Genomic DNA, 230686 nt, shown 5'->3' with positions numbered 1-230686 from the left:
CTTGTCGTCGAAGCCACCCGAGTCCGAGACCATGCAGGCCTTGAAGTCGGCATTGGCGGCCGAGGTGCTGGTCGAGGCCGACGCCGAGGACGAGGCGCTCGACGAGGTCGAGCCGCTGGCCGAGGGCGTGGACGACGGGGCCTGCGCACAGGCCGTCAGGGTGAGGGCGGAAGCAGCCAGGATGGCTGAGACCGAGAGCAACGACTTCTTCACAGGGGGTTCCTCCGGGACAGGATGAGCAGGTCTGACTCGACGATGAGCGTGGCCAGCGTAACCCGCTGTTCTTCCCATGGCGAACCGCGGTCCCTCATATGCGTGACACCGTTACTGACGCGTGATCGAGGTCCGGTTCGAGGGAATGGCGAGCAGCACCAGAATGGCAACGGCGGCACCCAACAACGTCTCCCAGCCACGGTCGACGATCAATGCGTTGACCGGCACTTCATGGGCCAACTGCCCCATGGAAAGAGCCAGGGGTGTGATGAAGACGCAGGCGAGTGCATAGTTGCGTCCGACCAACACCTCGGTGACCCATTGAAGCGCGGCGATCACCACCACCAGCCAGACCCCCCGCGGGTGCACTCCCAGCACGGCGGCGGCGAGCACCAGTCCGACCAGGGTGCCGATCACCCGGTGCACACCACGCACCAGCCGCGCGGCCAGGTCGGGACCGCCAAGGGCCGCACACGCGGCCACCATCGCCCAGTAGGGATGGGTGCCACCCACCAGCGTCGCGATCGTGCCCGCAAGGCTGGTGGCCAGCACGAACCTGAGCAGGTGCCGGAGGGCGTCCTCGGGAGTCAGGGCCCTCGTGAAGTGTGGACGCGGGATCCGCGGTCGACCGAGCCTGCCGCCGACGGCGGCGCCCACCTGCCCGACGACGAGCGAGAAGGCGACGGTGCTGGCACACACCACCAGCGCCACCGGGGCACGGGACGCGCCGACCCCGGTCGAGGCGCAGACGGCCAGTCCGAAGAGCATGAACAGGGGCCCCGGTGGGTGCCACCTGACCGCGTCACCGAGCAGGGATCCCGCGAACGAGACGACGGACCCGAGCACCACCACCCACCACTCCACGTGGGGAAGCCCCGAGATGAGCACCCCCGACACGACGGCCGCGCACAAGGATGCGCCGGCCCACAGTTGCTGGCCGAAGCGGTCGCGGTCGAGCACCGTGCGCCCGTAGAGCGAGGTGAGCGCGCCGAAGGACACCCAGGGAGCCCAGTCCAGGCGCCCCAGCCAGACGACGACGAGCAGGGGCACGACGACAGAGACGGCCGCACGCGTGGCGACCAGGTGGTCAGCCCGCGCGGGGTTGACCCGCAGCGCCTGCCTGCCCAGTTCGCTCGCCCTCACCACGAGCAGTCACCCTACCCGCGGGCCTGTTCCCCGGCCCGGGGTGCACACCTCAGCTGACCTGGCGGACGAGGGCCTCGGCTGCATCGAGGATCCAGGTGGTCTCCCGCCACCAGTCCGGCTCCTGCCCCCGGTACGGTCCGGTCGCCAGCGAGATGATGACGGCTGCCGAACGCAGCCTCAGCTCGACCGGGTCGACCCGCTCGTCGAAGACCGGCACCCACCGTCGGATCAGCGCATGGACGGTCGCCTTCTGCTCGGGGTTCATGCGTTGCACGGTCGACAGATGCGCCACCAGGCAGGCGAGGTCATCGGCCCGGCGCCCGGGGCCGATCGTGTCGATGTCGAGCATGCCCGAGGGAACCCCGTCGCGGACGAACACCTGACCCTCGTGGAAGTCGCCATGGGTCGCCTCGTTCCCCACCTCGATCGGGTCGAGTCCCTCATGGATGCGGGCGCACATCCATGCGAGCCGGGGGCCCTGGTCGGCCATGGCCGCCGTGATCACCCCGGCGTAGTGGTCCACCGCATCCGACCACGGCGGGCGCCGCTCGAGCGCGGCCACCGACGAGGGCATCGAGTCGAGCAGGTCGATCAGCGCCTCCGCCGTGCACGGCGGGGCCGGGTCGAAGATCGCCTTGGCCAAGGGACGGCCCGGGAGTTCGTCCAGCACCAGGATGTGGTCGTCGGTGGCCACCCGGACGACGGGTGAGGGCACACCGGCGTCGAGCAGCAGCCGGTGCCGGTGGAGGGTCTCGGCGAACGCGCGTGCCTTCTGCACCTTCACGTAGAACGTCGTCCTGGGGTCCGCGATCGCGCACCGGAGCACCGCCCGACGGCGGGGGCGGTAGCCGATCATCGCGAGACTGATCTGACCCGAGCTGATGGGGCGGTCGAGCAGCCCCTCATCGTTGATCAGTTCGGCCATCCGCTCGGGATAGGCGGCCCGTTGCAGTCCCGGCAACTCGGGGTCGGCGGGATACACCCACGCGGCCACCTCACGTCCGTCGATGGTGAACAGCAGGGCACGTTCGTCCCCGCTCCCCCGGCCCCCGGTGCGAGCGGACACCCCGATCAGCTCTTCACGCTCGCCGTAGGGCCAGTGCACCTGGGCGACATAGGTGGCCGTGGTCGACAGTCCGGGGTTGGAGTCGACATGGTCCATCGACCATTCCCCCAGGTGGCCGCCCGCCCGCTCGACGACCGCCTGCAGCAGGGCCCCGATCCGGTCCGAGGTCAGCAGCAGCGAGCCGTCGGCGTCGTCAGTCGCCCTCATCCGCCGTCTCCACCGGCGGGGGCGGGGTGCCGTGCACGCGCAACCAGCTGGCTCGGCGTCCGTCGAGGTCGGCGACCTCGAAGTCGAAGCTCATCACCTCGGGCCGGTCACCGGGGGCACCGTCGGAGCGCTCGAGTTCCACCGAGAAGGTGTCCCCCACCTCGGGCACCTTGCCCAGTTGTGACATGACGTAGCCCGCGACCGTGTCATAGGGCCCCTCAGGCAGCACGTAGCCGGCCCTCTCCTCGAACTCACCCAAGGTGGTCAGCCCGTCGAGGTCGCGCAGTTGTGCGTGGGCCAGGTCCTCGTCGGCGACCACGTCGTACTCGTCGGTGATGTCGCCGATCAGTTCCTCGACGAGGTCCTCGAGGGTGACGATGCCCGCGGTGCCGCCGTACTCGTCGAGCACGATGGCCAGATGGGCGCCCTCGCGGCGCATGTCGGTGAGCGCGCGCAACACCTTGACAGTGTCGGGCAGGCTCACGACGGGACGCACCAGTTGCCGCACGGGGGCCGAACGGGTGGCCGGGTCGAGGTCCATGAGGTCGCGCACGTGCAGGAAGCCGGCGATGCGGTCGGTCGAGCCGTCCGACACCGGGTACCGGGAGTGCGGGGCGCCCTGCACCTCGCGGATGGCGCGGTAGGCGGGCATGTCACCGGGGAGGAAGTCCACCTCGGTGCGGGGCACCATCACCTCACGAAGGGAGCGTTCCCCGGCGTCGAAGACCTCGTCCACGATGTGTCGTTCCTCGTCGCCCAGGGTGGCCGAACTCGACACCATCTGACGCAACTCCTCGTCGGTCACCTCTTCCTTGCCGGCGTTGGGGTCACCACCGAGCACCCGGACGACGACATCGGTCGACTTGCCGAGGAACCAGATCAACGGCCTCGAGATACGCGCGATGCCGTCGACCATGGGCGCCAGGGAGAGGGCGAAACCCTCGGCCCGCTGCATCGCCAGCCGCTTCGCGGTCAGCTCCGAGAGCACGATCGAGAAGTAGCTGATCGCCACGGTGATCAGCACCAGGGCAACCGTGCCGGCGATGGAATCGGGCACCCCGATCCGCACCAGTTGGGGAGCGAGCGAGCTGGCCAGGGTGGCACCGCCGAACGAGGCGGAGAGGAACCCGGCCAGGGTGACACCGATCTGCACCGACGACAGGAAACGGTTGGGGTTCTGGGTGAGGCGCTGGATGGCCGCCCCGCGCTTGCCGCGCGACGACATCTGCTTCACCTGGCTCTCGCGCAGGCTGACCAGGGCCATCTCGGCGGCGGCGAAGATGCCGCCGATCAGGATGAAGACGAAGATCAGGGCGATGTTGCTGAGGGTCTGGGTCACGAACTCTCCCGGGCGATGGTTCGCCCAGCCTAACGGACCCCGCGGGGAGCCCATCCGGATGGACGGACCCACCCCTGCCACCCGGGTCCCCTCGCCCGGGGTTCACGGGCAAGGGGTGCCGGGTGAGGCAGACGGGGTCGGTCTCAGCCGATGACTACAGCCCGATGATGGAGTTGAGGGTGGACGACGGCCGCATCGCCGCCTGCACCTTCTGCTCGTCGGGGTGGTAGTAGCCGCCGATGTCGACGGGGTGCCCCTGCACGCCGATCAGTTCGGCGTTGATGGTCTCCTCGTTGTCGGCCAGGGCCTGGGCGATCGGCGCGAAGCGCTGCCTGAGTTCGGGGTCGGCGTCCTGCTCGGCCACCGCCCTGGCCCAGTAGCTGGCCAGGTAGTAGTGGGACCCACGGTTGTCGATCTGTCCCACCCGCCGAGCCGGCGAACGGTTCTCGTCCAGGAAGGTGCCGATCGCACGGTCGAGGGCATCGGCGAGCACCTGGGCCTTCGGATTGCCCGCCGCGGCGAGGTGTTCCAGTGCTGCCCCGAGCGCCGAGAACTCGCCCAGCGAGTCCCAGCGCAGGTAGTTCTCGGCGACGAACTGCTGCACGTGCTTGGGGGCCGAACCCCCCGCCCCGGTCTCGAACAGGCCACCACCGGCCAGCAGCGGCACGATCGACAGCATCTTGGCCGAGGTGCCCAGTTCGAGGATCGGGAACAGGTCGGTCAGGTAGTCACGCAGCACGTTCCCCGTGACCGAGATCGCGTCCTTCCCCTCGCGGATGCGGGCCAGGCAGAAGGTGATGGCCTCGACCGGAGCCATGATCTGCAGGTCGAGCCCCTCGGTGTCGTGGTCGGCCAGGTAGGTCTTCACCTTGGCGATCAGGTTCGCGTCGTGGGCGCGGGCGGCGTCGAGGTAGAACACGGCCGGCGCCCCCGTGGCCCGTGCCCGGCTCACCGCCAGCTTGACCCAGTCCTGCACCGGGATGTCGCGCACCCGGCTCATCCGCCAGATGTCACCTGCCTCGACCTCGTGCTCCATCACCACGGTGTCCCCGTCGAGCACCTGCACACGGCCGGCCTCCGGGATGACGAACGTGGTCGGGTGGGAGCCGTACTCCTCAGCCTTCTGCGCCATCAGTCCGACGTTGGGCACCGACCCGATGGTCGCCGGGTCGAGGGCGCCGTTGCGCTTGTGTTCGGCGATGACGGCCTCGTACATGGGGCCGTAGCTGCGGTCGGGCACCATGGCGAGGGTCTGCTGCTGCCCGCCCTTGGCGTCCCACATCTGGCCCGAGTCGCGGATGACCACGGGCAACGACGCGTCGATGATCACGTCCGAGGGCACGTGCAGGTTGGTGATCCCCTTGTCGGAGTCGACCATGGCCAGAGCGGGTCGCTCGGCGTAGAGGGCATCGATGTCGGCGCGGATCTGGTCGGCGGTCGCCTGGTCGAGTTGCGGGAGCTTGGCGTAGAGGTCGCCGATTCCCTGGTTGGGGTTGAACCCGATCTGGGCGATGGCGGCGGCGTGCCGGGTCAGTACCGGTTCGTAGAACACGCTGACGGCGTGGCCGAACATCACCGGGTCGGACACCTTCATCATGGTGGCCTTCAGGTGCAGCGACAGCAGCAGGCCCTCGGACTTCGCCTTCTCGATCTGGGCAGCGTAGAAGGCGCGCAGCCGCGCGGCCGACATGAAGGTGGCGTCGACGATCTCGCCGTCGAGGGTGGGTACGGCGTCCTTCAGCACGACGGTTCCGTCTGCGGTCTGCAGCACGATGCTCAGCGTGGTGGCGCGCTCGGTGACCACCGACTGCTCATGGCCGTAGAAGTCGCCGTCGGCCATCGACACCACCGAGGCGCGGTTGGCGGGGGTCCACGGTCCGAGGCGGTGGGGGTGCTTGCGGGCGAAGTTCTTGACCGAGGCGGGTGCCCGACGATCGGAGTTGCCCTCGCGCAGCACCGGGTTGACGGCCGAGCCCAGCACCTTGGCGTAGCGGGCGGCGGTGTCGGCCTCGTCCGCGGTGGTGGGGTTCTCGGGGAAGTCGGGCACGTCGAAGCCCTGTGACTGCAGTTCGGCGATGGCCGCCTTCAGCTGGGGCACGGAGGCCGAGATGTTCGGCAGCTTGATGATGGTGGCCTCGGGCTTCAGCGTGAGAGCGCCCAGTTCGGCCAGGTTGTCGGCCACCTGCTGCCCGGCGGCGAGTCGCTCGGGGAACTGCGCGAGGATGCGACCCGCCAGTGAGATGTCGGAGGTCACCACCTCGATGCCGCTCCCGGCGAGGAAGCTCTGCACGATGGGCAGGAACGAGTGGGTGGCGAGGGCGGGCGCCTCGTCGATCTTGGTCCAGTGGATGGTCTGCGTCATCGCTGCTCCTCACGAGGTGGACGGACGCGCTCGACGGCACGCCGCTGTTCGAGTTCCACGCTATCGGATGGCTCCGACGCGACCGGGCGGGGCCTCACGGTCGGACGGATGAGCGAAGGAGGACGCTCAGGCCTCCACCTCGTAGGGTGCCTGCATGACCCTCACCGTGCTGCAAGACGTGCGTCCCTGGGGTGGCCCGGCCACCGATCTGTACTTCGAGGACGGACGAGTCGTGCCTCCCCCGAACGACCAGGCGGTGGGCGAGATCGGGGAACGAATCGACGGCCGCGGCCGGATCGCGCTCCCCTCGTTCGCCGATGTGCATGTGCACCTGTGCTCCACCCGGTGGGGCCTGCCCTTCCGCCCCCACACCGCGCCGCCCAGTCTGATGGGTCACATCGAGGCCGACCGGCAGGGCTGGCGGCAGGACGCCCCGATCGCTGTCAAGGCCACCGCCATGCTGGGACGGATGATCTCGCGTGGCACCACGAAGGTGCGTTCCTATGCGCAGATCGACACCCATGCGGGGCTCGAGAGGCTCGAGGGCGTGCTGGCGGCCAAGGAGCACCACTCCGCCCTGGCCGATGTGACCGTGATGGCCTTCCCACAGTCGGGGATCATGATCGACCCGGGCACCGAGTCACTGCTCGACGACGCACTGCGGCAGGGACTGGTCGACGTCGTCGGCGGCATCGATCCCTGCGCGGTCGACCGCGACCCCAAGGGTCACCTCGACGTCGTCTTCGGGCTTGCCGAGAGATACGGCAAGCCCGTGGACCTGCACGTCCACGAGACCGGCACCATGGGCGCGTTCTCGTGGGACCTCATCTTCGAACGCACCCGAGCACTCGGCATGCAGGGTCAGGTGACGATCTCGCACGCCATGGCCCTGGGCACGAACAGCCCCGAGGTCGAGGACCGGCTGTTCGCCCAGCTGGTCGAGCTCGACGTGGCCATCGCCACCGTGGCGCCGCGCGGGTCCCGCCCGCTTCCCTACCGCAGGTTGCTCGCGGAGGGCGTGCGCGTCGGTCTGGGCGAGGACGGCATGCGCGACTACTGGTCGCCCTACGGCGACGGTGACCACTGGAACCGGCTGTTCCAACTGTGCTGGCAGCACAACCTGAAGACCGACGAGGAACTGCGTGCCGCGGCCTTCACCGCCACGGTCGGCGGACGACAGGTGATCGACCCGAGCTTGGCACGGGTCGACCCGCTGGTCGGCACCCCGGGACTCGAGATCGGGGACGAGGCCGACCTGGTGCTCGTCGAGGGCGAGACCCTCAGCTCCGCCGTCGTCGACCATCGTCCCTCCCGGGTGCTCATCCGCGCCGGGCGCGTCGTCGTGGACGTCGACCAGGACGACCCCACGTTCAGTGTGTGAGGCCGCCGGCCCGACGCCCGGCGCCCACGGTTCGGGGACAGGAGTCGGCAGGGTCGCCTCGCCCTAGAGTGGGCGCCATGCCACAGACCGATGCCCTGCACCACTGGGTGCTCACCTTCTCGTGCGTCGACCGCCCCGGGATCGTGCACGCCGTCTCGGGTGCGTGCGTGGCGGCGTCCGGCAACATCACCGAGCTCCAGCAGTTCTCGAGCACCGACACCGGCCACTTCTTCCTGCGCCTTGAGGTCGAGACGGCGCTCGACGGCGCGGAGTTCGAGGACCGGATGCGCCCCGTGGCCGAGCAGTTCGCGGCCGAGTTCGAGGTCGTGGAGCGCGGGCGGAAACTGCGTACCCTCGTGCTGGCCACCAGGGCCGCCCACTGCGTCAACGACCTGCTCGCACGGGAGCGTTCGGGGCAGTTGCCGATCGAGGTGCCGCGGGTGCTGGCCAACCACGGGGATCTTGCCGACCTGGCCGGGTTCTACGGTGTCCCGTTCGAGGCGCACACCGTCACCGCCGAGACCAAGGCCGCGTTCGAGGGCAGGGTCCGAGAACTCGTCGAGGCCGATGACATCGAGTTGGTGGTGCTGGCTCGTTACATGCAGATCCTCTCTCCCGAACTGTGCGCCTTCCTGGGTGGTCGGGCCATCAACATCCACCATTCCTTCCTCCCCGGCTTCAAGGGCGCCAATCCCTATCGGCAGGCGCACGCGCGGGGGGTGAAGCTGATCGGGGCCACCGCACACTTCGTCACCTCAGACCTGGACGAGGGTCCGATCATCGAGCAGAACGTCGTCCGCGTGGACCACACCCGAACCGTGGCCCAGCTGGTGGCCATCGGTCAGGACGAGGAGTCACGCACCCTGACCAGCGCGGTCCAGCTGTTCGCGGAGCGAAGGGTCTTCCTCGACGGGGTCCGCACCGTCATCTTCCGGTGAGGCATCTTCCGGTGAGGCATCTTCCGGTGAGCACCTCCCGGTAGGCATTTCCGCTGACACAGGTGGGGACGCATCTTCAGCTGAAGGTGGCGGCGTGTGGTACCCGGGGTATGCAACCGCTGGCCTAGGGTGGGCGCGACGAACGCTGAGGTTCGTCCCGTCCTGGGCAACGAGGCCCACGGCGGCCACGTGGTCCTGTGACCCAAGGCCTGAGGAGCTCCATGTCGACTCCAACCAACCCCTCACCACCCATCGAACCCGACCAGACCCGCGGGGCGGCGGCCTTCCACGAGGTGCAGCAGTCGGCAGAATTCGGTGAATTGCGCTCCCGTTTCCGTCGGTTCGCGTTCCCCTTGTCGATCGCATTCCTGGTCTGGTACTTCCTCTACGTCTTGCTGAGCACCTATGCCGTCGACTTCATGAACACCAAGGTGTTCGGACTGGTCAACCTCGGCATCATTCTTGGACTGCTCCAGTTCGTGAGCACGTTCACGATCACCTGGCTCTACATCCGCCACGCCAACCGCAACCTCGACCCGATCGCGGCCAAGCTGCGTGCCGACCTGGAAGGGCGCATCTGATGCCTGTTCCCACTCCCCTGTTGCTGACCCCCCTCGAGGGCGTCAAGCTCGGCAATTCCGCACTCAACATCGCCATCTTCGCCGTGTTCGTGGTGGTCACCCTCACCATCGTCATCCGGGTCTCCCGAGGAGGTCGCAAGAAGGCCTCGGACTTCTACACCGGCGGCGCCCAGTTCTCGGGACGCCAGAACGGTCTGGCCATCGCGGGTGACTACCTGTCGGCGGCATCCTTCCTGGGCATCGTCGGTGCGGTCGCCCTGTCGGGCTATGACGGTCTGCTCTACTCGATCGGCTTCCTGGTGGCGTGGCTCGTGGCGCTGCTGCTGGTTGCCGAACCACTGCGCAACACCGGCCGCTACACGATGGCCGACGTGCTCAGTTTCCGGGTGCGCCAGCGACCGGTGCGCATGGCGGCCGCCATCTCGACCCTGGCCGTCTCGTTCTTCTACCTGCTTGCCCAGATGGCCGGCGCCGGCGGCCTGGTGTCGCTGCTGCTCGGAGTCACCTCTCCCCTCATGCAGGACCTGGTGATCGTCGTCGTGGGCGTGCTGATGATCGCCTACGTGCTGATCGGTGGCATGAAGGGCACCACCTGGGTGCAGATGATCAAGGCGATCCTGCTGATCTCGGGCGCAGCCATCATGACCGTGTGGGTGTTGGGCAAGTCCGGGTTCAACCTCTCGCACCTGATCGGGCTTGCCAACGACAAGTCCGCCGCCGACTCCGGGACGGCAGTCGACCTGTCGGTGCCCATGCACAAGTACGGCAAGTCGTCCACCTCGAAGTTGGCGTTCGTGTCGCTGTCGATCGCCCTCGTCTTCGGCACCGCGGGTCTGCCGCACGTGCTGATGCGCTTCTACACCGTGCCCACGGCCAAGGAGGCCCGCCGTTCCGTCTCGTGGGCGATCGGTCTGATCGGGGCCTTCTACCTGTTCACGTTCGTGCTGGGCTACGGCGCCTCATGGCTCGTGGGGGCGAAGACGATCGGCGAACTGCCCGGCAAGGCCAACGCGGCAGCGCCCGCACTGGCGTTCTGGTTGCCGGGGCAGGGCGTGGGTGGCACCGTCTTCCTGGCACTGATCTCCGGAGTGGCCTTCGCCACCATCCTTGCCGTCGTGGCCGGGTTGGCGATCACCGCCTCGGCATCGTTCGCCCATGACATCTACAACTCGGTGATCAAGCGTGGCCTCGCCGACGGCGCGACCGAGGTGCGCGTGGCCCGCTACACGGTGATCGTGATCGGAGTGCTGGCCATCATCGGCGGTATCGCCGCGAAGAGCCAGAACATCGCCTTCCTGGTCTCGCTGGCCTTCGCCGTGGCGGCGTCCGCCAACCTTCCCTCGATCCTGTTCTCGCTGTACTGGCGCAGATTCAACACCCAGGGATCGCTGTGGTCGATCTACGGCGGGCTGGTGAGCGCACTGGTGCTCATCGTCTTCTCACCGGCCGTGTCGGGTGCCCCCACGTCGATGTTCCCCGATGCCGACTTCGCCTGGTTCCCGCTCGACAACCCGGCCATCGTGTCGGTGCCGCTCGGATTCCTCCTCGGCATCCTGGGAACGCTGCTGTCGAAGGAGCAACCCAACCTCGACAAGCAGGCCGAGATGGAGGTCCGCTCCATGACCGGAGCCGGCGCCGAGGGGGCCATCGCCCACTGATGAAGACAACCCCCGACCCACCGGGACGACCCCGACCCCCCTCCTGGGTCGACCCGGTGTGAATGGCGAGGCCCCGTCCGCAAGCCGGACGGGGCCTCGTCTCGTCAGTCACGGCCGAGTTCGGTGCAGATGCACACCTCGTTGCCGTCGGCATCGGCAAGGATCGTGAATGTCGGTGCCCGCCCGCCGACCACTCGACCGCCCGCGGCCACGACCGCCTCGACCCGGGCGGGGGCCTCGTCGGCGGCCACCGTGAGGTCGACGTGAATGCGGTTGCGCACGGGGCGCGGTTCGTCCAGCTGCTGGAACCAGATCGATGGCCCGAGCCGTAATGGGTCGACCAGGCTTCCGTCGATCTCGTCGTGCCCCGTCGCGGCCTGCCAGAACGGACGGATCGCGTCGGCGTCCATGGTGTCGATGGCGATCTCCCACTCCTCCAGCTTCTCGGGGACGGTGGTGCCGCCCAGTTCGGTGGCGATGGCCAGCAGGCGGTTCGCCATGGCCGTGTCACGGTGGGTGACCCCACCGCAGTCGTGGCTGCCGACGCCGACGTGCACCCTGTCGAAACGAAGGCTCAGTTCGGGGTGGTGGTCGACGACCCCGGCGAACTCGGCGGCTCGACCCACGAAGGTGGCCGCTGTCGGGAAGTCGGGGAACCGGAACACCTGCTGCAGGCGGCCCAACACGTACGACCACTCGGGTGCCAGTTCACGGGTCTGGCTGCGGGTCAACAGCGTGCGGCCGGGCTGGAACCCCTCCTGGAAGAAGGAGGCGCCATCGTCCCACTCGACGATGGTCCACCCCTGGTCACCGTCCCCGTCCAGGGTGATGATCGAGGTGTTGCCGAGCCTGCGCTCCGACCCGTCACCTGCCACCGGTCCGCCCGCCCTTGCCGCCAACCAGGTGCCCAGTGCCGCGGCATGACTGACGGCCACGGCCTCGTGGTGGCCGGAGGCGACGATGGTGGCGATGGCCTCGTCGAAGCGGGAGATGAAGGTGGTTCCGTCCTCGCCGCCGGGCCGGGTGGCGCTGAGGTCGCCCGTGGCCCAGGCCGCGATCACCTGCATGTACTGCCCGAAGCCCGGCCACATCTCCAGGTCGCCGGCTTTGATCTCAGCCAGACCATCGAGCACCACGGGAGTCAGGCCGAGCGCGTCGGCCAGCGGGGCCGCCGTCTGCTGAGTGCGCGCGATCGGCGAGACGTAGATCGCCTCGATCGGACGATGGCCCAGCTTCTCGACCAGCACCGCCGCCTGGGCACGACCCTCGTCGTCGAGGTCGTGCCCGGGCGTGGCGGTGTCGAGCAGGTGGTGCACGTTGGCCGCTGTGCGACCGTGCCGGATCAGGTGGAGGCGCATGCCCCCAACCTATCCGGCCGGCCCGACAGTCCCCAGCGACCGAGAGTCCCCAAAAAGCCCGACAGTCCAGGCCGGACCCCACCGGGTCCTGACGGCCTGACCCGAACGGGCAGGGCTCGGATCAGGCCCGCACCATCGTTGGACTCAGATCAGCCCCAGACCCTTCACGGCGTCGCGCTCCTCGACGAGTTCGGCCACCGAGGCGTCGATCCGCGAGCGGCTGAACTCGTTGACGTCGAGCCCCTGGACGATCTGGTACTCCCCGCCGGTGACGATGCACGGGAACGAGCTGATCAAGCCCTCGGGAACGCCGTAGGAGCCGTCGGAGGGAACCGACATCGACACCCAGTCGCCCTCAGGGGTGCCCAGTACCCAGTCGCGCATGTGCTCGACGGTGGCGTTGGCCGCCGACGCGGCCGACGACAGTCCACGAGCCTCGATGATGGCTGCTCCCCGCTTCGAGACGGTGGGGATGAACTCCTTCTCGATCCACGACTGGTCGTTGACCTGGTCGGCGGCGCTGGTGCCGTTGACCAGGGTGTTGAACAGGTCGGGGTACTGGGTCGAGGAGTGGTTGCCCCAGATGGTCATGTGCAAGATGTCGTCAGTGCCGACCGACAGCTTGCGCGCCAGCTGTGCCTTCGCCCGGTTGTGGTCGAGGCGGGTGAGCGCGTTGAACCGGCGCTGCGGGATGTCGGGGGCGTTCGTCATGGCGATCAGGGCGTTGGTGTTGGCCGGGTTGCCGGTCACCAGCACCTTGACGTCATCGGCGGCCACCTCGTTGAGGGCCTTGCCCTGGGCGGTGAAGATGGCCCCGTTGGCGCTCAGCAGGTCGGAACGCTCCATACCCGCCTTGCGAGGCATGGCGCCGACCAACATGGCCAGGTTGACGCCCTCGAAGACCTTCTTGGGGTCGTCGCCGATCTCGATGCCGGCGACGTTGCCGAAGGCACAGTCGTCGAGTTCCATGACGACGCCCTCGAGCGCCTTCAGGGCTGGGGTGATCTCGAGCAGGCGAAGCTCCACGGGTACGTCGGGGCCGAGCAGCGCTCCGCTGGCGATGCGGAACAGCAGGCTGTAGCAGATCTGGCCGGCGGCGCCGGTGACTGCAACCTTGACGGGAGTGGTGGTCACGATGTCGTCCTCTTTCCACGGAACGGATGTGTGCGGCGGCTCGTCTGTCAGGTCCGTTCCTGGATCGGACGAGGCCGACGGTCAGGAACGACCCTATCGGGTCGACGGACGGGTCGCGTGGCGGGGTGACGGCTCAGGCCGGCTCGCTCAGCGCGGGGGCGAGGGCGGGACCAGCATGGTGAGCACCAACATCGCTCCTCCACTGAGTACCAGCAGAAGGGTGTCGAACCAACGCGCCCTCACGGCCAGCAGCCCCACCGTCTTGGCGGGCAGGACCGCGCGCAGCAAGCCGGCGAACAGCACCGCGCAACCGACGGCGAACGCACCCTTGCGCCAGTGACCGGTCGCCACGACGCCGAAGGCGACCGCGAGGCAGCCCAGCACGGCCAGCAGCGGCCATTGGTTGACCCCGCGCGCCGACGCGGCGGCCGCCAGCCGGAAACGACGGCGCTCCTCCGCTCCCTGCTCCCGGCCTCTCCGTCCACTGGATGCCCTCTGTCCGGTCGAGCTCTCACCCGGTCCGGGATCCGGAGCGCTGGGGCCGCGATCGCTCGGCGCATCCATCTCGGGATCGTCCATCGCCCGCCCTCAGTGGAAGAAGTGGCGGGTACCGGTGAAGTACATGCTGACCCCGGCTGCCTTGGCGGCCGCGATGGTCTGCTCGTCGCGCATCGACCCACCGGGCTGCACGATCGCCTTCACCCCGGCGTCGAGCAGGATCTGGGGCCCGTCCGGGAAGGGGAAGAACGCATCGGAGGCAGCGACCGAGCCCGGGGCGCGGTCCCCGGCGCGCTCAACGGCCAGCTTGCAGGAGTCGACCCGGTTCACCTGACCCATGCCCACACCGACCGAGGCGCCGCCGCTGGCCAACAGGATGGCATTCGACTTCACGGCCCGGCAGGCCCGCCAGGCGAACTCGAGGTCGGAAAGTGTGGCCTCGTCGGCCGCCTCGCCGGCGACCAACTGCCAGTTCTCGACCGCATCACCGGGGGCGTCGATCCGGTCGGGCTGCTGCAGCAGCGCACCCCCCGAGATGGGGTGGAGTTGACGCTGACGATGGGTGTACGGGGGTGCCACCAGGATGCGCACGTTCTTCTTGCCCTGCAGCACCTCGACGGCACCCTCCTCGTAGGCGGGGGCGATGATCACCTCGGTGAACACCTCTGCGACCTGCTTGGCCATCTCGACCGAGACCGGCCGGTTGGTGGCGATCACCCCACCGAAGGCCGAGACGGGATCGCACGCGTGAGCCTTGCGGTGCGCTTCGGCGACGTCGGCACCGACGGCAATGCCGCAGGGGTTGGCGTGCTTGATGATCGCCACCGCCGGCGCCTCGAAGTCGTACGCGGCACGGTAGGCGGCGTCACCGTCGGTGTAGTTGTTGTAGCTCATCTCCTTGCCGTGCAACTGCTGGGCCTGGGTGATGCCCGCGGGGCCGGCCGGGTAGGAGTAGAGCGCGGCGCCCTGGTGGGCGTTCTCGCCGTAGCGCAGGGTGCCGAGCTTGTGCCACGCCCCACCGATGAAGGCCGGGAAGCCGTCACCCTCGGACGAGTCGGTCAGCACCGATCCCATCCAGGAGGCCACCGCGATGTCGTACTCGGCAGTGTGCTGGAAGGCCTGGGCGGCCAGCACCTTGCGCTCCTGGTAGGTGAACCCGCCCTCCGAGAGGGCCTCTGCCACCTGCGAATAGCGTGCGGGTGAGGTGACGATCGCAACGCTCGGATGGTTCTTGGCGGCGGCACGCACCATCGAGGGCCCGCCGATGTCGATCTGCTCCACGCATTCGTCAGGGGTGGCCCCGGAGGCGACCGTCTGTGTGAACGGGTAAAGGTTGACCACGACCAGGTCGAAGGGGGCGACGCCGAGGTCGTCCAGTTGCTGTCGATGACTCTCCAGACGACGGTCCGCGAGGATGCCGGCGTGCACCATGGGGTGCAGGGTCTTGACCCGGCCGTCGAGGCATTCGGGGAAGCCCGTCACCGCCTCCACGGGGGTGACCGCCACACCGGCTGCCTCCAGGGTCTTGGCCGTCGAACCCGTCGACACGATCTCGACGCCGGCTGCCGCCAGGGCGGCCCCCAGATCGGTCAGCCCGGTCTTGTCGTAGACCGAGACGAGGGCTCGCTTGATGGGAAGGCGATCGTTCATCAGTTCTCCTGTTGGCTGCTGCCTTGGCTGGTGGGGGTGGGCGGCGTACTGGGGGTGGGCTGGATGGCCCCTGACCGGGTGGCGTGGGCGGCGGCGAACTCGTCGACCACCTGCACCAACAGGTCGCGCTCCACGACCTTGATGCGTTCGTGCAGGCTCTCGACCGTGTCGTCGGGCAGCACCGGCACGGCTCCCTGGGCGAGGATGGTCCCGGTGTCGACGCCCGGATCGACCATGAAGACGGTGGCCCCGGCCAGCTTCACACCGTGGGCCAGGGCGTCGCGGACGCCGTGCATGCCCGGGAAGCTGGGCAACAGCGCCGGGTGGGTGTTGATCGTCCGCCCACCGAAGCGGGCCAGGAAGGCGACGCCGACCAGTTTCATGAACCCCGCGCTGACCACCAGGTCGGGGTGGTGGGCGTCGACGAGCCGGGTGAGTTCCTCGTCCCACGCGGCCCTGTCCCTGCCCTTGGCATAGGGGTGGACGAAGGTGGGCACGCCGGCACGTTCGGCTCGCGCCAGACCCTCGATGTGGTCACGATCGGAACCGACGGCGACCACCGCCACGTCCTCACGGGCCGCGGTGTGGTCGAGCAGGCTCTGCAGCAGCGTTCCGCTGCCCGAAACGAGCACCACCACACGACAGGTCACCGCGCCACCCTATCGGGCCGGGTCGACCTGGTCGTGCTCGACCGGAATGCGTTCGGCCTCGGCCCGGGGCCGTCGCAGCAGGCCCACGGCGAACCCGGTCAGCACTCCCGCGAGGCCCATGAGCGTGGGTGACATCACGAACAGAGGGGTCAGCCTCGGGCCCAGACCCGTCAGCCGATCGCTGCCCAGGTCGCCCATCGACAACCAGCCCAGCGCGACCAGGCCCACGCCCGCGAGCACGCCGGCGAGCCCGCCCACCAGGGCCGTCTCGTCGAATCTGGCGCGAGGTCGGGCGCGAAGGATCACCAGCGCGGCCAGCGCCCCCGCGAGCACTCCTGATGCCAACCACCACCACGTCACCCCCGGGCCCGGGCCCGACGCGGGCACCGCAGCCAGAACCGGGACACCGGGCAGCAGTCCGGTCTGGTTGGCGGCGGGACTGACGGTCGATCCGTCGCCGAGGCTGAACCCGGCCCCCAGCGCCCAGGCCGACATCCAGACGACAAGATTGGGCAGCCACATCAGTTGCAGCAGCAGCACGAGCACCCCTCCGACCGCACCTGCCCCGAGCGCGAGGTGCAGGGCTTCGACCTCGTGACGTCTGCGCACGAGCTGGACGAACAGCGCCGCAGCCCCGCAACCCACCATGGTGAGCATGGCAACCCCCACCGCGCGCGGAACGGCTCGGGCCCACATCGGCAGGTCGAGCAGGGGATGCCACTCGCAGGCGCGCCCCGCTCCCAGGACGGCCGACCCGCCGGCGAGCAGGACCGATCCGATCAGCGCACGGGCGGTGTGCTCACCACTGGCCACGGCGAAGCTGGCGACCATCACCATCACCACGTGCGAGAGGGTGAACAGACCCGCTGTGCGGGCGACGATGCGACCGCGCTCGCGCTGGGAGAGTTCCTCGTCCGCGGCCCGACGGGCCACCCCGGCAGCCCACCCACCGAGCCACGCGGTGACCACCGCCATGACGAGGGACAACCCCAGTGGGGTCAGGGTGACCGTGACATCGGCCAGGGTCGCCGGGGCGAAGTAGCCGAGCAGCCAGAACCGGGTCGAGGTGCGCAACGCGCTCGACAGTGCGATGTCGGGGGTCGCGGTCCAACCGGCGACCACGATGCCGGTCACCACCAGCCACAGGGCGAGGGCCGAGACCATCCCCGCGCCCACGCTGGCCAGCGGCCACCACAGCGTCACTGCAGGCCGCTCGTCGGTGGCGCGCCCTCCGTCCACCTCGACGTCGAAGCCACGCTGCTTGCGGGTGCGGCGCCTGTTGTCGGACGATGCCACCGACGACCACCTTTCCTGCGAAATCGGATCCTGAGTATTGCTCAGGTAAACTCGTCAGGTGATGCGCGGGGCCACCCCGCGCCCCCAGACATGAGCCGAGGTGACCGAGTGACCGACCACCCACCATTCGTACCCCGGCGGGGTGCCGAAGCCGTGGACGCCGATGGCGACCACGGCGCGCCCGACGATACCTCAGCGGCTCCGGCCCGCGGCGGACGCCGCACCCGCGAGGAATCCCCGGACGACCTGGCGGGTGACGTCGCCGTGAGTGCGGCCCCCGCCGTGCCCCATCACCATGCCGCTTTCATGCGGCCCGGAACGGTGCCTCCCCCCATGCCACCGACCGACAGCGCCGACCCGCAGGTCGCAGATGCCGCCAGCCCCTCCCAGGCGAGTCTGGCCGAACCTGGTCCGGCCCAGCCGGACGGTGGCGTCCCGGCCACCGCAGTCGGCAGCATCTCCCACCGGCCCCATCTGGCGGACGAGGCCGTGAGCTCACGTCCGGGCATCACGGGGTCCGAATCGGCCCGCTCCCGCGGGCACGAGTCGCCCGGGTCGACCCCCGCCCACGCGGAACCCGCCCCCGGCCACCATGACGAACTGGTGGCGGGTCGCCGCCACTCGCGGCGCCGGGGCATGAAGGTGGTCGCCGCGGTCGCCGCCGTGGCGGTGGCCGGAGGAGTGTTCTGGGGGGTGCGGGAACTGACCCAGAGCCCCACCACGTCGAGCACCGTCACCGCGAGCGCGTCCGGTTCACCGGCGCTCTCCTCGGCGAAGACCTCGGGTGCGCTCACCAGCGAGATGATGATCACCGCCGACGAAGCCACCCGGTCGCTCGGAGCGCAGGGTTGGCGGGCAGCGGAGACCCTCGAGACGATCCCGGCCACCGCCCCCGGCATCACCTGCATGTCGAACAGGCAGGGCCTGCCCAACCCGGTGATCACCCGTCAGCGGGGTCTGGTCAGCACCTCGGCCAGCCAGACCGCACTGCTGCAGCGCATCGACGCGTACGCCGACGAGGCGTCGGCCAAGAAGGCCTACGCGATCGACTTCGCAGCCCTGGCCGCCTGCAACGACGTGCCGGCGTTCCTGTCGTCGGCCGATGCGATCACCCAGGCGGCCGACGAGTCGTTCTCGGTCACCGTGGCCTTCCAGGACAATCCCCTGCAGTACCACACGGTCATCATCGCGCGCACCGGGGTGAGCGTGACCATGGTCGACGGCGCCAACAACGCGTCCAAGCTCGACACCCAGAAACTGCTGGATGCCACGGCGCCCACCCTCGGACGACTGGCCACCGCCAGCCGGGGCACGGCCCCAGCCACTCCGAAGGCCCAGGTGACGGCCATCCCGGCAACACCCGTCCTCGGCTGGTTGGCGGAGTCCGACCTCCCCCGGCTCACGGCGGGGCAGGGTCGCTGGAACGCCACCGAGGTCGCCAAGGTCACCTCGGTCGGGTCCGGCTGCGAGAACCTGACCCTGGCCACGGCCGCCGGGCCGTCCAAGCGCGAACAGCGTTCGTACCTGCTCAGTCAGGACGACGCCGCGCCCGACCAGTTCGGTATCGACGAGGTGCAGTACACCTTCGCCGACCCCGCTGGGGCCACGGCCTTCGCGACCAAGCTGACGGGCAACATCGACGGCTGTGCCAAGCGTGGAGGCACCGCCACCATCAAGTCGTCGCGCACCTTCACCATCACCGGCCAGGACCGCGCCAAGGTGTCGGGCAAGGTCTGGCTCGTGGAACAGAAGACCGGGGGGAACGCCACCGTGCTGTTCCGCGTGGGCGTCTCGTCGGCCAACGACCGGGTCACCTACACCCTCTCGAAGGTGGCCCCGTCGTACGACTACCCGGCCGACTCCTGGCTGCAGCTCAACGCACGGGCAGGTCAGCGCTCCACGTTGACGAAGTGACTGCGTCAGCGTCGACGCTGACCCAGGATCTCCCGCATCAGCGCGGCGGTCTCCGAGGGGGTTCGACCCACCTGGACGCCGGCCGCCTCCAAGGCCTCCTTCTTGGCCTGGGCCGTGCCCGCGGAGCCCGACACGATCGCGCCCGCGTGCCCCATCGTCCGGCCCTCGGGCGCGGTGAAGCCCGCGACGTAGCCGACCACCGGCTTGGTGACGTACTGGCGGATGAACTCCGCCGCACGCTCCTCGGCGTCACCACCGATCTCACCGATCATCACGATCGCCTCGGTCTCGGGGTCGTCCTGGAAGGCGCGCAGGCAGTCGATGTGGGTGGTGCCGACGATGGGGTCACCACCGATGCCGACAGCTGTGGAAAAACCGTGATCGCGCAGTTCGTACATCATCTGGTAGGTCAGGGTGCCCGACTTCGAGACCAGTCCGACCGGCCCCGGGCCCGAGATGTTGGCCGGGATGATGCCGGCGTTCGACTTGCCGGGTGAGATCACGCCGGGGCAGTTGGGGCCGATCAGCCGGGTGGTGCCTGATTCCTGGGCGGCCGCGAAGAACTCGGCGGTGTCGCCGACCGGCACTCCTTCGGTGATGCAGACGACCAGTTCCATCTTGGCGTCGATGGCCTCGAGCACGGCCTTCTTGGTGTGGGCGGCCGGCACGAAGATCACGCTCACGTTGGCGTCGGTGGCTTCCTTCGCCTCGTGCACCGAGTCATAGACATTGACCCCGTCCTCCTCGAAACGGATGGACTGGCCTCCCTTGCCGGGGGTCACCCCGCCGACGATGCGCGACCCCGACATGATCATGCGCTGGGTGTGCTTGCGACCCTCGGAGCCGGTCATGCCCTGGACGATGATCTTGGACTTGCTGGTGAGCAGGATCGACATGCTCAGGCCTCCTGGCTGGTCGCGGCGTCCGCGCGCGGGATGGTTGCTGTGGGGGTGTCCGACTGGCCCGGGTCGGTCGTTGCCGTGTCCGCGGCCAGTTCCGCGGCCTTGCGGGCCGCGGCGTCCATCGTGTCGACGACCGTCACCAGCGGGTGCGCGAACTCCCGCAGGATCTCGCGCCCGACCTCGACGGCGTTGCCGTCCAGACGGACGACGAGCGGCTTCGAGGCCACCTCGCCCAGCATCTTCATGGCGTGGACGATGCCGTTCGCGACCTCATTGCAGGCGGTGATGCCGCCGAAGACGTTGACGAAGACACTCTTGACCTGGGGGTCGGCGAGGATGATGCCCAGCCCGTTGGCCATCACCTGCGCGGAGGCTCCGCCACCGATGTCGAGGAAGTTCGCGGGACGGGGGGCACCGGGGAGGTCGGCACCGGCATTCGCCACCACGTCAAGGGTGCTCATCACCAGGCCGGCACCGTTGCCGATGACGCCCACGGAGCCGTCAAGCTTGACGTAGTTGAGCCCCTTCTCCTTGGCCCTCATCTCGAGCGGGTCGGTGCCCGCGTCATCGGCCAGTGCCTCGTGCTGGGGGTGCCTGAAGTTGGCGTTCTCGTCGAGGCTGACCTTGCCGTCGAGGGCGATGATGCGCCCGGCGCCGGTCTTCACCAGCGGGTTGACCTCCACCAGGGTGGCGTCCTCGGCCTGGTAGACCTCCCAGAGCTTCTTCAGCACCGGTGCGATCACCACGGCGTCCCTGACGGCGAAGCCGGCCTGCTCGAGGATCTCGCCGGCCTTGTCGTCGTCGATGCCGACCCGGGGGTCGACCGGCACCTTCGCCAGCGCCTCCGGGTGCTCCTTGGCGAGGGTCTCGATGTCGACACCACCCTGGGCGGAGCACATGGCCAGATAGCGACGGTTGGCGCGGTCGAGCAGGAGCGAGAAGTAGTACTCGACGGCGATGTCGGCGCCCTCGGTGACCATCACCTGGTGCACCGTGTGACCGTTGATGTCACTGCCCAGGATCGCCCGGGCGTGTTCGGCCGCCTCCTGGGGCGAGCGCGCCAGCTTCACACCACCGGCCTTGCCCCGTCCGCCGGTCTTGACCTGGGCCTTGACCACGACCACCGGGGTGCCGAGTTGTTCGGCGGCCAGTTGGGCCTGCTCCGGCGACTCGGCCACGATGCCGCGCAACACCGGAACGCCGTGCGCCTCGAACATGTCTCTGGCCTGGTATTCGAAGAGGTCCACTCCCGCGCTTCTTCCCTGAAGTTGTGCCTGACGTCCTGATCCGGGGCCGCCCGTCAGGGGTGCGACTCCGCAGCGAGCCTACCAACAGCGGCGAGGCCCCATGCCCAGCCCGAGGGCCGTGGTTGCCAACAGTTGTCCACAGTTCCTGAGAGAATTTGGCAGAATCCTGAGAAGTCCTTAAGCTGTCCGAGGATGTCGACCCAGTGGAGGAACCCCAGGTGACCAACAGCGAGGCAGTGCGCAACCTGCGCAACACACGCACCCTGCGCGCACGCGTCGCCCCGGTCGTTGAGTTCGAGGCCGATCGCGGGCCCCGCTCGGTCGTTCGCCCGCTCGTGACCGGCCTGGTCGCCGCCAGCCTCAGTCTGGGCGTCGCCGTCGGCGTCGTCACGGCCGCCTCCGCGTCAGCGTCGAAGCAGGACCAGACCTCGTCCATGGTCGACCGCAATGCGCCCGACACCTCCTCGGCCAAGCCGATCGACAAGACCTTGTCGGCCGAGCAGCAGGCGATCGAGGCCCGACTGAACAAGCCGGCAGCCCAGGACCAGGGCGCCCTGAAGGCCTTCGAACAGCGCGGCACCACGGTGAACCGCAACAGCGTGCGGGCCCAGCTCAGTGCCGAGCTGAACAACACCACCAACTCCAGCCGTTCCGTCGAACTGGGCGAGACCAACGCCGACGTGACGTCGGCCCAGGCCGCAGCCCAGCAGAAGCAGTTGCAGCAGTTGATGGACGCCGATGTGGCCAAGGTCAAGAAGGAGGCCGGTCGCATCAAGCAGGAGAAGGTCAAGGCGGCTGCGCTGTTGAAGTCCTCGGGCGGGTCCACCACCGGACCGGTCGACCTCTCGATCCTCACCAGTTCGGGTGGCGGATCGTTGCCGCTCAAGGCCGGCACCTTCCACATGGGTGCAGGGTTCGGCGCGACCGGGTCGTGGGCCAGGTACCACACGGGCCAGGACTTCGTCGCCGCCTGCGGGACCCCCGTCTACGCGGCAAGCACCGGTGTCGTCGGCACCTCGGTGGGCGGCTGGGCCGGCTACTCGCTCGTGCTCAACCACGCCAACGGCACCTCGACCCTCTACGCCCACCTGTCCCGCCATGCGGTCGCACAGGGACAGGTCGTCAAGGCGGGCCAGCTGATCGGCTACGTGGGCAACACCGGACGCTCCTTCGGCTGCCACCTGCACTTCGAGTACTACCCCGCCGGCACGACCCCCGGAGACGTGTACAGCACCGGCAACCCGCTGGCCTTCCTGCGGGCCATCGGCGTGGGCATCTGAGCTTGCTGGAGCTCCCGTCAGAGCTTCTCCATCGGGGCGTGCTTCAGCATGAAGCGCTTCACGCCACCCGAACCGAAGTTCACGTCGGCTCGCGCCTGGTCCCCCGACCCACTGGTCGCCACCACCGTGCCCATCCCGAAGACCGTGTGCAGCACCCGGTCGCCGGGCTTCACCACGAGCTCGGCCTTCGGCTTGGCCGAGGCGGGGAGCACCCCGCGTCCGTTCCCGAACGACACACCGCCGGACGAACCGGACGTTCCCGACCATGACGTTGCCTGACGGGCCTGCCTGGTGCGCGTCGCGGACTGGGCGGCCCACGAGGTCAGCGCCGCCCCGGTGCGTCGCCAGTCGAGCAGGTGCGCGGGGATCTCGTCGAGGAAGCGCGACGGAGGGTTGTAGGCAGGTGCGCCCCACGCCGTCCGGACGGCAGCTCGGGAGAGGTACAGGCGCTTGCGGGCCCGGGTGATGCCCACGTAGGCGAGCCGTCGCTCCTCGGCCAGCTCGGACGGGTCGACCAACGCGCGCATGTGCGGGAAGATGCCGTCCTCCAGGCCGGTCAGGAAGACCGTGTCGAACTCGAGCCCCTTGGCCGTGTGCAGGGTCATCAGGGTCACCACTCCCGCCCCGCTCCCGTCGTCAGGGATGGAGTCCGAGTCCGCGACCAGGGCCGTACGCTCCAGGAAGGCGGCGAGAGAATCGTCGGCCTCGGGCATGCCGGCGGCCAGCCCGGTGATCTGCTCCCCCTCATCCAGCGCGTCCAGGTCGTCCTCGTCCAGATCGGTGATGTCGAGGGCGTTCACCTTGACCACGAACTCCTGGGCGACCGCGACCAGCTCGACCAGGTTCTCCAGCCGGGTCTGGTCCTGCGGGTCGGACGAGTGCTCCAGCTCCTGCAGGTACCCCGACTCCTTCAGGATCGAGGTGAGGATCTCGTTCGCGGGAACCCGCTGGTCGACCATGGCCCGGTGGCGCGCCATCATCGCCGCGAACTCCCGCAGCTGGGTGCGTGACCTGGTGGCGAGCTCGGTGATCTCATCGACCCTGTCCAGCGCCTGCCCGAAGGGGATCCGCTCGCTGACGGCGAGCGCCTCGACAGCCTGTTCGGCCTTGTCACCGATGCCTCGCTTGGGCACGTTGAGGATGCGCCGAACCGAGACGTCGTCGGCCGGGTTGGCGATGGCGCGCAGGTACGCGATGGCGTCACGGATCTCGCGGCGCTCGTAGAACCTCACCCCTCCCACGATGCGGTAGGGAATGCCGGTGCGGATGAACACCTCCTCGAACGCCCGGGACTGGGCATTGGTGCGATAGAAGATCGCGGTGTCGCCGTAGCGCGTGGTGCCCGCGTCCGACAGGGCATCGATCTCGTTGGCGATGAAGTTCGCCTCGTCGTGCTCGGTGTCGGCGACGTAGCCGACCACCAAGTCACCCTCACCGGCCTGCGACCACAGTTGCTTGTCGGGACGACCGGAGTTGTTGCGGATGACCGCGTTGGCCGCTGTCAGCACGTTCTGGGTCGAGCGGTAGTTCTGCTCCAACAAGATGGTCCGGGCGCCGGGGAAATCGGAGTCGAAGTCGAGGATGTTGCGGATCGTCGCACCCCGGAAGGCGTAGATCGACTGGTCGGAGTCGCCCACCACCATCAGTTCCGCGGGCTCGGTCGCGACCGCATCGAACCCAGCCATCTCATCGTCCGACAGCACCCCACACAGTTGGCGGATCAGCTGGTACTGGGCCTGGTTGGTGTCCTGGTACTCATCCACGAGCACATGCCGGAACCGCCTGCGGTACTGCTCCCTGACCTCGGGGAACGCCTGGAACAGGTGCACCGTCGTCATGATCAGGTCGTCGAAGTCCAACGCCTCTGCCGCCTTCAGCCTTCGCTGGTACTCCCCGTAGATCTCGGCGAAGACCTGCTCGTTCGAGCCTCCGAAGTCGCGGATGGCCCGCTCGAAGTCGACCAGGTCGTTCTTGCGGTTCGAGACCCAGTTCATCACCGAGCGCACCGGGTACTTCTTGGGGTCGAGGTCCAGGTCGCGCAACACCAGCGACATCAGTCGCTTCGAGTCGGTGTCGTCGTAGATCGAGAAGGTGCGCTTGTACCCGAACTTGTCGATCTCGGCCCGAAGGATCCGTACGCACGCCGAGTGGAAGGTCGAGACCCACATCAGCTTGGCCCGACCACCCACCAGGTCGACCACCCTGGCGCGCATCTCGGCGGCCGCCTTGTTGGTGAAGGTGATGGCCAGGATCGAGCCGGGGTGCACGTCACGCTGGCTCACCAGCCAGGCGATGCGGCGCGTCAGTACCCGCGTCTTGCCCGAGCCCGCGCCTGCCACCACCAGCACCGGCGAGCCCTCGTGCAGCACCGCCTCGCGTTGGGGGGTGTTCAGCCCGTCGAGCAGTTCCTCGGGTTTGGGACCGCGACTGCCGCGCGGCTTGGACGGTGGCTCGACACTGTCGTCGACGAAGGTGGGCAGCGGCGCGCGTTCGGCGGGGCCGGGTTCGGTGTCGAGGAACGAGAACAGGTCGGGCAACTGGTCAGACATGGCTGTCCAAGCCTAGTTGTCCTCCCAACCGGTGGCGGTCGTCGTCCCCTACGCTGAGGGGCATGTCGTGGTGGATGCGAACCAGATCAGTCGTCAACTGGGTGACCGGCATCACCGTGGGCGCCCAGGTGGCAACCATGGTCGGGCTGAGCGTTGCGGAGAGCATCAGACGTCGTCATCGCAAGCCGCACCGGTTCCCGACCACCCCGCCCCACGCCGTCGAGGCCGAGGACGACGAGATCACCGTGTACACCTACGGCGAGGACGTCTACGCCGACATGCTGGCGGCCATCGACCAGGCCGAGCACACCATCTACTTCGAGACCTTCATCTGGAAGGGCGACGAGGTGGGTCAGAAGTTCAAGGACGGCCTGATCCGAGCCTCCCGCCGCGGGGTCGACGTGTACGTCGTCTACGACCGGTTCGCGAACCTGGTCGTGAAGCCCTCGTTCTACCGACTGCCGCCCGAGATCCACCTGGGTCGTCACCCGCTCATCGGTGGGTTGGTCCCCCGCCCCCGCAACGGCGGTCGCGACCACCGCAAACTCCTGGTGGTCGACTCGGCGATCGCGTTCATCGGCGGCTACAACATCGGCTCGCTCTACGCCGACCGGTGGCGTGACACCCACGCCCGCGTGGTCGGCCCGAGCGTGGCGGAGATCGAGAACGCCTTCGTCGACTACTGGAACTCCGGCCCGGCAGGGATGTTCGGGATCCACCGCCGTACCCCCGAACTCGAGTCACCTCGCGAGCGCGTGTGGGAGGGGCCGGTGCAGATCCACCGGAACAGCCCCAGCATGGCGGTCTACCCCATCCGCAACATGTACCTGGAAGCGATCGACCGGGCCAACGAGCGCGTCTGGTTGACCCACGCCTACCTCATCCCCGACGACGACCTGGTCGCCGCCCTGCACGCCGCGTGCCAGCGGGGCGCCGACGTGCGCATCATCGTGCCCGCCCAGTCGAACCATGTGGTCGCCGACTGGCTCTCGCGCGGGTTCTACGACGACCTGTTGACGAAGGGCATCCGCCTGTTCCTCTACCAAGGGGCCATGGTGCATGCGAAGACCGCTGTCATCGACTCCGTGTGGTCGACCATCGGCACGGCCAACCTCGACCGGATGAGCATGCTTGGCAACTACGAGGTGAACGCCGAGATCGTCAGCCCCGAGGTGGCGGCACAACTCGAGGAGGTCTACCGCGTCGACCTGACCAACTGCGTCGAACTCACCAAGGACGAATGGCGTCGTCGCAGCGTGACGGCGAAGTTCACCGAGTACCTCCTGTCGCCCTGGCGGCCCCTCTTCTGACGCACCCGTCGCGGAACACTGAGCTCAACCTCCGGCGAAGCACCAACGTTCTGAAACGTCGTTTCTTGGGCCTCGCGGCATGGTCACCAACAGGGTCGGCGGCGGCCACCCCTAGGGGTGAAAATGTGAAGATCACCTGAACAATCCCCGAATTCGGCAGCAGTCCGATCGTTTGATGCTTGAATGAACGCATGGGAATCATCGGTTGGATCATTCTGGGCCTCATTGCAGGCGCCATCGCCAAGGCCATCATGCCGGGCCGTCAGGGCGGCGGATGGCTCATCACTCTGCTGCTCGGTGTCGTCGGGGCCATCCTCGGCGGGTTCATCGGGTCGGCACTGTTCAACAAGCCGATCAGCTCCTTCTGGAGCATCTACACCTGGCTCATGGCCATCGTGGGTGCGCTGATCGTCCTGGTCATCTGGGGCTTCATCTCGCGTCGCACCGGACGCGCTGTCTGATCGGCATTTCGCTCCTCTACACGAACAGCCCCCGCCGTTGGCGGGGGCTGTTCCTTGTCTCGGGACTGGTTCTGTCTCGGGACTGGTTCTGTCTCGGGGCTGGTTCTGTCCGGGGGCTGCTTCTTGTCCGGGGGCGTACCTGCCGGCCTTGGTCAGACCAGCTTGCGGTCGGTGGCCCACTTGGTCAACTGGTGTCGGTTCGACAACTGCAGTTTGCGCAGCACGCTCGACACGTGGGTCTCGACGGTCTTGATCGAGATGAACAACTCCCGGGCGACCTCCTTGTAGGCGTAGCCACGGGCGATCAGCTTCATGACCTCACGCTCGCGCTGCGAGAGCCGGTCGAGATCCTCGTCGATGCTGGCGATGTCGATCGCACCCGAGAAGGCATCCAGCACGAAGCCCGCCAGACGGGGCGAGAACACCGCGTCGCCGGTGGCCACCCGGCCGATCGCCTCGACCAGGTCGTCCGACTCGATCGACTTGGTGACGTAGCCGCGGGCACCGGCACGGATCACGCCGATCACGTCCTCGGCCGCGTCCGAGACGGACAGCGCCAGGAACTTGGGGCGCGTCAGCGGATCCTCGCCGGCCTGGATCGACAACTGCTCACACTGGCGGATCACCTCGGCGCCGCCGCCGCCGGGCAGGTGCACGTCGAGCAGCACGACAGTGGGACGGGTGGCCCGGATCGCCTTCACGGAGGTCTCGACGTCCTCCCCCTCACCGACGACCCGCACCTGGGCCGGGTATCGGGTCAACTCGTGCCGCACCCCGGCCCGGAACATGGCGTGGTCGTCGACCAGCACCACCGGTACGGGTCCGGTCACAGCCTCCGGTCGCGGACCAGGGTTCGGGTGGGCGGGTAGGTCGGGCGTCTGCGTCATGGCTTCATCTCCAGTCTGATGTCGGTTCCCTCGCGGGGCGCTGAGCGAATCGTCGCCCTGCCCCCGTGTCGTTCCATGCGGGCGATGATCGAGTTGCGCACGCCCTGCCGGTCGTCGGCCACCTCGTCGATGGCGAATCCCTTGCCCCGATCCCGCACGAAGACCTCGACCTGCTCGGGTTCGACCTCGGCGTACACGTCGATCTTGGCAGCACCCGAGTGCTTGGCCGCATTCATGATCGCCTCACGTGCAGCCTGCACCATCGCCGAGAGGTCGCTGGTCAGGTCGATGTCGCCGACGCAGACCACCTCCACGGGCACCCCGCGCTCGTCCTCGACCTCCTGGGCAGCGCGGACGAGTGCCGCCTTCAGATGGGTCTCGTCAGCGCCGTCGGCGCTTCCGTACAACCAACCGCGCAGCTCGCGCTCCTGGCGGCGGGCGAGGCTGGCCACCGCCTGTGCATCGGTGGACTGACGCTGGATGAGAGCGAGGGTCTGCAGGACCGAGTCATGCAGATGGGCGGCCATGTCGGCCCTGGCATCGGCGAGGAGCCGCTGCTCGGTGGCCTCGTTCATCCGTCGCCGCGCGCGGTAGATCCAAGGCGCGGAGACCAGCCCGACCCCGGCGACGACCAGCAGGTTCAGCAACAGGATGGTGGGCAGGTTGGCGAAACCGATCTGGTTGCCCACGACGATCGTGAAGGCGGTGCCGAGCATGCCCACCCCGAGCGCGATCCTCGTCCAGACAGCCCACCCACCGCCGGAGACGAGCGGACGAAGCCACTTGCTGGTGCGATGGTCGTCGGCGACGGTGGTGTCATCCGCCTGCCGCCAGATGAGGGCCAGTCCTGCCGCAGCGATGGCGGTGGGCCAGAAGATCTGCTGGGGCAGTCCCAGCCCGAAGAGCTGGGTGAGCCAGGCCACGCCCACTCCGCCCACCACCAGCGCGCTGACCACCCCGAAGTCGCGGGAGGTGACCTGCCGGCGGGGGCGCTTGCCGGTGCGGGAAGCGGCCTGGAGTCCCGGAGCCTCAGCCGCATCGCGCGGGCCCGGCAGCACGACCCACAGCACCCCGTAGACCAGTACACCCAGGAAGTTGAACATGGCCATCGCGACGAATCCGGCCCGCACGAGCAGCGGCGGCCACCCCAGATGCGTGGCGATTCCCTGCGCCACCCCGGCCACCCACGCCCCTTCGCCGGCGCGCCTCAGCGCGGGACGTTCGTCCGGGGCCGGCGTGACGGAGGTGCCCGGCTCGACCGGATCGGCGGGTCGGGGCGCTGCGCTCGGCTCGAGCGACGGGGGTCGCGCGTCCTGGGATGGCTGCAGCGTGGTCATGATGCTTCAAGACTCACACGGGTGCGGCCCGGGCGCCAGCGACCGGGGGTCTGGATCATGGCCCGGTCAGGGTCGCACCCGATGAATCGCGCAGGCAAGTGCGACAGGATGGGCGGGTGACCGAGCAGCCGACAGCAGAACTGGTGCGCCAGCCCCGCGCCAGCGAGGGTCAGTTGGCTGGCGTGTGCGCTGCCCTGGCCGCGCGTTGGCGGGTCGACCCCCTGCTGATCCGCACCGCGATGGTGGTGGCGGCGCTGTCCGGTGGCGTCGGTCTCGTGGTCTACGGCGCCCTGTGGTTGTGGATGCCCCCGGCCGACGGCGGCCCCGCCAAGATCACCAGATGGTTGCCCGCCTGGCGGGACTGGTCGACCGGCAAGGTGGTGCTGCTGATCGTCGCGCTCTCGGTGCTGGCGACCATCGTGACCTCCACCATCACCCCGTTCGGGATCGGCCCGTTGGTCGTGCTCGCGGTGATGACCGCCGTGGGACGACGTCACGTGGCCAAGCTGGAGGCCGAGCGTCACCTGCGGGCCTCCGTCCTGCCGCCACGGGTGTCCGCGGTTTCAGCCGCCCCCATCCTCGCCTCCTCGGGCCACATGGGTCCCGCTGCCCTCCCGACTGTCGTGCTGCCTCGGGGTTCCGCGGTCGCGACCCCTGCTCCAGGAACGGCAACTGCCACCACCGCGGACTGGCCGACTGCGCCGTTGGTCCCCTGGGGCTCCGGGTCCTCCGCCCCGGTCACCGGCCACGAACCGACCCTCGTGCTGCCCCGTGCGGACGCCTCCGCCCACGTCCGACAGGTTCCCGGTCGCCCCGACACCGAGTTCGGGGGGGCCGTGGCGGCGTGGCAGTCCCGCATCCAGCAGGTGCGGGAGGGCCGCGTACCGCCCCCGCTCACCCACTCGGAGGCTCCCCGGCCGTCGGTGCCCCTGCTCACGGCCCAGCCACGTCCAGTGCACGGAGCTGGGAAGCGGGTCCATACCCGGTCGGTGACCGGTCCTCGTCCCTCGTGGTGGGGCAGCCTGATCACCGTGGCCCTGGCGGTGGGCGCCTACGCCGCCGTCACCCGGGTCGATCCAGGAAACCACCTCGTCGCCCTCACCGCAGCTCTGTGTGTGATCGGGCTCGGGTTGATGGTGGGTGCCTTCGTGGGACGTCCCCGACTGATGGTCGCCCTGGGTCTGGTCGTGGCTCTCTCGCTGGTGCCAGCAGGCGTGATCCCCGGCGATCGGCAGGGGCCCACGATGCAGCAACTGGTCTGGACGACCCCCGCCGAGACCCACGACCTCAATCTGGTCGGGCAGGCGAGGAATCTCGACCTGAGCCATCTGGTGCTGACCGACGACACGAGCATCACGATCGACGCCGTGGGTTCGGCGGTCGCCGTGAGCGTGCCCGCGACCCTGCCGGTGACGGTCGTCTACAAATCGAAGGCATCGGCCATGGCGATCGACACCCGGGGTGACAGCCCCGGCTCCAAACAGGTGATCGCCGACCGCTCCATCGCGCCCGTCCAGCGCGCCACGGCGGGCGACCACCGCGAGACCGTCGACCTCGGAGGCTCCAGCGGGCCACGCCTGACGCTCGTGCTCAACCTCACCTGGTCCGCGGGGGCGGTGCACACGTCATGACGATGCCCCACCTCGTCCGGCCCGACGACATCCGTCCCGTCAGGCGCTCCCGCCGCCGCATCGACGTCTCGTCCCTCATCTGGGGCCTGCTGTTCCTGACCATCGCAGCCGCGGCCCTGTGGATCGCCACCGGCCACGAGTTGCGGTGGGCCTTCGTCAGGGTGGCTGCCCCGGTGTACCTCGTCTGTCTCGGAATCCTCGGGGTGGTGCTCAGTCGACGTCACCACCGTTGAACCGGACCCACCCCTCCCACGTCCCACATCCACCACGAACGCTCGTCACCAACAGAAGGAAGAGAACATGTCCGACATCACCTGGACCCGCAACCGCGACAAGATGGTCGCCGGCATCTGCCAGTCCATCGCCCGTCAGACCAAGATCGACGTCAACATCGTGCGCCTGATCGTGGTCGTGCTGACCATTGCCACCAGCGGAACAGTTGCCCTCATCTACGGCATCGCCTGGCTGGTACTGCCGCTCGAGGGCGAGTCAAGCACGCACCTCGATGCCGTGCTCGGCAAGAGCAAGCGGGCCTACGACGACTACAAGACCAAGAAGGCATCCCAGCCCGGCAGCCAGCCGGGCGCCGACCCGAAGGACACCTTCAACCCCTACGACGACCAGCACTGAGCCGGTCAGTCCCGATCGCCCACCTCGGGTTCGCGCATGTGCCGGGCCTCGACGTGGGCGATCACCTTCTTGACCGCCCACACCAGCACCCCGAAGACCAGCACGGCGCCGACGAAGAAGTAACCGGCGTACTCCAGTTGCCCGGCCACCTCGCGGTAGCTCTCAGCCGCCCGCCAACCCACGGTGACGTACAGGACGGCCCACAGTGAGCACGCGGCGCTCGTCCATGCGATGAAGGTGCGGTAGCCCATCCGGCTCATGCCGACGGTCAGCGGAACGAGTGAGTGCAGGACCGGCAGGAATCGGGACAGGAACACCGCGATCCCCCCACGCCTGGTGAGGTAGACCTCAGCTCGGCGCCAGTGCTCCTCGCCGATCCGACGCCCGAGCCAGGAGTGGCGGATGCGGGGACCGAACCATCGTCCGAGGTAGAAACCCAGTGACTCCCCGACCAGGGCACCGGCGACGACGGCGACGATCGTGAGTGCCCACTCCAGAGGATTGCGGACGCCCGTCGCGGCCACCAGCACCACCGAGTCGCCCGGGATCACCAGGCCGATCAGGATCGACGTCTCGAGCATGACGCCCACCCCGGCGAACAGGATGCGCACCACGGGATCGAACCCTGCGACATGGTCGAGCAGGGTCGACAGCCATTCGTTCATGACTGCTGCCTCTGCGACGAACGGGTCATTGCCCCATCGTCGCACCCCTGATCAACCGCCCGGTGCCCACCCGCGGGTGTTCAGGCCCGGACCGTCACTCCCACTCGATGGTGCCCGGCGGCTTGGACGTGACGTCGAGGGTGACCCGGTTGATCTCGCGCACCTCATTGGTGATCCGGGTCGAGATGGTGGCCAGCACGTCGTAGGGCACCCTGCTCCAGTCGGCTGTCATGGCGTCCTCGGACGAGACCGGACGCAGCACCACCGGGTGCCCGTAGGTTCGTCCGTCACCTTGGACGCCGACCGAGCGCACGTCGGCCAGCAGCACGACGGGGCACTGCCAGATCTCACGGTCGAGTCCTGCGCGGGTGAGCTCCTCGCGGGCGATGGCGTCCGCCTCGCGCAGGATGTCGAGGCGTTCGGCCGTCACCTCGCCGATGATGCGGATGCCGAGCCCAGGGCCCGGGAACGGCTGGCGCCAGACCATGTGGTCGGGCAGACCCAGTTCGGCACCGACCGCCCTGACCTCGTCCTTGAACAGGGTGCGCAGCGGTTCGATCAGGCTGAACTGCAGGTCGTCGGGCAGCCCGCCGACGTTGTGGTGGCTCTTGATGTTGGCCGCACCCTCGCCGCCGCCTGACTCGACCACGTCGGGGTAGAGCGTTCCCTGCACCAGGAACTCGATGTCGCGATCGTCGTTGAGTTGGCGGGCGGTCGCCTCGAAGGTGCGGATGAACTCGCGTCCGATGATCTTGCGCTTGGTCTCGGGATCGGTGACACCGGCAAGGGCTCCCAGGAATCGTTCACGCTCGTCTGCCACCACGAGGTCGACACCCGTGAGCTCGACGAAGTCGGTCTTGACCTGCTCGGCCTCGCCCTTGCGCAGCAGTCCGTGGTCGACGAACACACAGGTGAGCTGGTCACCGATGGCGCGCTGCACCAGGGCCGCGGCCACCGCGGAGTCGACGCCTCCCGACAGCGCGCACAACACCCGCTTGTCGCCCACCTGCTCGCGGATCAGGGCGACCTGGTCGTCGACGATGGTCTTGGAGGTCCAGTCGGCACGCAGGCCGGCGATGTCGACCAGGAAGCGCTTGAGCACCGACTGGCCGTGCTCGGAGTGGAGCACCTCGGGGTGCCATTGCACGCCAGCCAGGCCCTTGTCGAGGCACTCGAAGGCGGCGACCGGGGCGCCGGCGGTACGCGCAAGCACGGTGAAACCCTCGGGCGCCCGGCTGACCGAGTCACCGTGGCTCATCCACGTGTTCAGGGCATGCGGCACCTCGGCCAGCAGTCGTCCGGGCTGGTCGACCCAGGTCTGGGTGCGACCGAACTCGCTGAGTCCCGTCTTGGCCACGGCACCGCCCAGCGCTGCCGTCATCGCTTGGAAGCCGTAGCAGATGCCGAACGTGGGAACACCGAGGTCGAACAGGGCGGGGTCGATCTGGGGGGCACCCTCGGCGTAGACCGACTGCGGCCCGCCGGAGAGGATGATCGCCTTGGGCTGCCTCTCCGCCACCTGCGCGGCGGTGAAGGTGTGCGGCACGATCTCGGAGTACACCCCGGCCTCGCGCACCCGGCGGGCGATCAGCTGGGCGTACTGGGCTCCGAAGTCGACGACCAGCACCAGGTCGTGCTCGGTTGGGGTCTCGCTCATGGGGCGAGTCTAGGGGTTGTGCTCGCCCTCCCCCGCACCCTCGCTACCCGGTGAACCGCCTGTGTGATGTACGGGTTGGCCGTCGTGCCGGCCGAATCGTCAGCGCTCGGTGGGCTGTTCGTCCGCATGGTCCGGAGCCGACGAGGTCCGGGAGTGGCCGCGGTCGGCGTCCGGGTCGATCGAGCCGACGCGCTCGTTGACCTCGCGCAGGGTCTGGCGGCGTGCGCGACTCGCCAATTGCGAGGGAAGGCCGATACCCAGACCCAGCAGCAGTCCTCCGAGCAGGGCGAACAGAACCGCCGCGTTGTACTCGGGTCGGGGGCTGTCCATGCGCGGTGCCGTCGTGTGCACGGCAGTGATCATGCGGTCGAGCTGCACCCAGCCGTTGACGAACCAGTACACGCCCACCCCAAGGATCAGCGCCCCGAGGCCTGTCACCACGATCTTGAGCATCTTCACGGTCGCCACTGTACGCTTCGCGGCGTCCGGCTGGGGGTGCCGCGAGGCGTGGGCGTCGCAGGTCTCCCGTCCCAATCGTGCCAATCGTGTGCTCTGGCCCCGACAGTTGCGGCTGGGAGGGCGGAACCGGTACGAGGACACACGATTCGCACGATTGGGCTGGTCGACTCGACCATCTGGGCTGCGCCGGGACGGTGACACATGCTGAGATGTGGTGACCGACACTGGAACAAATGGGTGAGATAAGAGATTGTTATGGCCATGGGCATCTATGCGAATGTGACTGACCTCGTCGGACGGACCCCGCTCGTCCGCATCAACCGCCTCGTGGGCGACAACGCCACCGTGGCCGCCAAGCTTGAGTTCTACAATCCCGCCAACTCGGTCAAGGACCGGATTGGCGTGGCCATGGTCGACGCAGCCGAGAAGTCGGGTGAGCTGCGTGAGGGTGGCACCATCGTCGAGGCCACGTCGGGCAACACCGGAATCGCGCTGGCCATGGTCGGCGCCGCGCGCGGCTACAAGGTCGTGCTGACCATGCCTGACACGATGTCGATGGAGCGTCGCGCACTGCTGCGCGCCTACGGCGCCGAACTGGTGCTGACCCCCGGCGCCGAGGGCATGAAGGGTGCCGTCGCCAAGGCCGAGGAGTTGGGGGCGCAGGAGGGGGCGGTGCTGGTGCGCCAGTTCGACAACCCCGCGAACCCGGCCATCCACTACTCCACCACCGGCCCCGAGATCTGGAACGACACCGAGGGCAAGATCGACATCCTGATCGCGGGCATCGGCACCGGCGGGACCATCTCGGGAGCCGGCAAGTTCCTCAAGGAGAAGAACCCCGAGATCAAGCTGATCGCGGTCGAGCCCTCCGAGTCCCCGCTGCTCAACGGTGGCAAGCCCGGTCCGCACAAGATCCAGGGTCTGGGCGCCAACTTCATCCCCACCAACGTCGACCGCGAGATCCTCGACGAGGTGATCGACATCACCAGCGAGAAGGCCGTCGAGGTGGCCCGTCAGGCTGCCACCGATGAAGGACTGCTGGTGGGCATCTCGTCGGGGGCCGCACTGGCCGCCGCCCAGCAGGTCGCCGAGCGCGCCGAGAACGCAGGCAAGCTGATCGTGGTCGTGCTGCCCAGCTTCGGCGAGCGCTACCTCACCTCGGTGTTGTACAGCCACCTGATGCAGGCATGAGCCGACTGCTCCACCTTGCTTCCCGGGTGCGGGAGCGGGTCGCGGAGGACATCGACGCAGCCATGCGCGAGGATCCCGCGGCCAGCTCCCGCACCTTGGTCGCTGTCGCGTACTCCGGGCTGCACGCCATCTGGCTGCACCGGATCGCGAACTCGATGTGGCAGTCGTCCGAACGGCTGCGCCCGGCGGCGAGGGTGGTCTCCCAGACCAGTCGCTTCCTGACCGGCATCGAGATCCACCCCGGCGCCACCATCGGGCGCCGGTTCTTCATCGACCACGGCATGGGCGTCGTGATCGGTGAGACCGCCGTGATCGGCGATGACTGCATGATGTACCACCAGGTCACCCTGGGTGGACGAAGCCTGCAGCCGGTGAAGAGGCACCCCACCCTGGGCAACCGGGTGGTGATCGGCGCCGGGGCCGCCATCATCGGCAACATCACCATCGGCGATGACGCCAAGATCGGCTCGGCGGCGCTGGTGATCAAGGACGTGCCCGCTGGCGAGACGGTGCTTGCCGCGCCTTCGCACATCCGCGAACAGAAGGTCGGGGTCGGCGTCTTCTCCGAGGACACCGGGTTGGCTCCGGAGTTCGAGATCTGACCGATCGCCCTCCGACCACCCCGTGACAGGGCGAGGTCACGACGGCCGGGATCAGTCCCGGGCGTCCCGGATGGCCTCGTGGTGGCGCACCACCTCGGCAACGACGAAGTTGAGGAACTTCTCGGCGAACTCCGGGTCGAGATGGGCGTCCTCGGCGAGGGCGCGCAGGCGCGCGATCTGGGCCTGCTCACGTACCGGGTCGGCCGGCGGCAGGCCGAGACCAGCCTTCAACTCCCCCACCCGCTGGGTCACCTTGAACCGCTCAGCGAGCAGGTGCACCAGGGCGGCGTCCATGTTGTCGATCGACGAGCGCAACCGGGCCAGCTCGGCGGGCACGGCGCCGCCCTGGGCCGCTGCGTCCTGCGGGCCCATCAGTGCACCACGAGTTCGATGCGCTGGAACTCCTTGGGATCGGTGTAGCCGGTGGTGGCCATGGCGCGCCGCAGTGCGCCGACCAGGTTCATGGTGCCGTCGGTCACCCTGGAGGGGCCGAACAACACCTCCTCGAGACTGCCCACGGGTTCGACCCGGGTGCGGCGTCCGCGGGGAAGGGTCTCGTGCCATGCCTCTGCACCCCAGTGCCAGCCCCGCCCCGGGGCCTCCTGGGCGCGGGCCAGCGGGGTGCCCACCATGACGGCGTCGGCCCCACAGGCCAGCGCCCGGACGATGGACCCGGAACGTCCCATGCCACCGTCAGCGATCACGTGCACGTAGCGTCCACCGGACTCGGCCATGTAGTCACGGCGTGCCTCGGCGACGTCGGCGATGGCCGAGGCCATCGGCACCTCGATGCCGAGCACGTCGCGGTTGGAACCGGTGGCACCACCGCCGAAGCCGACCAGCACTCCGGCCGCGCCCGATCGCATCAGGTGCAGGGCGGTCTGGTAGTTGGCGCAACCACCCACGATCACAGGCACGTCGAGGGCGTAGATGAACTCCTTGAGGTTGAGCGGTTCCACCTCGTCGGAGACGTGTTCGGCCGACACCGCCGTGCCGCGGATGACGAAGAAGTCGGGGTTCGAGGCGACCACGTCGTCGGCAAAGGCCTGGGTGTTCTGGGGCGACAGCGCCCCGGCGGCCGGCACGCCGGCCTCACGGATCTCGTTCATGCGGGCGCGGATCAACTCGCCCTTGATCGGCTCGGAGTAGATGCGCTGCATCGCGATCGTCGCCTCGACGGGGTCGACGATGGTGGCCAGCTCGGCCAGCACCTCGGTGGGGTCGTCGTAGCGGGTCCACAGCCCCTCGAGGTTCAGCACCCCGAGACCACCCAGTCGTCCCATCTCGATCGCAGTGGTGGGGCTCATCACCGAGTCCATGGGGGCCGCCACGATGGGGAACTCGAAGCCGACGGCGTCGATCTTCCAGCCGAGCTTCACCTGGTCGACGCCGCGGGTGCGACGGGAGGGGACGATGGAGACCTCGTCCAGGCTGTAGGCGCGCTGGGCGCGCTTGCTGCGTCCGATGTCGAACACGGGGAACCTCAGTTCTTGGAGGAGGAGTAGTTGGGTGCCTCGACGGTCATCTGGATGTCGTGGGGGTGCGACTCGCGAAGCCCCGCGGAGGTGATGCGGACGAACGCGCCCTTCTCGTGCAATTCGTCGAGGGAGCGGGCGCCCGAGTAGAACATCGACTGCCGCAGTCCCCCGACCAACTGGTAGGCGACGGCCTCCAGCGGTCCGCGGAAGGCAACCTGACCCTCGATGCCCTCGGGCACGATCTTGTCGTCGCAGGTCACGTCGCCCTGGAAGTAACGGTCCTTGGAGTAGGAGGGCTTGCGTCCGCGGGCAGCCATCGCACCCAGCGATCCCATGCCCCGGTAGGACTTGTACTGCTTGCCGTTGATGAACACCAGTTCCCCGGGGGACTCGGAGCATCCGGCGAGCAGGGAGCCGAGCATGACCGTGTCGGCGCCGGCGACCAGGGCCTTGGCGATGTCACCGGAGTACTGCAGGCCACCGTCACCGATGACCGGTACACCGGCCGGACGAGCCGCCCGCGCGGCCTGGTGGATCGCGGTCACCTGGGGAACCCCGACGCCGGCGACGACGCGGGTGGTGCAGATCGATCCCGGACCGACGCCGACCTTGATGCCGTCGGCCCCCGCGTCGACCAGCGCCTTGGCACCGGCGTAGGTGGCGACGTTGCCGCCCACCAGGTCGACGTCGCGGGCAGCGGGTTCGGCACGCAGTCGCTTGATCATGTCGACCACGCCCTGGGAGTGCCCGTGGGCGGTGTCGACCACGAGCAGGTCGACGCCCTCCTCGACCAGGGCCATGGCGCGCTCCCACGAGTCGCCCCAGAAGCCGATGGCCGCGCCCACGCGGAGGCGTCCGTGCGGGTCCTTGCTGGCCAACGGGTAGCGGTCGGACTTCACGTAGTCCTTGAGCGTGATCAGTCCCCGCAGACGGTTCTGGTCGTCGACGATGGGCAACTTCTCGATCTTGTGCTGGGCGAGCAGTTTGAGGGCCTCGTCCGAGGTCACTCCCACCTTGGCGGTGACCAGCGGCATGCGGGTCATGACGTCGCGGACGAGGCGTGAGCCGTCCTCCTCGAAGCGCATGTCGCGGTTGGTGACGATGCCCAGCAGTTCGAGGCTGGAGTTCACCACGGGCACACCCGAGATGCGGTAGCGGCCGCACAGTTCGTCGGCCTCGCGCAGGGTGGCGTCGGGGGTGATGGTGATCGGCTCGTCGACCATGCCTGCCTCGGACCGCTTGACCTGGTCGACCATGGCGGCCTGGTCCTCGATGGAGAGGTTGCGGTGCAGGATGCCGATGCCGCCCTGCCGGGCCATGGCGACGGCCATCCGGGTCTCGGTGACGGTGTCCATCGCGGAGCTGACCAGGGGGATCTTGAGCTCGATCCGGCGCGAGATGTGCGCCGAGGTGTCGACCTGCGAGGGAATCACGTCGGAGGCGACGGGCTGCAGCAGCACGTCATCGAAGGTCAGTCCGAGGGCCTCGAAGGCCAGGGGAACACCGGCCGGGGACAGGTCTGCGGGAACGGTCACTGCGCGCCTTTCAGGAGGGAGGACCGGGTCAGTCTATCCGCGCACGGCCGCCGCGACCGACCGTGCCCGGGATGGTGCACCGCCGACGAGTGGATCACATCCGAACGCACAGCGACCCCCGCCCGGGAAGGGCAGGGGTCGCTGTGGCACGGGTTCGGTTTCCGCTCCAGCTCAGTGCTGGTGGGCGTCTTCCTCGTCCTCGGGCTTCTCGACGACCAGCGTCTCGGTGGTGAGCAACAGCCCCGCGATGGAGGCGGCGTTGGCCAGGGCCGAACGGGTCACCTTCACCGGGTCGATGACCCCGGCCTCGACGAGGTTCTGGTACTCGCCGGTCCTGCCGTTGAAGCCGTAGTTGGCCTCGAGCTCGGCGACCTTCGAGACGATGACGTAGCCCTGCTCGCCACCGTTCTCGGCGATCCAGCGCAGCGGCTCGACCACCGCCTTGGCAACGATGTGCACGCCGGTCTTCTCGTCACCCTCCAGACCCAGACCACCGACCAGCACCTTCGAGGCGTGGACGAGGGCCGCGCCGCCACCGGCGACGATGCCCTCCTCGATGGCCGCACGAGTGGCCGAGACGGCGTCCTCGATACGGTGCTTCTTCTCCTTCAGCTCCACCTCGGTGGCGGCGCCGACCTTGATCACGCAGACACCGCCGGCCAGCTTGGCCACGCGCTCCTGCAGCTTCTCGCGGTCCCAGTCGGAGTCGGTGCGCTCGATCTCGGCGCGCAGCTGGGCGACCCGGCCCGCGACCTCCTCGGACGAACCGGAGCCATCGACGATGGTGGTGTTGTCCTTGGTGACCACCACGCGACGAGCGCGGCCGAGCACCTCCAGACCCACCTGGTCGAGCTTGAGGCCGACCTCGGGGGCGATCACCTGACCACCGGTCAGGATCGAGATGTCCTCGAGCATGGCCTTGCGGCGATCACCGAACGCGGGGGCCTTGACGGCCACCGAGGTGAACGTCCCACGGATCTTGTTCACGACCAGGGTCGACAGCGCCTCGCCGTCGACGTCCTCGGCCACGATGAACAGGGTGCCGTGGGCCGCGATGACCTTCTCGAGCAACGGCAGCAGGTCGTTCATCGAGCTGATCTTGCCGGAGTGGATGAGGATGTAGGGATCCTCGAGCACCGCCTCCATGCGATCGGCATCGGTCACGAAGTAGGGCGACAGATAGCCCTTGTCGAACTGCATGCCTTCGGTGAACTCGAGTTCCGTACCGAAGGTGTTGGACTCGTCGACCGTGATGACGCCGTCCTTGCCGACCTTGTCGAAGGCCTCGGCGATCAGCTCACCGATCTGCTCGTCGCGCGAGCTGATGGTGGCCACCGACGCCATGTCGGTGGCGGTCTCGACCGCACTGGAGACGCTGCGCAGCTCGGTGATCAGGGCCTCCACGGCCTTGTCGATACCACGCTTGAGGCCGATCGGGTTGGCGCCGGAGGCGACCGCTCGCAGGCCCTCGTGCACGAGCGCCTGGGCCAGCACGGTGGCCGTGGTGGTGCCGTCACCTGCGACGTCGTTCGTCTTGGTGGCGACCTCCTTGGCCAGCTGGGCACCCAAATTCTCGTAGGGGTCCTCGAGATCGACCTCGCGGGCCACGGTGACACCATCGTTGGTGATGGTGGGCGCGCCCCACTTCTTGTCGAGCACGACGTATCGGCCCTTGGGGCCCAGGGTCACCTTGACGGTGTTGGCGAGGATGTCGACCCCGCGCTCAAGCGCGCGGCGTGCTTCCTCATCGAACTTCAGAATCTTGGGCATGAACGCTCAGCTCACTTGCTGACGACAGCGAGAATGTCGCGGGCGTTCAGGAGCAGGTACTCCTGGCCGTCGTACTTGACCTCGGTGCCGCCGTACTTGGAGAAGATGACGACGTCGCCCTCGGCGAGGTCGAGGGGCACGCGGTTGCCCGAGTCGTCGATGCGGCCGGGGCCGGTGGCCACGACCTTGCCCTCCTGGGGCTTCTCCTTGGCGGTGTCGGGGATGTACAGGCCGGAGGCGGTCTGCTGCTCGGCGTCGAGAGGCTGAACGAGGACGCGGTCCTCGAGCGGCTTGATCGTGGTTGCCACGTCAAACCCCTTTCTGGTGGTGGTAGCGGGTGCTACGGCTTCAGTCAAAAGGTCTCGGCCGGGGCGTCGTCGCGGTGTCGTCCCGTCCAAATCTGGCACTCACCCGGGGCGAGTGCCAGAGACCAACTTAGTACCGGGCTGGCACTCCTTCAACCCGAGTGCCAAATCCGGGCCGACGAATCCGAACCCCGTGTCGTGCAAATCCGAGCCACGGACGATGACCGGTGGCAGACTCGGGCGCATGCACCGGGAGCCGACGATCTTCGAGGCCGCGGGTGGCGCCGCAGCGGTGCTGCGGCTCGCCCGGGCGTGGCACGAGCGCGTGATGGCCGACGAGGTCGTCAGTCACGCCTTCAGTCATGGCTTCCGCGCCGACCACACCGAACGCCTCGCCGCCTACCTGACCGAGGCCTGGGGTGGCCCGACGGAGTTCTCCGATCACCTGGGCAGCCACTCCGAGGTGGTGACCCTGCACTCGGGCGAGGGCGAGCACGTCGAGATGGACCGCCGCGGCGAGGCCTGCTTCGCCGAGGCGCTCGTCGACGCCGGCATCCCTGCCGAGGTGCAGCCGGTGCTGCGCGACTACTGGCACTGGGCCACGGTCCTGATGGCCGGGCATCCCACCGGTCACGACCCCTCCTCGAACGAACCACTGCCCCATTGGGGCTGGGACGGCCTTCAGCCGACCAGTGCCCGATAGGCGCCGATGGCCTCGGCAGGGCTGGCGTCGGCCACGACTCGTCCGTCGTCGATGACAACCACCCGGTCGAAACCCTCGAGCGTCTCGAGGTCGTGGGTGACCAGCAGCACCTGCTGCGGCAGGCCCTCGACCAGACGCATCACCGCCCGCCGGTTGCGCAGGTCGAGCAGCGTTGTGGGCTCGTCCATCACCAGCACTGAAGGCCCGGTGATCAGCACGGACGCGATGGCCAGGAGTTGCTTCTGCCCACCCGACAGCAGGTGGGCGGGATGGTCACGGTGGGCGAGCAGCCCATGCCTGTCGAGTTGTGCCTCCACCAGTCGGGCCACCTCTGCCTTGGGCAGCTTCAGGGGCCGCAGACTGAAGGCCAGGTCTTCTGCGACGGTGGGCATGATGATCTGCAGGTCGGGGTCCTGGAAGACGAACCCCACCGTGCGGCGGACCCGGTCGAGGTCTCGACGGGTGTCATGGCCGTTGACCGCCACCGTGCCCCGGGTGGGTACCACCAGTCCGTTCACCAACCGGGCGAGGGTGGACTTGCCCGAGCCATTGCCCCCGATGATGCCGATGCGCTTCTCCGACAGGGAGAGCGAGACCTCCCGCAGCACGGGGCGCTGCGGGTAGGAGAAGCTCACCCGGTCGAATTCGATCACAGTCGCGGGTCGCCGCCCAGCGTCTTCAGCCCGGGCTGATCACCGGTGGGGTGACCAGCGGCGGGGTCATCCGTGATCGGGCGACCGACGCGTGGGGTGATCAGGGGGTAGGCGCGCTTGACGGTGATGATCACCAGCGCCGCCACGACCGCCTTGAGGATGTCTCCGGGCAGGTAGACCACCCAACTCCACCACCCTTGCGCCAGCGTCAGTTTGGCCGACGCGACGATCAGCCATGGCTGACCGATGACGTAGACAGCCAGCGCTCCACCCACGAAGCAGGCGATGAAGGCCGACACCGCGTTCAACCGGATCCACCACCGCTCCACGAGCAGGCCGGTGACCAGTGCACCCAACGGGTAGGCCCAGATGAAGCCGCCGGTAGGGCCCAGCAGCATGCCGAAGCCGCCGAGGCCACCCACCAGCACGGGGGCACCGATGGCGACCAGCAGCACGAACAGCAGCATCGACAGGGTCCCCCGCTTCCAGCCCAGGATCCCGCCGGCAAGCATCACGCCGAGGGTCTGGGTGGTGAACGGGGCGGGTAGCAGGGGCAACTGGATGCGCGGGGCCAGACCCAGCACGCACATCAGGGCGGTGAACAGGGCGATCAGGGCGAGGTCCTTGGCGCGCATCGGGGTTCCTTCCAGGTCGTCGCGAAGGACTGAGGCACTCAGCTCCGCGGTTTGAACAGCGTTCAAAACGGCACCTTAGCAGGTCGGTCCGGTGGTGCAGGGCGGGTGCCCACGCCCCTCACCTCGAGCGCCTCACCCAGCCCGTCGGCCATCCTCAAGGTCCGGATCACCAGGGGTGCCAGGTACGACACCCCGAGGCCGAACAGACCCGGACGGACCCCTCGTGCGGCGTGGGCCTCCCGCACTTTCGAGGCCTCCTCGGCGATCACCGGGATGAACCGGAAGACCAGTGCGATCATCAGCCCGATGCGGTCGGGATCGACCCCGACCCGTCGAAGCGGCCCAGCGGCCCACACCACCGCGTCGACCAGTGCCGTCTGGGCGGTGCTCAACGTGACCAGATTGGCCAGCAGGACGACCGCCAGCACCCTCAGCCCGACCTGGGCAGCCGTCGTCCAGTCACCCAGGAATCCCTGGGCCAGCACGATGAGTGCCACCATCGCCAGCACACCCCGCAGCAACTGCCAGGCTCGCGCGGGGGGCACCCGCGCCACCAGGTAGGCGGCTGCGACCACACCGACGCACGAGCCGAGCACGACCAGCGAGTCGACGAAGAAGGCGAACGTGCCGAAGACGAGGATGGTCAGCAGTTTGGCGCCCGCCGGCAGTCGGTGGACGAGGGAGTGGCCCGGCACGTGGAGGCTGAGCATCAGGGGCCGCACAATCTCTCGAGCGCCGACCGCAGCCGCTGGTCTCCGCCGGGATCGGGCGGATCACCCAACCCGAGCCTGGCGAACTGCTCGCGCTGTTCCGCGTCGAAGGCGTGGCCCAGCACGAGGTGCTGAACGGACTCGGCCACCACCCGGGCGTCATCGGGGGACGTGGGCAGTCGGCTGGCCAGGGCCGCGGCGGGTGACTCGGCCCACGGGCGCATCGCCAGCGCCGCGCTGACCAGTTCCGCACCCGAGCGGTGCTGGCGCAGCAGGGAGTGCAGGTTCATGCCCCAGGCGACCGGGTCCGGAGAAGGGCCCGGTGTTCCCGGGTCGGCCCCATGCCGATGCTCCGGGGCCACGTCGTCCGGTGCCACCAGCACCAGATCGGCCAGCACCAGGTCCGCCAGCACCAGATCCGCCAGTGCCACCAGCAGGGTCTGCTTGTTGGCCACGTGGTAGTAGAGGGCCCCCGGTTGCACGTCGAGCTGGCCCGCGAGGCGACGCATCGACAGATCCGCCAGGCCGTACTCGTCGACGATGTGCAGGGCCGCGGCCAGCACCTCGTCCCTCGTCAACGCCATGGGACCATCCTAGGACCAGCGCTTGAACGGCGTTCAAGTGCCTCCTGCGTTCCCCCACCGCTGCGGCCAGGGGTCCGGGCGGACCGTTGGCGCCACGGGCGGGATAATCGGACCATGAGTGAATCCACGCCCGCCGCCACCGACCTGTCGGTGTTCCTGGAATGGTGGGCGGACCTGTCCGATGACACGTTCGTCGCCCTTCCCCCACCGGCACCGCACGGTCGCCACACCCAGGCCGACCTGCACTCCGATGCCGATCGGGCCATCACAGCCGCCGGACTTGCCCCCACCACGGCGTACGCCGGATGGCAGTGGCAGTCCCAGGAACGGGCCTTCGACGCCGACGGTGCCCTGCAGGAACGGCTCTTCCTGCACTGGGGCGGGGACCCCCCGGTCGTCCACCAGCACCTGGCCACGGCACCCCAGGAATTCACGGTGACCGCGGCACGCACCGGCGCCGCCTTCGAGATCGACAAGCGGGCCCACCTGGGGGACGACGGGCTGGCTGATCCCGACGACCCCGTGGCCGTGCGACAACTGATGGAGCGTCTGCTCACCCCGATCGACCACGCCGCCCGACCGCTTCAGTTCGGCCCGCTCACACCGCCGGAGGAGGCATGGCTGTTCGCCCGGTGGGAGGAGTCGCCCGACATCGAGCAGGCCGCCCCGTTCGTGCGGGCCCTGGCCATGCGGCAGCGGCTGGACGAACACCTCCTGTCGAGCCTGGTCGCGGAGTGGATCGACCTCGAGCACCCCGCGGAGTGGGGCGCCTGGCGGGCCGTGCTGGTGGCCCTCCTGCGGCAAGGCCATCCGGCCGCCACCACCATGATCCTGCGGTTGGGGGTGTTGGCCGATCTCGTACTGGCCGAGGTGCCCACCCCCGGCGCGGTGGGGGCCCTGCGCGAGCACGCCCTGGCCCAGCCGGTCGACCTCACCCCGTGGCTGCACTCCGAGCGGGTGCTGAGCCAGGTCGACCTCGTCGACGCGGCCCTCAACCTGTGGCACGACCTGGTGGGGGCCGGCTTGGCCGAGCAACGGGCGAGCGCGCTCGCCGAGGCACTGCTGACGCTGACCCCCCCGCCGTTCAAGGCGCTCAAGGTCGCCACGGACGAGAGACTGCCCCTTGCGGTGCGGCGCGGGGTGGCCCAGACCGCGAAGGAGTCCCTGGCCCACGCCGAGGAGCACCACCCCGATCTGGTGCGACGGTTCCGGGAGCAAGCCGATGACCTGCTCGAGGGAACCGGGCCCGACCTGACCGGCACGGAGACCGAGTTGGCCGCCAGGTACGACGACTACCGCCACCTGCAGCCGAGTCAGGAATCGTGGCTGAGGAGCCAACTCGTTCGTCCTGGGATCGACCTGCAGGGATTGGGCTTCTGCCTCGACATCCTGGTGTCCCACGGTCGCGGTACCGCCGCCGACGTCGACACCCTCGCCGCCGGCTGGCGCAAGCGCTTGGCCAAGAACTATGACGCCCCTGCTGGGGAGTGGCGGCACCCGCTGGTCACCCTGACGGTGCTGGCTCGTGAGCTCCACCATCCGCTGCGCGGTGACCTGGAGACCTTCTGGCTCAGGGCCGCGACCGGATGGGCAAGGCGTCTGGCGCCTCTGGTGCTGGTGGGTGACCCTTCCGTCGAGGGTCTCCGCAAGCTGTGGGACGTCGCCGTGGCCAGCGACGACGCCAGCAACCTGTGGCGGAGTTGGCTGCTGGCGCGCAGTCGGCTCACCTCGGTGACACCGGTGGCCTTGGGTGACGTGGCATTACGGGAGGCACCGCTGCGCCACCCCCAGCAGGTCGCGGACGCCATCATCGCGACAGTGGTGCCCGAGCTGCCGCTGTGGGGCCGGACCTTCTCGACCTCCGACCCGGCGTGGCTCGACCGCGGCCTGCTGGTGCTCGAGCATCCCGATCTCACCCCGGCGGTGCGCGAGCACGTGGTCAGGACCGTCGCGCGCCACCTGGTGCTGGACCGCGCAGGCCGCACCGAGCAGCCTCCCAGCCTGACGGCGGCGCAACTGTCTGCCTTCCGGGACCGGTGGCAGGCAGCGCAGCCGACGCCGACCAGACGTCCCGGCCTGTGGGCACGCCTGGTCGGGCACTGATCTGCTCAGGGCGACCGCGGCACTCGCTCGCAGACGAGGGCACGGGTACCGCGGGGAGTCGGAGTGAGCACGACGGTGGCGCTCGCCGATCCCTTCAACTTGAGCTGGCGTCGCAGTTCCGCCGGGTCGACGTCGAGCCCCCGCTTCTTGATCTCGAGAGTGCCGATGCGGTGCTCTCGGCACCACGCGCGCAGCGTCCTGACCGACCAGGGGATGCTCTCGAGCACCCTGAAGCTGGTGACCAGGGGCGTGTCGAGTGGCCCGTCGCTGGAGAGGTAGGCCACGTCGTGGTCGACCAGCCAGGCATTCGTCCCCGAGCAGGCCTCGGCGTACAACTGGGAGCGGATGACGGCGGGGTCGGGTTCGTGCAGGTACTCCCCCACGTCTTCCACGGGAAGACGCCCCAGACCTCGTCCGACGAGTTCGTACCGCCTGCCGCCGCGCAGCACCACCACCCGGTCAACCGCGGGGCCCTCACCCACGTCGGTGGCGAGGCAGACCTCGACGAGGGTTCCCTCATGGCTGACCCAGTGCCGGCCCAGGTCGTCAGGCAGCAGGCTCCGCGAGATGCCGGGCCCCAGCTTGACCACGAGCCGGTCACAGCGTTGGCGCAGGGACAGGACGAAGTCCCAGCCCGGCGAGAGGTCCTCGAGCCGCCAGCTCCTGCCCGTCGACGATCGTCGCGCCGGGTCGACGAAGACGAGGACGCCACCATCCATCACCGCGGGCACCGCTGACGCGGCATCCCCGACGAGGACCCGTCCCTTGACGGAGGCCAGATTGTGCTGCGCACAACTGGCGGTGAGCGGATCCAGCTCGACCGCATCCACCCCCAGACCCGCCCGTCCCATGGCGAGGGCATCGAATCCGAGACCACATCCGAGGTCGAGCACCCGGGAGCAGCCCTCGGCGAACGTGTCGGCGCGCCAGGCCGAGACCTCGGGCCGGGTGGCCTGCTCGAGCCCTGTCGCCGTGAACAGCATGTCGGCAGCCCGGTCGCCGAACTTGCTGCGTGCCCGACGCCGCAGGGAGGCCTGCTCCAGCGCCAGGGCCGCCAACTCGGGAGCGACCAGACGACGCAGCGCGCTGGCGGCTGTGAGGGAGTCGGGATCGGGCTGGGCGAGCGCCCTCTCCAGGGCCATCGGCCCCTCGCCCACCGTGAGCGGGTGGGGGGCGGGCTGGCTCGTGCTCACCCTCGCACCACGTGGGCGCTGAAGTGGGCGGGGCGTCCGTCGGCATACGGCAGCACGGCATGGAACTGGGTGATCTCTGGGTCGAAGACCAGGGGTAGGAAGTGCCGGTCGCCCTCCCACATGTCGAGGGTGTCGAGCGAGTCGATCCGCTCCCAGCTGAGCTCCCCCTCGTCATTGGACGGGGGCGGGGTGCCGGTGAAGGCGTCGACCACGAAGATGAACCCGAAATGGTCCGAGCCGTCGGCGCCGAACCCGGGCCAGGAGATCGTTCCCCGTAGCCGCATGCCGGTCGGGGTGATGGCGGCCTCTTCCCGGAGTTCACGCACCATGCCGGTCCAGACGTCCTCGTCGACCTCGACCTTGCCGCCCAACCCGTTGTACTTGCCGTGCTGGTCGTCGTCGGGGCGCGCGACCCGGTGGCACATCAGCACCCGCTCGCCGTCCGGGTGCCGGACGAAGGCCAAAGTGGTGAGGATCGGGGTCAGCACATCGCGAGGCTACCGCCAGTAGAGTCGCGACATGAGCCAGCCGGGGGTCCATCCCACCCCTCCGCACGATGGTCGCGTGCGGGCCGCCAGTCGCGGCCTGGTGGTGCGCGAGGGCGAACTGCTGGTCAGCGTGATGGTCGGCGAGAGGCACCGTGAGTTCTGGCTGACCCCCGGCGGCGGGCAACACTTCGGCGAGACGAAGCTCGACAACGTGGCCCGGGAAGTGCTCGAGGAGACGGGATACCGGGTCAGGGTGGGCGATCTCGCCTGCGGCCGCGACTACATCGGTGCCACCCATTTCCCCGAGTGGGACTCGGGCTTCCACCAGAGCGAACTGTTCTTCTGGTGCACGCTGCTGCACCCCGATCCCCTGCCGCCCAGCGAGGTGGACGAGCGTCAGGTGGGCGTGAGGTGGGTGGCCATCGGTGAGCTGGTCGGCAGTCCCTTCTTCCCGCAGGCGTTGGCACGCTGGCTGAACCAGGACGAGACCAGCCGGCCGCTGTGGCTGGGCGACGTGAACTGACCGCATCAGGCCCGTGGCCGCCAGCGGGTGCCAGCCCGTGGCCTGTCAGACCAGGATGGTCGAGACCGGCAGCCCCGAATTGGCCGAGATGTCGAACGAACTGGGACGAAGACCCGCCTTGATCACCTGGGTGCCCAGCGCCGCCATCATCGCGCCGTTGTCCGTGCACAGTCCCGGTCGGGGCCTGCGCAGTTCCAGACCGGCGGCGACGGCTCGCTCCTCCAGCAGGGCCCGCAGCCGCGAATTGGCTGCCACTCCCCCGCCGATCAGGATGTGCTGGGCGCCGTGGTGCAGCGCAGCGTCGACGGTCTTGGCCGAGAGCACGTCGCAGACCGCCTCCTGGAAGCTGGCGGCGACGTCGGCGACGGGTACGGGACGACCCGCCCGCTCCTCGGTCTCGACCCAGCGGGAGACGGACGTCTTGAGCCCCGAGAAACTGAAGTCGAACCGGTGCTTGTCGAGGTCATGACGAGCCGTCAGACCCCGCGGGAAGCGGATCGCCTTCGGGTTGCCCTCGGCTGCAGCCTTGTCGATCACGGGACCGCCCGGGTAGGGCAGCCCCAACAACCGGGCCACCTTGTCATAGGCCTCACCAGCGGCGTCGTCGATGGTCGAGCCGATCTCGACGATGTCGGTGGCCATGTCGTTGACCAGCAGCAGTGAGGTGTGACCGCCCGACACGAGCAGGGCGACGCAGGGGGTGGGCAGGTCGCCGTGGTCGAGCAGGTCGACGGCGACGTGGCCCGCCAGGTGGTTGACCCCGTAGAGGGGTTTGTTCAGGTAGGCCGCCAGCGTCTTGGCGCTGGCCAGCCCCACCACCAGCGCACCCATCAGTCCGGGACCTGCCGTGACGGCGATGCCGTCGAGCTGGGCCAGGTCGACGTCGGCGGCGGCCAGCGCCCGCCGTAGCGTCGGCACCATCGCCTCGAGGTGGGCACGGCTGGCCACCTCGGGCACCACCCCACCGAACCGCACGTGGAGGTCGACCGAACTGGCGACCTCATTGGCGAGCAACCTGTTGCCCCGGACGATGCCGACGCCGGTCTCGTCACACGACGACTCGATGCCCAGCACCAGGGGTTCTGCCGATGACGCGTTCACGCGGTCACCTCCTGCTCCATCACCAGGGCGTCGAGACCCTGGCCGTAGTAGTTCTTGCGGGTGTCGATGACGCGGAAACCGAACTGCTCGTACAGGGCGATGGCGGTGTCGTTGTCGTCCCTCACCTCGAGCAGCATGCGTGAGCAGCCGTGGGTCGAGGCGTACAGGAATCCGGAACGCATCAGGTCGCGGGCCACTCCCATCCGACGCCAACGGGCCTCCACCATCACCCGGTTGAGGTCGATCACCTCGTCCCCCAGCTGGAAGGTGGCGACACCGACCAGGTGACCCGTGTGGTCGGCCGCGACCAGCACGAACCGGTCGTCCGAGCTGAGTTCGTCGGCCCACAACTGACGGCTCCATCGTTCCCTCGGGGGGAACGATCTCTCGTCCAGTGCGGTGATGGCATCGACGTCGTCGAGGGTGGCGCTGCGCTGCATCATGCCTGGCCACCCCCCGTCGACGGGGCATCGGACGAGGCATCGGTGGCGGAATCCTGGCGGTGGCGCTTGGTCAGCGACAGGCGCACCCCTGGCTGCAGCGCGGACTTCCGCGAGGTCGAGACCTCGGCGTCCGGTTTGCGCAGGTACAGGGGTTCCAGCCCGGCATCGGTGAAGGTTGCCGCCAGTTGGGCCAGCACTGCCACGTCGAGCGGGGTGGCATCGATCACGCGTGGGTCGTCCGCGAGCAGGGTGGCAGCGGGTCCCACCACCGGCAGGTCGGGCAGCTCGTCGGCGGGGCCGACGAAGGGGCCGTCCACCCGAGCGCCATCGGCGTCGTAGCGAGCCCAGTACAGCTCCTTGCGGCGTGCGTCGATGACAGCCACGAAGCCCTCGTCGACTGCGGGCGACGAGGCGGTGCGGCCGAGCACGTGCTGTCGGGCTGCGATGTCGAGGGAGCAGACCCCACGCGCTGTCGTCCCGGCGAGTTCTGCCACGGTGAGGGCGGTGACGACACCGACACGCAGTCCTGTGAACGGCCCCGGTCCGACGCCCACGGCGACCTCAGTGATGTCGGACATCGCCAGTTCTGCCTGCTGACACAGCTGGGAGATCAGCGGGGTGAGGGCCTCGACGTGCGCTCGCGTGTCGTCGACCCTGCCGGTGGCGAGCAGTTCGCCACCCCGGGCCAGGGCCGCGCAGACGACGGTGGAGGTGTCGATGGCCAACACGACTCCGTCGGGACGAGGGGTGGTCATCGGCTCTCCTCAGGGGTGGCAGGGGCGTCGTCCATCGGTTCCGTGGCCGACCGGGGGGTGGGACGGAGCAGCTCGGCCGGCGGGTCGAGGGTGACCCCAGTCCAGCGCTGGCCGACACCCATCAGCAGCACGTCGCGACCCTCGGCGTTGTCAGGGTGCTCGGAGCCGGCCGCGGCCTCGGGGCCGGCCCCTGCCTCGGGCAGGCCGGGAGTCGGGTCGGATCCCAGGGGGCGCCGGATCTCGATCTCGAGCCGGTCGGGGCTCAGCGTCTCGGCGACGCCTCGCCCCCACTCCACCACGGTGACGTGGTCGGCCAGGGAGTCCTCGAGGTCGAGGTCCTCCACCTCGGCGGCGGAGGCCAGCCGGTAGGCGTCAACATGGACGAGCCCCGGGGTGCCCGGTCGGGTGGGCGGGTGGATGCGGGACAACACGAAGGTGGGCGAGATGATCGGTCCGGAGACCCCCATCGCGGCCCCGAGACCTTGGGTGAGGGTGGTCTTGCCGGCCCCGAGTTCACCGTCGAGCACCAGGACGTCACCGGCCCCGAGCACGGTGGCCAACCAGCCGCCCAGACGCTGCATCGCCTCGGCGTCGGGCACGTGCACGCAGGTGGGCAGGGCTGCCCGCAGCATCCATCCGAGCTCGACCTCGCAGTGTTGGACGAAGCCGTGCAGCAGCCACCAGTCGCGGGTCTGGGGGAACTCGCGCCGGCTGAGCAGTTCCAGGTGGGTGGCACCCAGGTCGAGGGCCAGGTCGGCCGCCCCGTGCACGAGCGCCGAGGCAAGACCGTTCCCCCGCACTCCGGGCAACACGCTGACGCGGTGCACGCCCATCACCCGGGCGCCGTGGACGGCCGGATCGTCGTCCGGCCCGCTCAGCAGCAGGCACCCGCTCAGCACCCCGTCGACCTCGGCGATCACGCCGTACCCGCGGGCCAACTGGGTCGCCACGGAGTCAACCGTGTCCGACAATGCCGCCGCCGGCGGGTCGACCGGGGGACGGGCTGAGAAGGCCTGTTGGATCACGGCGAGCATGGCCGGGGCGTCGTCCACCTCGGCCAGCCGCAACTGCACGTCATCTGCCACAGCCCACCAGCCTAACCCCGGCATGACGAGGCCCGCGCCTCGTCCCGCCCCTCGAGGGCGGCACCAGGCGCGGGCCACAGTCGTGTTTGATCAGCGATCACTCACTCGCCGCGGTTCCAGCCACCGAAGTCGGCGATGCGATCACGGCCACCGGAGTGGTGTGCCCCACCGCGCGGGCCACCGTCGCGGCCGGCCTTGCGGAATCCGCCCCGGTCGCCCGACCTGCGGTCGCCGAAGGAGCGGTCACCGAACTTCTTGCCACCGAACTTCTTGTCACCGAAGGACCGTCCACCGCCACGGCCGGCGCGGGGTGCACGCTTGGGCGGGGCGATCAGGGCGTTGTACTCGTCCTCGCTGATCGCGTCGTGGTCGATGGCGCGGGCGCCGGTCAGTTCACCGAGCAACTCCTCGCCGGGCTCGACGCGGGTCAGGTCACCGGAAACTCCGGCGCCGCTGGCCAAGCGCTGCATGGTGCGGCGCTGGTGCGGGAGCACGATGGTGGCGACGACACCCTTCTCACCGGCGCGGGCGGTGCGTCCGGCGCGGTGCAGGTAGTCCTTGGAGTTCTGGGGCGGATCGACCTGCAGCACCAGCGAGACGTCGTCCACGTGGATGCCTCGGGCGGCCACGTCGGTCGCCACCAGCACGGGCACGACACCCTCCTTGAAGGCGGCGAGCACGCGGGCGCGGGCGCCCTGGGTCAGGCCACCGTGCAGGGCACCGGCCATCACGCCGGCCTCGCGCAGCTGGTCGGCGATACGCGAGACACCCATCTGGGTGCGGGCGAAGATGACGGTGCGTCCCTCGCGGTTGGCGATCAGGGCCGTGGTCTCGTTCTTGTGGTGCGGGTGCACCAGCAGCAGCAGGTGCTCCATGGTCGTGACGCTGGCCTGGCCCGAGTCGACCTCATGGGTCGAGGGGTCGTGCAGGTAGCGCTTGACCAGCGAGCCGACGGCGTCGTCCAGGGTGGCCGAGAACAGCAGCCGCTGGGCGTTGTCGGGAGTGGCGTCGAGGATGGCCTTGACGTCAGGCATGAAGCCCATGTCAGCCATGTGGTCAGCCTCGTCGAGCACGGTGACCAGCACCTTCGACAGGTTGGCCACGCCCTGCTCCATCAGGTCGATCAGACGGCCGGGAGTGGCCACGACCACGTCGACACCGCTCGAGAGCGCCTTGATCTGCGGGCCGTAGCTCATGCCACCGGCCACCAGGGCCAGCGAGAGGCCGAGCGACTTGGCCAGGGGCGACAGCGCGTCGGCGACCTGCAGGGCCAGTTCACGGGTGGGCACCAGCACCAGGCCGGCGGGGGCGTCCTTGAAACCGTTGTTCTGGCTGATGCGGGTGAGCATCGGCAGACCGAACGACAGGGTCTTGCCCGAGCCGGTGCGACCGCGTCCGAGCACGTCGCGACCGGTGAGGGCGACGGGGATGGTGGCGGTCTGGATCGGGAAGGGCTCGGTGATGCCCTGGGAGGTGAGGGTGGCGACCAACTGGTCGGGCAGTCCCAACTGGTGGAAGCTGTCGGTCTCGGTGACGCTGCTCGCGTCGACCTCGACGTCGGCGGCCTCGGACCAGCTCATGATGTCGGCGTCGAAGGCCGCCTCCTCGTCGGGACGGAAGCTGCGCTGCGGGCGATCCTCACGGGGGGCACGGAAGTCGCGATCCTCACGGGTGCCACGATCCTCACGGGGGCCACGGGCCGGACGATCGTCACGGTTCCACGAGCGGCGCTCGCCGTCCGCGTCACGACCCCAGCTGCTCGAACGACGCTCGTCGCGCTCCTTGCGGAAGCGGTCCTTGGCCGGATCGGTCTGGAACTGGCGGGGTCCGCGGGCACCGGCATGGGGACGGGTGGCGTCGCGGTCGTTGAAGTCACGGCGGGGACGGTCGTCACGGTCGTTGAAGTCGCGACGGGGACGATCGTCACGGTCGTTGAAGTCCCGACGGGGACGATCATCGAACTCGCGACGGGGGCCACGGTCACCGAACCGGTCATCACGGGGACGGTCGTCCCGGCCACGATCGTCACGGAAGGGGCGATCGTGCTTGCGGTCGGGGCGGGTGTAGGGCTTGAACGGGCCACCACCCTGGGAGCGCTCGAAGCGGTCGGCGGGGCGACGCTCGTCGCGGGTGTCACGCTCGGGACGGTCGCCGCGGGGCTCGAAGCCCCCCTCACGCGACTCGGAACGGTCACGCGACTCGGAGCGATCGCGGGCCTCGAAGCGGTCGCTGCGACCCTCGAAACGGGGCTGTCCACCGCGACGGCGGGGGTCGTGGCCGGCAGCGGCGCGCTGGTCGGTGCTCCAACGCTTCTTGGGCGACCCGTCGGCCTTGAAGGCCTTCGGAGCGCGCGCCTTCACGGGCTTGTTCTTGGGACGATTGTCGAATTTCGACACAGGGGTGCTCACTTCCGAACCAAACGGTTCTGATCTCCCGGCGCGGCGCCGGGCGCACCCGCGCAACCCTTCCGACGTGTCGGACGAGGGTGATGATCGGGGTGCGAATGGTGGGTGCGAACGAGTCGCCCACTGGCGTCAGCTCCAGGATCTCTCCTGCCGCCGCCCACGCAACCATTCGCCTTGACTGGCGCACGTCCGGTTTCGACTGGATGTCCAGCCGGAGGACCGCGCCCTGAGGTGGCCTCGAACTGAGGCTCTGACAACTCTACCGGAGCTCGTCCCCATCTCCAATTCGGGAGGGTTCGGGAGGCCCGGTCACGGTGGGAGGTCACCCACCTGTCAGCGAACGTCACCACCTGTCATCGGACGTCCTCACTGTCATCGAGGGCTCCCAAGTGTCACCGAACGTTCATGGTGCGGAGCGATTCGCGACGGTGGTCCCCATGTCCGCGGCCATAGACTCATGACGTGCGCGTGGCCATTGTTGCGGAGAGCTTCCTGCCCCAGATCAACGGGGTGACCAACTCGGTGCTGCGCATGCTGGAGCACCTTCGAGCCACCGGCCACGAGGCATTCGTGCTGGCGCCAGCCGATGGCACCAAGACCCCCCGGCACTACCTCGGCTTCCCGGTGATCGCGGTGCCCTCGGTCGGGTTGCCCGGGTATGCCGACGTGCGCGTCTGCGGGGTCACCACCTTCCAGATGACGAAGTTGCTGGCCGACGAGGCCCCGGACGTCGTGCACCTGGCCGCACCCTTCGCGCTGGGATACAAGGTGGCCCTCGCCGCCGCCCACCTGGGGATCCCCACCGTCGGGATCTACCAGACCGAGATCCCCAGCTATGCGGCCCGCTACGGCTTCCCCACCATCGAACCCATCCTGTGGGCCCGGGTCCGGCATGCCCATTCCTTGGCCACCCTGAACTTCGCCCCTTCGACCTTCGCGAAGGAGCAACTGGAGAGCCAGGGCATCCCGCGGGTCGGCATCTGGTCTCGTGGGGTCGACTCGGTGCGGTTCGACCCGGCCAAGCGCTCCGAGGCCCTGCGTGCCGAGTGGGCCCCGGCCGGTGAGCGCATCATCGGCTACATGGGACGACTGGCCAGTGAGAAGCGGGTGGAAGACCTGCGCGTGCTCGCCGACCTGCCCCACTCCAAGCTCGTCATCATCGGCGGGGGACCCCAGCGGGAGCAGCTCGAGGGGATGCTGCCGGGGGCCGTCTTCACCGGGCCGATGAGCGGCGAGGAGTTGCCCGTCGCGCTGGCCAGTTTCGACCTGTTCGTGCACACCGGCGAGCTCGAGACCTTCGGTCAGGCCATCCAGGAGGCACTCGCGTCGGGGCTCCCGGTGGTGGCTCCGCGCCGGGGCGGTCCGATCGACCTGATCAGCCCTTCCCGCACCGGCTGGCTGTACGAGCCGGGCGATCTCGAGGCCATGCGCCAGTACGTGGTCGACCTGATCGGGGACGACGCCAAGCGTGCCGCCTTCGCACTGGCCGCCCGCGCGTCGGTGGAACACCGCACCTGGGACTTCATCTGCTCGCAACTCGTCGAGCACTACCGCGAGGCGATCGCGGCCGGGTCCCGGGTCGCGAAGGAGGCGCCCCACCTGCTCCCCTGACGTCGGTCAGCGGTGGGTGAGCCGGGCGATGGTCTCGGGGAACCACTGCGCCAACCGGTCCGGCGGCCACGGGCCGGGGTGGTCCTCCGCGGTGAGGGCTTGTAGGGAGGCAGCCAGGGCTCCCGCCCACAGGGGCGTGAGTCCTGCAGCCAGGAGCGTGCCGCAGACACCCGCCAGCACGTCCCCCGAACCTGCTTGCGCGGTCCAGGCTGGGCCGGCTACGGCCACCAAGGCCTGCCCGTCCGGTGTCACACAGACCTGCGTGGCTCCCTTGAGCAGCACTGTGGCGCCTGTCTGCCGGGCCGCCTCGTGGGCATGGGCCAACGGGTCGGACTCGACGGTCTGGCGGGCCACGCCGAGCAGTCCGGCCAGTTCACCGGCATGGGGGGTGAGCAGGGACCCCGGGGGTAGCCCCTCACCGAGTTCACCCAGCACCTCGGATGAGATGGCCCCCGCATCGACCACCATCGGCACCCGATCGGCTGCCCGCCGCCCCAGCCGGGCGACTGCCTCGGCCAGGTCGTGTCCGTCGGAGACCGGCCAGCCCGAGCCGACCACCCACGCCTGCACCCGCCCCTCCCCCACGGTGACGCTGGGATGGCGCCGGACCACCTCGTCGGTGACGCGCTGGGGTCCGTTGTGGCGGATCATGCCGGCACCGGAGAACAGCGCGCCGTCGCAACCCAGCAGTCCCGCCCCCGGGTACTGGTCGGACCCGGTGTCCAGGCCGACCACCCCTCGCGAGTACTTGTCGCTGCGCACGCCCGGCACGGGCCAGTGCTCGGCCAGGTCGGAGTGCTCGACTGCATGGGCAACCCGTTCGGGCACCCGCACCCCGATGTCGGCGACCACCACTCGTCCGCACCTCGAGGCCGCGGGCTGCAACACGTGACAGGGCTTCTCGGCGACGAAGGTGACGGTCGTGGTGGCCCGGAAGCTGGGATGCTCCGCCCCCGAATCGGCCACCAGACCCGAGGGCAGGTCGACCGACAGCACGGCGACGTGGCGGCGGGCGCAGTGCACCGCGAGGGCACGCACATGATCGGGAAGCCCACCGCGGCCGCCGATGCCGGTGAACCCGTCGATCACCAGCACCAAATGGGACCAGTGCTCGGAGTTCGGCGCGAAGGTTTCGGCCTCGTCGTCCCAGTGACGCACCTCGACCCCCTCGGCCGCCAGTGCCCGACCGGTCCGGCGAGCGTCCTCACCGTTGTTGCCCGGTCCGGCGACCACGAGGACGAAACCGTGGGGCAGGCCGATCAGCATCGAACGGGCGACCTCGGTCAGTGCCGTCACCGCGGGTCGGAACAGGTCGCCACCGGGATGGGCGGCGAACCAGCCGTGCTCGGCGGAGCGAATGGATTCGGCAGAGCAGATCGGACGCATCAGAGGGCCTCGCAGACGACGTAGGCGCAGGCCAGGCCCGCGTCATGGCTGATCGACAGGTGCACCCGGGTGATCCCCAACTCGGCCGCCCTCGCCGCGACAGTGCCGCGGAGCTCGAACTGCGGTTGTCCACCGTCGTGGCGCACCACTTCGGAGTCGTGCCAGCTCATGCCCGACGGTGCGCCCAGTGCCTTCGCCAGGGCCTCCTTGGCCGCGAATCTGGCAGCTTGGGAGGCGATCGGAACGCGCCGCTCCCCCGGGTTCAGCAGGCGGTCGACGACGCCGGGGTGGCGTTCCACCATGCCCTCGAACCGGGCGACGCTGCACACGTCCATGCCGATGCCAACGATCATGCTGCCAACGTAGTGGCTGAGGCGCACGACCGAGGCCGGGCGTCGATGCCACCGCGCGGTCGCGACCGGGTGCGCTGTCCTCACTCCTGGGCGTCACCCCCGCCGCCCGTCATGCCCTCGAACAGGCCCAGCTGGTTGCCGTCCGGGTCGGTGAATGCGGCGTACCACGAGGTCTCGTCGATGGCGGTCTTCGGCATCACGACCGATCCGCCCATCTCGGTGGCCTTCGCCAAGGTGTCGTCGATCGAATCCACCTCGACGTAGCCGCGGGGTTGGGTGAGGCTGCCGTCGCGCAGCATCAGGCCGCCGCCCGAGACCTTGTTGGGGTTCTGCCACATGGGGTACCCCTCGAAGCCGGGGTACTCGGCGATGTTCCAGCCGAACAGGGTGCCGTAGAACTTCTTGCCCGCCTCGAGGTCCGAGACGGGGATGTCGGTGTGTGTGATGTCACCGTGGGCCATGGTCGTCCTTCTTCCGTGATGGACGTCGCGACCCTGCACGGAGCCGCTCCGATCCGATGGGCGGACGCGGATGGCGTCCACCCATCACGGTAGGCATCGGGTCCGACAAAAACGCGGCAAACCGGCAAACCACGGGGGGACGAGACCGTCGGCAGTCGGCGGGTGGGCGGACGGATCCGAGACCCACCCACACCTCACTCCACGGTGACCGACTTGGCCAGATTGCGGGGCTGGTCGACGTCGTGGCCCTTCTGGGTGGCCAACTCGCAGGCGAACACCTGCAGGGGAATCGTGGCCACCAGCGGCTGCAGCAGGGTCGACACCTTCGGCAGCTCCACCAGCGTGTCGGCGTAGGGGGCGACGACCTCGTCCCCCTCCTCGACCAGCACGATGGTGCGGGCACCGCGGGCTCGGATCTCCTGGATGTTGGAGACCACCTTGTCGTGCAGTTGGTCCCGTCCGCGGGGCGGCACCACGACGAACACGGGCAGACCCTCGTCGATCAACGCGATCGGTCCGTGCTTGAGCTCCCCGGCGGCGAACCCCTCCGCGTGGATGTAGGCCAGCTCCTTCAGCTTCAGCGCCCCCTCGAGCGCCACCGGGTAGCCGACGTGACGTCCCAGGAACAGCACCGAGGGCACGTCCTTGAACTGGGCGGCCAGGTCGAGCACCTGCTGGGAGTTGTCGAGCACCTGCTGCATCTTCTGCGGCATCGAGTCGAGCTCATTCATCACGGCCCTGATCTCGTCGCCGTACTTCATGCCGCGCACCTGCGCCAGGTAGAGGCCCAGCAGGTAACAGGCGACCACCTGGGTGGTGAACCCCTTGGTCGAGGCCACCCCGATCTCCGGGCCCGCGTGGGTGTAGATGACAGCGTCCGATTCGCGCGGGATGGTGGCGCCATTGGTGTTGCAGATCGCGATCACCTTGGCGTGCTGCTCGCGGGCGTGACGGATCGCCATCAGTGTGTCGGCCGTCTCGCCTGACTGGGAGATGGTGACCACCAGTGTCATCGGGTCGATGATCGGGTCGCGGTAACGGAACTCCGAGGCGATCTCGACCTCGCACGGAATGCGGGTCCAGTGCTCGATGGCGTACTTGGCGACCAGACCGGCGTAGAAGGCCGTGCCACACGCAACGATGACGATCTTGTTGATCCGGCGCAGTTCCTCGGGGCTGATCCGGATCTCGTCCAGGGTCAACTCGCCGCGGCTGTTCCAACGTCCGAGCAGGGTGTCGGCGACCGCCTGCGGCTGCTCGAAGATCTCCTTGCGCATGAACCAGTCGAAGCCCTGCTTCTCGGCCGCCGAGAGATCCCAGTCGACGTGGTACGGCTTGCCCTCGGACTGGTTGCCGGCGAAGTCGGTCACCACCACCTCGTCCGGGGTGATTTCGACGACCTGGTCCTGGCCCAGCTCGATGGCGTCACGGGTGTGCTCGATGAAGGCAGCGACGTCCGAGGCGAGGAAGTTCTCCCCGTCCCCTCGTCCGACCACCAACGGTGAGTTGCGACGGGCAGCGACCACCCGGTCGGGGTCGTGGGTGTCGATGGCGACCAGGGTGAAGGCGCCCTCGAGCCGGTTGACCACATTGCGCATGGCGTCGCCGAGTGACCCGGCGCTTTCGACCTCGAGACCCAGCAGCTGGGCAGCGACTTCGGTGTCGGTCTGGGAGTGGAACGCGATGCCCTGCTCCTCGAGTTCGGAGCGCAACTGCGCGAAGTTCTCGATGATGCCGTTGTGCACGAGCGCGACGCGCCCGTTGTCGCTCAGGTGGGGATGGGCGTTCTCGTCCGTCGGGCCGCCATGGGTGGCCCACCGGGTGTGACCCACGGCGTGCCTGCTACCCGGCAGCGGGCGTTCGGCCAGCTCGGCCTCGAGGTTGGCGAGCTTGCCGGACTTCTTGGCCGACGACAACTGCCCCCCGGACTCCACCGCGATGCCCGCGGAGTCGTAGCCTCGGTACTCGAGGCGACGAAGTCCTTCAATGACTACTTGCTGGGCGTCTTGGCGGCCCACATATCCGACGATTCCACACACATCAACAAACGTACAGACAGGTTGAGCGATTGACCAATCCGCCGCCCCGTGTGACTCTTGCCGCCATGCAGTCCACGCTCACCCCGAGCCCGTACCTCGAGATGACCCGCGCCGAGTGGGCTGATCTGGCCGACCACACCGACATCGACGTCGACGCCGACACCCTCGCGCGGCTGCGGGGGCTCGGGGACCCCACCAGCCAGCATGACGTACGTGAGGTCTACATTCCCCTCACCCAGTTGATGCACCTGCACATCAAGCACACGGGCCACCTGTACCGCGCCAGCAACGCCTTCCTCGACCGCTCCGTCGGACGAACCCCGTTCGTCATCGCCGTGGCCGGGTCGGTGGCCGTCGGCAAGTCGACCACAGCCAGATTGCTCAAGGAGTTGCTGGGCCAGGCGCCCGGCCACCCACGCGTCGAGTTGGTCACCACGGACGGGTTCCTTCACCCGAACGCCGTGCTCGAGGAACGAGGCATCCTCGACAAGAAGGGCTTCCCCGAGTCCTACGACCGCCGGGCCCTGCAGCAATTCGTGATGGACGTGAAATCGGGCCTGCCGGAGGTCGGGGCACCGGTCTACTCGCACCAGATCTACGACATCGTCCCCGGTCAGCAGACCGTGGTGCGACAGCCCGACATCCTGATCATCGAGGGACTGAACGTGTTGCAGCCCGCGCGTCGTCACTCCGACGGCCGCGTCGGGCTGGCATTGAGCGACTTCTTCGACTTCTCGGTCTATGTCGACGCGGAGGACGACCACATTCGGGCGTGGTTCGTGGAACGTTTCCTGGCCTTGAGACAGACAGCATTCCAAAAGCCCGATTCGTTCTTCGCGCGTTTCGCCTCGATGGGGGTCGACGAAGCAGTGCGGTTCGCCCACCAGGTCTGGGACGAGATCAACGGCCCCAATCTCGAGGCGAATGTGCGCCCGACCAGGGAACGAGCCACGGTGATCCTGCGCAAGGGTGCCGACCATTCGATGGAGTCGGTGCGGATCAGGAAGATCTGAGCTGGCCCTGCTTGACGCCGCGTGAGCCTGGCTGCCGGGTCATCCACCATGACTCAGAGCCCGGCGCCTGCTTTTGCACGAGCCACGACCAGCAGGAAGAACATCGACGCCAGCGCGCCCAGCAGGAACATGAGCGCCGGGCCGAAGGCGCTGCCCTCGCCGAACAGGGCGACGATGGGCGGCGAGATCGAGAACGACAGGCTCATCGTGAGTCCCAGCACGGCCGAGGCCGTGCCGGCGTACTGGGGAACCTCGGCGCTGGCCAGTGCTCCACCGTTGGGTCCGATCAGGCCCTGACCTGCCATCAGCAAGAAGAAGCTGGGCAGCAGGAACGTCCAGTGTGCGTTGAACCACACCGCTCCGGTCATCATGATCAGCGACCCGACCAAGGCCATCGACTGTCCGGTGAACATCACCTTGCGGGTGTTCACGCGGGTGGCCAGCCGGGCAGCCAGCAGGGTCATGATCATCATCCCCCCGGCATTGGCCGCGAAGTCCACCGAGTAGGTCATCGGAGACAGGCCGTTGCGCACCTGGATCAGGATGGGCGAGCTCGCGACATAGGCGAACAGGGCGACGCCGGTGGCAGCGTTGGTCAGCATGTATCCGACGAATCGACGGTTGGCGAGCACCACCCGGGAGTTGCGGACGAAGGCCTGAAGTCCTCCCCCGTGACGCTTCGCGGGTGGCAATGACTCGGGAATGACGAGCAGTGCGGCGAGGAACATCACGATCGTCAGCACCGCGATCAGCCAGAAGGCGTTGCGCCACACCGAGAAGCGCAGGATGAACGCCCCGATCAGCGGCGCGATCATGGGCGCGAGCGCGCCGACGCCCATCAGCACGTTCATGACCCGCACCAGCTGGCTTCCGTGCGCCAGATCGACGATGACGGCTCGTCCGATCACCATGGCCCACCCGGCGCCCAGGCCCTGGAAGAACCGGGCGACGAGCATGATGGCGATCGTCGGGGCCATGGCACAGATCACTGAGGCGACCAACGTGACCACCGTGCCGACCAGCAGGGGACGCTTGCGCCCGATCTGGTCGGAGACGGGACCACCGATCAGCTGGCCCAACCCCATGCCGAGGAAGAAGGTGGTCAGCGTCAGCTGCACCGACCCGATGCTCGCGCCGAGGTCGGCGGTGACGTGGGGGAAGGCGGGCACGTACATGTCCGTGGCCAAGGGGCCGACCGCCCCCAGCAGCACGACGGCGGCGATCAGCAGCGGGGTGACGGTCTTGGCGTGACCCGCATTGGACATGAAGGGTCTCGCGGTGATGGCTGTCGCGCCCATGGTGGTCCCCTTGTGGTGGCTGTGGTGGGTGGCAGGCTGGGGCCTGTGCACTCCAGTGAACAGGCATTCAGTTCGATGGGGCAACGCCACAGGGGGGTGCTGTTGTTCCCCCTCAGAGGTGTGATCTGAGGTCTGGCACGTGCACGGTTGTCACCGCGTCTTTCGCCGGGCGCCCCGCCGTGGGGGATCAGATGCTGACGCGGGCCTTGACGAGTTTGGCCAACCGTTGGGCGATGCCCTCGGCCCGGTCGTGCGTGTCGGCCTCGACCATGACCCGCACCAGCGGTTCGGTTCCCGACGGGCGCAGCACCACTCGTCCACTGGTACCTAGATCGTGGTTCGCCGCGGCCACGGCCGACTGGATCTCGGTGTCGATACCGGCCCGCAACTTGTCGACGTCCTCGACGTTGATCTGCACCTGCGGGAGGCGTGTCATCACGCCCGCCAGTTCGGCCATCGACTTGCCGGTGGTGGCCATACGGGCAGCCAGGTGGAGCCCGGTGAGCACCCCGTCGCCAGTGGTGGCGAACTCGCTCATGATCACGTGCCCCGACTGCTCACCGCCCAGGGTGAAGCCGTTGGCGTTCATGGATTCGAGCACGTACCGGTCGCCCACCTTGGTCTGGTCGACGCGGATGCCGTGCTCGCGCATGGCATTCACGAAGCCAAGGTTCGACATGATCGTCGCCACCACCGTGTCGGAGGCCAGCTTGTGCTCCTCCTTCAGCCCGAGGGCGAGGATCGCCAGGATCTGGTCCCCGTCCACGAGCTGGCCGGTCGCGTCCACGGCCAGGCAGCGGTCGGCGTCCCCGTCGAAGGCGAGCCCGAGGTCAGCGCCGTTCGCGACCACCGCGGCCTGCAGGTCACCCATGTGGGTTGACCCGCAGTTCTCGTTGATGTTGAGCCCGTCGGGGGCGTTGTGGATGGCGACGACGCGTGCGCCCTGGGTCTCGAAGGCGTCCTTGGCGGTCGCGGACGAAGCCCCGTTGGCCGTGTCGATGACGATGGTGAGTCCGTCGAGGCTGGTGCCGTCGATGGAGGCCACCAGGTGCGCCACGTACTCCTCGATGGCGCCCAGATCCGAGGTGACGCGTCCGACCTGGTCGCCGACCGGACGCTGCCAGTCCTCCCCCATCCGCTGCTCGATGGCGTCCTCGAGGGTGTCGTCGAGCTTCACGCCGCCGCGGCTGAAGAACTTGATGCCGTTGTCGGGCATGGGGTTGTGCGAGGCGGAGAGCATGACGCCGAGGTCGGCGTTGTGGGAGTTGACCAGGAAGGCCACCCCGGGGGTCGGCACCACGCCCACCCGGACGACGTCGATTCCCGCGGAGGCCAGACCGGCGATGACGGCCGCCTCGAGGAACTCGCCGCTGGCGCGGGGGTCTCGCCCGACCAACGCCTTGGGGCGCCGTCCGCCGAAGAATCCCACCTCCCCGAGGACGTGAGCCGCGGCGACCGAGAGGTCGAGGGCCAGTTCGGCGGTCAGGTCCTGGTTGGCCTTGCCGCGCACACCGTCAGTTCCGAAGAGTCGTGCCACGGGTGCCACCCTAGCCGGGATTGGCCCCGCAAGATTCGCGCAGCAGGGTTGCTCGGACGATCCGGCGGGCCGCTCGGCGGGCGGAACCTAGACTGGTGACCCGTGAGCACCTCTGACCTCGAGACCGATGACGAGATGCGCTTCCACTCCCGGCGGTGGGTGCGCCCCGAAGATCTGAACGCCAATGGGACGTTGTTCGGCGGCAGCCTGCTGAAGTGGATCGACGAGGAGGCCGCAATCTACGTGATCGTGCAGTTGGGCAACGAGCGCGTGGTCACCAAGTACATCTCCGAGATCAACTTCGTGGCCTCGGCCTGGCAGGGTGACCTCGTCGAGATCGGGTTGATCCCCACCCACTTCGGGCGCACGAGCATCACCCTGCGGGCGGAGGCCCGCAACATGATCACCCGCGAGACCCTGCTCACCATCGACTCCATGGTCTTCGTGAACCTGGACGAGGACGGTCACCCCAAGCCGCACGGGTACTCGTCCATCACCTTCGACCGCGACCGGATCCCGGTGCGCTACGGCCCCATCCCGGACCGAAAGCTGCGCTGAGCCAGTCGGACGAGGGGTGCCTCACTCGACCGGACGAGTGCCAGCAACTGCTGCACCACCAGGTCTCGGTTGAGGCGGAGGTCGGAGGGTGTGTAGTGGAGGACCGTGTAGCCGGCGGCCGAGAGTCGGTTGTGGCGGGCCCAGTCGCTCTCACGCTGTTCACCCGGGCCGTGGTGCTCGCGGCTCTGCAACTCGAAGATGGTGCGTGACCCCTCGAACAGGGCGTCGGGGTGGTAGCGGCGCCCGTCGATGAGCAGCAGCGGGTTCGCCTTCCAGCGCCGGAACCCGGCTTCGCTCAGGAACTGGTGGCTCTCGAGTTCGGCGGCCGACCAGGGGTTGGTACGCATCAGCCTGGCGGCGTCCACCCACGCCGACTGGTGCCCCACGGGCGCGGAGGCCGCTGCTCGCTGCAGACCGGCGGGTGTGAAGGCCTTCTGCCTCAAGCCGTTGAAGAGCGGTTCGAGGTCTCCGTGGGCAGCGCCGACCAGGGCGGCAATGGGGTGTCTGAGGTAGGGAACATCACCGCGCCAGACGAGGTGACCCGGTCGCCGGGGCACCGTGGCGACCCGTAACCAGGAGGGCACCTGCCCGCGCAGGCGGGTGAGAGCCACGTCGATGTGGGTGACCTCCGCCGACTCCCAGTAGGTGAGCCGCGCCGCCACCCGCCCGGCCAGGGCTGCATCCGGGCGCCAGAGGCGGACGGCCCGCAGTCGTACCCTCCAGTCGGACTGCTGAGCACTGACCACCGCGATTCCACGCAGCGGCACCACGAGTTCCCCGGCGTCCTCGTGGCGACGAATGGAGTGGCTCAGATGTGGGTGGTCGCTGATGCGGATCACACCGCCTTCCTGACGCAGCACCTCCCGGAGTTCGCCATCGGACGGGCGGCAGCGCTGCCGGGTGGGGTCGGGTGACATGCATCGATTGGGCCACGGTGGGGCGGCGGGGACGGACGAGGCCCGGATTCTGTGGACAACTCCCACGACACGCCCCGAGATCGGGCCCCTTGTGGACAACCAGGACCCGTTTCGCGGCACGTGGGCATTTCGTCCCCGAGATTCCGCGCAAGATGGGGCACGCCAGCGGGCTGCTCGCCACGCCACGTGACGGATGTGCCTCTCACGTGCCCCCTTCGGCGTGGAACCCGGGGTCCCCCCGCCGCGGGTCACGAGATCAGCGACATCCGAGGGGAACCGCCCTCCCCCCGGAAACGCACTCGGCCCCGGATCCACGAGGGATCCGGGGCCGAGTGACGACGTCAGCGCGTCGAGCAGATCAACGCTTCGAGTGCATCAACGCTTCGAGTACTGAGGAGCCTTGCGAGCCTTCTTGAGACCAGCCTTCTTGCGCTCCTTGATGCGGGAGTCGCGGGTCAGCAGTCCGGCCTTCTTCAGCACGGCGCGGCTGGCCTCGAGGTCGACACCGTTGAGCGCGCGGGCGATGCCCAGGCTCAGGGCGCCGGCCTGACCGGTGATGCCGCCACCGTGGATGCGGGCGATGATGTCGTAGGAACCCTCGACACCGGCCACCACCAAGGGCTGGCTGGCGATCTGCTGGTGCACCTTGTTCGGGAAGTACTCCTCGAGGTTGCGACCGTTCACGGTCCACTGTCCCGAACCGGGGACGAGGCGCACGCGGGCCACGGCCTCCTTGCGACGACCGGTGCCACCCCCGGCGGCGATCACGGCCGGACGCGAGGCAGCACCCGAAGCGGCGGCAGCGTTCGAGTCGGACCGGTAGGCGATCTCGCGATCGTTCTCGTCGACGAAGGTGGTCTCCTCGGCGTCGAAGTTCTCGTCAAGCTCAACGTTCTCAGACACGGTCATTCCTTGGCTCACTTGGCGGTCTGCGAGATCTGGGTGATCTCGTACGGCTGCGGCTGCTGGGCAGCATGGGGGTGCTCGGGGCCGGCGTAGACCTTGAGCTTGGTGATCTGCTGACGGGCCAGCTTGTTCTTGGGCAGCATGCCCCAGACAGCCAGCTCGACGGCCTTGCGCGGGTCACGGGCGAGCAGTTCGCCGATGGGGGTCGCGGTCAGACCACCCGGACGACCCGAGTGGCGGTAACGCATCGAGTCGGTGGCCTTCTGGCCGGTGAGGGCGATCTTGGAAGCGTTGACGATGACGACGAAGTCGCCGGTGTCGACGTGTGCCGCGAAGGTGGGCTTGTGCTTGCCGCGCAGCAGGGTGGCCGCAGTAACAGCCAATCGACCGAGAACGACGTCCTCGGCATCGATCACATGCCAGTTCCGGGTGATTTCGCCCGGCTTGGGAGTGTAGGTAGACACGGTCGCGGACCATCTTCCATAGAGTTGCTTGTACAGGACCTGCAGCGCGGGCCGCGAGCTCAGCCAGAGCGAGCAGGCATGCCGATGCGCAACAGCGTCTTAGGCTACCCCGCCAGCGCGCTGGCCTCCAAATCGCCCGGGAAGGGCCCACAGACGACCCGCAGCAGGGTCCGGAGAGGACCGGTGAGCGTGGCCACCACCCCCACTGGCACCCGCTGGGATCGTGCCGCTCGTCCTCGCTGGCGTCGTCCCTCGCAGTGGCCCGGGCTCGTCCGCGGATTCAGCTTGTTGGGTCGCCGGCTCGCCCGGACCGCCGTGATCAATTGTGCCGTTCGCCTGCGATTCGCATCTCTGACTCGATGGAGTGGGGGCATGACCGAACCGACGATCGTGAACCCGGCCAGTGATGCGCTCGTGCACCTCATCGAGGCCCATGCGGCCGCCATCGGCTCCGAACTGAAGAGGGACGACGCCCGGGCCTTCTTCCGCGAAGCCATGCTGAACACCTGGCAGACCACACTGAACCCGCAGCCCGACGGGTCGGTGTTCGTGATCACCGGCGACATCCCGGCCATGTGGCTGCGCGACTCCTCCGCCCAACTGCGGCCCTACCTGCTGCTGGCCAGCGAGTCCCAGGAGGTTCGCGCGTCTATCGCGGGACTGATCCGCAGGCAATGGCAGCAGATCGCGATCGACCCCTACGCCAATGCCTTCAACGTCGAGCCCAACAGCGCCTCGTGGCACGCCGCGGATCTGTGCGACAACCCGTGGGTGTGGGAGGAGAAGTACGAGATCGACTCCCTCGCCTTCCCGATCCAACTGGCCTGGCAGTACTGGAAGGTCACCGGGGACGCCCCGACCCTGGCGCCGGTGCACGAAGGGGCACGGACCGTCATCGACCTGTGGCGCGTCGAGCAGCACCACGAGCAGCGGTCGAGCTACCGGTTCGTCCGCGAGGGCACCGATGACACCCTGGGCCCGGACGGCCGCGGAACCCCGGTCGCCGTCACCGGCATGACCTGGTCGGGATTTCGTCCCAGCGACGACGCCTGCAGCTACCACTACAACGTGCCGGCGCAGTACTTCGCCGCACACGCCCTGGGCCTGCTGGCCGACCTCGCCCGCAGCATCTGGGACGACGCGGCGCTCGCCGACGATGCCACGGCCCTGGCCGACGAGATCCGCGCGGGGATCGAGGCCCACGCGATCACGGCCGAAGGGACACTGGCCTACGAGGTCAACGGGCTGGGAGACGAACTGCTGATGGACGACGCCAACATGCCCAGCCTGCTGAGCCTTCCCCTGTGCAGCGACCTGACGGTCACCGACGAGCGCTACCAGGCCACCAGGGCCTGGATCCTGAGCGACGCCAACCCCTTCTACCAGCAGGGTTCGCATGCTCGCGGCATCGGCAGCCCGCACACCCCTGAGGGCTACGTCTGGCCGATCGCCTTGGCGGTGCAGGGGCTGACGGCGTCCAGCCGGGACGAGGCGCTCGGTCTGGCGGCCTGCCTGCTCGACACCACAGGCGGTACCGGGTTGATGCACGAGGGCTTCAACCCCGACAACCCGGACGAGTTCACGCGTCCGTGGTTCAGCTGGGCCAACTCGATGGCATGCGAGTTCCTGTTGTCACTGACCGGACACACGATGGAGCAGGCGACCTCGGTGCGGTGAGGTGCGGACACGTGGCCTCGACACGTCGCTCGTTCCTCGCTCCTACTCGACCGACGTCTCAAGGGCCCGCAGCCGGGAGCCCGACAGGAGTTCCGACCGCATCGAGGCGAACAGGGGCGGCGTCCACGAGGTGATGCCGGTGGTGGTGATCGAGGTGATCTCCCCCGCCTCGTCCCGCGCGACACGTAGCTCCTCGCCGAAGGACGAGAACCCGTCGCGTGCCTGGGCCAGCAGGGTGCCGGCGTCGACGATCGTGTGGCTGACCGCCGAACCCGTCGGGTCAGCCGCCTCGGACGACAGGGCCAGCACCGCGCCCGGGAGCGGCACCAGGTGGGTGCTCCCCCACAGGGAGGTGAATCGTCCCCGGAAGCGGTCGTCAGGTGCATCGGTCGAGGTGCCGACGAGCGCGGCGGCGTGGTCGATCAGCTTGACCAGGGTGGTCGCCCACTCGCTGGCCGAGGATCCGTTGCGGTTGGTGAGCACGGACACCGACAGCCCGGTCGCCGGGTCCCCCCAGGTCTGGGTGATGTGGCCCGGGAACCCGCCCGAGTGGCCGATCACGAAGCGCTGCCCGATCTCGCGCATGATCCATCCCAGCCCGTACCAGCGGGTCTGTCCTGCCTCGACGATGGTCGACTCCTTGCGCTGCATCAGCCGCTTCGAGGCGTCCGAGAGCAGGAGGTCGGTGCCGAGCGCGTGCGCCGCCAGCCACGCGGTCGTCGCCTCGGCATTGGCCCAGCAACCCGTCGCGGCCCCCTCGGCGTGGGTGTCCACGGGAGCGATGGTCTCGATCCGGGCCAACTCAGTGGGGGCCAGCTTCGACGGGTCGCCACCGTCGACACCGACCGCCTGCATGGCGTGTCCGCTGGCGTACTCGACGCCATCGTCCCCGTGGCCGAGCTCGGGGCCCAGCACCAGGTCGTCGTCGACGAACGAGCGCAACGGCGCGACCAGCTCGAGGACCACGTCGTGCCAGCTTCGTCCGGTCACCTGCTCGACCACCAGCCCGAGCGCCGAGTAGCCGATGTTCGTGTAGTGGAAGTGGGTGTTCGGTGCGAACACCAGGTCACGGCGCAGCTCGGCGATCAGTTGGTCACGGTCGTTGAAGCGGCGTGCCAGCTGCCAGAAGTTCGCGTCCTCACCGTCGCGGAGCACCCCGGCCTGGTGGCTCAGCAGCTCGCGCAGGGTGACCTCGCCGGCGGGTACGTCGTCCAGCTCGGGCAGCCAGTGGCCCAGGGTGTCGTCCAACCGCAGGGCGCCCGCCTCAGCCAACTGCATCACCGCGGTGGCCGTGAACGTCTTGGAGTGCGACGCGATCCGGAAGGCGTGGCGGGTGGCCAGCGGCACCCGCGAGGGCTCGTCGGCCCACCCGACCGCGAAGGAACTGAGCAGCTCACGGCCCCGCCGGATCGCCACCTGCACGCCCGGCACACCGGTGCGGAGCCGCTGGGTGTCGATCCAGTCGACCAGGAAGGGCTCCAGCCAGCCGACGACCTCGGCCAGTCGGGTGTCACCCGACCTGTCGTTGATGGCGTCCGTGGATTCGATGCTGGTGGCGTCGTTCATGTTCCGATCCAACCAGAGGGACGCGGCCTGGCGCCCGGAGTCCCGGCACTCCCCTGCCAGACGCGGCAGTCCCTGCCGGACGAGGCACACCCCACCAGACAAGTGGGACAGTCCCGCCGACTTGTCTAGGCTTGCGCGGGTGAGCGACCAGCAGCCCCTGCGCACCCCCACCCCGACCGGGACCGCGCGTGTGCACCGCGAGGTGGTGAGCTTCGTCCGTCGCTCCGATCGCATGAACCCCTCGCAGCAGAAGGCCTGGGCCAGACACGCGGACGACTGGCTGGTGCCCGTCAGCCAACTCGAGACCGAGACCTCGGTGGCGCCCGACCAGCGTCTCGACCTGACCGCCCTGTTCGGACGAGAGGCCCCGCTGGCCGTCGAGATCGGCACCGGCACCGGAGAGTCGACCGAGGCGCTGGCCCGGGCCCACCCGGAGTGGAACATCCTGGCCTTCGAGGTCTTCCAGCCAGCCGTCGCGAGCGCCATGAACCTGCTCGGACGCGAAGGTCACACCAACGTCCGGTTCGCGATGAACGACGCCGCCGCCGGGCTGCGCCACCTGCTGGCCGAGGGCTCCGTCACCGAGCTGTGGACCTTCTTCCCCGACCCCTGGCACAAGACCCGCCACCACAAGCGGCGACTGGTCCAGGCCGAGTTCGCCGCGCTGGTCGCAGACCGGCTCGCACCGTCGGGGGTGTGGCGTTTGGCCACCGACTGGGACGACTACGCCCACTGGTTGCACACCACCCTCGACTCCGAACCGCGGCTACGGAACCCACACCTTCCGGCCGACGCCGCCCCGTGCCCCGCCTTGGCCGAGGACGTGCCGTGTGACTACGCGGGATGGGCGCCGAGGCTCGGGCTTCGTCCGATCACGAAGTTCGAGGCCAAGGGGCTGGCCGCCGGACGCAGCGTCCACGACCTCACCTACGTGCGCCGCCCAGCTGAGCCAGATCCGGGACGACCATGATCCGCTGGCGGATCGACCTCGCCTATGACGGCACCGCCTTCCACGGGTGGGCCGAGCAGCCTGGTCTGCGCACGGTGCAGGGCGAACTTGAGCGCTGGCTGCCCCAGGTGCTGAGGTTGGACCATCCCGTTCGGCTCACGGTCGCCGGACGCACCGACGCCGGCGTGCACGCCGACGCGCAGGTCTGCCATGTCGACCTGCCCGACGAGGTGGACACCTCGTCCCTGCTCCACCGCCTTCGTCGAGTGCTCGCCGACGACATCGCGATCCGCTCGATCACCGCCGCCCCCGAGGGGTTCGACGCCCGCTTCTCCGCGCTCTGGCGTCGTTACCGCTACCGCATCTGGGACGACGCCTCCGTTCGGACCCCTACCCGCCGACTGCAGGTCGCCCCCGCCAAGGGGACCCTCGACGTCACCGCCATGCAAACAGCCGCCGACCTGCTGCTCGGACTGCGCGACTTCGCAGCATTCTGCAAGCCCCGCGACGGCGCCACCACCATCCGCACCCTGCGGAGAGTGGCCGTCGACCGCGACGAGCAGGGTCAGGTCGACACGGTGCTGGTGGCCGATGCCTTCTGCCACTCGATGGTGCGGTCGGTGATGGGCGCGCTGGTGGCGATCGGGCAACACCGTCGCGGTCTGGCCTGGCTCGAGGAGGTGCTCACCCTCGACCGGCGCGCCAGCGACATCACCGTCATGCCCGCGCGAGGACTCACCCTCGAGGCCGTCGGCTACCCCGCCGACACCGACCTCGCCGAACGGGCGGAGCAGTCGCGCCGGCACCGTGAACCGACCGAACTCCTCGAAGGGGCCTGGGTCGAAGACCCGGACGAAGTCACCGACGGCGGACGACTGGAGGACCTGTGAGCCACTACTTCGACTCCCCTGCCGAGCCCCTCGACCTCAACCTCGTGCGCACGGTCGACTGCCAGATCTGGGACGAGACGCTGACCTTCCGCACCGCGGCAGGGGTGTTCTCGGGAACCCGGCTCGATCCGGGCACCAGCGTGCTCCTCAAGGAGTCGGCGCCGCCGACGGGTGCCCTGCGGGTGGCCGACGTGGGGTGCGGATTCGGGCCCATCGCCGTCGCGCTGGCGAGGGTGGCCCCCGCCGCGCTGGTGGACGCGGTGGACGTGAACGACCGGGCGCTGCAGCTCACCCGACTCAACGCCGACGCCTTGGGCGTGGGTGAGCGGGTGCGGGCGCTTCGTCCGGACGAGGTCGACCCCATGACGCGCTACGACCAGATCTGGTCGAACCCACCCATTCGCATCGGCAAGCCGGCCCTGCACGAACTGCTGCTGACCTGGCTCCCGCGGCTCGCCCCGGCCGGCGAGGCAAGGCTGGTGGTGGGCAAGAACCTCGGTGCGGACTCCCTGCAGCGCTGGATCGGTGAGCAGTGGGTCGACGGGGTGGGGTTCGCCTGTGAACGGGCGGCGTCGGCCAAGGGTTTCCGCGTGCTGAGCGTGCATCTGCTGCCCTGAGGAGCCCGCTCCCCGGGCTGTGCTCCCTGATCGGGTCACAGCCCCCTGCCGATCCACACCCGTTCCCCAGCGCCGAATGTGGCACGTGGTGGTCCACATTCCGCGCCACCGCACGGGTATGGATCGCATCGCAGAGAGCGCGCCCGCCACCCCCACGTCCATCCGTGACCCGGGTGGCTCGCCGCCGTCACCGGGCTGTACTGTGATCCGCAGATCCACCTCGTGGGGGAATCCGGTGTGAATCCGGGACTGACCCGCAGCCGTGAGGATCGACACCCGGGCGCTTGCGCTCGAAGGTGTCGTCCGAGTCGGAATGCCCGCGTGCTGGACCGACCCATGTTCGAGAACGAACACCCGCCGAGGCACGCGGGCCGGGGTCGAGGACGAGGGGCACCCCCAGGGGGAGACCAGCGATCTTCGGTACCGCTCCGCCGCCTCTCCCGAGAGGAACTCCCCATGTCTGTGACCCGCAACGATCGGATCACGCGCCTGCTGGCCGCCGGGTTTGCCGCCAGCATCGCCCTCAGCGGCGCCGTCGCCGCCGGCTCCCTGACCACCGCCGAGGCCGCCCCCATCACCGTGGCCGCCGTCACCAACCCTGCCCAGACCCAGCAGGCGGCTGACTGGATCGCCCAACAGTGGGCCAGCAACCCGGCCCAGTTCACGGCCGGCAACCTGGAGGACGCGATCCTCGCGCTGGCATCGAGCGAGTCCCACTCCGACGTGGTCGCCGAGATGGTCGACACCCTCCTCCCGCTGGCTGTCGACAACTCCTACAACGCCGGTTCGGCGGGCAAGCTGGCCCTGGTCGCCGCGGTCGTCGGCAAGGACCCCCGCTCCTTCGGTGGGGTCGACCTGATCGACGTGACCACCACGAGCCTGGCCACCGATCCCACTGCCGGGGGCTCCTTCGGCCTCGCCCTGGCGGTGCTGGGCCTCACCCGCAACAACGTGGATGTTCCCGCCGCGGCGCTGGCCGAGGTGGTCTCACAGCAGGGACCCGATGGTGGCTACGGCTACATCGAGACCTGGAACAACAACAACTTCGTGACCGACCCGGACTCGACCGCCCTGATGATCTCGGCCCTGCTCACCCTTGACGGCAACGGTGCCGATCCCAGCATCTCGACCGCGCTCACCAAGGCCCAGGCGTGGGCGAAGCAGAACACCACGGCGCCCGGCTACTGGGACAACTACTCACCGGCCAACACCACCGGCCTGATGGCCGCCGCGCTTGCCGACGCCGGTGTCGACGTCCAGGCAGCCACCACGTGGCTCAAGGGCATCCAGCTCGGCGACGGTGGCTTCCCGGCCGCTCTGGGCTCGACGGACTCGAACCTGATGGCCACCAACCAGGCCATCCTGGGTCTCGCCGGCGCCAGCTACGCGACGGTCACCCTGGTCGCGGGTGACCCGACCCCGACCCCCTCCGCCCCGGCATCATCGGCCCCGGCCTCGTCGGCCCCCGTCACCTCTGCCCCGGCGAGCCCCGACCCGTCGTCCTCGGCTGCGTCCCCCTCCGTGACGGTCTCGTCGACCCCGACCACACGTCCGATCGGCCTGCCCGACACCGGTGACGAGGGCACGCCCGCTGCGCTCTGGGTGACCCTCGGCTTCGGTGCCGTGGCAGCCGGTGCCCTGGTCGCTCGTCGTCGCTGATGTTCGCGACCAACCCGAATGCGGATCGTCTGCTGGTCTCGCGACTGGTGAAGGTGCTGGTCTGGTTCGCCGCCATCCTGCTCTCGAGCGTGGCGCTGGCCCATCCCAGTGCCACCGCCCGAGAACTCGGTGATCAGACTCTGGGCGCCAGTGTGGCCGACAGTTGCGTCGGCTCCGGCAAGGTGTGGCTGGTCGTGGTCACCGATGGCGGATCCACCCTGCGCAACCAGTGCGTGGGCAACCCCGGCAGCGGTACTGCGGCCCTGCAGAACGCGGGGCTCTCGCTCACCTACCGCTCGGGCTACCTCTGCACGATCGGCGGCTACCCCTCGGCCTGCCCCACCACCTACAACGGGCAGTACTGGAGCTACTGGATCGCCAAGCCGGGCGGTTCGTGGAGCTACTCCAACCTGGGCGCCGACGCACGCAGGCCACCGGCAGGCACCCTCGATGGATGGTGCTACACGGCCCCGGGCGACCAGTCCAGCCAGAAGTCGACCTGCCTGCGGCAGCTCAACGCCCGGGTGAACCCGGCCAGCACCGTGCCAACGGCGCCGCAGCCCAGCGCTGCGCCCACCACGGCAACGGCCAAGCCGACCACTGCCCGGCCGACCACCAGCCAGCCGAAGCCCACCAGCGTCAAGCCCACCCAGCCACGGCCGACCCGGCCCGCAACCGTGGGGACGCGCACCACCGCGCCCACCACCGCGAAGACCTGGCCGACCATCAGTCGGCGGCCCGGCGCGACCACGGCCGCCCCCCGGGCGTCCACGTCGTCGAAGCCGTCCCGCGTGGCCAACTCACCCTCCGCGGCGAGCAGCAGTCAGTCTGCAGGGTCGACCCAGAGCCCGACCACCTCCACTTCACCCAGTCAGGAAGCCACCACGGTTCCCGCGACGGTGACCGACTCCGGCTCCCCCACCGGGCTGGTCGTCACCGGCGCGGTGGTGGTCGCCGGCGCCGCCGGACTGGGCGGCTACCTGTGGCGCATTCGTCGCCCCTGATCGGGCACGACACGCGGCGATGACGACCTGATGGCACGGACCGAGGCACCCACCCATCCCTGGGCATGGTGGGTGTGGGCTCTGCTGGCCGCCGGCGCGGTCTCGGTGACCACCAACCCCTTGCTGCTGGTGTTGGTGGTGGCCGCGGTCGTCGCGGTCGTGGTCGCACGCCGCAGCGACGCCCCGTGGGCCCGGTCGGTGAGCACCTACTTCATGTTGGCGCTCGTGATCGTGGCCTTCAGGGTCGTCATGCAGGTCGTCTTCGGCGGGCAGCGGACGGGATTCGTCCTGTTCAGCCTGCCGGAACTACCCCTGCCCGCGTGGGCCGCAGGTATCAGGCTGGGTGGCCCGGTCACGCTCAATGCGCTGCTGGCTGCCCTCTACGACGGGCTACGGCTGGCCGCCATCATCATCTGCGTGGGTGCCGCCAACGCACTGGCGAATCCTCGGCGGGCCCTGCGCAACGTGCCTGCGGCTCTCCATGAGCTGTCGGTGGCCGTGGTGATCGCCCTGTCGGTCGCCCCGCAGTTGGTCGAGTCGGCCCACCGGGTGCGACGCGCCAGACGGCTGCGCGGCGGACGGGTGAAGGGCTGGCGGGCGGTGCCCGCGTTGGTCGTCCCCATCCTCGAGGACGCCGTGGAGCGCTCTCTGACCCTGGCCACCAGCATGGAGGCACGCGGCTACGGACGCACCCGTGACCTGACCCGGGTACCGCGCTGGGTGAGCGCCAGTCTGTTGCTCGCCGTGATGGCGGTCACCTTCGGTGTGTTCCTGCTGCTCGGCGTGCCGGGAGGAGCCCGCCCCGGTGTGGTCTGCCTGCTCGTCGGGGTGGTGGTCACCGCCGTCGGGCTGCGCGCCTCGGGACGACGACTGTCGGTCACCCGCTACCGTCCCGATCGATGGCGATGGCGCGAGACGGCCACTGTCGCTCTGGCCCTGGCCGGACTGCTCGCTGTCGCCGGCGTGATGGTGCTCGATGCGGGCGTGCTGAACCCGCCCACCAGACCCTTGACCTGGCCCTCGCTCCACCCCCTCTTCCTGGTGGCAGCGGTGCTCTTCGCCGCACCGATCGCGGCGACCGTGCCCGATGCCTCCTCCCCCTCGTCCGAGAGGCCACGATGATCAGCTTCGACCAGGTCAGCATCCGCTACACCGAGTCGGCCAGCCCCGTGATCGCCGATGCCTCGTTCACCATTCCCGACGGCGACCTCTGTCTGGTCGTGGGCGGCACCGGTTCGGGCAAGACCACCCTGCTGCGCGCCATCAACGGGCTGGTGCCCCACTTCGTGGGGGGCATCATGACGGGCCGGGTGATCGTCAACGGACGCTCGACCCGCGCCGAACGACCCAGGGAACTGGCCGACCTCATCGGTTTCGTGGGCCAGAACCCGCTCGCCGGTTTCGTCACCGACACCGTCGAGGACGAGGTGGCCTACGGCATGGAGCAGCTGGGCATCGCGCCCACGGCCATGCGCAAGCGGGTCGAGGAGACCCTCGACCTGATGAACATCGCCGAGCTGCGCCGTCGTCCGCTCATGCAACTGTCGGGCGGTCAACAACAGCGGGTGGCCATCGCCTCGGTACTTGCCGCCCAACCGCGCGTCATCGTGCTGGACGAACCCACCTCGGCCCTCGACCCCACCGCGGCCCAGGACGTGCTCAGCGCCTTGACCACCTTGGTGCACGACGTCGGGATGACCGCCGTCGTCGCCGAACACCGGCTGGAGCGAGTGATGCAGGCTGCCGACCAGGTGCTGTGGTTGCCGGGTGACGGATCGGCAACGCTGGGCCCTGCCGCACAGGTATTGGGACGGGCGAGCGTGGTACCGCCGCTGGCCGAACTGGCCCACGCCCTGGGCTGGTCAGAGGTTCCGTTGTCAGTGCGTGACGCCCGTCGCCGGGTGGCGCGGGAACGGATCACCCTGCGACCGCCGTCCGAGATCACACCCCGACCCCCCCACGTCGATCGAGTAGGGGCGAGGAACGAGCCCCGTGTCGAGATCACGTCCGGCCGGTCGACCAGGGAGCGAAGCCCACGTGTCGAGACGCCCGCGGTCTCCCTGCGCTCCCTCACCGTCAAGCACGGCCAACTGAGAGCCGTGGACGACCTCACCCTGACCCTCGAGGGCGGGTCCATCACCGCTTTGATGGGCCGCAACGGAGCAGGCAAGTCGTCCCTGATGTGGGCGATCCAGGGGGCCCTTCCCAGCACGGGCTCGCTGTCGGTGGCAGGGCGGGACCCCCGCACCCTCTCGGCGGAGGCTGCCCGCAGCATCGTCGGGCTGGTGCCCCAAGAAGCAGCCGACCTGCTGCACCTGCACACCGTCGGGCTCGAGTGCGTCCAGTCCGACCGGGAGTCCGGGGTCAGCGCGGGCACCACGTGGACGCTGCTGCAGAGGTTGGGGGCCGACTTCGACGCCGACCACCACCCCCGCGACCTGTCGGAAGGCCAGCGGTTGGCGTTGGTGCTGGCGATCCAGTTGTCGGCGGACCCGTCCGTGATGCTGCTCGACGAGCCGACCCGCGGGCTCGACTACACCATGAAGCACAACCTGGCCCTCATCCTGTGCGACCTGGTCGAGCGCGGCACCTGCGTGGTGGTGAGCACCCACGATGTGGAGTTCGCCGCCCGCATCTCGCAGCGCACCATCGTGATGGCCGAGGGTGAGGTGGTCGCCGACGGCCCGACCCGCGAGGTCTGCACCTCGTCGCCCGCGTTCGCCCCACAGGTGACCAAGGTCTTCCTGCCCGATCCGGTGCTGACCACCGACGAGGTGGTTGCGCGCCGTGTCTGACCCCGTGGCCCGCCGGGCCGTCCCCCTGTCACCGCGTTCGACCGCACTGCTGGCCGTGGTGACCCCCCTCACAGTGGCGGCGTTCGTGTGGCCCCTGTGGTTCCACCCCAGCGGTCTGGCATCGAACTCGCAGCTCGCGCCCCTGGTGTTCGCGCTGATCCTGCCCGTGGTGTTGGCCGTCGTGATCTCTCACCTGACCGGGGACGACCTCGACGTGAAGGCCTTGGCGCTGTTGGGGGTGATGTCGGCGGTCGTGGCCGTCGTCCGTCCGCTGGGGGCAGGCACCGCTGGCATCGAGACCGTCTTCTTCCCGATCGTGATCGCCGGACGAGCCCTGGGGCCCGGCTTCGGGTTCGTGCTGGGGACGACCGGGCTGCTGACCTCGGCGCTGTTGACAGGCGGGGTGGGGCCGTGGCTGCCCTACCAGATGCTGGCCGCAGCCCTGGTCGGACTGTTCTCGGGACTGTTGCCCCGACTACGGGGACGAGCCGAGGTCGCCCTGCTCGCCGGCTGGTCGCTGCTGATCGCGTTCGCCTACGGGTGGCTGATGGACCTCTCGTTCTGGCCGTTCATGACCGGCATGGGGTCGACCATCAGCTACGACCCGCACGCGTCGACCTGGACGAACCTGCACCGGTTCGCGCTCTACAACGTGGCCACCTCGATGGGCTGGAATCTCGGACGAGCGCTGACCACGGCAGCGCTGGTGCTGGTGCTGGGCTCGCCCATGCTGCGGATCCTGCGCAGGGCCGCGGTGAAGGGCCGTTTCGCCTGAGCCCTTGCCCGTCGGTCCCGGGACGCCGATCGAGTAGAGGCGAAGCGTGGGCTCTTCTCACGTCGGTTGAGTAGGGAGCGAAGCGACCGTGTCGAAACCGCTCAGTTCTGCACCATGTCGAGCATGCGGGTGCGCTGGGTGGTGTATCGGAGCGTGCGACCCTCCCCGAGGTCGAATTCGCCCCCATCGTCGAGCACCGCAGCGAATCCGCGCGAACCCTCCTTGCCCTTCACAGAGATGGATCCGTTCTTGCTCGCTGACACCTGGAGCTTTGTGGATCCACGCTGGGTCGTGGCCGAGGGGCCGTCGAGCAGGATCTCGTCGACCACCCGGCCCTCGGACAGGATCGCCAAGGATCCGTTGAGCGCCGGACGACGTCCGCGCATCACAGCCAGCACGATTCCGGCGACGACGAGCACGGCCATCGCACCACCACCCACGAGGGGCACCCACTCAGGAATGCCGCTGGACGGCGTCGTCGCGACGTCGGCTCCGCCTGACGAGGGTTGCGTCTTGGGACTCGCTGAGGTGGGGGCGCTCGAGGTCGGGCCCGCGCTGGCATCAGGAGCAGTGACGGTGACGGCTTCGCTCGAAAGACTGCTGGGCAGCTTCAACCCGGCGGCCGCCAGTTGGGTCTGCCACGGGCTCGAGAGCTTCGCGGCCAGCGTGATGGTCGACACGCCCGCGGGGAGCCCCGTGATCGTCAGCGTGAGATCGGACGACGCCCCTGGCTGGAGATCGACCGAGGCAGGATCGACAGTCGCCGTGGCTCCGGTGACTCCGGAGACGGAGAAACCCGAAATGGCCACCGGCACCCGGGTGGCGGACGAGGACAGATGCACCCGAGCGGTGACCGGTGACCCCACTCGGTTCTGCGGGTCAGGCGTCACGTGGTCGACCAGCACCGCGACGGGAGCCTTGAGGTCGGCGGCGAGCGCCTGCGCCACGCGCACCTTGGTGAGTTCACGGGTGATGCCCGCGAGATAGCCAACGATGTCAGCCGGGTCGGCGACGGTCGCCTTGGGGAAGACCGAGGTGAGCAGGCGCGCGTCGGTCTTGCCGCCGATCGAGACGGCGAAGGCGCCGACCTGTCTGCCCTGGGTGGCCTTGGTGGCCCGGCTTCGCAGTGAATCCCAGGAGGCAGCCTGTCCATTCGGGTACTTGGACGACGGTGACGCGTCGATCTCGCCATCGGTCAACAGGACGATGGCGCCCACCTTGCGCGACTTGGCCAAGGCTGTCACCCCGGCGTCGATGGCTGATCCGATGTCGGTCTGCTTGCCCGTCGGCTCCTTGGGGAGATGTGCGAGCAACTGGGCGGACGACGGCTTCGCCGCCTGCCAGGTCGACCGGACCCCGTCATCGAAGGTGATCATGGTGACTCGGTCGCCGGTTCCGAGCTGGCCGGCCAAGGCTCCGAGCGCCTGTCGCACGCGACCCCAGCGGCCGTCCTGCTTCATCGAGGCGGAGGTGTCGACCAGCAGCACGTAGTCGGTGGGCTCCGTTGCGACGCCGACCCTGCCGGCCAGATCACTCAACTGGTCCGCATGGCCCACCGACGGCGCTGCGAACAGCATCGTCAGGGCCATCAAAAGGGCCCCCCAAAGTCTACGCACAGCTCATGATGACGTAACCTCGAGCGGCGTGTCCGATTCCGTTATGGAAACGTTATACGTCGGGGGTCTCGACCGCTTGACTGAGGGGACTCTTCACGGATTTACTTCTCATCGGGCGGACGTGTATCGCCCTGGGGGGGATCAGCACCAGCGTTGCCCCACACAAGGCTTTTCTTCTTTCCGAAAGGGGCAACTCTCATGGTTGCACTGTACGTCTTCATCCAGACCGCCCTCATGGGCCGTTTCGAGAACAAGTCCAAGGGCGCCACCGCTGTGGAGTACGGCATCATGGTCGCCGCCATCGCCGTGGCGATTCTCGCCACCGTCTTCCTGCTCGGCGACAAGGTGGCGGCTCTGTTCGCCACCATCACCGCCAAGCTGCCGTGATCGACTGACTGGCTCGGGCCACCGCGGCGTGAAGCCTCGGTGGCCCGGCCCATTACTGGGGAAAAGAACATACGCGTGGGGGGCGCAGGCATGAACGGTCGAAAGGACCAACGGGGGGCGGCGGCTGTCGAATTCGCACTGGTCTTGCCGGTGCTGCTCGTACTGCTGTTGGGAATCATCGAGTACGGCTACCAATTCTTTCTCTACGGTTCGGCCGCCGGCGCTGCGCGCGAAGGCGCCCGAGCCATGGCGATCAGCACCAAGTCGGCTGACGCCGTCACCAAGGCCGACCAGGCGTTCACAAACACGACCGGCAAGATCGGGAGCATCACGGTCTCCCCCGGGGGAACCTGCACGGCCGGCAACCCCGTGGTGGTGACGGTGACGTACAACTACTCCGGGCTCACCGGGTTTTTCGGAAGCAAGCACGTCACCGGGAAGGGTGAGATGCGATGCGGAGGCTGAGGGAGCGCTCCCAGCGCGGCGCTGTGGCGGTGTCCACCGCCCTGCTGTGCGTGGCCTTGGTCGGCTTCACGGCCATCGCCGTGGACGTCGGTGCCCTGTGGTGGGACCGTAGCCAACTGCAGAATGGCGCGGATTCCGCGGCGCTCGCCCTGGCCCAGAGTTGTGCCAAGGGATCGGGCGTGACCACGTGCGAACCTGACGAGATGGGCATGGCCACCACCTATGCCACCGGCAACAAGGCGGACAACGCATCGTCGACCGTGTCGGTCACCTCGATCACCCATGGTGATGGCTGGGTCAAGGTTGACGTCACCACCACCCGGCAGCACTGGTTCGCCCCGCTGATCGGGCACAAGTCGAGCGTCGTCACGGCGAGCGCGACCGTTTCATGGGGTGGCATCGGGGGCGCGTCGGTACTTCCTTTCGTTGTGGGCGACTGCCAACTTGCCAACATCGCTTCCGGCTCGACAGTGACACTCTGGACCAAGGGCGGCTCGTCCCCCACGTGTGGACTCACCAGCGGCAATACCATTACGGGGAATTTCGGCTGGCTGAAGGATCCGAATCCCGATTCGACTGACCCCACGTTGGCGTGCACGGTCAAGACGTCCGTGAACGGAACGGTCACGGGGAACACGGGCGATCCAGGCCCTTCCCTCTCGAATGATGCCTGCAACAGCATCCTCTCCGACCTGCACGGTCGAGAAGTCCTACTCCCAGTGTTCGACAGCTACACCGGTTCAGGAACGAATATCGTCTTCCACTTGTCGGGATACGCTGTGATCCGCGTCGACACCTATTGCTTGAACGCCAACAAGGGCTGGGGCTACCCGACAAGCGGCTGCAAGAGTGAAAACCAGAAGTGGATCACTGGCACCTTCATCAAGAAGGTCTTCCTGGGCGCTACGCTCGGCGGCCCCAGCTACGGCGCCACCACTGTTCAGCTGACCGCATGATCACTACTACCGAAAGCCACCCATGAAACGCCGCGTTCTCGCCGCCATCGTCGCCAGCGTTCTGGCCCTCGCGGGCGTGGTGATGATTGCTCTCTACGTGCAGCAAGCCGACCGCCGGGCCATGCGCACCCTCGAACCGACCAGCGTTTTGATCGTCACCCAGGAGATCGCGAAGGGCACGCCGGCCAGACTGGGCAAGAACATCGAGGCTCGTACTCTCCCTCGATCGGCCGTGGCACCGGGGGTCGTGACTGATCTCGGCACCCTTCAGGGCTTGGTCGCCGACACCGACCTGCATCCTGGCGAGCAGGTGTTCACCGACCGGTTCACCAAGCCCGAAGCGCTCACCAACGATGACGTGGTCGTCCCCGAGAAGTTGGTGCAGGTGACCGTGAAGCTTGATCCCGAGCGACTGCTCGGCGGCCAGCTGAAGGCCGGTGACACCGTCGGGGTCGACATCTCATGGGTTGACACGAAGTCCGTCCACTACACCTACCCGTTGCTCCACAAGATCCTGGTCACCAAGGTGATCAGCACGGCGGCGAAGGAGGACGGCGCCAGCGCGGCCCCCGTCCCCCAGTACGTCACGCTGGCTGTGGCCAACACCGAGGCGGACCGACTGGTGTGGGCCTCCGAGCACGGCACCATCTACCTCACTCTCGAGCGCGAGAAGTCCAAGACCGACGGCGGCTCCTTGGTCGTGTGGGGCGACCCCAGCGTGCTGCCGGCGGACGTGCCCACCGGCTCGAGCTCGTCCTCGCCGACACCGAAGGCCGGCTCATGAGCGGCGTCCTGATGCTCGCCCAAGCGGCCGCGGCGGCCGAGCTCATCACCGAGGCCACCGCCGGTCAGGTGACCGTGCTCGAGGGCGAACAGGTGAAGAGCCCCCAGATCGTCGCCCAGCACCTCGCCGTTCAACCGGAACTCGTGTTGATCGACGCCACTGTCGATCCCTCAGAAGCGCTGGGAATCAGCGGCTGGGTTGTCGAACGGTTCGGTGCCCCGGTCGTCCTGATCAGTGACGACGCATCCCTGGGTCTGCAAGCCATGCGCGCCGGTGTGCGCGACATGCTCCGCGTCACGAGCAGCCCCGGTGAGGCGCGGGACGCCATCTCCCGCAACCGTCGCCTCGCTGGCAGCAACGGCGACGCCGTCCACCGCGGGCGTGTCGTCACGGTGGCTTCTCCCAAGGGCGGGGTCGGCAAGACGACCATCACGACCAACATCGCCGTTGGACTCGCTCTCGGCACTCAACTTCCCGTCGTGCTGGTCGACCTCGACCTGCACTTCGGCGACGTGGCCAGCGCACTCAACCTCGAGCCTGAATACACCCTGCCCGAGACCGCCCGTGCCGCTCTCGCGGGTGACCCGCTCGCGCTGAAGCCGTACCTCACCCGCCACGAGACCGGTTTGTGGGTGGTCGCCGGCAGCGATGATCCTGTCGCCGCCGACGCCGTCACGGCCCAGGAGATCACCAGCCTGCTGCGCACCCTCACTCTCGACTTCGCCTACGTCGTCGTCGACACGGCACCGGGCCTGGCGGAGGCCACCCTCACCGCGCTCGACCTGACCAGTGACCTGGTGTTGGTCACGGGGCTTGACGTTCCGGGCGTGCGGGGGCTGCGCAAGGAGATCGAGACGTTGAACGAACTTTCGATGTTGATGGAGACGCGTCAGATCGTGCTGAACTTCGCCGATCCCTCCCGCGGACTCTCCGTCGCCGACGTCGAGGCGACCGTGCGGGCCAAGGTCGATGTCGCCATCCCGACCGCAGGCATCGTCCCCATCTCGGTCAACCAAGGGATCCCGCTGCTGCAGAGTCGCGGCAACGACAAGATCTCCCGCCAACTCGACCAGATCGTCGGGCGTCTGGTCGGCCGACCCACGGTCGAAACCAAGCGCGGACTCTTCTCGCGGCGCAAGGAGAGCGCATGAACCTCGCCGAGCGACTCGCCGCCGCGCGGGGGCAGATGCCGGTCCCTCCCCCAGCCGCCACCGGTCCGCTGCCACGGGTCGACCACAGCACTCCATCCACACCCGGGCGCAGTGCCGACGAACCGGCAGCTCCTGACGCGGGTCGCGACGAGGTCATCGTCCCGCCGCAGCGATCAAGTCCCGATGAGCCGGACGACTCGTTCTGGGCCGCGCCCCCCAGCCGGGCGATGACACCCGGGGGTGGTGCGCAGCCAGGATCACCCGATGCCGAGGAAGAGGTGGGGCTTGGTTCCCTGGCCGCCCGCGGAGGCGTGGTGCCCGGCAAGCAGGACGCCATGCGTCGCCTTCAGGACCGCACCATCACCAGCCTCTATGAGCGGTTGGGCAACCGACTGTCCGACTCCGAACTCACCGACGAGCAACTGCGCCAGATGGTCCAGTCCGAACTGGCCACGCTGATCGAGGGCGAGAGCCTGGCCATGAGTGGCCCGGAACGGCGACGCTTCGTCGAGGAGGTGCAGTCGGACATTCTGGGACTCGGACCCATCCAGGGTCTCCTCGCGGACCCCTCGGTGACGGAGGTGATGGTCAACGGGCCGCACCACGTCTACGTCGAGCACGGCGGCCGGCTGTACCTCTCTGGGGTCCAGTTCCGTGACGAGCCCCACCTGCGCCAGATCATCGACCGCATCGTGGGCCGGATCGGTCGCCGCATCGACGAGTCGTCCCCCTTGGTCGACGCACGTCTCGAGGACGGCTCCCGCGTCAACGCCATCATCCCGCCGCTGGCGGTGAGCGGTTCGACGCTCACCATCCGCAAGTTCAGCCATGACGCGCTCAGCGTTCCCGACCTGATCAGGCTCGACACCCTCTCCTCCGGCATTGCCGACCTGCTGGCCGCCTGCGTGCGAGCGCGCCTGAACATCATCATCTCGGGGGGAACCGGCACCGGGAAGACGACCCTGCTCAACGTGGTCTCGTCGTTCATCCCCGAGGGCGAGCGGATCATCTCGATCGAGGACGCAGTGGAGCTGCAGTTGCAGCAGGAACATGTGGTCCGACTTGAGTCGCGGCCCGCCAACATCGAGGGCAAGGGCGAGATCGGCATCCGCGAACTCGTCCGCAACGCGCTCCGTATGCGCCCCGACCGCATCGTGGTCGGCGAGGTGCGCGGCGCCGAGGCCCTCGACATGTTGCAGGCCATGAACACCGGTCACGACGGTTCCCTGTCGACGGTGCACGCGAACACCCCCCGCGACGCCCTCGCCCGTCTCGAGACCCTCGTGCTCATGGCCGGCCTCGACCTTCCTCTGCGGGCCATCCGCGAGCAGATCGCCAGTTCCATCGACCTGATCGTTCAGCTCGCTCGCCTGCGTGACGGCACCCGGCGCGTGGTCGCCGTCACCGAGGTGCACGGCATGGAGGGGCAGATCGTCACCCTGCAGGACATCTTCATGTTCGACTACAGCGCCGGCGTCGACCCCAACGGGCGCTTCCTCGGTCACGTCCAGCCCACCGGCGTCCGCCCCGCCTTCGCCGAGAAGTTCGCCGACCTCGGCATCCACCTCCCGCCGCAGATCTTCGGCGATCCGATGGTGTGGTCACGATGACGTGGTGGCGCGACGGTTACCTGGGCACGGGAGCCGCGCTGGGACTTGTCGCCTTCGTGGTCGTGCTCATCCTTCTGGTCGCTCCCCGTTCGCCCGTGGTGCCTCGCCACCGCAGGCGACCTGTCGACGACCCGGGCGACACTGCGGTCGGCGGCATCGCGAAACGGCTCACCGCCAGCGTCGACCGGGCGCTCACCAGCCGCGACAGCCACCTTGCTGAACGGCTCGACGTCGCCGGCATTCGTCTGCCCGCCAGCAATCTCGTGGTCCTGACCGGATCAGGCATGATCGTCGGCTTCGCACTGGGACTCCTCCTTGGCCTCCCGCTGCTCTCCTTCGCACTGTTGGTACTGATTCCCATCGGAGTGCTGCTGACGATCCGTGTGATGACCGACAGGCGCCGAGCTGCCTTCGCCGGCCAACTCGACGAGACAGCCCAGATGCTCGCCGGAAGCCTCCGTTCGGGCTACTCCTTCACCCAAGCCCTGGCCACCGTGGGCAAGGAAGCGGTCAGTCCCACCGGTGAGGAGTTCGTGCGGATCACCAATGAGTTGCGACTGGGTCGTCCGATCGCTGACTCGATGGAGAACACCGCGCGGCGCATGAAGAGCGAGGACTTCTCATGGATCGGGCAGGCAGTGGCCATCAACCGGGAGGTCGGCGGAAACCTGGCCGATGTGCTCGAAGGTGTGTCGCACACGATCAGAGAACGCGCCCAGTTGCGTCGGCAGGTGCAGTCGCTGAGTTCAGAGGGCCGGTTGTCGGCGCTCGTCCTGATCGGACTCCCGTTCGTCTTGGCCGGGGTCTTCGCCGTCGTCAATCCCAAGTACATCGGATTGCTGTTCACCCGACTGCTGGGCTGGGTGATGTTGGGCATGGCAGCGATCCTGCTCACCATCGGCAGTCTGTGGTTGCGCGTCGCCGTCCGGATCAAGTACTGAGGCCACCATGCTCCCCCTCGGACTCACCCTGCTCGGCCTGGGCCTGGCCACCGTACTGGCTGTCCTGTTCGCCGGTCGCGACCCAGTGCGCGTCCGCGCCATGGCCAACCTGCAGCGCGGACGGGGTGTTGAAGCCACTGTCGCCCGGCGGCAACAGGGCAACCTCGGATTCGCTCGCTGGATCGACACCCCGGCCCGGCGTGGCCGCCTCGAACTGGCCTTGGCGAAGGCCGGATTCCCGAGTGGGTGGACGGTGGACCAACTGCTCTCCATCAAGGTGCTGGGGACGCTCTTCGCACTCGTGCTGGCCACCTTGGCGTGGGCCACCGGCAAGAATCCCCTCCTCGTGCTGATGTTGCTCGGCATGGCAGTGCTCGCCTTCTTCCTGCCGGACCTCTTGCTGTACAACACCTTCCTCAAGCGCCGGGAGCAGATCGACCTCGAGTTGGCCGACACCCTCGACCAGATGAGCATCGCGGTCCAGGCCGGACTCGGCTTCGACGCGGCCATGCTCCGGGTCGCGCGCAACGGGCGTGGTGTGCTCGCAGGTGAGCTGATCCGCACCATGCAGGACGTGCAGGTGGGCCAGTCCCGGCGTAGCGCCTACGAGGACTTGTCCCGGCGTACGGGCTCCGACCCACTGCGGAGGTTCGTGCGCACGGTGATCCAGGCCGAGTCGTACGGCATCCCTCTGGCCGACGTGCTGACCGCCCAGTCGGACGAGATGCGCATCGCTCGTCGCCAGTTGGCCGAGAAGAAGGCGATGGAGATCCCCGTGAAGGTGGTCTTCCCGCTGATCCTCTGCATCCTGCCCGTGATCTTCCTGGTCATCCTCGGGCCGGCGGCCATCTCGATCATCGACGCCTTCACGGGCGTCCTGAAGTGACGTTGTCGGACCAGGCGCCCGCGGGTGCAGCGGTGGTGGGCCCCGGCGACCCCTGGGTCAGGGTGGCGACAACCATGGCCGTGCTCGTCTGGGCAGCCCTGTTGCTCCACGACTGGTGGGCCCTGCCTGCCTTCGCCGTTGTCGCCTGGGCGTGGGGATCAGCCGTCGCGGTCGACCTGGCCCACCACGAACTGCCCGACCGCTACACCGTGAAGATGTTCCCGGTGTTCGTCGCGCTGCTTGTCGTACCCGCCCTCGCGCACGGTGAGTGGAAGCGGCTCTGGATCGCGGTCGTGGTCGGGCTCGTCACCGCGTTCATGTTCTTCGTGCTGGCGTTCGCACACCCCGCCGGCCTGGGACTGGGCGATGTGAAGCTGGCGCTCTCGACCGGCGCGGCGGTCGGGTGGCTCGGAGGTGGCTGGGGCGCAATCCGCCTGGGCTTGCTCTCGCTCGCCATCGCATTCGTGCTGGTGGCCATGACCAGCCTCGTCCTCCTGGCCCTACGTCGGGCCAGCCGCGCCAGCGAGGTCGCCTTCGGCCCGTTCATGATCGCCGGAGTGCTGCTGACCCCCGCCGCCGCTGGCCTGCTCGGCTGGTAGCCGACCCCCGTCGGACATGACGACGGGCCCCCACCCTGACGTGGGGACCCGTCGAAGAGCCACTCGGGGCCGATCGGAGCGACCGATCAGACCAGGTCGGCAGCCTGCGCCTTGGCGAAGCGCTGGGCGGCGTCGGCCCAGTTGACGACGTTCCACCATGCGGTGACGTAGTCGCCCTTCACGTTCTTGTACTGCAGGTAGTAGGCGTGCTCCCACATGTCCAGCTGCAGCACCGGCACCTGGCCGACGGGCAGGTTGCCCTGCTGGTCGAACAACTGGGCGACGTTCAGACGCTTGCCAAGCAGGTCCCAGACCAACATCGACCAACCGGAGCCCTGCAGGGCCTTGGCGTTCTCGTTGAAGTGGTTCTGGAAGCCCTCGAACGAGCCGAAGTACTCGTCGATCGCCGAGGCCAGCTCACCATCGGGGCGGCCGCCGCCGTCCGGTGACATGTTCTTCCAGAACACGGAGTGGTTGATGTGGCCGCCCAGGTGGAAGGCGAGGTCCTTCTCGAGCTTGTTCACCGCGCCGAAGTCGTTCTTGTCGCGCGCCTCGGCCAGCTTCTCGAGGGCAGTGTTGGCGCCGGCGACGTAGGTGGCGTGGTGCTTGCTGTGGTGGAGCTCCATGATCTCGGGAGCGATGTGGGGGGCAAGTGCCCCGTAGTCGTAGTCGAGATCGGGCAGGGTGTAGACAGCCATGGTTCGCCTTTCGTTGCGGTACATGCTTCTGGTTCAGATCCTGTCGGACACGTTCCATTCAAGCCCTGATCCGGCACTCGTTCAACGTATCGGCGCAACGGACCGGGCTTTCGGTGCAACGGACTGGCCGATGGTCGCATTCCCGGTGACCGCCATGTGGGATTGGATGGGTCCGTGAACGAGCCCCGCCCCATCGTCCAGCCTGCGCGCGCCACAACGCCGGCACGACAACCCCACACACCTGCCCTCGAGATGAGGGGCCTGACGAAGCGCTTCGGCGCCAAGGTCGCGGTGGACGACCTCTCGCTGGTCGTGCCCGCCGGGTGCCTGTTCGGCCTGGTGGGGCCGAACGGTGCCGGCAAGACCACCACCTTGTCGATGGCCACCGGTCTGCTTCGTCCCGATTCCGGCGGGGTACGGGTGTGGGGCCACGACGTCTGGCGCGACCCTGTCTCGGCCAAGGCCCTGATGGGGGTGCTGCCCGACGGGATGCGCCTGTTCGACCGACTCTCGGGTCGGGAGTTGCTGGCCTTCGTCGGCAGCATGCGGCGGGTGCCGTCGTCGGTGATCAGCGAGCGCAGCGGGGCCCTGCTCGAGACCCTTGGCCTGACCGCCGACGCCGACACCCTGGTGGTGGACTACTCCGCCGGCATGACCAAGAAGATCGGGCTGGCCTGTGCACTCATCCACAACCCCCAGTTGCTGCTGTTGGACGAGCCTCTCGAGGCGGTGGACCCGGTGTCGAGCCAGGGCATCCGGGAACTGCTGAGACAGTTCGTGGATTCGGGCGGGACGGTGGTGATCTCGTCACACGTGATGGAACTGGTCGAGTCGCTCTGTGACGCCGTGGGGGTGATAGCCGCCGGCAAGGTGCTGGCGGTCGGACCCACTGAGGAGGTCAAGCAGGGCCAGTCCCTGCAGGACCGCTTCGTGGAACTGGTCGGAGGCCCGCAGCACGTGGCAGGGGAGGCGATGGCATGGTTGGGACGCTCCTCCGACTCCAACTGAAGCTCTCCTGGCGGGCGGTGCGCCGCAACGTCGGCATCCTCATCGCCCTGGCCATCGGAGGCCTGTACGCCCTCGGCTTCGTGCTCGCGGCGGTGGCAGGGCTGACTCTGTTGCGCGGCCAACCGGTGAGCTTGGCCGGTGTCGTGACCACCCTGGGGTTCGCGTTGGTGACGGTGGCCTGGCCGATGGTGACGCTGTTGGTGGCGGGCATGGACCAGACCTTGGATCCCGGACGATTCGCCCTCTTCCCGGTGCGGGCGAGGCAGCTGATGCCCGGCCTGCTCGCCGTGAGCCAGATCGGAGTGGGCGGTCTGATCACGCTCGCACTGGCCGCCGGGCAGGTGGTGACATGGTCACGCGCTCCGGGCCCACTGGTGTTCTCGGTGCTGGCGCTGCTGGTGGGCGTTCCCACCTGCGTGTTGCTGGCCCGCACCCTCGCCAGCTTCTTCTCGGCAGCCTTCAACCGACGCCGCTGGCGCGACGTGGCTGCGCTGATCCTCGGCCTGTTCGGTCTGGGAGTCGGTGTGGCGATCCAGCTGCTGCAGCGCACCATCATGGACCACCGCCACGAGTTGGCGAGCACGCTGCAGCCGGCCGCGACCGTGCTCGGGTGGACGCCGCTGGCCTGGGCATGGTCGATGCCCTGGGAGGCGGCCCACGGCCTGTGGTGGGTGGCGGCGCTCAAGTTGGTGCTCTCCGTGGCCTTTGCGGTCGTCCTGTGGAAGGTGTGGGAGCGCCAGCTCGACCTGGCGCTCGTCTCGCCCCTGCTCACCGGTGGTGACGGGACAAAGGTGCGCCCCGACTCCCGACTTGATCGACTGTTCCCGGACTCCCCAGCCGGGGCAGTCGCTGCTCGGTCCCTGCGGTACTGGCGGCGGGACCCCCGACACCTGATGGTGCTCGTGTCGGTGTTCGCGGTGCCCTTCCTGATGGCCTTCCCGATGTTGATCAACCCCGAACTCGGTGGGGTGCACCGTGTCTCGACCACGCTGTACCCGATCGGAGGGATGGTGATGATGGCCGGGCTGACGGTCTCCACCGAGATCGTCTATGACGGCTCTGCCCTGTGGATGCACGTCACCTCGGGGCTGCGGGGCATGGACGACCGGTGGGGGCGGGTGCTGGCGGTGCTGTGCATCCTGGGGCCGATCGCGCTCGTGAGCGCCACCGCCTTCCTGACACTCTCGGGGCAGTGGGCGTGGGCGCCCGCCGTCTACGGTGGGATGATCGGCGCGGTCGGTGCCGGCATGGGTGTGGGCTCCCTGGCCGGCGCCGTGTGGCAGTACGCCGCACCCCCGCCGGGGCAGAACGCGTTCGGACGCACCAGCGGTGGCGGCATGGTCGGGCTGTTCCTGACCCTGGTCTGCATGGTCGGCACGCTGATCATCTCGCTGCCGTTCATCGGGCCGCTGTTGGTGAGCCTCGATCGTCCCTCCCTGGTGTGGCTGGTGGCAGTGATCGGGGCCTTGCTCGGCCCCGTCTACACCTGGCTCGGGGTGGTCTTCGGCGGCATGGTGCTGGACCGTACCTGGCCCGAGGTGCTGAAGCGGGTCACCTACCAGGGCTGAGCCTGCGACGATCCCTCCGTCCCAGGAGCTCTCCGCGTGGGCCCGATCCAGACCCGGTCCCCGCACAGCAACACAGCTCGGCGCGCCAGCCGCGAGTTGTGCCTGTCAACGGGTGGTGAGTCCCGGCTGCAGCACCCAGGCGAGATCCACCAGTCGCCACGGTAGATCGTCCGGCGGGGTGACCGCCCTGACCACCAGCGCGTCGGCGATCTGGGTGAAGCCGTCGTCGGGGGCGAAGTGGCTGACGGGGCCGAACAGTGAGGTGGCCTCCGGCACGTCACCCAGGGCGATGATCTCGAGGTCGTCGGGCACCCGGACGCCGACCCGCAGCGCGGCCGCCTGCAACGCGATGGCGAGGTACCCGGTCTGGGTCACCACGGCTGTCGGACGACCCGGTCTGCGCAACCACTCGGTCGCGGCCGCTTGGGCCGCTCCCAGCGTGGGCGCCACCCGGACGACGGCACCGCGCGGGTCGTCCCCCGCCTCGGTGACAGCCTGCAGGAACAGGTCACGGCGGCTGGGTGACCGCACGGGAGTCGCTGCCTGCACGGCGCCCAGGTAGTGCACCCGCTCATGTCGGGACCTCAGCAGGGCGTGCGCCTCCCCCACTGCCGTCGTCGCCGCGGAGCGGATCACATCGAAGCCGGCGGGTTCGAGTTCGGCCGAGTGGACGACCAACCGGTTGCCCTGCCGCGCCAGTTCGCGCACCTGGTCGTGCCCGTGCGCGTGGTACTCGGCGCCCGTGACCAGGGCGCAGTCGAACTGGTGCCCCTGCAGCAGGGTGGGCCACGAGTCGTCGGCCAGCACCAGTGTGCTCAGCCCACGACCGCTGGCGTGCAGGCTGACCACGTGCGCCAGTTCATTGGCCCAGGGGTCCCGCGGGTCGCCGAGGGCCAGCGCCACCGAGTCAGTGCGTCCCCGGCGCATGGCCCTGGCGTGGGCGTTGGCTGCGTATCCCAGGTCGCGGGCGGCCTGCATCACCCGGGCGGCAGTCTGGTCGGAGGCCGGGCGCTGGCCGTCCTTGCGACCGGCCAACACGAACGATGCCGTGGTGGTCGACACCCCCGCAGCCCTGGCGACCTGCGAGAGGGTGACCCGCCCGGTGCGGGCCACCTCCCCCTGCTCCCCCCCGACGGTCACGGCTCAGACCTGACCGCCGTCGAAGTAGGCCCGCAGGTGCTCGGCCACCGGAGGCACGGGCAGCATGGCCCCGCCCGTCCGGATGGACTCGGCGCCGACGCAGCCCGTCGCCACGGCCTCACGGGCGGCGATGGCCGACACGTCGGTCGCGCCGCCCTCACGGGCGAACCTCAGGAACTCGGCCACCAGGTTGGGGTCCGCACCGGCGTGGGTGCCGTCTCCCCGCGAGATCACCTCGACCGCGTCGGGCTGCCCGGCCCCGCCGCGGCGTGAGTTCCAGATGTGGATCTGGCCGCCGCCGTCGTCCGACATGTTCTCGATGCGGCCGGCGTCACCGATGACGGTGTAGTTGCGCCAGTAGTCGGGCGTGAAGTGGCACTGCTCATAGCTGGCCAGCACGCCGCTCTCGAGCACCATGTGCAGCATCGAGATGTCCTCGACGTCGACCACCGGGTTGAGGTCGGTCTGGGTGGTGGGCGGGAAGACATCGGCGTCATACCAGTCCCACATGCGCCGGTCGGTGTTGTCGCGACGCGAGGCGATGTCGCCGTAGACCATCAGGTCACCGATGCCCGAGACCCGTCGGGTGTAGCTGCCGGCCAGGTGGTGCATCACGTCGATGTCGTGTGCGCCCTTCTGCAGCAGCAGACTCGTGACGTTGGCGCGATCGGCGTGCCAGTCCTTGAAGTAGAAGTCGCCGCCTGCGCCCACGAAGTGCCGGGTCCAGATCGCCTTGACGTTCCCGACCGCACCCTCGTCGATCAGCCGCTTGAGCTGGCGCACCACCGGCATGTGGCGCATGTTGTGCCCGATGTAGAGCCGGGTGCGCTTCTCATGAGCCAACTCGAGCATCGAGTCGCACTGCTCGATGGTGATGCCCATCGGCTTCTCACAGAAGGTCGGCCACCCCTTCTCGAGGGTGCGCATCGCGACCTCGAAGTGCACGTTGTCGGGGGTGAACACCATGGCGGCGTCGACATCGTCCCGCTCCATCAGCTCGTCGACCGACCGAAGGTAGGTGACCTGGTCGTCGTAGAACTTCCGCGCATCGTCCAGACCACGATCGGTGGGTTCGACGATGACGGTGACCCGGGATCCCTCTCCCGGCTTGTGGGCGAGCTTGGCAAGGCTGGCGCGCATGCCGTGGCCAATGACAGCAATCCGCAGGTCGTTCACAACAGGTCCTTTCACAGACTGGGGTGTGCGACCAGCCCGATGCTGGTGGCCCCCGTGGGTTCGAAGTCGAGCAGGGTGATGGTGGTGCTGCCGTCTGCCAGCAGCGGGGCTGGCACGTACAGGGTCGTCTGCGGACCGCGCTGGTCGAATCGTCCCAGACAGAAGTCGCCGACCCACACGACACCCCGGCCCAGACCGCTCGTGTCGAGGTAGGTGTCGGCGGGTTCGTCCACGTCGATGGTGACCGTGGCAACGGACGGCCCGTTCGGTTCGCCGACCAGCGCGTCGGACGAGGCGACCGCCCGCAGGTCGGCTGCCATCTGCTCCAACGGCCAGGCGGTGACCTGCCAGCCGTTGAGGAAGCGCGGAGACAACCACACCCCGCGCAGGATTCCCTTGCGGTCGGGCAGGTGCGGGCCGAAGTTCACCCGGCCCTGCGACTCGACCAGGATCTCGAGGTCGACCTCGCGCCGTCCCTCACCCGAGGCGGAGGAGGTCGGCAGCGTCAGTTCGGGGGCTTCGTCGTTGCGGTCGCAGACGCCGACGTACTGGCCGTCGCAGAAGACCCACGCACGATCATGCAGTCCGAGCAGTTTGACGGTCGCGGGCCAGTCGGAGAGCTGGGTGCGCCGTTTCAGCAAGAGTGCCCCTCGCTCGAGGCCGAGGTCCTCGAAGGTGGGTGGGTGGGGGTGTCCCCCGGAGTCGAGCCGCTGCCACAGGTCTGTGCCGACCAGACCTCGCCACTCCAGGTCGAGCCTGGCTTCTGGCAGCACCTTCTGTTCGGGGACGAGGGCCAGCGCCTCGTTGGCTGCGGCCAGGTCGAGGTGGCGCCCGATCACCTCACGGAAGGCGTGGAACTTCGGGGTCAGCCGGCCGTCCTCACCGATGGCGGCGTCGTAGTCGTAGCTGGTCACCGTCGGCTGCAGCCCGGCCTCGAGGTACTCGGCGTGGTGGTTCGCCCCAGCCCACAGCCCGAAATTGGTGCCACCGTGTGCCATGTAGAGGTTGACCGACATGCCATGCGCCAGCATGGTCTCGAGTTCGGCAGCGGCGCTGTCGGCCGGGCGCGTGTGGTGCCCCTCGCCCCAGTGGTCGAACCAGCCGTTCCAAAACTCCATGCACATCAGCGGCTGGTCGGGCAGTTCGGTGCGGCACATCTCGATCACCTCGTCGGCGCGCGACCCGAAGTTGACCGTCGCCAACGCACCGTCGACCGTGCCCCCCGACAGCCATGCCTGACCGGGCCCGTCCGAGGTGACCAGCAGTTCGTCGATGCCGCGGGCGAGCAGTCCGTCGCGCAGGTGCTCGAGGTGCGCCCGGTCGTCACCGAAGGAGCCGTACTCGTTCTCGACCTGCACCATCACGACGTTCCCGCCCCGGCTGGCCTGGTGGCGGGCGATCCGCGGGATCAGCTCGTCGAACCAGCGGTCGACGTGGGCCAGGTAGCCGGGATCGTTCACGCGGAGTCGAAGGTTGCGGTCGCGCAGCAGCCAGCCGGGGAAGCCGCCGCCCTCCCACTCGGCGCAGATGTAGGGGCCCGGCCGCACGATGGCATCGAGTCCGATCTCGGCAGCCGTCTGCAGGAACAGCTCGAGGTCACGCCATCCGCTGAAGTCGACCTGGTCGGCGGTCGGTGCGTGGAAGTTCCAGGCGACATAGGTCTCGACGGTGTTGCACCCCATCGCCTTCACCCGGAGCAGCCGGTCGCGCCACAGTTCGGGGGGCACCCTGAAGTAGTGCACGGCTCCCGAGACGATCAGGTGGGGTTGTCCGTCGCGCAGGAATCCCTGCGGGGTGGGTTGAAGTCTCACGGTTGGGGTCCTCCGAACTGGCTGGTGGATTCTGACTCGGCGACCACCGTCTGGGTCTCGGCGCCGTCGGGCCGATCCCCGAGGGTGTCGGGTGTGCTGGATTCAAAAGGTAGGGCCTGGTCGAGTTGGGCCTCGACGTGTTCGACGGGAATGCCGAACTGGATGCTCGGTTGCAGCAACTGCTCGGCGCCCCCGACGGTGTGGAGGTGGCATCGTGCCCAGTGGCCGGGCGTCACCTCGGTGCGTTCCGGCTTGTCGGTGGTGCAGATCTGCATCGCGAACGGGCAGCGCGGGTTGAACCGGCAGCCGGCCGGTGGCTCGATCAGCGAGGGAGGCTCACCCAGGTCGCCCACCTCGTCGAACAGGGAGCCTTGGTCTGAGTCGATGCCCCGGTCGGGATTGGGTGAGGAATCTAGTAGCAGCCGGGTGTAGGGGTGCTGCGGGGTGTGGATCACCGACTCCGAGGGGCCTCCCTCGACCATCTCGCCTGCGTACATGACGTTGATCCGGTCGGCGATGTAGCGCGCCGACGCGATGTCGTGGGTGATGTAGAGCAGGGCGACGCCCTCCTCGTCCCGCAGGTGGGTGAGCAGGTTGAGCACGTCGAGACGAATCGAGACGTCGAGCATCGAGATCGGTTCGTCACCGAGCATCACGCTGGGTTCGACGGCCAGCGCACGGGCGATCACGATCCGCTGCCGCTGCCCACCCGAGAGTTCGTGGGGGAACTTGTCGATGTACTGCGAGGCCGGGGTGAGGGCCACCTTGTCGAGCAGGGCGAGCACCTTCTCCTCGACGGCCTCCCGGCCCAGCCGGGGACTGTGGATGCGCACCGCCCGGCTGAGGATGTGCCGGATCGACTTGAGCGAGTTGAGCGAGGCGAACGGGTCCTGGAAGAGCAACTGCACCTGGGCGTAGTAGTCCTTGGCAGCCCCGCCCGAGACCTTGGTCACGGGCTTGCCGTGCAGCAGGATCTCGCCCTCGGTGACCGGGTAGTAGAGGCTGAGCATCCGCGCCACGGTGGTCTTGCCCGAGCCCGACTCCCCCACCATGGCGACGATCTCCCCACGGTGCAGCTGCAGGTCGACCCCCTCGACTGCACGGACGACCCGCACGCCCTCCTTGGAGCGCACCTCGAAGTGCTTGGTGACATTGCGTGCCTCCAACACCACCGGCTGGTCGGTCGTGGTCTGGCTCATCGCAGCACTCCTTCCATCTCGAGGGCTTCGGCATCGACCCGGTCGGCCACGGGTGCGTCGGCGTACTCCGGCTGGTTGCGCAGGCAGGCGGCATCGACCGGTCCCACCTCGATCAGGGCCGGACGAACCGACGCGCACGCGGTCATCGCCACCGGGCATCGCGGCGCGAACGAGCATCCATCGGGCAGGTTCATCAGGTCGGGTGCGGTGCCGGGGATTCCCGACATCTTCACCAGGGGGGCGTACAGCGGGGGGAACGAGTCGCGCAACGCTTCGGTGTAGGGGTGCTTCGGGTCGCGGTAGAGCTGGGCGGCAGGGCCGATCTCGACGATCTTGCCCGCATACATGATGGCCAGCCGGTCGGACAGTTCCAGCAGCAGCGACAGGTCATGGGTGACGAAGATGATCGCGAAACCCAGCTTGCGCTGCAGCCGCAGCACCTGACCCATGATGGTGCGCTGCATCACCACGTCGACGGCCGTGGTGGGTTCGTCCATGATCACCAGTTCGGGATCGCAGGCGAGGGCGAGTGAGATCAGCGCCCGCTGGCGCATGCCGCCCGACATCTCGTGGGGGTAGGAGTTGACGCGGTCGCGCGGGATGCCCGACATCGCGAGCAGGTCCTGGGCGCGCTCGATCGCCTCCCGGTTGCTCATCTTGGGCTGATGCAACTGGAGGACGTCACGGAACTGGTCGCCGAGCCGTTTGACGGGGTTGAGGGCGTCCATGGCGGACTGCATCACGATGGCCAACTTGTCCCAGCGGATCGACCGCAGTTGGGCGTCCGTGCGCGGCACCAGGTCGGTCACCGTCCCGTCCTGGTCGTGGTACAGCACCTGACCTGCGGCGGTGACCGCGGGGGGACGCTGCAGGCGCAGGATCGCGGTCGTCAACGTCGACTTGCCCGACCCCGACTCGCCCGCGACCCCGAGGATCTCGCCGCGCCGCAGGGTGAAGGTGGCGCCGTCAACAGCGCGGACGGCCCCCTTGAGGGTGAGGTAGTCAACGCTCAGGTCGTTGACCTCGAGCAGCACCTCTCCCAGTTCTCGTCGACTCACCTGCTCGCCTCTCTGTTCGTCGGTTCGGGGTTCTCGGGGTGGGGGTTCTTGGGGTGGGGTTCGTGGGTTCGTGGGGGTGGGGGACGAACTCGTCCCCCACCCGCGTGTGGGTGACCGCGAGGGTCAGCGCACCGGCACGAGCTTCTGGAGCATCATCCAGGTGTCGGCGGTGCCGTACGGCAGCGGCACCGGCGAACCGGCCTCGAGCTTGTCGGGCAGACCGGTCCAGTTCTTGCCACTCATCTCGATGAAGTTGGCGCCGGGGTTGACCGGGCCGATGTAGGCCTTGTCGACCACCAGTTGCTGGATCTGGTAGCCCAACTCCTTGAGCTTGGCCTCGTCGGTCTCGGCCTGCGCCTTGGCGAGCAGGGCGTCGAGCTCGGGGTCCTTGACGCGACCGGGGTTGGCGCTGGCCTCCTCGCCCACCGGCATGGCCTGCTTGGAGTCGAGGTCGGAGTACACGAAGCCCATGTGGGTGCCGCTGGCGACCCAGGTCATGCCCATGTCGAACTCGCCCTTGTTGTACTGCTCCCAGATCTGCGCGTCGGGAACCTTGAGCACCTTGATGTCGATACCGAGCACCGTCTTGAGCTGGTCCTTCACGCCGTCGGCCCAGGTCGACCAGTTGGTGTAGTCGGCCACCGTCTTGTAGCTGATCGGGTACGACTTGCCGTCCTTGGTGAGGTTGCCCCCCTCGACCGTCCAGCCGGCGTCGGCCAGGGTCTTCCTGGCGGCCTCGGTGTCGGGTCGGTGAGGCTCGGTGAGGCTGGGCTTGACCCAGTCACCCCAGATCTGCGGGTCGAGGCCGGTGGGGCTGATCGAGGGCAGACCGATGTCGTAGAGCGCGTGGATCTTGTCGGTGTCGATGGCCTGGTACACCGCCTTGCGCACTGCCACGTCGTTGAACGGGGCCCTGCCGCAGTTGAAGAAGAAGCCCTCGGCCGAGTTGGCGTACAGCGTCCAGTACTTGTTGCCCTCGGTCTGCTTGACGAAGGTGTCCTCGGAGTTCTGGATCGACAGGGTCGCCAGGTCCATCTTGCCCTGCAGCAGCAGGTTCTTGCCGACGTCAGCCGAGCCGAAGGTGACCCAGTTGACCTTCTTGACGTGCGGGATGGGACCGTTGAAGTGGTCATCGCGCACCGCGAAGGTCACCTGCTGGGGCGTGAACCGCTCGAGGGTCAGCGGGGTCGACGTCACCGGGGCGTCCGCGTTGGTCCAGGTGGCCAGGTTCTGCTTCTCGTAGACGTGCTTGGGCTTGGGGCGCAGGTTGCCGACGGCACGGTCGCCCTCGGCATTGGCCTTGTCCTCGGGCCACGTGAAGGTGACCGTCAGGTCGTCCACCTTGGTGGCGGTGAAGTCGAAGGTCTCGGCGTTGGCCTTCTGCTTCTCGGCCTGCTTGGGCATCTCGACCACGGTGTAGACGACGTCGTCGGCGGTGATCGGCTTGCCGTCCGACCACTTCGCGTCGTCGCGCAGGGTGATGGTCATGGTGCGGGCCGCCCGGTCGAAGGTGAACTCCTTGGCCAGCCAGGGTGACAGCTTGTTGGCATTGAGCCGGTCGTTCCACAGCAGCGTCTCGTAGAGGTAGCCGGTGCCGACGACCCCTTCTGCCGGTGATGACGGCGAGAAGTTGTTGACGAACGACGGACGAGGCCCGAACGAGTTCACGTTGAGGGTGTCGACGGTGAACTGCTTGCCACCGGGCGTGCTGCCCGAGGTGGCGCCGGTGGAGGTGCTGGTGGACTTGTCGAAACTGCACGAGGCGAGCACTCCGCTCCCTGCAACAGCTGCTGCTGCCAGGAACAGAGACCGGCGTGCGAGACGCGGATCGGCCATGGGGGTTTCCTTCCGGGATGGGTGGGGGTCAGGCGGAGGCCCGGGCGGCACGCCGTTGGGCCTTGATGAAGCGGTTGACCGCGCCGGCGTTGCCGGTGCGCAGCTTCGGGTTGGTGACCTCGTCGAGGCCGAAGTTGACCAGTGCGGCGGCGGTGCCGATGAACGCGATGGCCAAACCTGGGGTGAGGAACCACCACCACCAGCCGAGGGTCAGGGCCCCCTGGTTCTGGGCGTTGGTGATCATGGTTCCCCAGCTGATGACGCCTCCGGTGGAGACGCCGAGGAAGTTCAGTCCGGCCTCGGCGAGGATGCCGGCCATGATGGCGCGCAGGAACGTGGCCGAGACGATGCCCAGCAGGTGCGGGAAGACCTCCGAGAAGATCATGCGCATCCGCGACTCGCCGAGCAGTTTGGTGGCCATCGCCCAGTCGCGGCTGCGCAGGGTGAGCGTCTGCGCACGCAGGTAGCGGGCCATGCCCGGCCACTCGAAGATGCCGATCAGGAAGGCCATCAACGCCCAGCCCATGGCATTGCTGCCCGGGCCGCCGGCAGCGGAGATGTAGCCGGCCGCGATCAGGGTCAGGGCGAACGAGGGCATCGTCATGAACACGTTGGTGATGCCGTTCATCACCGTGTCGTAGGTGCCACCGAAGAAGCCGGACGAGACCCCGATGAATGCACCCAGCGCGATCGCCAACAAGGCCGACAGGGTGCCGACCGCCATCGATCCGCGGGCGCCGGAGATCAGCTGGGCCAGGACGTCCTGGCCCGAGATGGTGGTGCCCAGCAGGTGGCCGCCGTGACCCGGTCCGGTGTGGAGGGCGTCGTAGTCGACGTCCAGCGGGCCCCACCCGACCAGCTTGATCAACAGGTCGCCGAAGACTGCGACGAACACGAACGCACCGAAGATGCCCAGGCCCCACTGCACCCGGCGGTTCTTGAGGAAACCCTCGAACATGTCATCCCCTCAGTTGGTGTCGGCGACCCGGGGGTCGAGCAGGACGTAGATGGAATCGGCCACGAAATTGGCGACGATAGCGCAGGCGGTGAGCATCAGCAGCACCGTCTGCATGGTCGGGAAGTCGTGCTGGCTGATGGCGTTCTGCAGCAGGAAGCCCATGCCCGGGTAGGTGAACACGGCCTCGATCAGCACGGTGCCGCCGATCACCCCGCCGATGGCCATGGCGAGCCCCGTCACGTTGGGCAGCAGGGCGTTGCGTGCCGCGTAGCGCATCAGGATGGTCGACTCCTTGAGGCCCTTGGCGCGGGCCAGCAGCACGTAGTCCTCGGTGACAGTGGCCACCATGACGTTGCGCATCGAGAAGAGCCAGCCGTTGAACCCGATGAAGATGAGCGCGAACATCGGCAGCGCACCGTAGAAGATGACCGACAGCACGAACCAGAAGTTGCCCAGCGAGAACGGCACGTTCGGGTCGTAGCCGCCCGAGACGGGAAGCCACTGCAGCTTGATGGCGAAGATCCACAGCAACACCAGTCCTAGCCAGAAGCCGGGGAAGGCGTGGAAGAAGGTGGTGACCGGCGCGAAGATCGAGTCGAAGGTGTTGCCCGGCTTCCATCCCATCAGGGCACCGAGCGCCGTGCCGATCAGCCAGGCGATCAGGGTGGTGCTTCCGACCAGGAACACCGTCCACGGCAGGGCCTGCAGGATGAGCTCCGAGACCGGGGTCGGGTAGCTGGTGGTCGAGACACCGAAGTCGAAGTGGATGACCCCCGACCAGTAGTCGAAGTACTGGCCGATGATGTTCTTCTGCGGGTCGCCGTAGATGCGGCGGACGGCCTCGATCTCTGAGTGCAGGGGGGCTCGTCCGGTGTTGAACTGGATGCGACGGAGCACCGCCTCGGCGGGGTCTCCGGGCATGAAGCGCGGAATGATGAAGTTGAGCGTCACCGCAGCCCAGGCAACGACCAGGTAGGCACCGACGCGCCGCAGGAAGAATCGGGCCCGGCCTGCCCCCAGCCCGCCCGGCAGGCGCAGCCGTCCGGTGTGGCGAGGGCTGAGCGGGGCCTCGGTCGCGATTGCGCGCGGGCCGGACCCCAGGGGAGTCGTGGGTTCGACGACCATCTGCGCCATTCGTCACCGCCATGTGAGTCAGAGGTCAGCCGCCCGACGCGGGTCGGCTGGGGGAACTGACGGCAAGTAAATCGATTCACAGGTCGGTGGAAGGAAGAACGTCCCAACCCGTGGGCGGAGTGCTCACCTCTGGTGAGCGGTTCAGGGCGATCGCGTTGTCGACGGGAGCGCTCCTGACGGTTTCCCGTGCGACTGTCCCGGAAATTGGTCGCCAGCCATTCAGTGAGGTCAGTGGGCGGCCGAGGGCACCCAACTCGCGCACGACGAGATCGGACGCCCCGGGACGAGTTCTGGGGCGCCGTCATCGGTGAGACGGACGAAACCCTCCTCGCGCCCGGACAGGTCGGCCACCAGCCGGGCCCGCCAGGCGTCGACCTCGGCGAGCCGGCTCGGGTGGTCGTTCAGGTCGTGGCACTCCCCCGGGTCGTCGACCAGGTCGAAGAACTGCTCGCGCCCCGAGCCCGAGAACCAGCAGAACTTGCTGCTGCCGTCGGTCACCCAGTGCATCTGCTCCACCAGACCGAAATGGTTGATCACGTGCTCACCGTGCAGGTGGTCGCGCCAGTCCTGCGGCTCGGCCCCGGCCAGCAGGGGCACCAGGGATCGTCCGTCCATCTCGTCGGGGATGTCGACACCGGCCAGGTCGAGCAGGGTCGGGGCGAGGTCGCGCAACTCGACCACCTCGTCTCGCCACCGCCCTGCTGCGGCCCCGTGACCACCGGGCACCTGCACGACGAACGGCACGCGAACGCTGCCCTCGTAGCCGACCGCCTTCTGGTAGAGGTGGTGGTCGCCCATCATGTCCCCGTGGTCGGAGACGAAGCAGATCACGGTGTTGTGCGCCAGACCTCGCGCCGTCAAGGTCTCGTGCAGGCGGTTGAGTTGCAGGTCGATGTGGGTGATGTTGCCCCAGTAACCGCGCAGCACCTGTTCCCGCACGGCCCGGGAGCGACGTCCGAACTGGGCCCGGATGCGGTGGTCACGGCGACCCGGCAGCTCGTCCTCCCAGTCCCCCACGGATGGTTCGGCGACGTCGGCGTCGCGGTAGAGGTCCCACGCCCACTGGGGCGGGTCGAAGGGCCCGTGCGGCCGGTGGAACGACAGGTAGAGGAAGAAGGGCGAGGTGGGATCGCGCCGCTTCAGGAAGTCGACCGCCTCGGTCATCGCCCAGGTCGAGGGGTGCACGCGTTCGTCCTTGTCGAAGGGACGGCCGACGACGTCATTGCAGCCCACCCCGTGGTCGTCGATGTCGGCTGCGGCCAGGCCGGGCTGGCGTCGCAGCCAGGTCAGGTAGTCGTCATTGTCCTCATGGCGGGGGTGTCGTCCGCGCGCGAAGTGCAGGAACCCGTCGTGCAGCAGCACGTTGTCGAAACCGCACCGAGCCCGCTCGGGCCACACGTGCATCTTGCCGATCGCCTGGGTCTGGTAGCCGGCCTCGCGCAAGGTGCCCTGCAGGGTCACGGGGTGGGCCTCCTGGAACCGAACTCCCTCGCGATAGCCGTAACGGCCGTGCCGCTCCTGCGACTGCCCCGTGAACAGCGCCACCCGCGCCGGCACACAGGTCGGGGTCGCCGAGTAGGCCGACGAGAAGGCTGTCCCGGTGGCCACCAATTCGTCGAGGTTCGGGGTCTGCACCACGGGGTGCCCCGCCGACGACATGGTGTCGCCACGCATCTGGTCGACGCAGATCAGGATGATGTTGGGTCGCTGATCGGCGCCGACGGGTTCAGGACTGGTGGGGCGGGGGTCGGCAGGCTCAGCGCGCAAGGAACGTCAGGCTCTCTGGTCGAAGGGGCGGTACATCCAGCTCGGCACCTCGTCGCCGAGCAGCAACTGTCGCCAGACCTGCACCACCACGAAGGGAGCCAGCCCCAGCATGCCCGCGGGCACGGTCCACGGGTGCACCTCGCGCACCTCGGTGAGCGGGGTGAACACCACGTGACCAGCCCGGTTGCGTCCGTCCACCGCGCACACGTCGCGCAGGTCGTCGCCGATGCGAACCCGGGCCCACAGGTGACCCGCGTGCCACCACGGGTTGCCGCCGAACCTCACCCGGGCCGCGTGCACCAGTTCGACGTCGAACCCGAGTCCGTCGAGCACCTCGGCCAACACCTGGTTCACCTGCACCGACGAGCCTCGCCCGCCCGCCAACGCCTGCGCCGGGGTCTCCCACAGGTGCCAGGCGGAGTAGTGGTCGAATGAGGCATGCACGACCGCTGTGGCGTGGTCGACCAGGTGCCAACCCTGCAGGGAGGACGCCGACACCTGTCGGACCAGGTCGTCGACGGTCAGGTCGCCACCCCTGGGCCTCGGGGCGAGCGCCACCACGGGGGTGACGGCGCCGATGCCGAGCACGGTGGCGAGTCGGACGAGGCTGGACATCTTCATCACTGCTGGGCTCCCCCGTGCTGGTCGGTGTTGGCCGGATCGGTGTTGGCCGGGTCGGTGTTGGTCGGGTCGGTCGTGGTCGGGTCGGCACTGGAGGTCGGGTCGGCTCCGGACCCCCGCCCGCGGGCAGCGGCGGCTCGTGCAGGCCCCCCGATCCTCAGCCAGTCGGCCCGTGCGACGGGGTTGGCCAGCCGCCGGTGCAGGTCGAGCATCAGGTCGACCGAGGCCTGCCAGGTGTACTGCTCGGCCCGGGTCCTGGCGGTGCGCCGCAGGTCGTCCGAGAGTCGTGGGACGAGCCGCTCGACCGCGTCGGCGATACCGCGGGCGTCGGGGCGTCCGGACTCCCCGGAGGTGGCGTCGACCAGTTCGCTGGCCCCACCGCGGGTGGCGGTGACCACCGGGGTGCCGCAGGCCATCGCCTCCAGCACCGCGAGACCGAAGGTCTCGGCCGGGCAGACCGACAACGAGATGTCGCTGGCCGCGAACTTGCGGGCCACCTCGTCGCGGCCTTGGACGAACCCGTGGAAGACGACGGGCGCATCGCCGGCCAGCTCACGCAGTTCCTCGGTGTCGGGGCCGACCCCGTACATGTCGAGACGCACCGGACGTCCTCGCCGGTGCAACTCGACGGCCGCCTGGACGGCCAGATGGGGGCTCTTCTCACGGCTCATCCGGCCCACGTAACAGAGCTTGAGCACCCCGTCATCGGCCGGCCGCCCGACCGAGGGGTGGAAGGTCTCGAGGTCGACCCCGAGGGGCACGTGCCACAACCGGGCCCCTGTGTTCTCGAACTCCTCGGCGGCGTACTGGCTGGTGGTGACGACCGCGTCGAACCTCTTCGACAGCTGCCGGTTGAGTCCACCGACAGCCGACTCGACGCCGAACTGGCGCCGGAGCCACATGCCCAGCATGTCGTCCAAGCGTTCGTGGCTGAACAGGATCGAGCCGATGTCACGTCGCCGGGCCCAACGAGCCGCCGGCGAGAGGGTCCACTTGTCACTGACCTCGATGGTGGTCGGCCTGAACCGGTCCAGCACGTCGAGCGCTCGCCACGGGCGGGCGATCATCCGGTAGTCCTTCGAGATGCGGGGGGCCCTCACGCGCACGACGAGGCCGAACTCGTCCTCCTGCTCGGAGTCGACCTGACCGGGTATCACCAGGATGCGCTCGTGCCCGGCGGCGACATACCCCTTGCCCAGCTGGTCGATGGCCACCTTCATGCCACCCGAGACGGGCCCCACGAAGTTGGCGAGCTGGGCGATCCTCAACTGGTCGGTGGGCACCCCAGCAGCTTAGCGATCCGCTCCCCGGTGCCGGGGCTGGGGCGCCGAGGCTGGGGTGCCGGGACTGGGGTGCCGGGGCTGGGGTGCCGGGGCTGCGGCACCCTGCCCGTGCCAGACTTGGCCCATGTCCGGAGCACCCCTCTCGTGGCGGCTGGCCCGCGAGGAACTCCGGCTGCAACCGATGCGCTTCGTGGCGACCCTGCTCGCCTCGACCATCGCCATCGCGTTCCTGGTCGCCACGCAGGTGTACCTCGCCACCGAGACCAGCGCCGTCAAACAGCGCAGCGCCGTCTGGGCGAGCCGTGCCGACGTCGTGGTCGAGACCCATGTCTGGAACAGTTGGCGCTCGCTCACCGACCGGGACGCGGGACTGGCCATCGCCGAGAAGGCGCTGGCGGCTGATCCGTCGGTCACCGCCGTCGAACGGTTCAGCCAACTCCGCTCACTGCTCACCCACGAGGGCTTCGGGGCCGATGTGATGCTCACCTCGACAGTGGGCACTCCAGCACTGCAGTGGTACAGGCCCGTGCAGGGCCGCTCCCCCGCCACCGGCAACGAGATCATGCTCACTCGTGAGGTGAGCCGCGACCTCCGGGTCGGCATCGGCGACCGCGTGCGGCTCAGCCGCCTGGCGGGGGGCGAACTGACGGTGGTGGGGCTGACCGATGACGGGGGCTACACCCGCGCCCCGGCCTATGTCACGCTGGCCTTCTTCCAGCGCCCCGACGTGGTGCTGCTGCCCCCTCCGCCAGGGACGATCGCGCGACCGGACGAGGCCGCCGAGCAGACACCCGGGTCGTCCGGCTCGGCCGTCGGGGTCGACCTGTTGGTGGCCTCCGCGAACCCGCCACAGACCGTTCAGCGGGTACAGCACGCTCTCACCGACCAGGTGATCCTGGGCTCGATCGCGAAGCCCTGGCTCGCATCCGAGGTGGTCGACAGGGCTGCGGCTGCCAGCCGGGGTGGAACGGTCTGGCTCCCGTGGGTACTGGTCGGTAGCGCGGCACTGGCCCTGTTCGTGGGTGCGCTGACCATCACCGCGACCCAGCGGATGCTGCTGACCGCCCGGCGCCGCAATCTGGCCCTGTTGCGGGCCGTGGGTGCCCATCGGGGGCAGGCCGCGCGGTGGATGTTGGCCGAGTCCACCCTGTTGTGGCTGGTCAGCGCCGTCCTCGCCATCCCTGTCGGCATCGGCGGGGCGTGGTTGGCCGCCGCCACCCATCCGGGCACGCTGGCCTTCGGTCTGGTGATCGGGTGGCCCCGGGTCGTGCTCGCCGTGCTCGCCACCGGCCTGGTGACCGTGGCAGCCAGCGCAGCGCCTGCCTGGCAGGCCTCGCGAGTGCCGCCGCTGGAGGCACTCAGCACGGTCGCACTCCTGCCGGGCGAGGGCAGACGACGCTTCAGCGACCTGGCCGTCACCGTCGCGGCACTTGTCGCCCTGACCGTCGGCATCGCCAGCGGTGCTCGCTGGTGGCCGACGCTGGTCGCGGGGGCCGTGCTGGCCGTCAGCCTGCTGCTGCTGATGCGTCCCACCGCCCGGGCAGCCGCCACGTGGATGGGGCGGGTCGCTCGCCGTCCGGTCACCGTGGTGGCATCGGGAAACCTCGCGCGCAACCCCGCCCGCACCGGCTCGGCGGTGGTCGCCATGGTCGTGCCGCTGCTGGTCTTCGCCGGGTTGTTGGCGGGAGCAAGTGTCGGACGATCGGGCGCCCACGCCCGGCTTGACCAGTTGTACCCGGTCGACCTGAGCCTCGCCTCGGCCAAGCTCGACCCCGAGTCGACCGACCCCGTCAACGGGCAGGTGAACACGGGGTCGAAGGACTCCGACGGTTACTACGTGGGCTTCGACGCGGGTGCCCTCGCCACCGTACGGGCCACGGCTGGGGTGAGGGACGCCGCCATGTTCCGCACCACACAACCCGTGACCATCCTCGCTGGCCCCGGCGTGTTCAGCACGCTGCCGATTGCCCAGTTCACTGCGGAGGCCAACCGTCTCGCACGGGGTGACGGTGCCATCCCCGAGGGCTGGATCGGTCTGCCCACGGACCAGCTGCGCAGCCTTCACGTGCAGCCGGGTGCATGGGTCGACCTCATTCCGGTGCTGGGCAACAAGCTGCGGCTGCGGGTCGGCGAGCTCAATCTCGGCCCGCAAGTCGCCGTGGTGGGTCCGTCGACCTTCGCGAAGCTCGGGATGGCCTCCAAGGACGGGCTGATGCTCGTCTCGCTCGAGCCACAGGCCACCACCAGCACCACCGTGGTCGAGTCACTGATGGCCCGGCTGCTGCCCGACAACCCGGCGCTGGCCGCCTCCGGGAACGTGCAACAGAAGGCCCTCGTGAACGCACGGATCAGCTCGGTCGTGACCCTGGTGAGCACCCTGCTGGCCATCGTCGCGGTCGTGGGCCTGGTCTCGGTGGCGAACACCCTCGGTCTGTCGGTGCTCGAGCGCACGCGGGAGTCGGCACTGCTACGCGCGCTGGGTGCGAGCCGGGACGACCTCAGACGGATGGTGCTGGTCGAGTCATTGCTGCTGGCGGCGGTGGCCGTCGTCTCGTCGGTCGTGGTCGGCACCGGGCTCGGCTGGCTCGGCGCGCAAGCCGTGGTGCAGCGGTTGGGCATGCCACCCGGTTCGTGGGGCACCTCGCCCACCCTGCTCGCCGTCGGGGCAGTCGGCACCGTCGTGACGGCCGCCCTCGCCTCCGTGGTGCCCGGAGCCATCGCCGCTCGGGCGACCCCGGTGCAGGCCTTGGCCGACGTCGGCTGAGTCAGCCGGCGGCTCGCCTGCGGACGAAGACCACCCCCAGCACGACAGCGATCGCCAGTGCGACCAGCCACAGCGCGCCCACCATGGCCGCCAGCCCGGGCCAGCGCGCGGCACTCCACACCGAGCCCGAGAAGGCGCCGGCGACCGACGAACCGACGTAGTAGCTGGTCAGGTAGAAACTCGCCGCCTGCCCGATCGGTGCACCGATGCGCGCGGCGCGCGAGGTGACCCATGCGCTCGCCACCCCGTGAGCGGCGAAGAACCCGGCCGTGAACATCACCAGCCCGACGATGATCACCCACAGCCGGTCGGGCATCGTCACCGCCAGACCCAGGCATCCCAGCAGCACCCCGACCGACACCACCGTCGGCGGTCCGATCCGATCGGCGAGCCGACCGGCGGTGGAACTGGCCACCGAGCCCATCACGTAACTGGTGAAGACGAGCGAGGCGACACCGACCGACAGGTTGAACGGGGACTGCACCAAGCGGAACCCGAGCACGTTGTAGACGCTGACGAAACCCCCCATCAGGCAGCCGACCACGACGTAGAGTCCCCACAGCACGGGATCGCTGGCCGCCTTGCCGGCGCGGACGAGCACGGCCCGAGCGCTGGCCTCGGCGGCCACGAACCGGGTTGATCGCGGCAGCAGCACGACCGTGGCGACGGCACACGCGACGCCGACCACGCCGATCGCGACCAGCCCGGATCGCCACCCCCACAGGTCGGCCACCAGACCGGTCACCAGGCGACCGCTCATTCCACCCAGCGCGTTGCCCCCGATGTAGAGACCGGTGGCCCGCGAGACGTGGTGGGGGTGAACCTCTTCCCGCAGGTACGCCGTGGCGACCGCAGGGAGCCCGGCCAGCGTGAAGCCCTGCACCGCGCGCAGCACCAAAAGCAGGTTCCAGTCGCCCACCAGGCCCACGGCCAGGCCCAGCGCGCCCGAGACGACGAGCGAGACCAGCATGGGGCGGGTGCGTCCCACCACGTCCGAGAGCGGACCCGCCACGAGCAGCCCCACTCCCAGCCCCAGGGTCGCGGCGGAGATCACCAGCGCCGCCTGACCGGGTGTCACGGCGAACGCGGTGGTCAGTTCGGGGAGCACGGCCTGAGGTGCGTACAGCAGGGCGAAGGTGGCCACCCCGGCCAGGAAGAGTGCGATCCGCAGTCGGGTGAATCCCGGGTCACCGGGTCGATGGCCACCCCTCCCGTCGCGGGCGGTGGACCTCCGGTCCTCCGGTGAGCTGCTCATGGTGCACCCCTCTCGGGTGGCTCGGGCACGGTCAGGGAACGCGAAACGCCCGTCCCCCCAGGGAACGGGCGCTTCGGTGTGCCTCGTGCGGCCGATGGGACGGCAGGCGCCGGCCCATCAGACGCAAGCGTCAGGCTTGGTCCTTGGCATCGCTGTCGGCGGCGGGAGCCCCATCAGCAGCAACCTCGTCAGCAGCAACCTCGTCAGCAGCGGTCTCGTCGGCAGCGGTCTCGTCGGCCGAGTCCTCCACGACGACCTCGTCGGCGGCGGTCTCGCCGACCACGACCTCCTCGGCAGGCGCGTCGGTGGTGGCCGACGCCTTGATCTGGTCCTTGGTCTCGTCGGCCGAAGCGGCAGGCGCCGACTTCTTGGCGACGGCCTCGGTCACGATCTCGAGGATCGCCATGGGGGCGTTGTCACCCTTGCGGGGCCCGATCTTGGTGATGCGGGTGTAGCCACCGTCGCGACCGTCCATCTTCGGGGCGATCTCGTGGAACAGGATGTCGACGACCGACTTGTCGGTGACGACGGTCAGCACCTGGCGGCGGTTGTGCAGGTCACCGCGCTTGGCCTTGCTGATCAGGCGCTCGGCCAACGGACGAACGCGCTTGGCCTTCGTCTCGGTGGTGGTGATGCGGCCGTGCTCGAACAGCTGGCTGGCGAGGTTCGCCAGGATGATCCGCTCGTGGGCCGGGGTGCCACCGATGCGGGGACCCTTCGTGGGCTTGGGCATTGTTCAAATCTCCAGTGGTGTTGCCTCGAGGCCGTTCAAGGACCACGAGGAGGGGGTGCGGATCAGTACTGCTCGGTCTCGGCGTAATCGGTGTCGTCGGTGTAGCCGTCCTCGTCGTAGGCCGTGACGGCAGCCATCGGGTCGAAGCCCGGGGCGGAGTCCTTCAGGGCCAGACCGAGCTCGGCCAGCTTCTGCTTGACCTCGTCGATCGACTTCGAGCCGAAGTTGCGGATGTCGAGCAGGTCCTGCTCGGAACGGCTCAGCAGCTCACCGACGGTGTGGATGCCGTCACGCTTGAGGCAGTTGTACGAACGCTGCGACAGGTTCAGGTCCTCCACCGGGAGGGCGAGGTCCTGGGCCAACTGCTCGTCGACCGGCGACGGGCCGATCTCGATGCCCTCGGCGTCGACGTTGAGCTCGCGGGCCAGGCCGAACAGCTCGACCAGGGTGCGCCCGGCCGAGGCGACGGCGTCGCGGGGAGCCATGGACTGCTTGGTCTCGACGTCGACGATCAGCTTGTCGAAGTCGGTGCGCTGCTCGACGCGGGTGGCCTCGACCTTGTAGGTGACCTTCAGCACCGGCGAGTAGATCGAGTCAACGGGAATCCGACCGATCTCGGCGTCGGGGTTCTTGTTGAGCACGCTCGACACGTAGCCGCGGCCGCGCTCGACCTCGAGCTCCATCTCGATCTTGCCGTTCTCGTTCAGGGTCGCGATGTGCAGGTCGGGGTTGTGCACCTCGACACCGGCGGGGGTCTGGATGTCAGCAGCGGTGACTGCTCCAGCGCCGGACTTGTTGAGGTACATGCTGACCGGCTCGTCCTCCTCGGACGACAGCACGAGGCCCTTGAGGTTGAGGATGATCTCGGTGACGTCCTCGACGACACCCTCGAGGGTGGAGAACTCGTGCTGGTTGCCCTCGACCTTGATGCTGGTGACGGCGGCGCCCGGGATGGACGACAGCAGGGTGCGGCGCAGCGAGTTGCCGAGCGTGTAGCCGAAGCCGGGCTCCAGCGGCTCGATGATGAAGCGTGAACGGTGTTCGTCCACGACCTCTTCCGACAGGGTCGGACGCTGAGCGATGAGCATGTGTGTTCCTTTCCGCATCGACCACCATTTGACGATGCGAGCAAAGATCCGCCCGAGGGCGGCTTCTGATCCGCGACTGCGTGTGCAGGGCGGGTGTGCCTGGTCCCGCCGGGGTGAACCGGCGACGAGTCGGCTGGGGCGTGACCCCCGGGCACACCGGACGAGACGACAGAGCGAATCCGGCGGCTCGTCGGGTGTGACCCGGGGCCACGCCGTCAGGTCACTTCGAGTAGAGCTCGACGATCATCTGCTCCTGCACGTCGACCGTGATCTGGTCGCGAGTGGGCAGCTGGTGCACGAGGATGCGCATCCGGTTGGGGCGCACGGTCAGCCAGGCTGGCACCTCGCGCTCGCCGTGGGTCTCACGGGCGATCACGAGGGGGGTCAGGTTGAGCGACTTCTCGCGCACGTCGATGATGTCGTGCGGGGTCACGCGGAACGAGGGGACGTTCACCTTGTGGCCGTTCACGGTGAAGTGGCCGTGCACGACCAGCTGGCGGGCCTGACGACGGGTCGAGGCGAATCCAGCGCGGTAGATGACGTTGTCGAGACGCGACTCGAGGATCTGCAGCAGCAGCTCACCGGTCTTGCCCGAGGTGTTGGCGGCCTCGGAGTAGTAACGACGGAACTGCTTCTCGAGAACGCCGTAGGCGAAACGCGCCTTCTGCTTCTCGCGCAGCTGCTGCGAGTACTCCGAGTCCTTGGTGCGGCCGCGGCCGTGCACGCCGGGGGCGTAGGGGCGACGCTCGAAAGCCTTGTCATTGCCCACCAGGTCGGTGCCGTAACGACGAGACTTCTTGGTGATGGGGCCGGTGTAACGGGCCATGGTTCAAATCCTTTTCGTGAGTCTCGGGTCAGTTGCGACGGGGCTTGGGCGGACGGCAGCCGTTGTGGGCGACCGGGGTGACGTCGGAGATGGCTCCGACCTCGAGGCCCGCGGCGGCCAGTGAACGGATGGCGGTCTCACGACCCGAACCCGGGCCCTTGACGAACACCTCCACGCGCTTCATGCCGTGCTCCATGGCACGACGAGCGGCCGACTCGGCGGCCATCTGGGCGGCGAACGGGGTCGACTTGCGCGAACCCTTGAAGCCGACGGTGCCGGCCGATGCCCACGAGATCACGGCGCCAGCCGGATCGGTGATGGCGATGATGGTGTTGTTGAACGTGGACTTGATGTGGGCCTGCCCGGCCACCACGTTCTTCTTTTCCTTGCGGCGCACCTTGGTCTTGGCAGACGCGGCGCTCTTACGGCTTGCAGTAGCCATGAGTCTTGGTCTTCTCCTGAAATCTTCGGACGAGAGGGAGTCTTCGTGTGAAGGTCAGCCAACGCAGCTGCGTCAGCGAACCTTCTTCTTCCCGGCGACGGTCTTCTTCTTGCCCTTGCGGGTGCGGGCATTCGTCCGGGTGCGCTGACCGCGGACGGGCAGACCGGCGCGGTGACGACGGCCCTGGTAGTTGCCGATCTCGATCTTGCGGCGGATGTCGGCAGCCACCTCGCGGCGAAGGTCACCCTCAACCTCGTAGTTGGCCTCAATGTGGTCACGAAGAGCAACCAGGTGCTCGTCTGTGAGCTCGTGGACTCGCAGGTCACCGCTGATTCCGGTGGCCTTCAGGGTCTCCAGGGCGCGAGTGCGTCCCACGCCGAAGATGTAGGTCAGTGCGACCTCGAGGCGCTTCTCGCGCGGGAGGTCGACGCCAATCAAACGTGCCATGGTGGCAGTTCCTTAGGTGGTCTCGGCCCCGACTCCCCCTGTTTCCCGCAGGGTTGTGTGTGGAGTGCGGTTTGGTCTGGCCGCGAAGGTGTCTGCGTGCCGCGTCCCCTGGTCGCCCGTGCCCGGGTTGGTCGCCCGGGTGGGTGCATCGTCGGACTGTGCTGACGATGGGGGCCCCGGCCTTCGTCCGGGGGTGGGACCGGAGTGTTCCTCCGGCCGTGCGTGCACGTTTGGGTGTTGAGTTGTGTCAGATGTTGATCCGTGGAGGGCGAGCCTGCGGCCCGCTCACGCACCGGCCGGGGCTCAGCCCTGGCGCTGCTTGTGACGCGGGTTCTCGCAGATCACCATCACGCGACCGTGCCGGCGGATGACCTTGCACTTGTCACAGATCTTCTTGACGCTCGGCTGAACCTTCATCGAGCTACTTTCTGATCGAACTGATGGGTTGGGTTGATCACCTGTGGCGGAAGACGATACGGCCGCGGGTCAGATCATAAGGAGAGAGCTCCACCACGACCCGGTCAGAGGGAAGGATGCGGATGTAGTGCTGCCGCATCTTGCCACTGATGGTCGCGAGGACCCTGTGCCCGTTGGCCAGCTCAACGCGGAACATCGCGTTGGGCAGGGCTTCGACCACGGTTCCCTCGAGTTCGAGGGCTCCTTCTTTCTTCGCCATTGCGTCCTAATCGGTTGGTGTGTCCTCGGGATGAGGGCACGGGAGTACCCCCGTGTGGGGGCATGACCATTCCGGCCACAGTTGACCGACGCCCCACTCTACGCCGGGGGCCGGGTACGACCCAAATCGGACGACCCCCGAACCCGCTCCCCGAACCCCGCCCCTCGGACGCCGTCAGCGGAAGAGCACGTCGACCTGTGCCAGGAACTCGGGTTCGAGGGCTCGACGGCCCGCTGCGGCGTTCGCCCGCACCTGTTCGGGACGAGTGGCCCCGGCGATCACCGAGCTCACCCCCGGCTGGGCGATCAGCCACCCGATGGCCGCCTGCACCATGGGCACGTCGGCCCGCTCGCACAGCAGCCGGAAGTCCTCGAGCTGGTCCCAGTCGACCGCCTCGAGTCGCTCGGGGCGCTGCTCGAGACGGGTACCAGTGGGCACGTGGTCCCGGCGGTACTTGCCGGTGAGCAGACCGCTGGCCAGCGGGAAGAAGGGCAGCAGACCCAGACCGACCTGGCGCATGGCGGGCAGGTCGGCTGCCTCCAGGTCGCGCTCCATCAGGGAGTACTGGTTCTGCGCGCTGACGAAAGCGGTCAGCCCGTGCTCCTTGGCGACCCGGTCGGCCTCGAGCACCTGCTCGGCGGTGAACTGCGAGTGGCCGATGGCTCGCACCTTGCCTGCCTTGACCAGACCGTCGAGCGCGGTCAGTGTCTCGACGATGGGTGTCTCGGGGTCCGGGGTGTGGATCTGGTACAGGTCGATGGCATCGATTCCCAGCCGGGACAGCGAGGCGTCCACGGCCCGGTTGATGTAGTCAGCGGCACCCTTGGCCCCCCATCCGTCGGCCCCCGGCGCGGTGGCGTGCTGGTGGCCGAACTTGGTCGCCACGACCACCTGCGCCCGACGAGTCGGCGTGAGCACCTGACCGATCAGTTCCTCGGATCGTCCGTCGTTGTAGATGTCGGCCGTGTCGATCAGGGTGATCCCCTCGTCGATGGCCGCGCCGATGACGGCGTCGGTACCGGCGCGGTCGGCGGTGGCCGAGCCGGGTCGTCCGAAGTTGTTGCCTCCCAGGCCGACGATGCTGACCTGGGGACCTGATCCGAGCGGGCGCATGGCAAGAGTCATGGGCACCAGCCTAGTCAGGCGGTGTCAGGAGACCTTGGCCGCCGGCACCGTCCAGGTGTTGCAGCCGCCCACGTTCACCATCGAGAACCCGCGTCGACCCCAGTAGTCGTTCGACTCCGCGTCACCGTGGTCCGAGTCCTGCTCGCCCTGTCGGAACCAGCGCACCATCAGGGAGTAGTCGCGGCTGGTGAACCCCCAGGCGGGCGTGGTGGAGAGGATCCTCGAGGTGATGCACAACGTCTGCAGCTCGATCCGGCGAGTGCCCTCGTCGTCGTCCATGCCCCCCTGGACCAGCATGTACTCCGACTGCAGGATGCCCGCAGACGCCTGCACGTGGTGGAAGAACTCGTGGCTGATCGTCTCGGGCAACCGCAGGCGCCACCACTGGTTGGACTGCTGACTCAGGTTGGTGTGCACGTAGATGGTCGGCCGGGTTCGCGACGGGCAGTAGAACGAAACCTCCTGGGCCGTGACACTGCCGCACTCAGAGGTGGCGGAACCGCTGAAGAAGACCACCCTGGGTTTGGAGTACGTGACGCCGATCGCGGTCAGCGCCGGCAGCCAACGCTTGTACTCGCAGTCGACCAGTCCTCCGACCAAGGTACGGTAGGCGGCCCCGGAGGGGATCGGGTCGGGAAGCCGAGGGCAGGCGGCGGTGGCGATCTTCTGGGAGTACAGCCGATTGCGCTGCACCGTGACCCAGTCGGAGCCCGTCCTGGTCGATCCCGGGAGCGGCCCCCAGTCGACCCTCGGCACCCCCGGGGGCGGCGAGTTCGTCGTCCGCGGCGCGGTGGTCGGCTTCGTGGTGCCCTGACCCGAGGGGACGACGCTGGTCGTCCGCGTAGGGCTGGAGCCGGGTGTGGTGGGGGCACCGCTGGGCGGGGCGGTGGTGGGCGGCGGCTGGGTCGCCGGGCCCTGCGGGGTCTGCACCGTCACGGGCCCGAAGGAGGTGGCCAGGTCACGCTTCAGCCACGACCACCCGACCACCGCGAGCGACACCACCAGCACCACTGCGAGCGTGTTGATGACGATCGCGCCTGCGGACGTGCCACGACCGGGACGCCCGCCGCCCGCCTGCCGTGACGGCAGGTAGGGGGCAGTGGGGTACAGGTCCGACCAGAACTGGGGTTGCTGCGGGGCCTGCTGTGGCCCCGAGCAAGGGTTGGGCGGGGGGTACTGCCCGTACTGGCCCTGTGGGGAGGAGTACTGGCCCTGGGTGGGGTACTGGCCTTGGGCGGGGTACTGGCCCGGGTGCCCGTACTGGCCCGGCTGCCCGTACTGGCCCGGCTGCCCGTACTGGCCCGGCTGCCCGTACTGACTCCGCTGCCCGTACTGATCAGGCTGTCGGGGCTGGCCTGAGCGTGGCTGCTGGCCGGGTTGGGAGTACACACCGGGCACGTCGGACGAGCTCGAGGGCGGCACCCACGACCCCGGAGGGGGCGGCGGCCAGCCACCACGCGGTTCGGTCACGGCGCTCCCCTTTTCTGCCCCCCTGCTTGCACCCATGATTCCAGTCGGGAGGGCCGGATTCCAGCCCCATCACGCTCCCCGGACGCCACTTGAGTGGGCATTCTGCGAAGTCGGGTCCGGGACGACATCCCCGCCCCGCCCGCTAGGGTCGGAGCCATGGCTTTCTCCGTGGTGACCTACACCTACCTCAACGCTCCTGACGCCTTGGCCGAGGTGCGGCTCGAGCACCGGGCGTTCCTGCGAGGGCTCGCCGACCAGGGCACCCTTGCCGCTTCCGGGCCGCTCAACGACAGCCCCGAGGGTGCGCTTCTGCTGTTGCGCATCGACGACACCGACGAGGCAACCGCGCTGCTCGCCGATGACCCCTTCCAGCGCGAGGGCCTCGTCACCGAGGTGAGCGTGCGCTCCTGGGATCCTGTGATCGGCGTCTTCGCCGAGTGAGTCTCCTGACGACGCTGCTCAGAAGATGAGCACGGCCAGGATCGCGAGCACCAGGGCCAGGGCGGCGATCCCGCCACCGATCATCACGGCCATACCTGCCCGCAGCGCCGGGCGGGTGGGGGTCAACTCCCCCGGGGGCGGGCCGGACGTCCCCTGCGCGACGATGGCTGGCGAGTTGTAGGTCTGCTTCACCGGAAGTCGCTCGACCACCGGCAGCAGTTCTCCCAGGGTTCGGGCGCCGAACACTCTGTCGAGCAGTGGCTGGTAGTCGTCCACGTCGATGTCACCGGCCGAGTACGACTCGTTCAGTCGGCGCACGAGGTCTTCGCGTTCACCATCGCTCACGGGCAGGTGGGCTTGGCTGCGGTACTTCGACGAGATCGGCAGGTTGCTCACCCCCTCAGTCTACGTGGGCGCCCGGCACCGACAGCCCTGTGAAGTGCGCCGCCCAGGCGAGCACGTCGGCCCATTCGTCCGCCACCATCCCGAGCGGTTTGCCCGGCCCGTGGCCTGTGGCCGTCTCGATCCGGCTGACGATGGGCGCGTGCCCGCCCTGGGCAGCCTGCAGGGTCGCCGTGAACTTGTGGCTGTGGGCCGGCACGACCCGATCGTCGTGGTCTCCCGTCACCACCAGGGTGGCCGGGTACTGGGCGCCGGGGCGCACGTTGTGCAGCGGCGAGTAGGACAGCGCCACTTCGAAGTCGTCGGGCAGGTCGGGGTTGCCGTAGTCCGAGGTCCAGCCCTTGCCGACCGTGAAGGTGTGGAACCTCAGCAGGTCGAGCACACCGACCTGGGGAATGCTGGCCGCCCAGAGGTCAGGGCGCTGGGTCAGCGTGGCACCCACCAGCAATCCCCCGTTCGAGCGACCGTAGTTGGCGAGTTGCCCGGCCGTCGTCACACCCGTGGAGATCAGGTGCTCCGCGACGGCGATGAAGTCATCGAACACCCGCTGTTTGTGCTGCTTGCGGCCGGCGTCATACCAAGCCGTGCCGTACTCGGAGCCGCCGCGCAGGTTGCAGATCACCAGCACACCGCCGGCGCGGAGCCACCCCTCCCAACCCGGCCGGTGATCGGCCAGGATCGGGATGTGGAAGCCGCCGTAGCCGTACTGCAGCGTGGGGCGCGTCTGGTCGAAACCCAGGTCAGCGCGGCTGATCAGGAAGTAGGGCACCTCGGTGCCATCGGTACTGGTCGCCCTTCTGCGCTCGGTGCGCACCTGCAGGGGCTCGGACGAGCCCGCCACCCCCGGCAGGTCGGTGACCCGTCCGCTGGCGGCATCGAGCAGGTGGCTGGTGCGCGGCGAGTTGACCGACGAGAACCCGAGCAGCACCTCGTCGGAGTCACGTTCGGCTGACAGCGCCATCAACTGGCCGCCCGACAGCGGTACTCGTCCGAGATCGGCTCCGGTCAGGTCGTGGCGACGAAGCACCGGTTGCGCGTCCTCCAGCGTGTGGACGACCAGGTGTGCCCGGCTGAAGGCCACCTCCTCGATCGGCCACTCCCCCTCGGGCACCAGCGTGCGCGAGCGCCCCGTGGACAGGTCGACCCGGTCGATCCGGCCCATGGGCGAGGAATCGGACGTGAGCACGAGCAAGTCGTCCCCGTCGACACCGATGGGTTGGCGCCAGGCCGATCGGTTGCCGAACAGGGCTCGCAGCTCACCGACTCCGGCGCCATCGACAGGGGCCACCAGGATGTCGCTGAGCCGCTCGGTGCCCAGCATCGTGGTCACCGTGAGCCAGGCATGTCGCTGGCCGGGGGCGCGCAGCACCTGGGACCAGGCGTGCAGGTCGGGGTCACCCGCCCGCCACAGTTCCAGGTCGTCTGAACCGTCGAGCAGGTGGCGCTTCAGCACAGCCTCACCCATGGCCTTGGTCTCTGTTCCGGTGGCGTCCCCGGAACCGGGGTGGTCGAACCACAGGTACCCCGACGAATCGGGCAACCAGTCAGGACGGGCGAACTTGCCCGTCACCTCGTCGTCGCGCAGCGTGCAGGTGTGCAGGTCGAGCACCCGGATGCTCGTCCAGTCAGATCCGGCGACGCTGACCGTGTAGGCCGCCAGCTGGCCGTTGGGGCTGACCGACACGGTGCCCAGCGAGGTGGTGCCGTCCTCCGACCAGGTGCTGGGGTCGAGCAGCACGGGTGCCGCGCCGCCGAGCACCTCGTCGAGGTCACGACTGGCGACCACGGAGTCCTGGGGCTGGCCACCGTCGTTGGTGCTGCGCAGGTACCAGCCGGACTGCCGGTCCGGTGTCCCGCGTCGTTCCCGGACGACGATCGAGCGCATCAGGTCGCTGAAGTGGGCCCGCTCGGGGATCCCAGCGAAGACCTCCTCACACCAGTCACGCTGCGCCTCGACCCACTGCTGGGTCGCGGTGGAGTCCGGGTCCTCCAGCCACCTGTAGGGATCGGCGATCCGGTGGCCGTGCAGGGTCTCGACGAGGTCATGGGCCACTGTCTGGGGGTGGGGCATGCGACCAGCCTAGACAGTGGCACCGACAAGGGGCGGCCGGAAAACCGCTCGCCAGGCCGTTGGTGCCCGACGCACACTGAGGGCGTGCAGAACAGCTACCACGTCGCCATGGCCGACCTTCCCCCGGTGGAGGCGGACGGTTCGTCACGCGATCCCGGAGTGCTCGACGGTTTGCTGCGAGCGGCGGTCGAGGTCGACAACCGGGCCTGGCGCGAGGTGTTCGGCCACGATGACTTCACCAACATTCCCGAGGCCTACCTTCAGTCACTCGCCCAACAGCAGAACGCCCGCAAGCGGCTGCTGCTCGCCCTCACCGGGCCCGTCTTCGCGTCCGGGCAGGAGGCCGGTCTGCCGCTGCTGCAGCCCCATGACGACCCGGGCGACGCGGTCGTGGTGGGCACCTGCATGATCATGCAGAGCCGCCACGACAATCTCCACCTGCTCGACGGCTTCGAGGTCACCGTCGACCCCGACCATCGTCGTCGCGGAGTCGGCACCATGTTGGTCCGAGCGGTGGAGACCGTCGCCCGTGACTGGGGGGTGGACACCCTGATCAGCTGGGGTACCCACGAGAACGGCGAAGGCCGGGACGACGCGCTGCACCCCAAGGAGGGTGCCTTCTCGATCGCTCGTGACGTGCCCGCCCTGTTCGCGCTCCGTCACGGGTTCTCGTTGGCCCAGTGCGAGCGGCACTCGGTGCAGAGGGTGCATGGAACGCAGGTGTCGGTCCCCCATCTCCCGCACGGTTACGAACTGGTGCAGTGGATCAACGAGACCCCCGAGGAACTGCTCGAGGCGAAGGCCCGGCTGAACCTGGCCATGAGCACCGACGTGCCCAAGGGTGAGCTCGAACTCGAGGACGAGGTGTGGACGGCGGACCGGGTCGCCTCGTCCGAGCGCGACACCTACCGCAACTGGATGGGCCTGAGCACCGCCGCACGCCAGGTGGAATCAGGAGAGCTGGCCGGCTACACCAACATCCGGCAGCGGCCACAGTTGCCCGCGGTCGCGTGGCAGGAGGTCACCATCGTGCTCGCCTCACACCGGGGCCACGGGCTGGGCGAACTGATGAAGGCTGCCAATCTCGAGTGGCTCCGCCGACAGTGGCCCGGAACCGAGCGGGTTCACACCTGGAACGCGGGCGAGAACCAGTGGATGCTCGCCATCAACGACCGCCTCGGCTACCAGGTGGCCTCGGTCGGGGGGGCTTGGCAGAAGAAGTTGTGAGCCCGGCCGTCCAGACGGCGTCGGTTCAGTCCGCGAGCGGGCCGAAGGGGATGCCGCGCTTGGTCAGCTCGGCCTCCCCGCCGTCCTCAAGGGTCAGCACCCAGACACCGGTGGCGGTGGGGGTGACGGTGTTCTCCCAGTGCGCGGCCCACGAGCTGTCGCGGGTCACGATCGTCCAGTCGTCCTCGAGTTCGGCGACGTCGCCGCTGCCCAGGGTGACCATGGGTTCGATCGCGATGGCGTGACCCTCGTTGAGCACGGGGCCGCGGCCACCGCGTCCGTGGTTGGGCACGTCGGGGTACATGTGCATCTCCGAACCGATGCCGTGTCCGGTGAAGTCCCGGATGATGCCGTAGCGGCGCCGGTGCGATGAGGTGGAGGCCTCGACCGCCGCCGAGATGTCGCCGATCCTGGCGCCCACCCGGGTGGCACCGATCCCGGCCCACATGGCCTCCTCGCCCACCCGCGAGAGTTCTCGGACCTCGTCCGACACCTCGCCGACGAGGAAGGTGCGGGCGGCATCTCCGTGCCACCCCTCGATGACGGCGCCGAAGTCGCACGAGACGATGTCACCCTCGGCGAGCACGCGGTCGCCGGGAATCCCGTGCACGACCTCCTCGTTCACCGAGATGCAGGCGACCCCCGGGAACGGCTGGATGCCCCAGTCGGCGCCGTAGCCCAGGAAGTTCGAGCTGGCCCCACGGGCGGCCAGGATCTCGCGTCCGATCTGGTCGAGTTCGCGGGTGCTGATGCCGGGCCTCACCTCGGCGGCGAGGGTGCGGAGCACCTCGTCGACGACCAGCCCGGCCCTGCGCATCAGCTTGAGCTGATCGGGGGTCTTGCGCTCGAAGGTCGGCTTGCGCAGGCTCCGCATGGGAAGCTCCTCAGGCCCCGGCGAGCTCGTCGAGCACGGCGAAGATGCGCTTCGAGACCTCGTCGACCGAGCCCACACCGTCGATCTCCTCGAGCAGACCCCGCTCGCGGTAGACCGCGAGCAGCGGCTCGGTCTCGTTGGCGTACACCTTCATCCGGTTGCGGATGGTCTGCTCGTTGTCGTCGGAGCGTCCGTCCTTCTCGGCGCGGTCGAGCAGGCGGGTGACCAACTGTTCCGGGTCGACCACCAATGAGACGACCGCGTCGAGGCTCTGGCCCGACTCGTCCAGCATGGTGTCGAGTGCGGCCACCTGGGAGAGCTTGCGCGGGTAGCCGTCGAGCAGCCAACCAGCCGCGACGTCGTCGGCCTTGAGCCGGTTCGACACGATCTCGTCGGTGATCTCGTCGGAGACCAGTTCGCCGGAGTCCATGATCTGCTTGACCTGCTGGCCCAGTTCACTGCCGGAGGCCATCTCGGCGCGGAAGATGGCGCCGGTCGAGATGGTGGGAATGCCCACGTGCTCGGCGATGCGGGTCGCCTGGGTTCCCTTGCCGGCGCCGGGGGCGCCCACGATCAGCAGTCTCACTTGAGGAATCCTTCGTAGTTGTGCTGTTGCAGCTTGCTCTCGATCTGCTTCACGGTGTCGAGCGCGACACCGACGATGATCAGGATGCTGGTGCCGCCGAACGGCATCGACTGGGTGGCCTTCATCAACACGAACGCCAGGGTGGGAATGAGCGAGATCACCCCGAGGTAGAGCGAACCGGGGGCGGTGAGCCGGCTCAGCACGTAGGCGAGATAGTCCTCGGTGGGCTTGCCGGCCCTGATACCGGGGATGAAGCCGCCGTACTTCTTCATGTTGTCCGAGATCTCGACGGGGTTGAACGTGATCGACACGTAGAAGTAGCAGAACGCCACGATCAACACGAAGAAGATGAGGTTGTACAGCCAGTGGTCGCCGCGGACGAAGTTGGCCGCGATCCACTGTGACTCGGGACGCGACGGCCGGAAGGTCGAGTACAGCACCGGCAGGTACAGCACCGACGAGGCGAAGATGACCGGGATGACACCGGACTGGTTGACCTTGAGCGGGATGTAGGTCGAGGTGCCGCCGACCAGTCGACGACCGACCATGCGCTTGGCGTACTGCACGGGGATGCGACGCTGTGCCTGTTCCACGAAGACCACGGCCGCCATCACCAGCAGGGCCACGGCGATCACGGCGCCGAACATCAGCCAGCCCTGGGCGCCCGGGCGAAGGTTCTTGACTCCCCAGATCGAGGTCGGGAACGCAGCGGCGATCTGGGTGAAGATCATCACCGACATGCCGTTGCCGACGCCGCGCTCGGTGATCAGCTCGCCCATCCACATGATGAGTCCGGTGCCGGCGGTCATGGTCAGCACCATCACCACGACGGCGAAGATGCCCTGGTCGTAGACGATGCCGTCACAGCCGGGCAGCAACTGACCCGAGACGGCCATGGTGACGAAGGCCGTCGCGTTCAGCACCGCGAGCACCAGCGTCAGGTAGCGCGTGTACTGGGTGATGGTCTGCTGACCGGAGGCGCCCTCCTTCTTCAGGGCCTCGAGTCGCGGCACCACCACGGTCAGCAACTGCAGGATGATCGAGGCCGTGATGTAGGGCATGATGCCCAGCGCGAAGATGGCCAGGCGGAGCAGGGCGCCACCCGAGAAGAGGTTGATCAGCGAGTAGAGCCCGGCCTGTTGGCCCGCCTCGGCGAGCTGACGGCACTCGTCGATACGACTCATGTTGACGTTGGGCACCGGCACGACCGAACCGAGTCGGAAGATGGCCAGGATGAACAGGGTGAACAGGAGCTTCTTTCGAAGGTCCGCCGTCCTGAACGCGTTGACGAAGGCGGAAAGCATCCGGGCCGACTCCACTCGTTTGTCTGTCTGGTCTGTTGCTGCACTGATTCTGCTGGTGCACTGATTCTGCTGGTGCACTGATTCTGTAGCGCCCTGATCGGGGACGTGCCCCGATCGGGGTGATGAACTGCTCCGGGTGGTCCACGCACGATCGCGCGACGGGTCCACGCGTGGAACAACGCCTTGGCAGCATACCTTGGGGGCCGACAATCCCCACATCGTCCGACCGGTTCCGGGCCACGTCCTCCGGCGGACGACGGCCCGTGACGGTACCGGCGGTACCCGATCTCGCGACGGGCCCCCCCGCGAGCCCGAGACCTCGACGTGACAACCGCACACACTTGGGTTGCAACTGCGTAACGATCCCCCTTCCGGGGCGGTCGTGGGCTGGCCCGCAAGCCGATTGGGCTACTAACTTCACAATCACCAACAACGACCGGGGACGACTGCCCGCTTGCGCGCGCCATCGATCCTCGGCCTCACCCTTGGAGGAACCTTGAGCAAGAAGCTCATTGGAGCCGCCGCTGTTCTGTGCGCGGCAGCGCTCACGGCCAGTGCCTGCTCCGCACCCGAACGCAAGTCGGACACGCCCAGCTCCTCGGCCACCTCGTCCACCTCGACCTCGGCCTCGGCCAGCACCGGCGGGGAAGCCACCGGTTCGCTGACGGTGTTGTGGAACCAGTACTTCTATGCCCTGAACTCGGCCACCAGCTTCGGCAACAACGTGACCAACTCGCTGATCACCTACTCGACGGGTTCGGCCGCCTGGTACTACGACAAGGACCTCAAGAAGGTCAAGGACGAGTCGTTCGCCACCTACGAGAAGGTCAGCGACTCCCCCCTGACGGTCAAGGAGACCCTGAAGGACACCGCCACCTGGTCGGACGGCGTCCCGGTCCAGGCCTGTGACCTGATCCTCGCCTACGGCGCCCAGTCGACCCTGTTCAACACCGCCGAGGGCGCGTCGAACGAGGAGACCGGCAAGGTCGACCAGAAGGGTGGCGTCTACTTCGACTCCTCCTCCGAGGCCTGGAAGCTGATCAAGGACTTCCCCGAGGTCGGTGACAACGGCAAGTCCGTCACCTACAAGTACTCCGCCCCCTACGGCGACTGGGAGTACGCGCTGTTCTCGAACGGTGCTGGTCTGCCCGCCCACATCATCGGTAAGAAGGCCCTCGGCGCTGCCGACGACCAGGCCGGCTGTGACGCGGTGACCAAGGCCTTCAAGGACAAGGACAAGACGGCCCTCGCCAAGATCGCCGACGTCTGGAACGGTTCCTACAACTTCACCGCCATGCCTTCCGACAAGGACCTGTTGGTCACCAACGGCCCTTACGTCATCAAGGACATGAAGGACAAGCAGTCCCTCACCATGACGGCCAACCCTGAGTACAAGGGCACCCGCAAGCCGAAGATCAAGGACATCACCGTCGTCTACAACGAGGACCCCACCGCTTCGGCGCAGGCCCTCAAGAACGGCGAGGTCTCGATCATCGAGCCCCAGGCGACCGCTGACCTGCTGAAGTCGCTCCAGGGCAACGAGAAGATCGAGGTGCTCACCGGCACCACCGCCACCTACGAGCACGTCGACCTGCAGATGAAGAACGGTGGCCCCTTCGACCCGGCCAAGTACGGCGGCGACGCCGAGAAGGCCAAGAAGGTTCGCCAGGCATTCCTGCTGACCATTCCCCGTCAGCAGATCGTCGACACCCTGATCAAGCCGCTGAACCCCGACGCCAAGGTGCGTGACTCGTTCAACGTCACTCCCGGCACCCCCGCCTACGACGCCACCGTCGCCGGCAACGGTCTCTCGGCCGCCTACGGCAAGGTCGACATCGCCAAGGCGAAGTCGCTCCTGCAGGAGGCCGGTGTCTCCAACCTCAAGGTTCGTCTGCTCTACGCCAAGTCGAACCCCCGCCGCCAGCAGGAGTACGCGCTGATCGCGGCGTCGGCCAAGCAGGCCGGCATCGAGGTCATCAACGGCGGTGACGACGACTGGTCGAACAAGCTGGGCACCCCGAACGTCTACGACGCCTCGCTGTTCGCCTGGGCCTCCAACAACGACGCCGTCACCGGCGCCGCGGCCAACTTCGTCCCCAAGGGTCAGAACAACTTCGGCAACTACAACAGCCCCGAGGTCGGGAAGATGTACACCGAGATGAACTCCCTGACCGACAAGGCCAAGCAGGACGAGCTGAACATCAAGATCGAGAAGCAGCTCGTGGACGACGCCTTCGGCACCGTCCTCTTCCAGCACCCGGGCATCGACGCCTACGACAAGACCAAGGTCAAGAACGTGTCGCAGATGTCGTTCGTTCCCTACTACTTCTGGAACGTGTGGGACTGGGAGTTGGTCGGCTGATCAAGCCAGACTGACCGACACCTGATGTCACGGCAGCGGGGCGCTCTCGAGAGGGCGCCCCGCTGTCATGTTCCTGAAACAATCCCCTGTCATACTCCACACGACCCGACACCATCGGACGAGCACTTCCCGCGGCCCTGCGACCGCGGCCGCCAGGCGAAGCCCACACAGTCTCGGCTTGACGAGGACGCCTTGCATGGTGTGGGGTCGCTCACACGCCCTGTCCAACTGGTGGGCAGCCCCGGCTGCCCCCGGTACGGCTCCGGGGCGTCCGCGACACGAAGGACCGCCAACCGATGATTCGATTCCTCGCCCGACGACTGCTGACCGCAATCGGGCTGCTGCTGGTTCTGTCATTCATGATGTACGCGTTGCTCAGCATCGCCATGGACCCGCTGGATGACCTGCGCATCTCGACAGCGCTGAACAAGCAAGACCTGATCAACTCCCGCATCCGGGCGCTGCACCTGGACTGGCCGTGGTACCGCCGCTACGCGAGCTGGGTCATCCACGTGCTGCAGGGTGACTTCGGCATGGCATGGCGAACCCAACAGCATGTCAACGACATCCTCCCCGGGGCCGTCAAGACCTCGGTGCAGTTGGTCTTCGCAGCCACCGTGCTGGCCCTGCTGATCGGTGTCACCGTCGGTGTGATCTCGGCCCTTCGTCAGTACACGAGCTTCGACTACGCGATCACCTTCGTCTCGTTCGTGCTCTACTCGCTGCCGGTCTTCTGGGTGGCCGTGCTGCTCAAGCAGTTCCTGGCCATCGGCGTGAACGACTACCTGGTCAAACCGCACATCATGTGGCCCCTGGCCATCGTCCTGGCGCTCGTCTCGGCCCTGTTCTGGGCCGGTGCACTGGGCGGCGAGACGCGCCGCAAGGTGATCACCTTCGCTGTCGCCTTCGTCGCCTCGCTGGCCGCACTGCTCGTCGTGATGGGCACCAACTGGATCAACGAACCGCAGTTCGGCCCCCTCGGCATCGCCGTCATCGGCATCGCTGCCGCGCTCGGCATCACCGCCCTGTTCGCCGGCATGCACAACCGTCGCGCCCTCTACGCCGCCCTGACCACAGCCGTCGTCGGCGTCGGCAGCTACCTGGGACTGCGGTGGTTCTTCTTCCTGTACTCCGTCAACGACGGAATCCTGTTCGTGCTGCTGCTGATCGCCATCGGTGTCGGCCTGTTGATCGGCTTCCTGTGGGGTGGCCCCGACCGCGGGGTCTCGATGCGCGGCGGTGCGCTGGTGGCCCTGGTGATGTCGGTGGCCGTCTGGCTCGACCAGTTGATGTGGAACTACCCCGACTACTTCAAGGCGCTGGGTGGACGTCCCATCCCCACCATGGGCACCTCCACCCCGAACTTCACCGGTGACTACTGGTTGACCTCACTCGACCGGATCACGCACCTGGTGCTGCCCACCATCGCCCTGGTGATGATCTCGTTCGCCGGCTACGTGCGCTACGAGCGCGGCGCCATGCTCGAGGTGCTCGGCCAGGACTACATTCGCACGGCCCGCTCCAAGGGGCTGCCCGAGCGGGTCGTCATCGTCCGCCACGCCCTGCGCAACGCGCTGATGCCGCTCGCCTCGATCGTGCCGCCCGACTTCATCGCGATGATCGGTGGCGCCGTGCTGACCGAGACCATCTTCGGATGGCGCGGCATGGGCCGCATGTTCATCGAGGGCCTGCGCGGCTCCGAGGTCGACCCCGTCATGATCTACGTCATGATCACCGGCGGTCTGGCCATGGTCGCCAACCTGCTGGCCGACCTGCTCTACGCCCTTCTCGACCCACGAATCCGGGTGAACGCATGACCAACAATCCCAACCTCGACGACCTCGAGAACCAGCGGGCCCAAGGCGGCCTCGGCGCCGGCACCGTGTCGGAGACCAGCGCCATCGACGAGTCCCACGGACGCGGGGAGGGCGTCGGCGAAGCCCAGGAAGTGCAGGGGCTCTCGCAGGGAACGATCGTCTTCCGCCGCTTCGTGCGCCACTCCGGGGCCCTGTTCGGCATGGTCACGATCACCGCGATCGCCCTGCTGAGCCTGATCACGATGGGGATCGGTCCGATCCACGGCCTGTGGTGGGAGCAGGACCCCCAGAACCCGCACACCCCCGAGAACGGCTCCGCCCCCACCCTGCACATGCCCAAGTGGTTGGGTGGTGAGGGATTCGCCATCGGCAAATTCCCCTTCGGCCAGGACACCATCGGCCGTGACAACTTCGCGAACGTCATGCTGGGCATCCAGACCTCGCTGACGGTGATGATCGTGCTGAGCATCGTCGTGCTGCTGATCGGCACCACCGTCGGGGCCCTCTCGGGTTACTACCGCGGCCGCATCGACAACGTGCTGATGCGTCTGACGGACCTCGTCATCACCCTGCCGGTGATCGTGCTGGGCGCCGTCCTGGGCCGCCTGATCACCGTGCTCCCCACCAAGTGGGGCTGGTCGGACTCCACCAAGGGTCTCCTCGACCGATGGATGCCCGTCGAGTTGGCGATCGCGCTGGGACTGATCCTGTGGACCGGACTCGCGCGCCTCGTCCGCTCGGAATTCCTGAGCCTGCGCGAACGCGAATTCGTCGACTCGGCCCGGGTGGCGGGTGCCAGCGACTTCCGGATCATCACCAAGCACATCCTGCCCAACACGATGGGCGTCATCATCGTGAACGTCTCGCTGCTGATGGCCGCCTCGGTCGTGCTCGAGACCGCCCTGTCGTTCCTCGGCTTCGGCATCAGCTACCCCGCCGTGTCGCTGGGCCAGCTCATCAGCCAGAACCAGACCGCCTTCGACACCCGTCCGTGGTTGTTCTGGTGGCCGGGTCTGTTCATCGTGCTGATCGCGCTCAGCGTGAACTTCATCGGTGACGGTCTGCGCGACGCGTTCGACCCCCGGACGAAGAAGGTGCCGAGCAAGCGGCAGATGGACAGGCAGTCCAACCGGACCCTGAAGAGCCAGGCCTCGCAGAAGGGAGCGTCGAAGTGAACGACGACATGTTGCACGCGGGCGAACCCGCCGAGGACGTGGCCAGCAGCGCGCCGCGCCACGCCTCCACCACCGAGGGCCCGGAGAGCGAGTCGGACACCTCGTTCGAGCGGGAGGACCGTGCCCGCAGTGAACACGACCTCGGCACCGCAGCCGCCAAGCGCACGTCGCGTGGCAGCAAGGGACCCGAGCCGGTGCAGCGCGGAGAGGTGATCCTCGACGTCAACGACCTGTCGGTCAACTTCTGGGTGAACGGCGACTGGTTCGCTGCCGCCAAGGGACTGTCGTACCAGCTCAAGGCCGGCGAGGTGCTCGCCATCGTGGGCGAGTCGGGGTCAGGCAAGACCCAGTCGTCCATGTCGCTGCTCGGCCTGCTCCCCCGCAACGGACGAGCCTCGGGCTCGGCGAAGCTGCGCGGCACCGAGCTGATCGACATCAGCGCCGAGAAGCTGCGCCACATCCGCGGACGCGAGATCGCGGTCATCTTCCAGGAACCGATGACGGCGCTCAACCCGCTGTACACGGTCGGGTTCCAGATCGCCGAGACGCTGCGCGCGCACTTCGTGATGAGCCCCGCCCACGCCAAGGAGCGCGCTCTCGAGCTGATGCGGCTGGTCGAGATCCCCGAACCCGAGCGTCGCTACAACAACTTCCCGCACCAGCTCTCCGGTGGTCAGCGTCAGCGCATCATGATCGCCCAGGCCCTGTCGTGTGAGCCGAAGTTGCTGATCGCCGACGAGCCGACCACCGCGCTCGACGTGACGGTGCAGGCCGAGATCCTGAAGCTGATGCGTGACCTGCGTGAACGGGTCGACGCGGGCATCATCCTGATCACCCACGACATGGGCGTGGTGGCCGACATGGCCGACACGATCATCGTCATGAAGGACGGCGTGGTCGTCGAGCACGGCACCTCGCAGCAGATCTTCGGGGACCCGCAGCACCCCTACACGCGGCAGTTGCTCGCGTCGGTGCCGCACCTCGGCTCGATCAACGAGGAGGCGATCGAGCAGGTCGACGCATCCCAACTGAGTTCGCGGACGCTGGTGAAGGTGGGCGAGAACGCGATTCCGCTCACCGACGGCCCCGCCGACGTCACCCCGGCGTTGCTGATGGAGGACGTCGCCATCGAGTACCCCAAGCAGGGACGCAACCCTGCCTTCCGCGCGGCGCACCACATCAACCTGCGGGTCGATCCCGGTGAGGTCGTGGGGCTGGTGGGTGAATCCGGTTCCGGCAAGACCACCATCGGACGAGCCGCGGTGGCCCTGCTCCCCGCGGTCGAGGGTAAGTTGTCGGTGGCCGGACGAGACATCACCCACGCGACCCAGAAGGAGCTGTTGCCCTTCCGCCGCGAGGTCGGGATCGTGTTCCAGGACCCCGGGTCGTCGCTCAATCCCCGCCTGCCCGTGGGCGAGTCGATCGGCGAGCCGCTGCTGCTGCACGAGAAGCTCCGCGGCCAGGAGTTGTCGAAGCGGGTGGAGGCGCTCCTCGACAGCGTCCAGCTGCCGCGCGCCATGCGCAACCGCTACCCGCATGAGCTCTCGGGTGGTCAGCGCCAGCGCATCGGTATCGCACGCTCGCTGGCCCTGCAGCCCAAGTTGCTGATCGCCGACGAGCCGACCTCGGCTCTCGACGTGTCGGTGCAGGCCACCGTGCTGAAGCTCTTCCAGGACCTGCAGGCCGAGTACGGCTTCGCGTGCCTGTTCATCAGTCACGACCTGGCCGTGGTCGAGATGCTCTCGAAGCGGATCGCCGTGATGCGTCACGGCCACCTGGTCGAGGTGGGTCCGACGAACGAGATCGTCCGTCGCCCCCAGCACGAGTACACCCAGCGCCTGCTGGCCGCCGTGCCGGTGCCGGACCCCGACGAGCAGCGCAAGCGCCGCGAACTGCGCGACCAGATCATGGCCGACCAGATCAGCTGAGCCACGATCTGCGTGCGGTCGTTCCTGCCGGGCCGTCCTCCTTCGGGAGGGCGGCCCGGTTCGCGTGGGGGACGCCCCGGGGATGCTGGACCCGCATCGGGTGAGGCCACCCTCGGTGACGGGCCTCACATTCGGGTACCCCGGCACTCCCCCGGCGCTGGCGGCCACTAGGGTCGACCTGTCGGCCGGACGTCCAGGAGGTTCCATGCTGATCGGCATCCCGCGGGAGATCCGCCCCGCCCAGACCCGGGTGGCGGCAACCCCAGCCACGGCCACCCAGTTGATCAAGCTCGGCCACGAGGTGGTCGTCGAACGAGGCGCCGGAGCCCAGGCCGCCTTCCCCGATGCGGCCTACGAGGCTGTCGGAGCCAGCTTGGTCGAGGCCGACCATGCCTGGCGCGCCGAGATCGTGTTCTCGGTCGACAGCCCCACCGACGAACAACTCGGATGGCTCCGCCCCGGCAGCCTGCTGGTCTCGACCCTGGACCCCGCGGCGCACCCGGACCTCGTCGCTCGACTGGCGGCCGATGGAGTGACGGCCATGTCGCTCGACGCCGTCCCGCGCATCTCCAGGGCCCAGTCGCTCGACGTGCTCTCCTCGATGGCCAACCTGGCCGGCTACCGCGCCATCATCGAGGCGGCCGAGCACTTCGGTGGCGTCTTCAACGGCCAGGTGACGGCCGCAGGCAAGATGCCACCCGCCCATGTCTTCGTGGTCGGTGCCGGCGTCGCCGGTCTGGCAGCCATCGGGACGGCCGGCTCGTTGGGTGCCGAGGTGCGCGCCTTCGACGTTCGCCCCGAGGTGGCCGAACAGATCGAGTCGATGGGAGCCGACTTCGTCCGCGTCGACGCCGTCGACAGCGAGATCTCCTCCGACGGGTACGCCCGCGGCATGAGTGCCGAACAGGCCGAGGTGGCCGCTCGCATGTACGCCGCCGAGTCAGCGCGTGCCGACATCGTGGTCACCACTGCCCAGGTGCGGGGCAAGCCCGCTCCCCTGCTGATCACCGACGAGATGATCGCGGCGATGCGCCCCGGCAGCGTGATCGTCGACCTCGCGGCCTCGACGGGCGGCAACGCCGCCCTGACCAAGGTCGACGAGATCGTCGTCTCCGACAACCAGGTCACGGTGATCGGCATCAGCGACCTGGCCGCCCGGCTGCCGAGGCAGGCCTCGGAACTGGTCGGCACCAACCTGGTGAACCTGATGAAGCTGCTCACCCCCGCCAAGGACGGCGCGGTCGTGATCGACCTGGAGGACCAGGTGATCCGTTCGATGACCGTCAGCCACGCAGGCGACGTCTTGTGGCCGCCGCCCCCCGTGCACGTGTCCGCGGCACCAGCCGTGGTCCCCCGGACGACCGTGGTCGCACCGGTTGAGGACCCGCAGGTGCTGGCGCGGCGCAAGCGTCAGCGCACCCTCTACGGTGGCGGGCTGGTGCTGGTGCTCTTCGCTCTGGTCGGGGCCGTGTCGCCCCTGCCGCTGCTCGCCCACTGGCTGGTGCTGATGCTGGCCGTGGTGACGGGCTTCTATGTGATCTCGAACGTCTCCCACGCCCTGCACACCCCGTTGATGGCTGAGACCAATGCCATCTCGGGCATCATCATGGTCGGCGCGCTGCTACAGGTCGGGTCGGCCAACTGGGCGGTCACGGTCGTCGCCATGGCCGCCATCCTGCTGGCCTCGGTCAACATCGCCGGCGGCTTCATCGTGACCCGCAAGATGCTCAACATGTTCCGCTCCGGCCACACCCAGGAGGCCTCCAAGTGACCGCCGAATCGCTGGTGCAGACCACCTTCATCATCGCGGCGCTGCTGTTCATCCTCGCCCTGGCCGGGCTGAGCCGGCACGAGTCGGCACGGATGGGCAACCTGGCGGGCATGGTCGGCATGACCTTGGCGGGGGTGGCCACCGTGGGATACGCCCTCACCCACTCCCAGCGCGGGATCCCGCTCACGCTCGTCCTGCTGGTGGTCCCGTTGTTGATCGGTTCGGCCATCGGGCTCTGGTTGGCACTGCGGGTGCAGATGACGGGCATGCCCCAACTGATCGCGATGCTGCACTCCTTCGTGGGTCTGGCCGCGGTGTTGGTGGGCTTCAGCTCCTTCCTCGACACGGCCGCATCCACCGGTGGCTCCGAGACCGCACACCTGGTCGAGGTGGGCGTGGGCGTACTGATCGGCGCCTACACCTTCACCGGTTCGGTGGTCGCCTACGGCAAACTGAGTGGACGACTGGCGGGTCGTCCCCTGATGCTTCCGGGACGTACCTGGCTGAACCTCGCTGCCTTCCTCGCCTCCGTGGCCGCCATCGTGTGGCTGGTGATGGCTCCCCATGGCCAGGGACTGTGGCCCCTGGGCCTGGTGACGCTGTTGGGGTTCGCCCTGGGCTGGCACATGGTCTCGTCCATCGGTGGTGGTGACATGCCAGTCGTGGTGTCGATGCTGAACTCGTGGTCGGGCTGGGCTGCCGCGGCCGCCGGCTTCATGCTGGGCAATGACCTGCTGATCGTCACGGGTGCCCTGGTGGGGTCGTCCGGTGCCATCCTGAGCTACCTGATGTGCAAGGCCATGAACCGCTCGTTCATCTCGGTGATCCTGGGCGGTTTCGGAGAGGGAGCAACCGTCTCCGGGGTCGATCGCGACTACGGGGAGCACCGGGAGGTGTCAGCGTCCGAGGTGGCCGCACTGCTGCGCGACGCGCAGTCGGTGGTGATCACCCCCGGTTACGGCATGGCAGTGGCGCAGGCGCAGTACCCCGTTGCGGAGCTCACCCGACAACTGCGGGCCCGTGGCATCAAGGTCAGGTTCGGCATCCACCCCGTCGCCGGACGCCTGCCGGGGCACATGAACGTGCTGCTGGCCGAGGCCAAGGTGCCCTACGACATCGTGCTCGAGATGGACGAGATCAACGATGACTTCAGCGACACCGACGTGGTGCTCGTGATCGGCGCCAATGACACCGTCAACCCAGCCGCTCTGGACGAGCCGGACTCCCCCATCGCCGGTATGCCGGTGCTCGAGGTGTGGAAGGCCGAGACCGTCGTCGTGTTCAAGCGCTCGATGAATGCCGGGTACGCGGGGGTGCAGAACCCACTGTTCTTCCGGGAGAACACCGTGATGCTGTTCGGTGACGCCAAGGACCGGGTCACCGACATCATCGCCGCCCTCTGAGCCGTCCCTTCCTGGGCAGGACCCAGCGGCCCCTGCGGCTGCCCTGGCCGCCAGGATCACCACGGTGGCTCGACCAACCCCCCGTTTCGGAGCGTTGGTCGAGCCACCGTGGTGATCGTGGCGTCGGGCCAACCAGTCCGCGGTCGATAGGCTCGCCGGGTGCCGACCTTGTACGCAGACCTCGACAACACCATCGCCGACCGCGCCGGCGCCTACCGGGCGTGGGCCGTCGACTACCTGGCCGAGCGCGGGGCCGACCCAAGCCTCGTCGATGCGATGGTCGCCGCCGACCGCGACGGGCTGGGCCGCAAGCAGGACACGGTGGACGACCTCACCCGGCTGCTCGACCTGGACCCCGAGGAGTCGGAGCAGATCCTCGACCGGTTCCGCGCCGGCATCGTGGATCGCCTCACGTTGGTGGACGGTGCCGCCGACGCCTTGTCCGCGATCCGCGCGGCAGGCTGGCGCATCGTGATCGTGACGAACGGGGCGACCGCTCAACAGACCGCGAAGATCGAACGTCTGCACCTGGCAGACCTGGTGGATGGCTGGGTGATCAGTGAGGCGGCCGGTGTGTCCAAGCCGGATCCTGAGATCTTCACGCGGGCGGCCGCGGTGGTCGGCCAGCAGATCGGCATGGACGACTGGATGGTGGGCGACTCGGCCGAGTCCGACGTGGCCGGTGCGAGAGCCGTCGGCATGAGGTCGATCTGGCTCACCCGGGGACGGCCCTGGCCCGCAGGGCTCGAGGAGCCGACGCTGGCGGTCGACACCTGGGACGAGGTGGCCGCCGCTGTGCTCGGCACGACGATTACCGGCTGACGGCGCCGGTTGCCCGGCGCCCGTGATGCGCCCTCACGACGCAGCAGGGGCCGCACTCGGCTGAGTGCGGCCCCTGCTGTGGTGTGGGATCGGGCGATCAGGTCTTCGACCCCGAGAGCGCGATGCCCTCGACGATCTGACGCTGAGCGAAGATGAACACGATCAGCAGGGGCAGCGCCGACAGGGTCGCCGCGGCCATGATGCCGGTCCAGTTCGACGAGTACGCGCCCTTGAACTGGTTGACCACCAGCGGCAGCGTGAACTTGTCGGAGCTGTTCAGGAAGATCAACGGGTAGAAGAAGTTGTTCCACTGCCCCAGGAAGGTGAAGATGCCGAGCGCCACCATCGGTGACTTGAGCAGCGGCAGGATCATCTGCGTGAAGATGCGGAACCTCGAGGCACCGTCGATCTGTGCCGCCTCCTCCAGTTCCACGGGGATGCCGCGCACGTACTGACGCAACAGGAACACCCCGAAGGCGTTGAAGAGGATCGGCGGGACGATCAGGGGCAGGTGGGTGTCGACCCACTTGAGCTGACCCATGATGATGAACAGCGGGATGATGGTCAGCTGGGCTGGCACCATCATCGTGGCCAGGAACAGCATGAACCAGAATCCGCGCCCGAAGAAGCGGATGCGAGCGAAGGCGTAGGCCGCCATCGAGCTGGTCAGCAGGGTGCCGAGGGTGACGAGGGTGGCGATGTAGAAGCTGTTCCAGAACGCCAACGGGAAGCCGGAGCTCCACCATTGACCACCTGCGGACGCCTGGTCGAAAGCGTCGGTGTAGTTGCTCCACTTCCAGTGCCAGGGCGCTCCTGCCGGCAGCAGCTTCGGAGGTTGCTGGAAGATCTCGTCGAGCGGCTTGACCGACGAGAAGAGCATCCACAGGAACGGCAGCGCCATGAAGATGCTGGCCACAGCCATGAGGACTTGGATGATCCACAGGGCGGGGTTGCGCCAGGCGCGACTCATGCGATGGCCCTTGACGGGCTGGTCGACGGCTGACTCGGTTCGGGTTTCGACTGCGGTACTCATTCTGTGTAGAACACCCACTTCTTCTGAGCGATCAGCTGCAGGCCCGTGAGGAGCAGCAGTGAGATGAACAAGAGCAACGCCAGGGCGGCACCCACACCAAAGTTGAACTCACGGAACGCGACCTGCACGATCTCGTACACGATGGTTCGTCCGTAGGCAGGTGCTGTGGTGTCGAAGAAGACGTAGATGTAGTCGAAGACCTGGAAGGAGCCGATGATCGAGGTGATCGACAGGAACAGGATCGTCGGTGAGATCAAGGGCAGCGTGATGCGGAACATCTTCTGGATCTCTGAGGCTCCGTCGATCGAGGCCGCCTCGTACATGGACGATGGCACGTTCTCAAGACCGGCCATGAACATGACGACCTGATAGCCCAGGCCCTGCCATACGGATACCAGCACCACGGCGGGGATGACGAAGGTGGGGTCGTTCAGCCAGTCCGGCGGTGCGGCCCAGCCCAGCTTGCGCAGACCAGCCGTCAGCGGGGAGATCTCGGGGTTCAACAGCCACAGCCAGACCACCGAGACGGCCACGGTCGCGGTCACCTGCGGGGCGAAGAAGGCCGTGCGGTAGACGTTCTTCATGGGGCCGGTCCGCTGCAGCAGCAGCGCGAACAGGAACGCCGAGACCATCAGGGAGGGCACCTGCAGCGCGGTGAACCACAGGGTGTTGACCGCCGACTTGCGGTACTGCTCGTTCTGGAAGACCGTCTCGAAGTTCCCGAAGCCGATGAAGGTCCGGTTCCCGAACCCGTCCCACTTCATGAACGCCAGGATGATGGCGAAGACGAGCGGGCCGATCATGAAGGCCAGCAGGCCCACGAGCTGGGGCGCCATGAACGCGTAGCCATGCAGGTTGTCACGCATGCGCCGCTTGCGCAGCGCCCTGCGGTGGGTCTCGCCGGCGGTCTGCTCGACGCGCTGCTGCAGTTTCAGGTCTGCCTTGGCCTTGTTGGCCACCGACAAGGTTTCGGTCACGGCATCTGCGGCCGCGGGCTGCACACCCACGACCTCGCCGTCGGCTTGGGGACGTTCCGTCATCGCAACGCACCTCCTTCTGTTGTGTCAGGCGTGACACTACTGGGGGCGAGGGATCCTCGCCCCCAGTAGCGCAACATTTGCAGCGTCGTGAACCTCAGTTCACGAACGACTCAGGACTCCTTGCCAGTGTTGATGTAGGTGGTGAGCTTCTTGCCGAAGTCAGCAGCAGACACCTTGGCCTTGATCCACTTGTCGACGACCGTGCCCAGGTTGGAGGCAACGACCGCGTTGTTGGCGATCTTGAGCGGGATGGCGTAGCCCTTGCCAGCCAAGTCGTTGAACGTCTTGGCGTGCTTCGGCAGCGGCGGGTTGTCCTCCTCCACCAGGTTCTCGAGGCCCTTCACGGCGGGCACGGCGTTGCCGCCGCCCGCAAGACGGGCCTTCTCACCCTCGACACCGGTGTAGATGGCGGTGAACGCCTTCGCCAGGTCGACGTTCTTGGCCTTGGCGTTGACACCCATGGCGGCCACGTACACGACGGTCGGCATGATCTCCTTGCCGTCGATCGTCGGGTAGGGAGCGATGTCGTAGTTGAACTTCAGCTCCTTCAGGTTCGGCAGGATCCAGCGGCCGTAGGGAATGGTCGCCAGCTGCTTCGCGTAGAACAGGGCGTCGACGCCCTGGCCCTTGGGGAGCGAGCCACCGTAGGTCATGGTCCCCTTGTCGAGGTGGCCCCACATCCATTCGATGGCCTTCATGCAGGCATCGTCCTTGTCGATCTGGCAGTCGCCGTTGTCGGCCCATGGCTTGCCACCGAAGGTGGTCATCCACGAGAGCCAGTGGCCGTAGCCCGACTCGAGCACGTGGGCCTTCTTGCCCTTGGCGGTCACCTTGGTGAACAGCTCGTCGACGGCCTGCTGGGTCCAGACTCCGCCCTCGAAACGCTTGGCGGGGTCGTCGCCGTAGCCGGCCTCCTGCAGCAGGTCCTGGTTGAACCAGAAGGTGGCCGGGTTGCAGTCGACGGTCATGCCGTAGAACTTGCCGTCACCCTTGGGCTGGCACCAGTCCAGCAGGTTGGTCAGGTGCTGGTCGAACGGCGAGCGCGAGGCCGACGACTTCATGTACTCGCCGATCTCGACGAGTGCGTTGTTCTCGACCAGCTTGGCCATCATGTTGTCACCGACGTAGAAGACGTCGGGGGCTGCGTTGCCCACCAGCTGGGTCTGGATCTTCGAGGCGTAGTCACCGGAGACGACCTGGAACTTCACGTCGGTGCCGTACTTCTGCTTGAAGCTCGCGGCGTACTCGTTGAAGCGCTTGGCCTCACCCGGGTTGGCCCACGAACCCCAGGAGATGCTTCCTCCGAAGTTGTTGCCCTCGGCCTTCATGTAGTCGGCCTTGGCGTCACCGGACTTACCGCCAGTGGTGCCGCCACCGCCAGGTCCTGCGCCCGATCCACCGCCACAAGCAGTCAGAGCGACCGCCGAGATCCCGGCGGCAGAAGCACCCAACAGGGTGCGTCGGTTGAGAGTGGTCATCAATGTCCCTCCACAGGATTTCCATGGCGCCTTCGCCACGGACTGGGTCCAACGTAGCGCCGCCGCCGCCGCACGCAAGCCCCCACCCCGTCATTGTGTCCCGTTCGTGACCTTCTTCGACCACGGGTGTTGCCCCTAGTCGTGTCGAGAAAGTGAGGGACGCTGGACCATCCTCGAGCAGCCCCCCGCGGGAAAGCGCTCGCCAAGGGTGCTCCACCACCCCGCACGACGACGACGGCGGCCCCTCACCAGAGGGACCGCCGTCGTCGACGATCAGGATCGAACGTGGATCAGAGGGTGTCGGCGGTGCCGCCGGCGTCCTCGATCTTCTGCTTGGCCGAGGCCGAGTAGGCGTCGACGGTGACGTTCAGCTTGACGCTGAGGTCGCCGCTACCGAGCACCTTGACCAGGTGCCCGGCGCGCACGGCGCCCTTGGCCACCAGGTCATCGACGGTCACGGTGCCACCCTCGGGGAAGAGCTCGCCCAGCTTGGCCAGGTTGACGACCTGGTACTCCACGCGGAACGGGTTCTTGAAGCCCTTGAGCTTCGGCATGCGCATGTGCAGCGGCATCTGGCCACCCGCGAAGAACTGGGGAACGTTCTTGCGAGCTCCCGTGCCCTTGGTACCGCGGCCAGCGGTCTTGCCCTTCGAACCCTCACCGCGACCCACACGGGTCTTGTCGGTCTTGGCACCCGGGGCAGGGCGCAAGTGATGAAGCTTCAACGCCATGTCATTCCACCTCTTCCACGACGACCAGGTGGGCGACGGACTTGACCATCCCGCGAATCTCGGGACGATCCTCCTTCACCACCACGTCGCCAATCCGCTTGAGACCGAGCGTACGCAGGGTCTCTCGCTGGTTCTGCTTGCGATTCACGCCAGACTTGGTCTGGGTCACCTTGAGACGTGCCATCAGTGAGCCACCTCCACCCGCGACGCCTTCAGCAGAGCTGCAGGGGCCACGTCCTCGACGGACTTGCCGCGGCGCTTGGCCACGGCCTCCAGGGTCTCGAGTCCCTTGAGCGCTGCAACGGTGGCATGCACCACGTTGATGGCGTTCGCCGAACCGAGGGACTTGGCGAGCACGTCGTGCACACCCGCACACTCGAGCACGGCGCGGGCCGAACCACCGGCGATCACACCGGTACCGGGCGAAGCCGGACGCAACATGACCACACCGGCAGCCTTCTCGCCCTGCACGGGGTGCGGGATGGTGCGCTGGATCAGCGGCACCCGGAAGAAGTTCTTCTTCGCCTCCTCGACACCCTTGGCGATTGCCGCGGGCACCTCCTTGGCCTTGCCGTAGCCGACACCCACGGTGCCTTCGCCGTCGCCGACCACCACGAGGGCGGTGAAGCTGAACCGACGACCACCCTGCACGACCTTCGCCACACGGTTGATGGCGACGACCCGCTCCAGGTACTGGCTCTTCTCTTCGCGCTGCTGCTGTCCGCCACGACGGTCGTCACGGCCGCGACGCTGCTGCTGCTCACCAGCTGCGCCGCCACCGCGGCGCTGAGTTCCACTCATCGCTGTTCCTTTCGTCCGTCAGAGGCCCAGACCGGCCTCGCGCGCTGCATCAGCGAGCGCGGCGATCCGACCGTGGTACTTGTTGCCAGCGCGGTCCATGACCACGTACTCGACACCGGCAGCCTTGGCGCGCTCAGCGATCAGCTGGCCCACCTTGGCGGCCTTCGCCGACTTGTCGCCCTCGAACGTGCGCAGGCCGGCCTCCATGGTGGAGGCGCTGGCCAGGGTGCGACCGTCGACGTCGTCGACCACCTGCACGCCGATGTGGCGGGCGGAGCGGGTCACGACCAGGCGGGGACGCTCGTGCGAGCCGTAGATCTTCTTGCGTCCCCGAGCCTGCCGACGCAGACGCGATGCAACGCGGCTCGCCATTCCCCTGCGGGGACCAAACGAGAGAGCCATGATCACTTACCAGCCTTTCCGACCTTGCGGCGCACGTGCTCGCCGGCGTAGCGCACGCCCTTGCCCTTGTAGGGCTCGGGCTTGCGGATCTTGCGGATGTTGGCCGCAACCTCGCCGACGACCTGCTTGTCGATGCCCTGCACCGAGAACTTGGTGTTGTTCTCGACGGCGAACGTGACACCCTCGGGGGCGTCGACGATCACGGGGTGCGAGAACCCGAGCGCGAACTCGAGCTGCTTGGGGCCCTTGGAGATCACGCGGTAACCAACACCGACGATCTCGAGCTTCTTCTCATAGCCCTCGGTGACACCGGTGACCATGTTGCTCACCAGGGTTCGGGTCAGGCCATGCAGCGACTTCGAGAGCCGCTCATCGTTGGGACGGGAGACCTCGATCTGGCCCTCGTCATTCTTTCCGATCGTGATCGGAGCCGCGACGACGTGGTTCAGGGTGCCCTTGGGACCCTTCACCGCGACGGTCTGGCCATCAATGCTCACCTCGACACCGGACGGGACGGTGATCGGGAGCCTGCCAATTCGTGACATTTTGTTCTTCTCCTCCTCAGTCTCGTTCGGTCACCACACGAAGGCGAGAACTTCGCCGCCCACGGCTTTTTCGTGTGCCTGTCGGTCGGTCAGCAGTCCCTGCGAGGTCGAGATGATCGCCACGCCCAGGCCACCGAGGACCTTGGGGAGGTTGGTCGACTTCGCGTAGACGCGCAGACCGGGCTTGCTGATGCGACGCACGCCAGCGATGGAACGCTCGCGGGAGTCGCCGTACTTGAGGGTCAGGGTCAGCGTCTTGCCGACCTCGCCCTCGGTCGGATCCTTGATCTCGAAGTCCGCGATGTAGCCCTCGGACTTCAGGATCTCGGCAATGCCGACCTTGATCTTCGAGCTGGGCATGCTGGTCTTGTCGTGGTACGCCTGATTGGCGTTACGCAGACGAGTCAGCATGTCTGCGATGGGATCAGTCATGGTCATGGCTGTTCAGCCTCTTTCTCGCCCCGGTTTCGTTCGTCCTCGACGGACGACGACCTGTGGCGCTCAGATGTGGAAGGTTCGAGGTCTCTCACCAGGAGGACTTGGTCACGCCGGGCAGTTCGCCACGGTGGGCGAGTTCGCGCACGCAGACGCGGCACAGGCCGAACTTGCGGAAGACGGCCTTGGGCCGTCCACACTTGTTGCAGCGGGTGTACGCACGAACGGCGAACTTGGGCTTGCGCGACTGCTTGACCTTCAGAGCGGTCTTTGCCATCTCAGTACCTCAGCTCACTTCTTCTTCTTGGAGTAGAAGGCCTTGCCGCGCTTGGGGCCGGTCTTCTTGGGATCGTCAACTTCCTTGAAGGGGAAGCCGAGGTGCTTGAGCAGCGAGCGACCTTCGGCATCGGTCTTCGCGGTGGTCACGAAGGTGATGTCCATACCGCGGGTGCGGTCGATCTTGTCCTGGTCGATCTCGAGGAACATGACCTGCTCGTTGAGACCGAAGGTGAAGTTGCCCTGACCGTCGAACTGGTTCGAGTTCAGACCGCGGAAGTCACGGATACGGGGCAGCGCGAGGCTCAGCAGACGATCGGCGAACTCCCACATGCGATCCCCACGCAGCGTGACGTGGCAGCCGATCGGCTGTCCCTCACGGAGCTTGAACTGGGCGATCGACTTGCGGGCCTTGGTCACCTGCGGCTTCTGACCGGTGATGGCCGTCAGGTCGCGGATGGCGCCGTCCATGATCTTCGAGTCGCGAGCGGCCTCGCCGACACCCATGTTGACCACGATCTTGGTCAGACCGGGGATCTGCATGACGTTGGCGTACTCGAACTCCTGGTGCAGGGCGGGCGCGATGGTCTCGCGGTACTTCTGCTTCAGGCGGGGCACAGCCTTGACCTGGGGGGCTTCGGTGGTGGTCACTTGTCGGCCTCCTTCTTGGCCTTGGCGGGCTTGTCGGCCTTCGCCTGCTCTTCCTTCTTGAGGTAGCGCACCGAGCGGAAGGCGGTGTACTCGCTGCCGTCGGCGCGACGCTTGGTGACCTCTTCGCGGCGGTAGCCCACCCGGGAGACCTGCGCATCGGCACCGGAGCCGACGACCAGCTGCACGTTCGACACGTGGATGGGAGCCTCGGACGCGACGATGCCGCCCTTGACCTGGGCACCGGACGAGTTGGCCTGGTCGCGCAGGTGGCGCTTGACGATGTTGACGCCCTGCACAGTGACGCGCTGACGCTCGATGTCAACGGCGATGATCTCGCCGATGGTGCCGCGGTCCTTGCCGGCGATCACCTTGACGCGGTCACCCTTCTTGACGTGGAGACCCTTCATTCAGATCACCTCCGGGGCGAGCGAGACGATGCGCATGAACTTCTTCTCGCGCAGTTCGCGGGCGACGGGGCCGAAGATGCGGGTGCCACGGGGCTCCCCGTCGTTCTTCAGGATCACCGCGGCGTTCTCGTCGAACTTGATGTAGGAGCCGTCGACACGACGCGACTCCTTGACGGTGCGGACGATGACGGCCTTGACCACATCGCCCTTCTTGACATTGCCGCCGGGGATGGCGTCCTTGACGCTGCACACGATGGTGTCCCCCAGGCCGGCGTAACGGCGCTTCGACCCACCGAGAACACGGATGCACAAGAGTTCCTTGGCACCAGTGTTGTCGGCGACCTTCAGCCGCGACTCCTGCTGGATCATTGATTCTCCTCTGCTCGACCGGTTCCTCTGACGGGGCCTGTCCGAGCTCGTGGTTGACCCCCTGGATTTTGCCAGGAGGCGCCCCGCTCGCGAACGTGCGGGAGTTGCCAAACTCCAGGAAAGGTCCCCACCGGCGATGAAGCCGAGGGCACAGACCTGGACACAACTGGTCAAGAGTATCCCAGCGGTGAGCTGCGGCCTAATCGCGCCAGTGGCCTCCCCGGCAGTCTCCGCAGCATTCTGCGAGGTGCGGATCGGGAGCCTCGTCCGGACTGTTCAGGTACGCCTGAAGGACAGCTCCACCCACCAGTCGAGCGGGTGCTCATGGCTGAGCACTGCCACCTCGTCACCGGGGACGAGACGACTCACGTCGTCCCCCGCCCCGGTGGCCGGTTCGACCGCCACCACGGGGGTCCCGGCGTACTCAGCGGGGTCGAACCAGAGGGCGACCGACCGCAGCGGTGCACCTCCCCAGCCGAGGACGAGTTCCCAGCCTTCGCGCCCCAGGACCACCTCGGCCGGCAGGCGGGGGGTGTGCGCCCACACCTTCTTGGCACGGGGCTCGTCGGCGGGGCGGCCGGAGGGACCAGCGCCCGTGGCCACCATCGGCGGAGGACCGCCCCACGGTACCGGTGCGTCCGCGGCGACCGGGTGGGTCGGCAGCACCTCACGCAGGTGCGGCACCACCAGTCGCTCGGGCGCGATGAATTGGGGGTGGGCCGCCCACAGGAAGGGAAGCGGAGGGGCGGCGGGCAGGCTGCGCGCCCGATAGTCGAGCCGGAAGCCTGCTCCGGTGGGCGTGATGCGGCGGCGAAGGCTGAACCCGAGCCCGGGCACGTCGACCTCGCAGGTGAGCTCCCCCGCGTCGTGGCGGACGACGCGCCAGGGTTCGTCCCAGACATCGCCGTGGTCCCCGAGCGTCCGACCGTCCTGCAGTCGTCCCGCCGAGATGGTCGGCGCGCACTCGTCCCAGCCGCCCATCTCGGACTCCGTGAAGCCCGGGCCGGACCAGCTCTCGCGCCCGGTCGACAGCCACTCGAGCCCGTCGGGAGATCGCAGTGAGGTCAGCTTCGCCCCCCGCTCGGGCCGGACCCTCACCTCTCCCCCGGCCCCGGCCAGTCGCAGGTCGGGTGTCATCGAGAGACCTGCGCGCTCCACCACAACAGCAGGTGGTGCGGCAGTCGGTGCTTGGCGTGTTGCAGCGCCGGGCCGTCGGTGACGCCGGCCAGGAGCTCAAGCTGGGCTCGCAACACCGCCACCTGGTCGTCGCGGTCGGCCTCCGGGGGTCGCACGAACAACAACAGTTGGGGAAGCGAGGTCGCGAAGTGGTCGATGCGGGCGGGGGCACTGGCCACGTGGTCGGTGAAGTCGGCCAGGTCGGCGGTCAGGTCATCGGCTCGCTCGCCCTCCCCGAGTCGGCGCAGCGCCACGATCCGGAAGAAGCTCAGGTCCGAGTGCGGGGTGGTGGCCATCTCACGGAAGTCGCCGACGGCCTCCGCCGCACGGCGCCAGGCCTGCTGGGCCTCCCGCCTCTCGCCCTGCCGGGCGTGGGCGTCGCCCCGGGCGAGCCACAGGTGCGCGGGATTGGCCAGCAGGTGCCGGTCCTCCCCCAACGATGCCGGCGGACGAAGGGCCGAGTCGATCAGCGCCAGTGCTCGGTGGGGGTGCTGCAGGGTGGCGGCGAGAGCGGCGGCCTCCCACGTGGCCAGCACCTGGCCCTCACCGCCCTCCCAGGGCTGGAACTGCCGGCGGGCGAGGGCTGCGAGGGCCTCGTCCGCTCGTCCGATGACCACCTTCAGCCCGGCGTGACGTGCCGCCAGGTCGTGACGCCGCCCCACCAGTTCGGGGTACCGGTCCAGCCGGGCCAACCGTGACGCGACCGGCTCAGAGCGCAACTGCGCCAACTGGTCGAGTTCGGAGAGGAGTTGCGCATCATCGGGGGCGAGGGCGCGGGCTCGCTCGTAGAACTGCCACGCCCGTGCCGGGTCGTGGTCGTGGTTGTGGGCGAGCAGGCCCAGGCACCGGCCCACCACCGCCGTGGGGTGGGTCGTCCAACTGGCCGACCAGTGCCGCTGTGCCTCGTCGACCCGCCGCCAGTGCAGGTTCCAGCTGCCGAGCATCGAGTGGGCGAGCCAGTCGCCCGGGTCGAGGTCGACCGCCCACCGCAGGGCAGCCACGTCGTCATGATCGATGGGCAGCGCCCACCTGGGGTCGCTGGCCACGGCTTCGGCGAGCGCCTCGGCCACCGCCGGTGAGGAGTGCTCGCCCGATCGGAGGGCCAGCACGTGGGCACGGTGGTGCGACAACAGCGGGGCCACCCCTGTCATGCCCTCGACGGGGGCCGCCCGATCACCGGCGGCCAGCACCGCCAGGGCCTCGTCCCAGGCCCCACAGCGCTTGAATTCCTTGGCGACGTCGAGCCAGGTCACGGGGTCGAGCCCGACCCGGTTGAGATCCTCACTCGTGGGAGCAGTGTCGGCAGGGAGCACCCGTAGGACCCGCGCCCACGCGTCCAGGGGGTCGAGCGCGAGGGTCCCGTCGAGCAGGTCGGTCGCCTCGTCCGCCAGACCCAACCGGCGCAGACCGACCACGGCAAGGTCGCGTGCCTCCAGTTGTTCGGGCGAGCGCTGCACCAGGGTCAACAGACGTTCCACCGCGGTCTGGTCGTCACGGCGCAGCAACTCGATGCGCGCCATGGCCAGCTGTGCGGGCATCCACCAGTGACCGTCCCAGCCGGCGCGCGCGAGGATCGTCCACGCCTGATCGAGTCGACCCAGCCGCATCAGGGTCAAGCCCAGCAGGTAGTGACCCTCGGCGTCACGCGGGTTCAAGTTGTGGGTGTTGGACCTCGCCACCGCGGCATTCAGGTGGCGTTCGGCTGCCTCGAAGTCGGCAGCCCGGAAGCGTCGTAGGCCCATGCCGACGTTGCAGCGGAAGTCGCCCGGGTCGCGTCGTAGGGCCTCCGACCACCAGGTCTCAGGTGATCGGGTGGCGTGCCGGTACTGCTCCAGGTGGGAGCCGATGAACCAGAGTTCGTCATTGCTCGCCACCTGCTCGGGGGGCGCCGGTTCCACGGCGGGGGGCGGTACCTCGAAGCTGTCCGGCTGCTCGACGGGGAGCACTGTCAGCAGGGGTGAGGAGCCCTGCCGGACAATCGCGCGCACGCCGGCACCCGAGGGCACCGTGGCGGTGCGGGTGACGGGGTGGGCGGGGTCGAGGTCACCCAGGTGCCACTGCTCCACCTGTCGAACCTCCGTCCCTTCCCCGCCGACGAGGAGCTCGACGGAGCAGTCGGCCAGGGCCCTGGTCGACTGCACACGGACCGTCACCCGACGCTCGTCCAGCTCTGCGCCCGCGTGGTCGTCGTCATCACCGTCACCGCGAGGCAGCGGCTCGACCACCAGGCTGGCGGCGGCATCGGGGTTGGCCTGCTGCACCGGACCCAGCTCGCCGATGGGGTACCAGAGTTGGCTGAAGGTCTTGGTCTCCCCCGGTTGCAGGTAGCTGAAGTCCGGTTGGTTGTTGGTGAACACTCCGGCCATCAGTTCGATGTAGTGGCCGCCGTCGTCGGTGAGCGCACGGTCCCAGGCGTGGCCGAACTCGTGGTTGCCCCAGGTCCACTGCTTCTTGCCCGGCGAGACCTCGCGCGAGGCCCAGTGCACGAAGCCCGCGCCCCGGCGGTGGTCGTAGCCGCCGAAGTACTCGTCGTCGGTCTCGAGCACCATGTAGCTGGTGGGCACGGGGATGTTGCGGTACCAGTCGAGCCGGTCCGCGTCGGGATGTTGGGGCGTGACCCGGGCCGGGTAGTCGACCCCGTAGTAGGGACGATCCGCTGCCGGGAAGCCGGTGGTGGCGCGGTTGGCGTGGTCGGCGACGAAGTGCACGTCGGTGGGGAAGAACGACTGGTAGTTCTCGTCGACCCGGGCGGCGACATTGGCCCACCACAGGAAGGTCTGGGGTACGTCGGTGCGGTTGTGCACGCGGGCCAGCACCTCGACCACCGCCCGGTCGGGGGCCAACCTGATGCCGTGCATGCCCTTCATGCGGGTGAGGGGGTCGTGGTCGCTGCACCAGACGGTGACGGAGCCGTCGTCCCCGTGCTCGATCTCGACGTCAGTGGGCAGGAACGTCGCCGGACGATGGTGCTGCGGCCAGTTGAACTCGACGCCACCGGCAATCCAGGGGCCGGCCAACCCCACCAGGGCAGGCTTGATCACGTCCTGTCGATGGAAGAAGTCGTGGTCACGCACCCGGTCGTAGCCGATGTGGATGCGGCCACCCAGCTCCGGCAGCACGACGATGCGCAACCAGTCGTTCTCGAGGTGCACTGCCCGCCAGTCGCGTGGACGGGCGACGGGCTCGATCGACTCGTACAGCGGCATGGGATGTACCGCACCCGAGGAGCCCTGGTAGACCCGGTTGCCGAGGAAGGCCGGATGCGGCGAGGGACTGTCCGGATGGTAGGTGGGCAGCGTCAGCGGTTCCTCCCAGACCGCCACCGGGGCGTCCCTCCAGCGTTGCGGACGGGTCGGCAGACCGGGAGCGTCGTGCGGGACGAAGTCGCCCTCGCCGGGGGTGTCCGTGGGAGTCGTCATCGGACCTCCTCCACGTGCACGAGGACGCCGGTGTCGGGGTTCAGCCGTGGGCACTCCAGCCCGATCTCGATCAGGGCTGCACCTGACGCCGTGATCGATTCGGCCAGCCAGGCAGGTTCGCTGCGAGCGGCACCGGTGGCAGACAGCTCGCTGACCCGGTAGCGGCGGTGGGGGTCGAGGCCCTCGAGGCGCCAGCGCTCGGCGGGCCACGTCACGGGCCGGTTCAGCACGACGAGGCTGAAGAGCGCCTCCGACGAATCCTCGGCCACGACGCCGCGCACGGCGATCGCGGGATCGGTGTCGACGTGGACCACCCTGCCGCTGTGCAGCAGGTCGCGGTGGCGTCGGTGCAGGGCCACCCAGGCGGCCAGCTCATCGAGTTGAGCCTGGGGCAGGCGCTCCAGGGGAGCCTCGATCCCGAGGTGACCCCCGAGGGCGAGCAACCCCCGGGTGGCCAAGGAGAAGGAACGACCCGTGATGTGGTCGGGGGAGGCACCGAGGTGGGTGCCGGTCACCTCGGGCGGCAGCAGCAGTTCGGTCGCCGCCAGGATCGAGGTGCGTTCGTGCGGGTCGTTGATGTCGCTCGGCCACATGCGCGTGGCGATCTGCATCACACCCAGGTCTGCCCGACCCCCACCCGAGGAGCAGGACTCGATCTGCAGCCCGGGGTGCCGCTCGATCAGGTCACGCATCAGCGCCAGTGCCGCCACGGTCTGGGCCCGCACCGCGGGTGCACCCGAGGGCTGGTGGCCGGCATCGAGCAGGTAGCGATTGTGGTCCCACTTGAGCGCGTCGATGCCCACCTCGCCGATGACCGTCGAGATCTGGTCACGCACGTGCCGCCAGGCCTCCGGATGCGTCAGGTCGAGCACGTGCTGGTGGCGACTGGGAAGCCCCGCGCCGTGGCCGGCGTCGAACAACCACTCGGGGTGGCTGCGGGCAAGGTCGGAGTCGAGGTTGACCATCTCGGGTTCCACCCACAGTCCGAACTCCATCCCCAGCGAGTGCACCAGGTCGGCCAGTGGCTTCATGCCCTGGGGCCAACGTTGGGTGTCGACCACCCAGTCACCGAGCGAAGACGTGTCGTCGCGGCGCCCGGTGAACCAGCCGTCGTCCACCACGACCCGCTCGACCCCGATCTCGGCGGCACGCCGGGCGGCAGCCATCAGGGTGTCGGGGTCGACGTCGAAGTAGACCGCCTCCCACGAGTTCCACGTGACCGGGCGCCGCGCTGCCCGCTGGTTGGGCCATGACCGGACGAGGGTGTGGAAGCGCTCGGCCATCGCGTCCATGCCCCTGCCCCAGGCGGCGAAGAGGGTGGGGCTCGTGTGGCTCCGTCCGGGGGCGAGGACCACCTCGCCGGGGAGGAGCATCTCGCCGGCCGACAGGGCCCGGGTGTCGTAGGGGGTGCGGGTGGCGGCGGTCACCTGGGAGCCGGACCAACCCAGGTGGATGCCCCAGACCTCGCCCGACCGGTGACCCGCCTCGTGGGTGGTCGCCATCGTGACCCACGGGCTCTCGAAACCGGGCTTGCCACCCCGGGACTCCCGGACCCAATGCCCCACCAGGAACTCGCGACGCTGACGGGTGCGCTCCTGCGCCCAGCGTCCGGTGAAGTCGACGAGTTCGGTTGCCCGCGAGGGCACCGGCAGGTGCGGCTCGAGGGAGGTCAGCTCGAAGTCGGTGTCACCGGTGTTGGTGAGGGTGCAGGTCAGTGTCAGCACTCCCCCGACCTCGAGCGCGAGGTGCACTGCGAGGGCCAGCCCCGACGCCTCGTCGTCTGCCCGGGCGACGACCTGGTGGTCGGTGAGCTCGTGGCCCGCGGCCGTGAACAGGGGCGCCCACGCGGTGTGGTCGGTCCGGTGCCCCGACAGGGACGGACGTTCGACCCAGCCCTCCGCCAGGGCGGGCAACACCGTCACCGGGTACGGGGCATGCACCCGGGAGTCCCCCGTGGTGGCTCGGGTCTGCAGCTCGACCGCCGCCAGGTCGCTCTCGGTGAGCTCACCCAGGTCGGCACCCCAGTGCAGGATGCGGGGCAGTCCTCGCCCGAGCTCGACGACGACTGACACCCCGTCTCGACGCAGGTGGGCCACGCGGGTGGGGTTCCCGCTCGTGGAGGGTTCCGTCGAAGGCTGGGCTGCATTGTTCACGGCACAACTGTGCCGCGCCGAGCGGCCCCGGCCCATGTCAGGTTGCGGGAGATGGATGGAGATTTCCATGATCCACGCTCTGGAACTGAGCCTGAGTGCGCCCCAGACATGGACGGTTCTGACAGAATCGCCCCATGGACGACGGTGTCAGCCAGGAGGACTATCCCGAGGGTTTTCCCGGCCAGAGACTGCGGGTGCTGCCCCGGCCGGTGGTCGACCAGGCACGACAGAGAGCCCTCACCGGTCCGCTGTTGGTGACCGACGCCGGCTTCTTCCCCAAGGCGCGGCACCATTCCAAGTCGCGGCGCTCCTGCGCCGAGCACATCGTGATCCTGTGCACCCAGGGTGAGGGCGAAGTCACCCTCGACGGCACCAATCACCGGGTGCGGGCAGGTGAGGTGGTGGTGCTACCTGCCGGCAGACCACACCGCTACCACGCGGACCCCGAGGTGCCGTGGACGATCTGGTGGGTGCACGTCACAGGCACCAGGGCCGACGCGCTGATCGCGGCCCTTCGGGCCACCCCCCAGCAACCGGTGTTCAGGGTGGCGGAGGTCACCAGGGTGAGTGCTCTGGTCGACTCCATCCTTCGTCGGCTCGAGACCGACGAGACCATGACGTCGCTGGTGGCTGCCTCGGGTGCCGCCTGGCACCTGCTGACCGCCCTGGTCGCCGACGGTCGTCCCCTCACCCGGTTGGGGTCGCGGCAGGACCCCGTCGCCGACGTGATCGCCCACATCCAGACCAACGTCAGCGCGCACCTGTCGGTTCCCGAACTGGCGGCCCTGGCCGGGTGGTCGACCTCGCACTTCTCGGCCATGTTCCGACGGGCCACGGGCTTCGGCCCGCTGGAGTACCAGACCCGGCTGCGCATGAGCACGGCCCGTACCCTGCTCGACACCACCGACCGGACGATCGCGTCGATCGCCACCGAGGTGGGCTACCCCGACAGCCTCTACTTCTCGCGGCAGTTCCGGCGGATCCACCAGGTGAGTCCCTCGCAGTACCGGTCCCGTGAGCAGAGCGCCGGCGGTCAGGACTGAGCGCGGATGACCAAGGTGGATTGACAAGGAACGGCCCGCCCCGGAGGGGACGAGCCGTTCCTGATGTCGACCAGAGCCGATCGGGCTCACCTGCAGAGCAGGATCACCGAGCGGAGCGGGTCACTGGGCCTGGTGGATCACTGGGCCTTTTCGACGATCTCGAGCAGACGCCAACGCTTGGTGGCGCTGAGCGGACGGGTCTCCATCACGCGCACGCGGTCACCCTCGCCGGCCTCGTTGTTCTCGTCGTGCACCTTCAGGCGGGCGGTCTTGGTCATGATCTTGCCGTAGAGGGCGTGCTTCACGCGCTCCTCGATGGCGACCACGATCGTCTTGTCCATCTTGTCGGACACGACGACGCCCTCGCGCACCTTGCGGAAGCTCTCCCGCTGGGGAGCCCCGGTGTTCTCAGCAGTCTTGTCAGTCATGGCAGTCAGGCCTTCTTCCCAGCTTCGGGCTTCTCAGCGTCGGGTTCGACGACAATGCCCAGGTTGCGCTCCTGGAGCACGGTGTAGATGCGAGCGATGTCCTTGCGGACCTCACGCAGGCGGCCGTGCGACTCGAGTTGGCCGGTGGCGGACTGGAAGCGCAGGGAGAACAGCTCTTCCTTCAGCTCACGGACCTTGCCGTTGAGATCCTCACGGCTGAGGCCGCGCAGATCTGCAGCCGAGGTGGTGGTCTTCGGCATCAGAGTTCACCTGCTTCCCGCTTGATGAAGCGAGCCTTGAAAGGCAGCTTGTGGATGGCCAGACGCATGGCCTCGCGGGCCACGTCCTCCGACACGCCGGAGAGCTCGAAGAGCACCCGGCCCGGCTTGATGTTGGCGACCCACCACTCGGGGGAACCCTTGCCGGAACCCATGCGGGTCTCGGCAGGCTTCTTGGTGATCGGGCGGTCGGGGTAGACGTTGATCCACACCTTTCCACCACGCTTGATGTGACGGGTCATGGCGATACGAGCGGCCTCGATCTGACGGTTGGTCAGGTAGGACGTCTCCAGTGCCTGGATGCCGAACTCACCGTAGGCGAGCTTGGTGTAACCCTTGGCGGCACCGTCGCGATGGGGGTGGTGCTGCTTGCGGTACTTCACGCGACGAGGAATCAGCATGGATCAGGCTCCTGCGGTCTCGGGGGTGGCGGCAGCCTGGGGCGCAGCGCCCTCGGCGGCCTCGGCGCGACGGCGTCCGCCACGCTCGGGACGATCGGTGCGGCCCTCGCCACGAGCCGGACGACGGCCCGGACGCTGACGTCCACCGGGAGCGGTGTTGCGGGCGTCGCGCTGCTGAGCACGCTCGGCGCGGGTGCCCGAAACCTCACCCTTGTAGATCCAGACCTTCACGCCGATGCGGCCGAAGGTGGTGCGGGCCTCGTAGAAGCCGTAGTCGATGTCGGCACGCAGGGTGTGCAGCGGCACCTGGCCGTCGCGGTACCCCTCGGACCGGCTCATCTCGGCTCCACCCAGACGACCGGAGCACTTGATGCGGATGCCCTTGGCACCCGAACGCATGGCGGTCTGCTGGGCCTTGCGCATCGCGCGGCGGAAGGCCACGCGGGCGCCGAGCTGCTCGGCCACACCCTGGGCGACCAGCTGGGCATCGGTCTCGGGGTTCTTGACCTCGAGGATGTTCAGCTGGATCTGCTTGCCGGTGAGCTTCTCGAGCTCTCCGCGCACACGCTCGGCCTCGGCGCCATTGCGGCCGATGACGATGCCCGGACGGGCCGCGTGCAGGAAGATGCTCACTCGCTCGGAGCGGCGCTCGATCTCGATCGACGAGATGCCGGCGCGCTCCAGGGTCTTGGTCAGGTAGGCCCGGATCTTGACGTCCTCGGCCACGAAGTCCGCGTAGTTCTTCTCGGAGTACCAGCGGGTGGTGTGGTCGGTGGTCGTCCCGAGACGGAAGCCGATGGGATGGATCTTCTGGCCCATGCTCAGGCCTCCTTCTCGGTCTTGGGGGTCTTCTTGGCCGGCTGGACGGCTGCGCCCTTCGGCTCGACGACCACGGTGATGTGGGCGGCGCGCTTCAGGATGCGGCTCGCGGAGCCCTTGGCACGGGGACGGATGCGACGCATGGTCACACCTTCGTCGACGAAGGCCTGCGAGATGAAGAGTTGGTCGGCACGCAGGGCATCGGTCTGCTCGGCGTTGGCGACGGCCGAGGCCACCACCTTGTACACCGGCTCCGAAGCAGCCTGCGGGGCGAACTTCAGGGTCACCAGGGCATCCTGCACAGGCATGCCGCGGACCAGATCAACGACGCGACGAACCTTGGTCGGGCTCATCCGGACGTGACGCGCGATGGCGTACGAACCGGGACGATCGCCGAGCAGGGCAGCGCGACGGCTCGGTCGTTCTGTGTTGCTCATGAAAGTTTCAGTTCCTTGTCTCGCGTCAATCAGCGCCGGCGCGACTTCTTGTCGTCCTTGATGTGACCCTTGAACGTGCGGGTCGGGGCGAACTCACCGAGCTTGTGCCCGATCATCGCTTCGGTGACGAACACCGGGACATGCTTGCGACCGTCATGCACGCCGATGGTGTGTCCCAGCATGTCCGGGATGATCATCGAACGACGTGACCAGGTCTTGATCAGGTTCTTGCTGCCCTTTTCGTTCTGGGCATCGACCTTCTTGGCCAGGTGCTCATCAACGAAGGGGCCCTTCTTCAGGCTGCGTGGCATTGTTCAGGCTCCTTCTCAGCGCTTCTTGCCGGACTTGCGACGACGGACGATCAGCTTGCTCGACGCCTTCTTCTTGTCGCGGGTGCGACCCTCGGGCTTGCCCCAGGGCGACACGGGGTGACGACCACCCGACGTGCGGCCCTCGCCACCACCGTGGGGGTGGTCGACGGGGTTCATGACCACACCACGCACGGTCGGGCGGACGCCCTTCCAGCGGCTGCGGCCAGCCTTGCCCCAGTTGATGTTGGACTGCTCGGCGTTGCCGACAGCACCCACGGTCGCGCGGCAGCGGACGTCAACCATGCGCATTTCGCCCGAGGGCATGCGCAGGGTGGCGAACTTGCCCTCGCGAGCGACCAGCTGGATCGAGGCACCGGCCGAACGGCCGAGCTTGGCTCCGCCACCGGGGCGCATCTCGACCGCGTGCACGGTGGTGCCCACGGGGATGTTGCGCAGCGGCAGGTTGTTGCCGGGCTTGATGTCGGCGCCCTCACCGGCGACGACGGGAGCACCCTGCACCAGGCCCTGAGGCGCGATGATGTAGCGCTTCTCGCCGTCGGCGTAGTGCAGCAACGCGATCCGGGCGGTGCGGTTGGGGTCGTACTCGATGTGAGCGACCTTGGCCGGCACGCCGTCCTTGTCGTAGCGCCTGAAGTCGACCAGGCGGTAGGCCTGCTTGTGTCCACCACCGATGTGACGGGTGGTGATGCGGCCGGTGTTGTTGCGGCCACCGGTCTTCGACTTCGGGGCCAGCAGCGACTTCTCCGGCGTGTTGCGAGTCAGTTCGACGAAGTCCGCGACGCTGGAGCCGCGACGGCCCGGCGTGGTCGGCTTGTACTTACGAATACCCATGAGGTTGTCGTTCCTTTACTCAGCGATGGTCCGGTCAGGAGACCGGGCCCCCGAAGATGTCGATCCGCTGTCCGTCAGCCACGGTGACGATCGCGCGCTTGCTGTCGGGGCGCTTGCCCAGACCGAAGCGGGTGCGACGGGTCTTGCCCTGGCGGTTGATGGTGTTCACCGAGGTCACCTTGACGTCGAAGACCTTCTCGACGGCGATCTTGATCTCGGTCTTGTTGGCGTCGGGTGCGACGAGGAACGTGTACTTGTTCTCGTCGAGCAGCCCGTAGCTCTTCTCGCTCACCACGGGTGCCAGCAGCACGTCGCGGTGGTCCTTGATCTTGAAGTCGTTCACTTCTTCGTCTCCTCGTCATCCGACGCGTCAACGAGCGCGGCCTCGGCGGCCTCGGACTCGGTGGCGTGGCCCTTGACGGTCTTGCCCTTGGCGGGGCCCGAGACGTAGGCGTCGAGGGCGGCCTGGGTGAAGACGACCGCGTCGGACAGCAGCACGTCGTAGGTGTTCAGCTGGTCAACGGCCAGCACGTGCAGCTCGGCGACGTTGCGCAGGCTCAGCCAGGCCACGTCATCGCTGCGGTCCAGGACGACCAGCAACTTGCCCAGGTCACCGACGCTCGACAGCTGGGCCAGGGCCTGCTTGGTCGAGGGGGTCTCACCCGAGACGATCTGGTCGAGCACGAAGATCTTGCCGTCGCGGGCGCGGTCCGACAGGGCCCCACGCAGTGCGGCAGCCACCATCTTCTTGGGGGTGCGCTGGGCGTAGCCGTGCGGCTGCGGCCCGTGCGAGATTCCGCCACCGACCCACTGGGGCGAACGGCGCGAACCCTGACGGGCGCGGCCGGTGCCCTTCTGGCGCCACGGCTTGGCCCCACCACCGCGGACCTCGCCGCGGGTCTTGGTGGAGTGCGTGCCCTGACGTGCGGCAGCCTGCTGGGCCACGACGACCTGGTGGATCAGCGGCACATTGGTCTGGACGTCGAAGTACTCGGCGGGAAGCTCGGCCGAGGTGGCGGCCTTCACGGTCTCGCTCATGCGACATCACCCTTCTTGGCAGCGCTGCGGACGACCACGAGCGAACCCTTGTTGCCGGGGATGGCACCCCGAACCAGGATCAGCCCACGATCGGCGTCGACAGCGTGGATGGAGAGGTTCTGCACGGTCATCTTGTCGTTGCCCATGCGGCCGGCCATGCGCAGGCCCTTGAACACGCGACCGGGGGTGGAGCACCCGCCGATCGAGCCGGGCGAACGGTGCTTGCGGTGCACACCGTGCGTGGCGCGCAGGCCCTTGAAGCCGTGGCGCTTCATGACACCGGCGGTGCCCTTGCCCTTGGTGACACCGGTCACGTCGACGACCTCGGCGGCCTCGAACGACTCGGCGGTCAGCTCCTGGCCGAGGCTGTACTCCGAGGCATCGGAGGTGCGCAGCTCGACGAGGTGCTTGCGGGGGGTCACCTTGGCGGCGTCGAAGTGACCAGCTGCGGGCTTGGTCACATGCTTGGCCTTGAGGGCACCGAACCCGAGCTGGACGGCCGAGTAGCCGTCGGTGTCGGGGGTGCGCACCTGGGTGACCACACACGGGCCAGCCTGGATCACGGTGACCGGAACCAGGCGGTTGTTCTCGTCCCAGAGCTGGGTCATGCCGAGCTTGGTGCCCAGCAGGCCCTTCACTTTGCGTTCAGTAGTCATTGCTCAGTTCCTCACGGAAGCTTGATCTCGATGTCGACACCGGCCGGGAGGTCGAGTCGCATCAGCGAGTCGACGGTCTTCGGCGTGGGGTCGAGGATGTCGATGAGCCGCTTGTGGGTGCGCATCTCGAAGTGCTCGCGGCTGTCCTTGTACTTGTGGGGAGAACGGATCACACAGAACACGTTCTTCTCGGTCGGCAGCGGCACCGGCCCGGCGACCTTGGCACCCGTACGGGTCACGGTGTCGACGATCTTCTTCGCCGACGAGTCGATCACCTCGTGGTCATAGGCCCGGAGCCTGATGCGGATCTTCTGTCCCGCCACAGTTGTTCCTTCTCTCGTCCTGCTCATTCCGGTGTTCCGGCTTTCGCGTTCCGGCTTGTCACCGGCTTGTTGCTCCGACCCCCGAGGTCGGGCGTGTCGCGCTCTGCGCCCTGGTCGAACATCCACTCTTCGATTGAATGCACTCCCGGGGACCACAGCCCTCCTGCGAACCCGGCCACCCGGTCACACCTGGCCTGAACCGGGACTTTCGTCCGGCTCGCCGCGACGCGACATGGAGACTCCGGCTCGGAGCAACCTGACCATTTTGGCATGCCCGCGCGTCCACGCCAAATCGGGGTCGGCCCTCGACCGCGGCCCCCTCGCGGGGGTGGTCAGGACGCTCGTCCGGGGTGCCTCCACGGTCAGGGGAACCACTCACGGCCAAACCCTGCCCTCACCCCCGCGTCCCCGCCGGCGGCCCTAGGCTGGGAGCCATGCAGACGAATGACCGTACCCCCATCCGCGTCACCGTGTGGGGCGAGAACTACCACGAGCGCCACGACGAGAGCGTCCAGAAGCTCTACCCCGAGGGAATGCACGGCGCGCTCGCCGCCGGCATCAGCAAGCAGCTCGGCAGTGCCGTCGAGGTGCGGTGGGTCACCATGGACATGCCGGAGCACGGCCTCACCGAAGAGGTGCTGGCCTCGACCGACGTGCTCACCTGGTGGGGTCACTGGGTGCACCAGGACGTCGACGACGCGATCGTCGATCGGGTGCAGCAGGCCGTGCTGGCAGGCATGGGACTGATCGTGCTGCACTCCGGTCACCACTCGAAGATCTTCCGCAAGTTGATGGGCACCACCTGCAACCTGCGCTGGCGCGGTGGCACGAACCGGGAGCACGTGTGGACGGTCAACCCGACCCACCCCATCGCCCAAGGTGTGCCGAACCCGATCGTGTTGCCGAGCCACGAGATGTACGGGGAGTTCTTCGACATCCCCACCCCCGATGACCTCATCTTCATCTCGGCCTTCGACGGTGGCGAGGCCTTCCGCGGTGGCTGCACCTTCCGTCGCAGCCACGGCAAGATCTTCTACTTCTCCCCCGGCGACCAGGAGTACCCGATCTACCACAACGACGACGTGCTCAAGGTGATCGCCAACGCCGTCGAGTGGGTGGCGCCGGCGCTCCCCCAGCGCGGCGCCCCGCCCGTGGTCTGGAAGAAGGGCAAGGGCTACGCCGACCAGCTCGAGGAGGGTTCGCTCGATGACGCCTTGGCGATGGCGGAGCGTCACGGCCTCGAGGTGATCAACCAGTCCGAGCGCCAGGTCACCCTGCGCGGAGCCGGCGGCTTCGTCACCTCCGTGGAACTCTGAGCCCGAGGACCTCTACCGGTTCCTGCACGCCAGGATCACCACGCGGGCTCGACCAACCCCTGTTTTTCGCGGGTTGGTCGAGCCCGCGTGGTGATCCTGGTGCTTTGCGTGGGTGCACGATGGTGCCCATGAGTCAGCAGGTGCCCCCCGACGCGGACGTCTCCCAGCCCGAGAACGCCCCGGAGTCCCAGGAAGCCGGGAACGACGAGCCCCGGGCCGACGAGTCCCCGGCGGACGAACTCAGCGCGGACGAACTCAGCGCGGACGAGGCTCAAGGACCGGACGACCCCGGAACCCCCGCCCGCCCGTGGCTGAACCATCCGCACGTCCCCTCGGGCAAGCCCAGCCTGCTCGCCCTGGGCGCCCTCGGGGTGGTCTTCGGCGACATCGGCACCAGCCCCCTGTACGCCATGCAGACCGTCTTCTCGATCGACCACAACACGGTGGCCCCGACCCCGCTCGACGTGTACGGCATCATCTCGATGGTCTTCTGGTCGATCACCCTGGTGGTCACCGTGAAGTATGTCGGTCTGGTCATGCGCGCAGACAATGAGGGAGAGGGTGGCATCCTCGCCCTGGTGGCGCTGCTCAGGGCGCGGCTGCTCACCCGTCCCGCCCTGGTGGCAGCTGCCAGCGTCATGGGCATCGTCGGGGCGGCCCTGTTCTACGGCGACTCGGTGATCACCCCTGCCATCTCGGTGATGTCTGCCATCGAGGGCATCACCATCGTCTCGCCCTCGGCCGAGCAGTTCGTGCTCCCGGCCTCGATCGCGATCCTCACCGTTCTCTTCGCGAGCCAACGCTTCGGCACCGAGAAGGTCGGACGAGCCTTTGGCCCCGTCATGTTGGCGTGGTTCGTGGCCCTGGCCGCGATGGGGGTGCCGAAGATCGTGGCGCACCCACAGATCCTGGGAGCGCTCAGTCCCCACCGGGCGGTGCTGTTCGCCGTCGATCGTCCGTTCGTCGCCTTCGTGGCCATGGGCGCCGTGGTGTTGACGATCACCGGCGCCGAGGCGCTGTACGCCGACATGGGTCATTTCGGGTCCCGGGCCATCCGCACCGCGTGGGCCTTCGTGGTCTTCCCCTCCCTGCTGCTGCACTACCTGGGTCAGGGGGCGATGATCCTCGTCGACCCGGGCACCTCCCGCAGCCCCTTCTTCCACATGGCCCCGGCGTGGGCGCGGATCCCTCTGGTCGTACTCGCGACCATGGCCACCGTGATCGCCTCCCAGGCGGTGATCTCGGGAGCCTTCTCCGTCTCCCAGCAGGCGGCCAGATTGAGCCTGCTGCCCAGGATGAACGTGCGCCACACCTCGCGTGAGGAGGGCGGCCAGATCTACATCGGCTCCATCAACTGGATGCTCTTCATCGGGGTGCTGGTGCTGGTGCTGACGTTCGGCAGCTCCGCGAAGTTGGCCACCGCCTACGGACTGGCCGTCACGGGCACCCTCATCCTGACGACCTGTCTGTTCCTGTTCCTGGCCAGACATGTCTGGGGCTGGTCGGCGTGGCGCATGGTGCTGGCCACCGTGGTGATCGGCGGGGTGGAGGTGCTCTTCTTCAGTGCCAACCTGACCAAGGTCGCCTCGGGTGGTTGGCTGCCCCTGCTGATCGCGACAGCGCTGGTGACGGTGATGCTGACCTGGCGCTGGGGGGCCCGTCTGGTCACCGAGCGCAGGCAACAACTCGAAGGTCCCCTCGACGAGTTCCTCGAGACCGTGCGCACGTCCGACCTGCCCCGGGTCCCGGGCGTGGCCGTCTACCCGCACCCCAACCAGACCACCACCCCGCTGGCCTTCCGCGACAACCTGCGCTTCAACGGTGTCGTCCATGAGCACGTGGTGATCGTCACGATCGTGACCGAGATGGTGCCCCACATCCACCACGTCGAGCGCGCCGAGGTCGACGACCTGGGCGACAGCCACGACGGCATCACCCACGTGGCCTATCACGTCGGGTTCAACGACACCCAGAACGTTCCGGGCGCACTGCAGTGGGCGAAGGGCAAGAACCCCGAACTGGACGACTTCGACGTCGACCAGTGCCGCTACTTCATGTCGGTGGTGCGCCTGCAGCACGACGGACCGTTCCGGCTGCGTGACTGGCGCACCCACCTGTTCATGTGGCTCGCGGCGAGTGCGGCGAACCGCGCCTCGGTGTTCGGCCTGCCGCCCGACCGCACGGTGATCATGGGCGCCCACGTCGACCTGTGAGTCGGAATAGCCTGCACCCATGGAGGTCGAGGTCAAGGAGATCGCCCGTTTCCTGGGTGGTCACGAGCCGTGGTCGGGTCTGCCCGCGGCGACCCTCGACGACCTGCTGCCACGGTTGCGGCAGCGCTACTTCCGCCGCGGTTCGGTGGTGCTCGCCGAGGGGCAGCGCAACGACTCGGTCTTCGTGATCCGCTCGGGAGTCGTCGACATCACCTCGGGCGGGGTGCTCGTCGAGCGGGCTGACGTCGGCACAGCCATCGGCGTCTCGAGCGCCACCACCCAGACTCCCTCGGCGTTCGGGTTGCTCGCCGTCGATGACACCCTCGTCCTGGTCGTGCCCGGTGAGACCTTCCGCTCCCTGCTCGGCTCTCACGAGCCCTTCGCGGCCTTCTTCGACCGCAACACCCAGCGGCGCCTGGCCCGCGCCGTGGCCGAGCAGCAGCACCGGGGAGACCCCAGTTCGTCCGCGCTCAACGCCCGGGTCGGTGACCTCGGGCACGGACGGGCGCCGGTCACGGCATCGGCCGAGCTCAGCATTCGGCGGGCCGCCGAGGTGATGACCGAGCAGCAGGTCTCGGCACTGCTGGTGACCGACGAGGAGCGCTTGGTGGGGATCGTCACCGACCGCGACCTGCGCACCAAGGTGGTGGCCGCGGGCCTCGACCCGGGGTCACCGATCCGCACGATCATGACCGCCGACCCGGTGACGGTCTCCACCCAGACCCGCGCCTTCGAGGCGATGCTGCAGATGACCAACCGGCGCATCCACCACCTGCCCGTGGTGCACGAGGGTCGCGCCGTCGGCATGGTGTCCACCGGTGACCTCGTCCGTCTGGAGCGCGCCCATCCCGTCCACATCGCCCAGGACGTGGCCAGGCAGTCCGACGTCGACGGCATTGCCGCCGTGGCGGCACGGGTGCCGGGGATCGTCTCGGGCTACGTGCAGCAGGGCGCCAGCGCCGACGAGATCGGACGAGTGCTGACCGCGATCGCCGACGCCATCTCGTCCCGACTGCTGACGCTGCTCAGCCAACAGGTGACGGCGGACCTGGGCGAGGCCCCGCGGCGCTGGTGCTGGCTCGCCCTCGGCTCCCAGGCTCGGTACGAGACCGGGTTGTCGTCCGACCAGGACCATGCGCTGGTGGTGTCGGACGAAGCCATCCATCCCGACGGTGGGACGAACCCAGAGGCGGCCGCGGACGGTCCGGACGTCGACCCCCTCGCCTGGTACGCCGCCCTGGCCGAACGGATGGAGGCCGCCCTGGCAGCGTGTGGCTATCCCCCCTGCCCCGGAAGGATGATGGCGAGCAATCCGCGCTGGCGGCTCACGCAGACCCAGTGGCGCCACCAGTTCCTCGACTGGCTCGACACCCCCACCTCCGAGGCCCTCTTCCACGCCGGCACCTTCTTCGACGCGCGCCCGTTGTTCGGCGAGCACACGCTGTTCGACCCGCTGCAGCGATTGGTGGCCGAGACAGCCCCCGAGCGCCCCCGCTTCCTGACCCACCTGGCGGCGCACGCCACCCTGCGGCAACCCCCCTTGGGGTTCCTCGGCAACCTCGTGGTGGAACGCCGCGGTGACCACAGCGGCGCGATCGACCTCAAGGCGGGCGGGTCACACGCGATCATCGAATTGGCCCGGGTCCACGCCCTCTCCGCCGGCATCACCGAGGTGTCGACCGACCAGCGGTTGGCACGCCTGGGCACCCCGCAGGGCCTCGGCGCTCCGGCGGCGAGCGAACTGCGCGACGCCTTCGAGTTCATCACCCAGGTGCGGCTGCGCCACCAGGCCCAGCAGGTCAGCGCGGGCGAGCCTCCGTCCAACCTGATCGACCCGCAGGCACTCTCCCGCTCCGACCGTCGGCACCTGCGCGACGCATTCGGCGTCATCAGGTCGGCGCAGACGGTGCTCGCGCAGCGGTTCGCCACCAGCACGGTCACCTGAGCGATGACCCCACTGTCCGCGCGCCACTGGCCTCGACCCTTCGACACCCCCGACCGCCTGCGCCGGCGCCAACTCACCGGGCTCGGCCCGCGCGGGTCGCCGGCCCTGCGCCGCTACCTGTCCACTCCCCTTCCCGGGGAGTCGACCCGGATCAGTGACCTGCACCTGCTCGCGATCGACATGGAGACCACGGGTCTCGACCCCGATCGCGACCGGTGGCTGTCGGTCGGTTTCGTGCCCATCGACCTGGGTCCCGGCGGCCACGAGATCGTGCTCGGTGGCGCCGGTGAAGCACTCGTCAGGCCCGAACTCGTCGGCGAGGACCGGGGGGTCGGTGACTCCGCCGTCGTCCACGGCCTCACCGACGACACCGTGGCCTCCGGGCTCCCCCTGCCCGATGCCCTCGACCGCGTGCTCGACGCGCTGGCCGGACGCGTGCTGGTGGCCCACTTCACCCAGATCGAGGTCGGCCAGCTGACTCGGGCCGCACGCGTCATCCACGGGATCCGACTCCCGCTGGTCACCCTCGACACCCTCGAACTGCAGTTCGCCATCCTGGGCGGCGACCAGGCCCGGATCCCTTCCGGGGCGCTTCGACTGTGGGCCGCCCGGGAGCAGTACGGGCTGCCCGAGACACCACCACACGACGCCCTCAGTGATGCCCTGGCCTGTGCCGAGTTGTTCCTCGCCCAACTGCAGGACGAGCACCTGCCGCGGGGACGAGGCCGACTCGGCGACCTTCGTCGGTAGCCGGTCGAGCAGGGACCTCAGGCGCGGAGGGCCCTGTGGGCACGGATAGACTCCCCCGCATGAGTGGCGCCTCGGACTTCATCCACGACCAGGTGGAACGTGACCTCGCGGTTGGTCTCAACGGTGGACGGGTGCAGACCCGCTTCCCACCCGAGCCCAACGGCTACCTGCACATCGGGCACGCCAAGGCCATCACCCAGGACTTCTCGATCGCCGAGGACTTCGGCGGCACCTGCAACGTCCGCTTCGACGACACCAATCCCGACACCGAGGAGACGGAGTTCGTCGACGGCATCCTGCGCGACATCGAGTGGCTCGGCTTCCGCCCCGCAGCGGTGCTGTTCGCGTCCGACTACTTCGAGCAGCTCTACGAGTGGGCCCACCACCTGATCTCCGAGGGTCTGGCCTACGTCGACGAGCAGGACGGCGAGACCATCTCGGCTCAGCGCGGCGGGTTCGGCAAGCCGGGCGTCGAGAGTCCTTTCCGGGATCGGCCGGTCGCCGAGTCGAGAGACCTGTTCACGAGGATGCGCGCCGGCGAGTTCGCCGACGGCGCCATGTGCCTGCGGGCCAGAATCGACATGCAGTCAGACAACATGTGGCTGCGCGACCCGGTGCTGTACCGCATCCGTCGCGGACACCATCACCGCACCCACGACTCCTGGTTCATCTACCCGACCTACGACTGGGCCCACGGCCAGTCCGACGCCATCGAGGGGGTCACGCACTCCATCTGCACGATGGAGTTCGACTCCCATCGTCCGCTCTACAACTGGTGCCTCGACCACCTGCCGCTGCCCGGTGACCAGCCCAAGCAGTACGAGTTCGCCCGGCTGGAGTTCACCCACATCGTGACCTCCAAGCGTCGGTTGAAGAAGCTGGTGAACGACGGGGTCGTCGACGGGTGGGACGACCCGCTCATGCCCACCCTCGCGGGACTGCGCAGGCGCGGCTACCCGGCCTCGGCCATCGTCTCGTTCTGCCGTGAGATCGGCACCGCCCGCACCAACTCCCGACACGCCATCGAGGCGCTCGAGGCCGTCGTCCGACGCCAGCTCAACGCCACCTCGCAGCGTCGCATGGTGGTCACCCGTCCGCTGCGGCTGACCCTGACCAACTGGCCCACCGACGACCAGGGCGAGCCCGTGGTCGAGCGGTTCGACCTGACCAACAACCCCGAGAACTCCGAGGATGGCACCCGGTCGGTGGCCTTCTCGGGCCAGTTGGTGATCGAGACCGACGACTTCGCCGAGGTGCCACCGCCCAAGTTCTTCCGCCTGTCGCCCGGCAAGGAGGTGCGTCTGCGCGGCGCCTACCTGGTCACCGCCACCGACGTGGTCAAGGACTCCGAGGGCAACGTGGTCGAGGTGCTCGCCACCTACGACCCGGCCACCCGCGGCGGCGACGCCCCGGATGGTCGCAAGGTGAAGTCGACGATGCACTGGGTCTCGGTCCCCCACGCGGTGCCCGTTCGCGCCGCGCTCTACGAGCGTCTGTTCACCACCGAGGTACCGGGGGCAGCCACCGGCGAACCCTTGGACGACCTGAACACGAACGCGCGCACGTGGTTGGACGAGGCGTTGGGCGAGGCGTCGATCGCCGACGTCGAGCCCGGTCAGGTGGTGCAGTTCGAACGCCTGGGGTATTTCGCCAAGGACCTCGACGCCGTCACCGGCGCGGACGATGCCCAGCCGGTCGTCTTCCACCGTACGGTGGGGCTGCGCGACGAATGGGCCTCCATCCAGAAGCGCCAGGATCGCTGACACTTCTCGACAGTTCCTGCATGGGTGGCCCGGAGATGGGAATGACATGACCGACCACGCAGAGGATCAACGGGTGCCGCCAGTCAGGTCGGCCGCTGCCCGGCGGGAACGACGCCGCATTGCCGAGGCGGTTGCCGCTCGGTCCCCGTTCCGGGTGACCACCCCGTCACGCGTCGCGGACAACGGGGCCGTGGTCGCGGATCCGATCCCGGCCACCCTGACCGTGGCTGCGGGATGGTCATGGCGCCTGCTGCTGGTGGCAGCCCTGATCGCCGGCATCCTGTGGCTGTTCCAGCGGCTGCACGAGGTCACCGTGCCGCTGTTCGTGGCCGTGCTGTTCACCGCTGCCCTGTGGCCGATGGTCGAGTGGCTGAAGCGGCGTGGGGTCCCGCGCGGGCTCGCTGTCGCGCTGTCGATGTTGATGGTGCTCGTGCTGGTGGGTGGCATCTTCACCCTGGTGGGCGCCCAGATCGTGTCCCAGTCCGACCAGCTCGGGGTCGAGGCGCTCAAGAGCTACGCGCAGGTGATCGACTGGCTCACCCACGGGCCCCTCCACCTGCACCAGCAGCAGATCACCGACTACCTGCACAAGGGCCAGCAGTACCTGGCCGACTCGAAGGGCCGGATCGCCAGCATGGCCGCCTCGGCCGGGCTGGGCGTCGGGCACTTCCTCGCGGGCTTCGCCCTGGCAGCGTTCACGCTGTTCTTCCTGCTGCTCGAGGGGCGTCGGCTCGCGCACGGCATCTCGACGTTGGTTCCCAAGGCGGGCCGGTCACGCCTGATGGACGCCTCGGGCCGCGGCTGGACCTCACTGGTGGCCTACGTGCGCGCCGCGGTGATCGTGGCCCTGTGCGACGGGGCCGGTGCCGGTCTCGGTGCGGCCGCGCTCGGCTCGAACCTGTTCCTGGCCATCGGGGCGCTGACCTTCGTCAGCGCCTTCGTCCCGCTGGTGGGCGCCTTGATGTCGGGGGCCGTGGCCACGGGTGTGGTGCTGGTCACGCTCGGTTTCTGGAAGGCGCTGATCATGTTGGCCGTCTTCATCCTGGTGATGCAGCTCGAGGGGCACGTCATGCAGCCCTTCCTGTTGGGACGCGCCGTCGAGGTACACCCGCTTGCTGTGCTCTACGGGCTGGCGATCGGCATCTCGGTCGCCGGGATCGTGGGCGGCCTGTTCGCGGTGCCCCTGATCGCCTTCGGCAACGCGTTCCTTCGCAGCCTGCGTGAGGACCTCCCAGCTGCGGCCACACCCGCAGCCACCGACCAGTTCCCCGTCGACCCGAGCGATCCGGCGTCCGGTTCGGCCCAGGAGGACCCGGTCAACTGAGCGGCACCGATCTCCACCGGCCCACCGCTGTCCTGGACCGGAGGAGTCGTCAGAGGGTTTCGCGGAGACCCACAAGTCTGCGCAGGGACGACTCGCGTCCGAGGATCTCCATCGACTCGAACAGCGGCGGCGACACCTTGGAGCCTGCGATGGCGACCCGGACGGGTGCGAAGGCAACCTTGGGCTTCAGCCCGAGCCCGTCGACGAGGGCCTCGCGCAGGTTGGCCTGGATCATCTCGTGGTCCCAGTCGGTGAGGTGTTCGAGCGCGGTGAACGCGGCCGCGAGCACCTCACCGGCATTCGGGGGCAGGGAGGCGCGGGCGTCCTCGGCGACGGTGAGCTGATCGTCCTCGGTGAGCAGGAACTCGATCGCGGACAGCGCGTCACCGAGCAGGGTCATGCGTGGCTGCACCAGCGGCACCGCGTGGCTCAACACAGCGCGCTGGTTGTGGTCGAGGGCCCTGCCGCGAGCGGCCTCGAACTCGATGATCCGGGCCGTCAACTCCTCGGTCGACAGCTCACGCAGGTAGTGACCGTTCAGCCAGTCCATCTTCTTCAGGTCGAACACGGCACCGGCCGGGTTGATCCGCGACCAGTCGAAGTGCTGCACGAACTCGTCCAGTGACTGCACGTCGTCGCCCTCGTGCACGGGGGGATGACCGAGCAGCATCAGGAAGTTGAGCAACGCCTCGGGCAGGTAGCCCTGTTCGCGGAACCAGCTGAGCTTGGCCCAGGGACTCTTGCGTTTGCCCAGCTTGGAACGGTCGGTGTTGCGGATCAGGGGGGTGTGCGCGAAGGCCGGCACCTGCCAGCCCAACCACTGGTGCAGCAGGATCTGCTTGGGCGTGGAACTGATCCACTCCTGCCCGCGCACCATGTGGGTGATCCCCATCAGGTGGTCGTCGACGACCACGGCGAGATGGTAGGTCGGGAAACCATCGGCCTTCAGGATCACCTGGTCATCGGGACGAGGGGCCGACAACTCACCACCGATCATGTCGTCGAAGACCAGCGGCACGTCGTCGGGCACGAACATGCGCACCACCGGTGTGGGCTGGAAGCCGGGAAGGGCGGCACGCTGCTCGGCGGTCTTGCCATGGCACAGGCGGTCGTACCCGGTGGTGGCCTGCTTGCTCGCCTGTTGCTGCTCGCGCATCTCGGCCAACCGCTCAGGGGTGCACCAGCAGTGGTACGCGTGGCCGTCGGCGAGCAGTTGGTCGACGAAGGGACGATAGGTCTCGAGCCGCTCACTCTGCCGATAGGGGCCGTACGGACCGCCGGCCACGGGTGACTCGTCCGGCTCCAGACCGAGCCAGCTGAGGGAGTCGTAGATCTGCTGCTCGGACCCCTCGACCAGTCGGGCCCGGTCGGTGTCCTCGATGCGCAGGACGAACTGGCCACCCGTGCGGCGAGCCCAGGCGAAGTCGAAGAGCGCCTGGTAGGCGGTGCCGACGTGCGGGTCCCCGGTGGGGGAAGGGGCCACTCTGGTGCGGGCGGGGCTGAGCTCAGTCATGATGGGGTCCAGACTACCGATCAGGGCCAGACCACCGATCAGGAGAGGGACCGTGATTTCAAGCGACTGCATCACCTCGATGGCCCAGCAGATCGGTGAGGTGCCCGGTGTGGTGGGCGTGACGGTGGGTGGCAGTCGCGCCCGCGGCGACGCGGTCGAGGGATCCGACGTCGACCTCGGCATCGTGCACGACGGCACCCTCGACCGGGAGCGACTCAACGCACTGGTCGCGCAGTGGTCGTCCACAGAGGCTGCGGTCGGCGAACCGGGCAGCTGGGGTCCATGGGTCGACTCCGGTGCCTGGTTGACGGTGGACGACAGCCCCGTGGACTGGATCGTGCGCGACCTCACGCGCATCGACCTGGCCTGGCAACGAGCCGAGCAGGGAGCGGGCACCTTCCACCCCCAGCCCGGGCATCCGTTCGGGTTCTGGGAGCCCAGCTACTGCGGCGAACTCGCCCTGGCTCTGGTCATGAAGGACACCGAGGGTGAACTGGTCGCCCGCCAACAGAGGTTCGCGAGCCTGCCACCGGCGCTGCGCGAGACCATGGTCAACCGGTTGTGGGAGGCGGACTTCGACGTCGACCTCGCCGCGAAGGGGGTGCGGCGCGACGACCGGGTGTTCGTCTCGCTGACCTGCGCGCATGCGCTGCTCATCTGCGCCCACGCCATCCATGCGGTCGACGATCGCTGGGCCACCAACGAGAAGGGACTGGTGGCGGCGGCCGCGGGCCTCCCCCACGCACCCACTGATCTGGCCAGCAGGGCCTCGGCCGTGCTGGCCCACGCCGACCTGTCGGCCATCGTCACGTCCTGTCGCGAGCTCGTCCAGGACACCCGCCGCGCCCTCGAGAACTGACCTCGTACCACGACCACGCTCCCTGCCGAGCTCAGCTGGGGAGTCGCCCGGCCTTCACCGCGGCCACCAGGGCCGCGTGGTCGATCTCGGTCTGGTCGGCGTACCCGCGCGCGAACTGGGTGAACGCCTGCGGCAACGCATCCGACCGTCCGATGTAGCCGGCGATCAGCGAGGCGCCCGAGGTGCGGGCGTGCCCCTTGGCGAGCAGCAGACCGAGCACCTGGGCGTAGTCGGCCAGGGCTGCCGGCTTGAGCCCGTCGACCACCACCGCCCCCTTCATGTTGCGGTACTGGCGCACGTAGAACTGCATGGCGGGGGCGCCGTCGGGTTCGTCGTCCACCCGCGTGCGCGTGGTCAGCCCCTCGAAGACCCCCGTCGAGCACCAGCCGAGCAACGGGTCCGAGGCAGTCTGCAGCGCATGCTGGTACTCCACCACCCGCTGACCCTGGTGCTGGTGGCGGGCCGTGGTGCCGTGCACGAACGGGGCCACCACCGAGCGTCGCGCCTGCTTGAGTTGCAGGAACAGCACGTCGTCGGGGCTCGATCCCTCGAGCAGGGCGACGAAGGCACGCAGCCCGACCGACCCGACCCCCACCACCTTGTGCGCCATGTCGACCAGTCGGTAGCCGCCGACCACCCTCGCCCACTGCTCGGGGAGGGTCGTCAGGTACTGGTCGAGGGCCTCGGCCAGCTGGTCGAACCGTGCCGGTGACAGCAGGCGAACGGTGGGGGTGTTCTCCACCAGGTGGCGAGTGCCGTCGCTGTCGGGCTCGGTCAGCTTGGGCAGGGAGCGGTCCGACGTCTGCCGACGCGCCTTGGTGGTCGCACGCGCCACCTCGTCGCGCAGGCTGCCTGTCTTCACCGCCTTGGTCAACCTCGTCACGTCGAGCCTGGCGAAGGCCCGGCTCAGCAACGGGGTCTGCGCCAGGTGGCGCAGTTCGTCACGGTAGGCGGCCACGCATTCGAAGACGGCCTGCTCGCACTGGGCTTCGGTGTGCCCGTTCTGCCGCCCGGCGACGTGGACGCTGGCGGTCAGCCGGCGAAGGTCCCACTCCCACGCGCCCGGGTGGGCCTCGTCGAAGTCGTTCAGGTCGATCACCAGCTCACCCTCGGGAGAGCGGTAGAAACCGAAGTTGCCCAGGTGGGCATCACCGCAGATGACAGGCTGGATGCCGGTCGACGGCAGCGACGCGCAGTCCCAGGCGCACACGTTGGAGGCGCCCCGCAGGAACCCGAACGGGCTCTCGATCATGCGTTGCACCCGTAGCGGGATGAGCCACTCGATGCGGTCGACGTGGGAGTCGATGATCTGTTGCACCGGGTCGGGACGATCATCGGCAGCCCGCCAGGCCCCCAGTTCGGAGCGCTTCACCTCCTGCCGCCTGCTCTTGCCCCAGGCGAGCCGTTCGGTGCGCGCCGGAGGCATGCGACGGATCGAGAAGTAGTCGCTGCTCGGCTGCGCCAGATTCTGCATTCCCTGATCGTAGGGGCGCCACGCCCAACGCGCGCCCGGGCGACATACTGACGCCATGACGACCCGCTCCACCCGCCCCGCGACGATCGCCGACCTCGCGGCGTCGCTCAAGCTGTCGAAGTCGGCCGTGTCGAATGCGCTCAACAACCGGCCCGGGGTCAGCCCGGCCACCAGGGCACGGGTGCAGGCAGCGGCGGAGCGCTCGGGGTGGCGTCCCAACGCGTTGGCGAAGGCGCTCTCGACCGGCCAGGCAGGCGCGTTCGGGCTGTGCATCGCCCGCGACTCCCGGGTGCTCGGCAGCGAGTCCTACTACCAACGGGTGATCGCGGGCATCGAGGAGGTGCTGATCGACTCCGACCACGCCCTGCTCCTGCGGCTGGTGGGGCCCACCGGACGCGACCTCGACGTCTACCGCCAGTGGGCCCGGGAACACCGGGTCGACGCCGTCGCCCTGTTCGACCTGCAGGCCGACGACCCTCGTCCCCCCTTGATGGACGAACTCGGGCTGCCGGCGGTGATCCAGGGCAGCACCACCTCGACCCACCACCCGGTGGTCAACGGAGACGTCCACGCCGAGGTCCGGATGATCATCGAGCACGTGCGCTCGCGCGGGGCCAGCCGGGTCATCTTCCTTCACGGACCGACCCACTTCACCCACGAGATCGACCGGCTCGCGGCGATGCGCGCGGCGACCCGCGCGCACGGGATGCCGCTGCGCACGATCGAGACCGACTACTCCCAGGAACAGGGCCTGGCGCAGGGTCGCGACCTGCTTGCCGACGGCTGGGCCGACGCCGTGATCACCTCAAACGACCTGCTGGCAGTCGGTGTGGCTCGGGCCCTCGGCGACCTCACCGGAGCCGATTCGGCCCTGCAGGACCCCGCCGACGTGCGCATCGTGTCGTGGGACGACTCCCTGCTGTGTGCCTACATGCGCCCCGGCATCACGGCCCTCAACCGCCACCCGCAGTCGACCGGACGACAGGTGGGCCGGTTGCTGCTGAGCCTGGTCGGGGCTGGATCGGGGGCGGCGGCCACAGGTGCGGGCTCCGTCCCTGAGGACGAAGGGCATCGGACGACCCTGGTGGTGCGGGAGTCGTCCGAGGTACCCGACCGGATCGAGGACTGAGCCCAGCGGACACCGCAACGGCGCGAGGCCCGCACCCCCGAAGGGATGCGGGCCTCGCGCTGGAGCGATGTGCGCCTGAGTGGGTCAGATCACTTGAGGATCTTGACGACACGACCGGCACCAACGGTGCGGCCGCCCTCACGGATGGCGAACTTGAGTCCGTCCTCCATGGCGATGGGCTTGTTCAGGTGAACCGTCATGTCGGTGTTGTCGCCGGGCATGACCATCTCGGTGCCCTCAGGCAGCTGGACCACACCGGTGACGTCGGTGGTGCGGAAGTAGAACTGAGGCGAGTAGTTCGAGAAGAACGGCTTGTGACGGCCACCCTCCTCCTTGGTCAGGATGTAGACCGAGCCCTCGAAGTCGGTGTGAGGGGTGGTCGAACCCGGCTTGATGACGACCATGCCGCGCTCCACGTCCTCCTTCTTGGTGCCGCGGAGCAACAGGCCGACGTTCTCTCCCGCGCGACCCTCGTCGAGGATCTTGCGGAACATCTCGACACCGGTGACGGTGCTGGTCTGCTTGGCGTCGTGGATGCCGATGATGTCGACGGTCTCGCCGGTCTTGACGATGCCGCGCTCGATACGACCGGTGATCACGGTGCCACGCCCGGTGATGGTGAAGACGTCCTCAACGGGCATCAGGAAGGGCTTGTCGGTGTCGCGCTCGGGCTGCGGGATGTACTCGTCCACAGCGTCCATGAGCTCGAGGACCGACTCGCCCCACTTGGCGTCGCCCTGCAGGGCGGGGAAGGCGGCCACGCGCACGACGGGGCAGTTGTCACCGTCGAACTCCTGCGACGACAGCAGCTCGCGGACCTCCATCTCGACGAGCTCGATGAGCTCCTCGTCGTCGACCATGTCGCACTTGTTCAGCGCGACGACGATCGCGGGCACGCCGACCTGACGGGCGAGCAGCACGTGCTCACGGGTCTGGGGCATGGGGCCGTCGGTCGCGGCCACGACCAGGATGGCGCCGTCCATCTGGGCAGCACCGGTGATCATGTTCTTCACGTAGTCAGCGTGCCCGGGGCAGTCGACGTGCGCGTAGTGGCGCTTCTCGGTCTGGTACTCGATGTGGGCGATCGAGATGGTGATACCGCGCTGACGCTCTTCGGGAGCCTTGTCGATCTGGTCGAACGGCGAAGCCTCGTTGAGGGTCGGGTACTTGTCGTGCAGCACCTTGGAGATCGCCGCGGTCAGAGTGGTCTTGCCGTGGTCGATGTGTCCGATGGTGCCGATGTTGCAGTGCGGCTTGGTCCGCTCGAACTTGGCCTTTGCCACTGGGGCTCCTTCTTGATGTCGCCACGCTGGCCGCGAGGCGTTCCGGTTTGTTCCCGCCGGCGCTCTGCCCGCGAGACCTGACTTGGTCCAGGACGGACCTCACCCTTGGGCGAGGTACCCGTCCCATTTTTCTGCACCGGTGCGTGAGAGTCAAACGGCCTGTCTGACCCTCACGCCCGGCAACCCGCTGGGATCACTCCCCGCCGCGGGTCTTGGCGATGATCTCGTCCGCCACGGACTTGGGGGTCTCGGCGTAGGAGTCGAACTCCATCGAGTACGAGGCCTGGCCCGAGGTCTTCGACCTCAGGTCACCCACGTAGCCGAACATCTCCGACAGCGGCACGAGCGCGTGCACGACGCGGTTGCCGTGCAGCTCGTCCATGGACTGGATGTGTCCGCGACGACCGTTCAGGTCACCGATGACGGTGCCCAGGTAGTCCTCGGGAGTGGTGACCTCGACGGCCATCATGGGCTCGAGCAGGGCCGGATCGGCCTTGCGCGCGGCCTCCTTGAACGCCATCGAACCGGCGATCTTGAAGGCGAGTTCCGAGGAGTCGACGTCGTGGTAGGCACCGTCGGTCAGGGTGACCTTGATGTCTTCCACGGGGTAGCCGGCCAGCACGCCGAACTGCATGGCGTCCTTGATGCCGGCGTCGACGGCGGGGATGTACTCACGAGGGATGCGTCCACCGGTGACGGCGTTGACGAACTCGTAGCCGGTGCCCGCGGGCTGGGGCTCGAGGTCGATGATGACGCGGCCGTACTGGCCCGAACCACCGGACTGCTTCTTGTGGGTGTACTCCACCTTCTGCACCGCCCGACGCAGGGTCTCGCGGTAGGCCACCTGCGGCTTGCCGATGTTGGCCTCGACCTTGAACTCGCGCTTCATGCGGTCGATCAGGATCTCGAGGTGCAACTCGCCCATGCCGGCGATGATGGTCTGCCCGGTCTCCTCGTCGGTGTGGACGCGGAAGGTCGGGTCCTCCTCGGCCAGACGCTGGATCGCCATGCCCAGCTTCTCCTGGTCGGACTTGGTCTTCGGCTCGATGGCCTGCTCGATCACCGGGGCCGGGAACTCCATCGACTCCAGCACGATCGGGTTGGCGGGGTCGCACAGGGTCTCACCGGTGGTGGTGTCCTTCAGGCCCATCACGGCGCAGATCATGCCGGCGCCGATCGAGTCGATCTCCTCACGCTTGTTGGCGTGCATCTGGTAGATCTTCCCGATGCGCTCCTTCTTGCCCTTGGTCGAGTTCAGCACCTGGGCGCCGGCCTCGAGTCGTCCCGAGTAGACGCGGACGAAGGTCAACCGGCCCAGGTGGGGATCGGCGGCAATCTTGAACGCCAGCACCGACAGGGGCTCGCTGTCCTGCGGCTTGCGGTGCAGCTCGACGGACTCGTCACCGGGCTTGAAGCCGTCGATGGCGGGGACGTCGGTGGGGGCCGGCAGGTAGTCGATGACGGCGTCGAGCAGGGGCTGGACGCCCTTGTTCTTGAACGACGAGCCACAGACCACGGCGTTGGCCTTGTTGGCCAGCACACAGCGGCGGATGGCGTGCTTGAGCTCGAGGACGGTGAACTCCTCACCGCTGTCCTCACGCTCGAGCCACAGCTCGGCGAACTCGTCGTCATGGTCGGCGAGGGTGTGGATGAGCTCCTCGCGAGCGGCCTCGGCGGCCTCGAGCATGTCGGCGGGGATCTCCTCGACGGCGTAGTCCTCACCGATCTTGGTCTCACCGCGCCAGGTCAGCGCGCGCATGCCCAGCAGGTCGACGACACCGATGAAGTGCGACTCGGCACCGATCGGCAGCTGCAGCACCAGCGGGGTCGCCTGCAGGCGCTCGCGGATGGTCTTGAGGCAGTGGTCGAACGAGGCACCGGTGCGGTCGAGCTTGTTGACGTAGCAGATGCGGGGCACCTTGTACTTCGACGCCTGACGCCACACGGTCATCGACTGGGGCTCGACACCTGCGACACCGTCGAACACCGCGACGGCACCGTCGAGAACGCGGAGCGAACGCTCCACCTCGACGGTGAAGTCGACGTGACCGGGGGTGTCGATGATGTTGATCTGGTGGTCGTGCCAGAAACAGGTGGTGGCAGCGGAGGTGATCGTGATGCCACGCTCCTGCTCCTGCTCCATCCAGTCCATGGTGGCGGCGCCGTCGTGCACCTCACCGATCTTGTAGGTGATGCCGGTGTAGAACAGGATGCGCTCGGTGGTGGTGGTCTTGCCGGCATCGATGTGCGCCATGATGCCGATGTTGCGAACTTTGCCCAGGTCAGTGGTGGCCATTGGCCTCTACCTCAATCTCAATTGTGGGACTCGGAATGTCATGAGTGCCCGGCACTTCTGTGCCCGAGCGGGGTGCGCCCCCTCGTCCCGCGAAGGACGAGGGGGCGGCGGATCACCAGCGGTAGTGCGCGAAGGCGCGGTTGGCGTCTGCCATCTTGTGCGTGTCCTCGCGGCGCTTGACGGCGGCGCCCAGGCCATTGCTGGCGTCGAGGATCTCGTTCATGAGGCGCTCGGCCATCGTCTTCTCGCGACGGGCGCGGCTGAAGCTGACCAGCCAACGCATCGAGAGCGTGGTGGCACGGGCCGGCTTCACGTCGATCGGCACCTGGTAGGTGGCGCCACCGACGCGGCGGCTCTTGACCTCGACGGAGGGCTTGATGTTGTCGAGCGCCTTCTTCAAGGTCTGCACGGGATCGACACCGTTCTTGGTGCGGCAGCCCTCGAGGGCGGTGTACACGATGTCCTGGGCGATGGTCTTCTTGCCATCGAGGAGCACCTTGCTCACCAGCTGGGAGACAACGGGCGACCCGTAGACGGGGTCGACCATGACCGGGCGCTTCGGCGCCGGACCCTTGCGAGGCATTACTTCTCCTTCTTCGCGCCGTAGCGGCTGCGAGCCTGCTTGCGGTTCTTGACACCCTGGGTGTCGAGCGAGCCGCGAATGATCTTGTAGCGGACACCGGGCAGGTCGCGCACACGGCCTCCGCGGACGAGCACCATCGAGTGCTCCTGCAGGTTGTGCCCGACGCCTGGGATGTAGGCGGTCACCTCGACACCTGACGACAGGCGCACACGGGCGACCTTGCGCAGAGCGGAGTTCGGCTTCTTGGGGGTGGTGGTGTACACACGCGTGCACACGCCGCGACGCTGGGGCGAGCCCTTGAGCGCAGCGGTCTTGTTCTTGCTGACCTTGTCACTGCGGCCCTTGCGGACCAGCTGCTGAATGGTAGGCACCGGCTGGTATCTCTTTCGTTGATCCTGAGGTTGTTCCCTGGCTTGCATCCGTTTCGAACCACCGCTGGCCACCGTCACCGCGGCAGGCGTCAAGCAGGATGCCGTGCGAACTCCGCAAAGGTTCCAGCACTCCTTGTGCAACCAAGAAGGTGGTACCACGCCAGGGCACGCACAGATGCTCGTGCAACTCCGAGCACAGTCTCCAAGATTAGTTCACGCTCACCCGAGGGTCAAAAGCAGGGGTCCCGGGGGGCTCCGGCAGCCCGTGCTGGACGGCACGGCAGCCCGTGGTGCACGGCCCGCCACTCCCCCACCAACGGACGAGGGCCGCCCCACCGAAGTGGAGCGGCCCTCACAACCTCACCGGATCACGACCTCACCCGGTCACCGGCTGACGATCAGCGAACGCCGTCGCCGAAGTCGATGTCCTCCAGCGGAACCGCGGCACCCGAACCCGACCCGAAGTCGTAGTCGTAGGGGTCGTAGTTCATGGTGAACGCGCTGGCCTTCGCCTCGGCGGTGGGCTCCACCCGAATGTTGCGGTAACGGTCGAGACCGGTACCGGCCGGGATCAGCTTGCCGAGGATGACGTTCTCCTTGAGGCCCTTCAGCGAGTCCGACTTGCCGTGGATGGCAGCGTCGGTCAGCACCTTGGTGGTCTCCTGGAACGAGGCCGCGGAGAGCCACGACTCGGTCGCCAGCGACGCCTTGGTGATACCCATGAGCACCGGACGACCCTCGGCCGCACGAGCACCGGACTCCACCGCTTCGCGGTTGGCGTTCTCGAAGCCCTGACGATCGACGAGCTCACCGGGCATCAGGCGGGTGTCGCCACCGTCGATGACGGTGATGCGGCGAAGCATCTGCCGGATGATGATCTCGATGTGCTTGTCGTGGATCGGCGCACCCTGGGTGGCGTACACCTTCTGCACCTCGTCGACCAGCAACTCCTGCACCTTGCGCAGACCGTTGATCCGCAGCACGTCCTGGGGGTCCTTGGTGCCGGCGGTGAGCTGCTGGCCAGCGGCCACGTGCACACCATCAGCGATGACGACCTGCTGGCCGTCCGCCTCGAACTCAAGACGGGCGCGCTTGGGCACCACGTACTCGATGTCCTCACCGCCGTCGTCACGCTTCAGGATGAGCTTGCGGCTGCGGTCGGCCTCCTCGATCTCGATGCGACCCGAGGCCTCGGCCAACGGGGCCTTGCCCTTGGGCTGACGAGCCTCGAACAGCTCCTGCACACGCGGCAGACCCTGCGTGATGTCGTCCCCGGCCACACCACCGGTGTGGAAGGTACGCATCGTCAGCTGGGTGCCTGGCTCGCCGATGGACTGCGCCGCGACGATACCCACGGCCTCGCCGACATCGACCAACTTGCCGGTGGCGAGCGAGCGTCCGTAGCACTTCGCGCAGGTGCCGGTGGCCGCGTCACAGGTGAGCACGGAGCGCACCTTGACCTCGGTCACACCCGCGGCCGCCAGCATGCGGATCTCGGCATCGCCGAGATCAGCCCCGCCGGTGAGCAGCACCTTGCCCTGCGGGTCCGCCACGTCGACGGCCAGGGTGCGGGCGTAGGCAGCGGTCTCGACGTTGTCGGGGATGGTCACCCGTCCCGACTCGTCGACGTGCGCGATGGTCTTGTTCAGACCACGCTGCGTGCCACAGTCCTCCTCGCGGATGATCACGTCCTGCGAGACGTCGACCAGACGACGGGTCAGGTAACCCGAGTCAGCCGTGCGCAGTGCGGTGTCGGCCTGGCCCTTACGGCCACCGTGGGTCGAGATGAAGTACTCGAGGACCGACAGACCTTCCTTGAAGTTGGACTTGATCGGACGCGCGATGATCTCGCCCTTGGGGTTGGCCACCAGTCCTCGCATGGCCGCGAGCTGACGCATCTGGGTCATGGAGCCTCGAGCGCCCGAGTTCACCATCATGACGATGGGGTTCGTGGCGACGAAGTTCTTCTCCATGGCCTCGGTCAGGTCGGCCGTGGCGTCGGTCCATATCTGGATGAGCTCCTGACGACGCTCGTCCTCGGTGACAGCACCGCGGTCGTAGAGGCTGTCGATCTTCAGCGCCTTCTTCTCGAAGGTGTCGAGGATCTCGGGCTTGCTCGGCGGGATCTGCACGTCACCGATCGACACGGTCACACCCGAGCGGGTGCCCCAGCGGAAGCCGAGGTCCTTCAGGTGGTCGAGGGTCTGGGTGACGACCGACATGGGGTAGCCGTCGGCGAGCTCGTTGACGAGAGCGCCGAGCTGCTTCTTGCCCACGTGGTCCTCGACGAAGGGGAACTCCGCCGGCATGGCCTCGTTGAAGGTGATCTTGCCCAGGGTGGTGTCGAGCAGGGCGGTGCCGTCCGGACGGATCCGAGCGGTCGGGCCGGGTCCGGGCACGTATCCCTTGACCAGCACCTTGATCTTGGCGCGCATGTCGAGCTCGCCGGCATCGTGGGCCATGATCGCCTCGGCCACCGAGCTGAACGCCCGGCCCTCGCCCTTGAGCCCGTCGAGGCTCTGGGTGAGGTAGTACATGCCGATGATCATCTCGTGCGAGGGCAGGGTCACAGGACGACCGTCTGCCGGCTTGAGGATGTTGTTCGTCGACAGCATCAGGATGCGGGCCTCGGCCTGCGCCTCCGCCGACAGCGGCAGGTGCACGGCCATCTGGTCACCGTCGAAGTCAGCGTTGAAGGCAGCACACACCAGCGGGTGGAGCTGGATGGCCTTGCCCTCGATCAGCTGCGGCTCGAAGGCCTGGATGCCGAGTCGGTGAAGGGTGGGTGCACGGTTCAGCAGCACCGGGTGTTCGGTGATGACCTCCTCGAGCACGTCCCACACCACGGGGTGCTGACGCTCGACCATGCGCTTGGCCGACTTGATGTTCTGGGCGTGGTTGAGGTCGTCCAGACGCTTCATCACGAACGGCTTGAACAGCTCCAGGGCCATGGCCTTCGGCAGACCACACTGGTGCAGCTTCAGCTGCGGACCGACCACGATGACCGAACGGCCCGAGTAGTCCACGCGCTTGCCCAGCAGGTTCTGACGGAAACGACCCTGCTTGCCCTTCAGCATGTCCGAGATCGACTTCAGCGGACGGTTGCCCGGTCCGGTCACGGGACGACCGCGTCGTCCGTTGTCGAACAGCGAGTCAACGGCCTCCTGCAGCATGCGCTTCTCGTTGTTCACGATGATCTCGGGGGCACCGAGGTCGAGCAGGCGCTTGAGGCGGTTGTTGCGGTTGATGACGCGGCGGTACAGGTCGTTGAGGTCGGAGGTCGCGAAACGTCCACCGTCGAGCTGCACCATCGGACGAAGGTCCGGAGGAATGACGGGGACGGCGTCGAGCACCATGCCCATCGGCGAGTTGCCGGTGTTCAGGAACGCCGAGACGACCTTCAGCCGCTTCAGGGCGCGGGTCTTGCGCTGCCCCTTGCCGGTCTTGATGGTCTCCTTCAGCGACTCGGCCTCGGCGGCCAGGTCGAAGGTGGCCAGACGATTCTTGATCGCCTCGGCACCCATCGAGCCCTCGAAGTACTTGCCGAAGCGCGCCTTCATCTCGCGGTAGAGGATCTCGTCGCCCTCGAAGTCCTGCACCTTGAGGGACTTGAAGCGGTCCCAGACGGCGTCCAGGCGATCGATCTCGCGCTGGGCGCGGTCACGGATCTGCTTGGCCTCCTTCTCGGCGCCGTCCTTGATGCGCTTCTTCTGATCGGCCTTGAGCCCGTCGGCCTCGGCCTGGCCGAGGTCCTCCTCAAGCTTCTTGAGCCTGTTGTCGACGTCGACGTTCTTGCGCTTCTCGAGCTGACCACGCTCGACGTCGACCTTGGCCTGCAGCGACGAGAGGTCGCGGTGACGGGCCTCCTCGTCGACGGCGGTGATCATGTAAGCCGCGAAGTAGATGACCTTCTCGAGGTCCTTCGGGGCGATGTCGAGCAGGTAGCCCAGTCGCGAGGGAACACCCTTGAAGTACCAGATGTGGGTGACGGGGGCGGCCAGTTCGATGTGGCCCATGCGGTCACGACGGACGTTCGACCGGGTCACCTCGACGCCACAGCGCTCGCAGATGATGCCCTTGAAGCGCACACGCTTGTACTTGCCGCAGTAGCACTCCCAGTCACGGGTGGGGCCGAAGATCTTCTCGCAGAAGAGGCCGTCACGCTCGGGCTTCAGCGTGCGGTAGTTGATGGTCTCGGGCTTCTTGACCTCTCCGTGGCTCCAGCCACGGATCTCATCGGCGGTGGCGAGGCCGATCCGGAGTTCGTCGTAGTAGTTGACGTCCAGCACGGTGGTTGTCTCCATTTCCCTGCTCTTCGCAGGTGCTGAATATGTGTCTGAGTTCTGGGGGTTGGACTGGTCCTGCCGGGCCCGCCGCGGTCGTCCTCACCAGGGGGGACGACCGCGTCGGGCCGGCTGAGAACTCAGACTTCGTCGACCAGGGCGAACGAATCGGCGCCCGGACGGCGAGACAGGTCGATGCCGAAGTCCTCGGCGCCGCGGTAGTCGTCCTCGGAGTCACGCAGTTCGACGACGGTGCCATCGCTGGAGAGCACCTCGACGTTCAGGCAGAGCGACTTCATCTCCTTGACGAGCACCTTGAACGACTCGGGGATGCCCGGCTCGGGGATGTTCTCGCCCTTCACGATGGCCTCGTAGACCTTCACACGGCCGGGAACGTCGTCCGACTTGATGGTCAGCAGCTCCTGCAGTGCCCAGGCGGCGCCGTAGGCCTCGAGGGCCCACACCTCCATCTCACCGAAGCGCTGGCCACCGAACTGTGCCTTGCCGCCCAGCGGCTGCTGGGTGATCATCGAGTACGGACCGGTCGAACGGGCGTGGATCTTGTCGTCGACCAGGTGGTGCAGCTTCAGCATGTACATGTAGCCGACACCGATGCGCTGCGGGTAGGGCTCACCGGAACGTCCGTCGAACAGACGAGCCTTGCCGTCGGCGTCGACCAGGCGGTCTCCGTCGCGGGTGGGCAGGCCGTGCTCGAGCAGTCCGGCGATCTCCTCCTCGGTGGCGCCGTCGAAGACCGGGGTGGCCACGCGCGAGTCGGAGTCGGCGCGACCCATGCCGACCTCCTGCAGACGCTTGGCCCACTCGTCCTCGAGACCCGAGATGTCCCAGCCGGTCTTCGCGATCCACCCGAGGTGGTTCTCGAGCACCTGGCCCAGGTTCATACGCGAGGGAACACCGAGCGGGTTGAGCACGATGTCGACGGGGGTGCCGTCCTCCAGGAAGGGCATGTCCTCCACCGGCAGGATCTTCGAGATGACGCCCTTGTTGCCGTGGCGTCCGGCGAGCTTGTCGCCATCGGAGATCTTGCGCTTCTGGGCCACGTAGACGCGCACCATCTGGTTCACGCCGGGGGGCAACTCGTCGCCCTCCTCGCGGTCGAAGACGCGCACGCCGATGACGGTTCCGGTCTCGCCGTGGGGCACCTTCATCGAGGTGTCGCGCACCTCGCGAGCCTTCTCACCGAAGATGGCGCGCAACAGGCGCTCCTCGGGGGTGAGCTCGGTCTCGCCCTTGGGGGTGACCTTGCCGACGAGGATGTCGCCGGTGCCGACCTCGGCGCCGATGCGGATGATGCCGCGATCGTCGAGGTTGGCCAGCATGTCCTCGTTCACGTTCGGGATGTCCCGCGTGATCTCCTCGGGGCCCAGCTTGGTGTCACGAGCGTCGACCTCGTGCTCCTCGATGTGGATCGAGGTGAGCACGTCGTCCTGCACGAGACGCTGCGACAGGATGATCGCGTCCTCGTAGTTGTGACCTTCCCAGGGCATGAAGGCGACCAGCAGGTTCTTGCCCAGCGCCATCTCGCCCTGGTCGGTGCAGGGTCCGTCGGCCAGCGGCGAGCCGACCTCGACCCGGTCCCCGGGGGCGACCAGCGGACGCTGGTTGATGCAGGTGCCCGCGTTCGACCGCTTGAACTTCTGCAGCTTGTGGCTGGAGTAGGTGCCGTCGTCGTTCGCGATCTCGATCAGGTCGGCCGAGACGTTGCCCACCACACCGGCCTTGGCGGCCAGGGTGACGTCGCCGACGTCGGTGGCGGAGCGGTACTCCATACCGGTGCCGACGAAGGGCGACTCGTTGCGGATGAGCGGCACGGCCTGGCGCTGCATGTTGGCACCCATCAGGGCGCGCGAGGCGTCGTCGTGCTCGAGGAAGGGGATCAGGGCCGTGGCCACCGACACCATCTGGCGAGGGGAGACGTCCATGTAGGTGACCTCGGACGGGTCGAGGTTGTCGACGTCGCCGTGGCGCTTGCGGACGAGCACCCGCTCCTCGATGAATCGGCCGTCGGCGTCGAGCGGGGCGTTGGCCTGCGCGACGATCTGACGGTCCTCCTCGTCAGCGGTCAGATAGTCGATCGTGCCGGTGACGACACCGTCGACCACCTTGCGGTACGGGGTCTCGATGAAGCCGAACGCGTTGACGCGGGCGAACGATGCCAGCGAGCCGATCAGACCGATGTTCGGGCCCTCAGGGGTCTCGATGGGGCACATGCGTCCGTAGTGCGAGGGGTGGACGTCACGGACCTCCATGCCGGCGCGGTCACGGGACAGACCACCCGGGCCCAGGGCCGACAGACGGCGCTTGTGGGTCAGGCCCGCGAGCGGGTTGTTCTGGTCCATGAACTGCGACAGCTGCGAGGTTCCGAAGAACTCCTTGAGTGCGGCGGTCACCGGACGGATGTTGATCAGGGTCTGCGGCGTGATCGCCTCGATGTCCTGGGTCGTCATGCGGTCACGCACGACGCGCTCCATACGACCGAGACCGGTACGCAGCTGGTTCTGGATCAACTCACCCACGGTGCGCAGACGACGGTTGCCGAAGTGGTCGATGTCGTCGGCCTCGACGGGGGTGCCGTTGGCCAGGGTCTCGCGGCCCTCGTGCAGCGCACAGACGAAGTGGATCGCCTGGACGATGTCGTCGACGGTCAGCACCTGCTTGTCGAAGGGCAGGTCGAGGCCCAGCTTCTTGTTGATCTTGTATCGACCAACCTTGGCCAGGTCGTAGCGCTTGGGGTTGAAATAGTAGTTGTTCAGCAGCGTCTCGGCCGCGTCACGTGCCGGCGGCTCGCCGGGGCGCAGCTTGCGGTAGATGTCGAGCAGCGCCTCGTCCTGGGTGTGGACGTGGTCCTTCTCGAGCGTCTGGCGGATCGACTCGTATCCGGCGAACTCCTCGAGGATGCGCTCCTCGCTCCAGCCCAGGGCCTTGAGCAGCACCGTGACGTTCTGCTTGCGCTTGCGGTCGAGGCGGACGCCGACCAGGTCGCGCTTGTCGATCTCGAACTCGAGCCAGGCACCACGCGAGGGGATGATCTTGGTCGAGAAGATGTCCTTGTCGGACGTCTTGTCGGGGGTCTGCTCGAAGTAGACGCCCGGGGAACGCACCAGCTGCGAGACGACCACGCGCTCGGTGCCGTTGATGACGAAGGTGCCCTTGTCGGTCATCAGCGGGAAGTCGCCGATGAAGACCGTCTGGGACTTGATCTCGCCGGTGTCGTTGTTCATGAACTCAGCGGTCACGAACAGCGGCGCGGCATAGGTGATGTCGCGATCCTTGCACTCGTCGATCGAGGCCTTCGGATCTTCGAAACGGTGGTCGCGCAGTGAGAGCGACATCGTCTCGGCCATGTCTTCGATGGGAGAGATCTCTTCGAAGATCTCCTCCAGTCCGGACTTGGTGTTCACGTCGGTGCGCCCCTCAGCGAGGGCCTCCTCGACGCGCTTCTGCCAGGCCTCGTTGCCCACGAGCCAGTCGAAGGCGTCGATCTGCAGGTCAAGCAGATTCGGCACTTCCATCGGTTCGGGGATCTTCGCGAACGAGAGTCGTCCGCTGGAGGAGATGACGTTGGTGTTCTTTGCGGCGGTGCGCGAGGCGGCCAAGATGCGGTCCTTCCAAGAACTCAACACGTAGTGCTGTGCATGCAGAACTGTCCCGCGTCAAGCATCACGGGTCGTCGGCAGCGATGGGGCAAACAACCACGATACGCCGTGCGCGGCAACTTTGCAAAGCGCACAGCGGGGCTCGGGCTGTCAAACGCAACCCGGTCGGGAACCGCGACATCGGAGTCGGTGCGCATGCCCTCGATCTGAGCCCGTCACAGGCGGCTCATGGGTTCGTACCGGACGACCATCGCGTCGCAGTCCATGGTAGTCCTCGGGGGCGCGGTGGCAAGCACCCTACCCGGCTTGTCGTCACCGCCGGTCCAGCCCGCAACCCTCAACCTCGACCAGAGCGTGGCCGCTCCCCATTCCGGGCGGGCCGGGCGGGCGGGTTACCATCATGCGGCCGGGTGTGGGCACTCCCGGTGGTCGTCCACTCCCCCACCCCGACGCCGCCCCGGGAGGTGCCGTGAAGAAGCTGCTGAAGCCCCAGTTCGTGATCCCGCTGGTCGTCGCCTACCTGCTGGTGGCCGTCATCATCGCCGGGCCATGGTTCGCGCTGTTCACCGGTGGCCTGCTCGCACTCGTGGCGGCACTCGCCCTGTGGCTGTCGCCGAAGCGGCTGAGGCAACAGGCGGGAGCGGGTGTGGCGGTGCTGGGAGTGGCGCTGTGCGCCTCGGGCTACGTCGTCGGCGCCCAGCCTGCCTGGCTGCGGCCCAGTGTCGCACTCGATGCCGTGCCGGCCGAGAACCAGTCGTCCGCACCGCAGGACTCGACCCCGGTCTCGTCCCCCAGCACCAGCTCGCTTGTCCCCTCCTCAGCCACCGTGACGACCCGGTCCTCGACCCCCGCGGGTTCCCTGACCCCGGCGGCGACCTCAGCAGCCCCGTCGAGCGCCTCGCAGGTGACCACCACCGCGCAGCCGCCAGCCACCAGCGCGACCCGGACGACTCAGTACGTGCCGCCGACGACCTCTCGGCCGCAGGCTCCGACGACGACCAGGACGACAACCGCTCCCATGGCCACCCGTTCGAGCACCATCGCCCCGCCGGTGCAGCCCACCACGGCTCCGACGAGCACGACCAGCACCCGTCCGTCCATCGGTGGGTTGCCCACCGTGGTTCCCACGGACGTGATCGTGCCCAGCGCCGTCTTGCCCAGCACGTCTGACCAGCCCACCACGACCGGTGGGGCCCAGGGCTGACGCCATCCGAGAGCCCTCGAAGCGGAGAGATCTTCGTGCGCAGGGTCCTCCCGCACGAGCCTGTACGCACTCCGGAGCAGGTGTGCCATCATGTGCGCGTTGAAGATTCTGCGGAAGGGGCACCCCGTTGGAGGGTTTCGTCGACACTCGCGCCCCCAGCGCCCCAGTGCACGGGATGCGCGCCCGGAGACCACAGGCTGATCGCCTGCTCGTGTTCTTGCCAAGCGCCGTCCCTCCCAGTGCCGAGCATCGGCATCCCAGTTTTGCGCGTTGGAGATGGCAGGCCAGCTTTCCCGACCGCCACGTGATCTGTTTGGCTGATCCCTCGATGGGGCTGCACGACGAGCTCTTGGGCGCTTGGTACATCAACCCGGCGCTGGACGTGATTGAACTGCTGGCGAGTGTCGTCACGGACGAGGCGGACGCATGTGGGGTACCACTTGACCGGGTTACGCTGTACGGCTCCTCCCTCGGCGGCTTTGGTGCCCTGATGCTTGCGTCGGCGATTCCAGGGGCCCTCGCAATCGCGGAGGTTCCCCAAGTCGACTTCGAACTGTGGCCCTTCCGGTCTGCGCGCGCAGCGCTGGAGGAGCATGTGACACACATGGAGCTCGCCGAGTATCGAAAGTCGCACCCCGAACAACTCAGCGTCCGCTCACGCTTCGAGCGTTCGGGCATCCCCAGATACCGGATCGTCACCAATACAGAGGACCTGCAATTCGAACAGACCCTCGATCTACACCGATGGGTCAGCCAGCAGCGCCGAGAGCCTCTGGGAGGCTGTGAACTGCTGGTTTCGGACGCGGTGGCAGGGCACGCGCCACTTGGCCAGAGCCAAGCGCGGCGGCACATCGAACAGTGCGACGCCGCATTCAGCTAGTTCTGGACAAGCACAACGCAGGGTCGAAGTGAGCTATCGGCGCGTCTGAGTTCAGCGGGAGAGGGTCTGGGGGCGGCGGCGACGCCACAGCCCCTTGGTGTCGACCAGCAGGCGCCCGTCGAGTCGCTCCGCTGGGATCGCCTTGAACTCCTTGTGATCGACCAGCAACACGATCACGTCGGCGTCGCTGGCATCCTCGAGGTCGACCAGGGTGACGCCTCGACCGGCGAGACTCTCGGGCAGTTCACTCACGTTGGGCTCGACCGCCACCACATCGGCGTTGTCGAGCTCGGCCGCAAGTCGCTCGACGATGTGCAGCGAGGGAGATTCGCGGAGGTCGTCGATGTCGGGCTTGAAGGCCAGCCCGAGGCAGGCGACCGTCTTCATTGCCTTGTCTGCCAGGGACGGGTCGTCGAGGGCAGCGCGAACCTGGTCGATCACCCAGTCGGGTTTGCCGTCATTGACGTGCCTGGCCTGGTTGATCAGCTTCGCGTGGTCCGGCGAACTCGACACGATGAACCACGGGTCGACGGCGATGCAGTGCCCACCCACCCCGGGGCCGGGCTGGAGGATGTTGACCCTCGGGTGCTTGTTGGCGAGCTCGATGAGCTCCCAGACGTCGACCCCGAGTTGGTCAGAGATCAGCGACAGTTCGTTGGCGAACGCGATGTTGACATCGCGGAAGGCGTTCTCGGTGAGCTTGGCCATCTCGGCCGTGGTGGCGTCCGTCAGGTGCAGTTCGGCTTGGCAGAACGACGCGTACAGCCTGGCAGCGCGCTCGGCGGCCTCGGGGGTGATGCCGCCGATGATGCGGTCGTTGGTGACCATCTCGACCATGATCCGGCCGGGCAGTACCCGCTCGGGGGCGTGGGCGAACTGCAGGTCGGTGAGCTCCGGACGCAACTGGGCCAGCAGGTCACGGACGTGCTCGGTGGTTCCGGGCGGGGAGGTCGACTCTAGGATCACCAGCTCATGGCCCTGCAACTGCGGCGCGATGCCCTTGGTGGCGGCGTCGATGTAGCTGAGGTCGGCCTTGTGGCCCTCCGCGAACGGGGTGGGCACGGCGATGATGAAGACGTCACCCTGCGGGGTGTCCTTGCGGGCGGTCAGGTGGCCCTCCCGGACGACCTGGGCCACGACCTCGCCGAGCCCCTCCTCGATGAACGGCAGCTCCCCGGCATTGACGGCATTCACGTGCCGATCGGAGACGTCGACGCCGATCACGTTCTTGCCGGCTCGAGCGAGCACGGCGGCGGTGGGCAGGCCGATGTAGCCGAGCCCGATCACGACGATGGTGTCATCCATGGATTCTGGTTTCCTCACCATAGGGAGTGCTCGTCTCACACGCCGGGGACGAGGTCTGTTAAGTTCTCCGAGAGGGTATCACCCCATCATTGCGCCCATTTGCGCCTCGTGATCCGATTGCCACCCAACCCCTGATTGTCACCGGGAGCCGACCATTCGCATTCTGCTGTTGACGCAGCACTTTCCCCCCGAGGGCGGGGCCCACGCGGGGCGATGGTCGTGGCTGTCACGAGAACTCCTCGCCAAGGGGCACTCCCTCGACGTGGTGGTGCCGCGCTGGGGCCACCACCCCGAGCGCCAGTCCGACACCTCAGGTCTGCGCATCCGCGAGGTGCGGGCCCTGGTGCCCGGGCTCGGGCTGCATCGGCGGCTGATGAACGAGGCGGTGACCGGAGCGCAGACCCTGCTGGCCGCGCTGCGCTCGTCCCGTCCCGACGTCGTGCTGACCACGGTGCCGGCGCTGACGAGTCTGCCTGTGGGCTGGCTGGTCGCGAAGCTGCGTCGGCTGCCCTTGGTGGTCGAACTCCGCGACGCCTGGCCCCACCTATTCGCCGACGTCGAGCACTGGAACGACGACGGCACCCACGAACTGCCTCCGCCACCGTTCAGCAACGCCCTCACGCCCACCCTGACGGGCTGGTACTGGGGCATGTTGCGCGACGCGTCGGCGATCGTCACGACCACCGAATCGCTGGCGCAGGACTTGCGGAGCCACGGCATGCGTCAGGTGAGGGTGGCCCGCAACATCGCCACGCCCGACGATCCCCTGCCACCCGTGGACGACCACGACGGGCTCAACGTGCTCTACATGGGCGTGATGGGCCGTGCGCAGCGCCTGGCTGTCGCCATCGACGCTGCGGCGTTGCTGAAGGACTCCGACACACCCGTGCGGCTGCGGATCGTCGGCCGTGGCGCGCACAGTCACTCGCTGCACACCTATGCCGCGCGCAAGGGAGTCGACGTCGAATGGATCGACCAGGTGCCCAAGCCCGAGACCCGGGCACACTTGGAATGGGCCGACACGGTGCTGGTCTGTCTGCGCCGGTGGCACGGCATGGAACTCACCGTTCCCAGCAAGCTGTACGACATCATGGTCGTGCAGCGGCACGTGAGCGCGAGCCTCGAGGGTGAGACGGCCGAGATCGTGCGACAGTCCGGGGCAGGGGACGTGGTCCCACCCGAGGATCCGGAGGCACTGGCCCGACTCTGGCGGGACCTCGCGGGCGACCGATCCCGCCTGCGGGTGGGATCCGCTGCCCGCGACTGGGTGATGACCCATGGCTCGGCGCTGCTGCACGCCGCCGAGGTGGAGACCGCCTGCGAACTGGCATCGGCACGCCCGGGCCTCATGCGCGGTGTGGCGACGGGTCGTGCATGACCGCCTCCCGCATGCCGGAGCGACTCGGCTCGATGGTCCGTGACCTCTGGCTGGCGGGTTCGACCGGGGCCAGACTGCTCCACGACGACGCCGCCCATGCGGCCGTCCAGGTTGCCCGTCGGGTGGGGGTCACTCACCTCCCCCACCACGGAAATGCCGCCTGGCAGGCACTGATGGCCCACATCTCTGACCGTCCGGATGCCGTCAGGACCCAACTCGAGGGCTGGTGGGGTCCATCCCCGATACCGGGCACGCGGATGAGGCGGGCGTGGGATGCCTTGGCAGTGTCGGTCGCGGTGAACCGCGGGTTGGTCGAACTGATCCCGACCGACCTGCTGACCAACCGTGACCGGGCCCGACTGCGCCTGCAGGTGGGTGACTTCGGTGGCGCCCTCGCCGAGCTCGACCCCGCCAGCCCCTTGGCTCAGCGCATCCGCAGCGAGCGGGATGCCATGACCCCCGGCGTGCGACTCCCCCAGCGCCCTCCGCTCCACGTGCGCGCCGCCGGCCGACGTGTGCTGTTCGTGCTCACCAACTCACTGCCGCACACCCAGTCGGGCTACACCCGCAGGAGCCAAGCCGTCATGCAGGCAGTGCAACAAGCGGGGTGGGAGGTGCAGGCGGCGACCCGGCTGGGCTACCCCACCACCATCGGTCGCCTGGGGGGCCCACACCTCGAACAGGTCGGCACGGTTCCTGTGCACCGGCTATTGCCCTGGCATCAGCCAGCCAGCCTGATGCAGCGACTGACCCTGCAGGCCGACCTGCTCACCGACCTCGTCGGGGAGTTCCGCCCCCGGGTGCTGCACACGACCACCGACCACACCAACGGTGTGGCCGTTCGCGAGGTCGCCGAACGCACCGGACTGCCGTGGGTCTACGAGATGCGCGGGCAACTTGAGTACACCTGGCTGGCGAGCCGCCCCGACTGGGCCCGGCACGAAGCCGAAACCAGCGAACGCCTGCGCCTGCAGCGGGACCGTGAGACCGAACTGGCGATGTCGGCCGACGCAGTGGTGGTGCTGTCCGAGGTGCAGCGTGCCGACCTGCTCAAGCGAGGCGTCCCCGAGGACCACATCACGGTGGTGCCGAATGCAGTGGACGAATCCCTCTTCAACCGCGACGCGACACCCACCCAGGCGCGCGCCCAGCTCGGACTGCCGCGGGAGGGTGAATGGGTGGGATCGGTCAGCTCGGTGGTCGGCTACGAGGGGTTCGACGTACTGCTGCGAGCCGTGCACCTGCTGCGCGCCGGCGGCAGGGACGTGAGGTGTGCCATCGTCGGTCACGGGGTGGCGCTGCCCTCGCTGCAATCACTGGCCCACGACTTGGGCCTGGACGGGGTCTGCCAGTTCCCCGGCCGTCAGGACCGCGCTCGTGCGCTGACGTGGGTCGAGGCCCTCGACGTCGTGGCCGTGCCCAGACTCGACACCCCGGTGTGTCGCATGGTGACCCCCCTGAAGCCTGTGGAGGCGTGGGCCCTGGCCCGTCCCGTGGTCGGGAGCGACCTCCCGGCGTTGGCCGAGGTGGTGTCACCAGCCGGCGGATCCCTGGCTCGTGCTGGCGACCCGCTGAGTCTGGCGGAGCACCTCTCAGCGGTGCTGGACGACTCCGACGCCCTCCAACGAGCAAGACTGCTGGGACGTTCATGGGCAGCCGAGCGGACGTGGCGGCGGGCCGCCTCCCGTTACGATCGGGTGTACGCCACGTTGGGAGCTGACTGATGGAACCGTCTCGGAGGGCCGCATTCGCGCTGCCCAGGCTGAGCCGCGAGACTCCTCGGCGTGGCCTCGACTATGCCGACCTGAGGAAGGTGGGTGGCCGGCCACCTCTGCGCGACTACGTGCGGCAGTTGTGGGATCGCCGCCACTTCATCTGGGCGCAGTCGAGGGCCCAAGCCCTCTCGGGCAACCGGGGCATGGTGCTGGGCAATCTCTGGCTCGTGCTGAACCCGCTGTTCGACGCGGGCATCTACATCCTCATCTTCGGGGTGCTGTTCCAGTCACGCATCGCCAACTTCCCGTCGTACGTGGTGATCGGCGTGCTGATGTTCAGCTTCACCACGCGCGCGCTCAACAGTGGGGTGACAAGCATCCACGGCAGCACCGGCCTGATCCGCGCCTTCTCCTTCCCCCGGGCATCGCTCCCCCTCGCCTCCACCCTGCGTGAGGCCCTGCAGACCTTGCCGGTCGTGGTGGTAATGTTCATCGTCGTTCACGTGCTTTCGAAGCACTGGCCCCATTCCACGGCAATCATGGTGCCGTTCCTGTTCGCCCTGCAGTCGTTGTTCAACGTGGGCGTCGCCCTCATCACGGCGCGCATCGGGGCTGCCTTTCCCGATGCGCGGCACTTGTTGGGATATCTCATTCGAATTCTGATGTACGGATCAGCAGTGATGTGGTCGGTCGACCGGTTCGCGGCCATTCCCCACGCCCAGGCAGTGGTGCAACACCAGCCTTTGTTCCTGTTGATCAACATGTACCGCGAACTGCTCATGCGCGGCTACATGCCACGACCCGGGGAATGGATCCAACTCACCATGTGGGCGGTGGGTGTCAGCACGTTCGGGCTGGTCTGGTTCTGGCGTGGGGAGGTCTCCTATGGTCGAGTCCGCTGAGGAACCCCAGGTCTCCGTGGTCATCACCGATGTCTCGGTCACCTACGACAGCGAGATCGAGCCACCGCCCGACGGCAACGCCCTTCACCGACTGGCGCACAGCGTCGTCAGCCGCGTCTCGCGCACCAAGGTGCACGCCCTGCGTGAGGTGTCGCTGACGGTGCGGGAGGGCGAGCACGTCGGGATCGTGGGATCCAACGGATCGGGAAAGAGCACCCTGCTGCGGGTCATTGCCGGCGTGCAGCCACCCGATGCCGGCCAGGTGCTCGCCACGGCGACTCCCATGCTGCTGGGCGTCAACGCCGCGCTGCTCCCCCACATGAGCGGCCGCAAGAATGTGCGACTCGGCTTGTTGGCGCTGGGCTTCTCCCCGGTGGAAGTTGCGCAGATCACCCCGCGCGTCCTGGACCTGGCCGGTATCGGGGACGCCATCAATCGTCCCATGTCGACCTACTCCTCGGGAATGGGTGCCCGGCTGCGCTTCGCCATCGCCGCAGCTTCGAATCCGGAGATCCTGCTGATCGACGAGGCCCTCGGCACGGGAGACGCGTCCTTCGCGGAGCGCTCGGCCCGCACCATCAAGCGCTTGCGTGAACAGGCGGGCACGATCTTCCTCGTCTCGCACGCCGCTCAGACGATCGAGAGGCTGTGCACCCGCGCAGTGTGGTTGCATGAGGGTGAACTGGTGACCGACGGTGACGCCGTCATCGTGGCCCGCACGTACCGGCAGTGGGCCTGGCAGGTGGCGCAGGAGAACTTCGCCGAGGCCGACAAGGTGATGCGCGACACCCTTGCGGGCGACCTGTGGGCCGAGAGGGAACGCGAGCAACTGGCGGCCAAACCTCGGGAGGAACCCGAGGGTTGGGTCGTTGATGAAGAGATCTGACCCCCGATGAGGACGAGACGTGCACGCTGACGAGACGCGCGACCCACGACAGATCGACGACCTGCGCCGTGAGGACGCCTTGACCCACTTCGACGAATTCTGGACGAAGTACCTCGGCATGGCGGCACGCTCCACCTCACCCAAGGGCTCCGCGAAGGGCAAGGACGCCGAGACGAACAAGCGGGAGGCGGAGCGTGCCCGCGCTGCCCTTGCTGCGCAGAAGTCCCAGTTGGCCCAGGCCAACGCGGCCCTGGCCGCCTACCGGGTGGAGAACAAGCGCCTCAAGGACGACCTGAAGCGACTCCGCGGGTCTCGCACCTGGCTCGTGGGCAGGTGGGCGCTGCATCCGTTGGCCATGGTCAAGCAGCGGGCATCGGCAACCCGTCGTGCCGTCGGCCGCCCTTCCACCGTGGCCACCGCTGCGCAGCTCGCGAGCACTGCGTCCACTCCCCCGCCCGCCGCTCCTTCCCAGAGCGCCCCCACCATTTCGAACGGGCCACCCGCGCACCGGTCGGCGACCGCGGCCGCTCCGGGCAGCTCCTCGCCTCGCCCAACGGCGACGTCCACGGGCACGTCGAATGCGCGGGAACTGCAGCTGCTGGTGACAGCCCTCGATGCGGATCCGACCCCTGCGAACCTGCTGGACGTGCTCCAGTACGGGTGGAACGTCGGCGGACATGTCTCCGAAGTCTGCGCCGCCCTGCGGCGGCACTCCGAGCTCGTGGGTGCGATGGGCGACTGGGGCCAAGCCCTCGCCGCCCGAGCGTTGGGGGATGAACGCATCATCACGGGAGCCGTGGTGGTGCCGCCGCGCAGCCCCGGTGCTGCGTACCACCCGGAGCGGGGGCGCATCATGTACTGCGCACACTCCACCCCGGCCTTCCACACGAACGGATACTCCACGCGCACGGGCGGGATCGTCTCGGCCCTACGGTCCGGCGGCAACGATGTCACGGTGGTCGCACGCGCCGGTTACCCCTGGGACACCAAGACCGAGGCCAAGCACCCCAGGCGCAAGCGGTGGTCGCGCACCATCAACGACGTGGAGTACGTGCACCTGCCCGGCCCCGACCTCACGCGCACCCCTCTCGACCACTACCTGTTGCAGGCGGCAGACGCCTACGTGAGGGAGGCGCGACTGCAGCGCCCGAGCCTGATCCACGCCGCCTCGAACCATCGCACTGCCCTGCCCGCTTTGATCGCCGCGCGACGCCTCGGGCTGCCGTTCGTCTACGAGGTTCGCGGTCTCTGGGAGATCACCGAGGCCTCCGACCGCCCCGGCTTCGAGGGCACAGAACGCTACGAGATGCAGGTCTCGCTCGAGAACCTGGTGCTCACCGAAGCAGATGCAGTGCTGGCCATCACCGAGGAATTGAGGGACGAACTTGTCGTTCGGGGTGTCGACCCCGCGCGCATCCGTCTCGCACCCAACGCGGTGCATCCCCACGAGTTCCTCCCCCTGCCCAAGGACGAGGCCTACGCAGCCCGCCACGGAATCCCACTGGAGCACCCTGTCATCGGGTTCGCAGGCAGCCTGGTCACCTACGAAGGACTGGCAACCCTGCTCGACGCGGCTGCCCTGCTGCGGGACCGGGGCCGCGAGTTCACCATCGCGATCGCTGGCAGCGGGAAGGCCGAAGCCGACCTCGCCAAGCAGGTCACCAGGTTGGGACTGAGCGACCGGGTGCGACTGCTCGGACGGCTGCCCAACGCGGAAATGCCCCGGCTGCTCAGTCTGTTCGACATCATGCCGCTCCCCCGCCTCAGTCTTCCCGTCACCGAGATGGTGTCACCACTGAAGCCGCTGGAGGCCCTGAGCAGCGCCAAGGCAGTGGTGCTCTCCGACGTGAAACCGCACCGCATCTACGCCGGGGCGGACGATCCCACGGCGCCGCCCCGCGGGTTGCTCGTCCCCGCTGGCGACCCCGTGGGCCTGGCCGACGCGCTGGCAGACCTGATCGACGATCCTGACCGCCGGGCCGATCTCGGCCGGGCCGGGAGGCAGTGGTGCCTGCGAGAGCGCACGTGGGACGTCGTCGCCGCCCAGGTGCGACAGGCCCACACCGACGCCGGGCTGGAGCAGCAGCGCCTCGCCGATGCCACCCCGGCGCGCAGTCTGTCCGACCTGCGGGTCGGACTCATCGCCGACGAGTTCACGAGCCAGACGTTGGCGGCCTCCATGCAGACCCAACCCTTGGACAGGCACCGCTGGGCCGACCAACTGGCAGGACTCGACCTCGTCTTCATCGAGTCGGCCTGGAAGGGCAACCACGGTCAGTGGTTCAGGGGCGTCGGACGGTACGAGGACGACGAACACGCAGACATCGCCGCGCTGCTCTCATCCGCGCGCGAACGCGGAATCCCGACAGTCTTCTGGAACAAGGAGGACCCAGTCCACTTCGCGCGTTTCGTCGACACCGCTGCCCTCTGCGATCACGTGTTCACCACCGACGCCGACATGATCGGCCCGTACCTGCGGGCTGGGCTCGGGACGGTGAGAACAGCCTCGGCACTTCCCTTCTACGCCCAGCCGAGGATTCACAATCCCCTGGCGAGGTCGCGCACCTTCGAGCCGACGGTTGCCTACGCCGGAACGTTCTACGGTGACCGCTACAAGAAGCGCTCGGCGGAACTCGCCTCGCTGCTCACGACAGCCGAGCCGTTCGGCCTGACGATCTACGACCGGCAGGCAGACGATCCCGATTCTCCCTACCGATTCCCCGCCTCGCTGCAGCCCTTCGTCCGCGGCAGCCTGCCCTACGACGAGGTGATCGATGCCTACTCCACCCACCTCGCGAACCTGAACGTCAACAGCGTCTCTGACTCGCCCTCCATGTTCTCCCGACGCGTGGTCGAGATCGCCGCGTGCGGTGGGGTGGTTCTCTCCGGTCCCGGTCGCGGTATCGAGGAGACCTTCGGCTCAGCCATCCCCGTCAGTGCCGATCCGCTGATGTGGCGCGCCTGGCTCGGCCGTTGGTCCCGCAACCCCCAGGCCAGGCTCGCGGAGGCATGGCTGCAAGTTCGGTCGGTGCTGCGGGCGCACACCGTCGCCAGCGCACTCACCATCCTGACCCGTACAGCCGGGCTGTCGGTGGAGGGAGTGACCTTGGCGACCTACGCCTTGGACATTCGCCATTCGGATCCCGCCCTCGCGCTCCGAGCAGTGGCGCAGCAGTCGGTTCTGCCTCGTCAGGTCATGGGCGAGGTCGATCAGGAAACCCACGCCCTGCTGGCCGAGCTGGGCATCGAGGTGGTGCCGCGCGGTGAGGCCACGGCCGACTACGTCGGAATCCTGGACGAATCGACCCTCGCCGCACTCACGCGTACGTGGTTCGAGGACCTGCTGCTGAGCAATGCCTACGGGCCATGGGAACGGATCGAGCCCGCAGCGGACGAGGGCCTGTCGCTCTCGTCCCCGTTGGCGACGCCGACAGACGCACCGAGCAGTTCGGCAGGCCTGGTCGCCCGCGTCCTGGTGGACGAGATGGGCTTGGACGGGGCCCTGCATCGCAACGGGGTGACCGGGGTGAGGCTGACCACGATGAGTGCACCCCCGCACGACTCGAACCACGGGATCGTCGACATGACTGACAAGACCGCAGGTCAGTCCCTCGAAGGCCGCACGGTGCTGGTCGCCGGCCATGACCTGAAGTTCGCGACGGCCCTGATCACGTCGCTGGAACAGGCGGGAGCCACCGTGCTCACCGACGTCTGGCAGTCCCACACCAAACACGACGAAGCCACCTCACTGCAGTTGCTGGCGCAGGCCGATGTGGTGCTCTGCGAGTGGGGGCTGGGCAACGCGGTGTGGTACTCCAAGCACGTCTCAGCGCAGCAGCGCCTGGTCGTGCGGGTGCACTCCCAGGAACTTCGACGCCCGTACCTGTCGCAGATCAGACATGCTGCCGTCGATCGCTACGTGTTCGTCGGCGAACTCATCCGGCAGGCGGCCATTCGTAGTCACGGGGTGCCCGCCCACAAGGCGGTGGTGATCCCCAACCCTGTCGATGTCGATGCACTCGACCTGCCCAAGCTGCCCGGAGCGAAACACACCATCGGCTTCGTCGGTATCGTGCCCCAGACGAAGCGACTCGACCGAGCCATCGAGGTGGTCGAGCGACTGCGTGACCGCGGCCACGACCACCGGCTGCGGATCAAGGGGAAGCGACTGGAGGACCACCCCTGGATGGCACAGCGGCCCGACGAGATGAAGTGGTACGCCGCCCAGCAGGAACGGATCGACCGCCTGAACGAAGCCGCCCCGGGAACCGTCGTCTTCGACGGCCACGGCGACGACATGCCGCAGTGGTACCGCTCCATAGGTGTGGTCCTCTCGACCAGCGATTTCGAGTCCTTCCACCTCACGATCGCCGACGGTGCCGCCTCGGGCGCCCTTCCCGTGACGGTGGCCTGGTCGGGCGCCGACCTCATCTATCCCGCTGCGTGGATCGAGCCCACGGTCGACGAGATGGTGGAGCACATCATCGCCGGCGACCATGACGTCGAGGCGGGCAAGGCATTCGTCCGCGCCCACTTCGCCCAGTCGGACGTCCTCGCCGCCCTGCGCGGCGTGCTGGCCGGATGACCGGGCCGGTCATGGCCACGTCGTCGCTGGACGCACTGGAGCCGGTGGTACGTCGCCGCCTCCCCCACGCCACCAACGGGCCTGCCGCTGCGCGAGCTCGCCGGTTCATGACGGAGCGCGTGTTCGAGTCTGCCCAGTTCGGTGACATCGCCTTCCACGAAGGTGGGATGTGGACCGAACAGACCGATCGCTCGCGGGCCCGCTACGCGCACGGCTTCCTCTGGTTCACCGACTGGGTCGCTGCAGCGGGCGACGACGCGGACCTGGCCCAAACGGCCCTGGAGCTGACCCGTCAGTGGCGAGCCCACGCCGACGAATGGCGCAGCGACCCCTCGAGCATGGCGTTCCACGACGAGACGACAGCCCAGCGGCTCACCATGCATCTCGCCATGATGGACGCTTGGTCAAAGCACCTGGACGAGGGTCAACTGGGTGAACTGCACGAGTTCCTCGACCAGACAGCCGACTTGTTGGCCTCAGACACCTTCCACGCGGGCCTCAACAACCACGGGATGTTCCAGGACATCGCCGTGGTCAACTGGGCCGGAGTGGCGACGTGGGAATCCGAGGAACTCAGGCAGTCCCTCCTGGCGACCGCGCTGGGTCGACTCAATGCCTACTTCCGGCACGCCTTCACCGCCGAGGGCGTCCACATCGAGCACGCTCCCAACTACCACCTGATGGTGTCGCGACAGCTGATGGCCCACCTGGAGGTCTTGCGAGCCGTCGACCATGTTGAGCTCACCAGCTTCGAAGACCTGCTCGCGGGCACACTCGCCTACGCCACCCACGCCGTCACACCGACCGGCGTCTACCCACCGGTCAGCGACACGACCGTCGCTCCGCTCGCCGGCGGAGCGAGCAGCTTCGGCGACGACCACTTCTCGTACGCCGCCACCGTCGGCAAGCGGGGCGTCGAGCCAGACACGCGCACCTTGGTCCTGCCGCAATCGGGGTACGCCATCCACCGCAGCGCCTGGGGAGATCCCGACGCCACCTACGTCTTCTTCAGCTCCGCCTACAACGGTGACTACCACAAGCACGCAGACGAGAACTCCCTGTTCCTGCGCCACGAGCGCCTCGACCTCATCAGTGAGGCCGGGCCCAACGGCTACAACTACGGCGATCCGCTCACGAAGTACGCCTACTCCCAGTACGCCCACAGCACCCTGGTGGTCGACGGCACGAGCATCCCCCGCACCGGTGGTGACCTGGCGACCGTGACCATGAGCGTGAGCAGCGCAGATGACGACGGGTTCACCGCAACCGGCCGCAACGCGCGACTCCGTGAGGGTGTCGTGCATGAGCGCACGGTCGACGTGGTCGACGCCGACGGCGGACCTGTCATCGAGGTCACCGACCGGATCACGGCCCCTTCGCCTCACGCCTATGAACTGCTCTGGCACGCGGGTGAGGACCTCGAGGTCATTCCCCATGGACAGGGCTACGAGGTTCACCATCACGGCACCAAGGTGATGGACGCGTGGTGGCAAGCCGACGTCCCGACTCGCACGAGCGTCAAGAAGGGGGTCGCCGGTCGCAAGCCTCTGGGCTGGCGATTCCCGGCGATGGGTCAGCACGAGCCCAACGACGTGGCGGTGGTGTCATTCGCAGGAACTCATGTGCAGATCCGGACCAGCATCCGTCTGCACGACTTCACCTACCGAGACCGCGGCGTCGGCCCCCGCTCAGGCTGGCGACGGTTCGAGTCAGAGGTGGGAGTGAACCACCTGCGCACCAAGGGCAGGACGCAGCGTCGGCTGGTCGTGGCCTTCACGAGCATGCACCAGCGCGGGGATTTCACCTACAACTACAAGCCCGTGATCGATGCCGCCGAAGCCGAGGCCCTGTACATCCTCGACGACTTCGGCGACCAGGGCGCGTACTACCTGCAGGACCACGGGGACCGCGCCATCTTCCGCTCAGTGCAGGCGCTGATCCGCCGCACCCTGGAGCAATTGGGCCTCACCCCGGACGACTTGGTGTGTGTCGGGTCCTCGAAGGGTGCGACGGCGGCGCTGATGCACGGCATGGCCCTCGGGGCGGGAGACATCTTCGTCGGAGGGCCCCAGACGCTGATCGGCAACTTCGTCGCGAAACCCCACCCCAATGTGCTCGAGTTCATGACGGGCGGCACCTCTGAGGAGAACATCGAGGAGCTGAACCGTGCCCTCTACGACCTCGCATCCGACAACCTCGGGCTCTGGCGGAACTCCCGCATCACCGTGTTGGTCGGCGACAAGGATCACCACTACAAGGGTCACGTGCTTCCGTTCATCGAGCACGTGCAGGCGCTGGGTGGTACGCCCTCCCTGGTGACCCTGCCCGGACTCACCCACGGGGACTTCGGGCCGGCCTACCGTGACGCTCTGGCCAGCCACCTGGCCCAGGTGCTGCACGGCGACTCGACGCCCACCGATGCAGACCTGTTGGTCATCCAGGCAGCGGCTGAGTCGGGTGGGGTGACGGCGAGGGTCGTCCAGGGCAGCTGGCGGGAGTACTCGGCCCGGCTGTTTCGCGGCGGCGACCATGTGGCCACCGTTGCGTATGGTCCGCGACGCGAATTCGTCTTCGAGGGCCTGTCGCCCGGCCGCTACCGCGTTCGCGTGTTCGGGCGGGGTGGGGCCGACGACCAGCCGGTTGCGCTCACGAGCAATTGGGTCGTCGTCCCTGCCGGCGGATGACGCGCGCCCGACCGCGGGGCGATGTCGCCGCCCAGGCACCGTTCTCGTCAGAGCCGGCTGACCCGCAAGGTGTTCGAGGCAATGGCGATCCGGGATCCCTGGCGATCAAGCACGTGCACCCTTGCCCGATACAGACCTGCCTCGTCGATCGCGATGGTGGCGCTCGCCTCCTTCGACCACGGGCCGGCCGAGACCCGCTCGCTGCCCCGATAGAGGTCGATCCTCACCGAAGCGAATTGGACGCCTGAAAGGGTGACCTCGATCTCTCGGCGCACCTGGCGGATGTTTGCACCGCCTCGGTTGACGGCCGACCGTCGTTCCGCCTCCACGATGGGTGGGCGTGGAGGTACGCGGGTGACGAGGGCGAGCGGGTCGATCGCGGAAGACACTCGTTCACGGATCAGGCCACCGTGGAGGCCGAGCACCGCACGGGCGAGCTCCACGTGGGTGGCTTCGTCATAGTGGAAGGGTGCCACTCCCCAACGATGCGCCGTGGGTGACCGGACGTCGCTCAGGCCCCGTCCCACGACAGGCACTCCCGTGACCTCTTCGATCAGGTCGAGGTAGCGGGGCATGACACGGTTCGCCTCCTCGGCCGTGGGTCCGCGCCCCTCCACGGCAACGCCAACTGGAAGAGTCTGCGTGGCCCACGGTGGCGCGAGGAGCACCGCCTTGTGGAGCACTCCGCATTGCTCCAACAGAGACCGCCACTGGTGAAGGGCCGCCCGGAACAGTGAGAAATGCTCGTCGGTACCGAACGGGATCCTCCGCCGGTTGACGAGCCCGTCGGGCAGGTGCGGGGCGATGTCGACCGACGACGTGGTGACGTGGCCGTCGTCGTACAGCCAGACGCCGAGTCGTTCGTCGGTGAGGTCCCAGAGGAGCAGGTCAACTTCTGGCGCCCGCTGGGACAGAAGGCGTGGCAGCGCAGACTCAGCGTCCCACTCGAGCATCCTGCGCTGGAAGGAGCTCGACAGCTTGGCCGGGTCGATGAGGGGATCGCCGGCGGGAGCGAAGGCCGACACCAGGCTCTGTCGCGCCACGTAGTTGCTGAGGGTGAAGACGGTGCTGTCGAAGTAGGCGAACGTGTCGCGGGAGACGCAACTGCCGTACACGAAGATCTTGAGCCGAGCAGGAGGGGTCACCGATGGCACCTGACGCTGACCGATCTCGACGCCCAGCCCGTCTCGCAGCGACACGGTCACCAGTTCGCCCTCGGGCGCCGGGTCAGCGAGAGCCGAGAGCCCAGCTGGTTGGGTCGCGCCACGGATGCAGGTGGCCCGGGCGCTGATTCCCTCTGCTGATCTCCAGACGATCGCCCGCAGGTCTTCCTCGAGACCATCGCGCGCATCCCAGCGGCGGGGCAGGTTGTCGAGCCCGTCGGCCGGAAGCAGACCCTCCTGCTTCAGGCGGTCGACCAGCGGGACGGGGTTGTTCTCGCACCTCACCAATTCCTGCAGCACCCGAACGATGACGGGCTTCGGCCACGGGTCGTGCCCGACGCTGATCTCGGACAGGAGCGCCACGTGGGTGTCACCACGGACATACGAGTCACGCCCGCTCGCCTCGAGGGGTGAGTCGTCGAGCCAGGGGAAGAAGTGGCTGCCGACATGCCAGTCAGTGGCGTTCTGGCCGTACATCAGCCGTCGTACGTGTGGGTTCGCGGCCACTGCACGAGCCTTCACCGCATGGGTGATCCCGCGCTCAGACAACAACGCGGCGCGGTCGTCGTCATTCAGCGCACGCAGGTCCGCTGTGGTGAAGCGGGTGATGGCAGAGAGGTAGTCGAGTACGGGACCGGGCGAGTACCGCAGGATGTCGGTCTGGGGGTTCCAGACGAAGACCGAGGTGGGTACCGAAGTGACCTCGGCCAGAGAGAGTGCCGCGAAGCCACCACCGCTGCCCCCGACCAACAACAACTCCCGACCCAATCGGGTGTGGACGGCCGCAAGGAAGTGGGCCATGGCTTCACGCACGCCCTCGCCGGGAAGTCCCGTGTACCAGCCCAGAGCGAGTTCGGAGTCGTGGTCCAGGGTCGGGTCCGACAAGCACAGGTACGGGCCACCCACCTCGGACATCACGCCCAAGCCTGAGAAGAACGGCCCGGACGCGCCGTTGCGCCCCGTCACCGCACCACTCAGGAACACCGGGACCGCCCGAGCGTCTGCCGCCTCATGCAGGTCCCCGACGACGAGCACGTCGAGGTGAGTGGCCGGCGACAGCCAGATCACGTGAACCCCGGGCCGCCACTGAGCCGCCTCGCCGAACGACTTCAGAGAGTCCCAGGCGGCAGGGGCTTCCCCCCATCGTCCGTAGTCCGAAGCAGCCGGAAGCCCCGAGTTGGCCATACCAGTACCGGTTCCCTTCAGCGGTGTGCTCACGACACAGGCACCCTACGCAACGATGCGCCGGTCGGGAAATAGACCTCACCATCGACCACCGCCAACAGTTGGTGGGTCACCCCTGAGGGTACGGGGGTGGTGACAGCCCCGCTCGCGAGATCGACTCGGTGGATGGACCCACCAGCAGCCAGGTAGAGCCTGCCCTCGGCCTCCTTCAGGTCGACGTTGCGCCACGCCACCCGTTCGGGCTGACTCAACTTCGCCGCAACAACGGTCTTCATCACCCGACCGGTGGTGCGATCGAGGCGAACCAGGGTCCCTCCGGTCGCGGCCCACAGTTGTCCGTCGTGGGTCAGCACCATGCCACCGAAGCTCTGGGCGCCAGACACAGGTGCCACTGACCACAGGAGCCGCCCAGAGCGGGTGTCATACGCGAAGACGCGAGCATCGCCCTTGATCGGGGTTGCACCCAGACCCCCCCAGCGCGACGTCCCGCCGTAGGCGATGTCGCCGGAGGCCGCCAAGGAGACCACGCTCTGTCCCGGCACTGGCTGCTTGATGACCCGGGGGGCTGACGTCGGGGTCTCGATGACTCCGAGCACCCCGCCCCGATGGCCGTAGGCCGGCACGGTTCCGAAGTAGGTTCTCCCTCCGCTCGTCGCCCAGGCCTGCGGACGGTCCTGGAGGTCGCCGGAGAGGTCGGCGACGAGCGTGGGGTTCGAACCGTCGACCCATGGTTGGGTCGTGTCGTACCGGAAGATCTTGCCCCTCGTGTAGGTGCCGAGGAACTGGTACCTGCCTTGGCTGATCATGCCTTCGACCTCACCGATGACTCCCCTGGCGGTGCGATCGAGGGGGTACTGCGAGGCCTCCCCGGTGGCGGGGTCGACGACCGCGAGGCTGGCTCCGCCGTAGCCACCGACGTACAGGGAGCCTTCCGGACCGACGGCCAAGGACTTCATCCTCAGGCTCACGGGCCTGAAGCTGAAGTTCACCGTCACCACTTTGCCGTTCGCGAGATTCACCGCCTGCAGTCCCGATGCCGGTTGGAACAGGACCATCCACTCGCCGTCCTGACCGGCCATGACGCCCTGATGGATGGTGCGCCCCTGCCAGGGATCGACCTTGATGTGGCGGGCGATCGTCGAGGCGCGCCCACTGCTCGAGTCGACTCCGACCAGCGAGCCGCCCCGCAGGTAGAAGAAGCGGCCCTTGGAGTCCTCCCCCACCGGCGCCTGACCCGGCACGTTGGCCGCAACGTCCCATGTCTTCCTGGTGAGGTCGTACAGATAGCGCTGACCGGGGTGCGAGGTCCCGTCGGGTGTCTTGCCGGTCGGCACGTTGGTCGCCAGGAAGTTCCCGTAGACGGACAGTTCCGACACCGTTCCGGTCGTGACCGGTACCGGGAGCGGAATGGTGGTCCTCTTCGTCGTGTCATCGGCCTGGATGCGGACGATGGCTGGGGTGCTGCTGCCCACACCGACGTACACGTAGCTCTCATCCACCGCGATGGCGCGGGCGTAGTCACGACCCGGGGCGACCTGTCCATGGTTGCTCACCAGGTGGCTGGTCGGATCAATGCTGATCAGTTCACCCCCTGGATAGGTTCCGCCCCAGATACGGCCGTCCGGCCCCGGGGTGAGGTCGAACACGGCGGTGGCCGTCGCCGTGGCCCGGCCCAGGTCCTGCAAAGTGTTGGTCACAGGGTCCCAGTGGTACACGTGCCCGCCCTGACTACCGGTGTAGACGCTGCCGTCGTCAGCCACCGCGATCGCGCCGCTCTGACTGAAGTTGGGGTTGTCGAACGGTAGGTCGGCCTCCAGATCGCCGGTGACCACGTCGACGACCTGGAAGTGGGCGGGATATCCCGAGACGATGGCGCAGGCCTTCAGTCGTCCATCGACCGTGGTCAGGGTTGTCTGCACGACGTTGCTGAAGTCGTCCAGAGGGTCACCGACGATGCCACCCTCGCCCGGGAGCGACAGACCGTCCACGATCGGCAGCAGTGTCACGCCATCGAGGGTCACGCTCGACGGACCCCACGCCGTGAAGGTCACGCGAGCGGTGGAGGCGAGGGTGGGGGCGTTCAGATCGCGCGAGGCCAAACGCCACTGGGTACCGGGCGAGGTCAGGTCGACATGTTCGGTTCCCGCTGGCGTGCCATCGGAGGCGAACCAGTCGACGGTGACTTCCAGGGCTCCGGTCCCCTGCCTCACCCACATCCTCAGGCGGGTTGCCCCGCCCCCGAAGACAGGAGTGAGGGAACTGGTGACCCGGGCGGTGTCGGCAGGTTCGGCCGCAAGCAGTTCCAGAGCCCTCCTCCCTGTTCGGGGATCGTCGGTCACCACCCGAGCCGATCCAGCAGCGTTGGAGGCATCGGTCCATCCGGGTACCGGCTCCGTCCTCGATGGCGCATCCTCGAACCCGCCGTTTCGCAGGGCAGGCTCGAGTGACGCCAACGCGTCCCACCACCCTTGGGACAAGCCCTTGTCCGCTGTCGAGATGACGACCTGTGCGACAGCGACGCCCTCGGGTGCGACCCCCCGCAGGGTCACGGTCGACCAGCGACCCGCCGAGGGCACGGCGGATCCGCTGACTCGTCCCAGTTCCTTGCCGAGTCGGTCGTAGAAGACCAGCGACATGTCCTGCTGGCCCTGGGTGATGAAGGCCCGGCCCCGCAGGTAGGTGACGGCTCCGCCGACCATGGCGAGGGCCGGCCCCATCACCGTCGCGCCAGCACTGGGCGTTTCGTCGGCAACATACAGGGAGCGCTTCCCCGTCACGGCTCTCGTGGACGACGTCTCGACGGTCACGCCGCGAGGAGCATTGACCTGCCATCCGAGAGGGATGGGGTTGCCTGCCTCGAAGTCCCCGAGTTGACCCAGGTCGGTCGTGGAACTCGACTGGGGCCGCGGCGTGGCCCCTCGGCCCGATGGACTGGTCGGGGTCGGGCCGGGTGCTCGCGACGATCCGGTCACCCGCAGGATCGCTGCACTCACCAGCACGATGACCACCACGCCGACCACGGCGAGGATCGTCCAGCGGTTGCGCGGTGTCACGTCGAACCGCTGGTCATGGGGCGACGGGGGCTCCGAAGTCGGGAAGCCTCACTCCGAGCCCGAGCAGGTGGGCGATGGCCGCCACGGCCCGCTGCGAGGCTTTGCCGTCACCGTAGGGGTTCGTCGCCTGAGCCATCTCGAGGTAGGCGGCGGGGTCATCGAGCAGGCGGCGCGCTTCGAAGACGATGCGATCGGTGTCGGTGCCGATCAGGCGCGCGGTGCCGGCTTGCACGGCTTCTGGACGCTCGGTGTTCTCGCGGAGCACCAGCACGGGCTTGCCGAGCCCCGGTGACTCCTCCTGGACGCCGCCGGAGTCGGTGAGCACGATGTGGGCTGCCTTCTGCAGGTGCACGAACTGGAGGTAGTCGAGCGGTTCGGTGATCGTGACATTGGGCAATGACTCGAGAATGGGGAAGACGACATCGCGCATCTTGGGATTGCGATGGGCCGGGAAGACCACCTGCAGGCTCGGGTAGGAGCGGGCGAGGTCGGCGATGGCGCGAGCGATCTGCGCCATCGGTTCCCCGAGGTTCTCGCGCCGGTGAACCGTGAGCAGCAGGATCTTCTCCCCCGACTCGACCACCTGGGCCACGCGCGGATCGTCGAAGACCACCGGCTTCTGTGCGGCTTCGAGGAGCGCATCAATCACCGTGTTCCCCGTGACGGCGATGTCGTCGACGTTGAAGTTCTCGCGGACGAGGTTGTCACGCGCCTGGGTGGTGGGAGCGAGGTGCAGGGCCGTCACCTGCCCCGCGAGCCGGCGGTTGGCCTCCTCCGGGAAGGGCGACAGGATGTCGTGGGACCGGAGCCCGGCCTCGAGGTGTACGACTTTGACCCCGCGCATGAACGACGCAATGGCGACCATGGCCACCGTGGTGGTGTCGCCCTGAACCACGACAGCATCTGGGGACATGTGGTCGAGCAGTTCGTCCGTGCCGCGGATCACCTTGGCAGCCAGTGTGTTGAGGGACTGTCCGGGAGCGAACAGGTCCATGTCGACGTCGGGCACGATGCCGAACAACTCGTTCACCTGGTCGAGCATCTCTCGGTGTTGGCCTGTGACGGCGGTCTTGACCTCGAGCACCTCTGAGCGGCCCAGTTCCGCGATCAGGGGCGCCACCTTGATCGCCTCGGGGCGCGTGCCGTACACGACCAGTACCTTGCCCGCCATGGGATGCCTCTTCTCCTCGTGTGATGCCGCCATGGGCGACGGTACCGATCCGTCAGAGCAACATCAGGTCGGTGGGTGAACTCTGGACCAACTCGCCGTGTGAGAAGTTCTCGTCGGTGGCCATCCAGGTGTGGCCACTGAGGTCGGCACTGCGCATCTGCACGAAGTTGAAACGGTCGGCAGCGGCCAGGGTCAGCCCGGACTCGCGTGCCCGCTTCAGGAGTCCGGAGTCCTCACCCGTCGAGACCTCCGGGAACCGGAGCTCCAGTGCCGCGTCCTTGGCGAGGGTGATCGTGGGACCGGCCACGAACGTCGTAGGGCAGTGCTCCATGTGCCCGGACATGAAGCGCGTCTCACCCGAACCAGCGAGGTGCACGAAGCGTGCCTGCTTCCCGACGATGTCGGCCTGACTGACGAATCTCCAGTCCAGTAGGTCGGCCAGGTACTGGGGGCCGTACAGGTCGTCGTCGTCCATCTTCGAGACCACGTCGCCATCCGCGTGCGCCACCAGGTCATTGAGGATCGCTCCCAGCAGCCGTTCGGGCGGCTGCGGGAGAACCTTGACCGCCAGCCCAAGCTCGGCCGCGAGACCGAGTTCGGCTGCCGTCGGCTCGAAGCCGTGGGTGCCCAACAGAAGCTCGTACTCGACCTCGCACTGCTGCCCGACCTGGCGCAGAAGGTGGACGATCTGCCCCGGGCGCCTGGTCGCGCTGACCACACTCACGGTGGGCCGCACACCGGCACGTCGTTCATGGCCCAACGGCGCGAGCACGTCATCGACGCGGTGCGAGTAGGTGTGGTGGCGCCACAGTTCCCGTTGGCCGAGATGAACGAGACGAGCACGCTCGTGGTCGTCCCTGGTCAACCGGCCGAGTACGTCCGTGGCCTCGGCGGTCGAGCGGACGACGGCCACACCGTCGCCCAGGAAGGATCGGAGGGCGGATGCGGGAGGCGAGACCACCGGCGTGCCGCAAGCGGTGATCTCAAGGACCCTCCGCGCGCACATGGTCGGCGAACTCGTGATGGTGTTGACGTTGAGGAAGACCTTGTAGGCGCGATAGGCACTGAGCATCTGGTCGTAGCCCAAGGACCCGACCACGTGGCTGGCCCATGGCTCGGGGAACTCGTACTGCTCACCCTTGCCCGCGAAGCGTGACCAGATCTCGAACGGATCGGTCTCGGTGGCGACGGCCTCCGCAGCGGGGAAGAGGAGTTCCATCTGTTCACGCCGCTCGGGGAACTTGTGTTGGAACCAGGTGCCGGCAAACGCGATTCCCGCTGGCTTGTCCGTGAGGGTGCGCAGCGGGTGGTGCACCGCAGGCTGCACCGCGAATGGGAGCACCCCGACTCGATCATGACCCAGCCGCTCTCGGTAGAGCCCCACCACATCGAGGTCGGTCGTCCACACGTGGTCGAACATGGCGGCAGTGCCGATGAAGTCCTCGAAGTGGGCAGGGTCCTCCTTGTTCCAGAAGACGGTGGCGACACCACGGCTCCTGCAGGCCTCCACGAGGGCGTGGAGTTCGGCGGAAGGCGCCTTGGGCCCCGTCAGATGATGGGCCCACCTACCGCCGTTCGCAGACCAGGCTGACTCGACGAAGAGCAGGTCAATGCCGTCGATCTGCTCGGGCCACGTGGTGGGGTCGGCCTGGATCTGCTGCCACTCGTAACGCAAGGCGGCGAGTGTGAAGTCGTCAGCAATCACCAAGGCTGCGAGTTGCCTGGCCGGGGCCCGCTCAGGCCAACTCCAAGGGGCCACGGAGACCCCGTCAGCCGTGCGAAGCACCTTGCGTGAACGACGCGAGCCGAACCGGACGTTCTCAACGTATCGCCGCACTTGCCGCCAACCCCCGTGGCGGGCATGCCACAGCATCCGTCGGAGATGGTCAAGGCTACGGCTTGATCTGCTGAACTCGAACACGACGCTGAATCTCACTTGGACACTGCGCGCGCATGGTCAATACGCTCTGAAATCTCGGCCAGCCGATCCAAGAACTCCACATGGTAGGCAGGAACAAAATGAAAAGGAGCCAGCCCCCACTTGTGCTCCGGGTCGGCCGTCCGGACGTCATCCGAGAGGGAGATGAACTGATCGGCAGGAATGTCCTTCGCCATTACCATCCGTGCGCGTCGAAGCCAGTTGTTGGCGCGATTGATTGAGTCGATCGGCATGGGCGGATCATCACTTCCTCGCACCTTGGTCGCCCACAACGCGTCGTGGACGACCAAATTGCGCCTGGCTCCGACCTGGTCAAGAAATGCCACAAATCGCGACCATCCAGCGCGCCACTTGTCAAAATGCTCGTCGCTGAAGGGACGAATAGTCCTGTACCGCGACGGTGGCAGGTCAAGCTTCCGAAACTCATTTGAAACTGTGGCGATACCGCCATCCTCAGCCACAGCCAACGCAAAACGTTCATCGATCGGATCATAAACAAGGAGGTCCCAGTGCGCCTCGCGCAAGATCTCACGCCCCAATTTCGTTACGTCCTGTTCGACCATACGTCGCTGGAAAGACGAGTCGATCATCTCAAATCTGGGCGACATCGCCCGACTTGAGCATCCAAAGAAACTACCTAGGGCCGATCTGGCTAGATACTCAGAGACCCGAAATCGTCCGTGCGTTGGATATTCAAAGGCGTCTCGCGTGACGCAACTACCCAGGATTGCAACAGTAGTAGGTGAGTTCACGCATGCTAGGCTATCACGTTCCGGGCATTGACCGACATCTTCAAGGTCATTTCTAGCTGAACCTGACGCTGTGCGCCGGTCGACAAATCGATAGAGAATCCATGTGGATAGACGCACAAAGCGCACCACCGGAGGGATGGCCAAAGTCAGTGGTCTTCACCCCGAAGGCGCGATGTCCCTTCTGGGAAAGCACCACATAGCAGCGGTCCGTCGGCGACGAACCGCCTCAATCGGGCAGGATCGACAACTCCTGCGGGATGACGACGTCGACGGAGGTCTGCCTTCTCACTCGCTGCGCGGCCTTCTCCGACTTCTCGAGGAAGACGTCGGGAGCGTGCGCGAGCGACCACACCGCCTCGGCGAGGGCCCACGAGTCCTCGCCGGGGACCAAGGCTCCGCAGGTCTCGTCCACGAACTCCGGCACTGCGGCGACCGCGGTTGTCACCGGCACCATCCCCGAGGACATCGCCTCGTCCCGGGAGACACCCTGGGTGTCCATCCGGGTGGGCACGAGGAAGATGCCGTGGGAGCGGTGCAACGCGGCAATCTCGTCATGTCGCAGAAACCCCTTGTGGATGGTCACGTTGGGGAACTTCTGCAACGGGGCGAGGGTCGCGTCGAACAGCGGGCCATCACCATGGAACGAGAAGCTCAGGTCTTCGAAACCTTCCCGCTCGGAGAGATGCAGGACGGCAGCGACGGCCAAGTCGTTCGCATAGGTCGCATTCACGTAGGGCCTGATCGACAGCACGCGTGTCGCCTGGGAGGAATCCTTGGCCACGTACCGGAACAGATCAGTGTCAATGGGGTTGTGGATGACGCGGTACTGATGGGGTTCCAGGGCCCTCCCGACATCCTCGAACGCCGTGGCAGCGAACTGCCGAGACACGAAGACCATTTCGAAGTTGGACGGGAAGTTCTCGAAGGCGGCCCGCCAGAAGGCCATGCGGGCGTCGGAGACCTCCTTCGCGGCGTTTCGCTCTGCCTCAGTGGACAGGTTGAAAGCCCGTCTCCACCACGGCTGGATCTCGAACCCGTGCACCCAGACCGCGACCCGATCCAACTCGGGGTGGCCGGCGAGCACGTTCCAGACCTCAGGCGTGGGGCCGTGCACCAGAACACTGCTGACCTGTCCAAGCTGCAGAGTGGCATCCAACGTGGCGGCGTCGCAGACGGTCACATCGACGTTCTCGAATTCTCGGAAACGTCGACCCGCGATCCGGGGGTCGACCACCATGACGTCGACGTCCGCTCCGTGGCGACGATAGGCCTTGACCCGGGAGTGAACGAACGCGTTGCGATAGAGCTGGTGGTAGTCGGGGTAGATGTTGCTCACCAGCAGCGTCGACGAGGGAACAATGACGGGGCTGGGGGCGGTCAGTACCGTCTCCCCCGTCAGTCTCTCGAAGATCGCGTCTCCGCGTCCCTTCACGCGGAGTCCGAGCTGCATCAGCTCTGCCCCAGGGGGAGCCACGACGGGGGTGTTGTGGCCGTTGTTGGCCATGGCATGCCCCAGCCTGTTGCCAGCGCCGTCGAGGAAGATCACCGCGAGCGTCACGTCCAAGCCGGGACCCACCGAGAACATCACGGTCCGATCCAGTGGGTTGATGTTGCCATCGATGTCCATCGGCGGGAGGTAGACGTATCTGTGCATTCCGGACTCGAGTTCGGACCGCACGTGCACCCGCCCCAAGTCGTCGAGTTCGACCGCCACCTCTGCAGTGGCCGGGAACAACTCCTGAAGTCTCGGCAGATCGAAGTCCCATTGGCTGGCGGGCATGTCCGGTGGATCAAGTGCGCGGGAATGGTCTCGGAGCACGGCCAGATCACTCCCGAGGTCAACCTGCAGGTCGTCCAGACTCGCAAGGTGCTCGGCTCCGGCCTGGCGCCCGCCTGCACAGTAGCCGAGCGCGCCGACAGCCAACCCGTCGAACGTGGCGTTCGCCCACTCCGAGAGGCTGGAGATCCTGTGCCACCCTTCCCCGGTGACCATGCAGCGGGTCGGAGCCAGTTCGCGCGCCATCTGCCAACCGTGCCCGGCCCGGGTGCGGGTCGGGATCCCGTCAATCAGTCGGAAGTGCTCGTCGAGGCCGACGCACTTCACGTCAGCCCACTCCAAGGTCGCCACCAAATCCGACAAGTAGCTGGGTGAGTACCAGTCCTTGGGATCGAGCAGGGCTGCATGTTCAGCCCCTTGGGACCTGCCCCACTGCATGGCTTGTTCGTCATCGACGAAATGGCGGACCCGGTCGTCACGCGGCGAACCGCCAGCCGGTCCGACGGTGGCCAGCAGCCACTCGGGGTGGCTCTGCGACAGGGCGGTGCGCACGCTGGCCTCGACGTCTTCCTCATCACCGCATGGAGCAACCATCAACACCCGGGGTGCCGCCGCCCGCGGCGCCTCGATCAGACCCAGGCAGTGAGCGATGAAGGCGATGCGCTCCCCATACGTGTGCTGGGCCATCACCTTGCGCAGGGCCATGGCTCGCAGTCGCTCACGCCCATTCGGTACCGAATCCACACGCTGCAGGGTCGTCTGGATCTCGCCGGGAGAATCGGACACGATGGCCAACTCGCCGAACATGGTCCGCAGGCCACGGGAGAAGTTGCTCACGACCAAGGTGCCGGAGGCCATCAGTTCGTACACCCTTCGGGCGAACATGGACTGGCTCTGCTTCACGGAGTTGAGATTCAGATTTGTCGTGTACCCCTTGTAGGCAACGTTGATCTGGTCGGGCGCCAATCCCCCGACGATGAAGGTCTGGTACGACTCAGGAAAGGCGTAGTCCGGATCACTGCCACCGAAGTTGCGGTCGTAGATGTGGAACGGCGCCACACTCGCGAGAGACTCCGAGAGGTTTCCCAGATCCTCGGTCCGCTCCGGATACTTCTTGTAGTAGGCCCCCGCGAATGCACAGCCCTCGATCCGCCGGAACTCCTCGATCGGGTTGTGGATGCTCGGCTGAGCGGCAAACGGCAGGAAATGGACGTTGTGGTGTCCCAGGGCCGCACGGTAGTGGCCGACCATGTCGAGGTCGGTGGTGAAGACTGCGTCGAACTCCTTGGCGAGGGTCAGGAACGTGCGGTAGTGGACCGGGTCCTCCTTGTTCCAGAAGGCGGTCGGAATGTTGCGCTCCCTGCACCACTCCAGCACCCCTCGGATCTCGGGGCCCATGCGGAACACCTGGTTCCACCAAGTCTGTCGATGCCCTCGCCATGCTGACTCGATGAGGAGCATGTCGGGCTGGGTGGCGATCAACTCCGCCCTCCAGTCGCGCATGGTCAGGGGAGAGAGGTCCACCTCCGGCGAGAAACAGGCTGCGGAGAAGTCGTCCAGGATGCACGCCACCGTGAGGTGCCCAGCCGGCCCGCTGCGCCTGCGGATCGGGACCTCGGATCGGTTGAGCTGCCTTTCTGCCATGAAGGCCGGGACATTGCTCACTTGTCGATCTCCTTCGGTTCATCGCTTCGGGGCGCCGCTTGCACGGCCTTCCAGAGTCGCCACGGCAGGGTGATCGCCCCCCGAGGACCTCGCGTCTCCCGAAGTGCCTTCCCAGAGAGGAATGTCCGGCTGCCTCGAACCTCGTGGAGAGTGGCCCGGAGGGAGGCCCGTTCTGCGCTCACCGTCGCCAGTTCACGCTCCAGTCGCGCCGCGAGGCCCTGGAGTTCCTGCGATGTCGCCTCGGCCTTCAAGGATCGCGACTCCAGATCACTCCGGTGCGCGTCCCACTCCGCCCTCATTTCCTCGATCTCGCTGGTCAACCGGCCCGCCTGAGCACTGCTCTCCGACAACGACTCGCGCAGCGAGAGCGCTTGTTCCTGTTCAGCCTCCAGCCGTCGGTGCGCCTCACTCAGGTGCTGCTGGAGGCGATCGATCTCCTGCACATGGAGGGCGAGCTGCTCGTCGCGCTGCTCGGCCGTCCGGATCGAACGTTTCGTGCTCTCCTCGGCCTCGGCCCGTACCTTCTTCAGTTCAGCCGTGGTCGACTCCCACCGCTCTTGCAGCCTCGCCGTCTCCTGATCAGCCGCAGCCTCCGCCTCCTGGCGCCCCTGAATCCACTCGCGCAGATAGGTGAGATCCTCGCGACTGACGCGCACCCGCCCGACGCTCGTCGCTGAGTCAGCGCTCACCTGCTCGGGGAGTTGCCTTGCCTTCACCCTTTCGATGTCAGCCCGTTCGACCCATTCGGACACGACGAGCCCCAGCCTCGCGACCTCGCCCTCCAACCTCAGCGTCTGGTCGGACCGCTGGCGCAGCCTGCTCAGTTCGTCCTCGTACTGTTGGCGCTCGAGTTGTCGGTGCGCGCTCATCCGGCTCACCTCGTCGGTGACCGCTGCCAGCTCCACCCGTGCTTCGTCCAGTTCGGTCTGCAGACGGTCGGCATCGGCCACGGCCGTGTCGGCGACCTGACCCTTGGCCAACGCATCGGCCTCGACCTGGCCCAAGACCGACTGGAGTGACTCCCGGTCCGCCGCCATGGATGCGAGCGCGGCCCGCGCCTCCTCCAGTCGGAGCCTCAGGTCGGCCGATTCGGCTGCTGCCGCCTCCGCCTGCCTGCGCGCCTCCCGTCCGTCCTGTTGCTGTTGGAGGAGTTGGCGCTCCAGCCGTTGCGTGAGCTCCATGGAAGAGATGAGCGCGTCATGCGCACTGAGCGCGCTCAAGGGGTCTGACGCCGCCTTCTCGCGCATCGAAGCCACCTGCCCCTGAAGGGTGCCTATCGTGGCCGTCACCTCCCGATACTTCTGGTTGGCCGCCAGCAGCCGGTCGCGCGTGGTCACATAGGCGGCGTGGTCCTGGTAGAAGCGGTCCATCAGCCCCAGCACAGGGTCGTCCCCTTCAGCTGGAGCGCCCTCCCAGACGAACAGGTGCGTGGGAGACGCGTTGAACGTCGCTCGGTACCTGTAGCCCAGCGGCTGGATGAGGCGCCACACCTCCATGAAGGACGCACGGTCGAGACATTCGACGTAGAGGAGGGGGCGGTACTTGCTCAGGACGGCGACGCCACCGGAGATGACAGCCCCCTCGCTGCCCTCCACGTCGATCTTGACGGCCACCAGGTCACGTCCTGGGTCAGGCATGGGCACCAAGGTGACGGAGGTCGCCCGGGTCGACTCGGCCGAGCCGTCGTCGACCAGATGGGCCGTGCCGAGGTTCGTGGAGTCGGGAGGCACGAGCAGGCCGTGTCCGTCACGATCCGACAGGGCCACGTCGAACAGGCGCACGCGCTCTTCGACATGGTTCAACTGGACGGATCGCTCCATGGTGGATCGGAGCTCGGGAAGTGGCTCGAATGCCCAGACGTCCAAGCCGGCGACAGCCCACGAGACGGTGTGATTGCCGATGTTGGCGCCGACATCGAAGACCAGCCCGCCGGCAGGACACCGCCGAATGACGTCTCGCACGAGTTCGGGCTCGTAGGGAGCACCGCTCTTCCTGATGATCTGCTGGATCGAGTCCTCGTCGGACGAGGGGAGACTGAGGCAGTAGTCGAGCTCGTCAAGGCGCACTTGGAAGACGTCGGACCCATGCTTTGACTCCGTGTCTGTCACGTTGGCTCCTCGAACCCAGTCGACCACGGTCTGGCCGGTTCCTCCCGAACCATAGCGAAACCCGTGTCAGGGTCGTCCCCTGTTCAGGGAAGAGCAGACGGCTCGATGCGCCTCACTGCGTTCACCTCGGCAACCAGCCCTTCACCGCCGGTCCGCCCTCGATATTCCTCCCCACAAGCACTCAAGGCTGGCTCCCCGCAGGGAACCAGCCTTGAGCTGTGTCTCGTCCGCCCTCACCGGGCGGGGGTGACGCAAGCGGGCGAACCCGCCCAGATCACTTGACCGAAACGGTGGCGCCGGCAGCCTCGAGCTGCTCCTTGGCCTTGGCGGCGACGTCCTTCTTGACCTTCTCGAGGATCGCCTTGGGGGCGGCCTCCACCAGGTCCTTGGCCTCCTTCAGGCCGAGGCTGGTCAGCGCGCGCACCTCCTTGATGACACCGATCTTCTTGTCACCAGCGGCCTCGAGGATCACGTCGACCTCGTCCGACTCCTCGACAGCTTCCTCGCCACCAGCGGCGGCGGGGGCAGCGGCCGCGGCGACGGCCACGGGGGCAGCGGCGGTGACGCCGAAGGTGTCCTCGAACTGCTTCACGAACTCAGAGAGCTCGATCAGGGTCATCTCCTTGAAAGCCTCAAGGAGCTCTTCGTTGTTGAGCTTTGCCATGTTGGGCGTCCTTCCTTACTCAGTCTCCGCCGCGACGGCGGTGTTGTCGTCTGCCGCATCAGCGGCGGGTTCGTCCTGCTTCTGATCGATCTCGACGGCGGCGGCCTCTCCGGCCCCGGCGATGAGATCAGGGTTTGCCTGTGCGGCGGTCTCGAGGGCACCCAGTGCACGGGCGGCCTGCGAGAGCGGGGCGGCAAGCAAGAACACGGCGCGCTGCAGGTTGGCCTGCATGGCACCGGCGAGCTTCGCGAGCAGAACCTCGCGCGACTCGAGATCGGCCAACTTCTTGACCTCGTCGGCGTTCAGGACGCGACCGTCCATCACACCACCCTTGATGATCAGAAGCGGGTTGGCCTTTGCGAAGTCACGCAGACCCTTCGCGACGGAGGCAACGTCTCCGTTCACGAACGCGATTGCCGTGGGGCCGACGAGCTGGTCGTCGAGTCCCTCGATGCCCGCCTCACGGGCAGCAATCGTGGTCAGGGTGTTCTTCGCAACGGCGTAGGTGGCGTCCTGCCCAAGGGACCGGCGAAGGTCCTTGAGGTTCGCCACAGTGAGTCCGCGATAGTCGGTCAGCACGACCGCGTCGGCTGAGGAGAACTTCTCCGTCAGCTCGGCGACCGCGGCTGCCTTGTCAGGCCTCGCCATTGGGTCTCCTTCCCACTTCCTGGATTGACACCGTCGTCAGCCGGAAGTCGGGCCAGACATCTGGACCCAACAAAAAAGCCCCGAGCACAGGGCTTCGGGGCGAGGACGTGCGGGGCACGATCCCATCTCAGCAGTCCTGCGCAGGCGTTGGTGTTGCCACCAACCTTGGGGATTCCTCCACCGGCGGTCTTCGGTACGAACTGAACAGTACGGCAACCCGTGAGGGCGACCAAATCCTGCCAACATCATGGGCGATCTGCTCCTCGGACCCCGATCGACCTAGACTCCCGCGTGGGGGCTGCGTCAGGGGGCTCAAGAAGAGAGTCCGACAGTGTCTGTCCGCTCGGCCCGATCCGCCCTGGCCATCGTTGCCACCATTTTCATCGTCATCTTCTCGACGGTCGCCCCAAGCGCTCCGGGAGCGTCCGCGCTGGAGCAGGTCACCTCCACCGACGCCGTCGGTGACTTCGAGACCACCGGCACGACAGTGCGCGGCTGGTCCGTGAGCGCCCCTTCGCCCAACTCGATCGTGGCGTCGGGCAGTCGGGCCATCTCAGGACTCAGGTCGATGCGGGTCCAGGACACCTCCACCAGCCTCGGCGCCGTCGCGACCGGCCCATCCTTTCCCGTGACCCGGTCCGTCGACGTCTTCGTCCAGGGCTACGCCTACATCACGACGGGGTCCCAGACCCTGGCCATCCTCTACTACGACGCCAGTGGTGCCGTCGTGCACCGGGTGACGTCGAACGCCTCGACCGCCGGGATGGCCTGGTCACGCATCTCACTCCGCGGGGTGACGCCCAGCACCGCTGCGACCGCACGCATCCAGGTCTCGAGCAGCAGCACGATGCTCTCGGAGGGATGGTGGGACGCCATCGCTCACCTCGAACCGACCACCCCCAACTCGGGTTTCGAGGAGCAACCCACCGCCGACCAGCCGGTGGCGCAGTGGACCAGCAGCGCCAGCTCGGGCGCGAGCGTCACCACGGCAACGACGGGGAGCAGGTCGGGTCAACAGTCCGCGCTCATCAACGACACGAGCACCACCGGCAAGGCGCTGCTGCAGTCGCCCCTGGTGCCAGCCTTCCCCGCCGCAGGCACCCAGGCGCGCTTCTGGATGAAGCTGAGTCAGGGCCGCGTGACCCTGACGATGCGGTGGTACGACGCCAACCGCGCGTTGGTGGGGTCGGAGGGATTCTCCCTGAACCTCACGCCGGGTTCGTGGCAGCTCGTCGCGCGCACGGCGATCGCCCCCGAGAACGCCCATTACGTCTCGGCGCAGTTCTGGACCTCGTCCACACAGACGGGAGTCGGGGCCCTCGACGCCTTCACCCTCAAGCCCGCCAGCGGTACCTCCGTCACCACGACGAGGACCGAGAGTCTCGGTGAGCCGCTCGACAGGTTCAGCAACAGCCAGACCTCGGTGATGACCACGGTCGGCGGTCGCCCCAAGCTGTACACCGTCGTGTCGGGCTATCCGGCCCACTTCGAGGTGGCCGACGTGCAGACGGGCAGGGTCGAGGTCGACATCCCCTTCGACAACGAGAACAACAGCCAGAGTGGCGCGATGACCACCGGGCTGGACGGGAACGTCTACCTCGGTACCCAGGGCGGCTACCTGTTCCGATGGCGCCCGGGGTCCACCAGCCTCGACCCCCTCGGACGGGCCACGCCCACCTCGTCCAACGTCTACGACCTCGAGACGGCACCTGACGGACGCATCTGGGGTGGCACCTACCCCGGCGGGGAGGTCTTCAGCTACACCCCCGGAGCCAGCGGAACCGTCAACCACGGACAGGTGGCGCAGGGCGACTCGTATGCCCGCAGCCTTGCGGTGGACGGCCAGTACGTGTACGTGGCCGTCGGATCAGTTCGCCCCACCATCTGGCGGCTGAACCAGAGTTCCCCCAGCACCAAGGTGCAGATCGCTCCCCCGGTGCAGCTGACCTCGGGCAACATCACCGAACTCGAGGTGTACGGACGATTCCTGGCCACCGCCCTGCCGGCCGGGACCACCGAGTCCGGCCAGAGCTACAGCTCACAGCGCTACCTCTACGACCTGACGAAGCAGACGTGGGACGTGCCCGCGAACGTGCCGGGCCAGTCGCCCGCCGGGATGGACTCGAAGAAGCGCTTCTTCTACCTCGCGGCCAACTACCTCAACGCGGTCGACCAGTACGGCACCTACACCCCGTTGGCCCGAACCGACCTGAATCCCGGGCGGAACCGGCAGATCTACGCCGGCACGCTGGGCGGGGTGAAGGGAGAGTGGCTGGTGAGCCATGACCCTGCTCGCGGGGTCGAGGCGGTGAACGTTGCCACGTACCAGAAGGTCACATACCCCCTGGTCTTCACCCCGGTGAGCCTGCGCATGAAGTCGCTGGCCCCCGGGGCCAACGGCTCGGTCTATGCCGGTGGCTACGGCGGAGCCAGCCTTGCCGTCGTGAACACCGCAACCGGGGCCCACGAGACGTACCCCAATGATCCCGGCGCGAAGAACGTGATCGGTGAGGTCGAGGGTTCGATCAACCAAGGCCAGTACCAGTTCCTCGGCACCTACACGCGGGCCAAGATCTTCCGGCAGGACACCACCCAGCCGTGGGTGGACGGCAGCAATCCCACGCTGCTCGTCGATCTGTCGTCGCAGGGTCAGGACCGGCCGCAGGGATGGGCCGTGAGCGGCCAACGAACGTTCTTCGGGACCGTTCCCGCCTATGGCCGGCTCGGTGGGGTGTTGGGCATCATCGACACCCCGACCTCGACACCACGAATCGTCCCGGCACCGGTGAAGGACCAGTCAGTCGTCTCGCTGGCGGCGTCCGGGAATGTGGTCTACGGGGGTACCTCCCGCTGGGGCGGCATGGGTTCCACCCCGACGACCGACACTGCTCGTCTGTTCGCCTACGACGCCTCCACCAATCGACTGCTGTGGTCGGTGGCCCCGGCGGCCGGTGTGCAGAGCTACGGTGCGGTGTTGGTCGCCCCGGACGGAAAGCTGTGGGCGGCGGCTGGGCCGGTGCTCTACCAACTCGACCGATACTCCGGGCGGGTGCTGCGTCGGATCATGGTGAACACGTTGCCGCAGCCGGTGGAGACGACCTGGAAGAACGTCGACCTCGAATACGTGAACGGCCTGCTGTACCTGGCGGCGATCGACCGGGTGTACACCATCGACCCGATCAGCCTGCGGGTGGAGACCCCTGTTCCGAGCGGCGTCACCCACCGGCACCTCGCCGTCGTGGGCAACGACGTCTACTACCCCAGCGGCCCAGAGTTGCGCAGGATCGTCCGGTGAGCTGCCCCGGACCAGTCGCCGTTTCCTGAGAGAAGATCGGCTCCGATGCGGGACGGTGAGCTCGCTCACGTCACCTTCTCCGTAGCCATCTGGCAGTAACGGCGGGGCGAATCGGTCACTGTGGTTGAAGCTGAGTTTTGCCTGAGAGGAAGATGAAGCTTATGCTGCGTGAGCCGTTGGACGGAACGACGGCACCAGCAACCAATCGCCGGTCCTGTCGACCCCCGGCGAACGACCAGAGGGGACGTCATGTCCAAGCTCCGCCGCCTGAGCCTGCCCCGCTGAGGGAGACCTGCGAAGCAGCCCGGGACGTACCCCGTGATGGTGTCCGCTACCACCGGCTCAGCTGACTCGTCCGAGGCCATCGAACCAGAGGAGGACGTTGGCGGGATACTCGGCGGGTCGAACGATGTGGTCGATGTGGACGTCGCGCCGTTCACCGAGGGCATAGACCCGGGTCCCGGGATGCTCCTGCGGCCAGCGCGGATCGTGCTCAACCACTTGATCCACCCCGCGGACATGCCGCAACACCTCCACCCGCTCGGCTGCCGAGGTGATCGGACGATGCCCGGTCTCCCGGAGCACCGCCTCGTCACTGAGCACCCCGATCACCAAGACCTCGCAACGGTCCCTGACCTGGTTGACCACGCTCAAGTGGGCCACGTTGAGCATGTCAAACGTGCCGATGACGTAACCAACTCCAGACGGCGCGTCCATGGCGCGGCCCTCGACTTCCCCCCGAAAGACAATTCCCCGTGCTCAGCCTGACAGCTGTCGACCAGAAACAAAAGGCCTCGGTCACGCATTTGCGCGTGGAGTTTCCCCACCCCGCGTCCAGTGCCCTCAGCGTTCCATCAGAACCACTGTCGATTCGCTGCCGGACCAGCGGTATGCCTCGCTGTATCCCGCCGCCACCAGAATGGAGAGATCAGCGGCTTCGCCGCGGTCGCGATCTGACCAGATCGCCCAGAGGCGACGAGGCGTCTTCTGCAGCACCTCCGGGGTCAGCCGAACCGCCTCACCGTCCAGCGATCCCTCTGCGGCCGGCGTCTGCACCACGGTGACGTCGGTCAGCGAACCGAAGGCGGACGGGTAGGCCAGGGACACCACACGCGTGGGCGGGTTCGAGCCGAAGTACACGCCGTCGCCGGCGCGCGAGCGTGAGCTGACCACGGCGGCGACCTGGGACCAGTCGTAGCCGCCCTTGGAGTTCGTGTCGCGCTGGGACAGCTGCACCGGCACGCTCAGGACGACCAGCAGAGCCGCCACCACTGCTCGGGCCCTCCGCAGGGAGAGCCGATGCCCCCCGAGGGACTGCAGACCCGAGGCCACCGCGAGTGCGAAGGCGGGTGCGGTGAAGGCGAAGTAGCGGGGGTGGTACAGGTTGCCCTGGGTGACCAAGGACGCCACCAGGACGAGGAAGGGTGGGATGGCGACCCAGGGCAGCGCCCAGACGAGTACCTGTCGCGATGGCGAGCGCTCGGCCCCCGATCGACTCTCCATCACGGCACGGACCGTGGCCACCAGCACCAAGCACCAACCCACCAGGGCGAACCCGACGGCAGCCACCGCCCACAGCGTCTGCGGGACCCAGGTTGCCGCCCCACCCGGGGTGTCGCCCAGAGCGAACTGGTTGACCACCACGTCCCTGGCCCAGCCGATCACTCCCAGGGGCTGACGATCACCGAGTTGGCCCCGCTGCTGCCCGGCCGCGACCACGACGGGAGCGGCCGCGCCGATCGCCAGGATGACCGCCACCCCCCAGCGCACCAGCGAGGGCCGGGGCAGTCGCTGGATCAGCAGGCTGACCCCGTGCGCCACCACCAGGAACACGACGTAGATGTTCATGCTGATCCCCACCGCCAGCAGCAGCGCGTGAAGCACCAGCGCGCTGGTGCGTCGGTTCTGCACCCACTTCACCAGGGCAAACGTCGCAGCCAGCACCACGAGCGAGCCGATCGCCCATGACCGCCCCTCGATCGCCATCCAGGTTGTCCGGGGCAGGAGAGCCAGAAGGACGGCGACCACGGTCGCCCAGCCCCGACTGAACCAGACCCGCGCCACCATATGGCTCAGGGCCACGAGGGCACCGACCGCCAGCAGACTGGGTAGGCGCAACGTGAAGGCGTTGATCGGCGCGACACCGAGCCAGACCTTCATGAGTGCGTAGTAGACGCCGTGCACCGCATCGATGTGCCCGAGCAGTGCCCACAGCTGAGGCCAACTTCTCTGGACGGCGCTGAGGGTGGCTCCTTCGTCCGCCCACAGTGAAGGCACAGACATGCGCACCGAGGCCCAGAGCGCAGCGAGTGCACCAAGAGCTGTGGCCCACCCCCAGTCCGCGGCAGCGCCCGAAGCATTGGTTCGAGCACCGTACGGAGGCTCAGCCATGGTTCACGAGGACCCAGCCCCGGTCGCCCGTCGATACCACCCGTCCACGAGATCGGGGAGCCGGTCGTGGGACCAGCGGTTGTGCCGCGTGCCCCCGGCCTCGCCTGCCCGTTCCAGCTGTTCGGCCACATTGGCCACGATGTCGCCATCCAGGCTGGCCACGAAAGCGTTCGGCCCCGCCAGCAGGGGCGGACCACCGAGCGGAAGGCAGACGACCGGGCATCCCAGGGAACTGGCCTCCCCGGCCACCCAACCCGCCTGGTCATGCATGGAGGGAAAGAGCATGGCGTCGGCGCTGGCGAAGGCCGACAGCACCTCGGTGCGGGGCCGATGGCCGCGGAACTCCACGCGATCGGCGATCCCGAGCCGCCGCGCGCGCTCGATCAACAGCTCGCGATCGGGTCCGTCACCGTAGACGACCAGCCGCCAGGCCTGCGCCGGGGTTCTGGCAACGGCGTCGATGGCAAGACGGACGCCCTTCAGCCCGATCAGCCTGCCCGCGAAGACCGCCGTCCTGGGACCTTCTGCCCGGACGCGCCGCGGCGCATTCGCCAGGTCCACTGGCTCGAGGGCGGCATTCGGTTCGACGACGGTGTCGGCGAACCGGGCAAAACGTCGCGCGACGTCCGCGTTCTGGGCCACCACCAACGAGGCCCGCTTGGCGGCCGACTCACCCCAGACTGCCCTGGGCAGGGTGGTCACCAGGTCGCGGACGATCTCGGTGCGCAGCCCCTTCAGGCCCAGCCACTGCCTGAGCCGCCAGTAGGGAATGTCGCTGGCGCCGCCCACCGGACCCCACACCAGCGGCACGTCCTCCAGACCGGCCAGACCGCACAGCAACCAGTCGTTGGCGAAGGTGACGTGGTGCGCCACGTCGAAGTGGTGTTGGGCGTGCAACCCACGGACGGTCCTGGCCAACTGTCGCTGCCACAGGAGGTAGTACCAGTACATGTCCCAGTCGTGCCGGCGCAGTGCCATCACCCGATCCGACAGGTCGATGTAGGTGACCGTGAGGTGTCGGGCCAGTTCGGGGTCCGCGCGCCGCGCGGCCTCGACGGACTCGGCGAAGCGACGGCGCGTCACGACCCAGACGTCGCTGGTGGCCGCCGCCGCCACCGCGTGGGCCCAGCCGGCGCCAGCCTCGGGCTCCTCCAGAGGGCCGCACGCGTAGGCACCGATGACGACTCGACGCCGGCGTGGACTGGTCACGTGGTTCCTCCACTTCCCTGCCACCGGCGGTGGCTTCGGATCGACACCAGTGCGAAGGGGAAACCCACCGGTTGGTCGCCTCGACCGCAGCGGACGGGCCCGGTCAATATCCTAGGGTTGCTTCAATCGTGGCGACATTGTTCGCCCATGGAAAGGCGTGCGACTGTGAGACAGCCGAACCTGGTGGCCATTGGAATGGCGACCTACAAGCGTCAGGGCAACCTGCGAATGCTGGTCCCGGCCGTCCTGCAGCAGGCCGCCGAGGCCGCGCGCGAGTTGGATCTCGAGTGCGAGTGGGCCGTGATCGTGGTCGACAACGACGCGGGCGGCAGCGGCGAAGAGGCCGCAAACCCCACCGGTGACTCCCGTGTCCGCTACTCCATCGAGCCACGGCCGGGGGTCACGAGCGCCCGCAACGCGGTGCTGCGCGCCGCCTCGGACTGCGATGTGTTGATCTTCATCGACGACGACGAACTCCCCCAGCCCCAATGGCTCACCCATCTGCTGCGCACCTACCTCGAACGGGACGCGGATGTCGTCAGTGGACCCGTCCAGTCCGTGTTCGAGGGGCCGCTTGACCCATGGCTCGAGGCGAGCGACTCGCACCTGCGGCTGCATCGCAGCCATCTGCGGACGGGTGACGAGATCACCAGGGCCGCGACCAACAACCTGCTTCTCGACATGGCGAAGGTGCGCGAGCTGGGCGTGGGTTTCGATGAGCGCTTCGGGCTCACGGGCGGCGAGGACTCCTTCTTCACCGGCCAACTGCACAAGGCCGGCGCCCGCATGGTCTGGTGCGCCGAGGCAGTGGTCGACGACCTGGTGCCGGCCGAGCGAGCCAACCGTGACTACAACCTGCGGCGCCGCTTCAGCCTGTCCAACGCCAGCGCACGCGTCGAATTGATGCTCGCGGACCCTGGTCTGGACCGGCTCGGCACCCGTGCGGTGTGCTTGGCCCGAGGGGTCGCACAGATCGGCATGGGTACGACCATGGCCGTGTCAGGACGAATGGGGGGCTCACTGCGCAGACGGGCCCACGGTGAGCGCTTCGTCATGGGCGGGTTGGGGGCACTGGCCGCAGGTCTGGGCGTGGCCGCCTCCCCCTACCGGCGCAAGAAGGCCCGCTAGCATGTGTCGCGCCGACCGTGCTCCGCTCGGCCTTTGATCGATCTGGGGTGGGGTCATGAACGAGAACGACGTGAACGAGAACGACAGGGGCGAGGCCCAGGGTCCCGAGTTCGTGCCGCCGGCATCCAACCCCGGCTCCGAGGCGAGTCCAGCAGGCGGCGACGGACTCGTCCGCTCGCACGCTCCGCGTCGATGGGTCTGGCTCGTGCTCGCCGCTCTCGTGCTCACCCTCACAGCAGCAGCGCTGATCGTCAGGAGCCAGCAGGACCCCAGTTCCGTCGAGACGCCATCGACGAGTCCCACCGCCTCTGTCGGGGCCACTGGTCCGACCACCACTGCTTCGTCGGGCACTCCGACGACGTCGCCGGCCCCTTCGAGCAGTCGACCGGCGCCGTCGGGCCCGTCCGCCACCACACGGCTTCCCACGCCTCCGAAGGCCTCAGGTGCACTGCCGGAGATGCCTCCCGTCGACGTCACGGCCGACTCTGACCGGGCTGGCGGGGTCGTCGTGTCGCTCCCGCTGATCGAGAGCGTCGCCGGTCAGGCGCAATTGCCCGGAGAGGTGGCGGGAGCGGCGATTCGGGTGACCATCCGGGTGCAGAACGACAGCAACGCCGCTGTGGGTCTCGATGCCGTGGTGGTGAACGCCTATGCGGGAGCGTCTCGCGCCCCCTTGGAGTCGCTGACATCGCCAGGAGGTCGACCGTTCGGGGGTTCGGTGAAGCCGGGCGCCGAGGCCACGGCCGTGTACCTGTTCGCCGTCGACCCCTCCGACCGATCGGATGTCACCATCACAGTCGACCTGCAGGCCGGGACACCCGCATCGGTTTTTCGCGGGGACGTTCGGCAGTGACTTCAGGCGTCTTCCGCAGACGCCGGTAAAGGACCTCACAGATCACCCTTACGGGGGCATTGTCGTGCCCCCAGCGGTGGGATAGCATCGCGACTGGAACTGGGTTAGGTCTCGACCAGCAGTTTCAATGCAGCCTTGGGGGGCTGGGCGGGTGCGTCGCACTCGCGTCAGAGGTTAATGGGGGAAATTCTCGTGAAGTCATCATTTCGCGCGCTCAAGGCTGGTCTGGTCGGCGCTGTCGCACTGAGTCTGGGCGCCAGCATGGCGCTGCTCGGTCCCACCGCATCACCGGCCCGCGCAGCAGAGCCGAGCGCACCCGCGATCATCTACGACCAGGCACCGGTCACCGCCGACCCGCTGCCGACGGTGCAGATGGACGGCGTGGCCTGGACGCAGGTGATCTCGGGCAACACGGTCTTCGTGGGCGGCCAGTTCACCAACGCCCGTCCGGCTGGTGCGGCGGCCGGTACCAATCTCACCCCGCGCACCAACCTGCTCGCCTACAACCTGAGCACGGGCACGCTCATCACCGGCTGGGCCCCCACCTCGAACTCGCCCATTCGCGGCCTGAACGTGTCGGCCGACGGCTCGACCGTGTACGTGGCCGGCCAGTTCACCCAGATCAACGGCGTGACCCGCTATCGCGTCGCAGCCCTCAACTCCACCACCGGGGCGCTCACCTCGTGGGCACCCGAGGTCAACGGCCGAGTGAACTCGATCGTCCTGAAGGACGGCGTCGTCTTCATCGCGGGAGAGTTCAGCGCGGTGAACGGCATCAGCCGCCCCCGGGTGGCTGCCCTCAGCGCCTCGACAGGCGCAGTGCTCCCGTTCATGGCAGACCTGGCCGGTGGCTACGGGGCGCGCAGTGTCGTCGTCTCCCCAGACGGCTCCAAGGTCGTGGTCGGCGGAGACTTCACGTCGGCCAACGGATCGACCAATCCCGGCCGCGGGCTGGCCGCTCTCGACTCGTCCACCGGCGCCTCGTTGCCCTGGCTGGGAAACAGCGTCGTGCGGAATGCCGACACGAAGGCTGGTATCTACAACATGTCGTCCGATGGCGACTCGGTCTATGCGACCGGGTGGGACTACGGCGGCGGTTCGGAGGATGGTTTCGAGGGGTCCGTCCGCATGTCGTGGACGGATGGTTCGATCGTCTGGCTCGAGGACTGCCACGGCGACTCCTACGACGTCGCCTCGAACGACACGACGAAGACCGTGTACGTGGTCAGCCATTCTCACTATTGCGGCAACATCGGCGGCTTCCCACAGACCAACCCGTGGGGATTCCATCACTCGCTGGCGTTCAGCAAGGACCCGACCGGCAACCTGATCACCCCCGACATCTACGGCTACAAGAGCTACACCGGTATGCAGGCTCCCAGGCCCCTGGTGTGGTACCCCAATTGGGTGGTCGGCACGTTCACCGGGCAGTCGCAGGCCGGCTGGACCATCAAGGCTTCCGGCGACTACGTGGTTGTGGGCGGTGAGTTCCTCGGCGTCGCTGGGGCGAACCAGCAGGGTCTGGTGCGCTTCACGACCAGAGCGAAGGCTCCGAACAAGATGGGCCCCCAGACCAAGGGTGGTGCCTACAAGCTGACGACCTCGTCCTTCCGCGCCGGCGAGGCCCGCCTGACGTGGGCCGCCAACAACGACCCGGACGATCCCCAGCTCACCTACCAGGTGTTCCGTCAGGACCTCGGCCTGACCACGCCCTTGGCCACCTTCACCCAGAAGTCGACCTTCTGGATGCTGCCCGTGATGCAGTACACCGACTCGAACCTGGTCGCTGGCCAGACCTACAACTACACGATCAAGGTGACCGACCCGGCGGGCAACAGCACGAGGACCGACTGGACCCCCGTGACCGTGACCAGCACGACCCAGGCCACGCCCTATTCCGACTCGGTGCTGAACAGTCTTCCGACCGATTACTGGCCCCTCGGTGAATCCTCAGGGACCTTGGGCTACGACTGGGCTGGGGGCTACGACCAGACCGTCACCGGTGCCACCCGAAACGTCGCCGGCCAGCAGTTGAACGCCACCAGTCAGGCGACGCAGTTTGGTGGCACCAGTTCGTCGTTCGCTTCCACGAGCGGGGCGGTCAACGGGCCCCAGACGTTCACCATTGAGGCCTGGTTCAAGACCACGAGCACGAGCGGCGGAAAGATCATCGGTTTCGGTAGTTCGTCCTCTGGCCTGTCGGGCAGCTACGACCGCCACGTGTACCTGAGCAATCAGGGGCGAGTGACGTTCGGTGTCTACCCAGGAGGCGTACAGAGCATCAGCAGCTCAACCGGCTACAACGACGGTCAATGGCACCAGGTGGTCGCATCCTTGGCCGGCGACGGACAGAAGTTGTGGCTGGACGGGAGGCTCATCGGCACCAACGCGTCCGTCACCTCCGCCCAGGCCTACTCGGGTTACTGGCGGATCGGCGGCGACAACATCTCGGGTTGGCCGAACACCGGAAGCAGCAACTACCTGTCGGGAAGCATCGCCGACGTCGCCGTCTACGACCGCGCCTTGACCCGCACAGAGATCGACAACCACTGGGTCGCCAGCGGCCGCACGTCGACGATCCAGCCCGCTCCTTCCGATTCGTACGGTGCCATGGTCTACAACCTGAACCCCTCGCTGTACTGGAGGCTGAACGACCAAGGGGGGACAACTGCGGCGGACTCCGGTATCAACGGCTACACCGGCACCTACTCCAACGGTGTCACTCAGCGTCAGCCGGGCGCCCTGGTCGGCGTGAGCAACCAGTCGGCCTTGTTCAACGGCAAGAATGGGACGGTCGTGGCCAAGACCTTGGTCTCGGGCCCGACGACCTTCGCGCTCGAGACCTGGTTCAAGAGCACCAGCACGACCGGCGGCAAGATCATCGGCTTCGGCAACGCTCCCTCCGGGTCCACCAGCACCAACTACGACCGCCACATCTACATGGACGCGAACGGCTTCGTCCAGTTCGGTGTCTGGAACGGGTCGGCCGCCACGATCGGAAGCACGCGAGCCCTGAATGACGGCGTGTGGCACCACGTGGTGGGCCAGATCTCGGCCTCGGGCATGCAGTTCTACGTCGACGGGGTGCTGCAGGGAACCAACCCGAACACGGCGTCGCAGGACTACCAGGGCTACTGGCGTCTGGGCGGTGACACGAGCTGGGCTGGTGACACGTACTTCGACGGAACCATCGACGAGGCGGCCGTGTACCCCGCCCCACTGACCGACGCCCAGGTGCAGGAGCACTACTTCCTCGGGTCGTCGGGCACTCCGAACAACGCCCCCGTCGCCCAGTTCACCACGGTGACCAGTGACCTGACTGCAACCTTCGACGGCTCGACGTCGAGCGACTCGGACGGGACGATCGCCTCCTACAGCTGGAACTTCGGGGACGGCACCAGCGGCACCGGCGTCACACCCACGCACACCTACGCCGCCGCGGGCACCTATCAGGTGTCATTGACGGTGACCGATGATCGGGGTGCCACGGCAACCGCCACGGCCCCTGTCGTGGTCAGGGCACCCAACCAACTGCCGGTGGCGAACTTCACGGTCGTCGCTGACTTCCTCAACCTGTCCTTCGACGGATCGTCCAGCACCGACTCCGATGGCACCATCCAGTCGTACTCGTGGGCGTTCGGCGATGGCACGGTGGGCACCGGCGCGACCGCGCAGCACACGTATGCAGCGGCTGGCCAGTACCAGGTCAGCCTCACCGTCACCGACGATCGCGGAGGCAGTTCGGTCAAGACCACGACGGTGACCGTCGCGGCGCCGCCGAACCAGGCACCCAACGCGCGGTTCACCGCCACCACCGACGGCAAGACGATGTCGGTCGATGGCACCGCCAGCAACGACCCGGATGGGACCGTGGCCTCGTACGCGTGGGACTTCGGGGACGGCACCACCGGCACCGGCGCCAAGACCTCTCACACCTATGCGGCGGCGGGCACCTACACGGTGGCCTTGACGGTCACTGACAACCAAGGAGGAACAGGCACCACGAGCCAAGCGGTGGTGGTGAGCGCGTTCAGGGTGATCGCGTCCGACTCGTTCGGCCGTTCCGTCACGGGTGGCTGGGGTACCGCGGACGTGGGCGGGGACTGGGTGACCAGCGGAGGCGCTGCAGCCTTCACCGTCGACGGAACGGGACACATCCTGCTTCAGCCCTCGTGGTCGCGTCAGGCCAACCTGCCAGGTGTCTCCTCAACCAGCACCCGGAGCACGGTGTCCTTCTCGTCCGACCATGCCTACGACGGCGGCGTGCAGGCGGTCACGCTGATCGGCCGCCAAGCGGGCTCGTCGGTCTACTCGGCCCGCGCCAGGATCGAGTCCGGTGGCATCCGGCTGTACCTCCTGCGGGACGAGACCTCTCTCACGGGCAGCTACGTCATCCCCAACTACACCTACCAGGCGGGCGACGTGCTCAACCTGTCGGTGGAAGTGACTGGGACCAGCCCCACCACCATCAAGGGCAAGGTGTGGGTGAACGGCACCCCGGAGCCGACGGCCTTCAACCTGACCGCCTCGGACTCGACTGCATCCATGCAGGTCGCGGGTGCGGTGGGGGTCAAGGCACAGTCGGCGGCCGCCACCAACGGCAACCGGGTGATCACGGTCACCTCGTACTCGGTGGTCGACCCCAGTTCGGCAACTGTGAACCAGCCCCCCACGGCCGCGTTCACCTCCACCACCGACGCCCTCAAGGCCACCCTCGACGGGTCAACCTCAACCGACCCCGACGGCAACGCCACGATCGCGTCCTACGCCTGGGACTTCGGTGACACCACCACCGGAACCGGCATCACCACCAGCCACACCTACACCACCGCAGGCACCTACCAGGTCAAGCTGACCGTCACCGACAACGCCGGTGCCAGCAACTCGATCACCAAGGCAGTCACGGTCACCGCACCGGCGGTGAACCAGCCCCCCACGGCCGCGTTCACCTCCACCACCGACGCCCTCAAGGCCACCCTCGACGGGTCAACCTCAACCGACCCCGACGGCAACGCCACGATCGCGTCCTACGCCTGGGACTTCGGTGACACCACCACCGGAACCGGCATCACCACCAGCCACACCTACACCACCGCAGGCACCTACCAGGTCAAGCTGACCGTCACCGACAACGCCGGTGCGACCGACTCGATCACCAAGGCAGTCACGGTCACCGCACCGGCGGTCACGACCTTGGCGTCCGATGCCTTCGGTCGTACGGTGACCGGCGGCTGGGGCAGCGCGGACGTCGGAGGGCCGTGGACACTGAGCGGTGGCAGCGCCGCCTTCTCGGTGTCGAGCGGCACCGGGGTCATCACCCTTGCTCCGTCGCAGAACCGGGTGGCACTGGTCAACTCGGTCTCGACGACGGCCACGCTGAGTCAGGTCGACCTCGTCGCCGACCCGTCGACGACGGGGGGCGCCAACCCCCACGTGACGGTGATCGGACGCCAAGTGGGTTCGTCGTATTACGGCGGCCGGGTTCGCTTCGAGGCGACGGGCGCGCTCAGGCTCTACGCCCTGCGGGACGAGACGGCGCTCGGGAGCAGCTACCTGCTGCCCAACGTCACCTACCAGGCTGGCGACGTCGTGCACGTCAAGGTTGAGGTGAGCGGCACCAATCCCACCACGGTGAAGGTGAAGGCGTGGCTGAACGCCGGCACCGAACCCACCGCATGGCAGATCACATCGACCGACTCGACCAGCACCATGCAGGTGGCCGGCTCGGTGGGGGTCAAGGCGACAGTGGGTTCGACGTCGACCAATCCCAGCACCCGGTTCATCTTCGACAACTACAAGGTGACAGCGATCTGATCGATCGGTGGCGACACCTGCACAGGGCCCCGGGCAGCAGCCCGGGGCCCTTGTGTGTTCGCATGTCGGGAGGGCGGCGCCCCGTCAGCGAGCAGCCCCGAGGAGATCGGCCAGGGTCTCCAGCGCTTCACCGATCTGCCTGTGCGAGGCGCGATACACAGCCCGCCGCCTCATGTAGGGATCGGGAAGGTCCATGGGGAGATCCGGCAACAGGAGCAGGTTTCGGTGGGCAGCGGCTTGGTCACGGAGCCACAAGAGCCGATCAGGGCCCTTCGGCAAGGATCCGCACGCCAAGTTCGCAGCGAGCGTCGTGAACTCCAGCAGGGTGAATGTCCTGCCCAGGACCCTGGGCACCCGCTGGACCACAGACGATCGGTGTTGCCTCGTGGCGGTCAGGATCAGGTCGGCGCTCATCACGTCATCATCCTCGAGCCGCCGGGAGGCGAAACCAGTCACGTCGATCCCGTCCCCCGCAAGGAGGGATGCGACGGTCGAGTCGAGCCTTTGACCATCCGTGGCCGCGACGCCCGCGCTGGTGATGCTGACGGGGCCGATCCCCCGCTCGTCCAACAATCGCCTGAACGTCATCTCCGCCGTCGGCGACCTGCAGATGTTCGCCGTGCAGACGAAGAGCACCTGCGCAGGTCGCTGGTCTGAAGTCCGAGCGTCCGTCACCCGATCAGCATAGGGTCGCCAGCCCGACGCGACTCGCCTGCCGGGGGCCTCAACTCTCCTAAAACGCAGAACTGGGACGCCTTGTGGGCGCCCCAGTTCGCTACGTACTACGTGCCGTCAGGGCTTGACCACCGTGAAACTGGCGACCCGCACCTTCACGTTCGAGGACGCGGTGCCTGAAAGGTAGGCCTTGATGCCCACTGTGCCTGCCGACTGGAGAACGGCGGTGGAGTCCTGAGCGGTGAGCGTCCAGGCGGAAGGTTCCGGCTGGCCGGCGGCCCAGATCTTCGCCCTGACCGTGGTCGGCGCGGCGCCGGACACCTGCAGCTTGACGTTGAGCTGTTGGCCCGCCACGTACTTCTGAGCCAGGCCGTACGCTGCACCGAGCTGCGTCTCGTCCCTCAGCAGCAGGAGTCGGGCAGATCCGTCGGCACCGACCCGCACTCGAGCCGAGTAGACCGACCCACTCACCTGGCGTCCGATCACGGTCACACTCGCCGCGCCCGCGGTGGGCAGCGAGCCGACTGCCACCGTGGTGGTGGTGGAGGTCGAGGTGGTGGCGATCTTCGGGAGTGTTGCCACCCGATTGTCGGCCGGGTTGAGGCTGACCATTCCGTAGCCGCCGGTCACCG

191 protein-coding genes, 2 pseudogenes and 1 riboswitch (2 of these 194 only partly in view) are annotated in these 230686 nt (G+C 67.9%); of the genes and pseudogenes, 70 read left to right on the top strand and 123 right to left on the bottom strand.

Annotated elements, in window-relative coordinates:
- The 5 genes from QQZ11_RS08875 to QQZ11_RS08855 form a co-directional block, all read right to left on the bottom strand.
- Positions 1-213: the 5' portion of a BMP family lipoprotein gene (locus QQZ11_RS08875; RefSeq protein ID WP_284549918.1), read on the bottom strand. 930 nt of this gene lie to the left of the window's left edge; 213 of the gene's 1143 nt are visible here — the first part of the coding sequence; its start codon is at positions 211-213; its stop codon lies off the left edge, out of view.
- Between the two features lie 111 nt (positions 214-324).
- Complete coding sequence (locus QQZ11_RS08870; protein ID WP_284549917.1) at positions 325-1356, bottom strand: FUSC family protein; 1032 nt, start codon at positions 1354-1356, stop codon at positions 325-327.
- 52 nt (positions 1357-1408) lie between these two features.
- Positions 1409-2632, bottom strand: coding sequence for a phosphotransferase (locus tag QQZ11_RS08865; protein WP_022910780.1), 1224 nt, complete (start codon positions 2630-2632; stop codon positions 1409-1411).
- Positions 2619-3971 (bottom strand): hemolysin family protein, encoded by a 1353-nt coding sequence (locus QQZ11_RS08860; RefSeq protein WP_022910779.1) that lies wholly within the window; start codon positions 3969-3971, stop codon positions 2619-2621. The genes QQZ11_RS08865 and QQZ11_RS08860 overlap by 14 nt, the downstream gene beginning before the upstream one ends.
- 154 nt (positions 3972-4125) lie before the next feature.
- Positions 4126-6333, bottom strand: coding sequence for an NADP-dependent isocitrate dehydrogenase (locus QQZ11_RS08855; protein ID WP_284549915.1), 2208 nt, complete (start codon positions 6331-6333; stop codon positions 4126-4128).
- A 154-nt stretch (positions 6334-6487) separates the two neighbouring features.
- Here QQZ11_RS08855 and QQZ11_RS08850 point away from each other — a divergent pair, with 154 nt between their 5' ends.
- From QQZ11_RS08850 to QQZ11_RS08835, 4 genes are all read left to right on the top strand, one after another.
- On the top strand, positions 6488-7714 hold the full coding sequence (locus tag QQZ11_RS08850) for an amidohydrolase family protein (protein WP_284549914.1): 1227 nt from the start codon (positions 6488-6490) through the stop codon (positions 7712-7714).
- Positions 7715-7791: 77 nt separating this feature from the next.
- Positions 7792-8652 carry a formyltetrahydrofolate deformylase gene (locus tag QQZ11_RS08845; protein WP_284549913.1) on the top strand — a complete coding sequence of 287 codons (861 nt, stop codon included), beginning with the start codon at positions 7792-7794 and terminating at the stop codon, positions 8650-8652.
- A 221-nt stretch (positions 8653-8873) separates the two neighbouring features.
- A complete protein-coding gene (locus tag QQZ11_RS08840; RefSeq protein WP_022910775.1) occupies positions 8874-9233 on the top strand; it encodes a DUF485 domain-containing protein in 360 nt (119 codons plus the stop codon).
- Positions 9233-10891 carry a solute symporter family protein gene (locus QQZ11_RS08835; RefSeq protein WP_284549911.1) on the top strand — a complete coding sequence of 553 codons (1659 nt, stop codon included), beginning with the start codon at positions 9233-9235 and terminating at the stop codon, positions 10889-10891. Before QQZ11_RS08840 ends, QQZ11_RS08835 begins: the two co-directional genes overlap by 1 nt.
- A gap of 104 nt (positions 10892-10995) precedes the next feature.
- Here QQZ11_RS08835 and QQZ11_RS08830 read toward each other — a convergent pair whose 3' ends face one another.
- From QQZ11_RS08830 to QQZ11_RS08805, 6 genes are all read right to left on the bottom strand, one after another.
- Entirely contained in the window at positions 10996-12249 is a 1254-nt protein-coding gene (locus QQZ11_RS08830; protein ID WP_284549909.1) for a histidine phosphatase family protein, read from the bottom strand.
- 144 nt (positions 12250-12393) lie between these two features.
- Entirely contained in the window at positions 12394-13383 is a 990-nt protein-coding gene (locus tag QQZ11_RS08825; protein ID WP_284549907.1) for a malate dehydrogenase, read from the bottom strand.
- A gap of 147 nt (positions 13384-13530) precedes the next feature.
- Positions 13531-13962, bottom strand: coding sequence for a DUF3017 domain-containing protein (locus QQZ11_RS08820; RefSeq protein ID WP_284549905.1), 432 nt, complete (start codon positions 13960-13962; stop codon positions 13531-13533).
- 9 nt (positions 13963-13971) lie between these two features.
- Positions 13972-15531, bottom strand: a complete 1560-nt coding sequence (gene purH, locus QQZ11_RS08815; protein ID WP_284549903.1) for a bifunctional phosphoribosylaminoimidazolecarboxamide formyltransferase/IMP cyclohydrolase — start codon at positions 15529-15531, stop codon at positions 13972-13974.
- The gene (gene purN, locus QQZ11_RS08810) at positions 15531-16181 is read right to left on the bottom strand and encodes a phosphoribosylglycinamide formyltransferase (protein WP_284549902.1); all 651 of its coding nucleotides are present in this window, start codon (positions 16179-16181) and stop codon (positions 15531-15533) included. Before purN ends, purH begins: the two co-directional genes overlap by 1 nt.
- A gap of 9 nt (positions 16182-16190) precedes the next feature.
- The gene (locus tag QQZ11_RS08805) at positions 16191-17477 is read right to left on the bottom strand and encodes a cell division protein PerM (protein ID WP_284549901.1); all 1287 of its coding nucleotides are present in this window, start codon (positions 17475-17477) and stop codon (positions 16191-16193) included.
- Positions 17478-17810: 333 nt separating this feature from the next.
- On the opposite strand from QQZ11_RS08805, the gene QQZ11_RS08800 reads away from it, so the two are divergent.
- Positions 17811-19391 (top strand): hypothetical protein, encoded by a 1581-nt coding sequence (locus QQZ11_RS08800; protein ID WP_284549900.1) that lies wholly within the window; start codon positions 17811-17813, stop codon positions 19389-19391.
- A gap of 5 nt (positions 19392-19396) precedes the next feature.
- Here the strand turns inward: QQZ11_RS08800 and sucD are convergent, their stop codons facing one another.
- Both sucD and sucC read right to left on the bottom strand, forming a co-directional pair.
- Complete coding sequence (gene sucD, locus QQZ11_RS08795; protein ID WP_284549898.1) at positions 19397-20287, bottom strand: succinate--CoA ligase subunit alpha; 891 nt, start codon at positions 20285-20287, stop codon at positions 19397-19399.
- Positions 20288-20367: 80 nt separating this feature from the next.
- Positions 20368-21540 (bottom strand): annotated as a pseudogene (sucC, locus tag QQZ11_RS08790) (ADP-forming succinate--CoA ligase subunit beta); the annotation flags it as partial.
- 218 nt (positions 21541-21758) lie between these two features.
- On the opposite strand from sucC, the gene QQZ11_RS08785 reads away from it, so the two are divergent.
- Entirely contained in the window at positions 21759-22820 is a 1062-nt protein-coding gene (locus QQZ11_RS08785) for a M23 family metallopeptidase (RefSeq protein ID WP_284549896.1), read from the top strand.
- Between the two features lie 17 nt (positions 22821-22837).
- On the opposite strand, the gene QQZ11_RS08780 is transcribed toward QQZ11_RS08785, so the two are convergent.
- The gene (locus tag QQZ11_RS08780; protein ID WP_284549894.1) at positions 22838-25369 is read right to left on the bottom strand and encodes a UvrD-helicase domain-containing protein; all 2532 of its coding nucleotides are present in this window, start codon (positions 25367-25369) and stop codon (positions 22838-22840) included.
- Between the two features lie 62 nt (positions 25370-25431).
- Here QQZ11_RS08780 and QQZ11_RS08775 point away from each other — a divergent pair, with 62 nt between their 5' ends.
- Positions 25432-26679 carry a phospholipase D-like domain-containing protein gene (locus QQZ11_RS08775; protein WP_284549893.1) on the top strand — a complete coding sequence of 416 codons (1248 nt, stop codon included), beginning with the start codon at positions 25432-25434 and terminating at the stop codon, positions 26677-26679.
- A 191-nt stretch (positions 26680-26870) separates the two neighbouring features.
- Positions 26871-27140 carry a GlsB/YeaQ/YmgE family stress response membrane protein gene (locus QQZ11_RS08770; protein ID WP_022910762.1) on the top strand — a complete coding sequence of 90 codons (270 nt, stop codon included), beginning with the start codon at positions 26871-26873 and terminating at the stop codon, positions 27138-27140.
- A gap of 152 nt (positions 27141-27292) precedes the next feature.
- On the opposite strand, the gene QQZ11_RS08765 is transcribed toward QQZ11_RS08770, so the two are convergent.
- The gene (locus QQZ11_RS08765; RefSeq protein ID WP_284549892.1) at positions 27293-28027 is read right to left on the bottom strand and encodes a LuxR C-terminal-related transcriptional regulator; all 735 of its coding nucleotides are present in this window, start codon (positions 28025-28027) and stop codon (positions 27293-27295) included.
- On the bottom strand, positions 28024-29364 hold the full coding sequence (locus QQZ11_RS08760; protein ID WP_284549891.1) for an ATP-binding protein: 1341 nt from the start codon (positions 29362-29364) through the stop codon (positions 28024-28026). The genes QQZ11_RS08765 and QQZ11_RS08760 overlap by 4 nt, the downstream gene beginning before the upstream one ends.
- Positions 29365-29480: 116 nt before the next feature.
- Between QQZ11_RS08760 and QQZ11_RS08755 the strand changes: the two genes are divergently transcribed.
- From QQZ11_RS08755 to QQZ11_RS08745, 3 genes are all read left to right on the top strand, one after another.
- Positions 29481-30995: a PspC domain-containing protein gene (locus QQZ11_RS08755; RefSeq protein ID WP_284549890.1), complete on the top strand. Its 1515-nt coding sequence runs from the start codon at positions 29481-29483 to the stop codon at positions 30993-30995.
- Positions 30992-31228 (top strand): hypothetical protein, encoded by a 237-nt coding sequence (locus tag QQZ11_RS08750; RefSeq protein ID WP_026378107.1) that lies wholly within the window; start codon positions 30992-30994, stop codon positions 31226-31228. Before QQZ11_RS08755 ends, QQZ11_RS08750 begins: the two co-directional genes overlap by 4 nt.
- 67 nt (positions 31229-31295) lie before the next feature.
- Positions 31296-31625: a PspC domain-containing protein gene (locus QQZ11_RS08745; protein WP_284549887.1), complete on the top strand. Its 330-nt coding sequence runs from the start codon at positions 31296-31298 to the stop codon at positions 31623-31625.
- Between the two features lie 5 nt (positions 31626-31630).
- Here the strand turns inward: QQZ11_RS08745 and QQZ11_RS08740 are convergent, their stop codons facing one another.
- The 3 genes from QQZ11_RS08740 to QQZ11_RS08730 form a co-directional block, all read right to left on the bottom strand.
- Positions 31631-32290: a DedA family protein gene (locus QQZ11_RS08740; RefSeq protein WP_026378106.1), complete on the bottom strand. Its 660-nt coding sequence runs from the start codon at positions 32288-32290 to the stop codon at positions 31631-31633.
- Between the two features lie 94 nt (positions 32291-32384).
- On the bottom strand, positions 32385-33947 hold the full coding sequence (gene guaA / locus QQZ11_RS08735) for a glutamine-hydrolyzing GMP synthase (protein ID WP_284549885.1): 1563 nt from the start codon (positions 33945-33947) through the stop codon (positions 32385-32387).
- Between the two features lie 99 nt (positions 33948-34046).
- Complete coding sequence (locus QQZ11_RS08730; protein ID WP_284549884.1) at positions 34047-34406, bottom strand: hypothetical protein; 360 nt, start codon at positions 34404-34406, stop codon at positions 34047-34049.
- Between the two features lie 261 nt (positions 34407-34667).
- Here QQZ11_RS08730 and cysK point away from each other — a divergent pair, with 261 nt between their 5' ends.
- Both cysK and cysE read left to right on the top strand, forming a co-directional pair.
- Complete coding sequence (gene cysK, locus QQZ11_RS08725) at positions 34668-35597, top strand: cysteine synthase A (protein ID WP_026378105.1); 930 nt, start codon at positions 34668-34670, stop codon at positions 35595-35597.
- Positions 35594-36199 (top strand): serine O-acetyltransferase, encoded by a 606-nt coding sequence (cysE, locus tag QQZ11_RS08720; protein ID WP_051139781.1) that lies wholly within the window; start codon positions 35594-35596, stop codon positions 36197-36199. The genes cysK and cysE overlap by 4 nt, the downstream gene beginning before the upstream one ends.
- 51 nt (positions 36200-36250) lie before the next feature.
- On the opposite strand, the gene QQZ11_RS08715 is transcribed toward cysE, so the two are convergent.
- From QQZ11_RS08715 to groES, 5 genes are all read right to left on the bottom strand, one after another.
- Positions 36251-36571, bottom strand: a complete 321-nt coding sequence (locus QQZ11_RS08715) for a chorismate mutase (RefSeq protein ID WP_022910751.1) — start codon at positions 36569-36571, stop codon at positions 36251-36253.
- Positions 36571-37674, bottom strand: a complete 1104-nt coding sequence (locus QQZ11_RS08710; RefSeq protein WP_022910750.1) for a GuaB3 family IMP dehydrogenase-related protein — start codon at positions 37672-37674, stop codon at positions 36571-36573. Before QQZ11_RS08710 ends, QQZ11_RS08715 begins: the two co-directional genes overlap by 1 nt.
- A gap of 8 nt (positions 37675-37682) precedes the next feature.
- The gene (guaB, locus tag QQZ11_RS08705; RefSeq protein WP_284550202.1) at positions 37683-39194 is read right to left on the bottom strand and encodes an IMP dehydrogenase; all 1512 of its coding nucleotides are present in this window, start codon (positions 39192-39194) and stop codon (positions 37683-37685) included.
- 189 nt (positions 39195-39383) lie between these two features.
- Positions 39384-40982 carry a chaperonin GroEL gene (gene groL / locus QQZ11_RS08700; RefSeq protein WP_022910748.1) on the bottom strand — a complete coding sequence of 533 codons (1599 nt, stop codon included), beginning with the start codon at positions 40980-40982 and terminating at the stop codon, positions 39384-39386.
- An 11-nt stretch (positions 40983-40993) separates the two neighbouring features.
- Positions 40994-41290, bottom strand: coding sequence for a co-chaperone GroES (gene groES / locus QQZ11_RS08695; protein ID WP_022910747.1), 297 nt, complete (start codon positions 41288-41290; stop codon positions 40994-40996).
- Positions 41291-41531: 241 nt separating this feature from the next.
- On the opposite strand from groES, the gene QQZ11_RS08690 reads away from it, so the two are divergent.
- Complete coding sequence (locus tag QQZ11_RS08690; RefSeq protein ID WP_284549883.1) at positions 41532-41990, top strand: globin domain-containing protein; 459 nt, start codon at positions 41532-41534, stop codon at positions 41988-41990.
- Here QQZ11_RS08690 and QQZ11_RS08685 read toward each other — a convergent pair.
- The 4 genes from QQZ11_RS08685 to QQZ11_RS08670 form a co-directional block, all read right to left on the bottom strand.
- Positions 41969-42643 carry an energy-coupling factor ABC transporter ATP-binding protein gene (locus tag QQZ11_RS08685; protein ID WP_284549882.1) on the bottom strand — a complete coding sequence of 225 codons (675 nt, stop codon included), beginning with the start codon at positions 42641-42643 and terminating at the stop codon, positions 41969-41971. The genes QQZ11_RS08690 and QQZ11_RS08685 overlap by 22 nt on opposite strands.
- Positions 42640-43278 (bottom strand): biotin transporter BioY, encoded by a 639-nt coding sequence (locus QQZ11_RS08680; protein WP_284549880.1) that lies wholly within the window; start codon positions 43276-43278, stop codon positions 42640-42642. Before QQZ11_RS08680 ends, QQZ11_RS08685 begins: the two co-directional genes overlap by 4 nt.
- 62 nt (positions 43279-43340) lie before the next feature.
- On the bottom strand, positions 43341-43988 hold the full coding sequence (locus QQZ11_RS08675) for an energy-coupling factor transporter transmembrane component T family protein (protein ID WP_284549879.1): 648 nt from the start codon (positions 43986-43988) through the stop codon (positions 43341-43343).
- The gene (locus QQZ11_RS08670) at positions 43988-44572 is read right to left on the bottom strand and encodes a TetR/AcrR family transcriptional regulator (RefSeq protein WP_022910742.1); all 585 of its coding nucleotides are present in this window, start codon (positions 44570-44572) and stop codon (positions 43988-43990) included. Before QQZ11_RS08670 ends, QQZ11_RS08675 begins: the two co-directional genes overlap by 1 nt.
- Before the next feature lie 114 nt (positions 44573-44686).
- Between QQZ11_RS08670 and QQZ11_RS08665 the strand changes: the two genes are divergently transcribed.
- Complete coding sequence (locus tag QQZ11_RS08665) at positions 44687-46675, top strand: hypothetical protein (protein ID WP_284549877.1); 1989 nt, start codon at positions 44687-44689, stop codon at positions 46673-46675.
- Between the two features lie 5 nt (positions 46676-46680).
- Here QQZ11_RS08665 and QQZ11_RS08660 read toward each other — a convergent pair whose 3' ends face one another.
- Both QQZ11_RS08660 and QQZ11_RS08655 read right to left on the bottom strand, forming a co-directional pair.
- Positions 46681-47868: a class I SAM-dependent methyltransferase gene (locus QQZ11_RS08660; RefSeq protein WP_284549875.1), complete on the bottom strand. Its 1188-nt coding sequence runs from the start codon at positions 47866-47868 to the stop codon at positions 46681-46683.
- The gene (locus tag QQZ11_RS08655) at positions 47865-48356 is read right to left on the bottom strand and encodes an NUDIX hydrolase (RefSeq protein ID WP_284549873.1); all 492 of its coding nucleotides are present in this window, start codon (positions 48354-48356) and stop codon (positions 47865-47867) included. Before QQZ11_RS08655 ends, QQZ11_RS08660 begins: the two co-directional genes overlap by 4 nt.
- Positions 48357-48387: 31 nt before the next feature.
- Here QQZ11_RS08655 and QQZ11_RS08650 point away from each other — a divergent pair, with 31 nt between their 5' ends.
- On the top strand, positions 48388-48879 hold the full coding sequence (locus QQZ11_RS08650) for an NUDIX domain-containing protein (protein WP_284549872.1): 492 nt from the start codon (positions 48388-48390) through the stop codon (positions 48877-48879).
- Positions 48880-48924: 45 nt separating this feature from the next.
- Here the strand turns inward: QQZ11_RS08650 and tsaD are convergent, their stop codons facing one another.
- The 5 genes from tsaD to QQZ11_RS08625 form a co-directional block, all read right to left on the bottom strand.
- Positions 48925-49980 carry a tRNA (adenosine(37)-N6)-threonylcarbamoyltransferase complex transferase subunit TsaD gene (gene tsaD / locus QQZ11_RS08645; RefSeq protein ID WP_284549871.1) on the bottom strand — a complete coding sequence of 352 codons (1056 nt, stop codon included), beginning with the start codon at positions 49978-49980 and terminating at the stop codon, positions 48925-48927.
- On the bottom strand, positions 49977-50423 hold the full coding sequence (locus QQZ11_RS08640) for a GNAT family N-acetyltransferase (RefSeq protein WP_022910736.1): 447 nt from the start codon (positions 50421-50423) through the stop codon (positions 49977-49979). Before QQZ11_RS08640 ends, tsaD begins: the two co-directional genes overlap by 4 nt.
- On the bottom strand, positions 50420-51178 hold the full coding sequence (gene tsaB, locus QQZ11_RS08635) for a tRNA (adenosine(37)-N6)-threonylcarbamoyltransferase complex dimerization subunit type 1 TsaB (RefSeq protein ID WP_284549870.1): 759 nt from the start codon (positions 51176-51178) through the stop codon (positions 50420-50422). The genes QQZ11_RS08640 and tsaB overlap by 4 nt, the downstream gene beginning before the upstream one ends.
- Positions 51175-52263, bottom strand: coding sequence for a tRNA (adenosine(37)-N6)-threonylcarbamoyltransferase complex ATPase subunit type 1 TsaE (tsaE, locus tag QQZ11_RS08630; RefSeq protein WP_284549869.1), 1089 nt, complete (start codon positions 52261-52263; stop codon positions 51175-51177). The genes tsaB and tsaE overlap by 4 nt, the downstream gene beginning before the upstream one ends.
- Before the next feature lie 101 nt (positions 52264-52364).
- Positions 52365-54671 (bottom strand): DEAD/DEAH box helicase, encoded by a 2307-nt coding sequence (locus tag QQZ11_RS08625; protein ID WP_284549868.1) that lies wholly within the window; start codon positions 54669-54671, stop codon positions 52365-52367.
- A 459-nt stretch (positions 54672-55130) separates the two neighbouring features.
- On the opposite strand from QQZ11_RS08625, the gene QQZ11_RS08620 reads away from it, so the two are divergent.
- Positions 55131-56279: a glycosyltransferase family 4 protein gene (locus QQZ11_RS08620; RefSeq protein ID WP_284549866.1), complete on the top strand. Its 1149-nt coding sequence runs from the start codon at positions 55131-55133 to the stop codon at positions 56277-56279.
- A 6-nt stretch (positions 56280-56285) separates the two neighbouring features.
- On the opposite strand, the gene QQZ11_RS08615 is transcribed toward QQZ11_RS08620, so the two are convergent.
- The 4 genes from QQZ11_RS08615 to glmS form a co-directional block, all read right to left on the bottom strand.
- On the bottom strand, positions 56286-57665 hold the full coding sequence (locus QQZ11_RS08615) for a bifunctional ADP-dependent NAD(P)H-hydrate dehydratase/NAD(P)H-hydrate epimerase (protein WP_284549864.1): 1380 nt from the start codon (positions 57663-57665) through the stop codon (positions 56286-56288).
- Entirely contained in the window at positions 57665-58018 is a 354-nt protein-coding gene (locus tag QQZ11_RS08610) for a holo-ACP synthase (RefSeq protein ID WP_026378102.1), read from the bottom strand. The genes QQZ11_RS08615 and QQZ11_RS08610 overlap by 1 nt, the downstream gene beginning before the upstream one ends.
- A gap of 80 nt (positions 58019-58098) precedes the next feature.
- Positions 58099-58479, bottom strand: coding sequence for a VOC family protein (locus tag QQZ11_RS08605; RefSeq protein ID WP_022910729.1), 381 nt, complete (start codon positions 58477-58479; stop codon positions 58099-58101).
- A gap of 194 nt (positions 58480-58673) precedes the next feature.
- Complete coding sequence (gene glmS / locus QQZ11_RS08600; RefSeq protein ID WP_022910728.1) at positions 58674-60518, bottom strand: glutamine--fructose-6-phosphate transaminase (isomerizing); 1845 nt, start codon at positions 60516-60518, stop codon at positions 58674-58676.
- Between the two features lie 65 nt (positions 60519-60583).
- On the opposite strand from glmS, the gene coaA reads away from it, so the two are divergent.
- Entirely contained in the window at positions 60584-61531 is a 948-nt protein-coding gene (gene coaA / locus QQZ11_RS08595; protein WP_284549863.1) for a type I pantothenate kinase, read from the top strand.
- A 53-nt stretch (positions 61532-61584) separates the two neighbouring features.
- On the opposite strand, the gene QQZ11_RS08590 is transcribed toward coaA, so the two are convergent.
- Together QQZ11_RS08590 and glmM are read right to left on the bottom strand one after the other, a co-directional pair.
- Positions 61585-62829, bottom strand: coding sequence for a multidrug effflux MFS transporter (locus QQZ11_RS08590; RefSeq protein ID WP_284549862.1), 1245 nt, complete (start codon positions 62827-62829; stop codon positions 61585-61587).
- A gap of 187 nt (positions 62830-63016) precedes the next feature.
- Positions 63017-64366, bottom strand: coding sequence for a phosphoglucosamine mutase (gene glmM / locus QQZ11_RS08585; protein WP_284549861.1), 1350 nt, complete (start codon positions 64364-64366; stop codon positions 63017-63019).
- Positions 64367-64468: 102 nt separating this feature from the next.
- Here glmM and QQZ11_RS08580 point away from each other — a divergent pair, with 102 nt between their 5' ends.
- A complete protein-coding gene (locus QQZ11_RS08580; protein ID WP_284549860.1) occupies positions 64469-64924 on the top strand; it encodes an acyl-CoA thioesterase in 456 nt (151 codons plus the stop codon).
- On the opposite strand, the gene QQZ11_RS08575 is transcribed toward QQZ11_RS08580, so the two are convergent.
- The 3 genes from QQZ11_RS08575 to rplM form a co-directional block, all read right to left on the bottom strand.
- Positions 64891-65841, bottom strand: coding sequence for a DUF559 domain-containing protein (locus QQZ11_RS08575; RefSeq protein ID WP_284549859.1), 951 nt, complete (start codon positions 65839-65841; stop codon positions 64891-64893). The two genes, QQZ11_RS08580 and QQZ11_RS08575, sit on opposite strands and share 34 nt — an antisense overlap.
- A 375-nt stretch (positions 65842-66216) precedes the next feature.
- Positions 66217-66750, bottom strand: coding sequence for a 30S ribosomal protein S9 (gene rpsI / locus QQZ11_RS08570; protein ID WP_022910722.1), 534 nt, complete (start codon positions 66748-66750; stop codon positions 66217-66219).
- 8 nt (positions 66751-66758) lie between these two features.
- Positions 66759-67211 (bottom strand): 50S ribosomal protein L13, encoded by a 453-nt coding sequence (rplM, locus tag QQZ11_RS08565; protein WP_022910721.1) that lies wholly within the window; start codon positions 67209-67211, stop codon positions 66759-66761.
- A gap of 372 nt (positions 67212-67583) precedes the next feature.
- Between rplM and QQZ11_RS08560 the strand changes: the two genes are divergently transcribed.
- Positions 67584-68888: a glycoside hydrolase family 125 protein gene (locus tag QQZ11_RS08560; protein WP_284549858.1), complete on the top strand. Its 1305-nt coding sequence runs from the start codon at positions 67584-67586 to the stop codon at positions 68886-68888.
- 42 nt (positions 68889-68930) lie between these two features.
- Here the strand turns inward: QQZ11_RS08560 and QQZ11_RS08555 are convergent, their stop codons facing one another.
- Positions 68931-70454, bottom strand: coding sequence for a serine hydrolase domain-containing protein (locus tag QQZ11_RS08555; protein WP_284549857.1), 1524 nt, complete (start codon positions 70452-70454; stop codon positions 68931-68933).
- Between the two features lie 139 nt (positions 70455-70593).
- Between QQZ11_RS08555 and trmB the strand changes: the two genes are divergently transcribed.
- From trmB to QQZ11_RS08515, 8 genes are all read left to right on the top strand, one after another.
- Complete coding sequence (gene trmB, locus QQZ11_RS08550) at positions 70594-71424, top strand: tRNA (guanosine(46)-N7)-methyltransferase TrmB (RefSeq protein WP_284549856.1); 831 nt, start codon at positions 70594-70596, stop codon at positions 71422-71424.
- Positions 71421-72293 (top strand): tRNA pseudouridine(38-40) synthase TruA, encoded by an 873-nt coding sequence (gene truA, locus QQZ11_RS08545; RefSeq protein WP_284549854.1) that lies wholly within the window; start codon positions 71421-71423, stop codon positions 72291-72293. Before trmB ends, truA begins: the two co-directional genes overlap by 4 nt.
- A complete protein-coding gene (locus QQZ11_RS08540) occupies positions 72290-72910 on the top strand; it encodes a class I SAM-dependent methyltransferase (RefSeq protein ID WP_284549852.1) in 621 nt (206 codons plus the stop codon). Before truA ends, QQZ11_RS08540 begins: the two co-directional genes overlap by 4 nt.
- 161 nt (positions 72911-73071) lie before the next feature.
- Positions 73072-73249, top strand: a riboswitch (cobalamin riboswitch).
- 117 nt (positions 73250-73366) lie between these two features.
- Entirely contained in the window at positions 73367-74569 is a 1203-nt protein-coding gene (locus QQZ11_RS08535; protein WP_284549851.1) for a prenyltransferase/squalene oxidase repeat-containing protein, read from the top strand.
- Entirely contained in the window at positions 74569-75573 is a 1005-nt protein-coding gene (locus tag QQZ11_RS08530; protein ID WP_284549849.1) for a hypothetical protein, read from the top strand. Before QQZ11_RS08535 ends, QQZ11_RS08530 begins: the two co-directional genes overlap by 1 nt.
- A gap of 30 nt (positions 75574-75603) precedes the next feature.
- A complete protein-coding gene (locus QQZ11_RS08525; RefSeq protein ID WP_284549848.1) occupies positions 75604-76695 on the top strand; it encodes a CbiQ family ECF transporter T component in 1092 nt (363 codons plus the stop codon).
- Positions 76692-78368, top strand: a complete 1677-nt coding sequence (locus QQZ11_RS08520) for an ABC transporter ATP-binding protein (RefSeq protein ID WP_284549846.1) — start codon at positions 76692-76694, stop codon at positions 78366-78368. Before QQZ11_RS08525 ends, QQZ11_RS08520 begins: the two co-directional genes overlap by 4 nt.
- A 4-nt stretch (positions 78369-78372) precedes the next feature.
- Positions 78373-79143: an ECF transporter S component gene (locus QQZ11_RS08515; RefSeq protein WP_446698842.1), complete on the top strand. Its 771-nt coding sequence runs from the start codon at positions 78373-78375 to the stop codon at positions 79141-79143.
- A 101-nt stretch (positions 79144-79244) separates the two neighbouring features.
- Here QQZ11_RS08515 and QQZ11_RS08510 read toward each other — a convergent pair whose 3' ends face one another.
- The gene (locus QQZ11_RS08510) at positions 79245-80732 is read right to left on the bottom strand and encodes a vWA domain-containing protein (RefSeq protein ID WP_284549843.1); all 1488 of its coding nucleotides are present in this window, start codon (positions 80730-80732) and stop codon (positions 79245-79247) included.
- Between the two features lie 225 nt (positions 80733-80957).
- Between QQZ11_RS08510 and QQZ11_RS08505 the strand changes: the two genes are divergently transcribed.
- From QQZ11_RS08505 to QQZ11_RS08465, 9 genes are all read left to right on the top strand, one after another.
- Positions 80958-81146: a Flp family type IVb pilin gene (locus QQZ11_RS08505; RefSeq protein ID WP_022910709.1), complete on the top strand. Its 189-nt coding sequence runs from the start codon at positions 80958-80960 to the stop codon at positions 81144-81146.
- Positions 81147-81236: 90 nt separating this feature from the next.
- Positions 81237-81611 (top strand): TadE/TadG family type IV pilus assembly protein, encoded by a 375-nt coding sequence (locus QQZ11_RS08500; RefSeq protein ID WP_284549842.1) that lies wholly within the window; start codon positions 81237-81239, stop codon positions 81609-81611.
- A gap of 23 nt (positions 81612-81634) precedes the next feature.
- On the top strand, positions 81635-82567 hold the full coding sequence (locus QQZ11_RS08495; RefSeq protein WP_284549840.1) for a TadE/TadG family type IV pilus assembly protein: 933 nt from the start codon (positions 81635-81637) through the stop codon (positions 82565-82567).
- Between the two features lie 22 nt (positions 82568-82589).
- On the top strand, positions 82590-83351 hold the full coding sequence (gene cpaB / locus QQZ11_RS08490) for a Flp pilus assembly protein CpaB (RefSeq protein WP_284549838.1): 762 nt from the start codon (positions 82590-82592) through the stop codon (positions 83349-83351).
- Positions 83348-84502, top strand: a complete 1155-nt coding sequence (locus tag QQZ11_RS08485; protein WP_284549836.1) for an AAA family ATPase — start codon at positions 83348-83350, stop codon at positions 84500-84502. The genes cpaB and QQZ11_RS08485 overlap by 4 nt, the downstream gene beginning before the upstream one ends.
- A complete protein-coding gene (locus tag QQZ11_RS08480; RefSeq protein ID WP_284549835.1) occupies positions 84499-86112 on the top strand; it encodes an ATPase, T2SS/T4P/T4SS family in 1614 nt (537 codons plus the stop codon). Before QQZ11_RS08485 ends, QQZ11_RS08480 begins: the two co-directional genes overlap by 4 nt.
- Positions 86109-87053, top strand: coding sequence for a type II secretion system F family protein (locus QQZ11_RS08475; protein ID WP_284549833.1), 945 nt, complete (start codon positions 86109-86111; stop codon positions 87051-87053). The genes QQZ11_RS08480 and QQZ11_RS08475 overlap by 4 nt, the downstream gene beginning before the upstream one ends.
- A gap of 7 nt (positions 87054-87060) precedes the next feature.
- Entirely contained in the window at positions 87061-87939 is an 879-nt protein-coding gene (locus QQZ11_RS08470) for a type II secretion system F family protein (protein WP_284549832.1), read from the top strand.
- A 74-nt stretch (positions 87940-88013) separates the two neighbouring features.
- Positions 88014-88538 carry a prepilin peptidase gene (locus tag QQZ11_RS08465; RefSeq protein ID WP_284549830.1) on the top strand — a complete coding sequence of 175 codons (525 nt, stop codon included), beginning with the start codon at positions 88014-88016 and terminating at the stop codon, positions 88536-88538.
- Positions 88539-88624: 86 nt separating this feature from the next.
- Here QQZ11_RS08465 and QQZ11_RS08460 read toward each other — a convergent pair whose 3' ends face one another.
- Positions 88625-89236 (bottom strand): superoxide dismutase, encoded by a 612-nt coding sequence (locus QQZ11_RS08460; RefSeq protein ID WP_022910701.1) that lies wholly within the window; start codon positions 89234-89236, stop codon positions 88625-88627.
- Between the two features lie 252 nt (positions 89237-89488).
- On the opposite strand from QQZ11_RS08460, the gene QQZ11_RS08455 reads away from it, so the two are divergent.
- Complete coding sequence (locus QQZ11_RS08455; RefSeq protein ID WP_284550201.1) at positions 89489-90244, top strand: ABC transporter ATP-binding protein; 756 nt, start codon at positions 89489-89491, stop codon at positions 90242-90244.
- The gene (locus QQZ11_RS08450) at positions 90214-91812 is read left to right on the top strand and encodes a hypothetical protein (RefSeq protein WP_284549828.1); all 1599 of its coding nucleotides are present in this window, start codon (positions 90214-90216) and stop codon (positions 91810-91812) included. The genes QQZ11_RS08455 and QQZ11_RS08450 overlap by 31 nt, the downstream gene beginning before the upstream one ends.
- 105 nt (positions 91813-91917) lie before the next feature.
- Here the strand turns inward: QQZ11_RS08450 and QQZ11_RS08445 are convergent, their stop codons facing one another.
- From QQZ11_RS08445 to QQZ11_RS08395, 11 genes and pseudogenes are all read right to left on the bottom strand, one after another.
- Positions 91918-92952: a LacI family DNA-binding transcriptional regulator gene (locus QQZ11_RS08445; protein WP_284549827.1), complete on the bottom strand. Its 1035-nt coding sequence runs from the start codon at positions 92950-92952 to the stop codon at positions 91918-91920.
- A gap of 3 nt (positions 92953-92955) precedes the next feature.
- On the bottom strand, positions 92956-94128 hold the full coding sequence (locus QQZ11_RS08440; RefSeq protein WP_022910697.1) for a Gfo/Idh/MocA family protein: 1173 nt from the start codon (positions 94126-94128) through the stop codon (positions 92956-92958).
- Between the two features lie 11 nt (positions 94129-94139).
- Positions 94140-95939 carry a glycoside hydrolase family 35 protein gene (locus tag QQZ11_RS08435; RefSeq protein WP_284549825.1) on the bottom strand — a complete coding sequence of 600 codons (1800 nt, stop codon included), beginning with the start codon at positions 95937-95939 and terminating at the stop codon, positions 94140-94142.
- Positions 95936-97138 (bottom strand): ABC transporter ATP-binding protein, encoded by a 1203-nt coding sequence (locus QQZ11_RS08430; protein WP_284549824.1) that lies wholly within the window; start codon positions 97136-97138, stop codon positions 95936-95938. Before QQZ11_RS08430 ends, QQZ11_RS08435 begins: the two co-directional genes overlap by 4 nt.
- Complete coding sequence (locus QQZ11_RS08425; protein WP_284549822.1) at positions 97135-98196, bottom strand: ABC transporter ATP-binding protein; 1062 nt, start codon at positions 98194-98196, stop codon at positions 97135-97137. The genes QQZ11_RS08430 and QQZ11_RS08425 overlap by 4 nt, the downstream gene beginning before the upstream one ends.
- A 123-nt stretch (positions 98197-98319) precedes the next feature.
- On the bottom strand, positions 98320-100032 hold the full coding sequence (locus QQZ11_RS08420) for an ABC transporter substrate-binding protein (protein WP_284549820.1): 1713 nt from the start codon (positions 100030-100032) through the stop codon (positions 98320-98322).
- A gap of 109 nt (positions 100033-100141) precedes the next feature.
- A pseudogene (locus QQZ11_RS08415) lies at positions 100142-100756 on the bottom strand (ABC transporter permease); the annotation flags it as partial.
- A gap of 243 nt (positions 100757-100999) precedes the next feature.
- The gene (locus QQZ11_RS08410; protein ID WP_284549818.1) at positions 101000-102124 is read right to left on the bottom strand and encodes an ABC transporter permease; all 1125 of its coding nucleotides are present in this window, start codon (positions 102122-102124) and stop codon (positions 101000-101002) included.
- A gap of 228 nt (positions 102125-102352) precedes the next feature.
- The gene (locus QQZ11_RS08405) at positions 102353-103891 is read right to left on the bottom strand and encodes an arylsulfatase (RefSeq protein ID WP_284549816.1); all 1539 of its coding nucleotides are present in this window, start codon (positions 103889-103891) and stop codon (positions 102353-102355) included.
- Positions 103892-103897: 6 nt separating this feature from the next.
- On the bottom strand, positions 103898-104512 hold the full coding sequence (locus QQZ11_RS08400; protein WP_284549814.1) for a hypothetical protein: 615 nt from the start codon (positions 104510-104512) through the stop codon (positions 103898-103900).
- Entirely contained in the window at positions 104512-105732 is a 1221-nt protein-coding gene (locus tag QQZ11_RS08395; RefSeq protein ID WP_284550200.1) for a glycosyltransferase, read from the bottom strand. The genes QQZ11_RS08400 and QQZ11_RS08395 overlap by 1 nt, the downstream gene beginning before the upstream one ends.
- A 187-nt stretch (positions 105733-105919) precedes the next feature.
- Here QQZ11_RS08395 and QQZ11_RS08390 point away from each other — a divergent pair, with 187 nt between their 5' ends.
- Positions 105920-108559: an FtsX-like permease family protein gene (locus tag QQZ11_RS08390; protein WP_284549813.1), complete on the top strand. Its 2640-nt coding sequence runs from the start codon at positions 105920-105922 to the stop codon at positions 108557-108559.
- Position 108560: 1 nt separating this feature from the next.
- On the opposite strand, the gene QQZ11_RS08385 is transcribed toward QQZ11_RS08390, so the two are convergent.
- The 10 genes from QQZ11_RS08385 to QQZ11_RS08340 all read right to left on the bottom strand — a co-directional run bounded on the left by QQZ11_RS08385 (position 108561) and on the right by QQZ11_RS08340 (position 116621).
- Positions 108561-109814 (bottom strand): MFS transporter, encoded by a 1254-nt coding sequence (locus QQZ11_RS08385; protein ID WP_284549812.1) that lies wholly within the window; start codon positions 109812-109814, stop codon positions 108561-108563.
- A 130-nt stretch (positions 109815-109944) separates the two neighbouring features.
- A complete protein-coding gene (gene rplQ / locus QQZ11_RS08380; protein WP_284549810.1) occupies positions 109945-110547 on the bottom strand; it encodes a 50S ribosomal protein L17 in 603 nt (200 codons plus the stop codon).
- Positions 110548-110609: 62 nt separating this feature from the next.
- On the bottom strand, positions 110610-111635 hold the full coding sequence (locus QQZ11_RS08375; RefSeq protein WP_022910684.1) for a DNA-directed RNA polymerase subunit alpha: 1026 nt from the start codon (positions 111633-111635) through the stop codon (positions 110610-110612).
- 220 nt (positions 111636-111855) lie between these two features.
- A complete protein-coding gene (rpsD, locus tag QQZ11_RS08370) occupies positions 111856-112461 on the bottom strand; it encodes a 30S ribosomal protein S4 (RefSeq protein ID WP_284549809.1) in 606 nt (201 codons plus the stop codon).
- Positions 112462-112489: 28 nt separating this feature from the next.
- On the bottom strand, positions 112490-112903 hold the full coding sequence (gene rpsK / locus QQZ11_RS08365) for a 30S ribosomal protein S11 (protein ID WP_026378093.1): 414 nt from the start codon (positions 112901-112903) through the stop codon (positions 112490-112492).
- 72 nt (positions 112904-112975) lie between these two features.
- Entirely contained in the window at positions 112976-113350 is a 375-nt protein-coding gene (rpsM, locus tag QQZ11_RS08360) for a 30S ribosomal protein S13 (protein WP_022910681.1), read from the bottom strand.
- Positions 113351-113653: 303 nt separating this feature from the next.
- Positions 113654-113767, bottom strand: coding sequence for a 50S ribosomal protein L36 (gene rpmJ, locus QQZ11_RS08355; RefSeq protein ID WP_020575560.1), 114 nt, complete (start codon positions 113765-113767; stop codon positions 113654-113656).
- 37 nt (positions 113768-113804) lie between these two features.
- On the bottom strand, positions 113805-114026 hold the full coding sequence (gene infA / locus QQZ11_RS08350) for a translation initiation factor IF-1 (RefSeq protein WP_022910680.1): 222 nt from the start codon (positions 114024-114026) through the stop codon (positions 113805-113807).
- 174 nt (positions 114027-114200) lie between these two features.
- Positions 114201-115151 carry an aldo/keto reductase gene (locus tag QQZ11_RS08345; protein ID WP_284549808.1) on the bottom strand — a complete coding sequence of 317 codons (951 nt, stop codon included), beginning with the start codon at positions 115149-115151 and terminating at the stop codon, positions 114201-114203.
- A 24-nt stretch (positions 115152-115175) separates the two neighbouring features.
- A complete protein-coding gene (locus QQZ11_RS08340; protein ID WP_284549806.1) occupies positions 115176-116621 on the bottom strand; it encodes a neutral zinc metallopeptidase in 1446 nt (481 codons plus the stop codon).
- A 156-nt stretch (positions 116622-116777) separates the two neighbouring features.
- On the opposite strand from QQZ11_RS08340, the gene QQZ11_RS08335 reads away from it, so the two are divergent.
- Positions 116778-117062 carry a YciI family protein gene (locus QQZ11_RS08335; protein ID WP_284549805.1) on the top strand — a complete coding sequence of 95 codons (285 nt, stop codon included), beginning with the start codon at positions 116778-116780 and terminating at the stop codon, positions 117060-117062.
- Between the two features lie 18 nt (positions 117063-117080).
- Here the strand turns inward: QQZ11_RS08335 and QQZ11_RS08330 are convergent, their stop codons facing one another.
- On the bottom strand, positions 117081-117458 hold the full coding sequence (locus tag QQZ11_RS08330) for a DUF1707 SHOCT-like domain-containing protein (RefSeq protein ID WP_284549804.1): 378 nt from the start codon (positions 117456-117458) through the stop codon (positions 117081-117083).
- A 4-nt stretch (positions 117459-117462) separates the two neighbouring features.
- The gene (locus QQZ11_RS08325) at positions 117463-119535 is read right to left on the bottom strand and encodes a prolyl oligopeptidase family serine peptidase (RefSeq protein ID WP_284549803.1); all 2073 of its coding nucleotides are present in this window, start codon (positions 119533-119535) and stop codon (positions 117463-117465) included.
- Between the two features lie 84 nt (positions 119536-119619).
- On the opposite strand from QQZ11_RS08325, the gene QQZ11_RS08320 reads away from it, so the two are divergent.
- Complete coding sequence (locus QQZ11_RS08320; protein ID WP_284549801.1) at positions 119620-120762, top strand: GNAT family N-acetyltransferase; 1143 nt, start codon at positions 119620-119622, stop codon at positions 120760-120762.
- A gap of 25 nt (positions 120763-120787) precedes the next feature.
- Here the strand turns inward: QQZ11_RS08320 and map are convergent, their stop codons facing one another.
- The 3 genes from map to secY are packed head-to-tail and all read right to left on the bottom strand — an operon-like array spanning position 120788 to position 123526.
- A complete protein-coding gene (gene map, locus QQZ11_RS08315; protein ID WP_284549800.1) occupies positions 120788-121636 on the bottom strand; it encodes a type I methionyl aminopeptidase in 849 nt (282 codons plus the stop codon).
- A gap of 10 nt (positions 121637-121646) precedes the next feature.
- Positions 121647-122222 carry an adenylate kinase gene (locus QQZ11_RS08310; RefSeq protein WP_022910672.1) on the bottom strand — a complete coding sequence of 192 codons (576 nt, stop codon included), beginning with the start codon at positions 122220-122222 and terminating at the stop codon, positions 121647-121649.
- Complete coding sequence (gene secY, locus QQZ11_RS08305) at positions 122219-123526, bottom strand: preprotein translocase subunit SecY (protein ID WP_022910671.1); 1308 nt, start codon at positions 123524-123526, stop codon at positions 122219-122221. Before secY ends, QQZ11_RS08310 begins: the two co-directional genes overlap by 4 nt.
- Before the next feature lie 496 nt (positions 123527-124022).
- Here secY and QQZ11_RS08300 point away from each other — a divergent pair, with 496 nt between their 5' ends.
- The 7 genes from QQZ11_RS08300 to QQZ11_RS08270 all read left to right on the top strand — a co-directional run bounded on the left by QQZ11_RS08300 (position 124023) and on the right by QQZ11_RS08270 (position 134804).
- Entirely contained in the window at positions 124023-125888 is a 1866-nt protein-coding gene (locus QQZ11_RS08300; RefSeq protein ID WP_284549798.1) for an ABC transporter family substrate-binding protein, read from the top strand.
- A gap of 296 nt (positions 125889-126184) precedes the next feature.
- Entirely contained in the window at positions 126185-127705 is a 1521-nt protein-coding gene (locus tag QQZ11_RS08295) for an ABC transporter permease (protein WP_284549796.1), read from the top strand.
- Positions 127702-128880: an ABC transporter permease gene (locus QQZ11_RS08290; RefSeq protein WP_022910668.1), complete on the top strand. Its 1179-nt coding sequence runs from the start codon at positions 127702-127704 to the stop codon at positions 128878-128880. The genes QQZ11_RS08295 and QQZ11_RS08290 overlap by 4 nt, the downstream gene beginning before the upstream one ends.
- The gene (locus QQZ11_RS08285; protein ID WP_284549795.1) at positions 128877-130808 is read left to right on the top strand and encodes an ABC transporter ATP-binding protein; all 1932 of its coding nucleotides are present in this window, start codon (positions 128877-128879) and stop codon (positions 130806-130808) included. Before QQZ11_RS08290 ends, QQZ11_RS08285 begins: the two co-directional genes overlap by 4 nt.
- 205 nt (positions 130809-131013) lie before the next feature.
- Positions 131014-132579 carry a Re/Si-specific NAD(P)(+) transhydrogenase subunit alpha gene (locus QQZ11_RS08280; protein WP_284550198.1) on the top strand — a complete coding sequence of 522 codons (1566 nt, stop codon included), beginning with the start codon at positions 131014-131016 and terminating at the stop codon, positions 132577-132579.
- On the top strand, positions 132576-133982 hold the full coding sequence (gene pntB / locus QQZ11_RS08275; RefSeq protein WP_284549794.1) for a Re/Si-specific NAD(P)(+) transhydrogenase subunit beta: 1407 nt from the start codon (positions 132576-132578) through the stop codon (positions 133980-133982). Before QQZ11_RS08280 ends, pntB begins: the two co-directional genes overlap by 4 nt.
- A 159-nt stretch (positions 133983-134141) precedes the next feature.
- Positions 134142-134804, top strand: a complete 663-nt coding sequence (locus QQZ11_RS08270) for an HAD family hydrolase (protein WP_284549793.1) — start codon at positions 134142-134144, stop codon at positions 134802-134804.
- A gap of 97 nt (positions 134805-134901) precedes the next feature.
- On the opposite strand, the gene QQZ11_RS08265 is transcribed toward QQZ11_RS08270, so the two are convergent.
- The 16 genes from QQZ11_RS08265 to QQZ11_RS08190 all read right to left on the bottom strand — a co-directional run bounded on the left by QQZ11_RS08265 (position 134902) and on the right by QQZ11_RS08190 (position 149720).
- Positions 134902-135774, bottom strand: coding sequence for a carbohydrate ABC transporter permease (locus QQZ11_RS08265; protein ID WP_284549792.1), 873 nt, complete (start codon positions 135772-135774; stop codon positions 134902-134904).
- Positions 135775-135833: 59 nt separating this feature from the next.
- Positions 135834-136877: a carbohydrate ABC transporter permease gene (locus QQZ11_RS08260; protein ID WP_284549790.1), complete on the bottom strand. Its 1044-nt coding sequence runs from the start codon at positions 136875-136877 to the stop codon at positions 135834-135836.
- A 110-nt stretch (positions 136878-136987) separates the two neighbouring features.
- Positions 136988-138355, bottom strand: coding sequence for an extracellular solute-binding protein (locus QQZ11_RS08255; protein ID WP_284549789.1), 1368 nt, complete (start codon positions 138353-138355; stop codon positions 136988-136990).
- 290 nt (positions 138356-138645) lie between these two features.
- Positions 138646-139086, bottom strand: coding sequence for a 50S ribosomal protein L15 (rplO, locus tag QQZ11_RS08250; protein WP_284549788.1), 441 nt, complete (start codon positions 139084-139086; stop codon positions 138646-138648).
- A 1-nt stretch (position 139087) separates the two neighbouring features.
- Positions 139088-139270 carry a 50S ribosomal protein L30 gene (rpmD, locus tag QQZ11_RS08245; protein WP_022910659.1) on the bottom strand — a complete coding sequence of 61 codons (183 nt, stop codon included), beginning with the start codon at positions 139268-139270 and terminating at the stop codon, positions 139088-139090.
- Positions 139270-139887, bottom strand: coding sequence for a 30S ribosomal protein S5 (gene rpsE / locus QQZ11_RS08240; protein WP_022910658.1), 618 nt, complete (start codon positions 139885-139887; stop codon positions 139270-139272). Before rpsE ends, rpmD begins: the two co-directional genes overlap by 1 nt.
- Positions 139888-139905: 18 nt before the next feature.
- Positions 139906-140289 (bottom strand): 50S ribosomal protein L18, encoded by a 384-nt coding sequence (gene rplR, locus QQZ11_RS08235; protein ID WP_026378088.1) that lies wholly within the window; start codon positions 140287-140289, stop codon positions 139906-139908.
- Positions 140290-140291: 2 nt separating this feature from the next.
- Positions 140292-140834, bottom strand: a complete 543-nt coding sequence (gene rplF / locus QQZ11_RS08230) for a 50S ribosomal protein L6 (RefSeq protein WP_022910656.1) — start codon at positions 140832-140834, stop codon at positions 140292-140294.
- A 30-nt stretch (positions 140835-140864) separates the two neighbouring features.
- Positions 140865-141272 carry a 30S ribosomal protein S8 gene (gene rpsH, locus QQZ11_RS08225; protein ID WP_022910655.1) on the bottom strand — a complete coding sequence of 136 codons (408 nt, stop codon included), beginning with the start codon at positions 141270-141272 and terminating at the stop codon, positions 140865-140867.
- Positions 141273-141360: 88 nt separating this feature from the next.
- Positions 141361-141546, bottom strand: a complete 186-nt coding sequence (locus QQZ11_RS08220) for a type Z 30S ribosomal protein S14 (RefSeq protein WP_022910654.1) — start codon at positions 141544-141546, stop codon at positions 141361-141363.
- Between the two features lie 14 nt (positions 141547-141560).
- The gene (gene rplE / locus QQZ11_RS08215; RefSeq protein ID WP_022910653.1) at positions 141561-142196 is read right to left on the bottom strand and encodes a 50S ribosomal protein L5; all 636 of its coding nucleotides are present in this window, start codon (positions 142194-142196) and stop codon (positions 141561-141563) included.
- The gene (gene rplX / locus QQZ11_RS08210) at positions 142193-142603 is read right to left on the bottom strand and encodes a 50S ribosomal protein L24 (protein ID WP_022910652.1); all 411 of its coding nucleotides are present in this window, start codon (positions 142601-142603) and stop codon (positions 142193-142195) included. The genes rplE and rplX overlap by 4 nt, the downstream gene beginning before the upstream one ends.
- The gene (gene rplN / locus QQZ11_RS08205) at positions 142604-142972 is read right to left on the bottom strand and encodes a 50S ribosomal protein L14 (RefSeq protein ID WP_022910651.1); all 369 of its coding nucleotides are present in this window, start codon (positions 142970-142972) and stop codon (positions 142604-142606) included.
- Between the two features lie 276 nt (positions 142973-143248).
- On the bottom strand, positions 143249-144109 hold the full coding sequence (locus QQZ11_RS08200) for a hypothetical protein (RefSeq protein WP_284549786.1): 861 nt from the start codon (positions 144107-144109) through the stop codon (positions 143249-143251).
- Positions 144106-147567, bottom strand: a complete 3462-nt coding sequence (locus QQZ11_RS08195; RefSeq protein WP_284549784.1) for a DUF5107 domain-containing protein — start codon at positions 147565-147567, stop codon at positions 144106-144108. Before QQZ11_RS08195 ends, QQZ11_RS08200 begins: the two co-directional genes overlap by 4 nt.
- On the bottom strand, positions 147564-149720 hold the full coding sequence (locus tag QQZ11_RS08190) for an alpha-galactosidase (protein WP_284549782.1): 2157 nt from the start codon (positions 149718-149720) through the stop codon (positions 147564-147566). Before QQZ11_RS08190 ends, QQZ11_RS08195 begins: the two co-directional genes overlap by 4 nt.
- Positions 149721-149854: 134 nt before the next feature.
- Here QQZ11_RS08190 and QQZ11_RS08185 point away from each other — a divergent pair, with 134 nt between their 5' ends.
- A complete protein-coding gene (locus QQZ11_RS08185; RefSeq protein WP_284549781.1) occupies positions 149855-150763 on the top strand; it encodes an AraC family transcriptional regulator in 909 nt (302 codons plus the stop codon).
- A 137-nt stretch (positions 150764-150900) separates the two neighbouring features.
- On the opposite strand, the gene rpsQ is transcribed toward QQZ11_RS08185, so the two are convergent.
- The 11 genes from rpsQ to rpsJ are packed head-to-tail and all read right to left on the bottom strand — an operon-like array spanning position 150901 to position 156306.
- Positions 150901-151191, bottom strand: coding sequence for a 30S ribosomal protein S17 (gene rpsQ, locus QQZ11_RS08180; protein ID WP_284549780.1), 291 nt, complete (start codon positions 151189-151191; stop codon positions 150901-150903).
- 5 nt (positions 151192-151196) lie between these two features.
- The gene (rpmC, locus tag QQZ11_RS08175) at positions 151197-151451 is read right to left on the bottom strand and encodes a 50S ribosomal protein L29 (protein WP_022910644.1); all 255 of its coding nucleotides are present in this window, start codon (positions 151449-151451) and stop codon (positions 151197-151199) included.
- Positions 151451-151870, bottom strand: a complete 420-nt coding sequence (gene rplP / locus QQZ11_RS08170) for a 50S ribosomal protein L16 (RefSeq protein ID WP_022910643.1) — start codon at positions 151868-151870, stop codon at positions 151451-151453. Before rplP ends, rpmC begins: the two co-directional genes overlap by 1 nt.
- A gap of 3 nt (positions 151871-151873) precedes the next feature.
- Entirely contained in the window at positions 151874-152689 is an 816-nt protein-coding gene (gene rpsC / locus QQZ11_RS08165) for a 30S ribosomal protein S3 (RefSeq protein ID WP_022910642.1), read from the bottom strand.
- Positions 152690-152691: 2 nt separating this feature from the next.
- Positions 152692-153126, bottom strand: a complete 435-nt coding sequence (gene rplV, locus QQZ11_RS08160; protein ID WP_284549778.1) for a 50S ribosomal protein L22 — start codon at positions 153124-153126, stop codon at positions 152692-152694.
- A 29-nt stretch (positions 153127-153155) separates the two neighbouring features.
- Positions 153156-153437 (bottom strand): 30S ribosomal protein S19, encoded by a 282-nt coding sequence (gene rpsS / locus QQZ11_RS08155; RefSeq protein ID WP_022910640.1) that lies wholly within the window; start codon positions 153435-153437, stop codon positions 153156-153158.
- Positions 153438-153452: 15 nt separating this feature from the next.
- On the bottom strand, positions 153453-154289 hold the full coding sequence (gene rplB, locus QQZ11_RS08150) for a 50S ribosomal protein L2 (protein WP_022910639.1): 837 nt from the start codon (positions 154287-154289) through the stop codon (positions 153453-153455).
- Between the two features lie 34 nt (positions 154290-154323).
- A complete protein-coding gene (gene rplW / locus QQZ11_RS08145; protein WP_022910638.1) occupies positions 154324-154632 on the bottom strand; it encodes a 50S ribosomal protein L23 in 309 nt (102 codons plus the stop codon).
- A complete protein-coding gene (rplD, locus tag QQZ11_RS08140) occupies positions 154629-155327 on the bottom strand; it encodes a 50S ribosomal protein L4 (protein WP_022910637.1) in 699 nt (232 codons plus the stop codon). Before rplD ends, rplW begins: the two co-directional genes overlap by 4 nt.
- Positions 155324-155983, bottom strand: a complete 660-nt coding sequence (gene rplC, locus QQZ11_RS08135) for a 50S ribosomal protein L3 (RefSeq protein ID WP_026378085.1) — start codon at positions 155981-155983, stop codon at positions 155324-155326. The genes rplD and rplC overlap by 4 nt, the downstream gene beginning before the upstream one ends.
- A gap of 11 nt (positions 155984-155994) precedes the next feature.
- Positions 155995-156306 carry a 30S ribosomal protein S10 gene (gene rpsJ / locus QQZ11_RS08130; RefSeq protein ID WP_020488540.1) on the bottom strand — a complete coding sequence of 104 codons (312 nt, stop codon included), beginning with the start codon at positions 156304-156306 and terminating at the stop codon, positions 155995-155997.
- 434 nt (positions 156307-156740) lie between these two features.
- On the opposite strand from rpsJ, the gene QQZ11_RS08125 reads away from it, so the two are divergent.
- From QQZ11_RS08125 to QQZ11_RS08100, 6 genes are all read left to right on the top strand, one after another.
- Complete coding sequence (locus QQZ11_RS08125) at positions 156741-157622, top strand: ThuA domain-containing protein (RefSeq protein ID WP_342395067.1); 882 nt, start codon at positions 156741-156743, stop codon at positions 157620-157622.
- A gap of 128 nt (positions 157623-157750) precedes the next feature.
- The gene (locus tag QQZ11_RS08120) at positions 157751-159835 is read left to right on the top strand and encodes a potassium transporter Kup (RefSeq protein ID WP_284549775.1); all 2085 of its coding nucleotides are present in this window, start codon (positions 157751-157753) and stop codon (positions 159833-159835) included.
- 19 nt (positions 159836-159854) lie between these two features.
- Complete coding sequence (locus QQZ11_RS08115) at positions 159855-161780, top strand: putative nucleotidyltransferase substrate binding domain-containing protein (RefSeq protein ID WP_284549773.1); 1926 nt, start codon at positions 159855-159857, stop codon at positions 161778-161780.
- Positions 161781-161783: 3 nt separating this feature from the next.
- A complete protein-coding gene (locus tag QQZ11_RS08110) occupies positions 161784-162530 on the top strand; it encodes an exonuclease domain-containing protein (RefSeq protein WP_284549771.1) in 747 nt (248 codons plus the stop codon).
- 59 nt (positions 162531-162589) lie between these two features.
- Positions 162590-164293 (top strand): glutamine--tRNA ligase/YqeY domain fusion protein, encoded by a 1704-nt coding sequence (locus QQZ11_RS08105; protein ID WP_284549770.1) that lies wholly within the window; start codon positions 162590-162592, stop codon positions 164291-164293.
- A gap of 46 nt (positions 164294-164339) precedes the next feature.
- Entirely contained in the window at positions 164340-165617 is a 1278-nt protein-coding gene (locus QQZ11_RS08100; protein WP_284549767.1) for an AI-2E family transporter, read from the top strand.
- Positions 165618-165666: 49 nt separating this feature from the next.
- Here QQZ11_RS08100 and gltX read toward each other — a convergent pair whose 3' ends face one another.
- A complete protein-coding gene (gene gltX, locus QQZ11_RS08095; protein ID WP_284549766.1) occupies positions 165667-167130 on the bottom strand; it encodes a glutamate--tRNA ligase in 1464 nt (487 codons plus the stop codon).
- Between the two features lie 52 nt (positions 167131-167182).
- Between gltX and QQZ11_RS08090 the strand changes: the two genes are divergently transcribed.
- Positions 167183-167989: a nucleotidyltransferase domain-containing protein gene (locus QQZ11_RS08090; protein WP_284549764.1), complete on the top strand. Its 807-nt coding sequence runs from the start codon at positions 167183-167185 to the stop codon at positions 167987-167989.
- Positions 167990-168020: 31 nt separating this feature from the next.
- On the opposite strand, the gene QQZ11_RS08085 is transcribed toward QQZ11_RS08090, so the two are convergent.
- Positions 168021-169463 carry a DUF2252 domain-containing protein gene (locus QQZ11_RS08085; RefSeq protein WP_284549763.1) on the bottom strand — a complete coding sequence of 481 codons (1443 nt, stop codon included), beginning with the start codon at positions 169461-169463 and terminating at the stop codon, positions 168021-168023.
- Between the two features lie 55 nt (positions 169464-169518).
- Between QQZ11_RS08085 and QQZ11_RS08080 the strand changes: the two genes are divergently transcribed.
- Positions 169519-170592, top strand: a complete 1074-nt coding sequence (locus QQZ11_RS08080) for a LacI family DNA-binding transcriptional regulator (protein WP_284549762.1) — start codon at positions 169519-169521, stop codon at positions 170590-170592.
- 89 nt (positions 170593-170681) lie between these two features.
- Here QQZ11_RS08080 and tuf read toward each other — a convergent pair whose 3' ends face one another.
- The 6 genes from tuf to rpoB all read right to left on the bottom strand — a co-directional run bounded on the left by tuf (position 170682) and on the right by rpoB (position 183025).
- Entirely contained in the window at positions 170682-171875 is a 1194-nt protein-coding gene (gene tuf / locus QQZ11_RS08075) for an elongation factor Tu (RefSeq protein ID WP_022910625.1), read from the bottom strand.
- 193 nt (positions 171876-172068) lie between these two features.
- Positions 172069-174171 (bottom strand): elongation factor G, encoded by a 2103-nt coding sequence (gene fusA / locus QQZ11_RS08070; RefSeq protein WP_022910624.1) that lies wholly within the window; start codon positions 174169-174171, stop codon positions 172069-172071.
- A gap of 112 nt (positions 174172-174283) precedes the next feature.
- Positions 174284-174754: a 30S ribosomal protein S7 gene (gene rpsG / locus QQZ11_RS08065; RefSeq protein ID WP_022910623.1), complete on the bottom strand. Its 471-nt coding sequence runs from the start codon at positions 174752-174754 to the stop codon at positions 174284-174286.
- Positions 174754-175125 (bottom strand): 30S ribosomal protein S12, encoded by a 372-nt coding sequence (gene rpsL / locus QQZ11_RS08060; RefSeq protein ID WP_022910622.1) that lies wholly within the window; start codon positions 175123-175125, stop codon positions 174754-174756. Before rpsL ends, rpsG begins: the two co-directional genes overlap by 1 nt.
- A 398-nt stretch (positions 175126-175523) precedes the next feature.
- Complete coding sequence (locus tag QQZ11_RS08055; protein WP_284550196.1) at positions 175524-179414, bottom strand: DNA-directed RNA polymerase subunit beta'; 3891 nt, start codon at positions 179412-179414, stop codon at positions 175524-175526.
- Positions 179415-179548: 134 nt separating this feature from the next.
- Complete coding sequence (gene rpoB / locus QQZ11_RS08050) at positions 179549-183025, bottom strand: DNA-directed RNA polymerase subunit beta (RefSeq protein WP_022910620.1); 3477 nt, start codon at positions 183023-183025, stop codon at positions 179549-179551.
- Between the two features lie 469 nt (positions 183026-183494).
- Between rpoB and QQZ11_RS08045 the strand changes: the two genes are divergently transcribed.
- Together QQZ11_RS08045 and QQZ11_RS08040 are read left to right on the top strand one after the other, a co-directional pair.
- A complete protein-coding gene (locus QQZ11_RS08045; RefSeq protein ID WP_284549760.1) occupies positions 183495-184229 on the top strand; it encodes a hypothetical protein in 735 nt (244 codons plus the stop codon).
- 211 nt (positions 184230-184440) lie between these two features.
- Positions 184441-185109: a hypothetical protein gene (locus tag QQZ11_RS08040; protein WP_284549757.1), complete on the top strand. Its 669-nt coding sequence runs from the start codon at positions 184441-184443 to the stop codon at positions 185107-185109.
- Between the two features lie 51 nt (positions 185110-185160).
- Here the strand turns inward: QQZ11_RS08040 and wecC are convergent, their stop codons facing one another.
- Positions 185161-186414 carry a UDP-N-acetyl-D-mannosamine dehydrogenase gene (gene wecC, locus QQZ11_RS08035; protein ID WP_284549756.1) on the bottom strand — a complete coding sequence of 418 codons (1254 nt, stop codon included), beginning with the start codon at positions 186412-186414 and terminating at the stop codon, positions 185161-185163.
- A gap of 169 nt (positions 186415-186583) precedes the next feature.
- Between wecC and QQZ11_RS08030 the strand changes: the two genes are divergently transcribed.
- The 6 genes from QQZ11_RS08030 (at position 186584) to QQZ11_RS08005 (ending at position 198564) form a co-directional block, all read left to right on the top strand.
- The gene (locus tag QQZ11_RS08030; RefSeq protein WP_284549753.1) at positions 186584-187792 is read left to right on the top strand and encodes a glycosyltransferase family 4 protein; all 1209 of its coding nucleotides are present in this window, start codon (positions 186584-186586) and stop codon (positions 187790-187792) included.
- A complete protein-coding gene (locus tag QQZ11_RS08025; protein ID WP_284549752.1) occupies positions 187789-189516 on the top strand; it encodes a glycosyltransferase family 4 protein in 1728 nt (575 codons plus the stop codon). Before QQZ11_RS08030 ends, QQZ11_RS08025 begins: the two co-directional genes overlap by 4 nt.
- Complete coding sequence (locus QQZ11_RS08020; protein WP_284549751.1) at positions 189516-190409, top strand: ABC transporter permease; 894 nt, start codon at positions 189516-189518, stop codon at positions 190407-190409. The genes QQZ11_RS08025 and QQZ11_RS08020 overlap by 1 nt, the downstream gene beginning before the upstream one ends.
- Positions 190393-191295, top strand: coding sequence for an ABC transporter ATP-binding protein (locus QQZ11_RS08015; protein ID WP_284549750.1), 903 nt, complete (start codon positions 190393-190395; stop codon positions 191293-191295). Before QQZ11_RS08020 ends, QQZ11_RS08015 begins: the two co-directional genes overlap by 17 nt.
- Positions 191296-191314: 19 nt before the next feature.
- Positions 191315-195880: a glycosyltransferase gene (locus tag QQZ11_RS08010; protein WP_284549748.1), complete on the top strand. Its 4566-nt coding sequence runs from the start codon at positions 191315-191317 to the stop codon at positions 195878-195880.
- A gap of 119 nt (positions 195881-195999) precedes the next feature.
- On the top strand, positions 196000-198564 hold the full coding sequence (locus tag QQZ11_RS08005; protein WP_284549746.1) for a heparinase II/III domain-containing protein: 2565 nt from the start codon (positions 196000-196002) through the stop codon (positions 198562-198564).
- Positions 198565-198611: 47 nt separating this feature from the next.
- Here QQZ11_RS08005 and QQZ11_RS08000 read toward each other — a convergent pair whose 3' ends face one another.
- The 9 genes from QQZ11_RS08000 to rplJ all read right to left on the bottom strand — a co-directional run bounded on the left by QQZ11_RS08000 (position 198612) and on the right by rplJ (position 214689).
- Positions 198612-200945 carry a DUF6270 domain-containing protein gene (locus QQZ11_RS08000; protein WP_284549744.1) on the bottom strand — a complete coding sequence of 778 codons (2334 nt, stop codon included), beginning with the start codon at positions 200943-200945 and terminating at the stop codon, positions 198612-198614.
- Entirely contained in the window at positions 200942-203965 is a 3024-nt protein-coding gene (locus QQZ11_RS07995) for a hypothetical protein (protein ID WP_284549742.1), read from the bottom strand. The genes QQZ11_RS08000 and QQZ11_RS07995 overlap by 4 nt, the downstream gene beginning before the upstream one ends.
- Positions 203966-203978: 13 nt before the next feature.
- On the bottom strand, positions 203979-205136 hold the full coding sequence (wecB, locus tag QQZ11_RS07990) for a non-hydrolyzing UDP-N-acetylglucosamine 2-epimerase (protein ID WP_284549740.1): 1158 nt from the start codon (positions 205134-205136) through the stop codon (positions 203979-203981).
- Positions 205137-205188: 52 nt separating this feature from the next.
- Positions 205189-206811: a glycosyltransferase family protein gene (locus QQZ11_RS07985; RefSeq protein WP_284549738.1), complete on the bottom strand. Its 1623-nt coding sequence runs from the start codon at positions 206809-206811 to the stop codon at positions 205189-205191.
- 257 nt (positions 206812-207068) lie between these two features.
- Positions 207069-207827 carry a DUF6270 domain-containing protein gene (locus QQZ11_RS07980; protein ID WP_284549736.1) on the bottom strand — a complete coding sequence of 253 codons (759 nt, stop codon included), beginning with the start codon at positions 207825-207827 and terminating at the stop codon, positions 207069-207071.
- A 226-nt stretch (positions 207828-208053) separates the two neighbouring features.
- A complete protein-coding gene (locus QQZ11_RS07975) occupies positions 208054-211269 on the bottom strand; it encodes a glycosyltransferase family protein (RefSeq protein WP_284549734.1) in 3216 nt (1071 codons plus the stop codon).
- Positions 211266-213377, bottom strand: a complete 2112-nt coding sequence (locus QQZ11_RS07970; RefSeq protein WP_022910604.1) for an FkbM family methyltransferase — start codon at positions 213375-213377, stop codon at positions 211266-211268. Before QQZ11_RS07970 ends, QQZ11_RS07975 begins: the two co-directional genes overlap by 4 nt.
- A gap of 274 nt (positions 213378-213651) precedes the next feature.
- Positions 213652-214041 (bottom strand): 50S ribosomal protein L7/L12, encoded by a 390-nt coding sequence (gene rplL / locus QQZ11_RS07965; protein ID WP_022910603.1) that lies wholly within the window; start codon positions 214039-214041, stop codon positions 213652-213654.
- 15 nt (positions 214042-214056) lie between these two features.
- Complete coding sequence (rplJ, locus tag QQZ11_RS07960) at positions 214057-214689, bottom strand: 50S ribosomal protein L10 (RefSeq protein ID WP_022910602.1); 633 nt, start codon at positions 214687-214689, stop codon at positions 214057-214059.
- A 331-nt stretch (positions 214690-215020) separates the two neighbouring features.
- Here rplJ and QQZ11_RS07955 point away from each other — a divergent pair, with 331 nt between their 5' ends.
- Positions 215021-217984 carry a hypothetical protein gene (locus QQZ11_RS07955; protein WP_284549733.1) on the top strand — a complete coding sequence of 988 codons (2964 nt, stop codon included), beginning with the start codon at positions 215021-215023 and terminating at the stop codon, positions 217982-217984.
- A 342-nt stretch (positions 217985-218326) separates the two neighbouring features.
- Here the strand turns inward: QQZ11_RS07955 and QQZ11_RS07950 are convergent, their stop codons facing one another.
- From QQZ11_RS07950 to QQZ11_RS07940, 3 genes are all read right to left on the bottom strand, one after another.
- Positions 218327-218701: an adenylyltransferase/cytidyltransferase family protein gene (locus QQZ11_RS07950; protein ID WP_284549732.1), complete on the bottom strand. Its 375-nt coding sequence runs from the start codon at positions 218699-218701 to the stop codon at positions 218327-218329.
- 126 nt (positions 218702-218827) lie between these two features.
- The gene (locus QQZ11_RS07945) at positions 218828-220267 is read right to left on the bottom strand and encodes a glycosyltransferase family 39 protein (protein WP_284549730.1); all 1440 of its coding nucleotides are present in this window, start codon (positions 220265-220267) and stop codon (positions 218828-218830) included.
- A gap of 111 nt (positions 220268-220378) precedes the next feature.
- The gene (locus QQZ11_RS07940; RefSeq protein ID WP_022910592.1) at positions 220379-221584 is read right to left on the bottom strand and encodes a glycosyltransferase; all 1206 of its coding nucleotides are present in this window, start codon (positions 221582-221584) and stop codon (positions 220379-220381) included.
- A gap of 165 nt (positions 221585-221749) precedes the next feature.
- Here QQZ11_RS07940 and QQZ11_RS07935 point away from each other — a divergent pair, with 165 nt between their 5' ends.
- The 3 genes from QQZ11_RS07935 (at position 221750) to QQZ11_RS07925 (ending at position 229379) form a co-directional block, all read left to right on the top strand.
- On the top strand, positions 221750-222712 hold the full coding sequence (locus tag QQZ11_RS07935) for a glycosyltransferase family 2 protein (protein ID WP_022910591.1): 963 nt from the start codon (positions 221750-221752) through the stop codon (positions 222710-222712).
- Positions 222713-222767: 55 nt separating this feature from the next.
- Positions 222768-223565, top strand: coding sequence for a hypothetical protein (locus QQZ11_RS07930; protein ID WP_022910590.1), 798 nt, complete (start codon positions 222768-222770; stop codon positions 223563-223565).
- A gap of 192 nt (positions 223566-223757) precedes the next feature.
- Positions 223758-229379 carry a PKD domain-containing protein gene (locus tag QQZ11_RS07925; protein WP_284549728.1) on the top strand — a complete coding sequence of 1874 codons (5622 nt, stop codon included), beginning with the start codon at positions 223758-223760 and terminating at the stop codon, positions 229377-229379.
- 84 nt (positions 229380-229463) lie between these two features.
- Here the strand turns inward: QQZ11_RS07925 and QQZ11_RS07920 are convergent, their stop codons facing one another.
- Together QQZ11_RS07920 and QQZ11_RS07915 are read right to left on the bottom strand one after the other, a co-directional pair.
- A complete protein-coding gene (locus tag QQZ11_RS07920) occupies positions 229464-230015 on the bottom strand; it encodes an arsenate reductase/protein-tyrosine-phosphatase family protein (RefSeq protein ID WP_051139816.1) in 552 nt (183 codons plus the stop codon).
- Positions 230016-230171: 156 nt separating this feature from the next.
- Positions 230172-230686, bottom strand: partial view of a right-handed parallel beta-helix repeat-containing protein gene (locus QQZ11_RS07915; RefSeq protein WP_284549726.1) — the 3' portion only. Its footprint extends 1846 nt past the window's final position; the window shows 515 of its 2361 coding nt (coding positions 1847-2361); its start codon lies beyond the right edge, outside the window; its stop codon occupies positions 230172-230174.

It is taken from the genome of Aestuariimicrobium sp. T2.26MG-19.2B (assembly GCF_950101875.1).
In the GTDB taxonomy this organism is placed as follows: domain Bacteria; phylum Actinomycetota; class Actinomycetes; order Propionibacteriales; family Propionibacteriaceae; genus Aestuariimicrobium; species Aestuariimicrobium kwangyangense.
This window is presented reverse-complemented; position numbering and strand designations above follow the sequence as displayed.

What these genes read in the sequence shown, in the direction of transcription:
- QQZ11_RS08865 (WP_022910780.1), bottom strand. Translation starts at nt 2,632, where the DNA reads ATGAGGGCGACTGACGACGCCGACGGCTCGCTGCTGCTGACCTCGGAC.
- QQZ11_RS08855 (WP_284549915.1), bottom strand. Translation starts at nt 6,333, where the DNA reads ATGACGCAGACCATCCACTGGACCAAGATCGACGAGGCGCCCGCCCTC.
- QQZ11_RS08850 (WP_284549914.1), top strand. Translation starts at nt 6,488, where the DNA reads ATGACCCTCACCGTGCTGCAAGACGTGCGTCCCTGGGGTGGCCCGGCC.
- QQZ11_RS08845 (WP_284549913.1), top strand. Translation starts at nt 7,792, where the DNA reads ATGCCACAGACCGATGCCCTGCACCACTGGGTGCTCACCTTCTCGTGC.
- QQZ11_RS08840 (WP_022910775.1), top strand. Translation starts at nt 8,874, where the DNA reads ATGTCGACTCCAACCAACCCCTCACCACCCATCGAACCCGACCAGACC.
- QQZ11_RS08835 (WP_284549911.1), top strand. Translation starts at nt 9,233, where the DNA reads ATGCCTGTTCCCACTCCCCTGTTGCTGACCCCCCTCGAGGGCGTCAAG.
- QQZ11_RS08830 (WP_284549909.1), bottom strand. Translation starts at nt 12,249, where the DNA reads ATGCGCCTCCACCTGATCCGGCACGGTCGCACAGCGGCCAACGTGCAC.
- QQZ11_RS08820 (WP_284549905.1), bottom strand. Translation starts at nt 13,962, where the DNA reads ATGGACGATCCCGAGATGGATGCGCCGAGCGATCGCGGCCCCAGCGCT.
- purH (WP_284549903.1), bottom strand. Translation starts at nt 15,531, where the DNA reads ATGAACGATCGCCTTCCCATCAAGCGAGCCCTCGTCTCGGTCTACGAC.
- QQZ11_RS08800 (WP_284549900.1), top strand. Translation starts at nt 17,811, where the DNA reads ATGCCACCGACCGACAGCGCCGACCCGCAGGTCGCAGATGCCGCCAGC.
- sucD (WP_284549898.1), bottom strand. Translation starts at nt 20,287, where the DNA reads ATGTCGATCCTGCTCACCAGCAAGTCCAAGATCATCGTCCAGGGCATG.
- QQZ11_RS08780 (WP_284549894.1), bottom strand. Translation starts at nt 25,369, where the DNA reads ATGTCTGACCAGTTGCCCGACCTGTTCTCGTTCCTCGACACCGAACCC.
- QQZ11_RS08775 (WP_284549893.1), top strand. Translation starts at nt 25,432, where the DNA reads ATGTCGTGGTGGATGCGAACCAGATCAGTCGTCAACTGGGTGACCGGC.
- QQZ11_RS08770 (WP_022910762.1), top strand. Translation starts at nt 26,871, where the DNA reads ATGGGAATCATCGGTTGGATCATTCTGGGCCTCATTGCAGGCGCCATC.
- QQZ11_RS08765 (WP_284549892.1), bottom strand. Translation starts at nt 28,027, where the DNA reads ATGACGCAGACGCCCGACCTACCCGCCCACCCGAACCCTGGTCCGCGA.
- QQZ11_RS08760 (WP_284549891.1), bottom strand. Translation starts at nt 29,364, where the DNA reads ATGACCACGCTGCAGCCATCCCAGGACGCGCGACCCCCGTCGCTCGAG.
- QQZ11_RS08750 (WP_026378107.1), top strand. Translation starts at nt 30,992, where the DNA reads ATGACGATGCCCCACCTCGTCCGGCCCGACGACATCCGTCCCGTCAGG.
- QQZ11_RS08745 (WP_284549887.1), top strand. Translation starts at nt 31,296, where the DNA reads ATGTCCGACATCACCTGGACCCGCAACCGCGACAAGATGGTCGCCGGC.
- QQZ11_RS08740 (WP_026378106.1), bottom strand. Translation starts at nt 32,290, where the DNA reads ATGAACGAATGGCTGTCGACCCTGCTCGACCATGTCGCAGGGTTCGAT.
- guaA (WP_284549885.1), bottom strand. Translation starts at nt 33,947, where the DNA reads ATGAGCGAGACCCCAACCGAGCACGACCTGGTGCTGGTCGTCGACTTC.
- cysK (WP_026378105.1), top strand. Translation starts at nt 34,668, where the DNA reads ATGGGCATCTATGCGAATGTGACTGACCTCGTCGGACGGACCCCGCTC.
- cysE (WP_051139781.1), top strand. Translation starts at nt 35,594, where the DNA reads ATGAGCCGACTGCTCCACCTTGCTTCCCGGGTGCGGGAGCGGGTCGCG.
- QQZ11_RS08715 (WP_022910751.1), bottom strand. Translation starts at nt 36,571, where the DNA reads ATGGGCCCGCAGGACGCAGCGGCCCAGGGCGGCGCCGTGCCCGCCGAG.
- groL (WP_022910748.1), bottom strand. Translation starts at nt 40,982, where the DNA reads ATGCCCAAGATTCTGAAGTTCGATGAGGAAGCACGCCGCGCGCTTGAG.
- QQZ11_RS08690 (WP_284549883.1), top strand. Translation starts at nt 41,532, where the DNA reads ATGCACCGGGAGCCGACGATCTTCGAGGCCGCGGGTGGCGCCGCAGCG.
- QQZ11_RS08680 (WP_284549880.1), bottom strand. Translation starts at nt 43,278, where the DNA reads ATGCGCGCCAAGGACCTCGCCCTGATCGCCCTGTTCACCGCCCTGATG.
- QQZ11_RS08675 (WP_284549879.1), bottom strand. Translation starts at nt 43,988, where the DNA reads ATGCTCAGCCTCCACGTGCCGGGCCACTCCCTCGTCCACCGACTGCCG.
- QQZ11_RS08670 (WP_022910742.1), bottom strand. Translation starts at nt 44,572, where the DNA reads ATGGCGTTGACGAGGGACGAGGTGCTGGCCGCGGCCCTGCACATCGTC.
- QQZ11_RS08665 (WP_284549877.1), top strand. Translation starts at nt 44,687, where the DNA reads ATGAGTGAATCCACGCCCGCCGCCACCGACCTGTCGGTGTTCCTGGAA.
- QQZ11_RS08650 (WP_284549872.1), top strand. Translation starts at nt 48,388, where the DNA reads ATGAGCCAGCCGGGGGTCCATCCCACCCCTCCGCACGATGGTCGCGTG.
- QQZ11_RS08640 (WP_022910736.1), bottom strand. Translation starts at nt 50,423, where the DNA reads ATGATGCAGCGCAGCGCCACCCTCGACGACGTCGATGCCATCACCGCA.
- tsaB (WP_284549870.1), bottom strand. Translation starts at nt 51,178, where the DNA reads ATGACCACCCCTCGTCCCGACGGAGTCGTGTTGGCCATCGACACCTCC.
- QQZ11_RS08615 (WP_284549864.1), bottom strand. Translation starts at nt 57,665, where the DNA reads ATGCGTCCGATCTGCTCTGCCGAATCCATTCGCTCCGCCGAGCACGGC.
- QQZ11_RS08610 (WP_026378102.1), bottom strand. Translation starts at nt 58,018, where the DNA reads ATGATCGTTGGCATCGGCATGGACGTGTGCAGCGTCGCCCGGTTCGAG.
- QQZ11_RS08605 (WP_022910729.1), bottom strand. Translation starts at nt 58,479, where the DNA reads ATGGCCCACGGTGACATCACACACACCGACATCCCCGTCTCGGACCTC.
- coaA (WP_284549863.1), top strand. Translation starts at nt 60,584, where the DNA reads ATGCAGTCCACGCTCACCCCGAGCCCGTACCTCGAGATGACCCGCGCC.
- QQZ11_RS08590 (WP_284549862.1), bottom strand. Translation starts at nt 62,829, where the DNA reads ATGGGCGCGACAGCCATCACCGCGAGACCCTTCATGTCCAATGCGGGT.
- QQZ11_RS08575 (WP_284549859.1), bottom strand. Translation starts at nt 65,841, where the DNA reads ATGTCACCCGACCCCACCCGGCAGCGCTGCCGCCCGTCCGATGGCGAA.
- rpsI (WP_022910722.1), bottom strand. Translation starts at nt 66,750, where the DNA reads ATGACCGTGTCTGAGAACGTTGAGCTTGACGAGAACTTCGACGCCGAG.
- QQZ11_RS08560 (WP_284549858.1), top strand. Translation starts at nt 67,584, where the DNA reads ATGACCGAACCGACGATCGTGAACCCGGCCAGTGATGCGCTCGTGCAC.
- QQZ11_RS08555 (WP_284549857.1), bottom strand. Translation starts at nt 70,454, where the DNA reads ATGAACGACGCCACCAGCATCGAATCCACGGACGCCATCAACGACAGG.
- truA (WP_284549854.1), top strand. Translation starts at nt 71,421, where the DNA reads ATGATCCGCTGGCGGATCGACCTCGCCTATGACGGCACCGCCTTCCAC.
- QQZ11_RS08535 (WP_284549851.1), top strand. Translation starts at nt 73,367, where the DNA reads ATGTCTGTGACCCGCAACGATCGGATCACGCGCCTGCTGGCCGCCGGG.
- QQZ11_RS08530 (WP_284549849.1), top strand. Translation starts at nt 74,569, where the DNA reads ATGTTCGCGACCAACCCGAATGCGGATCGTCTGCTGGTCTCGCGACTG.
- QQZ11_RS08525 (WP_284549848.1), top strand. Translation starts at nt 75,604, where the DNA reads ATGGCACGGACCGAGGCACCCACCCATCCCTGGGCATGGTGGGTGTGG.
- QQZ11_RS08520 (WP_284549846.1), top strand. Translation starts at nt 76,692, where the DNA reads ATGATCAGCTTCGACCAGGTCAGCATCCGCTACACCGAGTCGGCCAGC.
- QQZ11_RS08510 (WP_284549843.1), bottom strand. Translation starts at nt 80,732, where the DNA reads ATGGCCCTGACGATGCTGTTCGCAGCGCCGTCGGTGGGCCATGCGGAC.
- QQZ11_RS08505 (WP_022910709.1), top strand. Translation starts at nt 80,958, where the DNA reads ATGGTTGCACTGTACGTCTTCATCCAGACCGCCCTCATGGGCCGTTTC.
- QQZ11_RS08500 (WP_284549842.1), top strand. Translation starts at nt 81,237, where the DNA reads ATGAACGGTCGAAAGGACCAACGGGGGGCGGCGGCTGTCGAATTCGCA.
- cpaB (WP_284549838.1), top strand. Translation starts at nt 82,590, where the DNA reads ATGAAACGCCGCGTTCTCGCCGCCATCGTCGCCAGCGTTCTGGCCCTC.
- QQZ11_RS08485 (WP_284549836.1), top strand. Translation starts at nt 83,348, where the DNA reads ATGAGCGGCGTCCTGATGCTCGCCCAAGCGGCCGCGGCGGCCGAGCTC.
- QQZ11_RS08480 (WP_284549835.1), top strand. Translation starts at nt 84,499, where the DNA reads ATGAACCTCGCCGAGCGACTCGCCGCCGCGCGGGGGCAGATGCCGGTC.
- QQZ11_RS08475 (WP_284549833.1), top strand. Translation starts at nt 86,109, where the DNA reads ATGACGTGGTGGCGCGACGGTTACCTGGGCACGGGAGCCGCGCTGGGA.
- QQZ11_RS08470 (WP_284549832.1), top strand. Translation starts at nt 87,061, where the DNA reads ATGCTCCCCCTCGGACTCACCCTGCTCGGCCTGGGCCTGGCCACCGTA.
- QQZ11_RS08465 (WP_284549830.1), top strand. Translation starts at nt 88,014, where the DNA reads ATGGCCGTGCTCGTCTGGGCAGCCCTGTTGCTCCACGACTGGTGGGCC.
- QQZ11_RS08460 (WP_022910701.1), bottom strand. Translation starts at nt 89,236, where the DNA reads ATGGCTGTCTACACCCTGCCCGATCTCGACTACGACTACGGGGCACTT.
- QQZ11_RS08455 (WP_284550201.1), top strand. Translation starts at nt 89,489, where the DNA reads ATGAGGGGCCTGACGAAGCGCTTCGGCGCCAAGGTCGCGGTGGACGAC.
- QQZ11_RS08450 (WP_284549828.1), top strand. Translation starts at nt 90,214, where the DNA reads ATGGTTGGGACGCTCCTCCGACTCCAACTGAAGCTCTCCTGGCGGGCG.
- QQZ11_RS08430 (WP_284549824.1), bottom strand. Translation starts at nt 97,138, where the DNA reads ATGAGCCAGACCACGACCGACCAGCCGGTGGTGTTGGAGGCACGCAAT.
- QQZ11_RS08420 (WP_284549820.1), bottom strand. Translation starts at nt 100,032, where the DNA reads ATGGCCGATCCGCGTCTCGCACGCCGGTCTCTGTTCCTGGCAGCAGCA.
- QQZ11_RS08410 (WP_284549818.1), bottom strand. Translation starts at nt 102,124, where the DNA reads ATGGCGCAGATGGTCGTCGAACCCACGACTCCCCTGGGGTCCGGCCCG.
- QQZ11_RS08400 (WP_284549814.1), bottom strand. Translation starts at nt 104,512, where the DNA reads ATGAAGATGTCCAGCCTCGTCCGACTCGCCACCGTGCTCGGCATCGGC.
- QQZ11_RS08395 (WP_284550200.1), bottom strand. Translation starts at nt 105,732, where the DNA reads ATGAAGGTGGCCATCGACCAGCTGGGCAAGGGGTATGTCGCCGCCGGG.
- QQZ11_RS08390 (WP_284549813.1), top strand. Translation starts at nt 105,920, where the DNA reads ATGTCCGGAGCACCCCTCTCGTGGCGGCTGGCCCGCGAGGAACTCCGG.
- QQZ11_RS08385 (WP_284549812.1), bottom strand. Translation starts at nt 109,814, where the DNA reads ATGAGCAGCTCACCGGAGGACCGGAGGTCCACCGCCCGCGACGGGAGG.
- rplQ (WP_284549810.1), bottom strand. Translation starts at nt 110,547, where the DNA reads ATGCCCAAGCCCACGAAGGGTCCCCGCATCGGTGGCACCCCGGCCCAC.
- QQZ11_RS08375 (WP_022910684.1), bottom strand. Translation starts at nt 111,635, where the DNA reads ATGCTCATCGCTCAGCGTCCGACCCTGTCGGAAGAGGTCGTGGACGAA.
- rpsD (WP_284549809.1), bottom strand. Translation starts at nt 112,461, where the DNA reads ATGGCCCGTTACACCGGCCCCATCACCAAGAAGTCTCGTCGTTACGGC.
- rpsK (WP_026378093.1), bottom strand. Translation starts at nt 112,903, where the DNA reads ATGGCTACTGCAAGCCGTAAGAGCGCCGCGTCTGCCAAGACCAAGGTG.
- rpsM (WP_022910681.1), bottom strand. Translation starts at nt 113,350, where the DNA reads ATGGCACGTTTGATTGGCGTCGACCTCCCGCGCGAGAAGCGCCTCGAG.
- rpmJ (WP_020575560.1), bottom strand. Translation starts at nt 113,767, where the DNA reads ATGAAGGTTCAGCCGAGCGTCAAGAAGATCTGTGACAAGTGCAAGGTC.
- infA (WP_022910680.1), bottom strand. Translation starts at nt 114,026, where the DNA reads ATGGCGAAGAAAGAAGGAGCCCTCGAACTCGAGGGAACCGTGGTCGAA.
- QQZ11_RS08345 (WP_284549808.1), bottom strand. Translation starts at nt 115,151, where the DNA reads ATGACTCTTGCCATGCGCCCGCTCGGATCAGGTCCCCAGGTCAGCATC.
- QQZ11_RS08335 (WP_284549805.1), top strand. Translation starts at nt 116,778, where the DNA reads ATGGCTTTCTCCGTGGTGACCTACACCTACCTCAACGCTCCTGACGCC.
- QQZ11_RS08325 (WP_284549803.1), bottom strand. Translation starts at nt 119,535, where the DNA reads ATGCCCCACCCCCAGACAGTGGCCCATGACCTCGTCGAGACCCTGCAC.
- map (WP_284549800.1), bottom strand. Translation starts at nt 121,636, where the DNA reads ATGCGGAGCCTGCGCAAGCCGACCTTCGAGCGCAAGACCCCCGATCAG.
- secY (WP_022910671.1), bottom strand. Translation starts at nt 123,526, where the DNA reads ATGCTTTCCGCCTTCGTCAACGCGTTCAGGACGGCGGACCTTCGAAAG.
- QQZ11_RS08295 (WP_284549796.1), top strand. Translation starts at nt 126,185, where the DNA reads ATGATTCGATTCCTCGCCCGACGACTGCTGACCGCAATCGGGCTGCTG.
- QQZ11_RS08290 (WP_022910668.1), top strand. Translation starts at nt 127,702, where the DNA reads ATGACCAACAATCCCAACCTCGACGACCTCGAGAACCAGCGGGCCCAA.
- QQZ11_RS08280 (WP_284550198.1), top strand. Translation starts at nt 131,014, where the DNA reads ATGCTGATCGGCATCCCGCGGGAGATCCGCCCCGCCCAGACCCGGGTG.
- QQZ11_RS08265 (WP_284549792.1), bottom strand. Translation starts at nt 135,774, where the DNA reads ATGAGTCGCGCCTGGCGCAACCCCGCCCTGTGGATCATCCAAGTCCTC.
- QQZ11_RS08260 (WP_284549790.1), bottom strand. Translation starts at nt 136,877, where the DNA reads ATGACGGAACGTCCCCAAGCCGACGGCGAGGTCGTGGGTGTGCAGCCC.
- QQZ11_RS08255 (WP_284549789.1), bottom strand. Translation starts at nt 138,355, where the DNA reads ATGACCACTCTCAACCGACGCACCCTGTTGGGTGCTTCTGCCGCCGGG.
- rplO (WP_284549788.1), bottom strand. Translation starts at nt 139,086, where the DNA reads ATGGCGTTGAAGCTTCATCACTTGCGCCCTGCCCCGGGTGCCAAGACC.
- rpmD (WP_022910659.1), bottom strand. Translation starts at nt 139,270, where the DNA reads ATGGCACGTCTCAAGGTGACCCAGACCAAGTCTGGCGTGAATCGCAAG.
- rpsE (WP_022910658.1), bottom strand. Translation starts at nt 139,887, where the DNA reads ATGAGTGGAACTCAGCGCCGCGGTGGCGGCGCAGCTGGTGAGCAGCAG.
- rplR (WP_026378088.1), bottom strand. Translation starts at nt 140,289, where the DNA reads ATGGCTCTCTCGTTTGGTCCCCGCAGGGGAATGGCGAGCCGCGTTGCA.
- rplF (WP_022910656.1), bottom strand. Translation starts at nt 140,834, where the DNA reads ATGTCACGAATTGGCAGGCTCCCGATCACCGTCCCGTCCGGTGTCGAG.
- rpsH (WP_022910655.1), bottom strand. Translation starts at nt 141,272, where the DNA reads ATGACCATGACTGATCCCATCGCAGACATGCTGACTCGTCTGCGTAAC.
- QQZ11_RS08220 (WP_022910654.1), bottom strand. Translation starts at nt 141,546, where the DNA reads ATGGCAAAGACCGCTCTGAAGGTCAAGCAGTCGCGCAAGCCCAAGTTC.
- rplX (WP_022910652.1), bottom strand. Translation starts at nt 142,603, where the DNA reads ATGAAGGGTCTCCACGTCAAGAAGGGTGACCGCGTCAAGGTGATCGCC.
- rplN (WP_022910651.1), bottom strand. Translation starts at nt 142,972, where the DNA reads ATGATCCAGCAGGAGTCGCGGCTGAAGGTCGCCGACAACACTGGTGCC.
- QQZ11_RS08200 (WP_284549786.1), bottom strand. Translation starts at nt 144,109, where the DNA reads ATGACACCCGACCTGCGACTGGCCGGGGCCGGGGGAGAGGTGAGGGTC.
- QQZ11_RS08195 (WP_284549784.1), bottom strand. Translation starts at nt 147,567, where the DNA reads ATGACGACTCCCACGGACACCCCCGGCGAGGGCGACTTCGTCCCGCAC.
- QQZ11_RS08185 (WP_284549781.1), top strand. Translation starts at nt 149,855, where the DNA reads ATGGACGACGGTGTCAGCCAGGAGGACTATCCCGAGGGTTTTCCCGGC.
- rpsQ (WP_284549780.1), bottom strand. Translation starts at nt 151,191, where the DNA reads ATGACTGACAAGACTGCTGAGAACACCGGGGCTCCCCAGCGGGAGAGC.
- rpmC (WP_022910644.1), bottom strand. Translation starts at nt 151,451, where the DNA reads ATGCCGAAGACCACCACCTCGGCTGCAGATCTGCGCGGCCTCAGCCGT.
- rplP (WP_022910643.1), bottom strand. Translation starts at nt 151,870, where the DNA reads ATGCTGATTCCTCGTCGCGTGAAGTACCGCAAGCAGCACCACCCCCAT.
- rpsC (WP_022910642.1), bottom strand. Translation starts at nt 152,689, where the DNA reads ATGGGCCAGAAGATCCATCCCATCGGCTTCCGTCTCGGGACGACCACC.
- rplV (WP_284549778.1), bottom strand. Translation starts at nt 153,126, where the DNA reads ATGAGCAACACAGAACGACCGAGCCGTCGCGCTGCCCTGCTCGGCGAT.
- rpsS (WP_022910640.1), bottom strand. Translation starts at nt 153,437, where the DNA reads ATGCCACGCAGCCTGAAGAAGGGCCCCTTCGTTGATGAGCACCTGGCC.
- rplB (WP_022910639.1), bottom strand. Translation starts at nt 154,289, where the DNA reads ATGGGTATTCGTAAGTACAAGCCGACCACGCCGGGCCGTCGCGGCTCC.
- rplD (WP_022910637.1), bottom strand. Translation starts at nt 155,327, where the DNA reads ATGAGCGAGACCGTGAAGGCCGCCACCTCGGCCGAGCTTCCCGCCGAG.
- rplC (WP_026378085.1), bottom strand. Translation starts at nt 155,983, where the DNA reads ATGACTACTGAACGCAAAGTGAAGGGCCTGCTGGGCACCAAGCTCGGC.
- QQZ11_RS08125 (WP_342395067.1), top strand. Translation starts at nt 156,741, where the DNA reads ATGCAGACGAATGACCGTACCCCCATCCGCGTCACCGTGTGGGGCGAG.
- QQZ11_RS08120 (WP_284549775.1), top strand. Translation starts at nt 157,751, where the DNA reads ATGAGTCAGCAGGTGCCCCCCGACGCGGACGTCTCCCAGCCCGAGAAC.
- QQZ11_RS08115 (WP_284549773.1), top strand. Translation starts at nt 159,855, where the DNA reads ATGGAGGTCGAGGTCAAGGAGATCGCCCGTTTCCTGGGTGGTCACGAG.
- QQZ11_RS08110 (WP_284549771.1), top strand. Translation starts at nt 161,784, where the DNA reads ATGACCCCACTGTCCGCGCGCCACTGGCCTCGACCCTTCGACACCCCC.
- QQZ11_RS08105 (WP_284549770.1), top strand. Translation starts at nt 162,590, where the DNA reads ATGAGTGGCGCCTCGGACTTCATCCACGACCAGGTGGAACGTGACCTC.
- QQZ11_RS08100 (WP_284549767.1), top strand. Translation starts at nt 164,340, where the DNA reads ATGACCGACCACGCAGAGGATCAACGGGTGCCGCCAGTCAGGTCGGCC.
- gltX (WP_284549766.1), bottom strand. Translation starts at nt 167,130, where the DNA reads ATGACTGAGCTCAGCCCCGCCCGCACCAGAGTGGCCCCTTCCCCCACC.
- QQZ11_RS08085 (WP_284549763.1), bottom strand. Translation starts at nt 169,463, where the DNA reads ATGCAGAATCTGGCGCAGCCGAGCAGCGACTACTTCTCGATCCGTCGC.
- QQZ11_RS08080 (WP_284549762.1), top strand. Translation starts at nt 169,519, where the DNA reads ATGACGACCCGCTCCACCCGCCCCGCGACGATCGCCGACCTCGCGGCG.
- fusA (WP_022910624.1), bottom strand. Translation starts at nt 174,171, where the DNA reads ATGGCCACCACTGACCTGGGCAAAGTTCGCAACATCGGCATCATGGCG.
- rpsG (WP_022910623.1), bottom strand. Translation starts at nt 174,754, where the DNA reads ATGCCTCGCAAGGGTCCGGCGCCGAAGCGCCCGGTCATGGTCGACCCC.
- wecC (WP_284549756.1), bottom strand. Translation starts at nt 186,414, where the DNA reads ATGGATGACACCATCGTCGTGATCGGGCTCGGCTACATCGGCCTGCCC.
- QQZ11_RS08025 (WP_284549752.1), top strand. Translation starts at nt 187,789, where the DNA reads ATGACCGCCTCCCGCATGCCGGAGCGACTCGGCTCGATGGTCCGTGAC.
- QQZ11_RS08020 (WP_284549751.1), top strand. Translation starts at nt 189,516, where the DNA reads ATGGAACCGTCTCGGAGGGCCGCATTCGCGCTGCCCAGGCTGAGCCGC.
- QQZ11_RS08015 (WP_284549750.1), top strand. Translation starts at nt 190,393, where the DNA reads ATGGTCGAGTCCGCTGAGGAACCCCAGGTCTCCGTGGTCATCACCGAT.
- wecB (WP_284549740.1), bottom strand. Translation starts at nt 205,136, where the DNA reads ATGGCGGGCAAGGTACTGGTCGTGTACGGCACGCGCCCCGAGGCGATC.
- rplL (WP_022910603.1), bottom strand. Translation starts at nt 214,041, where the DNA reads ATGGCAAAGCTCAACAACGAAGAGCTCCTTGAGGCTTTCAAGGAGATG.
- rplJ (WP_022910602.1), bottom strand. Translation starts at nt 214,689, where the DNA reads ATGGCGAGGCCTGACAAGGCAGCCGCGGTCGCCGAGCTGACGGAGAAG.
- QQZ11_RS07950 (WP_284549732.1), bottom strand. Translation starts at nt 218,701, where the DNA reads ATGGACGCGCCGTCTGGAGTTGGTTACGTCATCGGCACGTTTGACATG.
- QQZ11_RS07945 (WP_284549730.1), bottom strand. Translation starts at nt 220,267, where the DNA reads ATGTCTGTGCCTTCACTGTGGGCGGACGAAGGAGCCACCCTCAGCGCC.
- QQZ11_RS07930 (WP_022910590.1), top strand. Translation starts at nt 222,768, where the DNA reads ATGAACGAGAACGACGTGAACGAGAACGACAGGGGCGAGGCCCAGGGT.